Origin of the sequence: Sphingomonas sp. CFBP 8765 (assembly GCF_014841445.1) — a bacterium.
Lineage (GTDB): Bacteria > Pseudomonadota > Alphaproteobacteria > Sphingomonadales > Sphingomonadaceae > Sphingomonas > Sphingomonas aerolata.
Map to the genome: position 1 here is coordinate 337,835 of NZ_JACYTY010000003.1, position 228,221 is coordinate 566,055.

The 228,221-nt window shown below is 66.5% G+C and carries 208 protein-coding genes, 2 tRNA genes, 1 pseudogene and 2 riboswitches (2 of these 213 running past the window's edge); of the genes and pseudogenes, 99 read left to right on the forward strand and 112 right to left on the reverse strand.

What is annotated here, in order from left to right; translation table 11 throughout:
- Both IFT87_RS10155 and IFT87_RS10160 read right to left on the reverse strand, forming a co-directional pair.
- On the reverse strand, window positions 1–403 hold the 5' portion of the coding sequence (locus IFT87_RS10155) for a metallophosphoesterase family protein (protein ID WP_037530885.1). 362 nt of this gene lie to the left of the window's left edge; the window shows 403 of its 765 coding nt (coding positions 1–403); its start codon is at window positions 401–403; its stop codon lies off the left edge, out of view.
- Between the two features lies 1 nt (window position 404).
- Window positions 405–1,496 (reverse strand): catalase family protein, encoded by a 1,092-nt coding sequence (locus tag IFT87_RS10160; protein ID WP_192008370.1) that lies wholly within the window; start codon window positions 1,494–1,496, stop codon window positions 405–407.
- Window positions 1,497–1,637: 141 nt separating this feature from the next.
- Between IFT87_RS10160 and IFT87_RS10165 the strand changes: the two genes are divergently transcribed.
- Both IFT87_RS10165 and IFT87_RS10170 read left to right on the forward strand, forming a co-directional pair.
- Window positions 1,638–2,312, forward strand: a complete 675-nt coding sequence (locus IFT87_RS10165; RefSeq protein WP_031441758.1) for a fumarylacetoacetate hydrolase family protein — start codon at window positions 1,638–1,640, stop codon at window positions 2,310–2,312.
- Window positions 2,313–2,435: 123 nt separating this feature from the next.
- Window positions 2,436–4,058, forward strand: coding sequence for an OFA family MFS transporter (locus tag IFT87_RS10170; RefSeq protein WP_197975210.1), 1,623 nt, complete (start codon window positions 2,436–2,438; stop codon window positions 4,056–4,058).
- Window positions 4,059–4,153: 95 nt separating this feature from the next.
- Here the strand turns inward: IFT87_RS10170 and IFT87_RS10175 are convergent.
- Window positions 4,154–4,227: transfer RNA gene (locus IFT87_RS10175), tRNA-Gly, on the reverse strand.
- A gap of 278 nt (window positions 4,228–4,505) precedes the next feature.
- Here IFT87_RS10175 and IFT87_RS10180 point away from each other — a divergent pair.
- From IFT87_RS10180 to IFT87_RS10200, 5 genes are all read left to right on the forward strand, one after another.
- Window positions 4,506–7,526, forward strand: coding sequence for a TonB-dependent receptor (locus IFT87_RS10180; RefSeq protein ID WP_192008373.1), 3,021 nt, complete (start codon window positions 4,506–4,508; stop codon window positions 7,524–7,526).
- Window positions 7,526–8,545 carry a phytase gene (locus tag IFT87_RS10185; RefSeq protein WP_192008375.1) on the forward strand — a complete coding sequence of 340 codons (1,020 nt, stop codon included), beginning with the start codon at window positions 7,526–7,528 and terminating at the stop codon, window positions 8,543–8,545. The genes IFT87_RS10180 and IFT87_RS10185 overlap by 1 nt, the downstream gene beginning before the upstream one ends.
- 91 nt (window positions 8,546–8,636) lie before the next feature.
- Window positions 8,637–8,888, forward strand: coding sequence for a glutaredoxin domain-containing protein (locus tag IFT87_RS10190; protein ID WP_249403294.1), 252 nt, complete (start codon window positions 8,637–8,639; stop codon window positions 8,886–8,888).
- Window positions 8,889–8,891: 3 nt separating this feature from the next.
- Window positions 8,892–9,461 carry a TspO/MBR family protein gene (locus tag IFT87_RS10195; protein ID WP_192008377.1) on the forward strand — a complete coding sequence of 190 codons (570 nt, stop codon included), beginning with the start codon at window positions 8,892–8,894 and terminating at the stop codon, window positions 9,459–9,461.
- A complete protein-coding gene (locus IFT87_RS10200) occupies window positions 9,458–9,829 on the forward strand; it encodes a DCC1-like thiol-disulfide oxidoreductase family protein (protein WP_192008379.1) in 372 nt (123 codons plus the stop codon). The genes IFT87_RS10195 and IFT87_RS10200 overlap by 4 nt, the downstream gene beginning before the upstream one ends.
- Here the strand turns inward: IFT87_RS10200 and IFT87_RS10205 are convergent.
- Complete coding sequence (locus tag IFT87_RS10205; protein ID WP_192008381.1) at window positions 9,826–10,689, reverse strand: NAD(P)-dependent oxidoreductase; 864 nt, start codon at window positions 10,687–10,689, stop codon at window positions 9,826–9,828. The genes IFT87_RS10200 and IFT87_RS10205 overlap by 4 nt on opposite strands.
- A gap of 160 nt (window positions 10,690–10,849) precedes the next feature.
- Here IFT87_RS10205 and IFT87_RS10210 point away from each other — a divergent pair, with 160 nt between their 5' ends.
- Window positions 10,850–11,464, forward strand: coding sequence for a TetR/AcrR family transcriptional regulator (locus IFT87_RS10210; RefSeq protein ID WP_031441750.1), 615 nt, complete (start codon window positions 10,850–10,852; stop codon window positions 11,462–11,464).
- A 66-nt stretch (window positions 11,465–11,530) separates the two neighbouring features.
- On the opposite strand, the gene IFT87_RS10215 is transcribed toward IFT87_RS10210, so the two are convergent.
- Entirely contained in the window at window positions 11,531–14,287 is a 2,757-nt protein-coding gene (locus IFT87_RS10215) for a hybrid sensor histidine kinase/response regulator (protein WP_192008383.1), read from the reverse strand.
- A 325-nt stretch (window positions 14,288–14,612) separates the two neighbouring features.
- On the reverse strand, window positions 14,613–15,371 hold the full coding sequence (locus IFT87_RS10220) for a competence/damage-inducible protein A (RefSeq protein WP_037527778.1): 759 nt from the start codon (window positions 15,369–15,371) through the stop codon (window positions 14,613–14,615).
- A gap of 52 nt (window positions 15,372–15,423) precedes the next feature.
- Here IFT87_RS10220 and map point away from each other — a divergent pair, with 52 nt between their 5' ends.
- Window positions 15,424–16,251 carry a type I methionyl aminopeptidase gene (gene map, locus IFT87_RS10225; protein WP_031395631.1) on the forward strand — a complete coding sequence of 276 codons (828 nt, stop codon included), beginning with the start codon at window positions 15,424–15,426 and terminating at the stop codon, window positions 16,249–16,251.
- Window positions 16,252–16,445: 194 nt separating this feature from the next.
- On the opposite strand, the gene IFT87_RS10230 is transcribed toward map, so the two are convergent.
- Complete coding sequence (locus IFT87_RS10230; protein WP_192008385.1) at window positions 16,446–16,826, reverse strand: hypothetical protein; 381 nt, start codon at window positions 16,824–16,826, stop codon at window positions 16,446–16,448.
- 160 nt (window positions 16,827–16,986) lie between these two features.
- Between IFT87_RS10230 and purL the strand changes: the two genes are divergently transcribed.
- The 3 genes from purL to bfr all read left to right on the forward strand — a co-directional run bounded on the left by purL (window position 16,987) and on the right by bfr (window position 20,078).
- The gene (gene purL, locus IFT87_RS10235; RefSeq protein WP_192008387.1) at window positions 16,987–19,206 is read left to right on the forward strand and encodes a phosphoribosylformylglycinamidine synthase subunit PurL; all 2,220 of its coding nucleotides are present in this window, start codon (window positions 16,987–16,989) and stop codon (window positions 19,204–19,206) included.
- Between the two features lie 92 nt (window positions 19,207–19,298).
- On the forward strand, window positions 19,299–19,469 hold the full coding sequence (locus IFT87_RS20410) for a (2Fe-2S)-binding protein (protein ID WP_037527780.1): 171 nt from the start codon (window positions 19,299–19,301) through the stop codon (window positions 19,467–19,469).
- A 93-nt stretch (window positions 19,470–19,562) separates the two neighbouring features.
- Complete coding sequence (gene bfr / locus IFT87_RS10240) at window positions 19,563–20,078, forward strand: bacterioferritin (RefSeq protein ID WP_042467738.1); 516 nt, start codon at window positions 19,563–19,565, stop codon at window positions 20,076–20,078.
- A gap of 54 nt (window positions 20,079–20,132) precedes the next feature.
- On the opposite strand, the gene IFT87_RS10245 is transcribed toward bfr, so the two are convergent.
- The 8 genes from IFT87_RS10245 to IFT87_RS10280 all read right to left on the reverse strand — a co-directional run bounded on the left by IFT87_RS10245 (window position 20,133) and on the right by IFT87_RS10280 (window position 26,122).
- A complete protein-coding gene (locus IFT87_RS10245; protein ID WP_031441744.1) occupies window positions 20,133–20,570 on the reverse strand; it encodes an Hpt domain-containing protein in 438 nt (145 codons plus the stop codon).
- 55 nt (window positions 20,571–20,625) lie between these two features.
- Window positions 20,626–20,907, reverse strand: coding sequence for a sulfurtransferase TusA family protein (locus tag IFT87_RS10250; RefSeq protein ID WP_338110767.1), 282 nt, complete (start codon window positions 20,905–20,907; stop codon window positions 20,626–20,628).
- A gap of 3 nt (window positions 20,908–20,910) precedes the next feature.
- Entirely contained in the window at window positions 20,911–22,299 is a 1,389-nt protein-coding gene (der, locus tag IFT87_RS10255; RefSeq protein WP_031395626.1) for a ribosome biogenesis GTPase Der, read from the reverse strand.
- A 71-nt stretch (window positions 22,300–22,370) separates the two neighbouring features.
- Window positions 22,371–23,693, reverse strand: a complete 1,323-nt coding sequence (locus IFT87_RS10260) for an outer membrane protein assembly factor BamB family protein (protein ID WP_031441742.1) — start codon at window positions 23,691–23,693, stop codon at window positions 22,371–22,373.
- Entirely contained in the window at window positions 23,690–24,427 is a 738-nt protein-coding gene (locus tag IFT87_RS10265) for a tetratricopeptide repeat protein (RefSeq protein ID WP_031441741.1), read from the reverse strand. Before IFT87_RS10265 ends, IFT87_RS10260 begins: the two co-directional genes overlap by 4 nt.
- A gap of 92 nt (window positions 24,428–24,519) precedes the next feature.
- The gene (gene panB, locus IFT87_RS10270; protein ID WP_037527782.1) at window positions 24,520–25,392 is read right to left on the reverse strand and encodes a 3-methyl-2-oxobutanoate hydroxymethyltransferase; all 873 of its coding nucleotides are present in this window, start codon (window positions 25,390–25,392) and stop codon (window positions 24,520–24,522) included.
- An 80-nt stretch (window positions 25,393–25,472) separates the two neighbouring features.
- Window positions 25,473–25,754: a DUF427 domain-containing protein gene (locus IFT87_RS10275; protein ID WP_031441739.1), complete on the reverse strand. Its 282-nt coding sequence runs from the start codon at window positions 25,752–25,754 to the stop codon at window positions 25,473–25,475.
- An 11-nt stretch (window positions 25,755–25,765) separates the two neighbouring features.
- Window positions 25,766–26,122 carry an ArsC family reductase gene (locus tag IFT87_RS10280; RefSeq protein WP_037527784.1) on the reverse strand — a complete coding sequence of 119 codons (357 nt, stop codon included), beginning with the start codon at window positions 26,120–26,122 and terminating at the stop codon, window positions 25,766–25,768.
- Window positions 26,123–26,372: 250 nt separating this feature from the next.
- On the opposite strand from IFT87_RS10280, the gene IFT87_RS10285 reads away from it, so the two are divergent.
- The 5 genes from IFT87_RS10285 (at window position 26,373) to IFT87_RS10305 (ending at window position 31,450) form a co-directional block, all read left to right on the forward strand.
- The gene (locus IFT87_RS10285) at window positions 26,373–26,606 is read left to right on the forward strand and encodes a hypothetical protein (protein ID WP_157840590.1); all 234 of its coding nucleotides are present in this window, start codon (window positions 26,373–26,375) and stop codon (window positions 26,604–26,606) included.
- Window positions 26,607–26,673: 67 nt separating this feature from the next.
- The gene (locus IFT87_RS10290; RefSeq protein ID WP_192008389.1) at window positions 26,674–28,749 is read left to right on the forward strand and encodes an NAD(+) synthase; all 2,076 of its coding nucleotides are present in this window, start codon (window positions 26,674–26,676) and stop codon (window positions 28,747–28,749) included.
- Window positions 28,750–28,869: 120 nt separating this feature from the next.
- Window positions 28,870–29,640 carry a CDP-alcohol phosphatidyltransferase family protein gene (locus IFT87_RS10295; protein WP_249403295.1) on the forward strand — a complete coding sequence of 257 codons (771 nt, stop codon included), beginning with the start codon at window positions 28,870–28,872 and terminating at the stop codon, window positions 29,638–29,640.
- 15 nt (window positions 29,641–29,655) lie between these two features.
- Window positions 29,656–30,747 carry an inositol-3-phosphate synthase gene (locus IFT87_RS10300; RefSeq protein ID WP_031396675.1) on the forward strand — a complete coding sequence of 364 codons (1,092 nt, stop codon included), beginning with the start codon at window positions 29,656–29,658 and terminating at the stop codon, window positions 30,745–30,747.
- 1 nt (window position 30,748) lies between these two features.
- On the forward strand, window positions 30,749–31,450 hold the full coding sequence (locus IFT87_RS10305; RefSeq protein ID WP_192008393.1) for a phosphocholine cytidylyltransferase family protein: 702 nt from the start codon (window positions 30,749–30,751) through the stop codon (window positions 31,448–31,450).
- A gap of 16 nt (window positions 31,451–31,466) precedes the next feature.
- Here the strand turns inward: IFT87_RS10305 and IFT87_RS10310 are convergent, their stop codons facing one another.
- Window positions 31,467–32,735: a M24 family metallopeptidase gene (locus IFT87_RS10310; RefSeq protein WP_037532969.1), complete on the reverse strand. Its 1,269-nt coding sequence runs from the start codon at window positions 32,733–32,735 to the stop codon at window positions 31,467–31,469.
- Window positions 32,736–32,807: 72 nt separating this feature from the next.
- Between IFT87_RS10310 and IFT87_RS10315 the strand changes: the two genes are divergently transcribed.
- Window positions 32,808–34,145, forward strand: coding sequence for a dicarboxylate/amino acid:cation symporter (locus tag IFT87_RS10315; RefSeq protein WP_037532961.1), 1,338 nt, complete (start codon window positions 32,808–32,810; stop codon window positions 34,143–34,145).
- 56 nt (window positions 34,146–34,201) lie between these two features.
- Here the strand turns inward: IFT87_RS10315 and IFT87_RS10320 are convergent, their stop codons facing one another.
- From IFT87_RS10320 to IFT87_RS10345, 6 genes are all read right to left on the reverse strand, one after another.
- A complete protein-coding gene (locus tag IFT87_RS10320; RefSeq protein WP_031441732.1) occupies window positions 34,202–34,837 on the reverse strand; it encodes a glutathione S-transferase family protein in 636 nt (211 codons plus the stop codon).
- Complete coding sequence (locus IFT87_RS10325; RefSeq protein WP_042467728.1) at window positions 34,834–35,691, reverse strand: class I SAM-dependent methyltransferase; 858 nt, start codon at window positions 35,689–35,691, stop codon at window positions 34,834–34,836. Before IFT87_RS10325 ends, IFT87_RS10320 begins: the two co-directional genes overlap by 4 nt.
- Window positions 35,692–35,950: 259 nt before the next feature.
- A complete protein-coding gene (recA, locus tag IFT87_RS10330; protein ID WP_031396669.1) occupies window positions 35,951–37,024 on the reverse strand; it encodes a recombinase RecA in 1,074 nt (357 codons plus the stop codon).
- 313 nt (window positions 37,025–37,337) lie between these two features.
- Window positions 37,338–38,195: a 4-(cytidine 5'-diphospho)-2-C-methyl-D-erythritol kinase gene (locus IFT87_RS10335; protein WP_031441730.1), complete on the reverse strand. Its 858-nt coding sequence runs from the start codon at window positions 38,193–38,195 to the stop codon at window positions 37,338–37,340.
- Window positions 38,196–38,215: 20 nt separating this feature from the next.
- Window positions 38,216–39,673 carry a tetratricopeptide repeat protein gene (locus IFT87_RS10340; RefSeq protein ID WP_342211150.1) on the reverse strand — a complete coding sequence of 486 codons (1,458 nt, stop codon included), beginning with the start codon at window positions 39,671–39,673 and terminating at the stop codon, window positions 38,216–38,218.
- Window positions 39,645–41,306 carry an electron transfer flavoprotein-ubiquinone oxidoreductase gene (locus IFT87_RS10345; protein WP_159511200.1) on the reverse strand — a complete coding sequence of 554 codons (1,662 nt, stop codon included), beginning with the start codon at window positions 41,304–41,306 and terminating at the stop codon, window positions 39,645–39,647. The genes IFT87_RS10340 and IFT87_RS10345 overlap by 29 nt, the downstream gene beginning before the upstream one ends.
- 150 nt (window positions 41,307–41,456) lie before the next feature.
- Here IFT87_RS10345 and IFT87_RS10350 point away from each other — a divergent pair, with 150 nt between their 5' ends.
- The 4 genes from IFT87_RS10350 (at window position 41,457) to IFT87_RS10365 (ending at window position 45,133) form a co-directional block, all read left to right on the forward strand.
- Window positions 41,457–42,224: a uracil-DNA glycosylase gene (locus IFT87_RS10350; protein WP_192008395.1), complete on the forward strand. Its 768-nt coding sequence runs from the start codon at window positions 41,457–41,459 to the stop codon at window positions 42,222–42,224.
- Window positions 42,221–44,092, forward strand: coding sequence for a lytic transglycosylase domain-containing protein (locus IFT87_RS10355; protein ID WP_107045363.1), 1,872 nt, complete (start codon window positions 42,221–42,223; stop codon window positions 44,090–44,092). Before IFT87_RS10350 ends, IFT87_RS10355 begins: the two co-directional genes overlap by 4 nt.
- 6 nt (window positions 44,093–44,098) lie before the next feature.
- A complete protein-coding gene (moaB, locus tag IFT87_RS10360) occupies window positions 44,099–44,626 on the forward strand; it encodes a molybdenum cofactor biosynthesis protein B (protein WP_031394583.1) in 528 nt (175 codons plus the stop codon).
- A gap of 222 nt (window positions 44,627–44,848) precedes the next feature.
- A complete protein-coding gene (locus IFT87_RS10365; RefSeq protein WP_037527689.1) occupies window positions 44,849–45,133 on the forward strand; it encodes a hypothetical protein in 285 nt (94 codons plus the stop codon).
- A 9-nt stretch (window positions 45,134–45,142) separates the two neighbouring features.
- On the opposite strand, the gene IFT87_RS10370 is transcribed toward IFT87_RS10365, so the two are convergent.
- Window positions 45,143–45,325 carry a hypothetical protein gene (locus tag IFT87_RS10370; protein ID WP_031394581.1) on the reverse strand — a complete coding sequence of 61 codons (183 nt, stop codon included), beginning with the start codon at window positions 45,323–45,325 and terminating at the stop codon, window positions 45,143–45,145.
- A gap of 153 nt (window positions 45,326–45,478) precedes the next feature.
- Here IFT87_RS10370 and IFT87_RS10375 point away from each other — a divergent pair, with 153 nt between their 5' ends.
- Together IFT87_RS10375 and IFT87_RS10380 are read left to right on the forward strand one after the other, a co-directional pair.
- Entirely contained in the window at window positions 45,479–46,201 is a 723-nt protein-coding gene (locus tag IFT87_RS10375) for an outer membrane protein (protein WP_037527686.1), read from the forward strand.
- Between the two features lie 82 nt (window positions 46,202–46,283).
- Complete coding sequence (locus IFT87_RS10380) at window positions 46,284–47,354, forward strand: PA0069 family radical SAM protein (RefSeq protein ID WP_037527685.1); 1,071 nt, start codon at window positions 46,284–46,286, stop codon at window positions 47,352–47,354.
- A 33-nt stretch (window positions 47,355–47,387) separates the two neighbouring features.
- On the opposite strand, the gene IFT87_RS10385 is transcribed toward IFT87_RS10380, so the two are convergent.
- The 4 genes from IFT87_RS10385 to thiS all read right to left on the reverse strand — a co-directional run bounded on the left by IFT87_RS10385 (window position 47,388) and on the right by thiS (window position 49,758).
- The gene (locus IFT87_RS10385; protein ID WP_156360324.1) at window positions 47,388–47,543 is read right to left on the reverse strand and encodes a hypothetical protein; all 156 of its coding nucleotides are present in this window, start codon (window positions 47,541–47,543) and stop codon (window positions 47,388–47,390) included.
- Window positions 47,544–47,658: 115 nt separating this feature from the next.
- Entirely contained in the window at window positions 47,659–48,321 is a 663-nt protein-coding gene (locus IFT87_RS10390) for an HAD-IA family hydrolase (RefSeq protein WP_037527683.1), read from the reverse strand.
- A 141-nt stretch (window positions 48,322–48,462) separates the two neighbouring features.
- A complete protein-coding gene (locus IFT87_RS10395) occupies window positions 48,463–48,645 on the reverse strand; it encodes a CsbD family protein (RefSeq protein WP_031394577.1) in 183 nt (60 codons plus the stop codon).
- Between the two features lie 105 nt (window positions 48,646–48,750).
- Window positions 48,751–49,758: a sulfur carrier protein ThiS gene (gene thiS, locus IFT87_RS10400; protein ID WP_081874033.1), complete on the reverse strand. Its 1,008-nt coding sequence runs from the start codon at window positions 49,756–49,758 to the stop codon at window positions 48,751–48,753.
- Between the two features lie 142 nt (window positions 49,759–49,900).
- Here thiS and aroQ point away from each other — a divergent pair, with 142 nt between their 5' ends.
- From aroQ to glnA, 6 genes are all read left to right on the forward strand, one after another.
- Window positions 49,901–50,359: a type II 3-dehydroquinate dehydratase gene (aroQ, locus tag IFT87_RS10405; RefSeq protein ID WP_037527679.1), complete on the forward strand. Its 459-nt coding sequence runs from the start codon at window positions 49,901–49,903 to the stop codon at window positions 50,357–50,359.
- Between the two features lie 14 nt (window positions 50,360–50,373).
- Window positions 50,374–50,862 carry an acetyl-CoA carboxylase biotin carboxyl carrier protein gene (accB, locus tag IFT87_RS10410; protein WP_037527677.1) on the forward strand — a complete coding sequence of 163 codons (489 nt, stop codon included), beginning with the start codon at window positions 50,374–50,376 and terminating at the stop codon, window positions 50,860–50,862.
- Window positions 50,862–52,214, forward strand: a complete 1,353-nt coding sequence (accC, locus tag IFT87_RS10415; RefSeq protein WP_031438893.1) for an acetyl-CoA carboxylase biotin carboxylase subunit — start codon at window positions 50,862–50,864, stop codon at window positions 52,212–52,214. The genes accB and accC overlap by 1 nt, the downstream gene beginning before the upstream one ends.
- 102 nt (window positions 52,215–52,316) lie before the next feature.
- A complete protein-coding gene (locus tag IFT87_RS10420; protein ID WP_192008398.1) occupies window positions 52,317–52,652 on the forward strand; it encodes an arsenate reductase family protein in 336 nt (111 codons plus the stop codon).
- Between the two features lie 156 nt (window positions 52,653–52,808).
- Window positions 52,809–53,147: a P-II family nitrogen regulator gene (locus IFT87_RS10425; protein WP_031394505.1), complete on the forward strand. Its 339-nt coding sequence runs from the start codon at window positions 52,809–52,811 to the stop codon at window positions 53,145–53,147.
- A gap of 120 nt (window positions 53,148–53,267) precedes the next feature.
- Complete coding sequence (gene glnA, locus IFT87_RS10430) at window positions 53,268–54,680, forward strand: type I glutamate--ammonia ligase (protein ID WP_056674602.1); 1,413 nt, start codon at window positions 53,268–53,270, stop codon at window positions 54,678–54,680.
- A 256-nt stretch (window positions 54,681–54,936) separates the two neighbouring features.
- Here the strand turns inward: glnA and IFT87_RS10435 are convergent, their stop codons facing one another.
- A complete protein-coding gene (locus IFT87_RS10435; protein WP_037527673.1) occupies window positions 54,937–55,902 on the reverse strand; it encodes a quinone oxidoreductase family protein in 966 nt (321 codons plus the stop codon).
- 104 nt (window positions 55,903–56,006) lie between these two features.
- Here IFT87_RS10435 and IFT87_RS10440 point away from each other — a divergent pair, with 104 nt between their 5' ends.
- Complete coding sequence (locus tag IFT87_RS10440) at window positions 56,007–57,431, forward strand: aldehyde dehydrogenase family protein (RefSeq protein ID WP_192008518.1); 1,425 nt, start codon at window positions 56,007–56,009, stop codon at window positions 57,429–57,431.
- A 34-nt stretch (window positions 57,432–57,465) separates the two neighbouring features.
- Here IFT87_RS10440 and IFT87_RS10445 read toward each other — a convergent pair whose 3' ends face one another.
- The 3 genes from IFT87_RS10445 to IFT87_RS10455 form a co-directional block, all read right to left on the reverse strand.
- The gene (locus IFT87_RS10445) at window positions 57,466–59,241 is read right to left on the reverse strand and encodes an SLC13 family permease (RefSeq protein ID WP_107929911.1); all 1,776 of its coding nucleotides are present in this window, start codon (window positions 59,239–59,241) and stop codon (window positions 57,466–57,468) included.
- Window positions 59,242–59,326: 85 nt separating this feature from the next.
- On the reverse strand, window positions 59,327–63,490 hold the full coding sequence (locus IFT87_RS10450) for a translocation/assembly module TamB domain-containing protein (RefSeq protein ID WP_192008400.1): 4,164 nt from the start codon (window positions 63,488–63,490) through the stop codon (window positions 59,327–59,329).
- A complete protein-coding gene (locus IFT87_RS10455) occupies window positions 63,487–65,469 on the reverse strand; it encodes an autotransporter assembly complex protein TamA (protein ID WP_192008401.1) in 1,983 nt (660 codons plus the stop codon). The genes IFT87_RS10450 and IFT87_RS10455 overlap by 4 nt, the downstream gene beginning before the upstream one ends.
- 173 nt (window positions 65,470–65,642) lie before the next feature.
- Between IFT87_RS10455 and IFT87_RS10460 the strand changes: the two genes are divergently transcribed.
- Window positions 65,643–65,810, forward strand: coding sequence for a hypothetical protein (locus IFT87_RS10460; protein ID WP_192008402.1), 168 nt, complete (start codon window positions 65,643–65,645; stop codon window positions 65,808–65,810).
- On the opposite strand, the gene IFT87_RS10465 is transcribed toward IFT87_RS10460, so the two are convergent.
- Entirely contained in the window at window positions 65,807–66,439 is a 633-nt protein-coding gene (locus tag IFT87_RS10465; protein WP_192008403.1) for a S24 family peptidase, read from the reverse strand. The genes IFT87_RS10460 and IFT87_RS10465 overlap by 4 nt on opposite strands.
- A gap of 89 nt (window positions 66,440–66,528) precedes the next feature.
- On the opposite strand from IFT87_RS10465, the gene IFT87_RS10470 reads away from it, so the two are divergent.
- From IFT87_RS10470 to IFT87_RS10485, 4 genes are all read left to right on the forward strand, one after another.
- Window positions 66,529–66,717, forward strand: coding sequence for a hypothetical protein (locus IFT87_RS10470; protein WP_192008404.1), 189 nt, complete (start codon window positions 66,529–66,531; stop codon window positions 66,715–66,717).
- Window positions 66,714–67,040 carry a hypothetical protein gene (locus tag IFT87_RS10475; protein WP_426290736.1) on the forward strand — a complete coding sequence of 109 codons (327 nt, stop codon included), beginning with the start codon at window positions 66,714–66,716 and terminating at the stop codon, window positions 67,038–67,040. Before IFT87_RS10470 ends, IFT87_RS10475 begins: the two co-directional genes overlap by 4 nt.
- Window positions 67,041–67,106: 66 nt before the next feature.
- Complete coding sequence (locus IFT87_RS10480; RefSeq protein ID WP_031438883.1) at window positions 67,107–68,303, forward strand: acyl-CoA dehydrogenase; 1,197 nt, start codon at window positions 67,107–67,109, stop codon at window positions 68,301–68,303.
- Between the two features lie 136 nt (window positions 68,304–68,439).
- Window positions 68,440–69,585 (forward strand): CoA transferase, encoded by a 1,146-nt coding sequence (locus IFT87_RS10485; protein ID WP_192008405.1) that lies wholly within the window; start codon window positions 68,440–68,442, stop codon window positions 69,583–69,585.
- Window positions 69,586–69,664: 79 nt separating this feature from the next.
- Here the strand turns inward: IFT87_RS10485 and IFT87_RS10490 are convergent, their stop codons facing one another.
- Complete coding sequence (locus IFT87_RS10490; protein ID WP_031438881.1) at window positions 69,665–70,972, reverse strand: sugar MFS transporter; 1,308 nt, start codon at window positions 70,970–70,972, stop codon at window positions 69,665–69,667.
- A gap of 171 nt (window positions 70,973–71,143) precedes the next feature.
- Between IFT87_RS10490 and IFT87_RS10495 the strand changes: the two genes are divergently transcribed.
- From IFT87_RS10495 to IFT87_RS10525, 7 genes are all read left to right on the forward strand, one after another.
- A complete protein-coding gene (locus tag IFT87_RS10495) occupies window positions 71,144–71,905 on the forward strand; it encodes a class II aldolase/adducin family protein (protein ID WP_031438880.1) in 762 nt (253 codons plus the stop codon).
- A gap of 40 nt (window positions 71,906–71,945) precedes the next feature.
- Window positions 71,946–72,491 carry a (2Fe-2S)-binding protein gene (locus IFT87_RS10500; protein ID WP_031438879.1) on the forward strand — a complete coding sequence of 182 codons (546 nt, stop codon included), beginning with the start codon at window positions 71,946–71,948 and terminating at the stop codon, window positions 72,489–72,491.
- A 124-nt stretch (window positions 72,492–72,615) separates the two neighbouring features.
- A complete protein-coding gene (locus tag IFT87_RS10505; protein WP_031438878.1) occupies window positions 72,616–73,515 on the forward strand; it encodes an RcnB family protein in 900 nt (299 codons plus the stop codon).
- 90 nt (window positions 73,516–73,605) lie between these two features.
- On the forward strand, window positions 73,606–74,289 hold the full coding sequence (locus IFT87_RS10510; protein WP_031438877.1) for a prolyl hydroxylase family protein: 684 nt from the start codon (window positions 73,606–73,608) through the stop codon (window positions 74,287–74,289).
- Between the two features lie 83 nt (window positions 74,290–74,372).
- Window positions 74,373–76,124: a single-stranded-DNA-specific exonuclease RecJ gene (recJ, locus tag IFT87_RS10515; protein ID WP_192008406.1), complete on the forward strand. Its 1,752-nt coding sequence runs from the start codon at window positions 74,373–74,375 to the stop codon at window positions 76,122–76,124.
- Between the two features lie 47 nt (window positions 76,125–76,171).
- Window positions 76,172–76,246 (forward strand) — tRNA-Glu (locus tag IFT87_RS10520).
- Window positions 76,247–76,489: 243 nt separating this feature from the next.
- Window positions 76,490–76,942: a hypothetical protein gene (locus tag IFT87_RS10525; RefSeq protein WP_235188223.1), complete on the forward strand. Its 453-nt coding sequence runs from the start codon at window positions 76,490–76,492 to the stop codon at window positions 76,940–76,942.
- On the opposite strand, the gene IFT87_RS10530 is transcribed toward IFT87_RS10525, so the two are convergent.
- From IFT87_RS10530 to IFT87_RS10555, 6 genes are all read right to left on the reverse strand, one after another.
- A complete protein-coding gene (locus IFT87_RS10530; protein WP_031438875.1) occupies window positions 76,928–77,131 on the reverse strand; it encodes a hypothetical protein in 204 nt (67 codons plus the stop codon). The genes IFT87_RS10525 and IFT87_RS10530 overlap by 15 nt on opposite strands.
- A gap of 42 nt (window positions 77,132–77,173) precedes the next feature.
- A complete protein-coding gene (locus IFT87_RS10535; protein ID WP_192008407.1) occupies window positions 77,174–79,162 on the reverse strand; it encodes a BCCT family transporter in 1,989 nt (662 codons plus the stop codon).
- Between the two features lie 8 nt (window positions 79,163–79,170).
- Complete coding sequence (locus IFT87_RS21030; RefSeq protein ID WP_128082078.1) at window positions 79,171–79,881, reverse strand: glycoside hydrolase family 97 N-terminal domain-containing protein; 711 nt, start codon at window positions 79,879–79,881, stop codon at window positions 79,171–79,173.
- A gap of 150 nt (window positions 79,882–80,031) precedes the next feature.
- Complete coding sequence (locus IFT87_RS10545) at window positions 80,032–81,054, reverse strand: potassium channel family protein (RefSeq protein WP_037528366.1); 1,023 nt, start codon at window positions 81,052–81,054, stop codon at window positions 80,032–80,034.
- Window positions 81,055–81,266: 212 nt separating this feature from the next.
- Window positions 81,267–82,574, reverse strand: a complete 1,308-nt coding sequence (locus IFT87_RS20875) for a mechanosensitive ion channel domain-containing protein (protein WP_192008409.1) — start codon at window positions 82,572–82,574, stop codon at window positions 81,267–81,269.
- Between the two features lie 295 nt (window positions 82,575–82,869).
- Window positions 82,870–83,880 carry an endonuclease/exonuclease/phosphatase family protein gene (locus tag IFT87_RS10555; protein WP_052148982.1) on the reverse strand — a complete coding sequence of 337 codons (1,011 nt, stop codon included), beginning with the start codon at window positions 83,878–83,880 and terminating at the stop codon, window positions 82,870–82,872.
- A gap of 100 nt (window positions 83,881–83,980) precedes the next feature.
- On the opposite strand from IFT87_RS10555, the pseudogene IFT87_RS20430 reads away from it, so the two are divergent.
- A pseudogene (locus IFT87_RS20430) lies at window positions 83,981–84,130 on the forward strand (IS5/IS1182 family transposase); the annotation flags it as partial.
- A 1,152-nt stretch (window positions 84,131–85,282) separates the two neighbouring features.
- On the opposite strand, the gene IFT87_RS10560 reads toward IFT87_RS20430, so the two are convergent.
- The 3 genes from IFT87_RS10560 to xrtV all read right to left on the reverse strand — a co-directional run bounded on the left by IFT87_RS10560 (window position 85,283) and on the right by xrtV (window position 87,989).
- Complete coding sequence (locus IFT87_RS10560; RefSeq protein ID WP_128082076.1) at window positions 85,283–86,143, reverse strand: hypothetical protein; 861 nt, start codon at window positions 86,141–86,143, stop codon at window positions 85,283–85,285.
- Window positions 86,144–86,401: 258 nt separating this feature from the next.
- The gene (epsI, locus tag IFT87_RS10565) at window positions 86,402–87,091 is read right to left on the reverse strand and encodes an exosortase-associated protein EpsI, V-type (RefSeq protein ID WP_157840487.1); all 690 of its coding nucleotides are present in this window, start codon (window positions 87,089–87,091) and stop codon (window positions 86,402–86,404) included.
- Window positions 87,092–87,095: 4 nt separating this feature from the next.
- Window positions 87,096–87,989 (reverse strand): exosortase V, encoded by an 894-nt coding sequence (gene xrtV, locus IFT87_RS10570; protein WP_342211151.1) that lies wholly within the window; start codon window positions 87,987–87,989, stop codon window positions 87,096–87,098.
- Window positions 87,990–88,389: 400 nt separating this feature from the next.
- Here xrtV and IFT87_RS10575 point away from each other — a divergent pair, with 400 nt between their 5' ends.
- Both IFT87_RS10575 and IFT87_RS10580 read left to right on the forward strand, forming a co-directional pair.
- Complete coding sequence (locus tag IFT87_RS10575) at window positions 88,390–88,941, forward strand: FxDxF family PEP-CTERM protein (RefSeq protein ID WP_152555326.1); 552 nt, start codon at window positions 88,390–88,392, stop codon at window positions 88,939–88,941.
- 366 nt (window positions 88,942–89,307) lie between these two features.
- Window positions 89,308–89,733, forward strand: a complete 426-nt coding sequence (locus tag IFT87_RS10580) for a hypothetical protein (protein ID WP_128082073.1) — start codon at window positions 89,308–89,310, stop codon at window positions 89,731–89,733.
- 488 nt (window positions 89,734–90,221) lie between these two features.
- Here IFT87_RS10580 and IFT87_RS10585 read toward each other — a convergent pair whose 3' ends face one another.
- Window positions 90,222–91,100 carry a hypothetical protein gene (locus IFT87_RS10585; protein WP_192008415.1) on the reverse strand — a complete coding sequence of 293 codons (879 nt, stop codon included), beginning with the start codon at window positions 91,098–91,100 and terminating at the stop codon, window positions 90,222–90,224.
- A complete protein-coding gene (locus tag IFT87_RS10590; RefSeq protein WP_031438864.1) occupies window positions 91,097–92,368 on the reverse strand; it encodes a PQQ-dependent sugar dehydrogenase in 1,272 nt (423 codons plus the stop codon). The genes IFT87_RS10585 and IFT87_RS10590 overlap by 4 nt, the downstream gene beginning before the upstream one ends.
- Before the next feature lie 246 nt (window positions 92,369–92,614).
- On the opposite strand from IFT87_RS10590, the gene IFT87_RS10595 reads away from it, so the two are divergent.
- The 3 genes from IFT87_RS10595 to IFT87_RS10605 all read left to right on the forward strand — a co-directional run bounded on the left by IFT87_RS10595 (window position 92,615) and on the right by IFT87_RS10605 (window position 96,134).
- Window positions 92,615–94,108, forward strand: a complete 1,494-nt coding sequence (locus IFT87_RS10595) for an FAD/NAD(P)-binding protein (protein ID WP_192008417.1) — start codon at window positions 92,615–92,617, stop codon at window positions 94,106–94,108.
- Complete coding sequence (locus IFT87_RS10600) at window positions 94,105–95,034, forward strand: AEC family transporter (protein ID WP_037528353.1); 930 nt, start codon at window positions 94,105–94,107, stop codon at window positions 95,032–95,034. Before IFT87_RS10595 ends, IFT87_RS10600 begins: the two co-directional genes overlap by 4 nt.
- A gap of 107 nt (window positions 95,035–95,141) precedes the next feature.
- The gene (locus tag IFT87_RS10605; protein WP_107045355.1) at window positions 95,142–96,134 is read left to right on the forward strand and encodes an SDR family oxidoreductase; all 993 of its coding nucleotides are present in this window, start codon (window positions 95,142–95,144) and stop codon (window positions 96,132–96,134) included.
- Window positions 96,135–96,192: 58 nt separating this feature from the next.
- Here the strand turns inward: IFT87_RS10605 and IFT87_RS10610 are convergent, their stop codons facing one another.
- The 15 genes from IFT87_RS10610 to IFT87_RS10680 form a co-directional block, all read right to left on the reverse strand.
- Window positions 96,193–98,241: a beta-galactosidase gene (locus IFT87_RS10610; RefSeq protein WP_249403296.1), complete on the reverse strand. Its 2,049-nt coding sequence runs from the start codon at window positions 98,239–98,241 to the stop codon at window positions 96,193–96,195.
- Window positions 98,242–98,374: 133 nt separating this feature from the next.
- Window positions 98,375–99,931 (reverse strand): alpha-L-fucosidase, encoded by a 1,557-nt coding sequence (locus IFT87_RS10615; protein WP_192008419.1) that lies wholly within the window; start codon window positions 99,929–99,931, stop codon window positions 98,375–98,377.
- A 21-nt stretch (window positions 99,932–99,952) separates the two neighbouring features.
- A complete protein-coding gene (locus IFT87_RS10620; protein WP_342211152.1) occupies window positions 99,953–101,503 on the reverse strand; it encodes a GH39 family glycosyl hydrolase in 1,551 nt (516 codons plus the stop codon).
- Between the two features lie 159 nt (window positions 101,504–101,662).
- Complete coding sequence (locus IFT87_RS10625) at window positions 101,663–103,198, reverse strand: tryptophan halogenase family protein (protein ID WP_342211153.1); 1,536 nt, start codon at window positions 103,196–103,198, stop codon at window positions 101,663–101,665.
- Window positions 103,195–104,745, reverse strand: a complete 1,551-nt coding sequence (locus tag IFT87_RS10630; RefSeq protein ID WP_192008422.1) for a tryptophan halogenase family protein — start codon at window positions 104,743–104,745, stop codon at window positions 103,195–103,197. Before IFT87_RS10630 ends, IFT87_RS10625 begins: the two co-directional genes overlap by 4 nt.
- Window positions 104,746–104,800: 55 nt before the next feature.
- A complete protein-coding gene (locus IFT87_RS10635) occupies window positions 104,801–107,959 on the reverse strand; it encodes a TonB-dependent receptor (protein WP_031440641.1) in 3,159 nt (1,052 codons plus the stop codon).
- Window positions 107,960–108,365: 406 nt separating this feature from the next.
- Window positions 108,366–110,411 carry a M13 family metallopeptidase gene (locus IFT87_RS10640; protein ID WP_192003044.1) on the reverse strand — a complete coding sequence of 682 codons (2,046 nt, stop codon included), beginning with the start codon at window positions 110,409–110,411 and terminating at the stop codon, window positions 108,366–108,368.
- Window positions 110,412–110,471: 60 nt separating this feature from the next.
- Entirely contained in the window at window positions 110,472–111,971 is a 1,500-nt protein-coding gene (locus IFT87_RS10645) for an ABC transporter permease (RefSeq protein ID WP_192008423.1), read from the reverse strand.
- The gene (locus IFT87_RS10650) at window positions 111,968–112,915 is read right to left on the reverse strand and encodes an ABC transporter ATP-binding protein (protein ID WP_052149107.1); all 948 of its coding nucleotides are present in this window, start codon (window positions 112,913–112,915) and stop codon (window positions 111,968–111,970) included. Before IFT87_RS10650 ends, IFT87_RS10645 begins: the two co-directional genes overlap by 4 nt.
- A gap of 17 nt (window positions 112,916–112,932) precedes the next feature.
- Window positions 112,933–113,163 (reverse strand): helix-turn-helix domain-containing protein, encoded by a 231-nt coding sequence (locus IFT87_RS10655; RefSeq protein WP_037529777.1) that lies wholly within the window; start codon window positions 113,161–113,163, stop codon window positions 112,933–112,935.
- Entirely contained in the window at window positions 113,163–113,684 is a 522-nt protein-coding gene (locus IFT87_RS10660; RefSeq protein WP_037529790.1) for a DUF2975 domain-containing protein, read from the reverse strand. The genes IFT87_RS10655 and IFT87_RS10660 overlap by 1 nt, the downstream gene beginning before the upstream one ends.
- 201 nt (window positions 113,685–113,885) lie before the next feature.
- Window positions 113,886–115,280 carry a dihydrolipoyl dehydrogenase gene (lpdA, locus tag IFT87_RS10665; protein ID WP_037529779.1) on the reverse strand — a complete coding sequence of 465 codons (1,395 nt, stop codon included), beginning with the start codon at window positions 115,278–115,280 and terminating at the stop codon, window positions 113,886–113,888.
- 21 nt (window positions 115,281–115,301) lie between these two features.
- Window positions 115,302–115,643 (reverse strand): acyl-CoA thioesterase, encoded by a 342-nt coding sequence (locus IFT87_RS10670; protein ID WP_052149110.1) that lies wholly within the window; start codon window positions 115,641–115,643, stop codon window positions 115,302–115,304.
- A 44-nt stretch (window positions 115,644–115,687) separates the two neighbouring features.
- Window positions 115,688–115,900: a hypothetical protein gene (locus IFT87_RS10675; RefSeq protein ID WP_037529783.1), complete on the reverse strand. Its 213-nt coding sequence runs from the start codon at window positions 115,898–115,900 to the stop codon at window positions 115,688–115,690.
- 111 nt (window positions 115,901–116,011) lie between these two features.
- On the reverse strand, window positions 116,012–117,379 hold the full coding sequence (locus IFT87_RS10680) for a pyruvate dehydrogenase complex dihydrolipoamide acetyltransferase (RefSeq protein WP_031439455.1): 1,368 nt from the start codon (window positions 117,377–117,379) through the stop codon (window positions 116,012–116,014).
- Window positions 117,380–117,513: 134 nt separating this feature from the next.
- Between IFT87_RS10680 and IFT87_RS10685 the strand changes: the two genes are divergently transcribed.
- Window positions 117,514–117,969: a universal stress protein gene (locus IFT87_RS10685; RefSeq protein ID WP_031394497.1), complete on the forward strand. Its 456-nt coding sequence runs from the start codon at window positions 117,514–117,516 to the stop codon at window positions 117,967–117,969.
- A gap of 94 nt (window positions 117,970–118,063) precedes the next feature.
- Window positions 118,064–119,347, forward strand: coding sequence for a M20/M25/M40 family metallo-hydrolase (locus tag IFT87_RS10690; protein ID WP_031439456.1), 1,284 nt, complete (start codon window positions 118,064–118,066; stop codon window positions 119,345–119,347).
- A 3-nt stretch (window positions 119,348–119,350) separates the two neighbouring features.
- Here the strand turns inward: IFT87_RS10690 and IFT87_RS10695 are convergent, their stop codons facing one another.
- The 4 genes from IFT87_RS10695 to IFT87_RS10710 form a co-directional block, all read right to left on the reverse strand.
- On the reverse strand, window positions 119,351–120,208 hold the full coding sequence (locus IFT87_RS10695) for an RcnB family protein (RefSeq protein WP_052149108.1): 858 nt from the start codon (window positions 120,206–120,208) through the stop codon (window positions 119,351–119,353).
- Window positions 120,209–120,338: 130 nt separating this feature from the next.
- Complete coding sequence (locus tag IFT87_RS10700; protein WP_031439458.1) at window positions 120,339–120,821, reverse strand: GAF domain-containing protein; 483 nt, start codon at window positions 120,819–120,821, stop codon at window positions 120,339–120,341.
- Window positions 120,822–120,840: 19 nt separating this feature from the next.
- Window positions 120,841–121,254, reverse strand: a complete 414-nt coding sequence (gene arfB, locus IFT87_RS10705; protein WP_031394492.1) for an alternative ribosome rescue aminoacyl-tRNA hydrolase ArfB — start codon at window positions 121,252–121,254, stop codon at window positions 120,841–120,843.
- Window positions 121,247–121,972 (reverse strand): RluA family pseudouridine synthase, encoded by a 726-nt coding sequence (locus IFT87_RS10710; RefSeq protein ID WP_042466529.1) that lies wholly within the window; start codon window positions 121,970–121,972, stop codon window positions 121,247–121,249. Before IFT87_RS10710 ends, arfB begins: the two co-directional genes overlap by 8 nt.
- 46 nt (window positions 121,973–122,018) lie before the next feature.
- Here IFT87_RS10710 and IFT87_RS10715 point away from each other — a divergent pair, with 46 nt between their 5' ends.
- Entirely contained in the window at window positions 122,019–122,774 is a 756-nt protein-coding gene (locus IFT87_RS10715) for a M15 family metallopeptidase (protein ID WP_192008424.1), read from the forward strand.
- Between the two features lie 32 nt (window positions 122,775–122,806).
- Here IFT87_RS10715 and wrbA read toward each other — a convergent pair whose 3' ends face one another.
- Window positions 122,807–123,406 carry an NAD(P)H:quinone oxidoreductase gene (wrbA, locus tag IFT87_RS10720; protein WP_031439461.1) on the reverse strand — a complete coding sequence of 200 codons (600 nt, stop codon included), beginning with the start codon at window positions 123,404–123,406 and terminating at the stop codon, window positions 122,807–122,809.
- A 65-nt stretch (window positions 123,407–123,471) separates the two neighbouring features.
- Entirely contained in the window at window positions 123,472–124,191 is a 720-nt protein-coding gene (locus IFT87_RS10725; protein WP_031439462.1) for a pirin family protein, read from the reverse strand.
- A gap of 115 nt (window positions 124,192–124,306) precedes the next feature.
- On the opposite strand from IFT87_RS10725, the gene IFT87_RS10730 reads away from it, so the two are divergent.
- The 4 genes from IFT87_RS10730 (at window position 124,307) to IFT87_RS10745 (ending at window position 128,150) form a co-directional block, all read left to right on the forward strand.
- Window positions 124,307–125,200: a LysR family transcriptional regulator gene (locus IFT87_RS10730; protein ID WP_192008522.1), complete on the forward strand. Its 894-nt coding sequence runs from the start codon at window positions 124,307–124,309 to the stop codon at window positions 125,198–125,200.
- A gap of 112 nt (window positions 125,201–125,312) precedes the next feature.
- Window positions 125,313–126,806, forward strand: a complete 1,494-nt coding sequence (gene zwf / locus IFT87_RS10735; protein ID WP_192008425.1) for a glucose-6-phosphate dehydrogenase — start codon at window positions 125,313–125,315, stop codon at window positions 126,804–126,806.
- Between the two features lie 185 nt (window positions 126,807–126,991).
- Window positions 126,992–127,693 carry a response regulator transcription factor CtrA gene (gene ctrA, locus IFT87_RS10740; RefSeq protein ID WP_031396653.1) on the forward strand — a complete coding sequence of 234 codons (702 nt, stop codon included), beginning with the start codon at window positions 126,992–126,994 and terminating at the stop codon, window positions 127,691–127,693.
- Window positions 127,694–127,970: 277 nt separating this feature from the next.
- On the forward strand, window positions 127,971–128,150 hold the full coding sequence (locus tag IFT87_RS10745; RefSeq protein ID WP_156360320.1) for a hypothetical protein: 180 nt from the start codon (window positions 127,971–127,973) through the stop codon (window positions 128,148–128,150).
- Between the two features lie 13 nt (window positions 128,151–128,163).
- On the opposite strand, the gene IFT87_RS10750 is transcribed toward IFT87_RS10745, so the two are convergent.
- The gene (locus IFT87_RS10750; protein ID WP_192008426.1) at window positions 128,164–129,849 is read right to left on the reverse strand and encodes an amidohydrolase family protein; all 1,686 of its coding nucleotides are present in this window, start codon (window positions 129,847–129,849) and stop codon (window positions 128,164–128,166) included.
- A complete protein-coding gene (locus IFT87_RS10755; RefSeq protein ID WP_037529931.1) occupies window positions 129,846–130,700 on the reverse strand; it encodes an NAD(P)-dependent oxidoreductase in 855 nt (284 codons plus the stop codon). The genes IFT87_RS10750 and IFT87_RS10755 overlap by 4 nt, the downstream gene beginning before the upstream one ends.
- A gap of 57 nt (window positions 130,701–130,757) precedes the next feature.
- Here IFT87_RS10755 and IFT87_RS10760 point away from each other — a divergent pair, with 57 nt between their 5' ends.
- Window positions 130,758–132,014, forward strand: a complete 1,257-nt coding sequence (locus tag IFT87_RS10760) for a threonine ammonia-lyase (RefSeq protein ID WP_192008427.1) — start codon at window positions 130,758–130,760, stop codon at window positions 132,012–132,014.
- A 126-nt stretch (window positions 132,015–132,140) separates the two neighbouring features.
- Entirely contained in the window at window positions 132,141–132,938 is a 798-nt protein-coding gene (locus IFT87_RS10765; protein ID WP_192008429.1) for an arginyltransferase, read from the forward strand.
- A gap of 10 nt (window positions 132,939–132,948) precedes the next feature.
- Here the strand turns inward: IFT87_RS10765 and IFT87_RS10770 are convergent, their stop codons facing one another.
- The 4 genes from IFT87_RS10770 to IFT87_RS10785 all read right to left on the reverse strand — a co-directional run bounded on the left by IFT87_RS10770 (window position 132,949) and on the right by IFT87_RS10785 (window position 138,324).
- Window positions 132,949–133,761, reverse strand: a complete 813-nt coding sequence (locus tag IFT87_RS10770) for a transglutaminase family protein (RefSeq protein WP_192008430.1) — start codon at window positions 133,759–133,761, stop codon at window positions 132,949–132,951.
- A complete protein-coding gene (locus IFT87_RS10775) occupies window positions 133,761–134,696 on the reverse strand; it encodes an alpha-E domain-containing protein (protein WP_031439469.1) in 936 nt (311 codons plus the stop codon). The genes IFT87_RS10770 and IFT87_RS10775 overlap by 1 nt, the downstream gene beginning before the upstream one ends.
- Window positions 134,696–136,219, reverse strand: coding sequence for a circularly permuted type 2 ATP-grasp protein (locus IFT87_RS10780; RefSeq protein ID WP_192008431.1), 1,524 nt, complete (start codon window positions 136,217–136,219; stop codon window positions 134,696–134,698). Before IFT87_RS10780 ends, IFT87_RS10775 begins: the two co-directional genes overlap by 1 nt.
- A 71-nt stretch (window positions 136,220–136,290) precedes the next feature.
- Window positions 136,291–138,324, reverse strand: a complete 2,034-nt coding sequence (locus IFT87_RS10785; protein ID WP_192008432.1) for a protein-disulfide reductase DsbD family protein — start codon at window positions 138,322–138,324, stop codon at window positions 136,291–136,293.
- Between the two features lie 70 nt (window positions 138,325–138,394).
- Here IFT87_RS10785 and IFT87_RS10790 point away from each other — a divergent pair, with 70 nt between their 5' ends.
- The gene (locus IFT87_RS10790; RefSeq protein WP_192008524.1) at window positions 138,395–140,077 is read left to right on the forward strand and encodes an alkaline phosphatase family protein; all 1,683 of its coding nucleotides are present in this window, start codon (window positions 138,395–138,397) and stop codon (window positions 140,075–140,077) included.
- Window positions 140,078–140,183: 106 nt separating this feature from the next.
- On the opposite strand, the gene IFT87_RS10795 is transcribed toward IFT87_RS10790, so the two are convergent.
- The gene (locus tag IFT87_RS10795) at window positions 140,184–141,116 is read right to left on the reverse strand and encodes a right-handed parallel beta-helix repeat-containing protein (protein ID WP_192008433.1); all 933 of its coding nucleotides are present in this window, start codon (window positions 141,114–141,116) and stop codon (window positions 140,184–140,186) included.
- A gap of 236 nt (window positions 141,117–141,352) precedes the next feature.
- On the opposite strand from IFT87_RS10795, the gene IFT87_RS10800 reads away from it, so the two are divergent.
- Window positions 141,353–142,561, forward strand: a complete 1,209-nt coding sequence (locus IFT87_RS10800; RefSeq protein WP_192008434.1) for a cation:proton antiporter — start codon at window positions 141,353–141,355, stop codon at window positions 142,559–142,561.
- 57 nt (window positions 142,562–142,618) lie between these two features.
- Here IFT87_RS10800 and metH read toward each other — a convergent pair whose 3' ends face one another.
- The 4 genes from metH to IFT87_RS10820 all read right to left on the reverse strand — a co-directional run bounded on the left by metH (window position 142,619) and on the right by IFT87_RS10820 (window position 148,383).
- Complete coding sequence (metH, locus tag IFT87_RS10805) at window positions 142,619–145,246, reverse strand: methionine synthase (protein WP_037529937.1); 2,628 nt, start codon at window positions 145,244–145,246, stop codon at window positions 142,619–142,621.
- A 56-nt stretch (window positions 145,247–145,302) separates the two neighbouring features.
- A complete protein-coding gene (locus IFT87_RS10810) occupies window positions 145,303–146,361 on the reverse strand; it encodes a homocysteine S-methyltransferase family protein (protein ID WP_031396518.1) in 1,059 nt (352 codons plus the stop codon).
- Between the two features lie 127 nt (window positions 146,362–146,488).
- A complete protein-coding gene (metF, locus tag IFT87_RS10815) occupies window positions 146,489–147,433 on the reverse strand; it encodes a methylenetetrahydrofolate reductase [NAD(P)H] (RefSeq protein WP_056406088.1) in 945 nt (314 codons plus the stop codon).
- A complete protein-coding gene (locus tag IFT87_RS10820) occupies window positions 147,430–148,383 on the reverse strand; it encodes an ArsR/SmtB family transcription factor (protein WP_037530525.1) in 954 nt (317 codons plus the stop codon). The genes metF and IFT87_RS10820 overlap by 4 nt, the downstream gene beginning before the upstream one ends.
- Window positions 148,384–148,590: 207 nt before the next feature.
- Between IFT87_RS10820 and IFT87_RS10825 the strand changes: the two genes are divergently transcribed.
- Complete coding sequence (locus tag IFT87_RS10825; protein ID WP_031396521.1) at window positions 148,591–148,962, forward strand: hypothetical protein; 372 nt, start codon at window positions 148,591–148,593, stop codon at window positions 148,960–148,962.
- 334 nt (window positions 148,963–149,296) lie between these two features.
- Window positions 149,297–150,244: an aldo/keto reductase gene (locus IFT87_RS10830; protein ID WP_037530520.1), complete on the forward strand. Its 948-nt coding sequence runs from the start codon at window positions 149,297–149,299 to the stop codon at window positions 150,242–150,244.
- Between the two features lie 38 nt (window positions 150,245–150,282).
- Here IFT87_RS10830 and IFT87_RS10835 read toward each other — a convergent pair whose 3' ends face one another.
- Both IFT87_RS10835 and IFT87_RS10840 read right to left on the reverse strand, forming a co-directional pair.
- Window positions 150,283–150,669: a response regulator gene (locus IFT87_RS10835; protein ID WP_056674482.1), complete on the reverse strand. Its 387-nt coding sequence runs from the start codon at window positions 150,667–150,669 to the stop codon at window positions 150,283–150,285.
- 171 nt (window positions 150,670–150,840) lie between these two features.
- The gene (locus IFT87_RS10840; protein WP_192008435.1) at window positions 150,841–152,226 is read right to left on the reverse strand and encodes a helix-turn-helix domain-containing protein; all 1,386 of its coding nucleotides are present in this window, start codon (window positions 152,224–152,226) and stop codon (window positions 150,841–150,843) included.
- Between the two features lie 191 nt (window positions 152,227–152,417).
- Between IFT87_RS10840 and IFT87_RS10845 the strand changes: the two genes are divergently transcribed.
- Entirely contained in the window at window positions 152,418–152,576 is a 159-nt protein-coding gene (locus tag IFT87_RS10845; RefSeq protein ID WP_166746134.1) for a hypothetical protein, read from the forward strand.
- Between the two features lie 146 nt (window positions 152,577–152,722).
- On the forward strand, window positions 152,723–153,685 hold the full coding sequence (locus IFT87_RS10850) for a cation diffusion facilitator family transporter (protein WP_037530517.1): 963 nt from the start codon (window positions 152,723–152,725) through the stop codon (window positions 153,683–153,685).
- On the opposite strand, the gene IFT87_RS10855 is transcribed toward IFT87_RS10850, so the two are convergent.
- Complete coding sequence (locus IFT87_RS10855) at window positions 153,679–155,214, reverse strand: aminoacyl--tRNA ligase-related protein (RefSeq protein WP_037530527.1); 1,536 nt, start codon at window positions 155,212–155,214, stop codon at window positions 153,679–153,681. The genes IFT87_RS10850 and IFT87_RS10855 overlap by 7 nt on opposite strands.
- 194 nt (window positions 155,215–155,408) lie before the next feature.
- On the opposite strand from IFT87_RS10855, the gene IFT87_RS10860 reads away from it, so the two are divergent.
- A complete protein-coding gene (locus tag IFT87_RS10860; RefSeq protein WP_031441602.1) occupies window positions 155,409–156,305 on the forward strand; it encodes a DMT family transporter in 897 nt (298 codons plus the stop codon).
- 180 nt (window positions 156,306–156,485) lie between these two features.
- Here the strand turns inward: IFT87_RS10860 and gcvPB are convergent, their stop codons facing one another.
- The 5 genes from gcvPB to IFT87_RS10885 form a co-directional block, all read right to left on the reverse strand.
- Window positions 156,486–158,066, reverse strand: a complete 1,581-nt coding sequence (gene gcvPB, locus IFT87_RS10865) for an aminomethyl-transferring glycine dehydrogenase subunit GcvPB (protein ID WP_192008437.1) — start codon at window positions 158,064–158,066, stop codon at window positions 156,486–156,488.
- Window positions 158,063–159,433 carry an aminomethyl-transferring glycine dehydrogenase subunit GcvPA gene (gene gcvPA, locus IFT87_RS10870; RefSeq protein WP_192008439.1) on the reverse strand — a complete coding sequence of 457 codons (1,371 nt, stop codon included), beginning with the start codon at window positions 159,431–159,433 and terminating at the stop codon, window positions 158,063–158,065. The genes gcvPB and gcvPA overlap by 4 nt, the downstream gene beginning before the upstream one ends.
- Before the next feature lie 121 nt (window positions 159,434–159,554).
- Complete coding sequence (gene gcvH / locus IFT87_RS10875; RefSeq protein WP_037530350.1) at window positions 159,555–159,926, reverse strand: glycine cleavage system protein GcvH; 372 nt, start codon at window positions 159,924–159,926, stop codon at window positions 159,555–159,557.
- A 1-nt stretch (window position 159,927) separates the two neighbouring features.
- On the reverse strand, window positions 159,928–161,175 hold the full coding sequence (gene gcvT / locus IFT87_RS10880; protein WP_084215198.1) for a glycine cleavage system aminomethyltransferase GcvT: 1,248 nt from the start codon (window positions 161,173–161,175) through the stop codon (window positions 159,928–159,930).
- Window positions 161,176–161,221: 46 nt separating this feature from the next.
- Window positions 161,222–161,326, reverse strand: a riboswitch (glycine riboswitch).
- Between the two features lies 1 nt (window position 161,327).
- A riboswitch (glycine riboswitch) is annotated at window positions 161,328–161,446 on the reverse strand.
- 205 nt (window positions 161,447–161,651) lie between these two features.
- On the reverse strand, window positions 161,652–162,290 hold the full coding sequence (locus tag IFT87_RS10885) for a hypothetical protein (protein ID WP_234387500.1): 639 nt from the start codon (window positions 162,288–162,290) through the stop codon (window positions 161,652–161,654).
- 176 nt (window positions 162,291–162,466) lie between these two features.
- Between IFT87_RS10885 and ispH the strand changes: the two genes are divergently transcribed.
- From ispH to rnhA, 3 genes are read left to right on the forward strand one after another with little or no spacing between them, the layout of a single operon-like run.
- Window positions 162,467–163,420 carry a 4-hydroxy-3-methylbut-2-enyl diphosphate reductase gene (gene ispH, locus IFT87_RS10890; protein ID WP_192008441.1) on the forward strand — a complete coding sequence of 318 codons (954 nt, stop codon included), beginning with the start codon at window positions 162,467–162,469 and terminating at the stop codon, window positions 163,418–163,420.
- A 1-nt stretch (window position 163,421) separates the two neighbouring features.
- The gene (thrB, locus tag IFT87_RS10895) at window positions 163,422–164,372 is read left to right on the forward strand and encodes a homoserine kinase (RefSeq protein WP_192008443.1); all 951 of its coding nucleotides are present in this window, start codon (window positions 163,422–163,424) and stop codon (window positions 164,370–164,372) included.
- Entirely contained in the window at window positions 164,369–164,845 is a 477-nt protein-coding gene (gene rnhA / locus IFT87_RS10900; RefSeq protein ID WP_249403297.1) for a ribonuclease HI, read from the forward strand. Before thrB ends, rnhA begins: the two co-directional genes overlap by 4 nt.
- Before the next feature lie 17 nt (window positions 164,846–164,862).
- Here the strand turns inward: rnhA and IFT87_RS10905 are convergent, their stop codons facing one another.
- On the reverse strand, window positions 164,863–165,945 hold the full coding sequence (locus IFT87_RS10905) for an NAD(P)/FAD-dependent oxidoreductase (RefSeq protein ID WP_037530346.1): 1,083 nt from the start codon (window positions 165,943–165,945) through the stop codon (window positions 164,863–164,865).
- Window positions 165,942–166,958, reverse strand: a complete 1,017-nt coding sequence (locus tag IFT87_RS10910) for an alpha/beta fold hydrolase (RefSeq protein ID WP_192008528.1) — start codon at window positions 166,956–166,958, stop codon at window positions 165,942–165,944. Before IFT87_RS10910 ends, IFT87_RS10905 begins: the two co-directional genes overlap by 4 nt.
- 48 nt (window positions 166,959–167,006) lie before the next feature.
- Between IFT87_RS10910 and IFT87_RS10915 the strand changes: the two genes are divergently transcribed.
- The 8 genes from IFT87_RS10915 to IFT87_RS10950 are packed head-to-tail and all read left to right on the forward strand — an operon-like array spanning window position 167,007 to window position 174,647.
- A complete protein-coding gene (locus IFT87_RS10915) occupies window positions 167,007–167,501 on the forward strand; it encodes an A24 family peptidase (RefSeq protein ID WP_031395063.1) in 495 nt (164 codons plus the stop codon).
- A 49-nt stretch (window positions 167,502–167,550) separates the two neighbouring features.
- Window positions 167,551–168,606, forward strand: coding sequence for a Flp pilus assembly protein CpaB (gene cpaB, locus IFT87_RS10920; protein WP_192008445.1), 1,056 nt, complete (start codon window positions 167,551–167,553; stop codon window positions 168,604–168,606).
- Between the two features lies 1 nt (window position 168,607).
- Window positions 168,608–170,200 carry a type II and III secretion system protein family protein gene (locus IFT87_RS10925; RefSeq protein ID WP_037531483.1) on the forward strand — a complete coding sequence of 531 codons (1,593 nt, stop codon included), beginning with the start codon at window positions 168,608–168,610 and terminating at the stop codon, window positions 170,198–170,200.
- Between the two features lie 35 nt (window positions 170,201–170,235).
- The gene (locus tag IFT87_RS10930; protein ID WP_031441590.1) at window positions 170,236–170,871 is read left to right on the forward strand and encodes a CpaD family pilus assembly protein; all 636 of its coding nucleotides are present in this window, start codon (window positions 170,236–170,238) and stop codon (window positions 170,869–170,871) included.
- The gene (locus IFT87_RS10935; RefSeq protein WP_192008447.1) at window positions 170,871–172,163 is read left to right on the forward strand and encodes an AAA family ATPase; all 1,293 of its coding nucleotides are present in this window, start codon (window positions 170,871–170,873) and stop codon (window positions 172,161–172,163) included. Before IFT87_RS10930 ends, IFT87_RS10935 begins: the two co-directional genes overlap by 1 nt.
- A gap of 53 nt (window positions 172,164–172,216) precedes the next feature.
- Entirely contained in the window at window positions 172,217–173,188 is a 972-nt protein-coding gene (locus IFT87_RS10940; RefSeq protein ID WP_031441588.1) for a type II secretion system F family protein, read from the forward strand.
- A 7-nt stretch (window positions 173,189–173,195) separates the two neighbouring features.
- On the forward strand, window positions 173,196–174,191 hold the full coding sequence (locus IFT87_RS10945) for a type II secretion system F family protein (RefSeq protein WP_166746147.1): 996 nt from the start codon (window positions 173,196–173,198) through the stop codon (window positions 174,189–174,191).
- A 54-nt stretch (window positions 174,192–174,245) separates the two neighbouring features.
- Window positions 174,246–174,647: a hypothetical protein gene (locus IFT87_RS10950; protein WP_037531480.1), complete on the forward strand. Its 402-nt coding sequence runs from the start codon at window positions 174,246–174,248 to the stop codon at window positions 174,645–174,647.
- Window positions 174,648–174,852: 205 nt separating this feature from the next.
- Here the strand turns inward: IFT87_RS10950 and ppdK are convergent, their stop codons facing one another.
- From ppdK to IFT87_RS10965, 3 genes are all read right to left on the reverse strand, one after another.
- Entirely contained in the window at window positions 174,853–177,516 is a 2,664-nt protein-coding gene (ppdK, locus tag IFT87_RS10955) for a pyruvate, phosphate dikinase (protein WP_192008449.1), read from the reverse strand.
- A gap of 63 nt (window positions 177,517–177,579) precedes the next feature.
- Window positions 177,580–179,796, reverse strand: a complete 2,217-nt coding sequence (gene glyS / locus IFT87_RS10960; protein WP_192008451.1) for a glycine--tRNA ligase subunit beta — start codon at window positions 179,794–179,796, stop codon at window positions 177,580–177,582.
- Between the two features lie 124 nt (window positions 179,797–179,920).
- Window positions 179,921–180,760, reverse strand: a complete 840-nt coding sequence (locus IFT87_RS10965) for a glycine--tRNA ligase subunit alpha (protein WP_192008453.1) — start codon at window positions 180,758–180,760, stop codon at window positions 179,921–179,923.
- 203 nt (window positions 180,761–180,963) lie between these two features.
- Between IFT87_RS10965 and IFT87_RS10970 the strand changes: the two genes are divergently transcribed.
- From IFT87_RS10970 to IFT87_RS10985, 4 genes are all read left to right on the forward strand, one after another.
- A complete protein-coding gene (locus IFT87_RS10970) occupies window positions 180,964–181,830 on the forward strand; it encodes a TraB/GumN family protein (RefSeq protein ID WP_052149262.1) in 867 nt (288 codons plus the stop codon).
- Window positions 181,831–182,086: 256 nt separating this feature from the next.
- Window positions 182,087–182,785: a 50S ribosomal protein L25/general stress protein Ctc gene (locus tag IFT87_RS10975; RefSeq protein WP_037529604.1), complete on the forward strand. Its 699-nt coding sequence runs from the start codon at window positions 182,087–182,089 to the stop codon at window positions 182,783–182,785.
- A gap of 226 nt (window positions 182,786–183,011) precedes the next feature.
- Entirely contained in the window at window positions 183,012–183,581 is a 570-nt protein-coding gene (gene pth, locus IFT87_RS10980; protein ID WP_031441582.1) for an aminoacyl-tRNA hydrolase, read from the forward strand.
- A complete protein-coding gene (locus IFT87_RS10985) occupies window positions 183,578–184,183 on the forward strand; it encodes a TIGR02466 family protein (protein WP_192008454.1) in 606 nt (201 codons plus the stop codon). The genes pth and IFT87_RS10985 overlap by 4 nt, the downstream gene beginning before the upstream one ends.
- 180 nt (window positions 184,184–184,363) lie before the next feature.
- Here IFT87_RS10985 and IFT87_RS10990 read toward each other — a convergent pair whose 3' ends face one another.
- Entirely contained in the window at window positions 184,364–185,431 is a 1,068-nt protein-coding gene (locus IFT87_RS10990; RefSeq protein ID WP_037529606.1) for an NAD(P)-dependent alcohol dehydrogenase, read from the reverse strand.
- Window positions 185,432–185,768: 337 nt separating this feature from the next.
- On the opposite strand from IFT87_RS10990, the gene ychF reads away from it, so the two are divergent.
- The 3 genes from ychF to IFT87_RS11005 all read left to right on the forward strand — a co-directional run bounded on the left by ychF (window position 185,769) and on the right by IFT87_RS11005 (window position 188,725).
- A complete protein-coding gene (gene ychF / locus IFT87_RS10995) occupies window positions 185,769–186,866 on the forward strand; it encodes a redox-regulated ATPase YchF (protein ID WP_031393698.1) in 1,098 nt (365 codons plus the stop codon).
- Between the two features lie 72 nt (window positions 186,867–186,938).
- Window positions 186,939–188,249 carry an alkaline phosphatase family protein gene (locus tag IFT87_RS11000; RefSeq protein WP_192008455.1) on the forward strand — a complete coding sequence of 437 codons (1,311 nt, stop codon included), beginning with the start codon at window positions 186,939–186,941 and terminating at the stop codon, window positions 188,247–188,249.
- 14 nt (window positions 188,250–188,263) lie between these two features.
- On the forward strand, window positions 188,264–188,725 hold the full coding sequence (locus IFT87_RS11005) for a MaoC family dehydratase (protein WP_037529609.1): 462 nt from the start codon (window positions 188,264–188,266) through the stop codon (window positions 188,723–188,725).
- A 4-nt stretch (window positions 188,726–188,729) separates the two neighbouring features.
- Here IFT87_RS11005 and IFT87_RS11010 read toward each other — a convergent pair whose 3' ends face one another.
- The 4 genes from IFT87_RS11010 to petA all read right to left on the reverse strand — a co-directional run bounded on the left by IFT87_RS11010 (window position 188,730) and on the right by petA (window position 192,367).
- Window positions 188,730–189,377, reverse strand: coding sequence for a hypothetical protein (locus IFT87_RS11010; RefSeq protein ID WP_037529611.1), 648 nt, complete (start codon window positions 189,375–189,377; stop codon window positions 188,730–188,732).
- 250 nt (window positions 189,378–189,627) lie between these two features.
- On the reverse strand, window positions 189,628–190,470 hold the full coding sequence (locus tag IFT87_RS11015) for a cytochrome c1 (RefSeq protein ID WP_192008456.1): 843 nt from the start codon (window positions 190,468–190,470) through the stop codon (window positions 189,628–189,630).
- Between the two features lie 21 nt (window positions 190,471–190,491).
- Window positions 190,492–191,790 carry a cytochrome b gene (locus tag IFT87_RS11020; RefSeq protein WP_031393565.1) on the reverse strand — a complete coding sequence of 433 codons (1,299 nt, stop codon included), beginning with the start codon at window positions 191,788–191,790 and terminating at the stop codon, window positions 190,492–190,494.
- 10 nt (window positions 191,791–191,800) lie between these two features.
- A complete protein-coding gene (gene petA / locus IFT87_RS11025) occupies window positions 191,801–192,367 on the reverse strand; it encodes a ubiquinol-cytochrome c reductase iron-sulfur subunit (protein WP_042467607.1) in 567 nt (188 codons plus the stop codon).
- A gap of 195 nt (window positions 192,368–192,562) precedes the next feature.
- Here petA and IFT87_RS11030 point away from each other — a divergent pair, with 195 nt between their 5' ends.
- From IFT87_RS11030 to IFT87_RS11040, 3 genes are all read left to right on the forward strand, one after another.
- Complete coding sequence (locus IFT87_RS11030) at window positions 192,563–193,012, forward strand: tRNA (cytidine(34)-2'-O)-methyltransferase (RefSeq protein WP_166746152.1); 450 nt, start codon at window positions 192,563–192,565, stop codon at window positions 193,010–193,012.
- Between the two features lie 68 nt (window positions 193,013–193,080).
- Window positions 193,081–193,923, forward strand: coding sequence for an oxygen-dependent coproporphyrinogen oxidase (gene hemF / locus IFT87_RS11035; RefSeq protein ID WP_031441572.1), 843 nt, complete (start codon window positions 193,081–193,083; stop codon window positions 193,921–193,923).
- A gap of 10 nt (window positions 193,924–193,933) precedes the next feature.
- Window positions 193,934–194,527: a GNAT family N-acetyltransferase gene (locus IFT87_RS11040; protein ID WP_037529613.1), complete on the forward strand. Its 594-nt coding sequence runs from the start codon at window positions 193,934–193,936 to the stop codon at window positions 194,525–194,527.
- Window positions 194,528–194,560: 33 nt separating this feature from the next.
- Here the strand turns inward: IFT87_RS11040 and IFT87_RS11045 are convergent, their stop codons facing one another.
- Together IFT87_RS11045 and IFT87_RS11050 are read right to left on the reverse strand one after the other, a co-directional pair.
- Window positions 194,561–195,301: a hypothetical protein gene (locus IFT87_RS11045; protein WP_037529614.1), complete on the reverse strand. Its 741-nt coding sequence runs from the start codon at window positions 195,299–195,301 to the stop codon at window positions 194,561–194,563.
- Window positions 195,298–196,131 carry a hypothetical protein gene (locus IFT87_RS11050; protein WP_037529616.1) on the reverse strand — a complete coding sequence of 278 codons (834 nt, stop codon included), beginning with the start codon at window positions 196,129–196,131 and terminating at the stop codon, window positions 195,298–195,300. The genes IFT87_RS11045 and IFT87_RS11050 overlap by 4 nt, the downstream gene beginning before the upstream one ends.
- 208 nt (window positions 196,132–196,339) lie before the next feature.
- Here IFT87_RS11050 and lipB point away from each other — a divergent pair, with 208 nt between their 5' ends.
- The 3 genes from lipB (at window position 196,340) to IFT87_RS11065 (ending at window position 198,337) form a co-directional block, all read left to right on the forward strand.
- A complete protein-coding gene (gene lipB, locus IFT87_RS11055; RefSeq protein ID WP_037529635.1) occupies window positions 196,340–197,011 on the forward strand; it encodes a lipoyl(octanoyl) transferase LipB in 672 nt (223 codons plus the stop codon).
- A 91-nt stretch (window positions 197,012–197,102) separates the two neighbouring features.
- Window positions 197,103–197,351, forward strand: coding sequence for a hypothetical protein (locus IFT87_RS11060; RefSeq protein WP_031396007.1), 249 nt, complete (start codon window positions 197,103–197,105; stop codon window positions 197,349–197,351).
- 278 nt (window positions 197,352–197,629) lie between these two features.
- Window positions 197,630–198,337 carry a hypothetical protein gene (locus IFT87_RS11065; protein ID WP_107045331.1) on the forward strand — a complete coding sequence of 236 codons (708 nt, stop codon included), beginning with the start codon at window positions 197,630–197,632 and terminating at the stop codon, window positions 198,335–198,337.
- Window positions 198,338–198,393: 56 nt separating this feature from the next.
- Here the strand turns inward: IFT87_RS11065 and queE are convergent, their stop codons facing one another.
- The 5 genes from queE to IFT87_RS11090 all read right to left on the reverse strand — a co-directional run bounded on the left by queE (window position 198,394) and on the right by IFT87_RS11090 (window position 203,281).
- On the reverse strand, window positions 198,394–199,026 hold the full coding sequence (gene queE, locus IFT87_RS11070; RefSeq protein WP_192008458.1) for a 7-carboxy-7-deazaguanine synthase: 633 nt from the start codon (window positions 199,024–199,026) through the stop codon (window positions 198,394–198,396).
- Window position 199,027: 1 nt separating this feature from the next.
- Window positions 199,028–199,732 (reverse strand): 7-cyano-7-deazaguanine synthase QueC, encoded by a 705-nt coding sequence (gene queC / locus IFT87_RS11075; RefSeq protein WP_056406059.1) that lies wholly within the window; start codon window positions 199,730–199,732, stop codon window positions 199,028–199,030.
- A gap of 196 nt (window positions 199,733–199,928) precedes the next feature.
- Complete coding sequence (hslO, locus tag IFT87_RS11080; RefSeq protein ID WP_031396003.1) at window positions 199,929–200,834, reverse strand: Hsp33 family molecular chaperone HslO; 906 nt, start codon at window positions 200,832–200,834, stop codon at window positions 199,929–199,931.
- Between the two features lie 164 nt (window positions 200,835–200,998).
- Window positions 200,999–201,922 (reverse strand): ornithine carbamoyltransferase, encoded by a 924-nt coding sequence (argF, locus tag IFT87_RS11085; RefSeq protein WP_107930084.1) that lies wholly within the window; start codon window positions 201,920–201,922, stop codon window positions 200,999–201,001.
- Window positions 201,923–202,090: 168 nt separating this feature from the next.
- Window positions 202,091–203,281: an aspartate aminotransferase family protein gene (locus IFT87_RS11090; RefSeq protein WP_037529628.1), complete on the reverse strand. Its 1,191-nt coding sequence runs from the start codon at window positions 203,279–203,281 to the stop codon at window positions 202,091–202,093.
- Window positions 203,282–203,528: 247 nt separating this feature from the next.
- Between IFT87_RS11090 and IFT87_RS11095 the strand changes: the two genes are divergently transcribed.
- Window positions 203,529–204,326, forward strand: a complete 798-nt coding sequence (locus IFT87_RS11095; protein WP_192008459.1) for a hypothetical protein — start codon at window positions 203,529–203,531, stop codon at window positions 204,324–204,326.
- Window positions 204,327–204,378: 52 nt separating this feature from the next.
- On the opposite strand, the gene parE is transcribed toward IFT87_RS11095, so the two are convergent.
- The gene (gene parE / locus IFT87_RS11100) at window positions 204,379–206,382 is read right to left on the reverse strand and encodes a DNA topoisomerase IV subunit B (RefSeq protein WP_037529630.1); all 2,004 of its coding nucleotides are present in this window, start codon (window positions 206,380–206,382) and stop codon (window positions 204,379–204,381) included.
- A gap of 151 nt (window positions 206,383–206,533) precedes the next feature.
- On the opposite strand from parE, the gene IFT87_RS11105 reads away from it, so the two are divergent.
- Complete coding sequence (locus tag IFT87_RS11105; RefSeq protein WP_031441557.1) at window positions 206,534–207,385, forward strand: outer membrane protein; 852 nt, start codon at window positions 206,534–206,536, stop codon at window positions 207,383–207,385.
- Window positions 207,386–207,942: 557 nt separating this feature from the next.
- On the opposite strand, the gene IFT87_RS11110 is transcribed toward IFT87_RS11105, so the two are convergent.
- Complete coding sequence (locus IFT87_RS11110; protein WP_192008460.1) at window positions 207,943–208,725, reverse strand: GcrA family cell cycle regulator; 783 nt, start codon at window positions 208,723–208,725, stop codon at window positions 207,943–207,945.
- Window positions 208,726–208,811: 86 nt separating this feature from the next.
- Here IFT87_RS11110 and IFT87_RS11115 point away from each other — a divergent pair, with 86 nt between their 5' ends.
- The gene (locus tag IFT87_RS11115) at window positions 208,812–209,666 is read left to right on the forward strand and encodes an ABC transporter permease (RefSeq protein WP_192008462.1); all 855 of its coding nucleotides are present in this window, start codon (window positions 208,812–208,814) and stop codon (window positions 209,664–209,666) included.
- Between the two features lie 4 nt (window positions 209,667–209,670).
- Entirely contained in the window at window positions 209,671–211,350 is a 1,680-nt protein-coding gene (locus IFT87_RS11120; RefSeq protein WP_192008464.1) for a formate--tetrahydrofolate ligase, read from the forward strand.
- A 36-nt stretch (window positions 211,351–211,386) separates the two neighbouring features.
- Here the strand turns inward: IFT87_RS11120 and IFT87_RS11125 are convergent, their stop codons facing one another.
- Window positions 211,387–212,781 carry a phospholipase D-like domain-containing protein gene (locus IFT87_RS11125; RefSeq protein ID WP_084215314.1) on the reverse strand — a complete coding sequence of 465 codons (1,395 nt, stop codon included), beginning with the start codon at window positions 212,779–212,781 and terminating at the stop codon, window positions 211,387–211,389.
- A gap of 147 nt (window positions 212,782–212,928) precedes the next feature.
- Here IFT87_RS11125 and dinB point away from each other — a divergent pair, with 147 nt between their 5' ends.
- Complete coding sequence (gene dinB, locus IFT87_RS11130; protein ID WP_037532475.1) at window positions 212,929–214,017, forward strand: DNA polymerase IV; 1,089 nt, start codon at window positions 212,929–212,931, stop codon at window positions 214,015–214,017.
- A 27-nt stretch (window positions 214,018–214,044) separates the two neighbouring features.
- On the opposite strand, the gene IFT87_RS11135 is transcribed toward dinB, so the two are convergent.
- Window positions 214,045–215,880, reverse strand: coding sequence for a putative bifunctional diguanylate cyclase/phosphodiesterase (locus tag IFT87_RS11135; RefSeq protein WP_192008467.1), 1,836 nt, complete (start codon window positions 215,878–215,880; stop codon window positions 214,045–214,047).
- Window positions 215,881–215,968: 88 nt separating this feature from the next.
- Window positions 215,969–216,895 carry an ROK family protein gene (locus tag IFT87_RS11140; protein WP_166746162.1) on the reverse strand — a complete coding sequence of 309 codons (927 nt, stop codon included), beginning with the start codon at window positions 216,893–216,895 and terminating at the stop codon, window positions 215,969–215,971.
- Between the two features lie 147 nt (window positions 216,896–217,042).
- On the opposite strand from IFT87_RS11140, the gene IFT87_RS11145 reads away from it, so the two are divergent.
- Window positions 217,043–218,836, forward strand: coding sequence for a putative bifunctional diguanylate cyclase/phosphodiesterase (locus IFT87_RS11145; RefSeq protein ID WP_192008469.1), 1,794 nt, complete (start codon window positions 217,043–217,045; stop codon window positions 218,834–218,836).
- 12 nt (window positions 218,837–218,848) lie between these two features.
- Here IFT87_RS11145 and glmS read toward each other — a convergent pair whose 3' ends face one another.
- Window positions 218,849–220,672 (reverse strand): glutamine--fructose-6-phosphate transaminase (isomerizing), encoded by a 1,824-nt coding sequence (gene glmS, locus IFT87_RS11150; protein ID WP_037532477.1) that lies wholly within the window; start codon window positions 220,670–220,672, stop codon window positions 218,849–218,851.
- Window positions 220,673–220,767: 95 nt separating this feature from the next.
- On the reverse strand, window positions 220,768–222,126 hold the full coding sequence (gene glmU, locus IFT87_RS11155; RefSeq protein ID WP_192008471.1) for a bifunctional UDP-N-acetylglucosamine diphosphorylase/glucosamine-1-phosphate N-acetyltransferase GlmU: 1,359 nt from the start codon (window positions 222,124–222,126) through the stop codon (window positions 220,768–220,770).
- Window positions 222,127–222,200: 74 nt separating this feature from the next.
- Between glmU and IFT87_RS11160 the strand changes: the two genes are divergently transcribed.
- Both IFT87_RS11160 and IFT87_RS11165 read left to right on the forward strand, forming a co-directional pair.
- A complete protein-coding gene (locus tag IFT87_RS11160; protein ID WP_037527459.1) occupies window positions 222,201–222,920 on the forward strand; it encodes an HAD hydrolase-like protein in 720 nt (239 codons plus the stop codon).
- Entirely contained in the window at window positions 222,917–223,300 is a 384-nt protein-coding gene (locus IFT87_RS11165; protein WP_042467624.1) for a hypothetical protein, read from the forward strand. Before IFT87_RS11160 ends, IFT87_RS11165 begins: the two co-directional genes overlap by 4 nt.
- Window positions 223,301–223,316: 16 nt before the next feature.
- On the opposite strand, the gene IFT87_RS11170 is transcribed toward IFT87_RS11165, so the two are convergent.
- The 4 genes from IFT87_RS11170 to IFT87_RS11185 form a co-directional block, all read right to left on the reverse strand.
- Window positions 223,317–224,243 (reverse strand): nucleotidyltransferase domain-containing protein, encoded by a 927-nt coding sequence (locus IFT87_RS11170; protein ID WP_235188441.1) that lies wholly within the window; start codon window positions 224,241–224,243, stop codon window positions 223,317–223,319.
- Between the two features lie 71 nt (window positions 224,244–224,314).
- Window positions 224,315–225,175, reverse strand: a complete 861-nt coding sequence (locus tag IFT87_RS11175; protein WP_192008473.1) for an HprK-related kinase A — start codon at window positions 225,173–225,175, stop codon at window positions 224,315–224,317.
- A complete protein-coding gene (locus tag IFT87_RS11180; protein ID WP_031441640.1) occupies window positions 225,172–225,459 on the reverse strand; it encodes an HPr-rel-A system PqqD family peptide chaperone in 288 nt (95 codons plus the stop codon). The genes IFT87_RS11175 and IFT87_RS11180 overlap by 4 nt, the downstream gene beginning before the upstream one ends.
- A gap of 4 nt (window positions 225,460–225,463) precedes the next feature.
- Entirely contained in the window at window positions 225,464–225,874 is a 411-nt protein-coding gene (locus tag IFT87_RS11185; protein WP_031441639.1) for a hypothetical protein, read from the reverse strand.
- A 142-nt stretch (window positions 225,875–226,016) separates the two neighbouring features.
- Here IFT87_RS11185 and IFT87_RS11190 point away from each other — a divergent pair, with 142 nt between their 5' ends.
- The gene (locus IFT87_RS11190; protein WP_056406039.1) at window positions 226,017–227,249 is read left to right on the forward strand and encodes an ATP-binding protein; all 1,233 of its coding nucleotides are present in this window, start codon (window positions 226,017–226,019) and stop codon (window positions 227,247–227,249) included.
- 46 nt (window positions 227,250–227,295) lie between these two features.
- A protein-coding gene (locus IFT87_RS11195) for a substrate-binding domain-containing protein (protein ID WP_037527456.1) crosses the window boundary here: on the forward strand, window positions 227,296–228,221 show its 5' portion. Its footprint extends 157 nt past the window's final position; the window shows 926 of its 1,083 coding nt (coding positions 1–926); it begins with the start codon at window positions 227,296–227,298; the stop codon falls past the right edge of the window.

Consider the following 228,221-nt stretch of genomic DNA (forward strand, 5'->3'; position numbering starts at 1 on the left):
CACGCCCCTTCGACCAGTTCCAGCGCCACTGCGCGCGTGCCGTCGTCTTGAGCGGGACGATCGTGATCCCGGGCAGTTCCAGGGGCTTCTCGATCATCGATTCGACCGCGGCATAACGCTGATAGGGCGAGAAGAACCGGCGGAACGGGTCCCAGTAATACGGGATGTCGTGATTGCCGACCTCGAGCGTGACGGGCACGCCAAGGCTGCGCAACCAGTCGCCACCACGCTGGAACTCCTCCTTCGTGGCGCGCATCGTCAGATCGCCGGTCATGATCACCGCGTCGGGCCGCTCCGCCGCGACACAGGCGGAGAACCAGGCGAGCGCTGCCGGATCCTCCGCCCCGAAATGAACGTCGCTGACGTGAAACAGCGTGTGCGAGCGTCCTGAAACATCTGCCATGTCAGGCAAGTTCGGCCAGCGTCTTGGGCTGGTGCATCGGACACCCGTTGAACGTCCCGCGGAATCCCGCCGAGAGCTCATAGGTTTCCTTGCGGACGCGATTGACGCCGCCCAGCGGCTGATGGTCGACCACCCCGTGCCACACGCTGTAGGACAGCGCATCGTCGGTATGATCGGTCACGCCATGCTCCCAGGAGATTTGCGGCGCCACCTCGAGCGTGGCGACCGTGACGAACGGGCTCGCCTGCTGATCCCATTCGACGGTTGCGTCTTCGATCGGCATCGCGTCGAGATCGGCGTTCAACTGGACGCGCAGTTCCCAGACACCGCCATGCTCGATCAGCTCCTCGCGCACGACCTCACGCAGCGCATCGGGGCGTGCGGTGATGTCGACCGTGTCGCCGGTCAGGCGCGTCAGTTCGGGCGAGACCGGGAACAGCGCGACCTTGGCGATATAATCCCCGTAGCGCAGCGGCGTCTGCGAGAAATAGGTCTCGCCGAGCGGGTGAACTGGCTTCGCGCCGCCGAGCGTCTTGAGCGTCGCGGACTCCGCCCCGACCGCTTCCAGTGCGGATTCCACGACGCGGAACGTCGCCGACATCGCCTTCTTCACACCGTCGAACCGGTCGGTCGTCTTGGCGAGCAGCTTGAGGTTCTTCGAAAAGGCCTTGGGATCGGGTGCCGCAAAGACCGGCGCGTTGACCATGATGAAGTCCTGCGTCGTCTCGCCTTCCGAGCCCGGCAGGCGATCACCTTGGACGCCGAGGATCTTCAGCGCGACGCCCCGCGGCAGGCTGACACTGTCATCCAGAATATCGCCCGCGTTCGTCGATATGCGCAGCACCGCCTCATGACGCCCCGGCTGCGCAAAAATGCCTTGCGCCAGCGTTTCGGGCAGGCCGTCAGCGATCGTCAGCGTGCCGCGTGCGATGCCATGTGCCTTGGCATGAACCGCGCGCACGGCATGCGCATAGTCCTGCGACGTGGTCTCTAGGATCTCGCGAAAGCTGTCCTTAAGCGATGCCAGCGTCTCGGCCTCGTCGTCGGCGATGGTCTCGACCGAGGGGGCGAATCGTACGGGCTGGGTGGACATGCGGATCTCCTGTCGTTTCCGATCCAAACCCGCCGAACTCCGCGACGTTCCCGCTGCACGGGCGATCGGTACGATCCCGCACGCTGTTGCAAAGCGCCGCGCCCCGGTCCACGCGGTCGGCGCCCATCGAAGGAGAAACCGATGCAGATTCCCGTCGTCACCGCCCCCACGATCGCGATCGTCGGATCCGCGGCGCGGTTTCCGGTCCGCAGGATCTTCTGCGTCGGGCAGAATTACGCCGACCACGCGCGCGAAATGGGGTCGGATCCGGATCGGCAGCAGCCCTTCTTCTTCACCAAGCCCGCGGATGCCGTCGTGCCCGGTGGCGGCACCCTGCCCTATCCGAGCATGACGCAGGATCTGCATCACGAGGTCGAACTCGTCGTCGCGCTGGGCGCAGGCGGACGGGACATCGATGCGACGGAGGCGACGGCGAAGATCTTCGGTCATGCGGTGGGGATCGACCTGACGCGGCGCGACCTGCAGGCGGCGGCCAAGGCGGCCGGGCGGCCATGGGACATGGCCAAGGGGTTCGACCGGTCCGCCCCGATCGGCGCGCTCACGCCCGGCGCGCCGCCCGAAACGGGTGCGGTTGGGCTGACGATCGACGGCGAACCCCGTCAGTCGGGCGACCTGTCGATGATGATCTGGTCGGTTGCCGAAGTGATCGCCGCGCTGTCGCGTCAGGTCGAACTCGCACCCGGCGATCTGATCTTCACCGGCACACCCGCGGGCGTCGGGCCGATCCTGCCCGGGGCACAGGTCCGCGCGACGATCACCGATCTCGAGCCGCTCGAGATCCTGTTCGACGCCTGATCGCCCCCTGATCGACGTGGCGGGGGCGATGTTTTTGTATAAATATAGTCGTCCCCGACCTTAGTCGGCTTTCCTTTGTCGCCGCCCGCCCGCATGCATCCCCTTCATAAAAAGGGGATGATGATGGCGGATGGATCAACCGGCGGGCTGCTCGACCGGGCACGGACGGTAGCAGGGCCGGGCTTTGATCGCTGGCTGGTGCCGCCCTGCGCGCTCGCCATCCATCTGTGCATCGGCATGGCCTATGGCTTCAGCGTGTTCTGGCTGCCGCTGTCGCGCGCGATCGGGATCACCGATCCGGTGGTCTGCGAAAGCATGACGCTGGCCCAGGCGCTGACGACCACGACCTGCGACTGGCGGGTCAGCGACCTCGTCTGGACCTACACGCTCTTCTTCGTTGTGCTCGGCGCCGCGGCCGCGATCTGGGGCGGCTGGCTCGAACGCGCCGGTCCGCGCAAGGCCGGCGTCGTCGCCGCCTTCTGCTGGTGCGGCGGGATGGGGATCGGCGCGATCGGCGTGTCGATGCACCAGCTGTGGCTTATCTGGCTCGGTTCGGGCGTGATCGGCGGCATCGGTCTGGGTCTCGGCTATATCTCGCCCGTCTCGACGCTCATCAAATGGTTTCCCGACCGGCGCGGCATGGCGACGGGCATGGCGATCATGGGCTTTGGCGGCGGCGCGATGATCGGCAGCCCGCTCGCCAACTCTTTGATGAAGCACTTCTCCGGCCCCACCGGCGTCGGCGTCTGGCAGACGTTCCTCGTCCTTGCGGTCATCTATTTCGTGTTCATGATGGCTGGCGCACTCGGCTACCGCGTCCCCGCCGAGGACTGGAAGCCCGCCGGCTGGACCCCGCCGACCGATGCCAAGGCAACGATCAGCCGGTTCAACGTCGATCTGAAGGATGCGCACAAGACGCCGCAATTCTGGCTCATCTGGATCGTCCTGCTGCTCAACGTGTCCGCGTCGATCGGCATCATCGGTGTCGCCTCGCCGATGCTCCAGGAGATTTTCGGCGGTCGCCTGATCGACGCGCCGGGCGTGCTCTTCACCGCGTTCAGCGACAGCCAGAAGGTCGCTGCGGCCGCGGTCGGCGCCGGGTTCGTCGGCGCGATCAGCCTGTTCAACATCGGTGGCCGCTTCTTCTGGGCGTGGTTCTCCGACCGGCTGGGTCGCAAGCCGCTCTACGCGGTAATCCTGGCGATCAGCGCTGTGCTCTACGGTATCGCCGCCCCCGCGCTTGCCGGCAGCAGCCTCGGTCTCTTCATCCTCGTCTTCTGCATCCTCGCCTCGACCTATGGCGGCGGCTTCGCGACCGTGCCCGCCTATCTGGCGGACATATTCGGGACGAAGTTCGTCGGTGCGATCCACGGCCGGCTGCTGACCGCCTGGTCGACCGCGGGCGTCGTGGGGCCGCTGCTCGTCGCCAACATGCGCGACGGGCGGATCGCCGCGGGGATCCCGCGCGATCAGGTCTATCAGCCGATCTTCCTGATGCTCGCGGCGATGCTCGTGGTCGGCTTCGTCGCGAACCTGTTCGTCAAGCCGGTGGCAAGTCGCTTCCACATGCCGGTTACCGAGGGCGTGGCTTCGACGACTGCCATCGACGCCACGACGGCCACCACCACCGCACAGCATGGCGGCGGATCGCGGTCGACCGTCATCCTCGCCTGGCTGGCGGTCGGCGTGCCGATCCTCTGGGGGATCTACATGACGCTGTCGAAGGCGGTCATCCTGATCAAGTGACCGAACGCGACACCGCGGTCGCATCGCCGGACAGGCGATCGCGACCCGGTGGTCGGCGTGGAATGGGATTTGCGCTGGCACCGACTGTCTCGGCGTGGAGCGGGTGAAGGGAATCGAACCCTCGTCACTTGCTTGGGAAGCAAAAGCTCTACCATTGAGCTACACCCGCATATCGACTGTGCGTCCGTGCGGCGGATGGGCGCCGGCGGTCGCGATGCGATGGCGAGCGTCTATCGGCTCGGCGAGAGCGACGCAAGATGCTTCTCGACGTGGAATGGCGCGCTGTCTTTGGAGATGCGCGGCCTGACGTAATGAAACTGTCACCGCCGTGTCACCACGCTGCCATTGGTCTGCAATAGGCACCCCGGCAAGCCAGCCCATAGCTGGACCAATCGGGGAACCATCATGATCATCGGCCTGTCACACCGCGCACGCGGCCCTGCTGTCTTGCGCGCGCTTCTTATCGGCAGCGCGATGATCCCGCTCGCGATCGGGATCGCCCGCGCCGAACCGGTCGATGGCCCCGCCGCAGCCGCAGCCCCCGCCCCGCGTGGCAATGCCAGCATCACCGGGACGATCTCGCAGGCGGGCAGTGGCGATTATCTCGACGGCGCGTCGGTTTCGATTCCGGCGCTGGGGCTGGCGACCGCGGCGGATCGCGCGGGCCGGTTCACGCTGGCCGGGATCCCCGCCGGGACGCATGACGTCGTCGTCCGCTATGTCGGCTTTCCCGATGCCCGGCGCAGCGTCACGGTCACCAACGCGGCGGTCGTGCTCGATGTCGCGATGACGATCGAGACCAGTGCCGACGGCGACGAGATCGTCGTTTCGGGGTCGCGCCCGATCGCCGAGTCCGAAGCCGCCGCGCTGCAGATCCAGCGGACCAGCCCCTCGCTCGTCTCGGTGATCGCGTCGGATTCGATCGGGCGCCTGCCCGACCAGAATGTCGCGCAGGCGGTCAGCCGCCTGCCCGGCGTCGGCGTCCAGCGCGACCAGGGCCAAGCGCGCTACATCACGCTGCGCGGCAGCCCGATCAACTGGACGACGCTGTCGTTCGACGGGATCAACGTGGTCAGCCCGGAGGGTCGTGACGCACGGTTCGATTCGATCCCCTCGGCGATCGCGTCGCAGATCATCGTGCGGAAAGCGGTGACCCCCGACATGACCGGCGAGACGATCGCGGGCAATGTCGACATCATCACCCGCTCGGCGTTCGACTATCCGGGGCTGAAGGTTCAGGCCAAGGGCGGCCTCGGCCATGTCGAGCTCGGCAAGAAGACCGAATATGAGGGCTCGCTCGTCGTGTCCGACCGGTTCGACACGGGGATCGGCGAATTCGGCATCGTCTCCTCCGCCAGCCTCTATCGCCGCGGCATGGTCACCGACAATTTCGAGACCGATTTCGAAGCGGTCGACCGCGACCTGCGCCCCGGGTATGAGACGCGCAACTGGGCGCGCGAGACCGAGAACAAGCTCTACCGGCTGACGCGGAAGAACTATTCGCTGTCGAGCCGGCTCGACTGGCGCCCCGCCCCCGGCCACAAGCTGTTCGCCGAGACGATCTACTCGGCGTTCGAGGATGACGAGCAGCGCAACAATTACATCTTCGATCTGGACGACCAGCAGTCGCGCACCCCGAACGGCACCGCAGCTTGCGCGGTCAATGCGCGCCCGGCCTCGGGCACCACGGGCTATGCGGATGTCTGCACGGGCAACACCCCCCTGCTCGGCACGGTGTACGGGATCGATCTCAATTCGAACTTCACGGTGCGCAAGTACAAGCAGTCGGTGTTCACCAACACGCTGGGCGGCGATCACGAACTCGGCGACTGGAAGGTCGCGTGGCGCGGCAACTACACCCGGTCGATCGACGACCGGTCGCAGCCTGCGCAGCTCAACTATGACAGCCCCTCGTTCGGCACCAACGGTGCGAATGCCGCCAACCGCCTGACCGTCGGCTATGACCTGACCGATCCGCAGCTCGCCAAGGTGCAGCTGTACCGGACGATCCGCAACGCCGATGGCAGCTTCTCACGCGGCGACCGGGTCACGGCGATCGAGGATTTTCCGCGCACCCTGTCGCGCCTGCGCTCGCTCAAGGCGCAGGACGTGACCGAGGCCTATACCGCCAAGCTCGACATCAGCCGCGAGGCGTCGGTGTTCGGCGCCTCGACGATCCTCGCCGCCGGCGTGCGCTATGACGACCGCACCAAGACGTCGAACGAATATCTGCTCGACCTGTCGACGCCCGCGCAGTTCGCCGCGGCGGGTATCGCGACGAACTATTCGGCGATCGCCAAGCCCGGCGGGTTCCAGGGCGAGATCCCGCTCGGCTACACCTTCCAGTATTTCGACCGCGACAAGGTTCTCGGGCTGGTCGACCAAGCCAAGGCGGTCGGCAGCTATGTGCGCAGCGACGCCAATTTCTACGATGTCGGCGAGAAGGTCTATTCGGCCTATGCGATGGCAACTGCGACGACCCACTGGGGCAGCATCATCGGCGGCGCCCGCGTCGAGCATATCCGCAACGACGCGCAGGCCTTCTCCTCGGTCGGGTTGATCGACGTGAAGGCGAGCCAGACGCTGGTCTATCCCAGCCTCCACCTCAACTGGGACGTCGACGACCGGATGAAGGCACGGCTGTCGTTCAACACCGGCGCCGCGCGTCCCGATTATGATCAGCTGCGCCCCAATCTCAGCTATAACGACGCGAACGCCACCATCTCCGGCGGCAATCCCGATGCGAAGCCCGAAAAGGCGAAGGGCGTCGATCTCTACGTCGAATATTACACGATGCCGCGCGGCTTCCTGTCGATCGGCGCCTATTACAAGGACGTCACCGACGTCCTGTTCGATTCGACGCAGACGTTCGGGCGGACGACGCTGAACACCGGCGGCGTCGATCGATCGGGCTATCTCTATTCGACGATCGTCAACGGCGGCAGCGGCTATATCATGGGCATCGAGGGTGCGATCCAGCAGCAGCTCGAGCCCTTCACCGCCGATCTCGGGCTGCCCGAATGGATGGGTGGCTTCGGCGTCCAGCTCAACGCGACGATCAACAAGAGCCGCGCCGAGACGCCGGGGACCGCCGCCCTGCCCTCGCGCAAGGTGCCGCTGCCCGGCGCGTCGGACGCGATCTACAATCTGATCGCCTATTACGAGAAATACGGTTTTTCGGCACGGGTGTCCTATCAGAACCGCTCGGCATGGCTCGATGCGATCGGCGGCACCGACACGATCGGCGGCGTCGTCCGCGGGATCGACGGCGGCGACTTCTACTGGGCGAAGGACAATGAGCTCGACGCCAGCGTGCGGTACGCGATCAACAACAATGTCGAGATCTACGGCGATTTCGCCAACCTCCTGAACGGCCCGGGCCGCCGCTATGCCGGCTCGTCCGCCTATACGATCGAGCATGAGACGTTCGGGCGGCGCTATACCGGCGGCGTGCGGGTGACCTTCTGATGCGCGGACTGCCGCTCGTCGCGCTGATCCTCGCCGGGTGCGCGACCACAAGCGTGCCCCAGACGGCCACCGCGCCGCTGGTCGCGGCGACCGCGGAAACCGATCCGGTCGATACCGCGGCGGATGCGGCGGACGATCCCGCAATCTGGCGCAACCCCGCGGACCCGGCGAAGAGCCTGGTCATCGGGACGGACAAGAAGGCGGGGATCCATGTCTACAGTCTGGCGGGCAAGCGGCTGAGCTTCACGCCCGCCGACCGGTTGAACAATGTCGACCTTCACACCGTCGGCACGCGCGTGATCGCGGCGGCGAGCGACCGCGCCGATGTCGACGCCGCACACGTCTCGCTGTTCACGCTCGACACCGCGGCGGCGAGGCTCGTGCCGCTCGGCCGGTTCCCGGTCGGCCCGGGCGAGGCTTACGGCATGTGCCTGTGGACACGCGCGCGCGATCACGCGCTGTTCGGCTTCGTCGTGCTGAAGGACGGGCGGATCGATCAGGTCGCGATCGACGTATCGGGCGGCGTCCCCAAGGTCACGACCGTCCGATCGATGAAGCTGACGAGCCAGGCCGAGGGCTGCGTCGTCGACGACCGGACCGGGCTGCTCTACGTCGCGGAAGAAGATGTCGGGCTCTGGCGGTTCGACGCGGATCCGGCGGCACCGGCGACCGCAACGCCGATCGCGCGGGTCGACGGCAGAACGCTCGTCGCCGATGCGGAAGGTCTCGCGCTCGCGCCCTCGGGCCGCCGCGGCGGCTATCTGGTCGTGTCGAGCCAAGGCGACAACGCCTATACGCTCTACCGCCTGCCCGGCGTCACCTATGCGGGGCGGTTCCGGATCGGCGGCGGGACGATCGACGGGACTAGCGATACCGACGGCATCGACCTGATGCTCGGCGATTTCGGCCCGGCCTATCCGGGCGGCCTGTTCGTCGCGCAGGACGGCGACAATGCCCCCGACACGCAGAACTTCAAGTTCGTCAGCTGGACGGCTGTGCGTCGAGCCCTGCGGCACTAGCCTGCGACAGCCGCAGGGAACGTCTGGGGCCATCCCGCGCTATAGGATCTGGCATCGATCGGCGTATCGAGAGGCCGCAGATCCGAGGACGATGATGACCCAGACCCGTACCGCGACGCTGCACCGGATGGTGCTGCCCGATCACACCTGCCCGTTCGGCGTCCGCGCCAAGCAACTGCTTCAGGCCGAAGGCTATGACGTCGACGACCAGATCCTCCGCGATCGGGACACGGTCGAGGCGTTCAAGACCGAGCACGGCATCGCGACGACCCCGTTGATCGTCATCAACGGCGAGACGATCGGTGGCTGTGACGATCTCGAACGCTATCTGGCGGAGCGCTGACCGATGGCCCATCCTGATCACCATCCCGTCGCATTGCCCGTTCCGCCGCTTGCGCCACCGCCAGCACTGTCGCGGACCGTTGCCGCGCTGATCGTCGTGTCGGTCCTCGGCGTCAGCGCCGCGATCGGTCGCCGCAATGCGCCCGACCCCTCCCACCCGCGGACCCGCCGCTGGTACAAGCGGCTCGACAAGCCCAGCTATACCCCGCCCGATGCCGTGTTCGGCGCGGTGTGGCCGGTGCTCGAGACCGGGCTCGCCGTCGGTGGATATCGTCTGCTCCGCCAGCCCGCGGGGCCACGTCGCACGAGTGCGGTCGGGCTGTGGCTGCTCAACACCGCGATGGTCGGCGGCTGGACCGAGATCTTCTTCCGCAAGCGGGCGCTGCGATCCGGTGCAGTCGTCGCAGGCACGATGGTCGCAACCGGCGGCGCGTATGTTGCGGCGGCGGCAAAGGTCGATCGTCCCGCGGCGCTGCTCGGCGTGCCGTTCGTGGGCTGGCTCGGCTTTGCGACATTGCTCGCCACGCGCATCAGCGCACGCAATCCTGACTCCGACGCGGCGGACGCCCGGTGACCGATCTGGTCGTCTGGCATGACGGCGACTGCCCGCTATGCCGGCGCGAGATCGCGCTCATGCGGCGGCTCGACCGGCGCGGTGCGATCACGTTCGTCGATGCCACCGATCCCGATGCGAGTTGCCCGATCGACCGCCGGGACCTGCTCGCGCGGTTTCATGCGCGTGAAGACGGGACGATGCTGTCGGGCGCGGCGGCGTTCGCCGCAATGTGGCGCGCAATCCCGGTCCTGCGGCCACTCGGCCTGCTCGCGCGCAATCGCACCGCGCTCCGCCTGCTCGAGCGCGCCTATCTCGGCTTCCTCGTGGTTCGACCCCGCCTGCAGGCCGCGCTACGCGGCCGACAGGCGGGCGAGCGGCGGCGTTAAAGCCCGGCGTTGCGCCGGACGGCGGCGCCCACCGCCGACCAGTCGACATCCTCCCCCTCCTGCGCGATCGCGGCGCGCAGATGATCGCGCACCACGCCGAGCAGCGGCATCGGCGTACGCAGTCGGCCCGCCGCGGTGTCGACGAGGTTCATGTCCTTCAGCCCCAGTGGCGCGGCAAAACCTGCAGGCGTGAACCGCTGTTCGACCAGCATCTCGCCATACGTCTTGTAGACCGGGGCATTGAACAGCGTGCCCGTCAGCACCTCGAGCAGCAGCGCCGGTTCGACCCCGCCCTTTTCAGCCAGCGTCATCGCCTCCGCCATCGCCTCGACCGCCGCCATGATCATGAAGTTGCCGCTGAGCTTCACCAGATTGGCGGCGGACGGCGTCTCGCCGACACGGAACACACGCTGGCTGATCGCGTCCAGTGCGGGCTCGCACCGGGCGATCAGATCGTCGCGTCCCGCCGCAACGACGAACAGCATCGCCGCCGCCGCCGCGGGCGGACGACCGAAGACGGGGGCCGCGACATAGCCACCGGCCCCGTCCTGATCCGCCGTCAGCCGCTCCGCCAGCGCAACGCTGATCGTGCTGTGCGATACATGGACCGCCGGCGCGCCAAGGATCCCGCCATCGCCGTAGACCACCGCCTCCAGCGCGGCATCGTCCGCCAGCATCGTCATCACCACGTCGCCCTGCGCCGCCTCGGCGGGCGTCGCGGCCCGAGTCGCGCCACGTTCGACCAGCGCATCGGCCTTGTCCGGCGAGCGGTTCCAGACCGTCACCTCATGACCCGCCTCGACCAGATTGGCAGCCATTGCATGCCCCATCTGGCCCAGACCGATAAACCCGATTCTCATGATCATAATCCCTTGTCGGACCGCAGCAGGATCACCCGCCGGTCCTGCCCCGCCCAACGCGCGGGCGGCGCGGATGTTCGACGTGCGCGATCCGGTCGCTGGATCCCGGAACGTCCGGGATACTGGACGTTTTTCCACTTGTGCCTATATACCGACTGGTATGAATAGCTTGTGCACGCTCACCGCCCCCAAGGGCCGCCCCCGCGAGTTCGATCTCGAGGAAGCGCTCGCGGCCGCGCTGCGCGTTTTCTGGCGAAACGGGTATGAGGCGGCGTCGATGGCCGAGCTCACGGCCGAGATGAAGATCACCAAGCCGAGCCTCTATGCCGCGTTCGGCAACAAGGAAGCGCTGTTTCACAAGGCGCTCGACCTCTATGAGCGCGAAAAGCTCGCTTATATGACCTCCGCGCTCGATGCGCCGACCGCCAAGGCGGTGGCCGAGCGGCTGCTGCGCGGGGCGCTCCAGATGCAGACGAGCACCTGCGATCCCAAGGGGTGCCTGAGCATCATCAGCAGCGTCGCTTGCGGCGTCGAGGCCGAACCGATCAAGGCCGAGGTCGCCAAACGCCGCGAGTCGTCACAGGCTGCGCTGATCCGCCGGTTCGACGAGGCCAAGGCGGCGGGCGAGTTCCCCGACGGTCTCGAGTCGCCCGCTCTTGCGCGCTATCTGTTCGCGGTCATGCAGGGGCTGGCGATCCAGGGCGGATCGGGCGCCACCTGTGGCGAGCTCAATCAGCTTGTCGACACCTGCATGATGGTCTGGCCGACGCGCTAGGCGCCGGGACACGCACGCCTCCGTCGCGCGCTCCCCTCCCCCCGGCACGGTCGCTGCCGGTCAGGATTACCCTCTGGTCTGTCCGTCTGACGCGATCTGCATCAGCACAGGTCCTTCGGCCGCAGTCTCAGCCGGCGCTGGCCTGTCGATCGCCGCCTTGGACGCCGCCCTGACGACAGCCGAGCGAAGTGCCTCGACGCCATAGGGCTTCGGCAGCAGGATCGCCTGGGGATCCCACGGCACGAGCGCGACCTCGCTGTCGCCGGTTGCGAACACGACCCCGATGCCCGGCCGACGCATGCGGACCGCTTCGGCAAGCTCCGGGCCCGACAGCCCCGGCAGGTTGACGTCGCTGACCAGCACATCGACCGGGCGGGCCTGCAGCGTCGTGAGCGCCGCTTCGGCGCTGACCGCCTCGATCACCGCCATGCCCAGATCGCGCAGCATCTCGGCCGCGCCCGCACGGATCGCCGCGTCATCCTCGACGAGCAGGACGCGGATCGGGACGTCTCCGTCCGACCGCGGCGCATCCTCATGCCCCTCCGCTGCGCGCCGCCGCGCACGCTGGCCGGCGAGAACCTGTTCGAACTTCCGCGCGAGCGCCTCGCGCGTATAGGGCTTGGAGAGCAGCTCGACGCCGACGTCGAGCCGGCCGCCATGCACGATCGAATTCTCCGTATAGCCCGACGTGAACAGCACCGCGAGATCGGGGATCCGCTCGCGCGCACGACGGGCGAGTTCGGGGCTCTTCAGCGTCCCCGGCATCACCACGTCGGTGAACAGCATGTCGATCGGCACGCCGCTCTCGATGACGTTCAGCGCACTGCCCGCGTCGACCGCTTTCAGCACGCCATAGCCAAGGTCGCAGAGCATCTCGACGACGGTCGCACGGACCTCGTCATCATCCTCGACCACCAGCACGGTCTCGGTCCCGCCGATGATCGGCCCACCGCTGGTCGCGACCTCGACGTCTTCGGGGCCCATCGCGCGCGGCAGGTAGAGCTTGATCGTCGTGCCTTCGCCGACCTCGCTGTAGATCTTCACATGGCCGCCCGATTGTTTGACGAAGCCATAGACCATCGACAGGCCGAGCCCGGATCCCTTGCCCTCGCTCTTGGTCGAGAAGAACGGCTCGAACACCTTGTCGATGATGTCGGGCGCCATGCCGCTACCCGTGTCGGTGACCGCCAGCATGACATATTGCCCCGCCGCGACCTCCAGATGGCCGCGTGCATAGGCGTCGTCGAGGCTGGCATTGCCAAGCTCGATCGTGAGCTTGCCGCGCCCCTCCATCGCGTCGCGCGCATTGATCGCGAGGTTGAGCAACGCGTTCTCGATCTGCGTCGGGTCGATGAAGGTGTTCCACAACCCACCGCCGACGACCGTCTCCACCTCGATCGCCTCGCCGATCGCACGACGCAGCATGTCGTCCATCCCGCGCACGAACCGCGTGACGTTGACCACCTTGGGTTCGAGCGCCTGGCGTCGGCCGAAGGCAAGCAGCTGCGCGGCGAGCTTGGCGCCGCGTTCGATCCCCGCCATCGCGTTGCTGACCCGGCGCTCGGCGCGCGCATTCCCGGCAATGTCCTTGCCGAGCAGCTGCAGATTGCCCGAGACGACCTGGAGCAAATTGTTGAAGTCGTGCGCGACGCCGCCGGTCAGCTTGCCGATCGTCTCCATCTTCTGCGCCTGGGCGAGCCCCGCTTCAGCGAGCCGGCGCTCCTCGATTTCGCGGATGACGCGCGCCTCGAGCGTCTCGTTGAGAACGCGCAGCTGGCGTTCGGCGCGTTCGCGGTGGCTGATCTGTCGTTCGAGCTGCAGCGTGCGATTGACGCGCTCCTCGACGTCGAAGACCAGCACGTAGAAGCCGTTGATCGCCCCATCGGGCTCGACCCGCGGGATGTAACGCAGCTCGGACGCGCGGTCGCCGCCGTCGCGGTGCGGCAGCCGCGCATCGGCGGTCACCGTCTCGCCGGCGAGAGCCCGGTCCATCATCGGTTGGCGTACGGCAAAGGCGGGCTGACCGATGACGTCGCGGACATGCCGTCCGACGACCTGCGCGGGTGTCAGCCCGACCCATTCCTCGTAAAAGCTGTTGGCGAAACGATAGATATAATCACGATCGATATACGAAATCAGCACGGGCAGCGCGTCGGTGACGATCCGCAGCTCCGATTCGCTCCGCGCCAGCTGCCGTTCCGCTTCCACCCGCTCGCTATTGTCGATCACCGTACCCAGCACGCCGCCGACGCTGCCGTCGAAATCATGCACCGGGGTGTAGAAGAGGTCGAGCGTCACCGCGTGCGCCGCGCCGTCATGATGGAGCGTCATCGGCTGGTCGCGAAACAGCATGACCTCGCCGCGCATCACCTCGCCCAGCACGTGGCGGTTGAAGTCCGCCTGCTCGGGCCAGACGTCGACGGCGCGCGCACCGATCGCGGCCGGATGCTTGCCGCCCGCGATCCTGGCATAGCCGTCATTATACAGCATAAGGCCGTCGGCGCCCCACATCAGCACCTTGGCGACGGGCGAGTTGACCACCGTATTGACGGTCGAGCGAAGCTGCGGGGACCAGGTGTCGATCGCGCCGAGCGGCGTCGCGCTCCAGTCGTGCGCTCGTATCGCTGCGCCACATGCCCCGCCGGCGATCGGCCAGGCCACCGGGGTGGCGGCGACGGATCGCCCCAGCCGGTCGCGCAGCAGCGTCAGGGTCTCAGCGGCAACCGCATCGGCGCTCGCGCCGGTGCCGGCACTTACCTGGGCATCGATGAAGCGGTCGAGTTCGGACGCGAGCACCGGGTTGCGGGTCTGTCGGGTAACCATGCCACCGGGGTAGCTTTCCGACCGCGCCTGTCAATCGCGCTTGGCCTCGGCACCGGACCCAGCAGACGGAGCGAGCCGCGCGCACGACCGACGTGCACGCGGCGCAAAGCCCCTCAGTCGAGGGGCTTGGTCACCGGCCGCCACATCACGAAGGCGAGTGCCACTAGTGGCAACACCGCCATACAGCCCACGATCATCAGCATCAGATTGCTTGCAGTCATCCAGCCTCTCCTTCGTATTTTTTCGAAGGCTGACGGGTATTGCCGTGCTTTGCAAGCGGCTTGGCCCAGCGGGCCGTCCACCAACCTGGAGTACGCCCGCGGCGTCAGATGCCTTCGGGTGTCACCACGCGCCCGGTCGCCTCGAGCGCGCTGACCAGATCGGCGATGCAGCGATCGACCAGCGCGGCATCCGCACTGCGCACGACGAAATTCGCGCCCGTCCGGCCGTCGCGGAAAAACGGGTAGCTGCCGACCGCGACGCCGTCATGCGCCTTTTCGGCATCGCGCAGCAGGTCGGCGACTTCGCTCTCCGCCACCCAGCAGCCGATCGTCTTCGACACGACCGGGCGTCCGCCCTCGAGCGTGCCGGTGAGCGCATCGAGCATGCCGGCGGTGATGTGCGGCACCCCGGCCATGATGAAGATGTTACCGATCCGGATCCCCGGCGCGCCCGATACCTTGTTGTCGATCAGGTCGGCACCGACCGGCACGCGCGCCATCCGCGCGCGTGCTTCGGTCAGCCCGCCGCGGGTCGCATAATAGGCCTCCAGCACCGCCATCGCCCGCGGATGATGCTCGACCGCGACACCCAGCGCTTCGGCGATCGAATCGACGGTGATGTCGTCATGCGTCGGGCCGATCCCGCCCGTGGTGAACAGATAGTCGTTGCGTGCGCGCAGGGTGTTCACCGCCTCGACGATCGCCTCGGTCCGGTCGGCGACGACGCGCACTTCGGCCAGCCGGATGCCCTGCACGTTGAGCCAGGCCGCGATCTGCGCGACGTTCTTGTCCTGCGTGCGGCCCGACAGGATCTCGTCGCCGATGATCGTCAGTGCGGCCGTCCAGATGCGTTCCTGTGTCATGGCCCTTCGCATAGCCTCGCAAAAGTTGCGCCGCCACGCTATATCGCTCGCCATGACCGAATATGTAACCGTCACGTCCGACGCGCCGGACGCGCGCACCGGCGCCATCAAGCTCCACGGCCCCGCCGCCTTTGAAGGCATGATGAAGGCCGGGCGGCTCGCCGCCGAGACGCTCGACATGATCGTGCCTCACATGGTGCCGGGCGTGACCACTGCGGAGATCGACCGGCTGATCTACGACTTCGTCACAGCCGCCGGCGCGGTGCCGGCGACGCTCGGGTATCGTGGCTATACGCACAGCGTCTGCATCTCGATCAACCATGTCGTTTGCCACGGCATCCCGAGCGAGAAGACGCTGAAGTCAGGCGATATCGTCAATGTCGACGTCACGCCGCTGCTCGACGGCTGGCACGGCGACACGAGCAGGATGTACCTGATCGGCGACGTGCCGATCAAGGCACGGCGCCTCGTCGAGGTGACCTATGAATGCCTGATGCTCGGCATCGAACAGGCGAAGCCCGGCAACCGCATGGGCGACGTCGCCCACGCGATCCAGCGCCATGCGGAAAAGCACCGCTACGGCGTGGTCCGCGACTTCTGCGGCCACGGCGTCGGCCGCCTCTTCCATGACGCCCCCGAAGTCGTCCATGTCGGCAAGCCCGGCACCGGCCCCGAGTTGCGCCCCGGCATGATCTTCACGATCGAACCGATGATCAACATCGGCCGCCCCGACGTGAAGCTGCTCGACGACGGCTGGACGGCGGTGACGCGCGACCGTTCGCTGTCGGCGCAGTTCGAACACTCGATCGGCATCACCGAGACCGGCTGCGACATCTTCACGCTCAGCCCGAAGGGTTACACGCAGCCGCCCTACGGGTGATACGCACGGGAGGGGGCGCAATCGCCCTCCTCCCGTCATCCTGACGAAAGTCAGGATCCAGAGCCGCAAGGCGCGTACCTCGTTACCCTAGATCCTGACGTCCGTCAGGATGACGACGCAAAGTGGGATGACGACGCAAAGTGGGATGACGACTACAGGTCGCGGCAGAGGATCGCAGCCTTCCGCAACTCCACCTAGGCGCTTTCACCTGCGGCCGCATCGCCCTTCGCTTCGCCACCCTTGGTCTGCACCGTCAGCTCGGCCGGCCCCTCAATCCGGCACAGGATACCCTTGGGCGACTGGCTGCAGGCCTTCGTCGCCTTGTCATAGGCCGCCTGGGTCTGCTCGCCCGACGGCCGGACCATGAACGACACCATCGACGACCCGCCGAACAGATGCGATCCGAGACCCATCGTATTGACGCGCCATTCGGTGGCCCGCGCGGGCTTCGATCCGGCCTGTTTCATGTTGAGTTTGGGAGCAAGCCGCTCGCAGAAACTCGTCGGGGCCTGCGCGGGCAGTTGCGTCGCCGTGCTCCCCAGCGCCGCAATCGCCAGTATCGACGCGATCTTCATTTACACCCCCCGAATGACGACCGCCCTGCCATATACCGGGCGGTATCGACGGGAAGTCTGACGCTGTTTCATGACATGGCAATTGCACGTCGCCAGTCCCTCGCGCTTCGAGCAGGATCGCCGCTGGCAAGTCGCCCCCCACCCCGCTAAAGCCCGCCCCATGACCGAGATCACACCGCAGATCGTCGCCGACCACGGCCTGTCCCCCGAAGAATATGAGCGCGTGCTCCACGCGATCGGCCGCGAGCCCAATCTCGTCGAGCTTGGCATCTTCTCGGTGATGTGGTCCGAGCATTGCAGCTACAAGTCGAGCAAGATCCACCTGATGAAGCTGCCCACCAAGGGCGAGCGCGTCATCTGCGGCCCTGGCGAGAATGCCGGCGTCGTCGATATCGGCGACAACCAGGCGGCGATCTTCAAGATGGAGAGCCACAACCACCCGTCCTACATCGAACCCTATCAGGGCGCGGCGACCGGCGTCGGCGGCATCCTGCGCGACGTCTTCACGATGGGCGCGCGGCCGATCGCCAACATGAACGCGCTGCGCTTCGGCCGGCCCGATCACCCAAAGATGCGCCACCTGATCTCGGGCGTCGTTCACGGCATCGGCGGCTATGGCAATTGCGTTGGCGTGCCGACGGTCGGCGGCGAGGTGAACTTCCACGCGGCGTATGACGGCAACATCCTGGTCAACGCGATGACCGTCGGGATCGCCGATCAGGACAAGATCTTCTATTCGGCCGCCAGCGGCATCGGCAATCCGATCGTCTATGTCGGCTCTAAGACCGGTCGCGACGGCATCCACGGCGCGACGATGGCGAGCGCGGACTTCGGCGAGGATTCGGACGCCAAGCGCCCGACCGTCCAGGTCGGCGATCCCTTCACCGAAAAGCTGCTGATCGAGGCCTGCCTCGAACTCATGGCGACCGACGTCATCGTCGCGATCCAGGACATGGGCGCCGCCGGCCTCACCTCCTCATCGGTCGAGATGGCGTCGAAGGGCGGGGTCGGTATCGAACTCGTCATGGACGACGTGCCGCAGCGCGAGACCGGCATGACGCCGTACGAGATGATGCTGAGCGAAAGCCAGGAGCGGATGCTCATGGTTCTGAAGCCCGGCCGCGAGGCCGAGGCCGAGGCGATCTTCAAGAAATGGGAGCTCGATTTCGCGGTGATCGGCCGCGTCACCGACACCGGCCGCATGGTGCTGACGTTCAAGGGCGAGACGGTTTGCGACATTCCGCTCGGGCCGCTGGCCGACGAGGCACCGCTCTACGATCGCCCGCACGTGCCGACACCCAAGCCCGCGCCGCTCGAAAACGTGCCGCACAGCAACGACATCGCCGCCGATCTGGTGACGCTGATGGGCTCGCCCGACATCGCCTCGCGCCGCTGGATCTGGGAGCAGTATGACCACATGGTCGGCGCCGACACCGTCCAGCGCCCCGGTGGCGACGCTGCCGTCGTCCGCGTCCACGGCACGCAGAAGGCGCTGGCGATGACCACCGACTGCACGCCGCGCTATTGCTTTGCCGATCCCGTCGAGGGCGGCAAGCAGGCGGTCGCCGAGGCGTGGCGCAACCTCACCGCGGTCGGCGCGCTGCCGTTGGCAGTCACCAACTGCCTCAACTTCGCCAACCCGCAGCGGCCTGAGATCATGGGCCAGATCGTCGGCTGCCTCGAGGGGATGAGCGACGCGTGCATCGCGCTCGACTTCCCGATCGTCTCGGGCAACGTATCGCTGTACAATGAATCCAAGGCGACCGGCGGCGGCTCGGCGATCCTGCCGACGCCCGCGATCGGCGCAATCGGCCTGCTCGCCGACTGGCAGAAGAATGCGACGATCGCCTTCAAGGGCTCGGGCGACATCATCCTCGCGGTCGGCACGCGGCACGGCCATCTCGGCCAGTCGCTGTGGCTGCGCGAATGCCATGGCCGCGAGGAAGGCCCCCCGCCTGCGGTCGATCTGGCAGCGGAGCGCCGCGTCGGCGACCTCATCCGCAACGCGATCGCCGAGGGCCAGCTGTCGGCGGTCCATGACGTCTCGGACGGCGGCATCGCCGTGACCCTGGCCGAAATGGCGCTCGCAGGCGGCATCGGCGCGATGATCGACCGCAAGCAGCCCTTCGACTGCGCGCGTGCGTTCTTCGCGGAAGACCAGGGCGTCTATATCGTCACCGTCGAGGATCACGCGCTGCTCGACTTCCTCGGCGCCGCGCATGCGGCCGATGTCGAGGCCGAACCGCTCGGCCGCACCGGCGGCAAGCGCCTGATCTTCGAACGCCCCGACCGCGACGACGTGATCGCACTCGACACGCTGCGCGCCGCGCATGAGGGCTTCTTCCCAACGCTGATGGGGGCAGACGCCGCGCTGGCCTGACCCGCCATGCAGCGTTAGTTGCGAATCACACGCAAAAGCGCTTGCGACTGTTTCGCATTATCGCTAATTGGAGCTCTCACGAGGGAGCTTCCATGGTCGTCTGCGTCTGCAATGCCATTCGAGAATCCGACGTCCGCAGCTGCGCGCGGGGCGGGTGCACGACGCCCTGCCAGGCGTTCCGTTCGCTGGGTCGTCAGCCGAAATGCGGTCAGTGCACGTCGGTCGCCCGGGCGATCATCAACGAGGAACGCGCCGCAGCCTGACCTGGCGCGGCGCCACACGGCGCGATCCCGTCGCCCTTGCCGCCACGAACGTAAAACCGCTACATGCCGCTCAGAGGTGACGGAGTTATGGCAATGCGCGGCGATCCCACGGTAATTGATTTCCTGAACGAGGCGCTCAAGAACGAGTTGACCGCGGTCAACCAATATTGGCTCCATTATCGGATGCTCGAGCATTGGGGCGTCTACAAGCTCGCCCAGTATGAGCGCATGGAGTCGATCGACGAGATGAAGCATGCCGACTGGTTGTCGGAGCGCATCCTGTTTCTCGATGGCCTGCCCAATTTCCAGCTGCTCGGCCGCCTGCGCATCGGCGAGACCGTCGAGGAGGTTCTGAAGTCGGACCTCGCGCTTGAGGTCGAGGCGACTATCCAGCTGAAGAGCGCGATCGCCTATTGCGAAGAGGTGAAGGACTATATCAGCCGCGACCTGTTCGCGCGCATCCTCGCCAGCGAGGAAGAGCATGTCGACACGATCGAACGCCAGTTCGAGATGATCGCGCGGATGGGCATCCACAACTACATCCAGCTCAACTCGATCTCCGAGCATGATTCGCCCAAGGCCGGCGCAGCACCCTATCTGAAGGGCTGAACCCGTCTGCCGGTCGTCGTCCGCGGCGACCGGCAACGCGCGCCGGCAGTGTGCTTATTCGGCGCCGAACCCCGATGGGACGGCACGCCGCCCGAACCCGCCCGCGGCGGGACGGCGAGGGACCAGCGGATTGGCCTCGCGCTCGAGCAGCGTCAGGGTCTCGCCGAACAGCGGCCGCAACCGTGCGACATGCTCGAGCGCGGCATCCGGGGTATCGTGAAGCTCGACACAGTCGCGTGCGATCGTTTCGATCGTCTCGGCGAGATCGGCCAGCGGCTCGGCGCCGAACTGGCGCGCCTCGCCCTTAAGGGTGTGGGCTGGAATGATCAGCGCCGCCGCGCTACCGGCGCGCATCGCCGCCTCGATCGCGGCGACCGACTTCACCCCGTCTTCGCGGAAATAGCCGAGGATGCGGATGAACCCGCCGCCAAGCTCGCTGCGGGCCTGTTGAAACGCCGGCCAGTCGACCAGGGTGTTTCCTTCGAATGACACTGACGCCTACTCCCGTTTGGCCGGCCCGCCATGAACGTCGACGGTCAGCCTATCGCTATTCCGTAAAGACATTGTTGCTGTCGGACCCGCGTGTCACGACAAATATTGGCGCGACTGGATCGGAAATGATCGCCATGTCCGCGCCCGCCGCCGCGGCGACCGCCGCCAGCTCGGCAGGCGCACGCGGATCATCGGCGCGGACCTCGATCCGAACACTGGCCGACATCCCGTCCGAGCCTGATCCCTCGCCCGCCTGACGCAGCGTTCTGGCCAGCCGCATCGCGGGCCAGGGGCACCGCATGCCCCGCGCGTCGATCCGGACCACCCCGGACGCCACCGTTTAGTAGCCGCCGCCGCCGCCGCGATTATCGTCGTACGGGTTCTTCGGCGCGCGGAACATCAGCCGGACCGGCACCGCGCCGAAGCCCAGATCCTTGCGCATCGAATTGACCAGATAGCGCTCATAGCTCGCCGGCAGCTGGTCGACGCGCGTGCCGAAGATCACGAAGCTCGGCGGACGCGTCTTGACCTGCGTGACATAGCGCATCTTGATCCGCTTGCCGCCCGGGGCCGGTGGCGGCGTCGCCTCGATCGCGCGTTCGAACCAGCGGTTGAGCTCGCCGGTGCCGACGCGCTTCGACCAGGCGTCGCGCGTGTCGAAACACGCCTGGAGAAGCTGGTCGATGCCCTTTCCGGTCGCGCCTGACACGGTCATCACGGTGACGCCCTTGACCTGGCTGAGGCCGTCCTCGAGCGCGCGCTTGACGCCGTTGAACAGCGACGACGCGCTTTCCGCGATATCCCATTTGTTCAACGCGATGACGAGCGCACGACCCTCCTGCAGCACCTTGTCGGCGATCCGCAGGTCCTGCGCCTCGAGCCCCAGCGTCGCGTCGAGCAGCAGCACGACGACCTCGGCGAAGTCGACCGCGTGCAGCGCGTCCTCGACCGACATCTTCTCGAGCTTGTCCTGGACCTTGGCACGCTTGCGCATGCCCGCCGTATCGATCAGCCGCACCTTGCGCGATTCGCCGCCGGTCGGATGCCAGTCGTAATCCACGCTGATCGAGTCGCGCGTGATGCCGGCCTCGGGACCGGTGATCATCCGGTCTTCGCCGAGGATGCGGTTGACCAGCGTCGACTTGCCCGCGTTTGGACGTCCGACGATCGCGAGCTTCAGCGGCCCCTCATATTCATTGTCGGGCTGTTCCTCCGGAACCTCGTCCTTGCCTTCGAGCAGCGGGAGCAATGCCTCGAACAGGTCGCCCATGCCCTCGCCATGCTCGGCGGACAGTTCGACAGGATCGCCGAAGCCGAGCGCCAGCGACTCGAGCACGCCGTCATTGCCCGCGCGGCCCTCGGCCTTGTTGGCGACGAGCACGACCGGCACGTCGGCGGTGCGCAGCCAGCGGGCGATCTCCTCGTCGAGCGGCACGATGCCTGCGCGTGCGTCGAACAGGAACAATGCGACATCGGCCTGGCCGACCGCAGCCTCGGTCTGCTGACGCATCCGCCCGGGCAGCGTCTGCGCGTCGTGATCCTCGTATCCGGCGGTATCGATGATGCGGAAATCGAGCCCGATCAGCGACGCATCGCCCTCGCGGCGATCGCGCGTGACGCCGGGCCGGTCGTCGACCAGCGCGAGCTTCTTGCCGACGAGGCGGTTGAACAGGGTCGACTTGCCGACATTGGGGCGGCCGACGATTGCGACCACAGGGAGTTTGGACATGCCGTGCCCTTAGCGCGGGAACGCTCCGTCGTCACCTGTTACCCCTCTCCCGCCGGGAGAGGGGTGATGGCTCACCGATAGGCGGTGATCTTGCCCTTCTGGTCGAGCGTGTAGAGCGTCGAGTTTGCGACGATCGGCGGCAGCGTGAAGGTCGTCTTGGTCTCGATCGTGCTGCCGACCGCGCCATCGCCCGGATTGACCGAAACGATCTCACCGCGCGAATTGGTCAGGATCAGGCGACCGCCCGCCAGGATCGGGCCATACCAGGTCACCGGCCCCTTCTTCTTCTTCTCGTTATCGAACCGCTGCAGCTGCGCGATCCAGCGTGCCTTGCCGTTCGACCGCGACAGGCAGACCAGCCGCGCATCGTCGGTGACCACGAACAGCCATTCGCCCGCGATCCAGGGGGTCGAGATGCCCGCAAAATTCTGTTCCCAAAGACGCTGGCCGGTCGAAAGTTCGAGTGCGACCATGCGCCCGCCCTGCCCGACCGCATAGACACGGCCGCCATCGATGACCGGGGCGGCGTCGATATCCGACAGGCTCGACACCGATGTGGTGATCGACGTGCGCGACAAGGCGTCCTGCCACAGGATACGGCCATTCTCGTAGCGATAGGCGCTGAGCTCGCCGCTCGAGAAGCCCGAGACGACGGTGCCCTGGCTGACCGCCGGTGCCGCGACGCCGAACACGCCCTGCGTCTCGAGCGTGCCCGACTGGACCCACTGGACCTTGCCGTCACCCTGGTTGAGCGAGAAGATCTGGTTGTCCTGCGTCAGGACATAGACCGCACCGTTCGACACGGTCGGCGAGCCGCGCAGCGGGCCGCCGGGCTTGGCCCGCCACAGGATCGCGCCATCCGACGCGTTCATCGCGACCACGTCGCCGACGCCGTCGGTCGCATAGACCTTGCCGTCGTCATAGCTCACGCCACCGCCGAAACGCGCGGACTGGTTGATCTTGCCCTCGGTGATCGGCGTCGTCCACAGGGCTGCGCCGGTGTCCGCCTTGAAGGCATGCGCGACGCCGTGCACGTCCATCACGAACAGCTTGTTCTCGCCAACGACGGGCGGCGCGGCCATGCGTTCGCGGTTGGAGCCACCGTCGATCGACGCCTGCCAAGCCTTGGTTGGCTGCGCGGCGAGCGCAAGCTGGCCCATCGACTTGGCGGGATTGCCGCCCGGCTGTGCCCAGGCGTCGTTGACCGAGGGGGCCGGCAGGAGGACCTGGACATCGGCGATCGTCGCGTCGGTCTCGACCCCGTTTTCGGAGGTCAGGATCGATACCCGGTTTCCGACCGTCGGGGTCTTCTTGACGCCACCCTTGAAAATGCCGCAGCCGCTCAAGGCCATGAGCGCAGCCACCGCGACCGTCACCCGATAAGACTTCGTCATTGCGCGTTGGTATCCTCGTTTGATGCAGCAGCGGCGGCGGTCCCGGCCGTCCCGGTGCTGGCAACGGCGTCGACGCCCAGTACACCGGCCATCTGAACAGCGCGTTGACGAATCGTCTCGGGCACGCCGGGATCGGCCGCGATCTGGCCGAAAAGCGTCCCCGCCTGCTTGGTCTGGTTCATCCGGACATAGGCGACCGCGACCATCTCGCCTGCGCTGCCGAGCCAAGGGTTGCCCGTGACCGCAAGCGGACGCAGCCGCTCGACCACGACCTGCGGCTTGAGCGTGTCATATTCCGCCGACGTCTGCCGAACCAGCGCAAGGTCGCGGAACGGCTTGGCGACCGACGTGTCCGCAGCGATCGCTGCCAGCTTGGCCGCGGCGCCCTTCATATCCTCTTTCTGGAGAAGGATATCCGCTTCCGTGAACCGCGCCAGCGCGCTGTACCCGGCACGGTCGGACGCAGCGAGCTTGGTCAGCGTCGTGTTCGCCTCGGCGACCTTGTCCGCGGCCAGCGCGTCATAAGCGGCCTGGAGCTGCTCGCCCTCGACACCCGCCTGGGTTTCCGTGCGGTGCTGATAATAGAGGAATCCGGCCAGCGCGACGAGTGCTGCGACCACCCCGAGCGCCACCCATTTGCCCCAGGTCGTCCAGAAACCCGCGAGCTGATCGCGGCGCAGTTCTTCGTCGACCTCGCGGAGGAACGCTTCATCGGTTTTCGGCGGCAGGGCCAAGGGTGACTCCGGAGACAAAGGGAGGAAAGGATATCGGGGGATGGTGGAATGGCGCGGACCTTAGCCGCCACGCGTCCGAAACAAAAGCCGGATCAATCCACCGTGCCGGCGCGCGGCGCATAGCTCTGGTCGGGTCCCGGAAAGGCACGACTGCGAACCTCGTCGGCATAGGTCTCCGCCGCGCCCGAGATCTTGCCGGCGAGATCCTCGAACCGCTTCACGAACTTGGCGGTACGGTCGAACAGGCCGAGCATGTCCTCGGCAACAAGCACTTGGCCGTCGCACTCGACCGATGCGCCGATGCCGATCGTCGGACAGGCGACCGCGCGCGTGATCTCGATCGCGATCGGCTCGACCACGCCCTCGATCACCAGCGCGAATGCGCCCGCCTCAGCGACCGCCTTGGCATCCGCGACGATCTTCGCCGCCTCCTCGGGCGTACGGCCGCGCGCGCCATAGCCGCCCAGGACGTTGACCGCCTGCGGGGTGAGGCCGACATGCCCCATCACCGGAATCCCGCGCTCGACCAGGAACCGTACGGTCGGCGCCATCGCGGTGCCGCCCTCGAGCTTCACCGCCGCCGCACTGGTCTGCTTCAGCAGCCACGCGGCGCTTTCGAACGCCTTTTCGGGTGATGCCTCATAACTGCCGAACGGCATGTCGATCACGACCACCGCATGATAGCTGCCGCGCACCACCGCCGCGCCGTGCGCCGCCATCATCTCGAGCGTGACCGGCACGGTCGAGGGCAGGCCGTAGATCACCTGCCCCAGGCTGTCGCCGACCAGCAGCATGTCGCAGTGTGGATCGAGCAGCTGCGCATTGCGCACCGTATAGGCGGTGAGCATGACGAGCGGCACCTGCCCCTTTTGCCGGCGGATCGCGGGGATCGTGAGGCGCTTGAGCGGGGCGGGCGTCGGGTTGGCGCGACTCGTCGCGGTGTCGAGCGTGTAGGTCGTGGACATGGGCGCGCGTTCTAGCGAAGCCGATGCCGCTCGCCCAGCCCGTCCCGTCGCGCCCGCCCGACACCGGCGACGGCCGCGGCTCAGCCGACCGTCACGCCCTTCCAGAAGGCATAGCGATCCTTGATCTCGGCCGCGGCGGATTTGGGATCGGGATAGTACCAGACCGCATCGACGTTGCGCTTGCCGTCGACGACCAGCGTCTTGTAGCGCGCGGTACCCTTCCACGGGCAGTTCGACTGCGTCGCGCTGTCTTCGAGCAGCGCCGGATCGACGCTGTCCGCGGGGAAATAGTGATTGCCCTCGACGACGACGGTATCGTCGGACCGGGCGATCTCTTGGCCGTTCCAAGTAGCGACAGGCATGCTCGTCTCCTTCAGGCGTTCCCCAGCCCCGCCGCCTCATACCGCTCGGCGCTGAAGCCGACCAGCAGCGTCGCACCGGTATCGAGCACGGGACGCTTGATCATCGACGGCTGTGCCAGCATCAGCGCGACCGCCTTGTCCGCGTCCAGGTCGACGCGGTCAGACTCGGGCAGTTTCCGGAACGTGGTGCCGGCGCGGTTGAGCAACGGCTCCCACCCGACCCGGCCGATCCAGTCGCGCAGCCGTGCGTCATCGATCCCGGCAGTCTTGTAGTCATGAAACACATAGGCGACACCGTGCGCATCGAGCCACGCGCGCGCCTTCTTCATCGTGTCGCAATTCCTGATCCCGAACAGCGTGATCGTCAAAATCGCTTCCCCAAAAACACCCTGCCGCGCACCCCGCGCGCCATCGCCTGTTAGTTCCGATAGCAGATACGCCTGCCGATCGCACAACGGCCGTGGTGCGGATTTTTGCCAGGGACAGTGGAACCTCGACGCCGCGAAATGGCTGTACGATGTACGGAATGACCAAGACAAGTTGCGGACATAGAAGGCTTTTCGGCGGGATGCTGTGAAAGACCTGTCGAGTCCGATGACGGCAGGCGATGGGAGCGGGATGATGACGGACAAGGCTGCAGAAGCGCGACAACTGAACCTCATCACCCTCTTATTCGCAATCCTCGCATTTGGCGGCATTCTCGCGCTGGGCAGTGTCGACGCGAAGACGAAGCAGCAGCGGTACCGGATTGCGAAGACCTACCAGATCTCCGAACGGCAGAAGCTCGAACGCCGGCGCGCCCGTGCCGTGCAGGGGGTGATTGCGGCCACCTCTGCACAGACCGCCCCCTGACAGCTTGCGCATATCCGGCCGGTGAAGCCGGTAGCATGAACTGCCCCGCGCGTTTAACGATGGGGGCATGACGCATCCATTCTACGCGATCCACACGCACGGCCTGATCCGGGTTGCCGCAGCAACCCCGCGGGCGTCGGTCGGGGATACCGCCGCCAATGCCGCGGCGACGATCTCGCTGGCGACGCAGGCGGATGCGCAGCATGTCGACCTCGTCGTCTTTCCCGAACTCAACCTCACCTCCTATGCGCTCGACGATCTGCATCTGCAGACCGCGCAGCAGCGTGCGACGCTGGCGGCGATCGATAGCGTCGTCGCGGCGAGTGCGACGTTGCGGCCGGTGCTGCTGGTCGGCGCGGCGCTGGTGCGCGCGGGGCGGCTGTATAATTGCGCGGTGGTGATTGCGCGCGGTCGCGTGCTCGGGGTCGTGCCGAAGACCTTCCTGCCCAACTACCGCGAATTCTACGAAAAGCGCTGGTTCGCGAGCGGCGCGGGACTGACGGGGCTGTCGATCGATCTCGGCGGCGCGTCCGTGCCGTTCGGTACCGACCTGATCTTTGCGGCGCGCGACCTGCCGGGCTTCGTGATCCATGCGGAGATCTGCGAGGATTACTGGGCCCCCACCCCGCCGTCGACTACGGGTGCACTGGCCGGCGCGCTGATCTGCTGCAACCTGTCCGCGTCGAACATCGTCATCGGCAAGGCGCGCGAGCGCGAGATGCTGGCGGCGGCGCAGTCGGCGCGCGCGGTCTGCGCCTATGTCTATTCCGCGGCGGGCCCGGGCGAGAGCACGACCGAGGTCGCATGGGACGGCCAGGGGCTGATCCACGAGCTCGGCGAACAGCTCGCGCAATCGCGCCGCTTCGCGACCGAGCCGGATCTGGTCGTCGCGGACGTCGATTGCGAGCGGATCGCGCAGGAGCGGCTGCGGACCGGCACGTTCAACGACGCGGCGGCGTTTGCGGGGCATCCCGAGACGCGCGTCCGGCGGATCGCGTTCGATCACCTGACCGATCCTGCGGTCGCGGACGTCGGGCTCGAACGCGTCGTCCCCCGCTTCCCGTTCGTCCCCAATGATCCCGCCCGCCGCGACGAGGATTGTTACGAAGCGTTCAATATCCAGGTGGAGGCGCTGGCGAAGCGGCTCGAGGCGGCGCACGCCCGCACGCTGGTGATCGGCGTGTCGGGCGGGCTCGACTCGACGCACGCGCTGATCGTCGCGGCCAAGGCGATGGACCGCCTCGGCCGTCCGCGTGCCGACATTCTCGGCTTCACCATGCCCGGCTTCGCGACGGGCGAGGGCACGAAGGCGAATGCCTGGGCGCTGATGCGCGCGCTGGGCATCACCGCGGAGGAAATCGACATCCGCCCCGCGGCGCGGCGCATGCTCGAGGACATGCGGCATCCCTTCGCCGATGGCTCCCCGGCCTATGACATCACCTTCGAGAACGTCCAGGCGGGGTTGCGGACCGATTATCTGTTCCGCCTCGCCAACCAGCGCGGCGGGATCGTGGTCGGCACGGGCGACCTGAGCGAGATGGCGCTGGGCTGGTGCACCTACGGCGTCGGCGACCAGATGAGTCATTATGCGGTCAACGCGGGCGTGCCCAAGACGTTGATCCAGTTCCTGATCCGCTGGTGCATTCGGACCGGCCAGTATGACGCGGCGACCGATGCGATCCTGTCGACGATCGTCGCGCAGGAAATCTCTCCCGAACTCGTCCCCGCGGGGGCGGACGGCGCGCTGCAAAGCACCGAATCGATGATCGGGCCTTATGCGCTGAACGATTTCTTCGCGCATTACGTGATCCGCTATGGCCTCGCGCCGTCGAAGATCGCGTTTCTCGCCTGGCATGCCTGGCGCGATGCGGAGAGCGGGGCATGGCCCGCGGACCTGCCGGCGACTGCGCGCGTCGCCTATGACCTGCCGACGATAACCGCATGGCTCGAAAGGTTTCTTCAGCGCTTTTTCGCGACGAGCCAGTTCAAGCGCTCTGCGCTGCCGAACGGGCCAAAGGTCTCCGCGGGCGGCGCATTGTCGCCGCGCGGCGACTGGCGCGCACCGTCGGATGGAACCGCGCGGGTCTGGATCGACGAATTGCGCTCAGCCGTTCCGCAGGCCGAGCCGGGCGACCTTGCATAAATCGCGTGCCGCGCGCATTATGAAAATCCTATGACAGTGGCTCCACCGGATGGATCGCGCGATCGCCGGATCGAGATCCCATCTAACCTTTGGCTGATTCACCCGGCAGGCCGCGCGCTTTTGCCCCTCGCACTCGCGCGTCGCATCTCGGCGAACACGGTGTCGGTGGCGGGACTGGTCCTGGGGGGCGCCGCTGCGCTGGCCTATACGCATTGGGGCAATCCCGCCTTGGCGCTGGTCGGCCTGGCCCTGTCGATCGGGTGGCTGATCGCCGATGGTCTGGACGGCATGGTCGCCCGCGCGACCAAGACGGCGAGCCCGCTCGGGCGGATGCTCGACGGTCTGTGCGATCACGGCGTGTTCGCGCTGATCTATATATCGCTGGCCCTCACCATCGACACGCCAGAGGCCTGGATCCTCGCGGTTACGGCCGGTGGCGCGCACGCGGTGCAGTCGAACATGTACGAGGGTGAGCGCTCGCGCTTCCATCGCCGGATCCGCGGTGTCGCACTCAACGCGCCGCCCGTGCCGACCGGCAACGCGCTCGTCCGCTTCTATGACGGGGTGGCCGGCAGCATCGACCGGATCGCGATGCCGTTCGAACGCACGCTCGGTCAGGCCAGCGATCCTGTCGCGCTTGGCCAGAGCTATGCCACGCGCGCAGTCGCGCCATTGCGCTTCATGGCCTTGCTAACCGCGAATGTCAGAGTATGGGCGATCTTCGTCGCCTGCTTTGCGGGCAACCCGCGCATCTTCTGGTGGTTCGAGATCGTCCCTCTGACGCTCGTCGCCATCGTCGGGCTCGTCTGGCACCGTCGTGTCGAACGGGCTTTCGTCCGTAATACCACACCGCCGCGATCGAAGACCGCGTCGCGCATGCATCTTTCGTAAGGAACAGGGTCAGTAATGAATAGCATTCGGATCGCCGTGGTCGGCATCGGCAACTGCGCGAGCTCGCTCGTCCAGGGCCTCGAGCATTATCGCGAGGGGGCAAACGACCAGGTCGGCCTGATGCATTTCGACATGGGTGGCTACAAGCCGAGCGACATCAAGGTCGTCGCGGCGTGGGACGTCGATCGTCGCAAGGTCGGCAAGGACGTCGCCGAGGCGATCTTCGCCAAGCCCAACTGCACCGCTGTGTTCGCCCCCAATGTCGGCAACACCGGCACCATCGTGAAGATGGGCAAGACGCTCGACGGCGTCGCCGATCACATGTCCGACTTCAAGGACGACCGCACCTTCCTCCTCGCTGACGCCGCAGAGCCGACGCGTGAGCAGGTCATCGCGGATCTGAAGGCGTCGGGCGCCGACGTGCTGATGAACTACCTGCCGGTCGGTTCGCAGGAAGCGACCGAATTCTATGCCGACTGCGCGATCGAAGCCGGCGTGGCGTTCGTCAACAACATTCCCGTCTTCATCGCGTCGAACCCCGTCTGGGCGAAGAAGTTCGAAGACGCCGGCGTCGCGATCATCGGTGACGACATCAAGGCACAGCTCGGCGCGACGATCGTCCACCGCGTGCTGACCGACCTGTTCGCCAAGCGCGGCGTGAAGCTGGATCGCACCTACCAGCTCAACACCGGCGGTAACACCGACTTCCTCAACATGTCGAACCATCGCCGTCTCGAGTCGAAGAAGATCTCGAAGACCGAAGCCGTCCAGTCGGTCGCGGCCGAGCGCATGGATGACGACAATGTCCATATCGGCCCGTCGGACTATGTCCCCTGGCAGAACGACAACAAGGTCTGCTTCCTGCGCATGGAAGGCCAGCTGTTCGGCGGCGTGCCGATGAATCTCGAGCTGCGCCTGTCGGTCGAGGATTCGCCCAACTCTGCGGGTGTCGCGATCGACATGATCCGTTGCGCCAAGATCGCCAAGGATCGCGGCATCGCCGGCGTGATCGACCCTGCCTCGGCCTATTTCTGCAAGCACCCGCGCACGCAGATGACCGACGATCTCGCGCAGATCGAGGTTGAGCGGTTCATCAAGGCCGCCTGACATGATCGAGACGGCTGTCATCCTCGCCGCCGGGGAGGGCAGCCGTCTTCGCGCCTCGGCGCCCTATAAACCACTCTGCCCGGTCGCCGGCCGCCCCCTCATCGCGCATGCGCTCGAGGGTCTTGCGGAGGCCGGCCTCAAGCGTGCGATCGTCACGCTGAGTTACGGCCGTGACGCGATCGAGGCCTATCTCGCCAGCCGCGCCTGGCCGCTCCGTGTCGAAACCGTCCTTGCGGACCACCGCGAGCCCAATGGCGTATCGGTGCTTGCCGCGACCGAGGCGCTGGCCGGGCAGGACGCGGTTCTCGCGATGTGCGACCACCTCGTCCTCCCCGCGCTGTATCGCCGCATGGCCACCGCCGGATCGGGTAACGGGCTTCGGCTCGGCATCGACCGCCGGCTCGGCCATCCCTGGGTCGACCCCGAAGACGTCACGTGTGTCGCGACCAACGGGTCGGCGATCGTAGCGATCGGCAAGGGCCTCGAACCGCATGACGCCTATGACACGGGCGTTTTTGCGATCTCGCCGCGCCTCGGCGACGCGCTCGCCACGCTGGCGAGTCCCTCGCTGACCGAAGGCGTCCGCATGCTCGCCGCGCAGGACCGTGCCGAGACCGTCGACTGCAGCGATATCGACTGGATCGACGTCGACGACGCAGCCGCCCTAGCACATGCCGAACGATGGATGAGCCGGGCCGCCTGAACAGGCCCCGGGCTCGTCAGCCCAGCGGGCGATCGAGCGACGTGGGGGGCACGCTGAACCAGCTCGGCCCCGCTTCGGTCATGTGGAAGCAATCCTCGATCCGGATGCCATAGCGCCCGGGGATGTAGATGCCGGGCTCGTCGCTGAAACACATGCCCGCCGCGAGCTTCGTCGCCTCGCCCCGCACCAGATTGACCGGCTCGTGCCCGTCCATGCCGATCCCGTGCCCCGTCCGGTGCGACAGCCCGGGCAGCTTATAGCCCGGACCATAGCCCAGCGCCTGGTAATGCTGCCGCACCGCATCGTCGACGCTGCCCGCGGTCGCGCCGATCCGCGCGGCGGCAAACGCGATCTGCTGGCCGCGTATCGCCTGGTCCCAGGTCTTGCGCTGGTCGGCGGTAGCCGATCCGTGAACCCAGGTGCGCGAGACGTCCGACTGATAGCCCTGCACGGTGCACCCGCAATCCATCAGCACGACCTGCCCGTTCGCGACGCGGTGGATCTCGCGGCTGCCATGCGGATAGGCCGAGGCTTCGCCGACCAGCGCCATCGAGAATTCGGGCGCCCCGCCGAGCTTCCGGGTCGCGGCGGTCATCAGCGCGCCGATCTCGGGACCGGTCATCCCCGTCTCGACGCGCGCATACGTCCAGCGATAGGCCGCGAGCGTGACGTCCGTCGCCGTCTGCATCAGCGCGATCTCGGCAGGCGTCTTGATCATCCGACAACCGCGCACCACCGGATTGGCGGACACGATCCGCGCCTCCGGTACCAGCCGACGCAGCGCGTCGACGGCGAAGAAGCGCATCGTCTCCTCGATCGCGATCGGCCGCGCAATCAACCGGCGATCGCGCAGGAAGCCCGCCACCACCGCGAGCGGGTTCTGATCCTCCTGCCAGACACGGACCTCCGCCGGCACCGCTAGCGTCTCGCGCACCGACGGCTCCTCGAAAAACGGCGTGACGATACAGGGCTGCCCCTCGACCGGCAGGATCGCGGCGGTCAGCCGCTCGCTCCGGCTCCAGCGGACACCGGTGAAATAGAGCATCGACGATCCCGGCTCGATCAGGACCGCGCCGATTCCCGCCGCCTTCATCAGCGCCTGGGCGCGCGACAGCCGGGCGGCGCGCTCGTCCGCATCGATCGGTTTGGCACCCCCCGTGAGATCGGACAGCGCCGACAGGTCGGGCTCGGCGGCGCGCAGCACCGCGCCGATCGACAGCAGCGGGAGCGCGGCGGCGGCACCGAGGAGCGTGCGCCTGGTGGGTAAATCGGGAGAGATTGCCATGCCGGGACGATAGGGTCCTTGACCCGGGCGCCGCAATCCCCTTCCCTCCTGCGCGAGTTTCGGGAGCGTTTAATGGCCAAGCGGCTAACCTATTATATCCTGTTCGGGCTGGTCGCCGGCATGGTCGTCGGCTGGATCCTCAACGCGTCGATTGACGACGGCAGCGCGCAATCCGCCGCGCAGCTGAAGGACATTGCCGGCTATTTCTCGATCGTCACGTCGCTGTTCCTGCGGCTGATCAAGATGATCATCGCGCCGTTGGTCTTCTCGACGCTGGTCGTCGGCATCGCGCATATGGGCGATACCGGCGCGCTCGGCCGCGTCGGCCTGCGCAGCCTCGGCTGGTTCATCTGCGCGAGCCTGTTGTCGTTGACGCTCGGCATGATCCTGGTGAACGTGCTGCAGCCAGGCGTCGGCCTCGCGCTCGCCATCCCGCCGGCGACCGCGTCGAGCGGCGTCGACCGAGCCGCATTCGATCTCGCCAAGTTCATCACCCATATCGTTCCCGACTCGATGATCTCGGCGATGGCGAGCAACGAGATTCTTCAGATCGTCGTCTTCTCTGTGTTCGTCGGCGTCGCGATAACCGCGGTCGGCGAAAAGGCCGCCCCGCTCGTCAAGGCGATCGAGGCGCTCGTCGCGGTGATGCTGCAGATCACGAATTACGTGATGCGGTTCGCGCCGTTCGCGGTGTTCGCCGCGGTGACCGCGACGCTCGCCGAACGGGGCCCGAGCATTCTCGGCGATCTCGGCTATTTCATGCTGACCTTCTATCTCGGGCTGGCGCTGCTCTGGCTGATGCTGATCGGCATCGCCTTCCTGCTCATCGGTCCGCGGACGCGGCTGCTGGTGCGCTATATTCGCGACCCGCTGATCCTCGCCTTCTCGGCCGCGTCATCGGAGGCGGCCTATCCGCGCACGCTCGAGGCGCTCGACCGGTTCGGCGTGCCGCCGCGGATCGCCAGCTTCGTGTTGCCGCTCGGCTATTCGTTCAATCTCGACGGGTCGATGATGTACATGACGTTCGCGTCGCTGTTCATCGCCCAGGCCTACGGCATCGACATGCCGATCGGGCAGCAGATCGCCATGCTGCTCGTCCTGATGGTCACGTCGAAGGGCATTGCCGGCGTGCCACGTGCCTCGCTGGTGGTGATCGCCGGGACGCTGTCGATGTTCAAGATCCCGGAGGCCGGCATCCTGCTCATCCTCGCAGTCGATCACTTCCTCGACATGGGCCGATCGGCGACCAACGTCATCGGCAATGCGGTCGCCGCGACCGTGGTCGCAAAATGGGAGGGCGGGCTCGACGAGCGCGAACCCGCCGACCGCGACCCGCCGCACGCACCGACCGGGCATGGCCCGAAGGTGAATGTCGACAGCTATGAGAAGATCAAGCCCGGCCAGGCCTGAGCGGCACGGGACGTCAGGAGGCGGTCGGCCCGCCCGCCTCTTGGCGTGTGCCCGGGTCAGGCATAGGCATAGGGGCCGCCCTTTTGCAGGCCCGCCTGATAGGCCGGTCGCGCATGAACCTTGCCGAGCCAGGCGATCGTCGCGGGGCGTGATTCGTCGAGCCCCGCACGGCTGCGCGCCGCTTCGAGCGGAAAGCTCATCATGATGTCCGCCGCGGTCATCTGATCGCCGGCAAACCAGGGGCGTTGCGAGAGCTCTGCCTCGACGTAATCGAGATGGACATCGATCATCGGCTGGATGCGCTTCAGCGCGATCTTCCCCATCACCGGAATCTTCGCGAGCACCAGCTTGAGCAGCAGCGGCGGCATCATCGAGCCTTCGGCATAATGCAGCCAGAACCGATAGCGCAGCGCATCCGCGCGCTTGGCGGGGGCCCCGAGCCGACCGTCCGCCTTGTCGACGAGATACTCGACGATCGCGCCGGTTTCCGCCACGACCCGGCCACCTTCGACGTCGCGATCCTCGATCACCGGCGACTTGCCGAGCGGATGGACCGCCTTCAGTTCCGGGGGTGCGAGCATCGTCTTCGGATCGCGCGCATAGCGCTTGATCTCATAGGGCAGCCCAAGTTCCTCGAGCATCCACAGGATCCGCTGCGATCGCGAGTTTTCGAGATGGTGGACGGTGATCATGGCAGGCTCCCTTGGCTGTCGCGCGCCGGGTGCGCCGTCCATATCCAGGCGGCGGCCGGAAATTCGACCGCATCCCCGGTCAGACGATCGACGCACGCGCTGGTCAGACGCGCCAGCGCCCGTTCGCGTTCCGCGCCGTGCGTGTCGCGGATCCGCGACGCCGCGGGGCCGATCCGGCGGAGATAGTCGACCGCGTCCGCCACCGGATCCGCGCCGCCTCCCGCGCGATAGCCGAAGTCGACACGCTGTGGTGTCGTCGCGCGCCACCCGGCCTGCTTCAGCAGCTCCGCGACATAGGCGGGATCGGCAAAGGCAAAGGGCCCCGGCGCGGTCATGGCCCCCGTCGGTCCGGATGCGTCATCCGCACCCGCAACGGTTTCCACCGCCCAGCGATTGGCTGCACGCTCGGCAAAGCACGAGAAGACGAGCGCGGCGCCGGGGGCGGCGGCCTTAGCGAGCAGGGCAAAGGCGGCCACCGGATCGGCGAAAAACATGACCCCATGCCGCGAGACATAGAGGTCGATCGGCGCATGCGTCTCGACGCTCGCCGCGACGTCGGCGCAGCGGAACACGACATTGGTCAGGTGCCCCGCGCGGTGGTTCGCCACTGCGATCAGCGTCGGCGAAAGATCGATGCCGATCACTTGCCCGTCCGGCAGCGCCTGCGCGCTGGCCAGCGACGTGGCGCCGGCGCCGCAACCGATATCGACAACAGTACGAGTCTGCGGGCCTGCCGCCGCAAGGATCGCGGCGTTTAGTACGGGCGCAAGCCCCTCGAAGCTGCGGTCGGTACGGCGCCATTCCGTGGCCCAGGTGTCGCCGACGCGTCCGGTCCAGTCTCGATCACTGGTCATGATTGGCCATATCGCATGGTCGAACTCCCGTCTGTGCGCACAAGATCAGCTCTTGTGGCGCGTTTGACGCAAGTCGTGAAGCATATGCCCGCTAGGGCTCACTGGATTTCCGGACGATCGCCCAACACGCGTCCCGCTGCGGCCCATCAGCTCAACCAGGCGAGACGAGACCCGCCCGAACCATCAGCCCTGGACGCTGCCTCGCCCTGTCACAGGACGCGGAGCCCTTCCCCGCGAGGAAAAGGGCTCCGACTCTCACTCAGGCGTCGTCTTCGGCGTCGGGACCGACCATCATTTCCTCGGCGACCTTGTCGGTGCGCGCGCGGATCTGCTTTTCAAGACGATCGGCGGTCTCGGGATTGTCCTTGAGGAAGGTCTTCGAATTCTCGCGACCCTGACCAAGCCGGACGCTGTCATAGCTGAACCACGCACCCGATTTCTCGACCAGCCCGGCCTTCACGCCGAGATCAAGGATCTCGCCGAGCTTGGACACGCCCTGCCCGTACATGATGTCGAATTCGACCTGCTTGAACGGCGGCGCGACCTTGTTCTTGACGACCTTCACGCGTGTCTGGTTGCCGGTGACCTCGTCGCCCGCCTTGACCGCACCGATGCGGCGAATGTCGAGACGGACCGAGGCGTAGAACTTCAGCGCGTTGCCGCCCGTCGTCGTCTCCGGGTTGCCGTACATGACGCCGATCTTCATGCGGAGCTGGTTGATGAAGATCACCATGCAACGCGACCGGCTGATCGAACCGGTCAGCTTGCGAAGGCTCTGCGACATCAGGCGCGCCTGAAGCCCGACATGGCTGTCGCCCATCTCGCCCTCGATTTCGGCGCGCGGCACGAGTGCTGCGACCGAATCGACGACGAGTACGTCGATCGCGTTCGAGCGGACCAGCGTGTCGACGATCTCGAGTGCCTGCTCGCCGGTGTCCGGCTGCGACACGATCAACTCGTCGATGTTGACGCCGAGCTTCTTGGCATAGACCGGGTCAAGCGCATGCTCGGCGTCGACGAACGCGGCGGTGCCGCCATTCTTCTGCGCTTCGGCAATGACGTGGAGCGCGAGCGTGGTCTTGCCCGAGCTTTCCGGACCGTAGATCTCGATCACGCGGCCACGCGGCAGGCCGCCGACACCGAGCGCGATGTCGAGCCCGAGCGAGCCGGTCGAGATCACCTCGACCTGCATCGTCTCCTTCGAGCCCAGACGCATCGCCGAGCCCTTGCCGAACGCGCGGTCGATCTGCGCGAGTGCGGCATCGAGCGCCTTTTGCCGGTCGTTGGTTGCTGTTGCCATGCCGGTGTCGATCACTTTCAGATTAGCGGCCATCGATAAGCTCCCATCGCTAAAGCAAGCGCGCGTGCCATTCAACGCGTCAAACGCCATGTATTGCTTTTGTTCTCACGGAACAAGTGCGGAACATCCGGGAATGTGAAAAAGGGCGGCCGCCTTTCGGTGACCGCCCTCCCATCATGGGTCCGCTTCGGCGTCTTGGGAGAAACCTTGGGCCGGTCGGCAAACCGTGGCGCCGATCCGGTAGTGGACATCCCGATTTGACGCTTCCGACTGGTGCGATGCAATCGATTTTATAGCGTCCGGAGTCCCAAAGCCGAACAGTTTCGAAGCGGCAGTTGAACTGTGTTCAGCGCAGCGTGCACGCCAGCGTCCACCAGCCTTGCGCAGCGGCATCCGTCGCCGCGGAATCACGGGCCGCGATGCTGTCGAACAGCGCAAAGCAGGTCGCCCCCGATCCCGACATGCGCGCGAGCAGCACGCCCGGCGCTGCGTCGAGGAGCGCGCGCACCCGGGCAATCTCCGGCGCGATCGCGCAGGCCGGCGCCTCGAGGTCGTTCCGCCCGGCAATCGCGCGTTCGAGCAGCGGCCCCTTGCCGAGCGGCCCGCGGTCGATCCCGTCCCACGCGCCAAATACCGCCGCGGTCGACACCGCCACGCGCGGATTGACGCACAGCAACGGCGTTCCCGCCAGCCCGTCGACCTCGACGAGCGTGTCGCCGCGCCCGGTCCCGAACGTCGTCCGGTTGACGAGGCACGCGGGCACGTCCGCACCCAGTCGGGCGGCAATGTCGTGGAGAGCCGGATCCTGCACCGCGACGCCGTGCAACCGCGCCAGCGCGCGCAGCGTCGCCGCGGCATCGGCGGAGCCGCCACCGATCCCCGATGCGATCGGCAGTCGCTTGTCGAGCGTGATCGCGTGGTGCGCGGCGATCCCGAACGTCGCGACGAACGCGTCCGCTGCGGCCGTCACGAGGTTGCCGTCCCATGGCGCGGCGTCGGTGCCCCCCGCCGCCGGACGCAATGCCGCGGCGAACGGCCCGATGATGGCAAAGCTGTCCGCGTCCGCCGTGCGCACCGTGACGACGTCGCCATGCTCGGCAAAGGCAAACAGCGTCTCGAGCTCGTGATAGCCGTCCGCGCGGCGGTGACGCACATGCAGCGCGAGATTGATCTTGGCAGGTGCGGTTTCGGTCGTCGTCGGCATCGGGGTCTCGGGATCAGGGGTCAGCGGCGCGCAGCGATCGGCAGGCCGGTGTCGATCTTCGCGGCGATGCGCGCGCGCTCCTCGGCATCGCCGGTGACGATCGCGGCCTGCCACGCATAGCGCGCCTCGTACCGTCGGCCCATGCTCCAATAGGCATCACCGAGATGATCGCCGATTTCGGCATTGGTCGGCTCCGCCTGCGCGGCACGCTCGAGCAAGGGCAGTGCGCGTCGCGTATCGCCGGCGCGGTGATAGGCCCAGCCGAGCGAGTCGGTGACGGACGGATTGGCGGGATCGAGCCGGCTCGCCCGCTCGAGCAGCCGGATCGAGCCCGCGATGTCGTCGCCATGCTCGACCTGCGCGAATCCCAGATAATTCAGCGCGAGCGGTTGCGTCGGGGCGAGGGCAACCGCCTTGCGGAGCGCGACGCGCGCCTCGGGCCAGCGCCCCGCCTGATCGAGCGCCCCGCCATATTGCAGCCACGCCCCCCAGCCGCCGCGCGCGGCCGCCGGCGCGCCGTGATCCGCCGCCAGAACCCGGCCATACCACTGCGCCGCCGCCGCCGCATCGCCGGTCGTCAGCAACAGGTCAGCGTAACGCTGCCAGTCACCGGCGACCGCCTCCTGCCGCTCGGCGCGTGTCTTCGCGATGGCCAGCGCCGCCTCGTCACGGCCGGCGACCGACAGGATTTCGAGACGCTTGGCGATCGCCGCCTCTGCGGACGGCGACGTGCCATCGACCCTGTCGAGCACCACCAGCGCGCGGTCGACCCGGTCGCTATGCGCAAGCGCGTCGGCAAGGACGATTCGCGCGGGGGCATAATCGGGATCGGCCTCCACCGCAGCCTGGGCGAGCGCGATTGCCAGCGGCGACGGCGCCCCTGCAATAAGGTCTCCCGCCAGCCCCGCGAACGTTTGCGCGACGGCAAGGCCGAGTGGCTGGCGCGCGGGGGCGGCAGCGATGCGCTTACGCGTCTCGGCGGCGAAGCGGCGTGCAACCGGGTCATTGCCTGCGGTCGCCAGCGCCGCGCTCGGATCGCGGTGCTCGGCGCGCGAGACCCATGCGTTCAATGATGGTGCGAGGACGACCAGCGGGCCCTTGCCGAGCGTGGCGATCGCCGTCCGGGTCGCCCGGGTGTCGCCCTTGCGCGCGGCGGCGGCGAGCGGGAACAGTGCGGCGTCCGCAGGCGCGACTCCGGCTCTCGCCAGCACCCCCGCCGCGCGCGCGACGAGCGGCATGTCACCCGCCTCGATCCCCTCCCGGTAGGCGCGGATCGCAACGACCGGATCGTCGGGCGCCGCCGCCAGTGCCAGGGCATACTGGTCCGCGGCAATCGTCACCCGCCCGTCCGCATCCGCGGCGCGCGCCTTGAGATAGGCCGAGAGACCGCCGGTGTCGGCCAGCGCCGCCGTCGGGGCGGTCAGCAGGCCGATCGCCAGCAGGACAGACTTACATGTTGGGATAGTTGGGGCCTCCACCGCCCTCGGGCACGACCCAGTTGATGTTCTGCGTCGGGTCCTTAATGTCGCAGGTCTTGCAGTGGACGCAGTTCTGCGCGTTGATCACGAACTTCGGATCGCCCGTCTCTTCGCCCACCACCTCGTAAACGCCGGCCGGGCAATAGCGTTGCGCGGGCTCGTCGTACATCGGCAGGTTGTAGGCGATCGGCACCGCCGGGTCCTTCAGCGTCAGGTGGACCGGCTGGTCCTCCTCGTGATTGGTGTTCGAGATGAACACCGACGACAGCCGGTCGAACGTCAGCACCCCGTCCGCCTTGGGATAGACGATCGGCTTGACCAGATCCTTGCGCCACAGGCTTTCGTGATCGGGATGATGGTGCAGCGTGAACGGCACCTTCAGACCCCAATGTTCGAGCCACATCGTCACACCGGCAAGCCCGGACCCGAGCATGTCGCCGAACTTCTTGACCAGCGGCACGACGTTGCGGACGACCGACAACTCCTTCTTCACCCAGCTGCGCTCGAACGCCTCCGGATAGGCGGCGAGTTCGTCATGCCCGCGCTGCGACACGATCGCCTCGACCGCGGCCTCGGCGGCCATCATGCCGGACTTCATCGCGGTGTGCGTGCCCTTGATCCGCGGCACGTTGAGGAAGCCGGCGCTGTCGCCGATCAGTGCGGCACCCGGCATCACCAGCTTCGGGATCGACTGCAGCCCGCCGTCGCTGATCGCGCGCGCGCCGTAACTGACACGCTTGGCGCCCTTGAGCAGCGCCGCGATCTCGGGATGCGTCTTCCAGCGCTGCATCTCGTGGAACGGCGACAGATGCGGATTGGTGTAGTTCAGCCAGGTGACGAAGCCGATCGAGACCTGGCCATTGGCCTGGTGATAGATCCAGCCGCCGCCGTTCGACCCGTCGGTCTCGCTGAGCGGCCAGCCCTGCGTATGGATGACGCGGCCAGGCGAATGGAGCGCGGGATCGATGTCCCACAGTTCCTTGATGCCCAGGCCGTAGACCTGCGGGTCGCTGTCCTTGGCGAGATCGAACTTCGCGATCAGCTGCTTGGTCAGGTGACCGCGGCAGCCTTCGGAAAAGAAGGTGTATTTGGCGTGGAGTTCGAGCCCCGGAGTATAATCGCCCTTGTGCGTGCCGTCGCGCGCGACGCCCATGTCACCGGTCGCGACGCCCTTCACCGACCCGTCGTCGTTGAACAGGATCTCGGCAGCCGCGAAGCCGGGGAAGATCTCGACGCCGAGCTCCTCCGCCTTGCCCGCCATCCAGCGGCACAGATTGCCGAGGCTGCCGGTATAGGTGCCCTTGTTGTGCATGAACGACGGCGTGACGAAGTGCGGCATCTCGCTCTTCTTCGTCTTGCTGAGGATCCAGTGGTGATTCTCCGTCACCGGCACTTCCGCCAGCGGACAGCCATCCTCGCGCCAGTCGGGCAGCAGCTCGTCGAGGCTCTTGGGATCGATGACCGCGCCCGACAGGATGTGCGCGCCGACCTCGGATCCCTTTTCGAGCACGCAGACCGAGATGTCCGCGTCCTTCTCGGCCGCCAGCTGTTTCAGCCGGATCGCTGCCGAAAGCCCCGCCGGACCTGCGCCGACGATCACTACGTCGTAGGGCATCGATTCACGTGTCGTCATCATCGTCTCCCGGGGGATGGTCCCTGTCTGCCCGGCTTCCCGCCCCTCCCGTTCGTTCGGGCTCGGGCCGGCACCGTCTTGTCCGTGTCGCGTCTATTTAGGCGATTGCGCGAGTTGACCGCCACGTCAACCACGCAGCATAGGAGACATATGGGGGCGGATCAGACCATCGACTGGCGCAACGCCGCGGTCAGCGTGCTCGACTGGTGGCACGATGCCGGTGTCGACATGCTCGTCGACGACGCCCCGCGCGACTGGTTCGCGGCACCCGAACCGCTGGTTATCGCGCCGCCGGCGCCCGCCGGCGTGCCCGTCGCACCGCCGGTGGCGGTCGCCACGATGCCGCTGTCGCTGACCGAATTCCTGGCCTGGCGCACCGGCGCGGACGTGCCCGAGGCGGGATGGAACGGCATTTCGCTGGCGGCCGAAGGGCCGGCTGACGCTACGGTCATGGTGCTTGCGGACTGCCCCGATCGTGACGACGGCACGGACAATGGCGGCGCCGGTCAATTGCTGAGCGGTGCATCGGGTCGCCTGCTCGACCGCATGCTCGCCGCGATCGGGCTGACCCGGTCGGAGGTCCATGTCGCGGCGGTCTGCGCCAAGCGCCCGACCGCGGGTCGCATCCAGCGCGAGGTCGAGGACCGGCTGGCGGAGATCGCCAAGCATCACATCGAACTTGTTGCGCCCAAGCGGTTGCTTCTGCTCGGCAATGCGGCGAGCCGTGCCATCCTCGGGATGGAATTGCAGGCCGCGCGGGGACGTTTACATGAAATTAGCCATAAGGTCGGAGAAGCAGGCGTGGTCGCCAGCTTTCACCCGCGCTTTCTGATCGAGAAGCCGGCGGCCAAGGCAGAAGCCTGGAAGGATTTGCAGATGTTGATGGGGGGCCAGATGTCTCAGGAGACGCGGGCATGACCCGCACGCTCGCAATCCTGCTCGGTTGTGCGGCATTGCCGCTGCCCGCTCTGGCGGCACCGATCGCCGACAGCGGTACGGGCGATGCCCGACTCGTCGCCGGTGCTCCGACCGCCGAACAGATTCCCGATCAGCTCGATCCGGCGCAGCGCGACGCCTATCGCGCGGTCTTCGGCGCGATCCGCGACGGCAAATGGACCGATGCGCAGATCCAGCTCGATACCATGAAGCCCGGCCCGCTCCATGCGATCGCGCGCGCCGAGATGTACATCGCCAAGGGATCGCCAAGGATCGAGATGGCGCCGCTCGTCGCGCTGCTGAACGAGGCCCCCGAGCTGCCCGAGGCGGAACAGATTGCACGCCTCGCCACGGTCCGCGGCGCGGTCGATCTGCCTCCCCTGCCCGTCGCGCAGCGTTTGATCTGGCAGGACGGCGCACCGCGTCGGGTGCGCGCGAAGAGCCTCAAAGGCGATATGATCGCCGCCGACCTCGCGCTGAAGATGCAGCCTTACGTCAAGGCGGACATGGGCCGCGAGGCACAGTCGCTGCTCGACAGCACGCCCGGTCTCACGCCCGAGACGCTGACCGAATGGCAGCAGAAGATCGCGTGGATCTATTTCCTCCAGGGTGACGACGCCAATGCGCGCGTGATGGCCGCCAAGGGCCAGGACGGTGTCGGCGAATGGGCGGTCCAGGCCCGCTGGGTCGGGGCGCTGGCTGCGTGGCGGCAGAATGATTGTGCCAACGCCGGTACGGGGTTCGAAGGCGTCGCGGCACGCGCGGGCGATGTCGACCTGCGCGCGGCGGCGCTCTACTGGGCGTCGCGCGCCGACATGGTCTGCGCGCGTCCCGACAAGATCCAGGGCCGGCTGAAGGCTGCGGCGCAGTTCGGCGAAAGCTTCTACGGACAACTCGCACGCCAGCAGCTCGCAATGGCCGATCCCGCGCGGGTCGGCGGCAGCGGTCCCGGCGGCGTGGTCGCGCGCGATTGGAAGGTCGTCGAGAAGCGCCCCAATGTCCGCGTCGCAGCCGCGCTCGTCGAGGTCGGCGAGACCGAACTGGCCGATACCGTCATCCGCCAGCAGGCGAAGATCGGCGATCCCCGCGAATTCCGCAATCTCGTTCGGGTCGCAGAGGCACTCAGCCTGCCCGCGACGACCGTCTGGCTCGCGCACAACTGCCCGCAAGGGGTCACCACCGCGGCCGAGGCGCGCTATCCGACGCCGAACTGGACGCCCGACAGCGGCTGGCACATCGACAAGGCGCTGGTCTACGCGCACACGCTCGAGGAATCGCGCTTCCGCAACACGGTACGCAGCCCCGCGGGCGCTTACGGCCTGATGCAGATCATGCCCGCGGCGGCTACCGACTTTGCGCGCGAACGCGGCACGTCGATCGACCTCAAGGCGCTGACCAAGCCGTCGACCAACATGGACATCGGCCAGCGGCATCTCGAACGGCTGCGCGACATGGCTGGCGTGACCGGTGGGCTGCTACCCAAGGTGATCGCAGCCTATAATGCGGGCCCGCGTCCGGTCGGCGACTGGAACGCGATCGTCCACGATAATGGCGATCCGCTGCTGTATATCGAAAGCATCCCTTATTGGGAGACGCGCGGCTACGTCACCACCGTGCTGCGCAACTACTGGATGTACGAGGCGCAGGGTGGGCGGAAGGCCTCGACCAGCCGCAACGCACTGGCACAGGGCATGTGGCCGCGTTTCCCCGGCCTGCCCGGCGCGACCGCGATCCGCATGAACGCCCGGCCGAATGCGCGCGCGAGCGCGAGCCTCACCGCGCATCAGCCGATGATCGCAGTCAATGCGAGCGTCGGCGCGCAATCCTCCACCGTCACACGCGCGGACTGATCTTTTATGCCAATCGACGAAAGCCGGACCTTCCTGCCGGTCCGGATCGCCGTGCTGACGGTGTCCGATACGCGCGGGCTGGCCGAGGATCGCTCGGGCGATACGCTCGTCGCGCGGCTGGCAGAGGCAGGGCATGTGCTCGCCGATCGCCGGATCGAGAAGGATGACGTCGAGACGATCGTCGCCCGCCTCCACGCCTGGATCGATGATCCGGAAGTCGACTGCGTCATCACCACGGGCGGCACCGGCGTCACCGGCCGCGACGTGACGCCCGAGGCGGTCGAGCGCGTCGCCGAAAAGATGATCCCCGGGTTCGGCGAGCTGTTCCGGATGCTCAGCTACAAGACGATCGGCACGTCGACGGTGCAGTCGCGGGCCTGCGCCTGTGTCGCGCACGGCACCTATATCTTCGCGCTGCCGGGTTCGACCGGCGCTGTGAAGGACGGGTGGGACGGGATCCTGCGCGACCAGCTCGACAGCCGTCACCGGCCCTGCAACTTCGTCGAACTGATGCCGCGCTTGCTCGAGCGCTGACCGCGCACGTCGACGGGCCATGTTTCGGCATCGATTCCCAACTGATGGCGCGATTTCCGCTGGGCGTGGATCGCGCTGATCGCCGCTGCGGGCGAAAAAAACGAGGTTTTAGAGCGCAGAAGCGAAGTGTCTTAGTGTAGTAGTTAACTGGCACGCCAGATGCATTGGTCTTCATGCCGCCCCCGGGCGGCTCGACCTCATCTTCTGGAAGGACACACCGTCATGCCCGCTCTGCCAACCACGCGTACGCTCGGCCGCACCGTCGCCCTCATCACGATCGCCATCGCCGCGGCCGCCAGCCCGACGATCGCGAACGCCGCTCCGCGGGGAAGCGCGACACAGGCCCAGATGACGACGCTGAAATATGATGCGAAGTCGCGCAAATATTGCCTGACCGAACCCGCAGTCACCGGCACCCGCATCGACCGGATCACTTGCCGCACCGCATCCGCCTGGGCCGCGTCGGGCCTCGACATGCCGAAGGAGTTGATCCTCGCCCAGAAATGATCGTGGCGTTCAGCCTCTCGCGGCGTGGATCAGATCGACGAGCTGCTTGTTGATCGCCGCGCCGTGGAGGTGGAGATGCACCGCGTCATACCCCTCGCGGCGCAGTCGCTGGCGCAGGCCGTTGACCGAATCGCACTCGCCGGACCGCGCAAGTTCGAAGGCCCGCTCCACCGTCGTCAGATTCTCTGCCATACCCCGTTCTACGCGCAAAACCGCCGCGCGACCATCCGTGGCGCCTTACCCGGCCTGCCGCGCTTCCGGTTAACGTCCTGTCAGCATTCCCGCGCGATACCAGCCAGGTACCGGCCCGTCGACGACGACGGGCGGCAAGGGGGAAGTATCAATATGCGTAACATCTACCTGCTCGCGCTCGTCGCAGCCGGGGCCGCCACCACGCCGGTCGTGGCGCAGTCGTCCGACGGCCGGACCTATGACGGTCGCGCCTATGACCGATTCGACCGCGATTCGCGCGGCAATCCGGCGAGCCAGGTCTCGGGCCTGCGGGTCGAACCCCGGATCGGCTATGAACGCGTCATTTCCGAGCTGAACGTCGACACGGCGAACGACTCGGCAAGCGTCCGCGTCGGCAAGAGCGGCGTCACCTATGGCGGCGAGGTCGGCTATGACGCGCAGGTCAATGTCAGCGCGGTGCTCGGCGTCTATGCCGGTCTCGAAGGATCGAGCGCGAAGGAGTGCGAGAACGACATCGTGAGCGTGGGCGATCGCACCTGCATCGCCGCGAACCGCAACATCACCGTCGGCGCCCGCGGCGGCTATCTCCTGTCCCCGACCACGCTTCTCTATGTGAAGGGCGGCTTTTCGAGTGGCCGGTTGCGCCTGAGCAACCGCAACGCGACGGTTGAGGAAAACAACGTCGCGGGGTCCGACTCGCTCAGCGGCTTCCACGCGGGGGCCGGTATCCAGACCGCATTCTCGTCGCGCTTCTATGGCAAGCTCGAGTACGTCTACACCGATTATAACGGCTATGAGGTGAACGACGGCACGACCAAGACCAGCCTCGATTTCAGCCGCCACCAGGCGATCGCGGGGTTCGGCGTCAGGTTCTGAACGCGCATGACGACACCGGGCGGCGTCGAGGACGCCGCCCGTTTGTTCTTTATTCGTTCCTCGCCCGATGTTAGTATCGGGCATGACCAGACCCCGCCCGGTACGCGGCGCGACGCTGAACGGCGAAAGCACGCGCTTCAACCTTCCGCAGACCGAAGCGGACGGCGACTGGCTTGATGCGCGCGATGCGATTGACGGCGCGGCACCCCGGCTGCGGACGACCGTCACGGTCGAGCGGGCCAGGACGATCATCAGTCGCAATGCGTCACCCGACATCCCCTTCGACCGCTCGATCAATCCCTATCGCGGTTGCGAGCATGGCTGCATCTACTGCTTTGCCCGACCGAGCCACGCGTTTCACGATCTGTCGCCCGGCCTCGATTTCGAAAGCCGGCTGTTCGCCAAACCCGACGCCGCCGCGCTGCTCCGGGCCGAACTGGCGAAACCGGGGTACAGCGCGCGGCCGATGGCGCTGGGAACCAACACCGATCCCTATCAGCCGATCGAAGCCGACTGGCGGATCACTCGCGGCATCATCGAGGTGCTGGCCGAGACCAACCACCCGCTGACGATCACGACCAAGTCGGATCGCGTCATCCGCGATCTGGACCTGCTCGCCCCGATGGCGGCAAAGGGTCTGGCCGCGGTCGCGTTGTCGATCACGTCGCTCGATCCGAAGATCGCGGCAACGCTCGAACCCCGCGCACCACACCCCGAGCGACGCCTCGCGGCGGTCAGCGCGCTCGCGGCGGCGGGCGTGCCGGTCTATGTCTCGATCGCGCCGGTGATCCCCGCGATTACCGATCACGAGATCGAGCATCTGATTGCGCGCGCCGCACAGGCCGGTGCGCGTTTTGCGTTCTTCATCCCGGTCCGCTTGCCCTGGGAAGTCGCGCCGCTGTTCCGTGCGTGGCTGGACGCGCATTTTCCCGATCGCGCCGGCAAGGTCATGGCGACGATCCAGTCGATCCGCGGTGGACGCGACAATGATCCGGGGTTCGGCAGCCGGATGAAGGGGCAAGGCCCCTGGGCGGACTTGCTGAAGACCAGGTTCGACATCGCCGTGCGCAAGCACGGGCTGAACGCGGAACGGGTCGGACTGCGGTGTGACCTGTTCCGCGCGCCACAGGGGCCGCAGGGGGAGTTATTCTGATCCAGGCCCAGGCGCCGGTTACGGCCCCTGCGATCAGATCAGGCGCAGCGCCTGATCCAGCTGCTCGCGATAATATCGTTCGAGGTCGCGGTGCATCTGCGCGACCGCGGGGTTCGGTGCGATGCGCGCGAGTACGGCCTGGTCGTCCATGAAGCGTTCGAGCTTGGCTGGTCGCACCGGAAATTCCATCCGCCGATCCTGCGCTCAACTCATTACCAGTGTATATCCATAATGCGTCGAAAACAGATCAATCTCGGATAGTTACCCGTCATGCGGCCGGATCGACGATGTCATGATCCAGCCCTTATTCGCGGCCAAGCCGCCAGCGACCAAGACCGTCGGCCGTAAGCTCAACACCGTCATAATCCACAATCGCATGCCGCGCTGCGTCCACGCGGTGGTCGCGGCCATGCGTTGCCGTGATGACGACGACATCGGATCCCGCGGCATCGGCTGCCGCAATACCTGCCGGTGCATCCTCGAAGACAAGACAGTCGGATGCTGGTACACCCAGACGCTCGGCGGCCAGCAGGAAACAGTCGGGCGCGGGCTTGCCGTTCGCGACGTCCTCGGCCGCGATGAACTGCGCCGGGATCGCCAGACCCGCGGCAGCAAGACGCCGCTCGGCCAGCGCGCGCGGTGCCGAGGTCACGATCGTCCAGCGCCCAGCCGGCAGTGTCGCGAGGAAATCAGCCGCACCACGGATCGGGGTAATGTCCCCGACATCCTCCATCTCGGCGGCAGTGATCGCAGCCGCTTCGACGACCGGGTCGACGCCGGGCAGACCCAGCCGCCGAACCGTCTCGACCGATTGAACGCCGTGAATCGTCGGCAGGAAGGTCGCGACATCCAGGCCGTGCGCGATCGCCCATGCCGTCCAGGTCCGCTCGGCCGACGCGATCGACGTGAGGATCGTGCCATCCATATCGAACAGGAAGGCGGCGTAGCTGCGGGTCGGCAGAGTCATACGGTATCTCGCTTGGTCATTTGGCGGTCCTAGTTGGCAGCAGCGCCATTACCAAGCCCGGCGCAGCGCGCGATGGCGACGGCAAAGAAAAAGCCGCTCCGGTTTCCCGAAGCGGCCAAATCTCGTTCATCAAGCCTAAGCTTAGATGTCGTCGCCGAGTGCGCCCTTGACGCTGCCCTTGACGTTCTGCGCAGTACCCTTGGCCTGCTGTGCTTCGCCTTCTGCGACCATACGGTCGTTGTCGGTTGCCTTGCCTACGGCTTCCTTGACGTTGCCTGCGACTTTGTTGCCTGCGGCTGCGACCTTATCGGTGAATTCGCCCATGAGAGCCTCCACTATGTTGTGCGATACGCCAATCGTACCGCTCTGAACTTGTGAGACTATAACGGCCGTCTTTATCGAGGGTTCCGTGACGTTTGCGTCATGGTGTCAGATCAGGCCGGCAAGCGGGCTCGAGGGATCGGCATAACGCCGCTGCCCCATCCGCCCCGCGCGATAGGCAAGCCGCCCCGATTCGACCGCGGATTTCATCGCCGCCGCCATCATCAGCGGATCCTTCGCCTCGGCGATCGCGGTGTTCATCAGCACGCCGTCGCAACCGAGTTCCATCGCCACCGCAGCATCCGACGCCGTGCCGACGCCCGCATCGACGAGCACGGGCACGCCCGCCCCCTCGACGATCAGCCGGATCGTCACGCGGTTCTGGATACCCAGACCCGAGCCGATCGGCGCACCCAGCGGCATGATCGCGACCGCGCCCGCATTCTCCAGCCGCTTGGTCGCGATCGGATCGTCGACGCAATAGACCATCGGCTTGAAGCCCTCGTTCGCCAGGATTTCCGTCGCGCGCAGCGTCTCGACCATGTCGGGATAAAGCGTCTTCGCCTCGCCGAGCACCTCGAGCTTCACCAGCTCCCAGCCGCCCGCCTCGCGCGCCAGCCGCAGCGTCCGGATCGCCGATTCGGCGTCGAAGCAGCCCGCGGTATTGGGGAGGTAGGTAATCTTCTTCGGGTCGATGAAGTCGGTCAGCATCGGCGCATTGCGATCCGAGACGTTGACGCGGCGCACGGCGACGGTGACGATCTCCGCCCCCGACGCCTCGACCGCGGCGGCGTTCTGCGCGAAATCCTTGTACTTGCCGGTGCCGACGATCAGCCGCGAGCGGAAGGTGCGGCCGGCAACCGTCCAGCTGTCGGTGTTGATCGCCGCGGCATGATCGCCGCCGCCGACGAAGTGCACGATCTCGAGGTCGTCGCCATCCTCGACCATCACGTCCGCCAGCGTCGAACGCGGCACCACCTCCATATTGCGTTCGACCGCGATCTTTTCGGGGATGAGGCCCAGCTCGGTCGCGAGCCCTGCAAGGCTGAGGCCGGTGGAGACACGCTTGTGCTCGCCGTTCACGGTGATCGAGACGGTGCCGTCGGAGTGGGGCATGCAGAGTTTTCCGTTCGTTTCGACCGAAGTCGGGAAACCACCCGTCCGCTGCCGGTCTCATGTCTCGACTTCGCTCGACACGAACGGGTAAGGGGGGTGCATATAGAGGGTGGTTTGCCGCCCCTGCAACCAGGAGCAGCCTTTGCCCGCGACAGTCCCTGCCACCGTCCCTGCGACAATCTTCGTCCTGAACGGCCCCAACCTCAACCTGCTGGGGACGCGCGAGCCGGAGATTTACGGCGACGAGACGCTCGACGACATCGCCGGCCAGCTCGAGGATCGAGCGCGCGAGCTCGACCTGACGATCGACATGCGCCAGTCGAATCACGAAGGGCACCTCGTCGACTGGATCCAGGAGGCGCAGGCGCGCGGCGCGAAGGCCGTCATCCTTAATGCCGGCGCATTCACGCATACCTCGGTCGCGGTCCATGACGCGATCAAGGGCGTGAAGACGCCGGTGATCGAGGTCCATCTTTCCAATCCCCACGCCCGCGAATCGTTCAGGCACATCAGCCTGGTCGGACAGGCGGCGAAGGGAACGATCGCGGGTTTCGGCGCGCTTTCGTATCTGCTCGCGCTTGAAGCCGTCGCACGGTTCTGACAGGAGGCCCCGCCATGACCGATACACCAGAAACAACAGGCGCAATGCAGGTCGATGTGACCCTGGTGCGCCAGCTCGCCGAACTGCTCGACACCACGCAGCTGACCGAGATCGAGGTCGAGGACGGCTCGCGCCGGATCCGCGTCGCACGCAAGGCAGCGCAGGCCGCACCCGTCGCGCACTATGCCCCCGCCCCTGCGGCGCCCGCCGTCTCCGCACCGCTGGCGATCCCGCAGGCCGAGGTCGGCGCGTCCGCCCCGGCGATCAGCGCAAGCGCGGTCAAGTCGCCGATGGTCGGCACGGTCTATCTCGCTGCCAACCCCGAGGCGAAGCCGTTCTCGACCGTCGGCCAGAAGGTCAATGCGGGCGACACGCTGCTGATCATCGAGGCGATGAAGGTGATGAACACGATCGTCGCGCCCTCGGCCGGCACCGTCACCGCGATCCTCGTCGAGAACGGCCAGCCGGTCGAATTCGACCAGCCGCTGGTCGTGGTCGAATAATGAAGCAAATCAAGAAGCTGCTCATTGCGAACCGCGGCGAGATCGCGCTGCGGATCCACCGTGCCTGCCATGAGATGGGCATCAAGACGGTGGCGGTCCATTCGACCGCCGACGCCGACGCGATGCACGTGCGGCTCGCGGACGAGGCGATCTGCATCGGACCGCCGTCGGCGACCGACAGCTATCTGAACATCCCCAACATCATCTCCGCCGCCGAGATCAGCGGCGCGGATGCGATCCATCCGGGCTACGGCTTTCTGAGCGAGAATGCGCAGTTCGCCGAGATCGTCGAGCTGCACAACATCCTGTTCGTCGGTCCGAAGCCCGAGCACATCCGCACGATGGGCGACAAGGTCCAGGCCAAGCGCACCGCAGGCGCGCTCGGGCTGCCGCTCGTCCCCGGCTCGGACGGCGCGATCAGCGACATCGCGGAGGCCAAGCGGATCGCCGATGAGATCGGCTATCCGGTTATCATCAAGGCGGCATCCGGCGGCGGCGGTCGCGGCATGAAGGTCGTCACCGACGCCGAAGACCTCGAAACGCAGATGCAGCAGGCCGGCAGCGAGGCGAAGGCCGCGTTCGGTGATGCCACCGTCTACATGGAAAAATACCTCGGCAATCCGCGGCATATCGAATTCCAGATCTTCGGTGACGGCGAGGGCAACGCGATCCATCTCGGCGAGCGCGACTGTTCGCTCCAGCGCCGCCACCAGAAGGTGCTCGAGGAAGCCCCCTCGCCGATCATCACCGCGGAAGAGCGCGAGCGGATGGGCGGCATCGTTGCCAAGGCGATGGCCGACATGGGCTATCGCGGCGCGGGGACGATCGAGTTCCTGTGGGAAGCGGGTGAATTCTACTTCATCGAGATGAACACCCGGCTTCAGGTCGAGCATCCGGTGACCGAGATGATCACCGGCCTCGACCTGGTGCGCGAACAGATCCGCATCGCCGAGGGGCATCCGCTGACGCTGCGCCAGGAAGACGTGCAGTTCCGCGGCCATGCGATCGAATGCCGCATCAATGCCGAGGATCCGCGCACCTTTGCGCCGTCGCCGGGGCTGGTGAAGCTCTATCACGCGCCGGGCGGGATGCATGTCCGCGTCGATAGCGGGCTCTATGCCGGCTACCGCGTGCCGCCCTATTACGACTCGATGGTCGCCAAGCTGATCGTCTACGGCGCGACGCGTCAGGGCGCGTTGCGACGGTTGCGGCGTGCGCTTGAGGAGATGGTGATCGAGGGCGTCACGACGACGATTCCCCTGCACCGTGCACTGCTCGACGATCCTGAGTTTCAGGAGGGCGCGTACACGATCAAGTGGCTGGAAGAGTGGCTCGCCAAGCAGGGGGCGTAAGCGCTCCTGCCACTTAGAATGTTCTCCCGCGAAGGCGGGAGAACAATAACCGGGCGGGACACATGGTCTGGCCGAGGCTAGTCCAATGACGACGGAGCATTCGTGAAGGCGACGATCTACCACAACCCGAAATGCTCCAAGTCGCGCGAGGCGCTCGCGCTGCTGCAAGAGGCCGGTGCGGACGTCACGATCGTCGAATATCTGAAGACTCCCCCGTCGCGCGCCGAACTCGTCCGTTTTTACGACCGGGCGGGCATGACGCCGCGCCATGGCCTGCGCATGGCGGAGGACGGCGCAAAGGCGGTCAAGCATGGCGACACCGAAGCGATCCTCGACGCGATGATGATCGATCCGCTGCTGATCGAGCGTCCGCTGGTCGAGACCGACAAAGGCGTCCGCCTCGGACGGCCCATCGCGCGGCTGCACGAAATTCTGTGATCGCTGCCCCCGCATCGTGCACATCCGTTCCGGATGCTGTATTTTCGGGCAGGGTTTACGGGTGAATCGGTCGTTGCCCAAGGTGGCGACAACTGGCACGTTTGGTGCAAGGCGCCCTGTAGGGCGTTGGTTTCAACGACAATCGGGGGCGTACCTGTGAAAAAGATCGAAGCCATCATCAAGCCGTTCAAGCTTGATGAGGTGAAGGAAGCGCTGCACGAGATCGGCGTAAGCGGCATCACCGTGACCGAGGCCAAGGGCTTTGGCCGGCAGAAAGGCCATACCGAGCTGTATCGTGGCGCCGAATATGTCGTCGACTTCCTGCCCAAGGTGAAACTCGAGGTCGTCGTCGCGGATGGTCTGGCACAACGCGTCGTCGAGGCAATTGCCGCGGCCGCGCAGACCGGCCGGATCGGCGACGGCAAGATCTTCGTCATTCCCGTTGAAAGCGCGCTGCGTATCCGCACCGGCGAGCGCGACGACGACGCGATTTAACGGCCTTACTGACACCGACTTCATTTGACGCGGCGCAACAATCTGTGGAATTAGCGCGCTGCGCCGCACTATCATTTCCGGCATATCTGCCGACCTATCGAGCAAAGAGGGCTTAGCATCATGGCAAATTCGGCCAACGACGTCCTGAAGATGATCAAGGACCAGGAGATCGAGTGGGTCGATCTGCGCTTCACCGATCCCAAGGGCAAGTGGCAGCATCTCACGATGGTCGCCAGCCTGATCGGTGAAGACGAACTGACCGACGGCCTGATGTTCGACGGCTCGTCGATCGAGGGCTGGAAGGCGATTAACGAGAGCGACATGACGCTCAAGCCCGATCTCGACGCGGTTTATGTCGATCCGTTCTCGGCGACGCCGATGATGATACTGATCTGCGACATAGCCGATCCGTCGACCGGCGAGCTCTACGCCCGCGATCCGCGCTCGACCGCCAAGCGCGCCGAGGCGTATCTGCTGACGACCGGCGTCGGCGACACCGTCTATGTCGGCCCCGAGGCCGAATTCTTCATGTTCGACGACGTCCGGTTCGAGAACAGCTATTCGACCAGCTATTACAAGATCGACGACATCGAACTGCCGGGCAATTCGGGCCGTGAATATGAGGGCGGCAATCTCGGCCACCGTCCGCGCGCCAAGGGTGGCTATTTCCCGGTCGCGCCGGTCGATAGCGCCGTCGACATCCGCGGCGAGATGGTCTCGACGATGATCGAGATGGGCCTGCCCTGCGACAAGCATCACCACGAGGTCGCGGCCGCACAGCATGAGCTGGGCCTGACCTTCGGCACGCTGACGCAGACCGCGGATCGCATGCAGATCTACAAGTACGTCGTCCACCAGGTCGCGCACGCGTATGGCAAGACGGCGACGTTCATGCCCAAGCCGATCAAGGAAGATAACGGCTCGGGGATGCACACGCACTTCTCGATCTGGGAAGGCAAGACCCCGCTGTTCGCCGGTAACGGCTATGCGGGCCTCAGCGACATGTGCCTGTATTTCATCGGCGGCATCATCAAGCATGCCAAGGCGGTCAACGCGTTCACCAACCCGACGACCAACAGCTACAAGCGCCTCGTCCCCGGCTACGAAGCGCCCGTGCTGCTCGCCTATTCGGCGCGCAACCGCTCGGCCTCGTGCCGCATTCCGTACGGCACCGGCCCCAAGGCGAAGCGCGTCGAAGTGCGCTTCCCCGACGCGCTGGCCAACCCGTATCTCGCTTATGCGGCGCTGATGATGGCCGGCATGGACGGCATCCTGAACAAGATCCATCCGGGCGAAGCGATGGACAAGAACCTGTACGACCTGCCGCCCGCAGAACTCGCCCAGGTCCCGACCGTCGCGGGGTCTCTCCGCGAGGCACTCGACTGCCTGCTCGCCGATCACGACTTCCTGCTCAAGGGTGACGTGTTCTCGAAGGATCAGATCGAGAGCTATGTCGAGATCAAGCGTGCCGAAGTCGCGCGTTGGGAAATGACGCCGAGCCCGGTCGAGTATGACATGTACTACAGCGGCTAATCTGCCGTGCCGGCAGCTTAGCCGCTGTCGGCCGGCGTCGCCTATGGCGACGACCGACGACGTGGCTTCGCCACGGCGCTGACAGAGAAAAGGGCGCCCGGAGCAATCCGGGCGCCCTTTTCCCGTTGAGGTGCTCTGCAAACTCCACCGACCGGGGAGGCTCAAACTGCACGATACATCCAGACCCTGTGTCCCCGCGGAGGCGGCGCCCCAGTCTGGCCTCCCGCCTTCGCGGGAGAACATGGCTGCGGCGCGCTCAGGCCAGCAGCACGCTACTCCCGAACGTCTCCCCCGCCTCGAGCGCCCGGTGCGCATCTGCCGCGTCTTCCAGCGCGAAGGTCTGGCCGATCTCCGGCTTGAACGCGCCCTGCTTGAGCATCGCGAACACCCGATCGACCATCGCCTGCCGGTGCTCGGCATAATCGAACAGCGTCGGGCGCGTCACGAACAGCGACCCCTTGGCCGCCAGCACGCCCAGATTGACGCCGTCCACCACACCCCCCGCATTGCCATAGCTGACGATCAGCCCGCGCTTCGCCGCACTGTCGAGCGACGCCGCCCACGTTGCGCCACCGACGCCGTCGAGCACCACGGGCACGCCCTTCCCGCCGGTGATCTCGCGCACCCGCGCCGCGATGTCCTCGGACCGGTGGAGAATGACGTGATCGGCCCCCGCCTTGCGCGTCCGCTCGGCCTTTGCCTCGCTGCCGACGCTGGCGATCACGGTCGCGCCGATCGCCTTCAGCCAGCCGACCAGGATATGCCCGACCCCGCCCGCGGCGGCATGGACGAGCACCGTCTGCCCGGCCTCGACGCGCGCGCAGCGTTCGATGAGGAACTCCGCGGTGCAGCCCTTCAGCAGTATCGCCGCCGCGGTGCGGTCGTCGAGCGTGTCGGGCAGGTGGAAGAGCTCGCCCGCGGGCACGTTGCGCTCGGTGGCGTAGGCCCCGTGCGTGGGGCCGAAGGTGCCGACGCGGTCGCCCGGGGCAAAGCCCGTGACCCCCTCGCCCACCGCCATCACCACGCCGACCGCCTCGCTGCCGAGCCCCGAGGGCAACGTTACCGGATAGACGCCGCTGCGGTGATAGGTATCGATATAGTTCAGCCCTACCGCGGTGTTGCGCATCCACACCTCGCCCTTGCCTGGCGCGGGCAGGTCGACGTCGTCCCACTGGATCACCTCGGGGCCACCGGTCGTCCTGATAGTCGCTACGCGTGCCATGCCCGTCTCCTGTTGGTCATGACCCTAACTAGGCTCCGCGTTTCGGGTTGCAACCGATCCGCCCGACGCCCATTCCTCTGCAAAACACGATGCGGAGAGGCATGATGAAGAGCTATCTGAAGCAGTATATCGACGGCGCCTGGGTCGACAGCGACGGCGGCCGAATCCACCAGGTCATCGACCCCTCAACCGAACAGCCCTGTACCGAGATCATGCTCGGCACCGCGGCCGATGTCGACAAGGCGGTCGCCGCCGCCCGTGCCGCGTTCGAAAGCTGGAGCCAGACGAGCGTTCAGGAGCGGCTCGACGTGCTCGGCCGGATCATGACCGAGTACAAGGCGCGCATGCCCGATCTGGCCAAGGCGATGTCGCAGGAGATGGGCGCGCCGATGGCGCTCGCGTCGATGGCACAGGCGCCGACCGGCCTCGCGCATTTCTCCGCGACCGCCAAGGCGCTGGCGGCGTTCGAATTCTCCGAAGTCATCGGCAAGGCGACCGTCGTGCACGAACCGCTCGGCGTCGTCGCGATGATCACGCCGTGGAACTGGCCGCTCAACCAGATCTGCGCGAAGGTCGCGCCAGCGCTGGCGGCGGGCGACACGATGATCCTGAAGCCGTCCGAGGAGGCGCCCACCTGCGCAATCATCCTCGCCGAAATCATGGATGCCGCGGGCGTCCCGGCGGGGGTGTTCAACCTCGTCAACGGCGATGGCCCCGGCGTCGGCGTGGCGCTGTCGAGCCACCGCGACGTCGACATGGTCAGCTTCACCGGGTCGACCCGCGCGGGCATCGCGGTGGCGCAGGCCGCCGCTCCGACGGTCAAGCGTGTCCATCAGGAGCTGGGCGGCAAGGCGGCGAACCTCGTGCTCGAGGGCGCGGACCTCGCCAAAGTCCTGCCGCCGACGGTTGCAGGCGTGCTCGCCAATTCGGGACAGAGCTGCATCGCGCCGACCCGGCTGCTGGTCCATGCCAGCCAGGTCGCCGAAGCCACCGCGATCGTGAAGGCGATGATGGAGCAGACCAAGGTCGGCGACCCCGCCGAGATGGGCCAGCATATCGGCCCCGTCGTCAACAAGGCGCAGTTCGACAAGATCCAGGGGCTGATCCAGTCGGCGATCGACGAGGGTGCGACGCTGGTCACCGGCGGCGTGGGGCGTCCCGACGGGCGCAACGCGGGCTATTACATCCAGCCGACCTTGTTCACCGATGTGCGCCCCGACATGCGGATCGCGCAGGAGGAGACGTTCGGCCCGGTCGCGACGATCACCGCCTATGCCGATCAGGACGAGGGCATCCGCATCGCCAACGCGACCGAATACGGGCTGTCTGCGACGATCTCCGGTGACCCCGCCGCCGCCGCGAAGGTCGCATCTAAGCTGCGCGCTGGGCTGGTCACGATCAATTCGTGGAGCCCCGACATCGGCGCACCGTTCGGCGGCTACAAGAAATCGGGCAATGGCCGCGAGAATGGCCGCTACGGGCTGACCGATTTCATGGAAGTGAAGACCGTGGTCGGCCTGCCTGGCTGATGCCGCCGACGCCCCCTCCCCCGCGGGAGGGGGCTCAGTGCATCGGCCAGACCGCGACGATCAACGGCGTGCCGACCAGCAGCACCAGCAGCGACAGTGGCGCGCCGAGCCGGGCATAGTCACTGAACTTGTAGCCGCCCGGCCCCATCACCAGCGTGTTGCACTGATGACCGATCGGCGTGAGGAAGTCGCACCCTGCGCCGACCGCGGTCGCCATCAGAAACGCCTCGGGCCGGTAGCCCAGATCGCCCGCAAACGTCGCCGCGATCGGCGCCATCACCAGCACGGTCGCGGCATTGTTCAGGAACGGCGTCACCGCCATCGCCGCCGCCAGGATCAGCGCGACCGCCCCCCAGGGCGGCAGCGTCGATGCAGTCGCGGACAGCCAGGTCGCGATGACGTCCGATGCACCGGTGGTACGAAGCGAATCGCTGACCGGGATCAGCGCGCCGAGCATGATCAGGATCGGCCATTCGACATGGTCATAGGCCTCGCGCACCGGCAGCACACCGGTCGCCATGATCAGCCCCGCCGCGGCGAAGAACGCCACCGCCACGGGCACGAACCCCATCGCCGTTGCCCCCATCGCGACGCCAAGGATACCGATCGGCAGCCAGCTGCGCTTCGACACGCCAAGCCGCATCTCGCGCTGTGCCAGCGGCAGGCAGCCCAGGTCGCGCAGCTTGCCGGGCAGCTGTTCGAGCGGCCCCTGCAGCACCAGCACGTCGCCCGCGCGCAGCTCGATATTCGCCAGTCTGCGCGACAGATGCTCGCCCTGTCGCGAGATCGCGATCAGATTGACCCCGAACCGCGCCTGCAGCGCAAGCCGGGCCGCGGTCCGCCCCGCCAGCGGCGAACCGACATTGACGACCGCCTCAATCACGCCGACTTCATCGTCGTCCGCCTGATCCGCCTTTTCGCGGTCCTCGCCTTCGAGCTTCAGCCGGTCGCGCGCGATCACGCGTTCGAGCGCATCGGGTTCGCCGCCGAGGATCAGTACATCGCCAGCCCTCAGGTGCGTATGCTCGTTCGGCGCGCTGCGCATGCCCGCGCGCAGGATCCGCGTGATCGACACCTCGCCGTCGTGCCGTGCGAGAAAATCCTCGACCGACTCGTCGACCGCGGGGGACGTCTCGGGGATCGCGGCTTCGGTGATATACCCCTTGATGTCGAGCGCCTCGCCCATCGTCGGCGCAGCCCGCCGGTCGCGCGGCAGCAGGCGATAGGCGAAGCGCAGATAGATCAACCCCATCACCGTCAGCCCGAGCCCGACCGGGGTATAATCGAACATCCCGAACGGCTGCCCGGTCATCTGCTCGCGGACGCGGCTGACGATGATGTTGGGCGAGGTACCGACAAGCGTGATGAGACCGCCGAGCAGCGACGCGGTCGCCATCGGCATCAGGAACACCGATGGCGAGGTGTTGTTCTTCTTCGCCATCTGGAACGCCGCAGGCATCAGCATCGCCAGCGCGCCGATATTCTTGACCAACGCAGACGAGAACCCCACCGACGCCGTCAGGACCACAAGCTGCGACCGAACCCGCGTGACCCGCTTTGCAAGCTTTGCGAGCGCGAGTTCGATCACCCCCGAGCGCTGGACCGCCGCCGAGATGACGAGCGCCGAACCGACGATGATGACGATGTCGTCGGAAAAGCCCTTGAAGGCATCCTTCGGGCTGACGATCCCCAGCGCGATGCTCGCGAGCAGGGCCAGGATCGCGGTGACGTCATAGCGAAACCGTCCCCAGATGAAGAGCATCATCATGCCGATGAGCGTGGCGATCGAAAGAGATTGGGGAAGGGTCATCTGGCCTCGATATGTAACGGCAGATCAACCATGCCCGACAGGGCTGGTTCCCACGACAAGGGGTCCTCCGGCGTTTGCCGCCGGTTCAATAGTCTTTGGAAATGCGGACGTTCGCACTCTGCCTGCCAAGCGTGGAAATACTCGACAGCAGCGACAGCCAGCGGGTGACCTGGAACTCGACCTGCGTCGCACTATAGCCCTGGCCGTCGGTGATGATCTCCGCATAGAGCCGCCGGGTCACATATTTGCCTGCGGCGATCGATGTGCCCTGCCCCGTCTGCGGGTCGGCAGGCAGGATGCGCAGCCGGTCGAGGCCTGCTGCACGCCGCACCGCGTTGATCGGGTTGATCCCGTTGCCGCCGTCCTGCAACGCCGCCACCGCCGCCGCGAGCTGCAAGGCTTCTGGCGCGGACAGGTTGGTGATCGACGTCCCGAACAGCAGGCGCGAGAGCAGCTCGTCCTGCGGCAGCGCGGGCGTGCTCGTGAACCCGATCTCGGGCTTGAGCGCATAGCCCGTGACGCGGATCGAGGCGTTGAGCCCGGTCGAGTCCGCATTCGCCTCGATGTCGAGCGCCGGGTTCGCAGGCACGCCGCCATCGAACCGGATGACGCCGCGCGCCAATTCGAATTCGCGCCCGGCAAATTCGTAATCGCCGCGGATCAGCGTCGCACGGCCGGTAATCGCGGGGTTCTGCGGCTCACCGGCGATCTGGAGATTGGCGGACCATTCGCTTGTCAGCCCCAGCCCGCTGACCATGACCTGGTTCGGTGCGCGGGCCTTGATCGCCAGCGTCCAGGGGCGCGTCGGCGCGGCCTTTTCCTCGCCGCCCTCGGGCAGGTTGATTTCCCGGATGTTGAGTTGCGGCACTGCGCTTGCCGCAGTCGCCTGGCCTAGCCGGTAGCGGCTCTTGTTCATCACCACGTCGCCCGCGATTACGCCGCCTATCCCGTCCGACGTGAACGTCAGCGGCCCCGTCACGGTCGCGCCGATATCATCGCGGTTGATCATCACAGCGTTCGCAGCCTGCAGCCGCAGGTCGATCCCAAGCCCGTTCTTGCCTGCGAAATCAAACTGGCCGACCCCCGTCACCCGGCCGCCCTTGCCCGCGTCCGCCGCGAAACGGTCGATCACTAGGCGCGAGCCGCCGAACCGGCCGCTGGCCTGGACGTTCGACAGGATCGTGCCCGTCGTGCCGCTTTCGATGCGGGCGTTGGTTGCACGGACGACACCGCGGATTACCGGCGCTTCGAGCGTACCAACGACGTCCGCGCCGATCGCGACCGGCCCCGACAGGTCGAACAGCTCGACCCCCGTCAGCCGCCACAGCGTGTCCGCAGGCCCGCTGTAGCGCAGCTGTCCGAACAGCCGCGCGCGTGAGATCCGCGTGGCGAGGTCGCCCTCACCAAGCGGCGCAAGCTGCGCCTGTGCGCGCCCGATCGTCTTGCCACCCGAGGCGATCACCGCACGCAGGCCGAGCTTGTCGGGCGACAGAAGCGCCGCGACCCCGACATCGATCGGCCGCGACGACAGCACGAGCCCCGCACGGCTGAGGCCACGGATCGTCACGTCCGCCTTGCCCGTCGGCGGGTTCCCGCCGCTCGTCGCGACGCTGAACGTCCCCGATGCCAGGCCGCCAAGCCCGAGGCCGGGATAGCCGATGTCGAGGATGGCCAGCGGCATTCGCGTCATGCTCGCGTCGATCGCGCTGGTCGATCCGGTGAAGCGTCCGCCGATCTGCGCCTCGCCCCCCGAAAAGCTGAGCCGCGTCGGTGCGAGGCGCCAGCCATCGCCGTCGCGGGTCACGATCGCCGGGCTCAACAGCCGGAGCGGTCGCCGGTCGAGCGTGCCCTGCGCAGCGATGCGATAGCTGTCCGCGGTCACGTCGGTCACGCTCTCGATATCGAACGCGCGTCCGCGCGACCCCGCGATCGACGCCTTGATCTGCCCCACTCCGCCGCGCAGCGACGCGCTGCCCGTCAGCCGCCCGATGCTGAGCGCGCCGCGTTGCAAGCCTGCGCCGGTCGCGGTCGCCTCGATCGAGGTGCCCGCAGGGTCGAGGATCGTGACGAGATCCATATGACCACGCCGCAGCGTCCAGCCGGCGAGCGTCCCCGCGCGCGCATCGAGATGCGCCTCGACGCGCTGATTCTCGCCGACCGGTCGGAAGAGCAGTTCGCCCGCCAGACCGCCGCCCGCCACCGCAAGCCGCCCGTTGAAGCCGCCATCGACGATCGCGAGCGTCCCCGTCGCGCGGGTCCCGCTGACGTCCAGCGCGGCGATCGCGATCGTGGCACCGGCGCCGCGCGGGAGGAGCAGCGTACCGGCCGCGGTGAAGGGACCAAGCCGCGAGCCACCCGCAGCGGCAAAGGCATAGCCCTGCGCGGTCGGATCGAGATGCGCCCGCACGTTGGTCAGCCCCAGGGCCGGACTGGGGCTGGCGAGGACGAGGTCGAGCGTCGGCCGCTCGATCCTGCCGTCCAGCGTCAGCGTGACCGGACCGTAGTTCTGCTGACGGCCACCGCCCTCGAACCGGAAGCTGCCGTCGCGCCGTCTGTAGCCGTTGCCGCTCAACCGGATCTGCGGCGCGACGAGGACGAGGTTGCTGAAATGCAGGACTCCGTCCGTCGTTCGTTCGAGATTGGCGGTGAGCCGCGGCAGACCACCTGCGAGACTGCGGAAGAAGGCGTTGTCAAGCCGCAGCACCTGTGCCGCGCCCTGCCCGATCACCCGCGTCCCCTTGCCGTTCGGCCCCGGAACGACGCGCAGCGTCGACGTGACGTCGACGATCCCCAGCCCCGGGATCAGATAGCGACCGAGCCGGCCATTCACCCCGACGTCGAACCGCCCGGTGCGCAGATCGACCCGGATGCCGATCCGTCCGTTGAGCTTGTCGGAGCGCAGCACGAGGTCGTCACCGGTCAACAGCGCAGGCGTGATCCGCAGCCGCCCATCGACCGACAGGTTGCGCAGGATCCCCCCGGCAACATCGCCCACCCCGGTCACGCGGGCGGCGGTGACGCGGATCGGGACGGTGACCGGCGCCGCCGACAGACGCCCCTTGCCGGCGATCCGCACGCGATCGAAGCCGGTCTTGTCGAAGGTCAGTCGTGCCGCGTCGAGGCGGTAGTCGAAGCTTGCGGTCGCGAAGGCACCGTCGAGAATGGCGCGCAGTTCGATGCCGCTGCCCCCCATCGTCCCGATCAGCGCCGTCGGCCGCAGCAGCCGCGCCTTCACGCGAAGATCACGAAACGCGTTCGCGCCGAGATCGACGATACCCGTCGTGTCGAGCGAGAGCGCCGGCGACCGCAGCGACAGCCGCCCGTCGAGCCGGCGTTCGACGAACGTCGCGGCGCCATTGACCAGCACCCGCGGCGTCGTGAGCGCTGCGAGCCGTCCGCTGAGCAGCCCCGAGGGGGCGAGCGTTCCCGACAGCGTATAGCGTCCGCTTGCCTGTGAAAGCGCGAGATCGACCGCGCGTGCCGTGCCGACAATACCCTGTGCGCGGCCCGTCCAGCGTGCCCAGCGGCCGTCACCGGTGACGACGAGCGCGACGTTGCTCCGGGCGCCGATCATCCGGGCGAGCACCCCGTTCGCCGCCCCGCGCGCCGCTACGTCCAGATCGAACCGGTCTCGCGCTGGCTCCGCATCGATCCGCAGCTTGAGCCGGTCGCTGCCCGCGACCAGCGCGTTCACGTCGACGAGCGCGCGTCCCGAGCGGATATCGGCACGGCCGTCGAGCCGCGCGACGCGTGCGGTGCCGAGCACGCGCGTGTCGAGCAGCAGGCGTCCGACCGTGAGCCGCCCGATCCGGATGTCGAAATCGGGGAGGATCGGCGTGCGCCTCTTCGACGGTCGCGTGCGCGGGACGTGGAACAGCGTCGCGCGATCGATCGCGAGCCGGCGGATCTCGAGCCGGTTCGAAAACCAGCGGATGGGCGACCAGTCGAGTTCGACGCGCGGCGCCTGGAACACGAGCCCGTCGAGATCATAGACGCGCAGATCAGTCAGCCGCGTATCACCATAGAGAGACCCGTCGATCCGCCCGATCGTGAAGCGCAGCCCGTTGGCCGCGCGGATCGCGCCGACCCGATTGGCGACATAGCGGTGGCCGATATCGGTATCGACGATCAGCAGCGCGGCGCCGAGGATCGCCACCAGGGCAAGGAACGCCGCCGCAAGCCAGCGCCACCAGCGGCGCCGTGGCACAGGCCGGCCCGGCTCTGTCGTCTCGGTCGCGGCGTCGGTCAAAACGCCTGTCCCAGCGATACATAGACCGCGATCCGGCTGTCGCCCGGTTGCGGGTTGATCGGCGTCCCGACATCGAATCGGATCGGGCCGAAGTTCGAATAATAGCGCACCCCGATCCCCGTGCCATATTGCAGGCCGGTGAATTTGGGCAGCGGCGACGTGTAGATGTTGCCCGCATCGAGGAACGGCACGACCCCGAAATTGCCGAACGCCTTGATCCGCGCCTCGATCGAGAATTCGGTCAGGCTGCGGCCGCCGATCGGGTCGTTGTTCGGATCGCGCGGACCGATCGACTGATAGCCATAGCCGCGTATCGACGCGCCGCCGCCGGCATAGAAACGCCGCGACGGTGCCACCTGATCGCGCGGCGCGCCGACGATCGTGCCGAGCCGGGTCCGCCCCGCCAGCACGATCCCGTCGCTGACCGTCCGGTACACGCTCGCGTCGATCTGCGTCCGCGCATAGCCGAACACCGATCCCTGGAACGATGCCTCCGGGCTCAGCCGCCCGCCGAGCCGGAACCCGCGCGTCGGGTTGAGCAGGTCGTCCGATCCGTCATAATTCAGCGTGGTCGGCAGCGCGCCGATGAAGAAGGTCCGGCGTCGAGGATCGCCGGTCGACACGATCACGTCGCGTTCGTCCGACGCGATCAGCTCCGCGCCGAGCGACCAGGTCCAGGTCTTCTGGAAGAAGATGTTCGTCTGGCGTTCGATGCTGCCGGCCAGCGTGAAGGTCTTGGCCTCATACGCATCGCGGTTGATATGCACCGCGGAGACCTGCGCGGTCAGCACGCGGTCGCGCGCATGAAAGTTGTTGCGGCGATAGACGATCGCGCCGAGCTGCTCCTGCGTCCCGATAACGCTGCGCAGCGTGAGCGCGCCCTCGGGCGGAAACAGGTTGCGATGCGTCCAGCTGACCTCGGCGCGTGCGCCCTCGCCCGTGCCATACCCAAGCTCGCCCGCGACCGTGCGCGGCGGCGCGCGGTCGAGCTTCACACCGATATCGACGCTGTCGGCGGTGCTGCCCGGGATCGGCCTGACCTCGACCGACGACACCAGGCTGGTCTGGACGAGCGCCCGGCGCAGATCGTCCAGCTCGCCCGCATCATAGGGCTGACCGGGCGTGAACCGCGCGATCTCCTGCACATGCTCCGCATCGAACACGCGGTTGCCGGGCAGCGCGACGATCCGGCCAAAGCGCTTCTGGCCGCCCGGGACGATCGACAGGTCGAGCGTCGCGGTGCGCGTCGCATGGTCCACCACGATCGCCGGATCGCCGACCTTGGCGAACGGAAAGCCCTCGCGCCCGATCTGAGTCGTCAGCTTGGCCTCGCCCGCGACGATCGCATCCGAGTTGACCGGGTCGGCAGGCTTGATGCCGAAGGCCTGGGCCAGCGCGGGCGCCTTGTCCCCCGCCGCCGCCAGACCATCGATCGTCACGCCCGTGAAGGTATAGCGCGTGCCCGGATCGGCCGAGACGATCACCAGCGGCTTCTGCCCGGGCTCGACCCGGGTGGTGACGCGCGCGTCATAATAGCCCTCGGCGCGCAACAGGCTGTTGAGCAGGTCGCCGTCCTCGCGCGCACGGCGATCGAGCTGCGCTGCATTGGCGACCTCGCCGTCGTTCGCGTTGAGCGTCGAGAGCTGGTCGAACCGCTGTTTCAGCAGCGCGTTCTCGATCGAGTCGATTCCCTCGATCCGCCACGAATAGCGCGTCTCGGTCGTCGCATCGGTGTTGGTCGCGACGGTGACCGGATCATCGGTGGCGGCGGCAAGATCGGGCCAGGCGACGCCGATATCGGGCAGCGGCGCGAGCGGCGACATGGGATCGAGCGACACCGGCGCGTCCGCGGCCGCGGCGCCCTCCTGCGGCGTGGACACGCGTGTCTGCGCGGCGGCGCGGGGGGGCGCCGTCAGCATCGGCACGACAAGGACGGCGGTGGCCGTACCGATCCCGACCCACCCGAAGCGGTACACCATGCTCGCCTCCTAGCCGGGCTTGGCCCCCCGCGACAGTCGTTCGTGACGCATTTTCGCCACGTTTCGTCATGACATCGAAATACTCTGCCGGACAATCAGCGCGTTGCGCGGTGCATCGTCCGCGTCGGCAGCCGGCACTGGCGTCCGCGCGCGCGACGTGGCAGGTGCGGGACATGGCTGACAAACGTCCGACCGCCGCTGGCGGCTTCCTGATCGCGATGGGCATTCTTGGCGGCGCGGGGGTCGGATTTGCGATCGGCCAGGCCACGCTGGGTCTCCTGATCGGCACCGCGATCGGCGTCGCGGCCGCGCTGCTCGTCTGGATCCGCGACCGCCGCTAGTCGGGTTCGCGCATCTGCCAGACGACGCGGCCGACAATGTCGACCGAGCCGTCGGGCACCGGCGGCGCGGCAGGATTGTCGCTCGACACGCTGAGCGTCCCGTCCCGCAACGCGACCCGCTTGACCATCGTCAGGCCATCGACCCGGATGACGTGAAGGCGTCCGCGCGCGCCCGGCACCGTGGTCGCCATATCGACGATGATGTGATCGCCATCCTGCAGGCCGGGCTCCATCGATGTTCCCCGGACCCGGATGATCGCCGCCTGCCCGTCGCGCAGCCCGAGCCGCCGCGCCAGCGCGGGGTCGATCACGTCGGTGCCCAGCAGCACCTCGTCATCGACCAGCGCGCCCGGCCCGGCCGACGCCTGGACCGCCAGGCGGGCGATCCGAAACCCGGTTCGCCTTTCGCTGCCCTTCGTTCCGCTCCCGCCGAGCACATGATCCTCGACGCCGAGATACTGCGCGAGCAGCCGGCGATCGTCCTCCGCCAACCGTCGTGGCGACCCGCGCTTCACATACTGCTGCAGATAGGCCGCGTTGCGTCCCAGCATCGCCGACAGGGCCGCCATACTGTCCCCGCGCGCAGCCGCAAGCCGTGCCAGCGCTGCTCGGGGATCGGGATCGGACATGGCGAGACCATAGCGCAGGAAAAATCCTAGACAAGTTGGATTTCAGGGAACAGATCGTGAACGGAGACGGGAATCACGAGGAGCAAACGATGTCCGTACTGGTCAAGATCAACCGATATCCGCGGCAGACCGACATGGGGGCGGCCACCTTCGGACGGCGTGCGGTGAATGATTCCCGGCTCGTCGCGGATCTCAGACGCGGTCGCCAGCCACGCGCGGGACTGGTCGCGCGGATCGAGGCGTTCATCGCGAACACGTCCGGGCGCGGCCGGTCGTGAGGATGGCCCCCCTGCGCGGCCCCGATGTCGCGACGCGGTTGATCCGCGCACTTCACGCCAGTGCCGCAGCATCGGGCACGGCATTCGAGCTGATCGAGACGGTTTCGCGCCCATGGGCGAGCGCGACCTTCTCGGGCGAGCAACATCATCTGGTCATCCTGGCGGATCCCATACCCGGTTTTCGATCCTGGCTTGCCGCCCTGCCCGATGCCGAGCTGCCGCTGCGGGGGCACATCCTCGCCGATCTCGCGATCGACGCAGTGGAGCTGGTCGGGTCGCGGCTGCGTGTCACCATCGCGGCGTTGACGCTGATCGACGCATAGCCATGCCTTGGGGCTGGACTTTCGGCCTTGGAAACACGAAGTCGGCGGCCAATGAAGGAGATGACGATGGCAGGCACCGGCGCCGGAATGGGCAAGTTCGAATGGGCGGATCCGTTCCTGCTCGACGACCAGCTGAGCGAAGACGAACGCATGATCCGCGATACCGCGCGCGCCTATGCCGAGGACAAGCTCGCGCCGCGGATCATCGACGCGTTCCAGCACGAACATACCGATCCCGCGATTTTCCGCGAGATGGGTGATCTCGGCCTGCTCGGACCGACTATCCCAGAGGAATATGGCGGCGTCGGCGCCTCCTATGTCGCGTACGGCCTGGTCGCGCGCGAGGTCGAGCGGATCGACTCGGGTTATCGCTCGATGATGTCGGTCCAGTCGAGCCTGGTGATGTACCCGATCAATGCGTTCGGTTCCGAAGCACAGAAGCGCAAATATCTGCCGAAGCTCGCGACTGGCGAGTTCATTGGTTGCTTCGGACTGACCGAGCCCGATGCGGGGTCGGACCCCGGCGGCATGACGACGCGCGCGAAGAAGACCGCGAACGGCTATGTCATCTCGGGCGCCAAGACCTGGATCTCCAACTCGCCGATCGCCGACGTGTTCGTGGTCTGGGCCAAGTCCGACGAGCATGGCGGTGGCATCCGCGGCTTCATCCTGGAACGCGGGATGAAGGGGCTCGAGACGCCCAAGATCGAGGGCAAGCTGTCGCTGCGGGCGTCGATCACCGGCATGATCCTGATGGACGAGGTCGAGGTCGGCGAGGACGCGTTGCTCCCCGACGTCCAGGGGCTGAAGGGGCCGTTCGGCTGTCTGAACCGCGCGCGCTACGGGATCTCGTGGGGTGCGCTCGGTGCCGCCGAATTCTGCTTCCACGCCGCGCGGCAATATGGCCTCGATCGCAACCAGTTCGGCACCCCGCTCGCCGGGCGGCAGCTCTATCAGAAGAAGCTCGCCGACATGGAGACCGAGATCGCGCTCGGGCTCCAGGCGTCACTGCGCGTCGGGCGGCTGATGGACGAGGGGCGGTTCGCGCCCGAGATGGTCTCGATCGTCAAGCGCAACAATGTCGGCAAGGCGCTCGACATCGCGCGGATGAGTCGGGACATGCACGGCGGCAACGGCATTTCGGGGGAATATCAGGTAATGCGTCACATGATGAACCTCGAGACGGTCAACACCTATGAGGGCGCACACGACGTCCACGCGCTGATCCTCGGCCGCGCGATCACGGGTATTGCAGCGTTCTAGTGATAGGCCACGTGCTTGCTTGCCACCCCGGCGAAGGCCGGGGCCCAGTTGGGGAACGCGCCTTGGCTGATGCTGCGTGTCGTTACTACAACCTTTCCAACTGGGCCCCGGCCTCCGCCGGGGTGGTGATTTAATCGTGGAAGGCAAACCTACACCCCTCGCCGGCCTAAAGGTCGTCGAACTCGCCCGCATCCTCGCCGGCCCCTGGGCTGGCCAAGTGCTCGCCGATCTCGGTGCCGACGTCACCAAGGTCGAGAGCCCCGCCGGCGACGACACCCGGACCTGGGGCCCGCCGTTCATCGACAACCCCGACGGCACCCGCGACGCGGCCTATTTCCACGCCGCCAACCGCGGCAAGCGCTCGGTCGTCGCGGACTTCACGACGCCCGAGGGACAGGCTGCGGTTCGTGCGCTGATCGCCGACGCCGATGTCGTGATCGAGAATTTCAAGGTCGGCGGGCTTGCCAGATACGGGCTCGACTATCCGACGCTCGCCGCAATCAATCCGCGGCTCGTCTATTGCTCGATCACCGGCTTCGGACAGGACGGACCCTACGCACCGCGCGCGGGCTATGACTTCATCGTCCAGGGCATGAGCGGGATCATGGATCTCACCGGCGAGCCCGATGGGGCGCCGCAGAAGATCGGGGTCGCGTTCGCCGACATCATGACCGGGCTGTATTCGGTGATCGCGATCCAGGCGGCGCTCGCGATGCGCGAGCGGACCGGTCGGGGGCAGCAGATCGACATGGCGCTGCTCGACACGATGACCGGCGTCCTCGCCAATCAGGCGATGAACTGGTTCGCGAGCGGCGTCTCGCCGACGCGGGTCGGCAACGCCCACATGAACGTATGCCCCTATGCCGTATTCCCGACCAGCGACGGGTGGTTCATCCTCGCGGTCGGCAATGACGGGCAGTTCCGGCGGTTCTGCGATGCGATGGGCTTACCTGAAATGCGCGACGATCCGCGGTTCGCGACCAATGCCGGGCGGCTCGCCTTCAAGGACATCTTGTTTGCAGGGATCGAGGCGGCGACCTCGCTGGTGCCTAAACTCGAGCTGCTCGCGCGGCTGGAGGCGGTCGGTGTCCCCGCCGGGCCGATCAACACCGTCGCGCAGGCATTCGACGATCCACAGGTGATCGCGCGCGGCATGGCGATCGACGTCGTGCGTCCGGATGGATCGACCGTCCCGGGTCTCCGCACGCCGATCCGCTTCTCGGATGCCGATCTCGCGACCGGGCGCGCGGCACCAATGCTACCAAAACACCCGTCATCCTGACGAAAGTCAGGATCCAGAGCCACGGACGGTAGCGGTCGTGGCTCTGGATCCTGGGTCTAGCCCAGGATGACGACGGGGATTAGGCGACGGCCGTCACCGGCTTGCGCGCATACACCCCGTACGCAAGGATCAGCGCGTAGCAGATCGCCGGGAGCAGCAACGCGAAGTGCAGGCTGCCCGACGAGTCCGCGAGCACGCCCGTGAAATAGGGAATGATCGCGCCGCCGACGATCGCCGTGGCGATCACGCCCGACCCCTCGGCCGCACGCTTGCCAAGGCCTTCAGATGCCAAGGCGAAGATCGTCGGGAACATCACCGAATTCATGAGCCCGATCGACAGCAAGGCCCAACCCGACACGGCACCCTCGGTATTCGCCGAGATCAGGATCAGCGCCAGCGTCCCGGTCGCGACACCGGCCAGAACCTTGCCTGGCGACACCTTGTTGAGGACATAGGCCCCGATGAACCGCCCGATCAGCGCGCCGCCCCAGTAGAAGGGCACGTGCTGACCGGCAGCGACATCGCTCAGGCCCATCACGCTCGGCTGCATCAGGTAGTTGACGATCAGCGAGCCGACCGCGACCTCGGCGCCGACATAAAGGAAGATGCACGCCGTCCCCATCGCGAAGCGCGGGCGCTTGAGCAGCGTGAAGGCGTGGAGGATGCTGCCCGTCTGCTCCTGCTCCTCGTTCAGCCGGTTCCGCCGCGTCCAGACGACGGCGGCGACGATCAGCAGCGCGATCGCGAGGCCGATATAGGTGTGCACGACGGTCCGCGACGATTCGGTCCGGTAGGCGTCAAGCGCGGCGCCGGTCAGCGTCGAGGAATCCACCGTCGCGAGACCACCAAGGATGACCGCGGAACCGACATAAGGGAAGATCGTCGTGCCGAGCGAGTTGAACGCCTGCGCGAAGGTCAGCCGGCTCGATGCCGATTTCGGCGCGCCGAGCGCCGAGATCAGCGGGTTGGCGACGACCTGAACGACCGTGATGCCCGCGCCCAGCACGAAAAGCGCGAACAGGAACATCTCGAAGCTGGCCTTGCCCGCCGCCGGGATGAACAACAGGCACCCGACGGTCATCGTCACCAGCCCGATCGAGGCGGTGCGCATATAACCGGCCTTGCGCACGATCGCCGCGGCAGGAATCGAGAACAGCGCATAGGCGAGGAAGAAGGCCGACTGGACCAGCATCGCGGTCGCATGGTCGAGCGTGAACAGCTCCTTCATCTTCGGAATGATGATGTCGTTCAGCGAGGTGATGCCACCGAAGATGAAGAACAGGGCGAAGACGAAGACGCGCAGGTCGGGGGCGTCGTAACCGTGATTGGCATCGCCCTCTGCGGCGGCGCCTCCCGCGGCGGCGGTGTGATGGGTGTCGACATGCATGATAAATTGCGCCCTCTCGCGGTCTTGTTGGGCGGCGGCATAAGCCGGGGCGACCGCGCGTGGCAATGGTTAGAGGCGCGTTCGCGTCCGGCCGCGGCGTGGCACCCGTCGATTGCCGCGCTTTCGGGCATCGGGTATGCCGTTTGCAAACGCGACAAGGGAGAGCATGAGATGGCGACCGCAGCGCTGCGCAATTCGACGGTTTCACCCGCGGAATGGGAGGCCCGCCAACAGCTTGCCGCCTGCTACCGGGTCTTCGACATGCTCGGCTGGTCCGAGATGATCTACAACCACATCACGTTGAAGATCCCCGGCGAGGACGGCGCGTTCCTGATCAACCCGTTCGGGCTGCATTTCAGCGAGGTGACTGCGTCGAGCCTCGTCAAGATCGACATCGACGGCAACAAGCTCGACCAGAACCCCTATCCGGTCAATCTCGCGGGCTTCACGCAGCACGCGCTGTTCCACAAGCACCTGCCCGACGCGCATTGCATCATGCACACGCACACCACCGCGGGCATGGCGGTCAGCGCGGTCGAGGGCGGGCTTCAGCCGACCAATTTCTATGCGTGCAACTTCATCGGCCAGATCGCCTATCATGATTTCGAGGGCGTCACCGTCCGGTCGGAAGAGGGCGAACGGCTGATCGAGCATCTCGGCGACAAGCGCGTGATGCTGCTGCGCAATCACGGCATCCTGGTCATGGGCCGGACGCTGCCCGAGGCGTTCATCAAGCACTGGTCGCTGCAGCGCGCCTGCGAGATCCAGGTCGCGACGGCGTCGATGGGCACGCCGATCCTGATCCCCGACGATGTCGTCAAGGTCCACCAGCGCGATCTCGGCAAGGTCTCGCTGCCCGGTGGCGCGGGCAAGGCGGATTTCGAGGCGATGGTTCGGCTGGTTGACAAGCGTGACACGAGCTGGCGGCAATAGCCCCCTCCCCTCCGCCCAGGGGATCGGCTAGCGCGCGGGGATGACCCGCTTCACCGTCAACAACCAGGCGATCGAATATCGGCTCGATCCCGCGACGCCGCTGCTCTGGGCGCTGCGCGACGCGTCGAACCTGACGGGGACCAAATATGGCTGCGGCACCGGCCATTGCGGCGCCTGCACGGTCGATATCGACGGTCGTGCGGTGCGCAGCTGCCGTGTGCCGATCGGGTCGATCGAGGGGCGCTACGTCACCACGATCGAGGGGCTGTCGCACGAACGCAACCACCCGCTGCAGCTCGCCTTCATCGCCGAAGCGGTGCCGCAATGCGGCTTCTGCATCCCCGGCATGATCATGGCCGCCGCCGCGCTGCTGAAACGCGATGCAAACCCGAGCGAAGCGCTGATCCGCGAACAGATCACCAATCTGTGCCGCTGCGGCGTCTATCCGCGCGTCGTCGAGGCGATCCAGCGCGCGGGCCGCGCGACCCGGGGTGAGGAGGTCCTGCCCGCTGGCCCGCGCCCCGGGATCGACCCGGCGGATTCCGCACGGCTCGTTCCCGCGCTCGTCCCGCCGCCCGCGCGCTAAGCCGCACGCGCACGAATCCTGTCGGATCGCTGACCAAGCCATTCAGCGTCGCCTCACGCCCGTAAGGCTAGAAGGGGTGCACCATAGGAGCCGGCTCGTGCGCCGGCAGTCGAGGACGACGGCAATGACGCGGAGTTTCCTGAAGATCTTGCTCGTGGCATCCGCACTGGTGCCGGTTGCCGCACAGGCGCAGCGGTTCGGTGCCGAGGCGCCGGGGAATGGCGAGATGCGCGGTGATTGGAGCGATCGCGGCGATCGGGGCGATCGGGGCGATCGTCCGCAACGTGCGGACCAGGGCACGGTCGTGCAGGGCCAGGCACGCGGTGACGGTGGCTATGGGCGTAACGGCCGCCCGGACGCGCCCCGCCAGGACTGGAATGCACGTGTGGGGTCGGACCGGCAGGCCGACCAGGTTCGCGAGAACTGGGTCCGCGGCAATGCGCAGCGCGATGCCGCCCGCCAGGACGTCCGAAACGACCGCCGCGGTCAGCCCGATCGCGCGCGCTTTGACGGCCGCCCAGGCGAGGACCGCGGCTATCGTGACGTTCCACGCGGGCGCGACGACCTCCGCGGCCGCCCGGATGGGCGTGGACGCGACGACTGGCGCGGCCGTGACGGCGATCGGGACCGCGGCGGCTATCGCAGCGGCCAGCATTTTGGCGGCTACGGCACCGTCCAGGGCTATGGCCGCGGCGGATATGGCCAGCGCGGCGCATGGAACCGCGGCTGGCGCAGCGACAATCGCTATGGCTGGAGCGACTATCGCGCAAGCAACCGCGGCGCCTACCGCCTGCCGCGCTATTATGCGCCGAACGGATGGGGCTCGGGCTATCGCCGCTTCGGCATCGGCTTTTCGCTGAACAGCATCCTGTACAACCAGAATTACTGGATCCAGGATCCCTACACCTATCGCCTGCCCGAGGCCTATGGGCCGTATCGCTGGGTCCGCTATTACAACGACGCGTTGCTCGTCGATCTCGACAGCGGGCGGGTCGTCGACACGGTCTACGACATCTTCTGGTAGGCGCATCGCGGCACGACGAGCGACCGCGCCCGTCGTGCCGCACGCGTTCGCCCCCTTGCGTTTCGCGGACGGCTGCGCAAATTCGGATCCATGGGTTTATTCACCAAAGCCAAGCCGCAGGATCCGATGGCGCCGACGCGGCAGGCGGCGGGCGCCAGCGTCGCCGCGCGGCTCGACGCCAATCCGAAGGTCCAGCGGATCGCGATCGACGGCGTGCAATTCTATCACCACGCCAATTTCCTCGACGCCGCAACCTGTCGCGCGCTCATCGCGCTGATTGATTCGAAGCGGCGACCGTCGACGCTGCTGTCCGACCGCCCGAACAGCAGTTTCCGCACGTCGGAGAGCTGCGACATGGATCGCTGGTCCCCCGATGTGCAACCCACCGACGAGGCGATCGCCGCGCTGCTCGGCATTGACCTGCCGCATGGCGAAACGATGCAGGGGCAGCGTTACGCCCCCGGCCAGCAATTTCGCGCGCATCACGATTATTTCCATGCGAGCGAAAGCTATTGGGACAAGATGCAGGAACAGGGCGGCCAGCGCACCTGGACCGCGATGGTCTATCTGAACGACGTGCCCGAGGGTGGCGCCACGTGGTTCCCGCAGGCGGGCGTCAAGGTCGCGCCCAAGCGCGGGCTGCTGCTCGCGTGGAACAACATGAGCCCCGACGGCAGCCCCAATGGCCTGACGCTCCACGAAGGCATGCCGGTGGTTGAGGGCGTCAAATACATCGTCACGAAATGGTTTCGCGAACGCCCCTGGATCAAGTGACGCCCCCCCCCGCCGGGGGAGGGTGGCCTGGCCGCGTCGGTGAACCCGCTCGACAATCCCCCCGCAGCCACTACCTCCGGCGCATGACAGTTCTCGGCGTAACCTCCTCGATCCTCGGCCAGCCCTGGCGCTGGCGCTCGCTCGCCGCAGACGCGCGCGACGGGTTTGGCGGCGACGATCTGGTGACCCAGCTCCTTCTCGCACGCGGCTGCCCGCGCGAGGCGCTCGACGCGCACCGCACGCCGTCGATCCGCGCGTTCATGCCCGACCCGTCGATCTTCCGCGACATGGACCGCGCAGCCGATCGGCTCGCCGATGCGGTGCAGGCGGGCGAACAGGTCGCGATCTTCGGCGATTACGACGTCGACGGCGCGACTTCCGCCGCGCTGATGATCCTCGTGCTGCGCGATCTGGGGATCGAGGCGCGCGCCTATATCCCCGACCGCCTGCTCGAAGGCTATGGCCCGTCGGGCGAGGCCATGGTCCGGCTCGCGGGCGAAGGCGCCTCGCTGATCGTCACCGTCGACTGCGGCGCGCAGGCGTTCGACGCGCTCGATGCCGCGCGCGATGCGAAGGTCGATGTGATCGTGATCGATCACCACAAATGCTCGACTGCGCTCCCGCACGCATTGGCACTCGTCAATCCCAACCGGCTCGACGAGGATGAGGGCGCCGCACACGGCCATCTCGCTGCGGTCGGCATGTGCTTCCTCGCCGCCGCCGCGCTCGTCCGCACGCTGCGCACGCGTGGCTTCTTTGAGAACCGCGCCGAGCCCAAGCTCATCGACCTGCTCGACATCGTCGCGCTCGGCACGGTCGCCGACGTCGCGCAGTTGCGCGGGCTCAACCGTGCGTTCGTCGCACAGGGGCTGAAGGTCATGGGCGCGCGCCGCAACATCGGCGTCGCGGCGTTGATCGCGGCGTCGCGACTGACGCGCAACCCGACCTGCACCGATCTCGGCTTCGCACTCGGCCCGCGGATCAACGCCGGCGGGCGCATCGGCCGCGCCGATCTCGGCGTCCGCCTGCTGACCACGCAGGACCCCGACGAGGCGCGCGGGATCGCCGAGGAGCTCGACCGTCTCAACGAGGAACGCCGCGCGATCGAGACCGCGGTGCAGGAGGCCGCCGACCTGCTCGCCAGCCGCGAGCGCAGCGTCTCGGTCGTCGCCGGACAGGGCTGGCATCCCGGCGTCATCGGCATCGTCGCAGGCCGGCTGAAGGAAAAGCTCGGTCGGCCCGCGATCGTCATCGCGATCGACGAACACGGCATCGGCAAGGGATCGGGCCGGTCGATCCCGGGCGTGGACCTCGGCGCGGCGGTGATGGCGGCGCGTGAGCAGGGCCTGCTCGTTTCAGGGGGCGGCCACGCGATGGCGGCCGGACTGACGATTGCCGAAGCGGCGATCCCGGCTTTCGCCGACTTCCTCGAGGACCGGCTCGCCGCAGCGGTCTCGCAGTCCAATGACGGCCGTGCGCTTTTGCTCGATGCGGTCCTGGCCGCGGGCGGGGTCAATCCTGCGCTGGTCGAGTCGATGGACGCAGGGGGACCTTATGGGATGGGCTGGCCCGCACCGCGCGTCGCGATGGGGCCGGTCCGCGTGATCAAGGCGGATGTGGTGGGCAATGGCCATGTCCGCACGATCGTCGCGGGCGACGACGGCCGCAGCGTCAAGGCGATGGCGTTCCGCGCCGCCGAGACGCCGCTCGGTCAGGCGCTGCTCGGCGCGGCCCCGCACCGCAAGCTCTGGCTCGCCGGTCGCGCCAAGATCGACGACTGGGCATCGCGCCCCGCAGCAGAATTGCACGTCGAAGATGCCGCTTGGGCCGATTGAAGGGTTGACGGGCCAGCCACTTGGCCTTAGGCGCCTCCAACCACGCAGGCCCCTTCGTCTAGCGGTTAGGACGCGGCCCTTTCACGGCTGAAGCACGGGTTCGATTCCCGTAGGGGTCACCATCTCATCGCCAAGCGGTTGAGATTGGCGAAATTCAATAGAATCAACGCCTCGCGAGGCGCCCAGTGCTACAGATGGCGTCGCATACTGCATTCCATCGAGCGCGGCAGATCGCGTTTCTCGCAGTTTCGAATGATCGTTGCGGAGGGTGTCCGAGGGGTCATCGGCAATCCGGCGTCGACAGGGTGTCTGAGAACAACCGACCCGTTCCTGGCGCGTAGGAAGCGCGCCGTGCTGGTTATCGCATGCTTGCCGAGATCAGGCAGCGCGAGACGGGATCACCGCCTGATAAATGGTCGCTGAGCGCACCAAGGCCATATTGCATTGAGACGGCTGTTCCGCGACTGCGGCGCATGCCTCACGCCAGCAACATCGTCTATTGCGACGGTCCAGACAGCCCCCACGCCTTCGACATCGTTCCGATCCAGCCCCGTAAGGGGAGCTTGGATGCGATGTGCCCATTGTGCAAAGGCCGCGGCCAATGGAATACCGAGATTGATCTCGTAAGCTTCCGCTGCAAGCGCACTGCCTGCGATCGGTGCCATGGCGCTGGATGGGTAGAAACCGGCTCGGACCCGGTCGGCCTGCCCGACATCGAGATTTCACCGGAAGGCTACCCCCGGTGGACGCTACGCTTCGAACCTGCCGACGAAGTCACGCTGATTGACCCGGAAAAACCAGGCCTATCGCAGACCTAGGAAGTTATTGGTTGGGTCAGGCGCACCGCGCTTGGCCGCGATCCGTGCAACGTCCTCGTCACTTGGCTCCTCCGGCAGGTCCTCGGCAGGCGAGAGCCCGCCATCGGGGAGGCCTGGCGCGGTGCCGGCAATCGACTCGTCGATGGCGCGCTCGTTGGCACTGTCCGTGATCTTCTCTCTGTTCGGCATGTTATTCTCGGCGGCGGCTCCTGGTCGGCGAACAGCCCCTGCTCAGGTCATCCGCCGGGCGTGGCGGAAGCGCGCATACCGATTGAGGAGATCGTTGATCAGCTGTTCGTCGCTCAGGCCGGTCACATCATGCGCGGGCTCTCCCTCCGAGGAATGCGCCACCGCCCGGTAGTGGAGACGCTCCTGCTCGTTCGCCTTGCGCGATGCCGCCCAGGCGAAGCTTGCCTGGCGGAAGCCGCGTGCCCGAACCCCGTAGCGGAACTCGCCACGCTCGCCGTGCGGGATGCGAAGCTCGACCTGGTTTTCGTCCTGAACGAGGGTTGGCGAGAGGCCGCTGTCGCGCATCTGTGCCGCTACCGCGTCGAGCGCCGGGCTTGCCGTATCGGTGAGGAACGCCGCAACCTCACGCTTGTCGTGGAAGCGCGTGATGGTCGCGAGGCGCTGCTGCCAACTCAACGGCGTTTCGGCGATCGGATCGGAACCCGCGGCGGACAGGTCCAACGCTTCCTGGTCCTCGGTCTGCAGGGCGCGCAGCAGCCCATAGCAAATGAACACCATCACCACCGCGAATGGCAATGCACTGGCGATCGCGGCAGTCTGAAGGGCCTGGAGCCCACCGGCGACCAGCAGCACCGCACCGACGGCGCCCGCGGATACCGCCCAGAATACACGCTGCCACACCGGCGGGTTCTCCGCCGCGCCCGATGTGATCATGTCGATGACCAATGCCCCGGAATCCGCCGACGTGACGAAGAAGGTGATGATCAAGAGTGTCGCGATACCCGAGACGATCGTTGCGAAGGGCAGCTGCTCCAGTGTCTCGAACAACGCCACCGGCAGATTGTTGGCGACGGTGTCGGCGATGGCGGCCGTACCGGCCATGTCCAGCGCGATCGCGGTGTTGCCGAACACCGTCATCCAGAGGAAGGTGAATAGGGTCGGCACCAGCAGCACGCCGCCGATGAATTCGCGGATCGTGCGCCCACGCGAGATGCGGGCGATGAACATGCCGACGAAGGGCGACCAGGCGATCCACCAACCCCAATAGAACAAGGTCCAATTGCCCAGCCACGGGTTGGGTTCGTAGGCGTAGAGGCGGAAGGTGCGCGGCACGACTTCACCGAGATAGGTGCCGATGTTCTGCACAAAGGCCTGGAGCAGAAACACCGTCGACCCGGTGACCAGGACGAAGGCGAGCAGCAGTCCGGCCAGGATGATGTTGAGTTCGGACAGGCGCTTCACGCCCTTGTCGAGTCCGGCGACGACCGACAGCGTGGCCATGCCGGTGATGGCGGCGATCAGGACGAGCTGAACGGGGATGCTCGTCGGCAGGCCGAACAGGTAATTGAACCCGGCATTCACCTGCAGCACGCCGAGACCAAGCGACGTCGCAACGCCGAACATCGTGCCCAGCACCGCGAAGATGTCGACGGCGTGGCCGATCGGGCCATAGATCCGCTTGCCGATCAGCGGGTAGAGTGCCGAGCGGATGGTGAGCGGTAGTCCACGACGAAACGCGAAATAGGCAAGCGCCAGCCCGACCACGATGTAGATCGCCCAGGCGTGCAGGCCCCAGTGGAAGAAGGTGAGGACCATCGCTTCGCGCGCGGCCGCGATCGTCTTGCCCTCGCCCACGGGCGGCGATGCATAATGCTGGATCGGCTCGGCCACGCCGAAGAAGATCAGGCCGATCCCCATCCCCGCACTGAACAGCATCGCGAACCAGGACAGGTAGCTGTAATCCGGTTCGCTGTCGTCGGGCCCGAGCTTCACATCGCCATAGCGACTGAACATCAGGAAGATGGCGAAGATCAGGAACCCCGCGACCGCGGCGATGTAGAACCAGCCGAAGTCCGCGACGATCAGCGCCTGCACGGTCGTGAACACCTGGTTCGCGGTCTCCGGGGCGAGTGCGCCGAAGAGGGCGAAGGCCAGGATCAGGCCTGCCGAAACGAAGAATACAGGCGGATTGATCTCCGCCTTACGTCCCGCGGCTGGCTGTAGCGCATCACTCGGTACCGGCTCGGTCAATGTACCCCCTATTCATGGTTAATGTCCTGTCCAGTGAATGGAACGACGCTGAGCCTTGTCAGTTGCGAACGAGTGTTACGATGCGGAAACGATTGACCCGGTCTCGCTTGCGGCCTCGCCCTGTCGTTGGTGCTGTCGTCGGGGGCAACAGCGCAGGACGCCCGGTTAAGCAAAGCGATGAGCGTCCGACCGAGACGATGCTGCCGGCTGAGAAGAAGGCCAGTGTGCTTGCCGGAACATGGAACAGTATCCAGGGGTCGAAGCCCGGGCTCGGCCAGCCGAACGATGGCGCCCTGCCGGGCTGGTACGAAACCGACCTCTATGCCGGCGCGTCGATCGAGCTCGACAAGCGATGGACGGTGTCGGGAACCTATTATCGATACGTCTCGCCCTCGGCATGCGTAATCGAGCGGGAAGCGAAGCGCGGTCGTCTCGGACGAAAGCCGTATTTCTCCCTGTCTTGGCTCGGCAGGAATCTCGAGCCTGAACGCTGCGCCCTGATTATAGGCCCGCAGGTGCAGCGGGAACGCCCGTTTACCGCCATTGAGCTCACGCCCCCTGACCAGCAATTCTCCGTGTCGCGCTTCATCGTCGTTGACCGACGCAACAGCCTCTGAGCCTTCGATGATCATGGGGCCGTACGCATCGCCCTCTGGCCGCAAACCGACGTCCGAGGGAACAAGGACATCTCGATCATCATGCCGGATTCGAACGGCCAATCCGCCATTTTCAGCCGGCCGGCGACGATTTCGGTTCGGCCGTCAGGCGATCGAAACGAGGCCTCGCCTAATCTTGATGAAGAACGCCATGGATCCGGTAGACGAGGTGCCCCCGCAAAAAACGGCGCTGGCCGGACATTTGGTGGTAATTTAGCGCCGGGGGACAACCTCAACGATGATATCGCCCGCTTCCAGACGGGCGGCCTCGGGTTCCCAGAAGCAGAAGTCCTGATCCCCACGATAGATGCGGTGGCCGAGTCCGGTGGCGATGGCGGCAAGCGGTTTGCCGACCTCGTCGGCAGCGACCTCGCGTTCCCGCAGGACTACACGCCCGCCCGACGCGGCAAGATCGGCCATGTATTCGGCGGTGTGAGCGCCGTGCGTGGACCCGGCGAGCAGAAGGCCGGCGAAGCTGGCCGGATTGATGACGACGTTTGCGCCGGCCTGATGCGCAATCGCTTCATTGTCCTCCGACCGGATCACCACGCTGATCGGTAGATCGGGCGCGATCCGCCGCGCCGTCAGCACGATAAGGATCGAGGTATCGTCACGGCCGGCGGAAACGATGAGCGCGCGGGCCTTGGAGAGACGGGCTGCCTCGAGCGCGGCGTTGCGCGTGGCGTTTCCCTCCATCACCGTCGTGCCGCAACTCTCCGCCGTGCGTAACGCCGCGGCGCGCTCGTCGACGACGACGATCATGCCCGGATCGGCGCCGCGACGGATGAGTTCGCTGACGGCCTCAGATCCGCTCGTACCGAACCCGGCGACCACGACATGGTCTTCGAGGCGTCGCTGGATCACCGACATACGCCATTTCTCCCAGACGCCCTTGAGCAGAAAATCATATGCGGTACCTAAAAAGATGAGCCATACGAAGAGCCGGATCGGCGTCACGACGAAGGTATCGAACATCCGCGCCTGCTGGGTCACAGGCACGATGTCGCCGTAGCCGACCGTCGTCACGGTAATCATCGTGAAATACAGGATGTCGGCGAACGTCACGGGCTCGCCCGAGTTCTGCCGCAGACCGTCGCGATCGAACCAGTGGACCGCGAGCGCAATGCCGATCAGCGCCAACGCGACCAGCGCCCGCCAGGACAGCGCCAGCCACGCCGGGGTTCGGCTCTGGCGGCGCAGGCGATAGTGCACCGTGTCTGCATCGTCAGTGTGCATGCCGTCTCTTGCCCATCCGCAGTGCCGCTGTGAAGTCTTTCGGTGATCCGCTTGATTGGTTGGCATTTGAGGAAGTTACAGACTTTCGACAGCGCCTGTCTGCAATCGCTTACGGTGGATCGACATGAGGATCCCGAACAGGATCAGGGCCGTACGCCGCGGAGCAGTGCCCCGCTTTATCGAGCGGGCGCCCTGATCACTGCGGCAGTGGCCTAGGTCGGGGGCGTTTGCTCGCCTGAACTAGAATGAAAACGGAGATCGCGCTGCGGCACCGGGATGGTGACGCCGTGCTCCTTGAACAGGTCCCAGATGCGAAAGAACACGTCGCTTGTGACGTTGCCAACCCCCGCCTCGGGGCTGTCGATCCAGATCCGCAGGTCGAATTCCACCCCATTGTCGCCGAATTCCTTGATCCAGCAGACAGGGGCGGGTTCGGTCAGCACACGTGGCGAGACGGACGCGGCCTCGACGGCAAGCCTCTGCGCCAGTCGCAGATCGCAATCGAACGACACCCGAAACCCGACATGAACCCTGACGTCCCGGCTTGAGAAAGACCAGTTTTCGACTTCGTCGGTCATCAGCCGTTCGTTCGGGATCAGATGCTCCTTGCCGTCACGGGTCAGCACCGAGACTGCGCGAACGCCGATCTTGTTGACCCAGCCGAAGGTATCGCCGACCGCGATGACGTCGCCGGGCTTGATCGATCGGTCGAGCAGCAGGATGAGCCCTGCGATCAGATTGCCGAGCGTCTTCTGCAAGCCGAAACCAATCGCGAGCCCGAACGCGCCGGAGAACACGGCCAGCGCCGTGAGATCGATGCCGAGAAGATCGATACCGACGAAGATCGCGACGGTGACGACCGCAATCTGAGCGAGTTTCTGGAACAGCACGCGTTGCGCCGCGTCGAGCAGCCGCGCCTGTCCGATCCAGCGCAGGATCAGCCCGAGCAGCGCGCGCGCGGCGAGGAACAGCAGGAGCGACAAGCCGACCGCGTTGACGATGTCGAGCAGCGAAATACGCCGGGTGCCGACCCCCATGCTCGCGCGGTCCAGCCCCGCGATCAACGGGGTCAGGCCCCCCAGTCGATTTGCCAGCACGATGAGAAACAGGGTGGCGGCAATCAGCGACGCCGGTCGGCTCCGAAGACCGAGCGCACGGCCGAACTGATAGGCCAGCGCCGCGACCGCGATGCCGAGACCCGCTGCAAGAAGAAGATCGGCGCCGGGGTTGAGCCCCCGAACGCCAAGAAACGCCGTCAGGACCAGCGCCGTCATGCCGGCACGGGTAATCGCCATCAGGCGCGGCGCGACCACGTCGGCGTGACGCGGCGCCAAGGCCGGCAGGAGGTACCTACAGGCAAGACGCGCTGCAACGATACCCAGAAGAAGGGCCGTGCTCAGGATCGCGACAGCCGCGATCAGGTCATGAAACGGCAGTGCCGTCCATTGATCCAGATAGGTCTGCCACCAGGCATCTTGTTCCAACCGGTTCTCCAATGCCATCTCGTCGGCGTCGGTCACCCGACAATCACAGCGTCATTCCCATCTGGTCGCCGGATCCCTGTTAAACGGACTTGGCACCCCGGTCAGCCCTTGTACGTCATGCGCGTTACCGCCGTGCCGTTTGCGCCATTCCGGGCAAGGGATCGCTGGTGAAGCAGCGCGAAGGACGGGCGATTGATCGGCACCATCTCTGTGCCCCCTGCCCTGTCATGCGACGCCAAAGCCGTTCGCCAGATACCAGTGTCTTGAGCTGGTCGTCGTGCAACAGCTCGGCCCCAATCATGTACGTCAAATCGGTGAGCTTGGCTTACTGCTAGCGCTGGTCCTCATGATACTCCTGAAGGACCTCCTTCACGTCCTTGCGGTCTTCGTTCGACACTGCGTCAGGCGCCTTGTTGGCGCCTGACCGGCCGGTCAGACAAAGACGCGAATGTATCGGGAGATGGTCTGAACCCACATCTTCCAGCACCTCCAGGCTATGCACCTTGAACTCGGGTGTGACGAACATGTGGTCGAGCGGCCAACCGAGCAGCGGCGTGCGCGCGGGGAAGGTCGCGAACGTGCCCCGCCCGATCCGAGCGTCGAGATAACCTCCGACGCGTTTGAACAGCTGCGAGGTGTGGGACCATGCGACATCGTTGAAGTCGCCGATCGCCAATACCGGTAGCTTCGCGCGGGCGGCGCGACTTGCCGCGATCGCGATCTCGGCGTCGCGTGCCTCGGTATCCTGCCCGGGAACGGGCGGGCGCGGGTGAAGTGCTATCACGCGAAATCGATCACCGGCCGTCAGCTCGGCATGGACCGACGGCGTATCCTTTTGGGCGATCGTTTCGATCCGCCCATCGTGCATCGGCAGCCGCGTGGCGAAGATCATGCCGTAGGTATTGCCGATCGGTTGTTCGAGCCGGTGTGGATAGCGCGCAAGCTGCTTGGCCAATGCATCGGCCCAGCGCTGGTCGGTTTCCATCAATAGCAGGATATCGGGCCGAACCCGGTCGATCAGCCGCGCCGTTCGCCCATAGTCTCGATTGGACTCCAACACGTTCAGCGAAAGGACGCCGAAACACCGGCTCTGTGCAGTTGAGGCATCATCCGCAAAGGCCAGCTCCGTCTTCGCAAGCGGCGTATACGGATAGATGCGATAGAGTTGCCACCCGGCTGCAACGGCGCACCCCAACGCGATCCATCGTCCTGCCTGCCGATCCAGCCACAGCGCCAAGCCTCCGCCCAAGAGCAGGAGGCCGAGTATCTGGACCCGGGGAAAGTCCCAGATCCTGATCCACCATTCATTGGACTCGATGATGCTGAGCCCGGTTACGAGCATCAATACGCCTGTGAGGGCATGGATCGGAAATGTAGCTAGCCGCATTGCTGATGCCTAAGAGCGGCCTTGCCTTGGACCAAGCCCTATGACCTTCAGGCCGAGATATCACCGGCGCCGCTGCCGAAGCCGGAGCCGTATCGAGGCCATGTTCGGTCGTTTTAGAGACGGGCGCGGCGTCGTCAGTCGCGACGATCGATGCCCGAAGGCCTTCCTCTCCGCAATCGACCTCGCCACCACGGGCCTGGTGTAACACTGATTAACGAGTCGTCACCCTAGTAACGGGAGTTCCACCGATTCGTCGGCCAAAACGCTCTGTTCAACGAATATTGGATCCCGACTCGGTTTTAGTAGATTGCCATATTAACCACGACCGGGCAGGACGGTCTTGCCGCGGGGCGGCAGCATAATCCATTTAACTCAAAGGAAATTTTATGCGTTATTGGCAGAACGGCAAGCCTTTCAAGGGTTAAGTCGAACTTAAAGGACGACTCGCTATCTGATAGTGGGTCGTCCTTTGTTTTTGCGTGCTATGATATAGATATTATAGTTACATTTCTTGGGTTATAGTGAATCGAATCGACAAGATTCATGATTAGGACACGATCCGGCTTTTGAGTTTCCATCCCAGATAGCTTCTGGATCGAAAGACCCTATCTGACGGTTTTCAGCTGCCCAGGGTTGCTCTGATCATACCGAAGATGTTGGCGCCAGGCATGAGACATGCCGTGCCGACCATGATCTACATCATCTTCATCGCCTGCTGCCCATGTGGCGCGGTAACCTGCGGTAACATTGCGCCGGACGACGGCGCCGATGGCTCTCTCCATGGCCCTTTCACCCAGCGCTAATCGCGGATGTTGTCAGGTGGCTGACGCTGCTCGACAGCGTGAACGCCGTACTTGAACACAGCTTGATACGCACCGAGAACAAATCTCCACGCCCTTCCATCGCGTAGGCAGATCGCACGCAAGAGCGGCGAGGCAGGCCTGGTCCGCATCGGCGCGACCTTACTGACCCACATGGCGGTGAGTTCGCCAACCTTCGGGCGATACCTGTCGATCATTATACGTATCACGATCGCGCCGCGAGGCGGTGCGGTGGTGTGAACGACGGCCTGATCGCACCGAAACGCCCAAGGGCAAACGGCGCGACCTGCGATACGCCTGCCGGCCCCATCCAAGCCGGCGACGTTTGCCTGACGTAAAGTCGACACGGCATCGTCGCGGCCACGCGCGCATGCGTCCGCGACGCTGCTGCCCTCAGACGAAACTTCACCCGGCGGCATGTCAGATCCGCCGAGTCCCCTCTGTCGCGGACGTCAGCGGCACGTCCTTGCCCGTTATAGCGGAGGCTGACGCACTCCGCGCCAACGGGCGCCGATCGATGGAGTCCTCAACAGGAATTACTGAGAAGACTTCGCCTTGGGATCGAGGGGTTTGGCATACTCGATCTTCGCCGCGTTCCGCAGCGCCGCCTGATGCTGAACGATGCCTGCCTGGATGCGGTCACGTGCGATCCCCTGCTTGGCGAGTTCATTGATAGCAGCAGAGCTCGCTTCGGCTGGACGGACGCTTATGACATGATTGGCGATCGCCGTTGCGCCTTCGAGAATAAGCAAAGGCTCACCGTTCACCGTAGTCATCAATCGACCGAGTGCGTTACGATCCAGACTTGCGCTGTCGAGCTCCACCGTTGCCCGCTGATAGCTCACGCCCCGGCTATCCAGAACTGCTGTCAATTCCGCCAGTGTCTTTGCCGGCTTCATAGCCGCGATCAGGCTCGGATTATTTGGTGCTGGAAAACGGATCTGTTCCACCGACAGTGTCCGGCGCTCCCTACTCAGTTCGGGATGCTTCGCCAGATACGTCTCGACGTCGCGCGTCGTGACCGGTTGAGGCACACCTGCTGCGACCGATTGCAGCGCAAGGTTCGCCATCACGATATTTTTGGCACGCTCCACAGCAAGAACAGCGTTCGGCTTCTTGTAAAGACCATCGCGCTCGCCGGCCTGGATAACCAGCTTTCGATCGATAAGGGCCTGCAAGGCCTTTGGCTGAAGGTCTTTCGAGTTTTGTGCGTTGGCCCCGCTCAACCCCAGCTCGAAATTGAGTTCGCTTTGCGTGATGGCTTCACCATTGACCGTAGCAACCGTCTGACCGCTAGGTCCGGATTTATTACAGGCCGCTGCCGCCAGCGTGAGTGCGAGTGCTGCGGCAGACAGGGTTTGCCGCTTGGTGATGAGGAACCTGGAGGATGCTGACATAAGCAATTACCTTAGACATAATGCAGAAGGAAACGAGATGGGAACCGTATAGAACTGGCTAAGCGTCGTGATTTTTGCGGGGCTTGCGCGTTTTATACCTGCGGCGGTCGATGGATGAAAAGCCGGTTGATACGGTGTGGTGCTATTTGCTGTGCGCGCTGAGCAAGTGACGTGACAATGAGGGCGCTGCCGCTCCCACCATATTCATGGTCGCGGCGAGATTTGACGATATATTCAGTGGCTTGCGACCCTCATCGCCTAGGCGTTGATCGGGCCAGCGAGAAGTGCGCGGCCAGAGGCGCCGCAGGACTCGAACAATGTTTTCGCAAAGCCCATCATGGTTGCCTCTGCCGCCTTGGCATCCGGATCGATGATCGAAAATCGTATCAACGCCCCATCGGGGACAAGGCCGGCAAGGTTCTGCATTGCGATGGACCGCCGCTGATCATCCCACGACACCGGGAAACGATTCCCCAGTCGAGTCCAATAAAGAACCTGCTCTGTACGGGTATCGCGCACTGTCGTTAGGAAGCGCCCTGGTGCACTGATGCCTTTGCCCAGTGGAATATCCACGTCTCGTATATCGGTGATGGTAAAACCGGATCCGGGGTAGCAGGACTCAGGACGATGCACCATCAACATGCCGCTCTGCCGATACGCATAGGCGATCAGAAGCATGATGGGCGGAGCGCCATCGGCACCGTAACTGCGCATCAGCTGCTTCTCATAGACGGCTGCCGCTTTTGCTTCATCCTCGGGGGGTAGAACAAAGCTGACATCCGGCACCATCGCCCAAGGGGCTGCTTGCTTTGGAATGGCGTCGTTCAGGTTTCCGGAAGGAATGGCAACGACGAGCTCGGTAGGACGTCGAGCATAGGTGACGCCTGCGGTTATGCCGAAGGCGAGACCCAGGGCAGCTTCTCGTCGGGTAAATCGAGCGATGGTCATGTCGTTACTTTCGGCCCCAACGTGAAACAATAGGATGCAGCACCGCATCCAGTCCCAGCAGCATAAGCAATGCCAGGATAAACATGCCCATGCCAACCAGCTCGTGCGCCAAGCCCTGCGCGGCCTCCTCGGATATGTAATAGGTCATGAGAACCAGTATGATGATCCGTAAAAAGTTTGCCGCGATGGCAAGCGGTATCATCAACGATATCAGCAATATCGCGTAGCGTGGTGCATTGCCATGCCGAAGATAGACGTAGAAAACACCCAACGCACAAATGCCGATCAGGGAGTTTATCCCGGAGCACGCCGTTGCGACCAGCAACTGATATCCGCCAATCTGGATAACCGTTCCGGTACTCCCGATGGGGAGACCGAATGCGGCCAGCAAGTTTACGGAAACATCGGAAATCAAGTCCTTGATGGGACGCGTAGCGACGAAAACCCAGTTTTCCGGCGGCGTGATGATGAACAGCAGGTACACCAAGGGGAACCACAGCCTCTTGAGTGCCTCCTTACCGAGATAAGTCCATAATAATACTACGATCACGGTGTAGAGGGACAGGGCCTCGATCGCCAAGATGCTGGTAATACGCCCTACGGAATAGAGCAGCAGCGCGGGGACCAGCAGCAAGCCGACAGGAAGGAAGGATTGGCGCTTGCTGACCTCCCACGGCCGCGCACGCCAGATCAGCCACAGCGCGGAAATGAAGATAATGGGCCCGTGCGCGCCCTGTTCGGTGGACCAGCTGACGGTCGCCAGCCGGCTCACTGTCGGCAGGATGAGGCACGCCAATCCTATCAGAAGCGGCCACCACCGCGCTGTCCAGCGCGCCAGGCCGCTACCGACGTCAGTCCACGACCCGCTTGGCTGCGGCCGCGCCTCTACCCGTATCACGTATTTCTCCCGACGAACTATCAGCGGTAAAGCTAGCGTCTTTTACCTGATTTTCAAAGCCATCGGCACGATCGCCGAGAATGCCATCGCCCGCACCATTGATAGGCCACCCGTATCGCCCCGGGACACGGCGAGGCCATGCCATCCCTATGAAGCGGCGCGCGCCCATGCGCCGAAATCGCGCTTTCCGGCCTCCTTGGGGCCGGTTCCCAGGAGGGCATAAGGCCTAGCGGCGCGTGAAGCGGAACGTGCCTTCCGGCCCCGTCTGCGACGAAGGAAGGCCGATTGTCCCAAACTTGGACATTATTGAGATCATGGGGAAATCTCAGCGTTATATCGGTTTGCGAATCGCCATGCCCGTCGGTAACAGCTTGTTAAGTATCAAATAGAGGGAACCATCATGAAGCGTCTACTACTCTCGACCATGGCATTCGCATCGGCTTTCGCGATGGCCCCTGCAGCTCACGCAATCGATTTCGTTCCGGGCAACCCCGAGTTCACCGTCAGCGGTGATATCACGGACGGTACCGTTTCGGCAGATTTCGGTCGTTCGGGCATTGCGTCGGGTTCGTTCACGGATACCTTCAACTTCATCATCGATCAGACTGGTCTGGCTAGCGGCACGCTGAGCACGAACACCACGCGTCTGACGAGCTCGACCGATCTCGACATCCTGTCGGTGTTCATCAACGGCTTCGCAGCCACGAAGACCATCGTCGGCAATGCCGAGTTCTTCGAGATCAACAACATCGCGATCACGTCGGGTGCGACGAACCAGATCGTCGTGAACGGCATGTCGCGTGGCAACGGCTCCTATGCCGGCACCGCAACCTTCGAGCCGACGGCAGCAGTTCCCGAGGCTGGCACCTGGGCAATCATGCTGTTCGGTATCGGCGGCATCGGCGCATCGATGCGCGTTCGTCGTCGCCAGGCGAAGATCGCATTCGCCTAAGCGCATTTCACAGCTGGTCCCAGCGCCCATCTGTGTGAAGGCAGCCGTCAACCTTTCGAGGTTGGCGGCTGTTTTTGTTTAGTCTACGGCGCGGACGGGTCGACGAAAGGATCCATGCGGCGCGACCAGCGCCGTTGATCGATACTTGGGCAAGCGGGATGGTCCATGCTGCGCCCAAAGGCACAAACCCCGAGATCGCGAACGCGCCTGAATGGATGCCGCCAGTTACTAAGCACAAGGCCTGGTATCGGCACCCATCGGTCGACAACCGCTCCCAGCCAGGTAGGCGGCTGCGAGTGGCAATGAGCACCCGTGTGCGCCGTTCTGCGATCTCTAGATCCTCAAGTACAGGCGGAGAGCTGTAACATGAGTTTACGGTTGGAGCATGTTACCAAACTTGCACACAGCAAAGAAGGCCTGAGAGCGGCCTACGCCGCGGGTGTTGATCATCAGCAGAATGGCTGGCTGAGATATCCCCCATGCAAATGGGATCATCCCGCAATTCTGGCTTTTGACGAAAGCGGAACGTGCGTTGGCGGTATCAATTGGGGCGAGGACCATGATGATCGAACGCTCACAATCACGTTTGCCTGGGGTTCGCCTACCGCTCCCGCAGCCTTTGCTGCCGTGCTATCGCGATTTCGGAAAACTCATCTGAACGGTTGGTTCACCGAAATCCACTTCACGATATCGACGCATAACGAAGCCATGCAAAAGGCTGTAAAAGTACTTGGGCTTGTTCCTCGGGCCTTCACCTTTGAGATGCCGGTAAAGGCCATGGCCAGGTCTTGATGGCAAAAAAATGCCCGGCTTGGAAAGCCGGGCATTTTCGAGTTCAGCCGTTATCGGGCTTCACGGTATTCAATATCGCAAATTGGCTCATGATTTTATTCATGACAATATTTGCCAGTCATCACTCCTGTGCGCCTTACTATTTCTCTAGTAACACATTGCATTATGCCGTGCAGGATGCGTTAATTAAAAAATATAAGAGCACAGGCTGTTGACTGTTTAGCCCCTGATGGGCTTGCCGATTGGCCAGTAGCGCATGTGAATCCCCCTCATTAAAAAAGTGTCTGTCTTTCGACAAGGAGGCATATGCAGCAAATTCATTTCGTAATTGCGACTGCAAGCGGTTTAAAGTGCATTAACCGCAAATTGTGAATTCCAATTTGCTGCGCGTATGATGATGCACTGACGCTCTCGGAGCCTTCACCCGTGAACAGGGCGCCCGAGCCTCGCCGCCAAAATGGGAGGCTGCAACCGCTTGCGCGCGGAAGTCACCAGGCCATGGTGATCGACAGGGTCGCCAAGGGCACGACATCGGCGGTCGTGCCACCGGGAGCGTCGAGCCGGGCCAGCTGATGGTCACGGACCACGGCAAGGATTTCGCCCTGCAACGATGCCGCCGCACCAGCGATCTTGACGGGCTGCGCGACCGCCACCCCGGCGCTGCCATATACCCTGTCGCCGCTGTCCGCTGCATAGAAGCCCCGCCAGCCGACGCCGGCCGAGACCGGCATCGTGAGCGTCGGACCGTCTTTTGCGCGTGTCAGCACAAAGGCGGGGGCGATGCCGGCGATCGTGTAGAAGCCCCCCTCGCCTTTGGTCCGCTTCGTCGCGGCGAAACGCGGCGCGAGAAATCCCACTGCGTTATCGCCGGTGTAGAGGATAGTCAGGCTGGCCTCGTGAGTCGTGTTCGCCACCCCGTTGGGGCTGGCCTTAATGGCATAGGCCGCCGCGGCGGAGAGCCCATCGACAGGCCGCCATGCAAGAGCGACGATCGTGTTGCTTTCATACCAACTGCGCGGGCGCGACCGCTCGTCGGCGCGCGGTGCGTGAAAGCCGTTCGAACTTTGCCCAACCAGAAACAAGGTCCCCTGCCCGTCCGCGCGGCGCGTCAGCACGGCGGCACCACCGACCGAGAGATGGACCGGGACCCTGGCGAGGCCGGCATCATCGTCGTCATAGGCGCCGCGCGCATAATCGCCGTTGCGGACGTCGACCGTGACGATCGGATGGACCGTCCCGTCGCCGACATCGACCTCCGACAGCGTCGCGTCTTCGGTATCGATGAACGGCACGGTCTGCGCCGACACCCGGGACGCGTCGAAACACCCACACATCGCCGCCAGAACGATCAGCGCCTTGGCGGTCACGCGGTGCGTCGCACCAGCCAGACGGTATCCCCGGCATCGTCGACGACGAAGATCGCGCCATCATCGCGCGTCTGCACGCTCACCGGTCGACCATAGACTTCGCCCGTCTTCTCGTTCGCAACGAACCCCGTCAGGAACGGCTGCGGCGCGGCGGTCGGCCTGCCATTGGCAAAGGGGACCGCGAGGACGTCATAGCCGATGAACGCGGACCGGTTCCACGATCCGTGCCGCGCAACATAGGCGACCTGTTGCGCGGCGGACGTTCCCTTAGCGAACGCCACGCCCAGCGCCGCGGCATGGGGCCCGACGGCAACATCGGGAAGCAACGTCGTCGCCAGCAACTCGCGCTTGGTATTGGCGTGACGCGGATCCTGCTTGCCGTAATAGCTGTAAGGCCATCCATAGAACCCGCCGTCGCGAACGCCGACGAGATAGTCGGGCGCGATATCGTCGCCGAGCTGATCGCGTTCGTTGACCGCAGCCCATAAAGTGTTCGTACCAGGCGCCCAGGCCATGCCGACCGGGTTTCGGAGCCCCGACGCGTAGAGACGCTCGCGCCCGGTACGCAGATCGATCGCGAGGATGGCCGCTCGTCGCTTCTCCTCGTCCATGCCATGCTCGCCGACATTCGAGGCGGAACCGACCGATACGTACAGCGTCCGCGCATCGGGGCTCAGCAACAGGTTGCGCGTCCAATGATTGTTGTAGCCCCCCGCGGGCAGCGACACGAGCGGCTGCGGCGCTGCGGTCACCCGCGTCTGGCCGGGCGAGAACGGAACGCTGACGACGCCGTCGGTATTGGCGACGTAAAGCCGCCCGTTCGCATATTGCATCCCGAACGGCTGATTGAGCCCCTCGATCAGCACGAAACGCTGTTCCGCGACTCCGTCGCGGTCCGCGTCGCGCAACAGGGTGATACGGTTGGCGCTGAAGCCCGTCGTCTTCGACAGCGCCTGGCCACGCTCGACGTCGGGCTCGGCATCCAGTTTGGGCTTCGTGCGCGCCTCCGCGACCAGCATGTCGCCATTGGGCAGCAGCAGCGCTTGGCGCGGATAGTCCAGACCACCCGCGAACTTGATGACCTCATACCCCCGCGGCGCCACGGGTTTGCGCCCGTCGGGCCAGCCGATCGTCTTCGGGTGGTTGACCACGGACGCGGTCGCATAGGGCTCGGCCTGCGTCTTCAGACCTAGCACCGGCGGTGAGGTCTGGGCCATCGCGCCAGCTGCCAAACCCAATGCGCTGACGGCGGCAAGGATCGTCCTCATAATGTCTCCCGGAACATGACAAGAGTGTAACCCTCTCACAATCAACGATATCCATGAGGCTGCCAGCGCCGCGGATTAATTTGGCGATGTCGCGACCAATCCCCTCGGCAACAGCCTTGGTGACCACCACAAAACCACCGAACCACCGCCGGAACGAGGCGCCGCCGACATGACAAAATTTTCATCTCGGCCGTGGCACCATATAGCGCCCGCGCGTTGTCGCCGTTCGTCAGCGAATGGGATATCATGCCGAAAACATTGACTATTATCGGCATGGGGGCCTGTGGCGTCGCCGCCTTCGCCGAAGCCGTCACGCGACTATGCTATGATCCGGGCGACGGATGGGTCATCCATCTGGTCGAGCGGGACGACGAGCTTGCGCGCGGCCTGGCGTTCGGCACGGAACAGCCGGGGCATCGTCTGAATACCGAATCCCGTCTCATGGGGCTCTATGACCGCGAGCCGGGTCATTTCCGGACCTGGCTCGAGGCGCGGCGCGCGGCAGCCGAGACTCCGCTCGACCCCGATGGCGTCGAATATCCCGAGCGCCGGGAATATCGCCTCTATATGCAGGAGGTCCTCGACCAGGCGCTCGACCAGGCCCGGCGCGCGAGGATCGACGTTCGTATCCACCATCAGGAAGCCGTCAGCATCGAGGGCGACCATGATGCGGCGACCATCACGTTCTCGGACGGATCGACGATCGCGACGGACGTCGTTCTCCTGACGATCGGCACCCCCGATCCCGACCGGTTCGCCACCCTGAACGGCAAACCCGGCTATTTCGATTCGCCCTACCCCGCGGACCGCATGACCAGGGGGATCGACAGCGATCAGTCCGTTGTCATCCTCGGAAGCGGTCTCAGCGCGATCGACGCGGTGATGACGCTGCTCGACGAAGGGCACCGCGGACATATCCATCTGATTTCGAAGGAAGGCCTGCTGCCGCGGGTCGAAATTCCCGCACCCGAGACGGGGTATGACCGTCAGCATCTCACGCTGGAAAACGTCCACCGGCATATCCGCGAACGCGGCGCCGCTTTCTCGGTCGTGGACCTGTTCCGCCTCTTCCGCATCGAGGCCGAGACTGCCGCAGGACGCGCGATCGACTGGCAGGCCGAGGATCGCGCCGACGGCGACGCCCAAGCCGCCCTGCTCCACGACATCGCCGCGGCTGACGCCGGCGACGAACCGTTCCAGCGCATATTGACCGCCGCCCGCCATGATTCCACCGCGATCTGGAACCTGTTGCGACCCGCCGACCAGAAACGGTTCGGGCAATGGCTGGCGCCGCATTTCGCCGGGGCGCGCTTCGTCACACCGATGGTGAACGCGCGGCGCCTCGCCGAGGCGATGACGCGCGGGCAGCTCAGCGTCCGCGGACGAGTCGATGAAACCATTGCCAGCCCGACCGGCACCGGCTTCGTCGTCCGGTTCACGACGGGCGACACGCTCGAGACGCCGATCGTCGTCAACGCCACCGGCCAGGCGACCACCCTCGCCGAGATGAAGGGATCGCTGGTCAAGGATCTGCTCGCCAAGGACTGGCTGCAACCACACCCGGTCGGTGGTGCCATCGCCCACCGCGCGACCTGCCGGATCATCTCCGCCAGCCGAGACGCACCACGCATCTACGCACTCGGCCAGTTGCTCAACGGCGAGTTGCGCGACACCAACGCAGTCTGGTTCAATGTCGAGTGCGCGGGCCGCGCCATCGACGATATCCTGCGCCAGCAATGAGCGCGCTCGGCAACATCGCGGCGGCACTGCTGCCGCTTTATGGCGTGATCATGCTCGCCTGGGGCGTCGGGGCGCGTGTGCCCTGGGCGGCGAAGCTGTTCTCGACCATCCTCGTCTTCGGCCTCATCCCCTTGCTGGTCATCGACAAGGTGCTCGGCGCGGAAACGCAGCAGTTGCTGGTGATCCCCCCGCTGATGTTCGCGGTCGCCGCGCTGATGAGCATCCCTGCCTACCGGTTGGCCAAGCGGCTTGGCGACGATTTCGATCCCAAATTGCTGTCGGCCTCCTTCTCGTTCTTCAACGTCGCGTTCTTCGGCGTGCCGGTCAGCCAGGCGCTGTTCGGCGAGGTCGGCGTCTCGACGGTGATCTGCGCCTATATCGGCAGCGCGCTGTACGGCGACACGATCGGCTATTTCCTGATCGCGCGGACCAAGGAGGGTACGCGCAAGGCCGCGACCAAGGCGCTGCGCGTGCCCGTCGTCTATGTGATCGTCGGCGCGATCATCGCGAAATCGGCGGGTGTCACGATGCCCGAGGCGGCGTCACCCATCCTGTCGGTTGCCGGTACGCTGGTGTCGGTTCTCGGCATGGCGGTCATCGGCCTCAACCTTGCAGAGACCGGCCGCGACGACTGGCGGCCCCGGATGATGACGCGGATCCTCGGCGTCAGGCAGGCCAGCGGACTCGTGCTGATCGCCACCGCACTTGCGCTCGAAGCCGCGTTCATCGGCATCCTCGCACCCCGCGACCGCGTCATCGTCGGGCTGATCGCGCTGTTCCCGATCGCGAGCAACGTCACGCTGTTCGCGACCCTTCTCGACACGAACCGCAAGGCCGCGGCCGTCCTCGTCGCACTGTCGAGCGCGGTCTCGCTCGTGCTTGTCCTGCTGGTCGTCGGCGTGTTTCACTCGGCGATACCGAGTTAGGGATTGCGCAAAGCACCGCGGTGCGCGCCCTGAAACAATCTCGGTAGGATCCGGAACAGACACAGTCACTTGGCGCTTTGGATGTCACGCATCCCGGGAGCTGAACCATGACCGATCCAACACGCCGCACCTTCGTGTCGGGCGCCGCCGTCACCGCTGGCGCGCTCGCCGCGACCACCGTTGCCGCTGCGGCTCAGGGTGGGGGCAAGCCCGCCGCCGCGCCGACGCCTGCCGCTGCCGCCTATCCCAAGCCGCCCTATCCCGTCCAGCGCCAGCCCTGGCCGGGTCTTGCGTCGAAGATGACGCCGCGGCCCGATCATGGCGAGACGAGCTACAAGGGGTCGGGCAAGCTGACCGGCAAGCGAGCGCTAATCACCGGCGGCGATAGCGGGATCGGGCGTGCCGCGGCGATTGCCTATGCGCGCGAGGGCGCGGACGTCGCGATCAACTACCTGCCGGCCGAAGAACCCGACGCGCGTGAAGTCATCGCGCTGATCCGGGCCGAGGGGCGCAAGGCCGTCGCGATTCCCGGCGACCTGCGTGACGAACGCTTCTGCCGCAAGCTGGTGCAGCAGGCCGCCGAACAGCTTGGCGGGCTCGACATCCTCGTCAACAATGCCGCGCGCCAGCAGACCCGCCCGGGTATCGCCGATATCTCGAGCCAGGATTTCGACGATACGATGAAGACCAACGTCTATGCGCCGTTCTGGCTGACCAAGGCCGCGCTCGAGCGGATGGGTGCAGGCGCGGTGATCGTGAACACCTCGTCGGAACAGGCCGGCAACCCGTCGCCCGACATCGTCGATTATGCACTCACACGCGCGGCAGTGCTGAACTTCACCAAGAGCATGGCAAAGCAAGTCGCGAGCCGCGGCATCCGCGTCAATGCGGTCGCGCCGGGCCCGTTCTGGACCCCGTTGCAGGTCAGCGGCGGCGCGACGCCTGAAAAGCTGCGCAGCTTCGGCGGCGATTCGCCGATGGCGCGTGCGGGCCAGCCGGCCGAAATCGCCGCGCTCTATGTCGCAGCGGCTGATCCGTCGCTCAGCTATTCGACCGGGCAGATCTTCGGGTCGACCGGCGGCAATGGCCAGCCCGCCTGACGAGTGTTGTCGCGCTGGGGCTCGAAGCATCAGCCTCGAGCCCCCAGCGCGACGCCCCTTACTCGACCAGGGCGACGCCATAGCCCGCGAGGTCGAGCGCGCCGGGCAGCTTCCGCCCCGTGAGGACGTCGCGGGCCGTACCCGACTTCGCGCCGGGCATCGCCACGCTCAGCGCACCGGACGTCGTATTGACGTAGAGCGTCCGTCCTTCGACCGTCCGCGCGACCACCCCGTCGGGAGTTGCCGGCCCCGTCTGGATCTTCAGGCGGGCGTAGAGCGACCGGATCAGCGGATCGATCAACCCCGGTTGCGCCGCGGTCGCAAGATAGATCGCCTGCCCCTTGCCGAATGTGTTGACGGTGATCGCCGGGCTCTTGTCGGGCGTGTTCTCGAACCGCGCCAGGACCTTTGCCGTGCTCGGCTCGAGCACCTCGTAATAGGGGTCCGTGCCGCTGAGTTCGCGGCCCTCGAAGCGGACGCGGAGCGGCTGTTCGGATCGGTAAAAGGCGTTGGTCCGCAGCCCAAACACGTCGGTCATGCCGCCCGGCAGGGGCGTGCCGAACCATTTCCCGGTCGCGTCCACCTTCGCCGAATAGCCCGTCATGACGACCGTGCCGCCGCGCTCGACGTAACCCCGTAGCGCCGCCGCGATCTTCGCATCGATCAGATACGCGCTCGACACAATGACGAGCTTGTAGCTGTCGATCGGGTCGTGGCCGATGTCGATCACCGCCGCATCGATATTGTCGCGGTACAGCGGCGCAAAGGCGGCCTTGACCGCGGTGGTGTAGTCCGTCTTGAAATATTCGGGCGTGGTATTGGGCCCGGGCGGCGGGCTGGTCAGCCACATCGTGTCGAACGAATAATGCACCGCAACCTGTGGCGGGTCGTAGCGGGGGAAACCCATCGTCTGGAGCTGGCGGAACTCGCGTGCGATCTGCGCGAATTCGCCCACCTTCCACGACGGCCGGTCGTCATGGTCGACCAGCCCGAACAAGGCCTGCTCCTCTCCGCCGAGATGAGAATTGAAGGTCCAGGCGAGGACCGTCTGTGCATAATGCAGCAGCCCGAAATACGCCCACATCCGCGACCGCCCGGGCGTGCCGTAATAGCCCCCGCCGCCGGCGGTGAACTCGTTGAACCAGACCGGCGTCTGGTGCCCGGCCCGGTTCATCATGACTTCGAACCCCGCACCGAGCGGGTCGCCGGGGTAAAATCCCTGCGCGCCATAGGTCGAGACATCTTCCCAGGAGCGGAGATAATCGAACCCCTTGGTCCCTGCGGTCGGCCAGAAGTTCGACGCGACCGGCAGGTTCGGGGCAAAGCGCTTGCGGATGGATTCGAGGTCCTTCAACGCGCCGATCGTGTCGTCCGACCAGAAGCGGCGCAGGTCGAGATAGCGCTCATTGGGCCCCGGACCCCGGCCATAGGGCAGGTCGACCTGATCCCAGTCGCCGATCCGGCGGGACCAGCGCTGCGTCGCCCAGGCGGTGTTGAGCGCGTCGATGGTCCCGTATTTCTGCTTCAGCCAGACGACGAACCGATCCCGGTCCGCCGCCGAATAGGACATCTGGCCATTGCCGATCTCATTGTCATAGCCCAGCGCGATCACCGCGGGATGCTTGGCATAACGCTGCATCATCCGTTCGGCGAGACGACCGGCGAGGCGGCGATAATCGGGGTCGCTGATATTGTCCCAGTAGCGCGAGGCGGCGTTGACCCGCACCCCGTCCTGCGTGACGATATCGACGCCGGGATAGCGCTTGTGCAGCCAGATCGGTGCCGGCTGGCCCGGAATGTCGACGATGACCCGGATGCCCGCCGCCTGCATCTGACGCAGCACATCGTCGAAGCGCTCGAAGGTGAACCGCCCCTCTTCGGGTTCGAAATAGTCCCAGGCCAGATCCCCCATCCGGACCATGTTGAACCCGGCCGCTTTCATCACCGCGATATCGCTGGTGATCTGCGCCGGGCTGCGGTCGACGGGCTGATAACAGGTGCCGACGAACAGCTGCCCCTTGCCGGGCCAGCCGGGATGGCCGGCGGCGCTCTGCGCGCCCGCAGGAGCCGCGAGCAGCGCCGGCGCGGCCGTTGCAAGGGTCAACATCAGGGCAATGGATTGCGCGCGGCGACGTAACATGGAGATGGTCGTCCTTATCGAAGCGATGCCCCCCGTCGGGGGGCGCCGGTACTGCGCCAAGCTGGCGAATGGGTGGATCGGTGACGCGGGGACCTGACGCTCAGGCAAAGTCGATCCGGAACGCGCTGGCGTGGCGGGTCGGGAGCGTCGCGGGCACGTCGATCACCAGCGCCTGCCCGGTCTGACGAAAGCGGATCGGCCCGCGATGGCCGAGCAGGCGGACCGCCCGCACCGCGCGCGGCTCGTGCGGGTTGCCAAGCGCCAGCGCGGCGATCGCCACGGTCCCCGCAGGCTCCCCGAGCGTGATCGCGAACAGCTGGTCCTTCTTGGTCGTGAACCGGATATCGCGCGGCGTGTAATCCGCTTTTTCCGAGAACATGCCCGCGGCGGTTTCGGTCGGCCCCTCGCCGAAGATCTTCCAGGGCCGCGTGCCATGGATCGCCGGCGCGTTGACCGCCATCCACGGCGCCAGTTCCGCCAGAAGCGTCTCGGACTCCGGTGGCAGGCTGCCATCGGGATACATCACGACGTTGAGCAGCATGTTGCCGTTCTTGCTTACGATATCGGCGAGCATCGTGACGATCTGGCTGGTCGTCTTGTAGGGGTGGCGGTCATTGAAGAACCAGTCGCCATTCGACGTATCGGTCTGCCACGGCAGCGCATTAATGCCCTTGAGCACCCCGCGCTCGACATCCTCGACCGACGCCTCGCGGTGGAACTCCCCCGACCCCGAATTCTTGCAGGTATAGACCGCATCGAGCCGGCCGCGCCGTGCGATGCTGCCATTGTAGAGATGCGCGACAAGGGCGCGGCCTACGGCCCCGAACGGCAGCCCGCCATCCGAGTAGAGCAGGTCGGGCTGATAGCTGTCGACCAGATCGACGATCCGGTCGAACCAGTGCCGCTGATAGGCGGCGTTCGTGGTGTACCAGGAGGCGGGCGTGTTGCGGTAGGGCTCGTCGCGATTGCCGTGATAGAGATCGGCATTGGCGGGATCGACACCGTCATAGTCCTGCCCGAGCTTCGGCCAGAACTGATCGTACATCTGGTTCGGATACCACCAGGTATAGCTCGCAGCGAGATGCTCGGACACGCCGAAGCGCAGCCCGCGCCGCGTGGCCGCGGCCTTCCATTCCCCCACGACGTCGCGCTTCGGCCCCATCGCCACCGCGTTCCACCGCTGATGCTTGGAACGCCAGAGGTCGAAATTGTCGTGATGCACCGCCATCGAGACGAAGTATTTGGCGCCCGCGGCGGCATATTTGTCCATCAGCGCGTCCGGATCGAACCGGTCCGCGGTCCATAACGGCAGCAGGTCCTTATAGCCGTGCTCCGACGGATGGCCGTAGGTCTTGAGATGATGCTCGTAATGCGGGTGGCCGGGGACATACATGAAGCGGGCGTACCAGTCGCCCTGACGCGGTACCGCCTGCGGGCCCCAATGCGCCCAGATCCCGAACTTCGCATCACGAAACCAGTCGGGCGTCTGATAGGTCTTGAGCGAGGCGACCGACGCATCGAAGCGGCCCGCGGGGATTGCCGGGCCGCCGCGTGCTGCGCCTGCCGGAGCCGCCGCAGCCCCCAGCCGCGCCGCGCCGACCCCCAAGGCGCCGAGCAGCGGTGCGGTCAGCACGTCACGCTTGCTAAATCCCGCCATGTCTTCTCCCCTTTTGCCCGATTATTGTTCGATGCCCGCGGTGCCTGCGGGTTCCAGCGTGACGAGCGCGATGTCGTTGCTGCGCATCGGCACCGTGACGCGCGTCGATCCGTTGCGACCCACCCGGACGGTCCGCGCCTGTTCGGGCAGGTCCTGCGTGGCCTGCTCGAGCCCCTTGCGCTGCGCGGCATCGAGCGACGCGGGCATGCCCATGTCGATATAGAGCGAGAGCGGGTCGTTCCGGCGATAACCGGTCCGGCGGATGGTCAGCCGGTACGTCCCCGCGGGCACGTGATCGAAGGTCAGCGCGATCGGCCGGGCCGCGACCGCGGGCACCTGCCGGGTGTAGAAGGGCTTGTTGCTCAGCGTCTGGACCGGCTGTTGCCAGTCCCAGACCACGGCCGCGATCCGCTGACCATCGGCGGCGGCGAGCACCGTGTCATCCGCCACGGGTATCGCGCGGCCCTTCAACGCGTTCAGATATTTATACGCGAACCAGGCCGGCTTGCGGATACCTTCGCGGTTCATCAACCCGAACCCGCCATGAAAGGGCGTCGGGGGCGGCCCCGGCTCCTCGAACAGGTCGGTATAGGTCCAGTAGCTCATACCCTGCGCATAGGCCCGCGACTGCTTCAGCTTGGTCAGGATGTACGGCGCGCTGATATAGCTGTCGTGGACGAAGTCGCGCGGCGTGTAGCTCGTGCTCCATTCGGTGAAGTAGAGCGGCAGCCCCGGATAGGCCGACGCCTCGATCTGCTCGCGAACGCGGCGCACGTCGCCGACCACCGCGTCGGGCGACGCCGACAGCTTGGTGTCCTGCTTGCCCTCCTCGTCGAGGAATCCGCCCTCGACGCCATAGGTGTGTGTCGTCACGAAATCGATCGGCACGGCGTTCCGCTTTGTAAAGGCGAGCAGCTCGGGCACCCAGGCCGCGCCCGCGGTCGATGACCCGCCGACCCGCAACGCCGGATCGATCGCCTTGATCGTCCGCGCGGTGTCCGCATAGAGATCGAAATAGGCTTTCTGATCGGCCTTTTCCCAGAACCCGTCGAGATTGGGCTCGTTCCAGACCTCGAAATACCAGCGGCGAACCTCGTCGGCGCCATAACGCTGCCGAACATGGCGGACATAGGCATCGATCAGCCCGCGCCACAAAGCCGGATCGGGATGCGAGGTATTGCCCTTCCAGTAGAAGATCGTCTGCTCCGACGTCCGCATCGCATTGGGCGTGAAGCCGAGCTCGACGAAAGGCCGGATCTTCTTCGCCAGCAGCGCATCATAGAGCTGGTCGATCTTCGTCCAGTCATAGACGATCCCCGCATCCGTCTTGCGCACCGTGCCGAGGACATCGTGGAAGATGTCGTGGAAGCGGATGTAGCGGAAGCCGAGCTCGTCGACCGCGGTCTTGAGCTGCGCCTGGCTGTCGCTGCGGATCAGCGTGCCCGGGAAATCCGAGCCGATCGACAGGTCGAAGGATCGATCGACCGGATCTGCGGCCTTGGCGGCATCGATGACGACGCGGCGTTCGCCCCCACGGGCAACGGGTGCCGCTGCAGCCGGCAGAGTGCTCAACGCTACGACTATTGACGCAGCCATTCCCGCGCTCGACGCCCACCGCATACCCGCTCCCGTTCTTATACGAATTGCCATCATGGTAGCCCGATCAGGCGGAAGGGCAAGCTTTGTCCGACAAATAAGCTTTTTAGCGATCGCGGCGACGTGTAGCTCGGATCAGGCCGCGGTCCGCAGCGGTGCCGCACAATGCCGGGCGATGAAGTCGGCGTGGCGCGGCATCGCCTCGGCGGTCTTAGCGACCATCTCCCGCACATGGTCGAGGAACAGGGCGCTCTCCGCCACCGGCAGCCCTGCGGTCAGCGGATCGACCGACGCCGGCCGGATACCCTGCCCGAGCAGGACCGCGATCCAGCTGTCGGGCGTGAACAATTCGCCCTGTTCGCGGAAGATCCGCGCCCGTCCCGCCCAGAGATCGAGCTTGGCCTGCAGCGACGGCGGCAGCGTCATGCTCTGGCAATGACGCCAGAACGCCGAATCCGTCCGCGTCGTCGCATGGTAGTGAAGGATGATGAAGTCGCGGACCTGATCATACTCCCGGAGCATCTGCCGGTTATATTCGGCGATCTCGACCGCGCTGAACCCGGTATCGGGGAACAGGCTCATCAGCCGCGCGATACCCGACTGGATCAGATGGATGCTCGTCGATTCGAGCGGCTCGAGAAAGCCGCCGGCCAGCCCGATCGCGACGCAATTCCGGTCCCACAGCCGGTCGCGCCGCCCCGCGACGAACCGCAACTGGCGCGGATCGGCGAGCGGCGGGCCGTCCAGTCCGTCCAGCAGCACCCGCAGCGCGGTCTCGTCGTCGACATGGTCGCTCGCATAAACATGGCCGTTGCCGACGCGGTGCTGGAGCGGGATCCGCCAGCGCCAGCCGGCCGCTTCCGCGGTCGCGCGCGTATGCGGGGCCGGCGCATCGCGGGGTGCACTCGGCACCGCCCAGGCGCGATCGCACGGCAACCAGTGCTGCCAGCTCGTGAACCCGACGTCCATCGCGTCGCCGAGCAGCAGCGATCGAAACCCACTGCAATCGATGAACAGGTCTCCGTTGATCGCACGCCCGTCCGCGAGCCGGACCGCTTCGATGAAGCCAGTCCCGGCCTGCCGATCGACCGCCGCCACGCGCCCCTCGATCCGCACCACACCCGCCGCCTCGGCAAGGTCGCGCAGATATCTGGCATAGAGCGCGGCATCGAAGTGGAAGGCATAGGACAGCGTCGACAGGACCGATTGCGGATTGGCCGATGGTCGCGTGAAACGCCCATTGCGCGCCGCGACCGTGGACAGGCAATAGTCGCCGATAGGCCCCGGAATACCGGGTTGCGCGAGGCCGGCCTGACGCAGCCAGAGCTGATGGAAGGCCACCCCCTCGACGTCGCGGCCATGCGTGCCGAACGGGTGGAAATACGCGTCGCCCAGCCGCCCCCAGTCGCTAAACTCGATGCCCAGCTTGAACGTCGCCCCCGTCGCGCGGACGAAGTCGTCCTCGTCGATGCCGAGCATCCGGTTATAGTCGAGCAACGAAGGGATCGTCGCCTCGCCCACCCCGACCGTGCCGATCTCCTCAGATTCAACCAGCGTCACCGCGACGCCGCTCTCGACCAGCCGCGTCATCGCGGCGGCGGTCATCCACCCCGCCGTCCCCCCGCCGACGATGACGATCCGGGTGATGCGGGCCGGGCCGGGATCCGTCACGCCGCCGCTCGCGCACCGAAATGATGGTGCTGCGCATAGGTGAGCAGATCGCGGTTCGACGGCAGGTTGCGGACCGCATAGTCGGCCTGACGCCGGACCTCGGCAAACGCACGCCGCGCATCCTCGGCATAGCGCAGCGCGCCGGCCTTTGCGCTCAGGTCGGTTTTCCAGCCCATGCCGTACAGGACATATTGCCAGCTGGCGTCGGTGAAGATGTCGACCTGCCCGTCGATGTCGAGCTCGTTGGGTGGCCGGAACCGCCACCGGTCGAGCAGCTCGAGCAGGCTGTCGGGGACCGAGGCGTCGGCCACATTGTCGCGCCAGAACGCCGTGTCGCGCCGTTCCGAGATGCAGTAATGCAGCTTGATGAAATCGAGCGCGCGCTCGTAGCGGCGTAGCATGTTGGCGTTGAACTGGCGCGCCGACGTCTCGTAGTCGCTGCCCCAGGGAAAGAGGTTCGCGATCATCCCCGCCGAGACCTCGGCAAAGGCGATCCCCGTCGCCTCGAGCGGCTCGAAAAACCCGCTCGACAGCCCGACCGCGACGCAATTCTTGACCCAGTTGACCTCGCGGTACCCCGCATCGAACTTGAAATGGCGCACCTCGGCCTCGTCGCCGCCCGCGCCGAGATAGCCGCGCAACACGCGCTCGGCAGTCTCGTCGTCGCTATGGTCGGACGAATAGACATGCCCGATGCCACGCCTGCGATCGAGCCCGATGTCCCAGATCCAGCCCGACTCCTGCGCGGTGGAAATCGTATAGGATGCGATCGGATCGCCGGGTTTTGCATAAGGCAGCTGCGCGGCGATCGCGCGGTTGCAGAACAGCACGTCGCGGCAGGACCGGAACGGCACCTTCATCGCCTTGCCGATCAGTTCGGCACGAAAGCCCGTGCAATCAATATAGAGATCGGCGTCGAGCATCCCGTTCCGCTCGGTGCGCACCCCGCTGATCGCACCATCTTCCGCAAGCAGCACCTCGGACACGGTGTCGGTCAGATGCCAGACACCGTTCCTGACCGCATGCTCGCGCAACAGCCCGGCGAGCGCCACCGCATCGAAATGATACGCGTAGTTGAGCGGCCCGACATAATCGGGGTTGGTCGCGAGCTTGGGCGCGCGCATTGCGTCGGCGGCCTTTTTCTGCGGATTGGAAACCTCGTCCCAATTCTCCGCGCCGCCATGCCCCAGCAGCCAATAGGGCAGCAGGTCGAGCCCGTCGCTCGCATCGGCGACCTGGAACGGGTGTGAGTAATGATCGGTGCGGCCCTGTCCGGGCGCGTGGCGCCAATGGACGAACTTCGCCCCCTGCTTGAACGTCGCGCCGCATCGCCGGATCAGCTCGGCCTCGTCGATGCCGATCGTCGCCAACGTCCGCCGGATCGTCGGGAAGGTCCCTTCCCCCACGCCGAGGATGCCGATGTCCTTGGATTCGACCAGCGTGATCGAGACCCCGCCCGCCAGATCGGCGCCGAGCCGTTTCGCCAGATAACCCGCGGTCAGCCAGCCGGCGGTACCGCCGCCAACGATCAGGATCCTCTTCCGCATCACGCGCTCCGCTCCGTCCCCTGCCGACCGTGCGTCGACAGGGGACGCATCATCATCAGAAGGCGAGGTTTATGCCAGTGCTGATGCGGCGATCGGCCTGGAACCAGCTGCGCCCGACCAGCTTGCCGCCGGGATAACCACCCATCAGCGTCCGCTGCGTCGCGGCGGTCAGGTTGGTCCCCTGCACGCCGAACGAGAACTGGTCGTTCACCTTGAACCGCACACCCGCATCGACCGAGCCATAATTGCCGCCATAGATCGGCAACGCGATCTGCGTCGACGCATCTTGGCCGCCATCCTGGTTGGTCACGACGCCCGGCGCGCTGTAATACGTATATGTGCCGTTCGTGCCGTTGCTGTTCGTCGACAACAGATAGCGCGAGCGCCAGGAATAGGCGACGCGCAACGAGATCGGGTTGCGCTCGTACAGCAGCGTCGCGTTCAGATTATGCTTCGACAACCCGACCAGCGGCGCGTCGTTGCGAGCGGCGCCGGTGATGTCGCGATAGACATCGCCCGGATTGCTGCTCTTGATGAAGGTGTAGTTGCCCTCGAACCCGATCCCGGCAAGCGCACCGGGCAGCATGTCGAGGAAGAACCGGCCACCGGCCTCGACGCCCTTGACGGTCGCCGCCTTGGTCGAATTGACATAGTCGGTCGCCGACGCAGCCACATTCTCGGTCGTCCCGTCAGTGAACTGGATCGTGACCTGCCGGCTGGTCAGCGCATAGATCGGCAGGTTGGTCAGCCGCTTGTAGAACGGGGCCAGATGGAAGGACGTGCCCGCCCGGCCGTAATATTCGAGCGAGAGGTCGACATTATTCGACAGCGTCGGCTTCAGCAACGGATTGCCCGTGTCCGCGGTGAAGTTGTTGAACGTGCCGATCCCGCCGGGTGTCTGGCTGGGGGTCGTCGCCACGCCGATCGAACCCGACGCACGCAGCGCGTTGAAGCTCGGCAGATCCATCGTGATGTTGTACCCGCCGCGGACCTTGATCCGGTCGGTCGGCGAATATTCGAGATTGATCGACGGCAGCACGCGCGTGAAGTCCGCCTTGCCGCCGCGGGCGAGGAACGTGTTCGCCAGCGTCACCTGCGCGCCGTCGCGGATGAAGACGGTCCCGCCATTCTGCTGGATGAACCCGCTGCCTTCATTCTCGATATGCACGACACGCACGCCGACGTTACCGGAAATGCCGCGTGCGCCTTCCTCGGGCCCGAAGCGGAGCAGTGCATAGCCCGCGATATTCTCGGTACGGTTATTCACCTGATCGCCCGGCAGGACGAACCCGACAGGCCGGATCGCCAGCGTGCCGTCGGGGTTGAACTGGCCGCCATAGCCGGTGACCGGGAGCTGCCCCTTGGACGAGCAATTGCTATAGAGAGGGCTGGCCACGTTCGGTGTCGCGGGGTTGTTGTCGTCGTCAACGGTCGCAGGGCCGCAGAAGCCGGCGGGCGGTGCAGTCACCAGCCCGGTACGGTTTTCATTGAAGCGCGACGCCAGATCCTCCGATGCGAACATCAGGTTGCCCGGCAGCGTCGTGTTGCCACGGAAGAAGTCCTTGAATGCATGGCTGGCGACGTCGCCCGACGCTGCATTGGCATAGGTCAGCTGCGGATCGCCATTCCAGCCGCGACCCAGCGCGGTCCAGTTATAGCCGTTCGACAGATCGCGCTCGGTCCGCTTGGCATAGCGCCCGCCGACCTTGACCGACCGGAAGAAGCTGTTGTCGAACGTATATTCGGCATCGAGCTGCCCTGAATCGAGCCGCCCCTTGTTCCGTTCGTTGTGCGGCATCGACGCCGTCCAGAAATAATTGGCCGGATCGGCGAACGACGCCTGCGTCGCAGGACTGACGGTGATCTGCGGCAGGTCACCCGTCAGGTCCATGCCGAAGCTCTGGCCGAAGCCGACGTCGCGGAAGATGTCGAGACGATCATAGACCTGCCGCGAATCGACGCGCTGCAGCGATCCCTTCAGCGACACATGGCTGTCTGTGGGTGCCCAGACGAACGACAGCGAATAATCGCGCGTCCGCGTGTTGCTCTCGACGAACCCCTTGTTGCCGCTGCTGTTGACCGCCCCACCCGTCGGGGCAAACGTCGCCGTGTCGCGGTTGAACAGCGCGCTCGTCTTGGTGAGCAGGCCGTTGCTGTCGAACGAGCTGCTCGCCGGATCGACCGCCAGAGTCTGCGAATCCAGCTGCGTGCCGTAATCGCTCGACTGGCTCTTGTAGCGCGACTGGAAGAAGCTGCCGGTGAAGGTCAGCGATTCGGCCGGCTGCCACTGCGCCGCGCCATAGATGCCGTAGCGCTTGTACTGAAACGCCTCGTCGCCATAGGCGAAGCCGCTGGGGACGTACCGCTCGTTGCCATCGCTGAGCTTGGTCTTGAAATACGGGCTGACGCGGATGAACTGCGACAGCGAGCTGAACTGGCTGAACGCGACGTCGCCGAGCAGGCCGATCCGGCCGATCGGCGTATCGAACGAATCGGTGATCAGGACCGATCCCGACGGATCCGCCTTGTTCGCCATGTCGCCGAGCGCGAGTTCGCCGGTGCCAGCAATGTGGAACTTGCCGTTGAAGTCGAACGGCATCTTGGTGCGCAGATCGATCTGGCCGCCGGTGCCGCCTTCGATCAGGTCAGCCGTCGATGCCTTGTAGACGTCGACCGCCGCCATCAGTTCGGGCGTGACATCGCTCCACAGGATTGCGCGGCCGTTGTTCGCGCTGAAGATCTCGCGGCCGTTCAGGCGCGACGCGACGCCCGTCAGGCCACGGACCTGCACGCCCGACCCCTGGACCGAATAATGGTCGGGATCGCCCAGTGCGGCAAAACGGACGATCGAGACGCCCGAGACGCGCTGCAGGACTTCGGTGATCGAGTTGTCGGGCAGCTTGCCAGCATCATCGGCGACGACCGAGTCGACGATCGTCTCGCTGCGACGCTTGCGCTCGTCCGCCGCCTCGAGCGCGGCGCGACGGCCGGTGATGACGATATCACCGTCCAAGGTCGCATCGGCCGCGGGTTGCCCGACCTCCTGTCCCGGCGTCGCGGCCTGGGTCGTGTCGGGCGACACGGTCTGCGTTTCCGCCTGCGCCCATGCAGCGCTGCCCGCGCCTGCTGCCAGCAACGCCGCAAGCGACACACCGACCCGCATCGCGATCGCCACACGCCCACGTGGCCCCGAATTCAGAACGAACGCCTTCATAACCCCTCCCCATGCCGCAGCGCATCAGACGCACCACATCAGCAACGGCGCATCTGTAAACGAATGCTACCGCTACCGCCGTTAGGCTGATCTGATTTAGAAGACAATAGAGACAAAGCGAGGATGTGAGACTTAAACGAAAGCAATCAAATCATAAATTGATTTTGTTAAACCTAAGCAAACAGGCAGCTGCGAGCCGAGTTTTGCGACACGAGTGCTTACCTTTGTTGCTGAGTACCCGCCGGCCCGTCAGGCTAGCTTGGTCCCGTATCCACTGGCCTCGTCGGGCGCAACGGCATTCGGGTCGCAGCCGGGCGCTATCTCGGATAGCGATATCACGGCCGGGTCGCGCGTGGTGCGCACAAGACAATCGGGGCGTGTGGACGGCCACACGCCCCGCGAAATGTTACCAGATATGGACGCGGTCGCCGGGCGCCAGATACAGCGCGTCACCGGGTTTGACCCCGAACGCCGTATACCAGGCATCGACATTACGGACGATCCCGTTGACGCGGTAGAAGGGCGGCGAGTGCGGATCGGTGAGCAGCCGCGCGCGCGCTGCGCCCTCACGCAGCTTTGCCTGCCACGCTTGCGCATAAGCAAGGAAGAATCGCTGGTCGCCGGTCAGCCCACCGATCACGGGCGCCTTGCCATGCTCCGCCTGGTATTTCTGATAGGCGGCATAGGCCGTCTCGACCCCACCCAGATCGCCGATATTCTCGCCCAGCGTCAACGCACCCTTCACGCGGACACCCGGGATCGGTTCATAGGCGTCAAACTGCTTCGACAGCGCGGCGGTGCGCTGCGTGAAGGCGGTGCGGGCGGCCGGCGTCCACCAGTTCTCGAACTTGCCCGTCGCGCTGAACTGGCTGCCCTGGTCGTCGAAACCATGCCCCATCTCATGCCCGATGATCGCGCCGATCGCGCCGTAATTGACCGCCGCGTCCGCCTTGGGATCAAAATAGGGTGGCTGCAGGATCGCCGCGGGGAAGGTGATCTGGTTGTTGAGCGGATCGTAATAGGCGTTCACCGTCTGCGGCGTCATGCCCCACAGCGTACGATCGACGGGCTTGCCGAGCCGCGAGAGGTCGAGCTGATGCTGGAATTCGCCCGCACGCATCGCATTGCCGACCGGATCGCCCCGGACGACGTTGAGCGATGAATAGTCGATATATTTGACCGGATGGCCGATCCGCGGATCGAACGCGGCGAGCTTGGCCAGCGCCTGGGTCTTGGTCGCGCCATCCATCCAGCTGTTCGCGGTGATCCGCTCCTTGTACGCCGCGCGCAGATTGGCGATCAACTCGCCCATCTTCGCTTCGCTCTCGGGCGGGTAATGCCGCTTCACATAGACTTCGCCGACGGCTTCACCCATCGTGCCGTTGACCAGCGCGATGCCGCGCTTCCACCGCGCGCGTTGCTCCGGCTGATCGGCCAGCGTCTTGCCGTAGAAATCGAACGTCGCCTGATCGAACGCCTTGGGCAGCGCACCGGCGCTTGCGGAGGCGAGGCGAAACTTCATCCAGTCCTGCCACGTCGACACGGGCGTCGCGGCAAAGATCTTGCCAAGCTCGGTCAGCGCGGTCGAGTTGGTCATGTAGACAACCGGGAATTGCGCATAGCCCGCGGTCGACAGCAACAGCGGCCAGTCGAAATCGGGCGCCAGCGCCTTGCGGCCCGCCGCATCCATCGGCTTCAGCATCGCCTGCAGGTCGCGCGACTGGACCGGCGACCACTGGACCTTGGCCATCGCGGTTTCGAGCGCGACGATCCGGTCCGCCCTGGCCGACGCATCCGCCACGCCGGACAGCGTCAGCATCTTCTCGACATAGGCGCGATACGCCGTGCGGAAGGTGTCGTACTTGGCGCCCTGCTCGAGATAATAATCCCGGCCGCCCATGCCGAGCGACCCCTGCCCTGCGGCCACCGCGTAGCGCTTCGGATCGGCGGGATCGGGCAGCTGACCGACCTCGACCGGCGACGCATAGCCGACCGTCGAGAACAAGGTCTGGAGCTTCTGCTTGTCGGTAGCGGCGTCGATCTTCGCGAAATAGGGCTTGAGCGGTGCGGCGCCGGCGCGCTCGATCGCGGCCTCGTCCATGAAGCTCGCATAGAGATCGCCGAACTGCTTGGCCCCGGCGCCGACCGCGGCGGGATCGCGCGCGGCATCGTCGAGGATCGCGCGGACCTGCTGCTCGGCCTGATCCGCCAGGATCACGCTGCCGCCCGCGGACGTGCGATCCGGTGCGATCGCCGTACGCTTGTCCCAGGCGCCATTGGCGTGCGTCCAGAAATCGTCACCTGGCTTCACCGCCTTGTCGGCAGCGGTCAGGTCGATCCCGAAGCTGCCATAGCGCGCGCCGCCCGGCGCGCCGGTCTGGGCCAGCCCAGGTGCGGACAGGGCAAGCAGCGCCACCCCCAGCGACAGACGCGAAATACGATTGAACGACATCATAGCTCCTCCAGAAAACCGGGGTTGGATCCCCGAAATGATATGAACGGTACGCATGCGTCAGGCGGGCGTACGCTGCATCAACCGGGCCAGTGCGGCGAGGTTGGGCTTCTGCCCCGCATTGAGCAGGCTGGCGCGAAACACACGCGCGAGCAAGACGAACTCGATGCCGATGAACACCGCCAGCAGCACGCCGCTGCCGACGATCTCCATGGTCGAAACCCCGCTGCCGAGCCGCGCGAGCATCGTGAACGGCGTGTAGATCGGGATCCAGGTCAGCACCTTGATCGCGGTCGCGCCGCTGTTCGACAGGACGCCTTGCGCGACGACCGTGAACGGCATCGCGATGACCAGCAGCACGGGCGTCAGATAGCTCTGCGCATCACGCATCGAATCGCTCATCGCGCCGATCGCCAGCAGGATCATCGACACCATCAGATAGCCTGCGAGGAAGAAATACAGCATCACCAGGATGATCCAGGGCGAGGCGAGCGGCGCGAGTGCGACGTGCAGGAACGCGCCGACCGCGCCCTGCGTCGCCACCGCGGCACCGGTCGCGCACAGCCCCCAGACCAGGACCATCGTCAGCCCGACCGCGACCGTCCCCGCAAGCTTGCCATAGAGCAGCTCGTCGGGACTGATGCAGGCGAGCACCGTCTCGATCAGCTTGTTCGACCGCTCCTCGACCAGCCCCTGGAGGATCCAGTTGCCTGACAACAGCAGTGACATCAGCAGGATATAGGCGCTGAGCAACGGCACCACCGATCGCACGAGCATCCGTTCGCGCCCGCCCCCAGGCGCCGGGGTCGAGACCGCGATCGCCGGGACCAGACTGGTCGCGGTACGCGCCTGATCGCGCGCAAGCCCGGTCGACTCGAGATAGCCGGTGCGCAGGTCCTGCGTGAGCACGGTCTGCAAGGGCTGGACGAAATTCGCGCCGGGCTGCTCGCTCGACCACAGTCGCACGTCGGCGGTCTGCACGCCGAAGCCGCGCGGGATATAGACTGCATAGTCGAGCGGCTTGGCCGTCTTGTCGCCGAACTCGCCCGGCTGGAGCAGCGGCTTGAGCTGCGCATCGAGCGCGCCGGGCGCCGCGCGCGCGATGGCGGGCGGCGTCGGCAGGACCACGAAATCGGCGTCGGGCGCGTCGAACTTCGGCGTTTCCGAGGTCGTCGCCGGCCGCATCGCCGCCAGCGCGGCAGGCAGGCCGCCCGCCTTGGCGAACGTCGCGACATCGGCATCACCGAACAGCCGGTCATGCTGCGCCCACAGCGCGCCCGGATCGGCGCGATCGAGCCCGTATCGCTGCGCGTAACGCGACAGCGCGGTCAGGACCCGCCGCTGGTGATCGGTATCGAGCCGCGCGCGGATCGCCGCCGCGGCACGGCCATCGGCATCGATCAGCATGACGCGCTGGGTCTTTTCGGACTGCGTCAGGCGGCTCGCGATCGGCCCGACCGCCAGTGCCAGCGGCAGGATCAGCAGCGTCAGCCAGAAGCTGCGCATGCCCGTGATCTGTCGGAACTCGCGCATCGCGACGAGCAGGATATTGTGGGTCATGCTGCATGCTCCGCCTTAGCCGGCTCGGCAGGCCCGGCTGGAGGGATGCCGACAAGATGGAGAAAGACGTCGTGCAGGCTGACGCGGTGCTGGTCGAACCGTCGCAGCGTCACGCCCTGCTCGGTCAGGCATTGCAGCACGTCGGCAGGATCGATCCCCTCGGCCAGCGTCACGTCATAATCGCGCCAGCCCTGCGCATCGGCCGCGCCGGGCTCCGCGCGCTCGACGCCAGGACATCGCATCGGCGTATCGCGCGCGACGATCGTCAGGCGGGCCGGCAACCGCCCGCGCGCCTCCGCCTGCGTGCCTTCGAACACCTTGCGCCCTTGCGAGAGCAGCAACAGCCGGTCGCACAGCCGCTCGGCATGCTGCATCACATGCGTCGAGAACACCACGGTCGCCCCGCCCCGTGCGGCCTCCAGGATCTCGTGTTCCAGCAGCCCCTGGTTCACCGGGTCGAGACCCGAGAAGGGTTCGTCGAGCAGCAGCAGCTTCGGGCCGTTGACCAGCGTCGCGGCGAGCTGGACCTTCTGCGCCATACCCTTGGACAGCTTGTCGATCTGCATCTTGGCCGATGCCGCAAGGCCGAACCGGTCGAGCAGCGCATGGCCCTTCGCGCGCGCTGCGACCGCCGACATGCCCTTCAGCCGCCCGAAATAGGTGACGGTGTCGATCGCGGTCATCCCGCGGTACAGCCCGCGTTCCTCGGGCATGAACCCCAGATCGGCGGCATTCTCGCGGCCAGGCGGACAGCCGAGTACCGATATCCGCCCCGCCGTCGGCCGCACGATATCGAGCACCATGCGCAGCGACGTCGTCTTGCCCGCGCCATTCCCGCCGAGAAAGCCGAAGATCTCCCCCGGCTGTACCGCAAAACTCAGCGCGTCGACCGCGGTCCTCTCGCCGAACCGTTTCGTCACCCCGTCCAGAACCAGTGCGTCCATCGGACCATCCCCCCCGTTTAAATTCCGTCTTCGCCCCGTTCATCCTCGTCGACGACCCGCAGCAGGTCGCCCGGCTGGCAGTCGAGCACGCGGCAGATTGCCTCCAGCGTCGTGAAGCGGATCGCCTTGGCCTTGCCCGTCTTCAGGATCGACAGATTGGCGAGCGTGATGCCGACCGCCTCCGACAACTCGGTCAGCGTCATCCGCCGCGCATGCAGCATGGCGTCCAGGCTGACCGCGACCGACATCAGACCGTCATCGCCAGGTCGTCGCGCATCCGCGCGCCGATCCGGAAGACGCGCGCGAGCACGAAGATCATCACGACCGCGATCCACCCGCCCAGCGACGGCGTCCATCCGGTCACGTCGAGCTTGAGCAGCGAAATCCAGCGGACCACGCCGCCAAAGGCGAGATCGAGGCATTGCAGCGCCAGCAGCGCCCAGCCAATCCGCGCGAGCCGCGTGGCATTGTCGTCGACGAACGGATCCCCCGCCTCGACCGTCGCGACGATGCGGAGCAGGTTCGAGAAGATCGGATGCAGCGCGACGCCGCCGGCAATGCCGACGAACAGCATCATGCGAATCGCCAGCACCGCCTGGTCCAGATCGAGCATCGCGCCGTATTTATGCGCCAGCCGCGCGCTCAACATGTCCTGCATCGGCCAGGACATCAGCAACGCCAGCGCGAACACCGCGGCGCAGACGATATTGAGGACGAGCATCAGCCGAAGCAGCCCCGTCGCCCCCCAAAGAACCCGATCCCTGTTCATCGCCGCCCCCGCCTGCATATTGCAAAACGATATGGATCCTATCGATAAACGGCAAGTCGATTCATTGGTCCAATTTGGTCGGGACGCTCATCGCCTCATGGCGACGGCAAAACGGCGCACGATCGGTCTGATCGCGCGCCGCATTGTGATCGGTGCCACCACCCGCCGCGCCGAAGCGGGGGTGACGTCACGCGGTCGGGCTCAGTAGTGGATCGAGCGGCCGTAGGCGCCCAGCACGCTCTCGTGCATCATCTCGCTGAGCGTCGGATGGGCGAACACCGTCTCCATCAGCTCGGCCTCGGTCGTCTCGAGCTGGCGCGCGACGACATAGCCCTGGATCAGTTCGGTGACTTCCGCGCCGACCATGTGCGCGCCGAGCAGCTCCCCGGTCTTCGCGTCGAACACCGTCTTCACGAAGCCCTCGGCCTCGCCGAGCGCGATCGCCTTGCCGTTGCCGATGAACGGGAATTTGCCGACCTTCAGCTCGTACCCGGCTTCCTTGGCCTTCGCCTCGGTCATGCCGACGCTCGCGACCTGCGGGCGCGAATAGGTGCAGCCGGGGATATTGGCCTTGTCCATCTGGTGCGGCGACCCGCCCGCGATCTTCTCGACCGCGATGATGCCCTCATGGCTGGCCTTGTGCGCGAGCCACGGCGCGCCGGTGACGTCGCCGATCGCCCAGATGCCGTCGACATTGGTGCGACCATAGCCGTCGGTCTTGATGTGCCCGCGGTCGGTCTCGACGCCGAGCGCTTCCAGCCCGATATTCTCGGTGTTGGGGACGATGCCGATCGCGACGATTGCGTGGCTGAACGTCTCCTCGACGACCTTGCCGTCCTTGTGCTTGATCTTCGCGGTGACGCCGCTGCCCGATGGCGCCAGGCCTTCGAGGCCGGTGCCGGTCAGGAGCTTTATCCCCTGCTTCGTCAGCGCCTTGTCCATGAACGCGGAGACTTCCTCGTCCTCGACCGGCAGGATCCGCGGGAGCATCTCGACGATCGTCACATCGGCGCCCATGTCGTTGTAGAAGCTGGCGAATTCGACGCCGATCGCGCCCGATCCGATGACCAGCAGCTTGGTCGGCATCTCGGTCGGCACCATCGCGTGGCGATAGGTCCAGATCGTCTTCCCGTCGGCCTTGGCGAACGGCAGGTCGCGCGCGCGCGCGCCGGTCGCGACGATGATGTTCTTGGCCTCGAGCTCGACGGTCTTGTCGCCCTGCTTGACGCTCAGCTTGCCCTTTGCGGTCACGGTGCCGACGCCTTCGACGACGGTCACCTTGTTCTTCTTCATCAGGCCCTTCACGCCCGCATTCAGCTGGCCCGCGACCTTGCGGCTGCGGTCGACGACCTTGGCGAGATCGAAGCCGACATTGTCCGCCTTCAGGCCATAGCTCTCGGCATTCTGCATGTAGTGATAGATTTCCGACGTGCGCAGCAGCGCCTTGGTCGGGATGCAGCCCCAGTTGAGGCAGATGCCGCCCAGGCGCTCGCGCTCGACGATCGCGACCTTGAGGCCGAGCTGGCTCGCGCGGATTGCCGCGACATAGCCGCCGGGGCCCGAACCAAGGATGACCAGATCATAGGTGTCAGCCACGTGGAGAGTCCTTCAAGTGAATCAGTTGGAAGCGGGCGGCACGGGCCGCGGTTTGCGGTCGTCGCAGACCGCGACGAAGATGAAGCGCGCCTGTGTCACCTTGCAGCTGTCGTTGCTGTGCCGCGCGCGGCGCCATGCCTCGACCTCGATCGTCATTGAGGTGCGACCGACCGCGATCAGCTCTGCATAGACCGACACTTCGTCGCCGACGACGACGGGCATGTGGAATTTCATCGCATCGGCCGCGATCGTGACCGCGCGACCGCCGCTGCGCCGCGACGCCACCGACCCCGCGGCGAGATCCATCTGCCCCATCAGCCATCCGCCGAAGATGTCGCCGTAAGGGTTGGCATCGGCGGGCATCGCGGTGACGCGGATCGTCGGCGCCTTGTCGGGGGGCAGGTCGGTCACGCGTGGCTCCTGCTGGTCTGTCGGTCGAGGATGCGGGCCTGCCGCAGCGGCCCGATCCCCATGATCACGGTCACGACCATCGCCGCCGCCCCGCACCACCAGATCACGTCCTGCCCGAGCGGATAGGACCAGGCCGCCGCCCAGGTGATCGCGACCGCGACGCCGAGCCCGACGAGGATATGCAGGATCTCGATGAGCGTCCTGATCATGACGCGCGCCGGCCCGACCCCGTTCGTGCCGAGCGAAGTCGAGGCCCATGTGACACATGCCCTTCGACTTCGCTCAGGGCGAACGGGAGAGGGGCCACAGCGGTCACGGTCTTACGCCAGCATGCCCAGCGGGTTTTCGACCAGATGCTTGAACGCCTTCATGAACTGCGCGCCGTCCGCGCCGTCGATCGCGCGGTGGTCGAAGCTGCCGGTCGCCGACATAACGGTCGCCACGGTGAGCTCGTCGCCGATCACATAGGGACGCTTCTCGCCCGCACCGATCGCGAGGATCATCGCCTGGGGCGGGTTGATGACCGCGTCGAACTGCGTGATGCCGAACATGCCCATGTTGCTGATCGAGGCGGTGCCGCCCTGATATTCCTCGGGCTTCAGCTTGCCGTCGCGTGCGCGGGCGGCGAGGTCCTTCATCTGCGTCGAGATCGACGACAGCGAGGCGGTGTCCGCACCGACGATGATCGGCGTGATCAGACCCGACGGCGTGCTGACCGCAACCGAGATGTCGGCGCGCTGGAAGCTGATCAGCTGGTCGGGCGTGAACATCACGTTGCAGGTCGGGACCTGCATCAGCGCGACGGCCTGCGCCTTGATCAGCAGATCGTTGACCGACAGCTTCACGCCGCGCGCTTCGAGGCTCTTGTTCAGCTCGCCGCGCAGCTTGAGCAGCGCGTCGAGACGCACGTCCACGGTCAGGTAGATGTGCGGAACGGTCTGCTTCGATTCGGTCAGGCGGCGCGCGATCGTCTTGCGCACGTTGCTGAGCTTGGTCGACTCGTGCGGGATATCCGGCACGACCGCGGGCTTGGCTGCGGGTGCTGGCGCGGCAGCGGAGGCGGCCGGTGCGGCGGCTTCGGTCGCGGCGGCAGGTGCGGCCCCGGGCTTCGCGCTGTCGACATCAGCCTTGACGATGCGACCCTTCGGCCCCGAACCCGACACCGAACCAAGGTCGATCCCCTTGTCGGCGGCGAGGCGGCGGGCGAGCGGGCTCGCCTTCACACGATCACCGCTGGCGGGCTTCGAATCGGGCTTGGACTCGGATGCGGCGCCCGCATCGGCGGGACGACCATGATCCTCGGCCGACGTCTCGGTCCGGGCGACGGGCTTGGCCTCGCTGCCGGTGTCGTTGGGATCCTTGGGATCGGGCTTGGCCTCCGATTCCTTGGCCGCGGGGACGGGCGTCTCGCTCTTGGTCGGCGCGGACACCGAGGACGCATCCTCGCCTTCCTCGGCCAGGATCGCGATGACGGTGCCGACCTTCACATTGTCGGTCGCCTCGGCCACCAGGATCTTGGCGATCACGCCTTCGTCGACCGCTTCGAATTCCATCGTCGCTTTGTCGGTCTCGATCTCGGCCATGATGTCGCCGGACTTCACCGTATCGCCTTCCTTCACCAGCCATTTGGCGAGGGTGCCCTCCTCCATGGTCGGCGACAGGGCAGGCATTTTGATCTCGATCGACATGGAGGTCCCCAGGGCGTTACGTAACGGCATGCCTACTCGCGCCCCCGCCCGTCCGGGTCAACCCCGCGAAGCCGCCTTCCCCTTGCGCGAACCGCATCTGCACGGCACCTAAGCCCGATAAACAGGGGAATATGATGCGTGTCTATCTGGTGGTCATCGACGAGTCGCCCGAGGCCGGTATCGCGTTGCGCTTCGCGGCGCGACGCGCGGTGAAGACCGGCGGCGGCGTCGAGATCCTCACGCTGATTCCGCCGCAGGAATTCATCGCGTTCGGCGGTGTCCAGGCGACGATCGAGGAGGAGGCGCGGCTCCACGCCGAGGGCCTCGTCGCGGCTGCGGCGGGCACGCTGATTGAGGAATCGGATCTGCGCCCGTCGATCACCGTGCGCGAGGGCGAAGGCCCCAAGATCATCCGCGAGATGATCGCTGCCAACCCCAATATTGCCGCGCTGGTGCTCGGCGCCGCGGCGAGCGGTGCGCCGGGTGCGCTGATCGCGCATTTTTCCGGCACCGATGCGGGTGCGCTGCCCGTGCCGGTCATGATCATCCCGGGGTCGCTGACCAGCGAGGCGATCGACCGGCTCAGCTGACGGCGGCGGGAGATGACGGCGGCAAAGGGCTAAACCAAGCGAATCCAACACTCCCCGCTTGAGCTCCCCGGCCGAAGCCGCCACGGTGACGCCGATGCCGATCCTCGCCCTCCCGCTGCTCGCCGCAGCCGCCGCCGCGCTTCCCGCGCCCTCCGCCACCCGCCTCAAGGCCGATGTGACCGCGATGGTCGGGTTCGGCACGCGCCACACCGCATCGACCACCACCGATCCGAAGCGCGGCATTGGCGCCGCACGCAGCTGGGCTGCGGCGCGCTTCGCCGAGATCGGCCGCGCCTGTGGCGGCTGCGTCACGGTCGAGCGGATCGGCCGCACCGTGTCGGGTCCGCGCGCACCGACCGGCGTCTATGTCGAGGACGTGCTGGGCATCCAGAAGGGGCGCGACCCGAATCGCGTCGTGATCGTCGGCGCGCATATCGACAGCCGTGTGACCGACGTCATGAACGTGACGAGCGACGCGCCCGGCGCGAACGACAATGCGTCGGGCGTCGCGCTGGTGCTCGAAGCCGCCCGCGCGCTGTCAAAGCGGCAGTTCGACGCGACCATCGTCTATGCGGTCTTTTCGGGTGAGGAACAGGGGCTGTGGGGCGCCGAGCTGCTCGCCGACACCGCCAAGGCGCGCGGCTGGACCGTCACCGCGATGCTCAACAACGACATTGTCGGCAACACGATCGGCCAGGGCGGCGTCCGCATGGCGTCGAGCGTCCGCGTCTTTTCCGAAGGCATTCGCGCATCCGAAGACCTTGCCGCGCAGATCGGTCGTCGCGCCGAGGGTGGCGAGGACGATGGCCCCAGCCGCGCGCTCGCCAAGACGATCGACGGCGTCGCGGGCACGATTCCCGGCGGGCTCGACGTGATGCTCGACCGTCGCCCCGACCGGTTCGGCCGCGGCGGCGATCACGAACCCTTTCTGAAGCTCGGCTATCCCGCGGTGCGCTTCTCGGTCGCGGCGGAGAATTGGGATCGCCAGCACCAGGACCTGCGCACCGAAAACGGCGTCGACTATGGCGACACGATCGCCGGGATGGACTTCCCCTATCTGGCCAAGGTGACCGCGATCAACATCGCCACGCTCGCCCGCCTCGCCGCCGCGCCCGCGGCACCGGGTGACGTATCGATCGCCGGTGCCCTGTCGCGCGACACCCAGGTCAAATGGGCCGCGGTTCCGGGTGCGGCAGGCTACCGCGTCCGCTGGCGGCGCAACGACACGCAGGACTGGAAGGACGTGCGCGACGTCACCGGCACCGAGACGCTGCTCGCCCAGACCCCCGTCGACGACCATTTCGTCGGCGTGTCCGCACTCGGCGCGGATGGCAGCGAGAGCGTCGTCAGCTTCGCGGGCCGCGAACGCCGCCGCTGAGCGCTAGCGCGCCGACCCCAGGGTGCCGCCCCGCGTCCGGCCCGGTCCACGACGCGGGGTCGTCCGCCGGTAGGTCACGGGTTCGGTGATATATTCGGTCGTCGTCGTGGTCGTCGTGACCGGCACCGACTGGACGGTGACCGTCGTCGTCCCGTCGCCGGCATAGGCTGTGCCGCCGGGATAGCCGCCGCCGGTGGTCGTCACGGTGGTCATCCCGTCGGGCGACACCCATGTCCCGCCACGCTGCTGCACGGGCGGCAATGGCTGGTCGCGATAGGCGGCCCCCGCAAAGTCCGGCGCCGCTTCGACGCGGGTCGTCACATAGGTCCGCCGCGTTACCGGCCGCGGCTGGCGGCGGGCATAGACCCGGTCGTCCGCCCGCCCGTCGAAGCTTTGCACGTCATAGCGCGGGGCGGCATCGCCTCCATTCGCGCCGTCCCATTCGACCCCGGTACGCGTATCGAAGATCGATCCCCGCGCATCGATCAGCACCGCGTCGTCGAAATAGCGCGTCCAGCGATAGCCCGGCGGCGGCGGTGCCAACCCATAGTCGCGCCAGTCGACGATCCCGAACCGGGGCGCGATCCAATAGGCCGGCAGCGCCCAACCCCGGTACGGCCGACGATAACCGCTCCAGCCGCCCGGCGCGTTCGCCCCGGCCGACCAGCCACCATCGACGCTGCTGCCCCGGCGCGCGTCGCTGGACGCGGCGGGCTCCGGGTTTACGCTGACCGCGCTGCGGGCAGGAACGGAATAGGTCGCACCGGGCCGCGATGCCCCGTCCGGACGCCGCTGCGCCTCGGCCGTCGTGCCCGCCACCGCCATGATCAGTGCGAGACCGACGATCACCTTCATGCGCATGACATCTTCTCCCCTGACGCACGACACGCTCCAGGGCCGCGTCCTATGCTGACGCAGTGCGTACCAAAGCCGCCCCAGCGCGGCCAGCCGCAACCCGGTCCCGATTCGGAGCAGGCGTCAGGTCAGGGGGTCAGCCGATCCGTGACGCCAGCAACGCGACCAGCGCCTCGCACCCGGCCGCATCCTCGGCATCGAACCGTGCCGGCTCGGGGCTGTCGAGATCGAGCACGCCGATCAACCGGCCGTCGCTGACGACCGGCACGACGAGCTCGGACCGGCTCGCCGCGTCGCAGGCGATATGCCCGGGAAACGCATGGACGTCCTCGACCAGCTGCGTCGTTCGCTCCGCCGCCGCAGTGCCGCACACGCCCTTGCCCATCGCGATCCGGATACAGGCGACCTTGCCCTGGAACGGCCCCAGGACCAGCTCGCCCTCGACCGCACGATAGAAGCCCGCCCAGTTGAGATCGGGCAGATATTCCCAGACCAGCGCGGCCGCATTCGCCATGTTCGCGATCGGATCGCGCTCGTCCACGGTCAGCGCGTCGAGCGCCGCGAGCAGGTCGCGGTACAGATCGGCCTTCGAACCGCCGGAAATATCGAACTGGTACATCGTCGCCTCTTGTCTGCGGTTAGTCTTCGCGAACCCGCCCGCGCCCGGCCTTGACCGAACTGCGGACCTTCTTCGTATCCACCCGCCGTGCCTTGGCGGCCCTGGACGGCTTGGTCTTGACCCGGTGCGCGTCGCGGTGCTGCGCCTGCGCGATCAGTTCGAGCACGCGGTCGCGCGCATCGGCGCGATTGGCCTCCTGCGTGCGAAACCGACGCGCTGTGATGACAAGCACCCCCGCCGCGGTCATCCGGCTGCCCGCGACCAGCTTCAGCCGGCGATAGGTTTCGGGGTGCAGGCCCAGCGCGAATATGTCGACGCGCAACTGGCACGCGGTCGCCACCTTGTTGACGTTCTGCCCGCCCGGCCCCGAGGCCGCGAGGAACTTCTCCTCGATCGCCCCCTCAAGCAGGGAGGCGTCGATCACGTCAGCCATTATCGGGTTCGGGACGCGGATCCGGCGCGGACGCGTCCTGCGGGGACGGCGTCGCCTCGACGCCCGGTTCCTCGCCGAAGCCCGCGGTCGCGAACCGTTCTGGCAGCGGCGCGATACCGACGACATCGGCCTTGCCCGGCCGCGGTACAACCAGCCGCTGCGCGTGGAGCATCATGCCCAGGCGATCCTTCTGCCCATAGACCGGATCCCCGACGACCGCTGCGCCGAGGCCCAGCGCGGCATGAACACGGATCTGGTGCGTCCGCCCGGTCTGGGGGATGAATTCGACCAGCGAGCGCCCATCGCGCGTCGCGAGCACGCGCCAGCCGGTGCGCGCCGCCTTGCCCTTGGCGTCCTCGACCATCCGCCAGCCCTCTTCGGCGCTGCTGATCTTGCCGAGCGGCATGTCGATCGTTCCGGTTTCCTCGGCAGGGACACCGTCGAGCACCGCCAGATAGCGCTTCGAGACCAGGCCCTGCTCGAACGCCTGCTGCAACCGCGCATGCGCCTTGGGATTGCGCGACAGCAGCAGGCAGCCGCTCGTGTCGCGATCGAGCCGGTGCACCGGCATCGGCCAGCGCTGGAATCCAAATTTGAGACTTTCGAGATGATTCTCGAGGCTCAGCGAGCCGTCACGAGGAGGATCGACCGGCAGCCCGGCGGGCTTGTCGATGATCAGGGCCTCGCCGTCGAGGAAAAGTACGCGTTCACCATGCATGTGCCGCCCTTGCCAGCATCTGCGCCCGCATGCCAGAGCCCGCACGATGTTGCGTAGCCCCCTAGTTCTTTCATTGCTGCTGATCCCGGCCGCCGCCAATGCGCAACTCTGCGCCGGACAGAGCGCGGCGATCGCCGCCGATGGTCGCGCATTCGGGCATCTGCCTTACGGCGACGCCGCCCCGTCCGAGCTGGTCGCCGCCCCGTCCGACTTCGGCGTCCGCCAGACCTGCGTGGTCCGCCGCGACATGCTGCCCGACCTGCTTCGCCTGCTCGCTGCGGCCAAATCAGACCCGGCGGTGATGGGGGAATTGCGCGGCCTGTCGTGCCAGCGTTCGATCGCGCAGCAGCGCAGCGTGTTCTGCCGCGAGTCGGAAACATCGGCAGCCGAACGCGCAATCTCGGTCGCGCCGCCGGGCTATAGCGAACATTCGACTGGCTATGTCGTCGACTTCGCCATCCGGCCAGCCAATGGCTGTCGCGATGCCGAGGCGTGCATGGCGGCAACTCCCGCCGCGCGCTGGCTGCGCGCGAACGCGACGCGGTTCGGATTCGAACAATCCTTCCCCGGCGGGAACAAGCAGAACGTCAAATGGGAGCCATGGCACTGGCGCTGGGTCGGCGCGACCGCCGATGCACCCGGCGCGGCAAAGGCGCGCTTCGTGTTCGCCAGGGCGCGGCGGCTCTATCCCGCCGACCCGGCGATCCTGCCGCCCGCGCCCCCGCCGGTCGTCGCACCCGCGGTGCCGGCCGCGCCCGTCCCGGCGCTTCCGTCCGAAAAGGGCAAACGCCGCAAGCGCTGATCCCCCCGGTCGCCCCGAGGGATCGTTCGCGCTTACTTCAGCTTCGCGGCCGTCTCGGCGATCCGCTTGCCCTGGTAGCGCGCACCGTCGAGTTCGACGCTGCTCGGCATCCGGCTGCCATCGCCATCGGAGATCGTCGTCGCGCCGTAGGGCGAGCCGCCCTTGACCGCGTCGACGCCCATCTGCCCCTGGAAGCCATAGTCCAAGCCGACGATCGTCATGCCGTGATGGAGCAGGTTGGTCAGGATGGAGAACAACGTCGTCTCCTGCCCGCCATGCTGGCTCGCGGTCGAGGTGAACGCACCGCCGACCTTGCCGACCAGCGCGCCGGAGAACCACAGGCCACCGGTCGTGTCCCAGAAAGACGCCATCTGCGCAGGCATCCGCCCGAACCGGGTCGGTGCACCGACGATGATCGCGTCATAGTCCTTCAGTGCATCGGGGCCCTCGATCTCGGCATGCGCGCTGTCGGTCTTGAAATGCGCCGACTCGACGACCGCCTGCGGTGCGGTCTCGGCGACCCGGCGGATGTCGACTTCCGCGCCGCCCGCGCGCGCGCCTTCGGCGACGGCATCCGCCATCTGCTCGATATGGCCGTAGGACGAATAGTAGAGAACCAGAACCTTGGTCATGTCAGTCTCCTCAAGGGCAGACCATCCCGGCACAGGCCGGAATGGTCATAGGATCATCGGTAAAATTACTCGGAATCCACCAGAACGATCTCGGCCTCGTCGAGTGCCGTGATCCGCACCGTCCGGCCGCCCGAAAGTGCCGCACCGTCGCGGGTGTTGATGGTCTCGTCGTCGATCGTGATCGCGCCGGTCGCCGGGACAAGATAGGCGTGACGCCCCTCGCCCACAGCATAGTCGACACTGTCGCCCGCCTTCAGCGTCGCGGCCAGCACCCGCGCATTCGCGCGAATCGGCAGCGCGTCGCCGTCATCGGCAAAGCCGCTTGCCAGCGTCACGAACTGCCCCGAGCGCTCGCCCTTGGGGAACGGCTTTGCACCCCAGCTCGGCGAACCACCCTTGCGGCTGGGCTCGATCCAGATCTGGAAGATCGTCGTCGTCTCGGGCTCCAGATTATACTCGGCATGGCGGACGCCCGAACCGGCACTCATCACCTGGACGTCGCCGGCCTCGGTGCGGCCCTTGTTGCCGAGCGAGTCCTGATGCGTGATCGCGCCGCTGCGGACATAGGTGATGATCTCCATGTCCTGATGCGGATGCGGCGGGAAGCCCGAATTGGCGGCGATCTGATCGTCGTTCCAGACGCGGATCGCGCCCCATCCCATCCGGGCGGGGTCATAATAGCTCGCAAACGAGAAATGATGCCGCGCATTCAGCCAGCCATGATCGGCATGGCCCAGGCTGTCGAAGGGGCGGCGGTCTACGGTGTTGAGAGTCGTGGTCGTCATCAGAGGTCTCCACTTGTTGCCACCAAGATAGACACTGGCATCGCACCGTAAATAGAAACGCTGGAAACCGATCGTTTCGATTGCTAGCAAACGTGACCGCTGCGGAGAGTGAATGATGCGCCTTCCCGACCTCGAAGCCTGGGCGATCTTTGCCAGCGTCGTCGAACATCGCTCGTTCAGCGCCGCCGCCGACGCGATCGGACTGAGCAAGGCGACCGTATCGAAGGCGATCACCCGGCTCGAGGCGCATCTCGGCCAGTCGCTGTTTCATCGCACCTCGCGCCGGCTCGCGCTGACCGAGGCGGGCAAGCCACTCGCCGAACATGCCGCGCGGATCCTGGGCGAAGCGCGGCTGGCGGAGGAGTCGGCGAACGATGCCGCAAGCGCGCCGACAGGGCGCGTCCGACTGGCGGCGCCGATGAGTTTCGGGATCACCAATGTCGCGCCGCTGCTGGCCGAGTTCCTGGCCGCGCATCCCGGCATCGAGATCGACCTGCATCTGTCCGACTCGCGAGTCGACATCGTCGCCGAAGGGTTCGACGTGGCGCTGCGGATCGCCGAGCTGCCTGACAGTTCGCTGCGCGCGCGACGGCTGTGCAGCATCCAGGCGCACACCGTCGCCGCGCCTGCCTATCTGGCGGCGCACGGAACGCCGACGCATCCCGCGCAGCTCGGCGAACACCGCCTGATCGGCTATTCGAACGTCGTCGGTCCCTGGCGGTTTCAGCGCGCCGGCGAAAGCGACGTTTCGGTGCGGCTGCAGGGTCAGCTCACCGCCAATAGCGGCGAGGCGGTCGTCCCGGCGCTCGTCGCCGGTCTCGGCATCGCGCGGCTGCCCCATTTCATCATCGAGGCGCAGCTCGCGTCCGGTGCGCTGGTGACGCTGCTCGATGACTGGGCGCCCGCGCCAATCGGCCTCCACCTGCTCACCCCACCCAGCCCGCTCCGCCCGGCCCGGGTCGAAGCGCTCATCGCGTTCCTCGGCGCGCGGCTTCGCGACCCCGGCTGAACCGCGCAGGTTGAGCCCGACGGAACAATGCCCGTCGCCAGGCTATTGCTCTGCGTCACCACGGAAGGATGTCGATGCTCCCCTACCAGACCGCGCCCCGGACCCGCCGCGCATGACCGGCGCGATCCATCCCGCCCCGCCGACCACGCTCGTCATCTTCGGTGCGATGGGCGACCTGACCCGCCGGTTGCTGATGCCGGCGCTGACCAACATGACCCGGCTGGGCATGATCGGTGACGATTTTTCGGTCCTCGGGATCGGTATCGAACCCGGCGACGACGACACGCTGCGCACCGCGCTCGCCATCTTTCGCGCCAGCGCTACCACGGCGCATGCCTCGCCCGAGCAGGAGGCCGCCTGGGACCGGTTGCAGGCGCGCGTCCAGTATATGCAGGGCGATTTCACACAGGACGACGTCTATGCACGGCTGAGCGACCGGCTATCGGGCAACGCCGCCTTCTATCTCGCGGTGCCCGCGCGGTTCTTCGGCGACATCGTCGATCGGCTCGCGGCCAACGGGCTGACGCATGAAAGCAAATCCGCGTTTCGCCGGATCGCGATCGAGAAGCCGTTCGGCCACGACCTCGCTTCCGCGCAGGCGCTGAACGCGCGCATCCTGTCGCACGTCGCCGAGACGCAGATCTACCGCATCGACCATTTCCTCGGCAAGGAAACCGTCCAGAACATCATGACCGCACGCTTTGCGAACATGATGATCGAGCGGGTCTGGAATGCCGACTGCATCGCGCATGTCCAGATCACCGCCGCCGAGACCGTCGACGTCGGCACGCGCGGTGCGTTCTACGACGCGACGGGCGCATTGCGCGACATGGTCCCGAACCATCTGTTCCAGTTGCTGGCGATGGTCGCGATGGAACCCCCTGCGAGTTTCGACGCGGAGGCCATCCGCAACGAAAAGGGCAAGGTGCTGAAAGCCGTTCGGGCTTATTCGCCCGCCAAGGCGCGCCGCAACGGCGTCCGCGGCGCCTATGGTGCGGGGACGATCGGCGAGCGCGCCATCCCCGCCTTCACCGCATCGCCCGACATTGCCCCCGACAGCACCACCGAGACCTATGTCGCATTGAAGCTGATGGTCGACACGTGGCGCTGGGCGGGCGTGCCCTTCTACCTGCGCACCGGCAAGGCGATGGAGATTCGCGATACCGAGGTCGTGATCACCTTCAAGCCCGTGCCGTTCGCACAGTTTCACGCGACCGCCGCCGAGAAGCTGCCGCCGAACCGCCTGATCATCCAGATCCAGCCCGACGAGGGGCTCAGCATGGATATCAATATCAAGCGCCCCGGGCTCGAGGTCGACACCGCGCCGATCGCGCTGGTTTTCCGCTATGCCGACTCGTTCGATATCGGCGCGATGACCGGGTATGAGTCGCTGATCCACGATCTGTTCGCGGGCGACCAGACGCTGTTCCAGCGCGCCGACGCGATCGAGGCGGGATGGGCCGCGGTCCAGCCGTTCCTCGACGCATGGGCAAGCGAAGGCGCACCCGACACTTACGCCGCGGGTACGACCGGACCGGCGGCGGCAGACGAACTGCTCGCGCGCGACGGGTTTGCCTGGCACACGCTCGACCCGGCAAAGACGTGAGCCCGCGCCGCGACTCGGTTCCCGGGGTCTGATCACGGAGTTTCGGTCGGTTCCGTACCAAGAGTTCGTATAACGCTCTCATTTAAGACGGAATTAACCTTTTGCTTTCAGATGTTCTTTGGTTAATGAATCAACGGCGGATCGCTTAGCAGGGGCTGGCGTTTTCGCTAAACGGGGGACAACCCATGCGCGTGCTGCTGATCGAGGATGAGCCTACCACCGCCAAGGCCATTGAGCTTATGCTCACGACCGAGGGCTTCAACGTGTACATCACCGATCTGGGCGAAGAGGGCCTCGATCTTGGCAAGCTGTATGATTACGACATCATCCTGCTCGATCTGAACTTGCCCGACATGCACGGCTATGATGTTCTGAAGCGTCTTCGTGTTGCGCGTGTTGCGACGCCGGTGTTGATCCTGTCGGGCGTCAACGAAATGGACTCCAAGGTTCGCAGCTTCGGGTTCGGCGCGGACGATTACGTCACCAAGCCGTTCCACCGCGAGGAACTCGTCGCGCGGATCCATGCCGTTGTGCGCCGCTCGAAGGGCCATTCGCAGTCGGTCATCCGCACTGGCAAGCTCGCCGTGAACCTCGATGCCAAGACGGTCGAGGTCGATGGCAGCCGCGTTCACCTGACCGGCAAGGAATATGCGATGCTCGAGCTGCTCTCGCTGCGCAAGGGCACCACGCTGACCAAGGAAATGTTCCTCAACCACCTCTATGGCGGGATGGACGAACCTGAACTCAAGATCATCGACGTCTTCATCTGCAAGCTGCGGAAGAAGCTCAGCCTAGCGTGCGATGGCGAAAACTACATCGAGACCGTCTGGGGCCGCGGCTATGTCCTGCGCGAACCCGATGAGATGGTCGAAGCGCAAGTCGCCTGATCTGCTCGGCTGCGCGACCCAAAGTCCAAGGTCGCGCCGCTTCACTCCACAGGTTTAGGCTTGCAACCTTGCCTGATGGTGTCAGTTTAGTCTTCATCGGAGGTGTTCCATGAAAACTATCCTGCTCGCCGTCGGACTGATTGCCTGTTCTGCGGCCGCTTCTGCGCAACTTGGCGTCCCTGGCCCTAGCGGCTTAATAGGTACCAGCGCGCCGTTTCCCGGAAATCCCGGCTGGACGCCGCGCACGAACATTTCGCCCCCGTCGATCACGCCGACGATGCAACGCGAGCGCGAGGCGCGGTTGCGGCTCGTCCTGGCGACTTTCCCCGACCTGCCGACCACTCTCGCAGCCGCACCGCCCCGCCAACGGGCTGCGCTCTACGCGAAGGCCGAACACAAGGCGGTCTGGGCGCGGATCAACGCGCGCGCATCGAAGGATGCCAGCGGCGACCTTTGACGCTACCGGCCGGCTATTTCCGAACCCAGACCTTCTCGCCGCCGACCCAAGTCTCGGCAACCTTGATCGCGCGCAGTTCGGTCGGCGAAGCGATCATCGGATCGCGGTCGACGACGATGAAGTCTGCGCGCTGCCCGGCGGCGAGCGCACCGAACTTCGTTTCCGCAAACCCCGCATAGGCGGCGGCGCCCGTCATCGCCCACCACGCCTGTTCGCGCGAGATGAGCTCCTGCGGCTGCCACCCGCCCTGCGGCTGGCCGTTCGCATCCTGCCGCGTAAATGCGGCGGCCCAGGTGGCGAACGGATCGGGCTTCTCGACCGGGAAATCGGTACCAAAGGCGAGCTTCGATCCGTTCGCCAGCATCGACTTCCACGCATAGGCGCCGGTCAGCCGCCCCGGTCCGAGCCGCGCTTCCGCCATCGTCCGGTCGCTGGTCTGGTGGGTGGGCTGCATCGAGGCGATCGTGCCGAACTTGCCGAAGCGCGGCAGGTCGGCGGGATCGACGATCTGCGCATGCTCGACACGCCAGCGCCGGTCGCCCTTGTAGGTCTCGCTCTCGACCTGGATCGCGTCGAGCACCTGCTGGTCCGCGCGATCGCCGATTGCATGCACCGCGACCTGGAACCCGTCCATCGCCGCGCGGCTCATCTGGTTCTGGAGCTGCGCATCGGTCAGGAAGCCCAGCCCGGTCTGCCCCGGTGCATCGGCATAGGGTTTCAGCAACCACGCGCCGCGCGAGCCGAGCGCGCCATCGGCATAGAGCTTCACCCCGCCCATCCGCAGATGGTCGTCATACAGCCACGGCGTCGGCCCCTTGCCGCCGATCCGCCCAGCGGTCTCGACCCCCAGCGCATAGCTCATGATCCGGACGCGCAACCCGCCGATATCCGCCATCCGGCGATAGGTCAGCCAGTCGTCGAGCGTGGTGCCCATGTCGGCGACCGCGGTGACGCCGTACCCGAGCAGGATCCGCTGAGCAGTAAGGAAGGCCGCATCGCGCTCCTTGGGCAGCGGTTGCGGCACGACCTTCTCGACCAGCGATTGCGCGGCATCGACGAACACGCCCGACGGCGCGCCGCCGCTCTTCTCGATCCGCCCGCCCGCCGGGGCGACCGTGGCACCGGTGACCCCCGCCTCGCGCATCGCGACGCTGTTCGCCCAGCCGGCATGGCCGTCCGCGCGCGACAGCCAGATCGGATGGCCGCCCGACACCGAGTCGAGATCCGCGGCGGTCGGGAACCGCCCGAGCCCCCAGGCTTCCTGGTTCCAGCCGCGGCCGAGCACCCATTTGCGATCGGGATTGGCCGCGACATAGGCGGCGATCCGCGACTTTGCGTCGTCGAGCGAGGTCGCTGCCGACAGATCGAGCGACAGCGCGCCGAAGCCGAGCTCGATCACATGGCCATGCGCATCGACGAAGCCGGGCAGCACGGTCTTGCCGCCCATGTCGGTGCGCCAGTCATAGAGCGGCTTGCCCGCGTTCTTCTTCAATTCCTTGCGGCTGAGCTTGGGGGGCTCCTCCCCCGGCGGCACCAGCCGGGTCACGCGGCCGTCCTTGTCGACCAGGATCGCCTTGAACCGGACGATCTTGCCGCCCTCGGTGATGGTCAGGCCGTTGACGTTGTCGACGATCCCGTCGGCCAGCGCCGGGGTGGCGAACAGCGACAGGGCGGCACTTGCGAACAGGACAGGCTTCACTTCGGCAATCTCCGCACCAACGCACTCGTATCCTGCCGCGCGCCGCCCATGGCCTGCACATCGGCATAGAATTGATCGACCAGCGCCGCGACCGGCAGAACGGCACCGTTGCGCCGCGCCTCGTCGAGCGCGAGCCCCAGATCCTTGCGCATCCAGTCGACCGCAAAGCCGAAGTCGAAATCTTCCTTCGCCATCGTCGGCCAGCGATTGACCATCTGCCAGCTCTGCGCCGCGCCGCCCGAAATCGCCTCGAACACCTTGTCGAGGTCGAGCCCGGCATTCTGCGCGAAGCGGATCGATTCGGACACGCCCTGGATCACCCCGGCGATCGCGATCTGGTTGCACATCTTGGTCGTCTGGCCCGCGCCCGCGTCGCCGACATGCACGATGCGCGCGGCATAGGCCTGCATATACGGCTCGGCCTTCGCCATGGCGTCGGCGGAACCGCCGCACATGATCGACAATGTGCCGTTCTCGGCACCCGCCTGCCCGCCCGACACCGGCGCATCGACGGCGAACGCGCGCGCCTTCGCCAGCCGCCGGGCGATCGCGGCGGACACGGTCGTATGGTCGACGAACACCGCGTCGTCGCGCATCGCCGCGAACGCGCCGTCCTCACCCAATGTTACCGCGGCAAGATCATCGTCATTGCCGACACAGGTGAACACCGCATCCGCATCGCGTGCTGCCAGAGCCGGCGTGTCGGCGACCGATCCGCCATATTTATCGGCCCATGCCAAAGCCTTGGCCTGGGAGCGATTATAGACGGTGACGTCGTGCCCTGCCGCGACGAGATGCCCCGCCATCGGCGCGCCCATCACGCCAGTCCCGATGAATGCCAGTTTTGCCATGGATCAAGCGCATAAGCGGTGTTTCCCCTGCGCGCCAGATGGTCTAGCGCAACGCCTATGGCTACCCTCGCTGCCGTAGCGGCACCCACCCTTCCCGTGTCCATCGACGACGTCCGCGCCGCGCATGACCGGATCCGCGCCTCGATCGTCCGCACGCCGACGCTGATCAGCCGGACGCTGAGCCAGATGACCGGCGCGACGGTTTATCTGAAGTTCGAGAATCTTCAGTTCACCGCGGCCTACAAGGAACGCGGCGCGCTCAACACGCTGTTGCAGCTGTCGCCCGAGGCGTGCGCGAAGGGCGTGATCGCCGCGTCGGCGGGCAATCACGCACAGGGTCTTGCCTATCACGCCAACCGGCTCGGCATCCCTGCGACGATCGTCATGCCGACCAACACGCCGACCGTGAAGGTCACGCAGACCGAAGGGCATGGCGCCAAGGTCGTGCTGTTCGGCGACACCTTCGACGCCGCCTATGCGCATGCCCGCATCCTCGAGGGCGAATGCGGCTTCACCTTCGTCCATCCCTTCGACGACGCCCGCGTCATTGCCGGCCAGGGCACGACCGCGATCGAGATGCTCGAGGACGTGCCCGAGATCGACATGATGGTCGTCCCGATCGGCGGCGGCGGCCTGATCTCGGGCGTCGCGACCGTGACGCGGGCCAACGCCGCGCAGGGCGGTCACGCGATCGAGGTGGTCGGCGTCGAGGCCGAGCTGTTCCCGTCGATGTACAACCGCATCAACGGGACGACGATGCCCTGCGCCGGCGACACGCTGGCCGAGGGGATCGCGGTCAAGGAGCCCGGCGGCATCACCTCGAAAATGGTCGCCGAACTCGTCGAGGACATCGTCCTGGTCAGCGAGCGCAGCCTGGAGATGGCGGTCAGCCTGCTGCTCCAGATCGAGAAGACGGTCGTCGAGGGCGCCGGTGCCGCCGGCCTCGCCGCGCTGCTCCAGCATCCCGAGCGCTTCAAGGGGCGCACCGTCGGGATCATCCTGTGCGGCGGCAATATCGACACGCGGCTGCTCGCCAACGTCCTGCTGCGCGATCTCGCACGCTCGGGCCGGCTCGCACGATTGCGCATCCGCCTGCAGGATCAGCCCGGCGCGCTGTACAACGTCGCCCGGATCTTCGATCAGGAGCGGGTGAACATCATCGAGGTGTATCATCAGCGCGTCTTTACGACGCTGCCGGCAAAGGGGCTGATCACAGATATCGAATGCGAGGCCCGCGATCGCGCGCATCTCGATCGGCTGGTCACCGCGCTGAAGGCGGCGGGCTATGAGACGAGCACGGTCGAACTGGCCTGATCCCCGGCCAACGCCGCCGGAATTTCTTTTACCACCGCGGGCCGCCCCACTTTCCAGCGGCCCGCACAGGAATCATATACCGCCCGCGCCTTGAGAGCGCTGAAGCCGAGAGAGGGGCACTTCGTGATGACTGCGCCTTTTCGGTTTCCCCGGTTCTTCGTGACCAGCCCCGGCCCCTGCCCCTATCTGCCCAATCGGGAGGAGCGGAAGGTCTTCACCGAGCTGAACGGCCCGCATGCGGTCGAGCTCAACGACGCGCTGAGCCGGATCGGGTTTCGACGGAGCCAGGGCGTCGCCTATCGGCCGAGTTGCACCGGCTGCAGCGCCTGTGTGTCGGTCCGTGTCGTGACGCCGGAATTCACGCCCAATGCGACGCAGCGCAAATTGCTCAAGCGGCACGGAGACATCACCGCGACCGTCTGTCGCGCATGGGCGACCGACGAACAGTTCCAGCTGCTGCGCCGCTATCTGTCGGCGCGTCATCCGGACGGCGGCATGGCGGGGATGGACGAGGACGATTATGCCGACATGGTCGAGCATTCACCCGTCGACTCGCTGATCGTCGAGTATCGCGAACCGGGCATCGGCGGTGCCCCCGGCCGGCTGGTCGGCGCCTGCCTCACCGATCGCCAGGCCGACGGGCTGTCGATGATCTACAGCTTCTTCGCGGCGGACGACGCATCGCGGCCGGGCTTCGGCAACTACATCATCATCGACCACATCCTGCGCGCACGCGGTGCGGGGCTACCCTATGTCTATCTGGGCTATTGGGTGAAGGGATCGGGCCGGATGGAATACAAGATCCGGTACCGCCCGATCGAGGCGCTCGGCCCGGGCGGATGGAGCCGCCTGAGCGAGGATGACCTGCTGGCGGCCGCCCCCGGGCACGGCCCCGGGCAGGGCCCCGGGCAGGGTAAGGACTAGCCGCCGACGGTCACTGATCATCCCGCGACACGACGACATCGACCTCCAGCCGCTCGCCGCCCTCGCCGAGCCGCGATCCTGCCACCGGCGCGGCCCCTGCGGCATCGAGGGCGACCGCAACCCGGACGTGATGCTCTTCTGGACAGTCGCCGGTGAACGGGTCGAACCCGATCCAGCCCAGCCCGTCGACATGCGCCTCCGCCCAGCCATGCGGCGTCGGACGGTGATCGTCCTCGCGTTCTGTCAAAAGATAGCCCGACACATAGCGCGCCGGCGCCCCCAGCGAACGTGCGGCGACGATGAACATCTGCGCAAAGTCCCGCGAGGTGGCGCTGTCGAGCCGGAACGCCGCCGCCGCGCCGAGATTTGGCTCGGGACGGCCGGGATTGGCGGCAAAGCGTTCGTGCAACGCCTCGTTCACCCGGTGCAGCGCGCCGATCCGGCCCTGCGCGGGCGTCGCGACGCGTGCGGCGAAATCGGCAATGGCCTTGTCCTGCGCAGTGGTCTCGGTCGGCCGGAGGAACAACGCCGGCGGCAGCACCTCATAGGCGCCGTGGACGACGCCGTCGGAATGGCTGGTCAACACCTCGCCCGTGACATCGATCTCGATCCCGTCGATCGGGCCGTCGATATAGAGCATCGTGATGGCATTGCCGAACCCGTCGCGCCCCTGCCGCAGCCGGGCATCGCAATCGATATCGATCCGCCACTGCGCGACCGTCTGATCATGCGTGTTCTGCGGGGTCATGCGGAGCATCTGGACGAGGCGGCTTTGCGGCTCGGTGAAGCGATAGATCGTGCGGTGATCGACCGACAACCGCATCAAAGGAACTTGAACTGCCGGCCGATCGCGCCGTGGAGCAGCGCATTTTCCTGGATGAAGGCCTGCAGATACTGGTGCAAGCCCGATGCGATCACCTCGCCGGATCGGGTTCGCCCCAGCCGCGAGGCACGAAGCCGCGCCATCCGGTCCGCCTCGCCATGCTGGCCGGTGCGTTTCGCAAGCAGATTGAGCACGTCCACCGTCTCCTCGACCGAGGCTGCAAGACTACGCGGCAACTCCGCACGCGCCAGCAACAAATCGATCACGTCGGCCGGCCGAAGGCCGTCATTGTACATCCAGCGATAGGCGGTCACCGCCGACACGGTCTGCAATATGGTCGTCCACTGGTCGCGATCGATCGCGCCGCCCAGCTTCTGTCCCTCCGGAAGGAGGATATGATATTTGACGTCGAGCAGCCGCGCGGTGTTGTCCGCGCGCTCGACCGCCTGGCCCAGCCGGATGAACCAGGTCGTCTGATTGCGCAGCATGCGGTGGATCGCACCTTCGAACCCGCGCGTCTCGGTCTTGACCGCCTCGACCAGGTTGAGCTGCGCGGTCGTGCTGCCGGGGGTCGCGCGGTTTTCGAACAACAGCCACGCACGGTTGATCGCGGTCCATGATTCCCGCGTCAGCGCGGTCCGCACCGCCTTGGCATTGTTGCGCGCCATGTCGAGGCAGCGGACGATCGATCCCGGATGGCTGGCGTCGAGCGTGAGAAAGCGCACCACGTCGCGCTGCCCGACCGGCACCCCGGTCTTGGCAAAGGCCTCGTCGGTCTCGGTGACCGCCAGCGCCGATGCCCAGGCCGCCTCGCCCGCAGGCTGCGACGACAGCACGTCGAGGCGCACCGTCGCCTCGACCAACCGCGCGATGAAATCGGCACGTTCGAAATAGCGTCCCAGCCAATAGAGGGACGAGGCGGTCCTCGACAGCATCAGGACTGTGCCTCCGGCCCGGGCATGCCTTCGCCGAGGGTCTGCGTCATCCCGCCCAGCGTCTGCGTCATGCCGCCCCCCCCCATGCGCTGCGATTGATCCGCCATCAGGACGAAGCTGTCCTTCGTGCCGCCACCCTGGCTTGAATTCACAACCAACGATCCCTGCTTCAGCGCGACGCGGGTCAGCCCGCCAGGCACGACCTGGACGCCCTTCGACCCGGTCAGCACAAACGGCCGGAAATCGACATGCCGCGGGCACAGCCCGGATTCGGCCATCGTCGGTACGGTCGACAGCGCGAGCGTCGGTTGCGCGATATAGCGATGCGGCTCGGCGATCAGCGCGGCACGGAAATCCTCGATCTCCTGCTTCGTCGCGGTCGGGCCGACCAGCATGCCATAGCCGCCCGAACCGTCGACCAGCTTGACGACGACGTCCTCAAGATTGTCGAGGACATATTTCAGCGCCTGGGGCTCGCGGCACCGCCACGTCTCGACATTGGGCAACTTGCACTCGCCGCCTGAATAGAATTTCACGATGTCGGGCATGTAGCTGTAGATCGCCTTGTCGTCGGCGATGCCGTTGCCCGGCGCGTTGATGATCGCGACATTGCCCGCGGCATAGGCCGCGATCAGCCCCGGCACGCCGAGCGCGCTGTCGGGACGGAAGACCAGCGGGTCGAGATAATCGTCGTCGATCCGGCGATAGATCACGTCGACCTTCACGCGCCCCGCGATCGTCCGCATCCATACGACATCGTCGTCGACCACCAGATCGGCCGCCTCGACCAGCTCGACGCCCATCGTATCGGCGAGGAAGCTGTGCTCGTAATAGGCCGAGTTATAATGCCCCGGCGTCAGCACGACGCAGGTCGGTGCGCTGACGCCGTGCGGCGCAACCGACTTCATCGTCTCAAGCAGCCGGTCGGGATAGCTGTCGACCGCCGCGACGCGAAACTCGCGGAACAGCTCGGGGCAGAGCCGCAGCATCGCCTCGCGATTCTCGAGCATGTAGCTGACCCCCGAGGGCGTCCGCGCATTGTCCTCGAGCACGAAAAAGTCGTCGGGTCCGGTGCGTACCAGATCGATCCCGCAGATATGCGCCCAGACCCCGTGCGGCGGGCGCATCCCGGCGATTTCGGGACGGAACTGCGCATTGCCCATGACGAGATCCTCGGGGAGGATCCCTTCCTTCAGGATGCGGCGTTCGCCATAGATATCCTCGAGGAACGCATTGATCGCCTCGACACGCTGGACGAGCCCTTCGGAAAGCCGCGTCCATTCGTCATGCAGGAAGACCCGCGGGACGATGTCGAACGGAATGATCCGCTCGGCCGCCTCGTTCTCGCCATAGACGGCAAAGGTAATGCCGAGCTGCCGAAACGTCGTTTCAGCCGCCTGCTGGCGACGCCGCAACTCGGCGTCGGGCGTCTCCTCGATCCAGCGGCCCAAGGCGGCAAGTTCGGGACGGACACGGGTATCGCCCGGTGCCCCCATGATTTCGTCGAACGCTTGTTTCCCCATCGAAATGGTAAATTCCCCATCAAGCGTTGCGGTTCCATGCTGCAACGCTTCACCGCGCTGCACAAGCCGGATTAGACGCCCAGCCCCGCCAGCAGCGCCGGGGTGAGGACCTGCGGCAGGACGGTCGGCTCGGCCGCCCCCGGCGCATAATAGAGATAGAGCGGCACGCCGGCACGGTTATGCGCCTCGATGAAGCGGCCCATGACCGGGTCGCCATCGGTCCAGTCGCCGATCAGCACCGCGACCTTGTTCTTGGCGAACGCGTCGCGAACCGTGGCGGTCTCGATCGCCGCCTTCTCGTTGACCTTGCACGTCAGGCACCAGTCGGCGGTGAAATAGACGAACACGCCGCGCTTCTCGGCGCGCAGCGCGGCAAGCTTCGCCTCGCTGAACGCCTCGTCGCCGGCGACCGCCGTCTTGGCCGCGGCCGGCGGCGCGCGGGCGATGACGACCGCGCTGCCGACGAACACGATCGCCAGCGCGGCAAGCGTCGCTGCGCCGAACGCCTTGCCCTTGCGCTGCCGGGTGCCGCCGACCCACAGCACCGCGCCGATCGCCAGCACCGCGACGAGCGCGAGCGTCAGGCTGTCGACGCCGGTCTGGCGCCCCAGCACCCAGGCGAGTGCGATCGCGGTCAGGAACATCGGCACCGACAGGACATGCCGGAACGTCTCCATCCACGCGCCGGGCTTGGGCAGCCAGCGCCGCCACGCCGGCACGAAGCCGATCGCGAGAAACGGCAGCGACAGCCCGAGTCCCAGCCCGGCGAACACCGCCATCGCCGCGGGCCAGGGCAGCACGAGCGCCGCGCCCAGCGCTGCACCCATGAACGGCCCGGTGCACGGCGTCGCGATGAATGCGGCCAGCGCACCGGTCGCAAACGCACCGCTCGCACCGCTCTCGCCCGCGAACCGCGGCGTCGGCACCTCGAACAGCCCGGCCAGATTGAACGCGATCGCGGTGCTCAGCAGCAGCAGCACGATGATCGCCGCGGGATGCTGCAACTGGAACGCCCAGCCGACCGCAGACCCGCCCGCACGCAGCGCGAGGATCGCCGCGCCAAGGCCGAGGCACACCAGCACGACGCCCGCGGTATAGGCCAGGGCCTCGTGCCGCGCCTCGCGTTCGCTGGCGCCACCGCGCGCGAGGCTGAGCGCCTTCAGGCTCAGGATCGGGAAGACGCAGGGCATGATGTTGAGGATCAGCCCGCCGAGCACCGCGCCCGCAAACGCCGCCAGTGCGGTCGCCCACAGCCCGCCCGCATCATCCGATGGCCCCGCCGCAACGACCCCGGGCGCGGCGCTGACCGCGAGCCCCTGCGCGTCGCCGATCCGCAGCACACCCTCGATCGGCGCATTGGCCTTGCCATTGGCCGCCAGTCGCGTCGCGATCGTCAGCGTATCGCCCGACCGCGACACGGTCTGGCGCGCGCCATTGTCGATCACGCCGGTGGTGAGCGGGAAGAAATAGGCGTCCTGCGCCCTAGCCCCGGCGGGGAACGGCACCGCGACGCGCAGCACGCCCTGGTCGACCGCATAGGTCGCGCCCGCATCGAGCGGCTTGGGGATCGCCCGCCGCCAGCCGGCAAAGGCGCTCGCCTGCGACGGCGCGCCGTCACCGATCGTCAGGTCGAGCGAGAGCGCCTGCTCCTCGGGCACGCAGATCGTCGCCGAACAGACCAGATAGGACGTCTTCAGCCGGATCGGGAGCTTGGCGCCCGCCGCCAGCCCCGCCGGCACCTGGATCGTGACGAGCGGCGCATAGGGCGCCTCGTAGACATAGTTCATCAGCCCCGCGATGAGCAGCGTCGTCGGGACGGGCCATTCGGGCTGCCCCGCCGTCGCCCCGCGCGGGAGTGTCCAGTCGAACGTCGCGGGAAACCCCGCATCGCCTGGATTGGCCCAATAGCCGTGCCAGCCCATATCGGGAGTCGTTGCAATCGCGATGGTCAGCGGTGCGCCCGCTTTCGGATGGTCGCTTTCGGCAACGAGGCGCATGCTCAGATGCCGGCTCGACCCGTTGAGCGAGTCCGCCAGCGCCGGCGTCGCCACGAGGCTGCACAGCGCGAGCAGCATCGTCATCAGCACGCAACGTAAACTGCGCATGGCCATCCTTGTTTCGTTCATCGGCCACAGCCATAGCGAGGACGACATCGCATTACATCCGAAAGCAGTCATGCTGCTGCTCGTCAAAGGACTGTCCGTGAAAGCACTTATCGCCGCGTTGCTCCTGACCCCGGCCGCGTCCGTGACCGCGTCCGCGCAGACCGCTCCGGCCCCGGCCCCGGCCCCGGCGGTTGCGGCACCGACGCCCGCCACGCCGCCCAAGCTGATCGTGGCGATCTCGGTCGACCAGTTCGCCGCCGACCTGTTCCAGCAATATCGCAACCACTTCACCGGTGGCTTCACCCGCCTGCTGAACGGGGTGGTGTTTCCGAGCGGCTATCAGAGCCATGCCGCGACCGAGACCTGCCCCGGCCACTCGACCATCCTGACGGGCATGCGTCCCGCGCATACCGGGATCATCGCAAACAACTGGGTCGACCAGCGCGCCGGCCGCCCCGACAAGATCGTCTATTGCTCGGAGGACGAGCGCGTCGCCGGCAGCACGCATGACAGCTACACCGTGTCCGACATGCACCTGAAGGTACCGACGCTCGGCGAGATGATGAAGGCGCGCGATCCGCGCACCCGCTCGGTGTCGGTCGCGGGCAAGGATCGTGCGGCGGTGATGATGGGCGGCCACAAGGTCGACGAGCTCTGGTGGTGGGACGGCAAGACCTATGTCTCCTATGCGGGCCGCGCGGTACCGCCGGCTGTGCAGCGCACGCGCACCGCGGTCGCCAGGCTGATCGCGCTGCCCCAGGCCGCGCTGCCGCTGCCCGATTATTGCACGGGCGTGAACCACCCGATCGTGATCGCAGGCAAGACGTACGGCCAAGGCCGCTTTGAGCGCGAGGCGGGCGACGCCAAGGGCTTCCGCGTGTCGCCCGCGTCCGATGCCGCGGTGTTCGCAATGGCCGCCGCGCTGGTCCAGGACATGAAGCTCGGCCAGGGGCCGCAGACCGACATCATCGACATCGGCGCGTCGGCGACCGATTATATCGGCCACACCTACGGCACGCAGGGGTCCGAGATGTGCATCCAGATGGCCGAGCTCGACAAGACGCTCGGCGGCTTCTTCGCGGTGCTGGACGAGACCGGCGTGGATTACGAGGTCGTGCTGACCGCGGATCACGGCGCGCACGACGCGACCGAGCGGCAGCAGCAGCGCGCGATGCCGATGGAGGCGCATATGGACGAGAATGTGCTCGCCAAGCAGGTCGGCACCGCGATCGCCAAGGATCTGGGCCTGCCCGGCAGCGTCCTGCTTGGGACCGAGGGCGACGTCTATATCGACGATGCGCTGCCCGCCAAGACACGCGCCAGGGTGCTGACCGAGGCGCTGCGCCGCTATCGCGCGCTGCCGCAGGTCGCCGCCGCCTTCTCGGCTGCCGAGATCATGGCGACGCCGATGCCGACCACCCCGCCCGAGACCTGGACGCTGATCGAACGCGCGCGCGCCTCCTATGCCGAGGGCCGCTCGGGCCAGTTCGTCACGCTCCTCAAGCCGCGCGTGACGACGATCGTGTCGCCCGCCGGCGGCTATGTCGAGACGCACGGCAGCCCCTGGGATTATGACCGCCGCGTGCCGATGCTGTTCTGGCGCAAGGGGATCGCCGGGTTCGAACAGCCGCTGTCTGTGGAAACCGTCGACATCGTGCCAACGCTCGCCGCGACAATCGGCCTGCCGGTATCGGGGCTCGACGGCCGCTGCCTCGACCTCGACGCGGGCGCGGCGAGCACCTGCTCGAATTGAGGGGGCTCGCCACCCCGCCCCTTCCGTCATCCCAGCGAAAGCTGGGATGACGGGGGGTGTGGACGCGGTGCTACCGGCCCACTTTTCCCGACGGCTCTTCCAAAAACTACCGCGTCTCGAACGCCCGCAACCCCGGCCCCAGCCGGTTCGCCCCGAGCGCCAGCCGGTCATGGCTGTAATCCGCCAGGAACGCCGGGCTGGTCGCATCGCCCGGCGCCAGTCGCGCGTCATTGTCCTCGACGCGCAACCCGGTCGAGCGATAGGTCTTCGCCTCCGCCGCGACGACGATCAGCCCGGTGTGGTTTTCCTTCTGCCGTCCCTGCACGAAGGTGTTGCGCGCGATCAGCCCGGTCGCGCCTTCGGGCAGGTCGATCATGTAGTTGGTCTTGCGCCCCGCGCTGTCGTCGAAGCTGTTGTCGGTGATCGAGACGGTCGGCACGCGCAGCTTGACGTAATGCCCGCCGGTCCCGCGCTCGAACCGCGAGCGGGTGATCGTCACGCTGCCCTGGTTCGCCAGATACACGGCATGCGAACAGCTGGGCGACTGGTCGCACTGGCCGAGCCCCGAAAAGGTCGACCGGTCGATCGTGATCCGCTGCCCGCTCGGCTCACCACCGAGGATGCCCTCCTGGCTGTCGAGGAACATCGCGTTGACGACGCTGAGGTCCCCCATCTCGGTGCGGATCCCCGCGCCATTGCCGTCGGGGACGCTGTAGCCACGAAAGACCAGGCCATCGACGACCGATCCCTGCCCGCGCAACACCAGTGCCGCCTTCTCCTCACACGCCACGCCTTCGAAGATCGCGGTGCCCGGCTCCACCGCCTTGAAGGTGATCCGCCCGCCCGCCTGCACCGCGCATTGCCGGTAGGTACCCGGCGCGATCAGGATCGTCGCGGTGCCGAGCCGGATCGACGACACAGCCTCCTGCAACGTCGCAAAACCCTGCCCGTCGACGGTAAAGGGCGACGCGCGGCCCACCGGCGCCTGGGCCGAGGCGGACGCGGCAACCAGCACGAGTAATAAGAGCGATCGGTTCAAGCAGGGCACTCCCTCATAGGCCAGCCACGATTGCGCCGCCACGCCCCGTCCTTAGCGCGGATGCGTCCCGGCTGCCGATAGCGGGGGCCCGCCCTACGTCCCGCAATGGCGCAGCCTGCAAACGGATCGACACCGGTTCGACCGTACCGAAGCATATTGCCGCCGCCTGCCCGGCCGCATACCACCCCGCAGCATAAAGCCGGCGGGGGGCCCCGACTGCGCGAGAGGGGGAATGCATGCACGCCATGACACCGACGGAGGTCTTCCTCCTTGCGATGCTCATCATCTTCAGCGTCCCCTATCTGGTCTGGCGGCTGGGCCGGACCGATTACTGGGCACCGCTGGTCGTGGTGCAGATCGTCGGCGGCATACTGCTCGGACCGGGCGTGCTCGGCGCGCTCTTCCCCGATTATTATGCGACGGTCTTCACGCCTGCGACAATCGGCTCGCTGAACGGCGTCGCCTGGTGGGCGGTGATGATGTTCGTGTGGGTCGCAGGGATCGAGCTCGATCTCGGTGCGGCATGGCGACATCGCCGCGAGACCGCGGTCACCGCCGGCCTCGCGCTGGCAGTGCCGCTCGCGACCGGCAGCATCGCCGCCGTGCTGATGCTGCGCTATCCCGGCTGGGCGGGCGTGTCGGGCGCGCGGTGGCAGGTCATTCTCGGCATCGGCATGGCGTGCGCGGTCACCGCGCTGCCGATCCTCGTACTGTTCCTCGAAAAGCTCGAGGTCCTGCGTGAGCCGATCGGCCAGCGCATCCTGCGCTATGCCAGCCTCGACGATATCGCGATCTGGGGCGTGCTCGCGCTGATCCTGCTCGATTGGGAGCGGGTTGGCCGGCAGGCGGGCTTTCTGATCGGCTTCGCGGTCGCCACCCTGCTGATCCGCCGGCTGATGGCGCGGATCCCTGAGCGCGATCGCTGGTATGTCAGCCTGATCTGGCTCGCCGGCTGCGGGTTCGCCGCGGACTGGGCGGGTCTGCATTTCATGGTCGGCGCGTTCCTGTCGGGCGCGGTGCTCGACGCGAAATGGTTCGACCAGGCCCGAATGGACGACTTCCGCCGCTTCGTGCTGCTCGCGGTGATGCCGGTGTTCTTCCTGTCGACCGGCCTGAAGACGCAGTGGGCGGTCGGCGGGATTGCGGTGTTCGCCGCCGCCGCATTGCTGTTGTTCGCCTCGGTCGGCGGCAAGCTGGCGGGCGTTCACGCCGCCGGGCGGATCCTCAAATGGCACCCGGGCGAGGCATCAGCGATCGGCTGGCTGCTTCAGACCAAGGCGCTGATCATGATCATCTTCGTCAACATCCTGCTCGACAAGGCGATCATCACCAACGAAACCTTCACCGCCCTGCTGCTGATGGCGCTGGCGAGCACGATGCTGAGCGTACCGATGGTCGCACCGAAATTGAAGAAGCTGGCATCGTTGGTCGGGCGTAGCGCCTGACAGCCATAAGCATGGCGCCACCCCGGCGAAGGCCGGGGTGACGTCACGGTTCGGGGTTCAGTCCAGGTTCGGCCGCAGCCAGCGCTCCGCGATCGGCAGGTCGACGCCGCGGCGCGCCGCATAGTCTTCCAGCTGGTCGCGACCGACGCGGGCGACACCGAAATACTCCGCCTGCGGGTGGCCGAAATAAAAGCCCGAGACGGCCGCGGTCGGGAACATCGCGAAGCTCTCGGTCAGTTCAAGCCCGGTCGCGGTCTCGGCATCGAGCAGGTCGAACAAGATCGGCTTCAGGCTGTGATCGGGACATGCGGGATAGCCCGGCGCCGGGCGGATGCCGCGATACTGTTCCTTGATCAGCGCGTCGTTGGTCAGCTGTTCCTCGGGTGCATAACCCCACAGCTCCTGACGGACATGCTTGTGCAGGCGTTCGGCAAAGGCTTCGGCGAAGCGATCGGCGAGCGCCTTCAGCAGGATGTCGTTGTAATCGTCATGCCCCGCCTTGAACCGCGCGATATGCGCGTCGATCCCGTGGATACCGACTGCGAACCCACCGAACCAGTCGCCCGCAGGATCGACGAAATCGGCGAGGCACATGTTGGCGCGCCCCTCGCGCTTCGAAATCTGCTGGCGCAGCATCGGCAGGCGCACGTCCTCGTGCGGCATGTCGTGGCCGCGCGTGTGCGAGACGACCACATCGTCCCCCTCGCGCCGCGCCGGCCACAGCCCCACGACCCCGCGCGGCGTCAGCCATTTCTCCGCGACGATCGTGTCGAGCATCGCCTGCGCATCCGCATAGAGCGAACTCGCGCTCTCGCCGACGACCTCGTCGGTCAGGATCGCCGGGAAGTTGCCCGCCAGCTCCCAGGCGCGGAAGAACGGCGTCCAGTCGATATAGTCGCGCAGGTCGGTCAGGTCCCAGTCCGCGAACACATGCACGCCGGGCTTCGCGGGCGCCCCGGGCTTCAACGCGAAGTCCGCGACGAACCCACGCTCGCGCGCCGTCTCGATCGGGATAAGCTCGCTCTGACCCTTGTTGGCACGCGCCACCCTCACCGCTTCATATTCGTCCGCGGTCTTGGTCACGAACTCGTCGCGGATCGTGTCGCTGACCAGCGTCGACGCGACACCCACCGCGCGGCTCGCATCGAGCACGTGCACCACCGGGCCGTCATAGGCGGGCGCAATCCTGAGCGCAGTATGCACTTTCGACGTGGTCGCGCCGCCGATCAGCAGCGGCATCGTCATGCCTGCGCGCTTCATCTCCTCGGCGACCGTCACCATCTCGTCGAGGCTCGGCGTGATGAGGCCCGACAGCCCGATCATGTCCGCGTCATTCTCGTTCGCGGCCTCGAGGATCTTCGACCACGGGACCATGACGCCCAGATCGACCACGTCGAACCCGTTGCACTGCAGGACCACGCCGACGATGTTCTTGCCGATGTCATGCACGTCGCCCTTGACCGTCGCCATGATGATCTTGCCCTTGCCGCGCGCGCCGGGCTCCTTGGCCGCCTCGATGTAAGGCAGCAAATGCGCGACCGCCTTCTTCATCACGCGCGCCGATTTCACGACCTGCGGGAGGAACATCTTGCCGCTGCCGAACAGGTCGCCGACGACGTTCATGCCGTCCATCAGAGGACCTTCGATCACCTCGATCGGACGACCGCCATTGCCGTCGATGATCAGCCGCGCTTCCTCGGTATCCTCGACGACGTGCAGGTCGATGCCCTTGACCAGCGCATATTCGAGCCGCTTGTTGACGCCCAGCGAACGCCATTCGGCCGCCGCCTTCTCGGCGACGACGTCGGTGCCGCGATAGCGTTCGGCGAGCTGGACGAGCCGCTCACCCGCTTCGGGATCCTTGTTGAGCACGACGTCCTCGACCGCCTGACGCAGCTCGGGGTCGATGTCGTCATAGATGTCGAGCTGGCCGGCGTTGACGATCGCCATGTCCATGCCCGCGGGGATCGCGTAATAGAGGAACACGCTGTGCATCGCGCGGCGCACGGGCTCGTTGCCGCGGAACGAGAAGCTGAAGTTCGACAACCCGCCCGAGATATGGACGTGCGGGCAGCGCGCCTTGATCTCGCGGCACGCCTCGATGAAGTCGACGCCGTAATTGTCGTGCTCCTCGATCCCCGTCGCGACAGCGAAGACGTTGGGATCGAAGATGATATCCTCGGGCGGGAAGCCGATGCCGACGAGCAGCTTGTAGGCGCGCTCGCAGATCTCGACCTTGCGGTCCTTGGTGTCAGCCTGTCCGACCTCGTCGAACGCCATCACGACCACCGCGGCGCCATAGGCCATGCACTTGCGCGCTTGGGCAAGGAACTGCTCCTCGCCCTCCTTCATGCTGATCGAATTGACGATCGGCTTGCCCGAAACGCACTTCAGTCCCGCCTCGATCACGCTCCATTTCGAGCTGTCGACCATGAACGGGATGCGCGCGATGTCGGGTTCGGCGGCGATTAGCTTCAGGAACGTCGTCATCGCGTGGTGCGCGTCGAGCAACCCCTCGTCCATGTTGACGTCGAGCACCTGCGCGCCGCTCTCGACCTGCTGGCGCGCGACCTCGACCGCGGCGGGATAGTCGCCCGCCATGATCAGCTTCTTGAAGCGGGCCGAGCCGGTGACGTTGGTTCGCTCGCCGATGTTGACGAAGGACGTGGAGGAGGGAGTGGTCATCGGTTCATTTCTTCTGGCCCCCNGGCCCTCTCCCCACAGGGGAGAGGGAGCAGTGATTATGCCGCCATCGTGAACGGTTCGAGCCCGGCGAGCTTGGTCCGCACCTCGGGCCGCGAGACTGCGCGCGGTTCCAGCCCGCGCACACCGTCGGCCATCGCCTTGATATGCGCAGGGGTCGAGCCACAGCAGCCGCCGAGCACGTTGACCTGCTTGGCCACCGCCCATTCGCCGACCAGCCCGGCGGTCGTCGCCGGCATCTCGTCATATTCGCCGAGTTCGTTGGGCAGCCCGGCGTTCGGGTAGATCATGATCAGCGTGTCGGCGATGCCGGACAGGGTCTTCACATGCGGCCGCAGCTGCTCCGCACCGAACGAGCAGTTGAGCCCGATCGTGATCGGCTTGGCATGCCGCACCGCGTGCCAGAACGCCTCGACCGTGTGCCCCGACAGGTTTCGGCCCGACAGATCGGTCAGCGTCATCGACAACATGATCGGCACGTCGCGCCCGAGATCGTCGCCCGCCTCGATCGCGGCCATGATTCCGGCCTTGGCGTTGAGCGTATCGAACACCGTCTCGATCAGGATGAAGTCGACCCCGACCCCCTCGCCGCCTTCGAGCAACGCGTCGATCTGTTCGCGGTAGACGCCCTTCAGATAATCGAAGTCGATCTCCCGATAGCCCGGATCGTTGACGTCGGGGGACAGCGACAGCGTCTTGTTGGTCGGCCCGATCGCACCCGCCACGAACCGCGGCCGGCCGTCCTTTGCTTCATATTCGGTCGCGAGCGCCCGTGCGATCTTCGCGCTTTCGACGTTGATCGCGCGGACCAGATGCTCGGCACCGTAATCCGCCTGGCTGATGATGTTCGCGCTGAACGTGTTGGTCGAGACGATGTCCGAGCCCGCGTCGAGATATTCGCGCGTGATCGTCTGGGGCACGTCCGGCCTGGTGATCGCCAGAATGTCGTTGTTGCCCTTCTGGTCGTGGCTGAGCCCGAGGTCGCCCGCATAGGCCGCCTCGTCGAGCTTCCAGTTCTGGATCTCGGTGCCGAACGCGCCGTCGGTGATCAGGATGCGCTTGGCGGCTTCCGCGTTGAAACGTTCACGTGGTGTCATCGATTGGACTCCCCCCTCCCGCAAGCGGGAGGGGTCGGGGGTGGGCGCCCGCTATCCTCGGGCGGTATCTTTGGGGGCGAACGCGAGCCCACCCCCGGCCCCTCCCGCTTGCGGGAGGGGGGATGAATTACGCCGCGGCGACCTTTTCGCTCGGCTTCGCGCGGACGCCGAGCATGTGACAGATAGCATAGGCGAGTTCGGCGCGGTTGAGCGTGTAGAAGTGGAAATCCTTCACGCCCCCGGCATAGAGCCGCCGGCACATCTCGGCCGCGATCGTCGCCGCAACCAGCTGTCGGGCCGCCGGATGATCGTCGAGCCCCTCGAACAGCCGATCCATCCAGGCCGGAATCTCCGCCCCGCACGCGTTCGCGAATTTGCGCGTCTGCGCGACGTTCGAGACCGGGAGGATACCCGGGAGGATCTGCGCGGTGATTCCGGCTGCGGCGACCCGGTCGCGGAACCGGAAATAGGCTTCGGGCGAGAAGAAGAACTGCGTGATCGCCCGCGTCGCGCCCGCATCGAGCTTGCGCTTCAGGTTGTCGAGATCGACGTCATGCCCGCCGGATTCGGGGTGGCATTCGGGATAGGCCGCGACCGAAATCTCGAACGGATGCAGCCGTGCCAGTCCGGCGACCAGCGCGGCCGCATTCTCATACCCGCCGGGATGCGCCTGATAGGGCTGACCCAGCGTCGGCATGTCGCCGCGCAGGGCGACGATGTGCCGTACGCCGGCTGCCCAATATTCCTCGGCAACCTGATCGATCTCGGCCTTGGTCGCCTCGACGCAGGTCAGGTGTGCGGCGGCGTTCATCGACGTCTCGCGCTGGATCCGCGCAACGGTCGCGTGCGTCCGCTCGCGCGTCGACCCGCCCGCGCCATAGGTCACCGACACGAAATCGGGACCGAGCGGCTCCAGCGTGCGGATCGCGTCCCACAGCTGGGCGTCCATCTTGTCGCTTTTCGGCGGAAAGAATTCGAAGCTGATCCCCACGTCGCCCGCCAGGTCGGCGAAAAGAGGTTCTTCGAGCGCACGACGCGCCTCGGCCAGTTGGGGAATAGTGATTGTCGTCATGCCGCCTTCACCTCACGCAAACTCAGGCCAATCCTGCGGCCGAGCCATAATTTCACCGTCAGCTCACCGCCCTCGAGCGTCTCGACGCGCGCGGTCTGCAAACCGGCCGCGTCGAACCAAGCCGTCATCTGATCGTCGGCAAAGCCGAGACGCGTATGCGCATCGCTCAACCGCAATTCCTCGCGGTCGTGGCTCGCGAAATCCGCGATCAGCAACCGCCCGCCCGGCGCCAGCACGCGTGCCGCCTCGCGGACCGCGGCGCCCGGCTGCTGTGCGAAATGGAGCACGTGATGCAGGATCGCGACGTCCGCCGCCCCGTCGTCGAGCGGCAGCGCGTACAGATCCGCCTGCCGTAATTCGGCATGCGCCATGTCGTGCAGCTTGGCGCGCGCCAGACGCAGCATCTCCGAACTACGATCGATTCCCAGCGCGAGACGGGCATGTCCACCGAACAGCTCGAGCATCCGACCCGTCCCCGTGCCGATGTCGATCAGCGTACCAACCCGCGCATCGCCGAGCATCGCCGCCATCGCCGCCTCGACCTCGCTTTCGGCGACGTGCAGCGAACGGATCGCATCCCATTCGTCGGCATGCCCCTCGAACCACGCCGCCGCGCTCGCCGCCCGATCGGCGCGTACTGCAGCAAGCCGTGCCGCGTCGGCAACCGCCCAGTGATCGGGTTCTGCCCTGGCCCAGCTATCGAGAGCAGCAGCGACCGGATCGACGACATCGCTGCGCCCCACGCCGACGAATACCCAGCTGCCCTCCTTGCGACGCTCCGCCAGACCGGCATCGCACAGGATCTTCACATGGCGCGACACGCGCGGCTGGCTCTGCCCGAGCACCTGCGCGAGTTCGCCAACCGACAGCTCCATGCGACGCAGAAGCGCGAGAATACGCAATCGGGTCGCATCCGCCATCGCACGGAAGATTTCGAGCGCCATCGTCATGGGCAGTCATATAAAGAATTCTTTATATGAGGTCAACGCAGGCCGTCGCGTGTCGCTGGAGGAATGCTGGCCCCAGGGTCGTCCCAACGTCGACGGATCGGAAACGCTTGGTCCGCGTTCGAACACGCGATGAACTGGAAAGCATCCGGCTCACAAGCGCCAGGTCCGTCCGGATCGACGCCGAATTTGATGATGGGAGTGTTATTCATGAAGAAGTTTCTGATCCCCGCGCTGGTCCTGACGGCCGGCCTCGCAGCGTGCAGCAACAATGCGCAGAACGAGACCGCGGAAGCGGCGAACGCCATCGCGGCCGACGCAAGCGCAACGACCCAGAATGCGGTTGCCGATGTCGATGCCGCCAGCGATCGTGCGCTCGGCTCGGCTGAAGCATCGCTCGACAATGCCGGTGCGCGCATGGACAACGCCGCTGACCGTCTTGACGCCAGTGCCGACCGCGCCGGTGAGCGCGCAGAGGCCAATGCAGACCGTGCGGGTGCTGCGATCAACAACAGTGCCGATCGCGCAGCAGACGCCACGGGTAACGCACTGACCCGCGCCGGCAACGCGATCAAGGACTAATCCCCGTCACGGATCGCCCCGCACCGCGTCGTCCGACCGCGATCCGGTCGATGGTCTTGCGCTCCCGGCCTGTCTGGTCCGGACGAGGACTATCAACGGGACTCCCGTCTGGCGGCCGGCTCGGGGCGGTTCTGTCGCTCGCCCTGCTGGGCGCCTGTTCCCAGACTCCGGAACACCCCGGCGCGGTCACGCGGGACGAGGCAGCGCAACTCAACGATGCCGCGACCATGCTCGACGCGAACAGCATGCGCCCCGACGGCCTACCCCCTGTTGGCAACTCGACGGCCAACGGCACGACACCGTCCCCTTCCTCTTCGCAAAGCGACCAGCCTCAATGATGAATCGCCGCCTCGGCTCGACCGATCTCAAGATCGCCCCCCTCGTTCTCGGGGGGAATGTGTTCGGATGGACAGCGGACAAGACCGCCAGCTTTGCGGTCCTCGACGCGTTCGTCGCGGGTGGCGGGACGATGATCGACACTGCCGACATGTATTCGTCATGGGTAGACGGCCATGAGGGTGGCGAATCCGAAACGATGATCGGCGACTGGCTGCGGACTAGCGGCAGGCGCGATGACGTACTGATCGCGACCAAGGTCGGCATGTTGCCGGGTGAAGGTGGCGAAAAGCTCCAGCCGGCGCGTATCGCGGCAGCGGCCGAAGCATCGCTCAGGCGTCTCGGCACGGATCGCATCGATCTCTATTACGCGCATCAGGATGACGACACGGTGCCGCAGGAGGCTGTCCTCGAGGCCTTCGGTAAGCTCGTCGATGCCGGGAAGGTGCGCGTGATCGGCGTGTCGAACTTCCACGCCGCACGCCTGAAATCCGCGGTGGACGCCGCAAAGGCCAGCGACCTGCCGCGCTATCATGTCCTCCAGCCCGAATATAATCTCGTCAGCCGCGACAAGTTCGAAGGCGAATTGCAGGATTACTGCGTGACCGAAAATATTGGCGTTCTTCCCTATTACGGTCTCGCATCGGGCTTCCTCACCGGCAAATACCGCACGCCCGACGATCTGGGCGCAAGCGTTCGCGGCGGTGGCATGCGCGACCTCCTCGACGGAAAGGGCAAGGCGGTCCTCGAGGCGATGGATGCGGTCGTCTCTGACACGGGCGCCAGCCACGCGCAGGTCGCGCTCGCGTGGCTCCTGGCACAACCCGGGATCACCGCACCGATCGCGAGTGCGACCAGCGCGCGTCAGATCGAGGATCTGCTGCCCGCGATGACGCTGGAGCTTTCGGATGCGCAGCTTTCGGCGTTGACTCTGGCGGGGGCGTGATGCGTCCCGCGCCCGGGTGACCGGGCGCGGTCTATGCCTCAGCGGAAATGGTTCACCAGGTTCGAATAGTCGTAGGGTTTCTGAAAGAAGGCGACGCCGTCGGGCAGACCTGCGGCTTTGCTCGGCCGCTGGCCGGACGTGACGACGACCTGGATCTGCGGCCAGCGCCGGCGGATGATCGCGGCGAGGGCCAGTCCGTCCATCGAGCCCGGCATGTCGATATCGGTGAATACCGCCGCGACATCGTCACGCGACGTCAGAATCGCCATCGCCTCGTCCGCATCGCCTGCGACGAGCGTCGACAGTCCGGCGTCCTCGATCCGCGCCGTTGCGGTGATTTGAACAAGCAGATGATCTTCGACGATCAGAACGATCCCCGCAGCGGGGCGTCTGATCAATGGCGGTGCGAACAATGGAAACCCCATACACAAATTCAGGGTCGGCTCACGATCGGTCCGCCTGGGCAGGTCGGGACGCGTGAGGCGCGAACCCGCTATGAACGGTCGGCGGCGAATTCGGACGCATCGCCGAGGCGGATTTTCGTCGCATCACATGCGTCCTGTCGCATTCCTGGCGCGTCCAGCCGTATCGGCCGTTCAGTCGCCGACGAACGTCAGGGCCGAGGTGCGACGCTCGCGTTCGTTGACGATCAAAGCCCGGCCTGCGGGAGCTGCCGAGCGCTGCGGGCAATCCGCGCGGAAGCATCCGCGACAGCCAATGCCGATCGGCATGGCCGCGCCCGTCAGATCGATACCGCTCGCAGCGACCAGCCCGCGCGCGAGTGCCGCCTCGACTCCCAGTCCGATTGCAAACTCGGCACGCACCGTACCGAAGCGGCGCCCCTGCGGACGCACCGTCCGCGCCATCGTCAGCCAGCGCGCTCCGTCCTCCATCTCGACCAGCTGCACCACCAGGTCCCCCGGACGATCGAACGCGTGATGGAGTTGCCACAGCGGGCACCGGCCCTCCGCCTCGACCAGTGCCGCGCCGCTCGCGCCGGGATAGCGCTTCGACGCCTGCCCGGCGCGGTCGATCCGGATCATGAAGAAGGGAAGCCCCCGCGCGCCCACCCGCTGCAACGTCGTCAGCCGGTGCGCGACCTGCTCGAACCCTGCGCCAAACCGTCGCTGCAGCAGCTCGATATCGTAGCCGGTCGCCTCGCAGCCGCGCAGGAACCGCGCATAGGGCATCATCACCGCCGCCGCGAAATAGCTAAGCAGATGGCGTCGGTACAGTCGCTCGGCGGCCCGGTCGGTGAAGCCTGCGGCCTTGGCCAGCGCATCGATCTCGGCCTGTGCCTCGATCTGGCCGAGCTGGAACGCGACCGCGAACGTCCGTGAGGCGGGGTCGAGCACCTCGCTCAGTTGCAGCTGGCGGGCATGGAGATCGAGCCGCCGCAGCGTGTCGGGCAGCACGTCGGCAGGCAGGACGCGGATCGTGATGCCGTGTTTGGCGCGTAGGCGCTCGGTGATCGCCCCGTAAAGGTCGCCGGCACCCAGCCGCAGCTCGTCCGCCAGCGCTTCGGCGGCGGCGTCGAGATCGGCAAAGTGATTCCGCCACCGCTCGATCTCGCGGCGCACCAGTGCGACCGGGTCGTCGGATGGCGCAATCGCACCATCCCCCTCTCCCATCCGGTCGAACACGCGCGCAAAGGCCTCGGCACCACCGGGCGCGCTGGCCAGCCATTCCTCGACCTCGTTGCGGTCGATCGCCAGGTCGGCGAACATGGGGTGCGCCAGACGACGGCGGATCGCCTCCGAACCGCCGCCCGGTTCGGCCGCCGCCAGGGTCCGCGGATCGAAGTCGAAGCTTTCCGCCAGTTTGATCAATAGCGTTGCGGAAATCGGCCGCTGGTTGCGCTCGACCAGATTAAGGTAGCTCGGGCTGATCGAGAGCATCTCCGCCATCGCTGCCTGGGTCAGTCCGGCACCGCGCCGCAGCCGCCTGATCGCGTGCCCTGCCAGTAATTTGCGCTCAGCCATTCCGCCTCCCCGTCTTTGTCACGATAGTTACAGACAGACAGGGTCCGCGCAACGCCCAACGACAGCACAACCCGGCCAGGCTGCCGCTCACCCTTCCAAACCCCGCAAACCTCAGGCTTTATGCTGCTATCGTCGCCCCGGTTGCTCGAGTTTGTAAACGGGGAGACACATTCGCCATGAAGGAGATGGGCATGACGACCGAACCAATGCGCGCCCGCGCCGTTTTCTCGACCGCAGATTTCGAATTGCTCAAGGAAGCGATCGGGGAATTGATCACCAAGGTTTCGGTCGACGACGTCAAGCTGAGCCGCCTCAGCGCGCTCTATCACCGGCTCGGCCGGCTCGGCTGACCGCCACCGTTCGACGGGCATTTCGCTGAGAAGCGCGCACGTCGGACCGAGCGATTTCCTGGGGAGGAAAAGGGCCCATTGGTGCACAGGCATCGATGGGCTTTTCCGCGTCTGGCCGACGCCCCCGTCCTCGCCTAGGAGGCGGTATGGCCGATGGAATTCTCAACAAGATCAAGGACGATATCGTCCTTTACGGGGCGCTTGCCGCCAATCTGGGCATTGCCGTCGCAAAATTCGTCGCCGCGGGGCTGACCGGGTCGTCCTCGATGCTGACCGAGGGTGTCCATTCGCTGGTCGACAGCGGCAATCAGATCCTGCTGCTGTACGGCCAATCGCGGGCGAAGCAGCCGGCGGATGCGGCCCACCCGTTCGGCTATGGCCGCGAGCTCTATTTCTGGGCGTTCGTCGTCGCGATCCTCATCTTCGCGGTGGGCGCGGGCGTGTCGATCTATGAAGGGTATCGGCACATGCTGCGGCCCGAGCCGCTGTCCGACCCTCTCATCGCCTATATCGTTCTGGGCGTCGCGGTGCTGCTCGAGGGTACGAGCTGGACGATCGCGGTCCGGGAATTCGCCAAGTCCAAGGGGGATTCGGGCTGGTGGACCGCGATCCATCGCTCGAAGGACCCGGCAGGCTTCATCGTCCTGTTCGAGGATTCGGCGGCGCTGGCGGGGCTGCTGATCGCCGGGTTCGGCATCTGGGCCAGCCACGCCTTTGCCGACCCCCGGATCGACGGCGTCGCGTCGATCCTGATCGGCCTGATCCTCGCGCTCGTCGCGGTGATCCTGGCACGCGAATCGAAGGGGCTGCTGATCGGCGAGCGCGCGGACTCTGCCGTGATCGCGACGATTCGCGGCATCGTCGCGGCGCACCCGGCGATCGCCGCGGTGAACCATGTCCGGACGATCCACACCGCGCCCGACAGCATCTTCGCAGCGATCAGCGCGGACTTCGTCGACACGCTGACGATGGGCGAAGGCGAGACGATGATCGAGGCGATGGAAGGCGAGCTCCGCGCTGCGGTGCCGATGCTCGCCTCGATCTATATCCGTCCCGAAAAGCGTGAGGACGCCGTCGTGGTTCACGAGGGCGTCCCGGAGGATCAATAGGCGCGGGCGATCAGGATACGCTCGACCGCGGGCTGACCGGTGAAGATGCAGGCGCCATCGTCGCATCCGGTCTGGCCGATCGGCGCGTTGCGGATCGTCAGCTTGAGCGCCTTCAACCGCTCGACAACCGAGTCGAGCGCCGCGCCCGTCGGCTTCGCCCAGCGCACATCGACCCAGCCCGGGTTCTTCACGCCGTCGGCAAAGTGAGTCTCGAGCGCCGCAAAGTCGTCGATCGGCACGATGTTGGCGCGCAGCCGCTCCACCGACTCGACGTGCAACGCCCCCTGCACGTCCGCCAGCATGCCCGACACCGCTTCGACAAAGGCATCGCGCGAGGTGGCGACGCTGTCGAGCTTGCCGTCCTCGCGGTAGAGCCGGTCGCGGCGGATGACCGAGACGTTGCCGCCCGCCATGTCGCGGCCGCCGACCTCGATCACGATCGGTGCGCCCTTCTTGACCCAGCCCCAGCGCTTGGTCGCCGCCTTGGCGGGTTTCCGATCGAGCAGCGCACGGACCGGCTCGCCGAGCGCGGACTGCTTGGCGAGTTCGGCCTGAAGCGACTTGCAATAGTCGACGATCGCCGCGTCGTCGGGATTGTCGCGCAGCATCGGCACGATCACCACCTGCCACGGCGCGATCATCGGCGGCACGCGCAGGCCGTCGTCGTCGCCGTGAACCATGATGACGCCGCCGATCATCCGCGTCGACACGCCCCAGCTGGTTGTGTTGGCCAGCTCAAACTCGCCAGCTGCGTTCTGGAAGCGGATGTTCTGCGCCGAGGCGAAATTGGTGCCGAGGAAATGCGAGGTGCCCGCCTGGAGCGCCTTGCCGTCCTGCATCATCGCCTCGATCGAATAGGTCGCGACCGCGCCCGGGAAGCGCTCATTCTCGGGCTTCTCGCCCGCGATCACGTGGAGGCCGAGGCACTCTTCGGCGAAGTCGCGGTAGACTTCGAGCATCTTGAGCGTCTCGTCGCGCGCCTCGTCGACGGTTGCGTGCGCGGTATGCCCCTCCTGCCAGAGGAACTCGCTGGTGCGCAGGAACATGCGCGTGCGCATTTCCCAGCGGACGACATTGGCCCACTGGTTGATCAGCACGGGCAGGTCGCGCCACGACTGGACCCAGCGCGCGAACGCGGCGCCGATGACCATCTCCGACGTAGGGCGCACAACCAGCGGCTCCTCGAGCTTGGCGTCGGGATCTGGCACGAGCCGGCCATAGCCGTCGGCCTTCAGCCGGTGATGCGTGACGACCGCCATTTCCTTGGCGAATCCGTCGACATGCTCGGCCTCCTTCTCGAAATAGGAGAGCGGGATGAAGAGCGGGAAATAGCAATTTTCATGCCCCGTCGCCTTGATACGGTCGTCGAGCAGTCGCTGGATCCGCTCCCAGATGCCATAGCCCCAGGGGCGGATGACCATGCAGCCGCGGACGCCGGATTCCTCGGCGAGGTCGGCCTCGGTGATGACGGCCTGGTACCAGGCGGAGAAATCCGCCTCTCGGGTGACGGGGAGTGCGCGCTTTATCATGGCGTCGCGGATAGCGGGTGCGACTGGGTTCGTCACTATGCGTTGCGGCGTGGATCCCACGCTCCGCCGTCATCCTGACGAAAGTCAGGATCCAAGATACCACCCGTAGCGCTTCTGGCTCTGGATCCTGACTTTCGTCAGGATGACGGATGTTTCGGGTGGGATCGCGGGCGCGGTTTGCGTAGGTGCAGGCCATGCCCTCGGACCGCATCCTTCCCGCCATCGGCATGCGGTTGCTGTCGGTCGTGATCTTCGCGCTGATGAACACCGCGATCAAGCTGGCCGAACGCCACGGCGCGAGCGTGTCGGAGATCCTGTTCTTCCGCCAGTTCGGCGCGTGCCTGCTGGTGTCCGGGGTGATCCTCGCCGGGCCTGGCCTGCCCTCGATCGCGACCAAGCGCCTGCCCGCGCACGTCATCCGCGCGGTCGTCGGGCTGTCGGCGATGGCGTTCACCTTCAACGGGATCGTCGCGCTGCCGCTGGCGGAAGCGACGACGATCGGCTTCACCGTGCCGATCTTCGCCACGATCCTTGGCGCGCTGGTGCTGCGCGAGCCGACCGGCTGGCATCGCTGGGCGGCGGTGGCGGCGGGGTTTGCGGGCGTGCTGATCGTCGCGCAGCCCGGTAGCGGCGATCATTTTCCGTTATGGGGTGCGGGCTGTGCGCTGGCGGGCGCGTTCGGGACGGCAAGCGTGTCGATCCTGCTCCGGCAGATCGGCAAGACCGAGAGCGCGCTGACGACGGTGTTCTGGTTCTCCGCGCTGTCGCTGGTGCCGCTGTCGGTGATCTACGCGCGCGCAGCGGAGTCGCATGATCTCGTGACCTGGGCCTGCCTTGCGAGCGTCGGGGTCTTCGGCGGCCTCGCGCAGATCGCGATGACGACCTCGTTGCGGCTCGGGCCGGTGTCGGTGGTGGTGCCGATGGATTATTCGAGCCTGTTATGGGCGACATTGCTCGGCTGGCTGGTGTTCGACACGCTGCCCGCCGAGGCGACCTGGTTCGGCGCCCCCGTCATCGTCGCGAGCGGCCTCTACATCGTCTGGCGCGAACATGTCCGCCGGCAGGACGAAACCGATCGCGCGATCGCCTGAACTGACGTGATCTCCGTCATCCTGACGAAAGTCAGGACCCAGAGTCACAAACGGTAGCGCTCGGTTACCCTGGGTCCTGACTTTCGTCAGGATGACGGGAGCGGATGGGATGACGGAGCGCGTAGGGCGCGCTCCGTCTCCGCCATGTTTCGGAAAGCCGGGGTGTCGCTGGCTCGGGGCCTACTCCGCCGCCTGCGCAAGCGGCACGGGATCCTTCCAGACCAGCACGGGCTTGCGCGCCGCGAGCGTCTCGTCGAGGCGCGCGCGGGGGGCGAAGTGCGGCGCGGTCTTGAGGCTGGGGTCGCCCGCCTTGGCGCGTTCGGCGACCGAGCGCAGCGCGGCGATGAACTGGTCGAGCGCCGCCTTCGACTCGGTCTCGGTCGGCTCGACCAGCATCGCGCCGTGGACGACGAGCGGGAAGTACATCGTCATCGGGTGGAAGCCCTCGTCGATCAGCCCCTTGGCGACGTCGATCGTCGAGAAGCCCTCGGCGAGCCCCGAGTCTGAGAACAGCGCCTCGTGCATGCACGGACCCGATGGGCCGAACGGCGCGTCGAGCGTGTCGTCGAGGCTGCGCAGGATGTAGTTCGCGTTGAGCACCGCATCCTCCGACACCTGGCGCAGACCGTCGGCGCCGTGGCTGAGGATGTAGGTCAGCGCGCGCGTGAACATGCCCATCTGGCCGTGGAACGCGACCATGCGGCCGAAGCTGCCGGCATGGTGTTCGCCTGCGGTTTCCTCCTCGACGAGGACGAAGGTCTCGCCCTGCTTTTCGACGAAGGGCAGCGGGGCATAGGGCGTGAGCGCCGCCGAGAACACCACCGGACCCGAGCCCGGACCGCCGCCGCCATGCGGGGTCGAGAAGGTCTTGTGAAGGTTGATGTGCATCGCATCGATGCCGAGATCGCCCGGGCGAACGCGACCGACGATCGCGTTGAAGTTCGCACCGTCGCAATAGACGAAGCCGCCCGCCGCATGCACCGCGTCTGAAATCTCGCGCATGTCACGCTCGAACAGCCCGCAGGTGTTGGGGTTGGTGATCATCACGCCCGCGACGTCGGGGCCGAGCCGGGCCTTCAGCGCTTCGGTGTCGACGCGACCCTCGGCGGTGGCGGGGATATCCTCGACGCCATAGCCGGCGAATGCCGCGGTGGCGGGATTGGTACCGTGCGCGCTCTCGGGGACGAGGATGACCTTGCGGTGCCCCTCACCCTTGGCTTCGAGCGCGGCACGGATCGCGAGGATCCCGCAGAGTTCGCCGTGCGCGCCGGCCTTCGGACTCATCGCGACGCTGGTCATGCCGGTGAGCGTAACGAGCCAGTGCGCGAGCTGGTGGATGACCTCGAGCGCGCCCTGCACGGTGTCGACCGGCTGGAGCGGGTGGACGTCGGAGAATCCGGGCAACCGCGCCATCTTCTCGTTGAGGCGCGGGTTGTGCTTCATCGTGCAACTGCCGAGCGGGAAGAAGCCGAGATCAATGCCGTAATTCTGGCGCGACAGGCGCGTGTAATGGCGGACGGTCTCGGGTTCCGAAAGACCGGGGAGGCCGATCGGGGCCTTGCGTGCCAGCGGGCCGAGCTTGCTGGTCGTCGCACGTGCGGGCGCGGTCGCGAAGTCGACGCCGGTAGTGTGGCTGTCGCCGATCTCGAAGATCAGCGCTTCCTCGAGCATCAGCGCCTTGTTGCCGGTGACGCTGGCGGGGACGTTGCCCTTGCCCTGCTCGGGCGCGGTCGGGCGCCAGCCGCTCTGGTTGATGCTCATGCCAGTATCTCCCCAAGTACGGTGGATAGTGCGGACGCAAGCGTTTCGACGTCTTCCGCGGTGGTCGTTTCGGTCACGGCGATGACGAGGCCGTTCGCGAGCTCGTCCTTGCCGGGATAGAGACGCCCGAGCGAGACACCCGCGAGGATGCCGCGATCGGCGAGCGTGCGGACGACTGGACGCGCCTCAACCGGCAACTTCAGCGTGAATTCGTTGAAGAAGCTGTCGTTGATCAGTTCGACGCCGGGGATCTGCGACAGGCGCTCGGCGGCGGCCACGGCACCCGCATGGTTGATCTCGGCCAGCTCTCGCAGTCCCGCTTCACCCAGCAACGTCATGTGGATCGAGAAGGCCAGCGCGCAGAGCCCCGAGTTGGTGCAGATGTTCGACGTCGCTTTTTCGCGGCGGATATGCTGTTCGCGCGTCGACAGAGTCAGCACGAACCCGCGACGGCCATCGGCGTCGACGGTTTCGCCGCAAAGCCGGCCGGGCATCTGGCGGACATATTTGTCCTTGCAGCCGAACAGGCCGACATAGGGCCCGCCGAACTGGAGGCCGACGCCGAGCGACTGCCCCTCGCCGACGACGATGTCCGCGTCCATCTCGCCGGGCGAGGTGATCGCGCCGAGCGCGACGGGCTCGGTGACGACCGCGATCAGCAGCGCCTTCTTGGCATGGCACGCATCCGCGAGCGGACGCAGATCGGCGATGCGGCCGAGAATGTCGGGATACTGGACGACCACGCACGACGTGTCGTCGTCGATCTTCGCGATCAGCCGGTCGATGTCCATCTCGGGCACCAGCCGCGGGTCGGTCGTATCAAGCACGTCGCCGGTGAACCTGGCCATCGTGTTCGACACCGACACGTAATGCGGGTGCAGCCCCGCCGACAGGATCGCCTTGCCGCGCTTGGTGATACGCCGCGCCATCACGATCGCTTCCCAGCACGCGGTCGAGCCGTCGTACATCGACGCATTGGCGACGTCGGTGCCGAGCAGCCGCGCGACCTGAGTCTGGAACTCGAACAGCATCTGCAGCGTGCCCTGCGCGATCTCGGGCTGGTAGGGCGTGTAGGCGGTCAGGAACTCGCCGCGCTGGATCAGGTGATCGACGCTGGCGGGCACGTGATGCTTGTACGCGCCGCAGCCGAGGAAGAACGGCGCTTCCCCTGCGGTCAGGTTCTTCTTGGCGAGCGCCGACATGTGACGTTCGACCGCCATTTCGGAAGCATGCATCGGCAGGTCGCGGACGGGGCCGTCGAGGCGTGCGGCCTCGGGAACGTCGACGAAGAGGTCATCGATCGTCGCGGCACCGATGACGGCAAGCATCGCCTCGCGGTCGGGCTGGGTCAGGGGAAGGTAGCGCATTTTGGTCTCCTTGCCCCTCCCCTTCAGGGGAGGGGTCGGGGGTGGGGCGTTTCCACAGGCGGCGCGTCTGTCGCACTACCCCACCCCAACCCCTCCCCTGAAGGGGAGGGGCTTTGACGAATTAAAGCCCTTCGACGAACGCCGCGTAGGCAGCTTCGTCCATCAGGCTGTCGAGCTCGCTCGGATCGCTGAGCGTCAGCTTGAAGAACCAGCCGGCGGCTTCGGCGTCCGAATTCACCAGGCTCGAATCGTCGGCGAGCGCAGTGTTGCCCTCGATGACGGTGCCCGACACCGGCGAATAGACGTCCGAGGCGGCCTTGACCGATTCGACAACCGCGGCATCGGCGCCCTTGGTCAGCTGCTTGCCGGCCTCGGGAACCTCGACGAACACGACGTCGCCAAGCTGGCTCTGCGCGTATTCGCTGATGCCGACCGTGCCGACGTCACCGTCGACATCGACCCACTCGTGATCCTGCGTAAAATAACGGCTCATATCACTTGGCTCCTGCGCGGACGTAGCGGTGGGGAATGAAGGGCATCGCGGTGACGGTCGCGCTATGGACCTTGCCGCGCTGTGCGATCTCGATGCGGGTGCCAGGCGTCGCCAGCGCGAGCGGCACATAGGCCATCGCGATCGGCTTCCCGAGCGTCGGCGCGAACCCGCCGCTGGTGAGGCGACCGATCGTCGCGCCGGTGTCGTCGATCACCTCGGACCCCTCGCGCGCGGGCTGGCGTCCCTCGACGATCAGGCCGACGCGCTTGGTGGCGGGGCCATTCTCGCGCTGCGAGAGGATACGCTGGGCGCCGGGGAAGTCGGCGGCTTCGCGGCGACGCTTGGACAACGCGAAACCGAGGTCCGCCATCACCGGCGTGGTCTCGGGATCGAGATCGTGGCCGTAGAGCGGCAAACCGGCTTCGAGACGCAGCGAATCGCGTGCGCCAAGGCCGATCGGCTTGATCTCGGGAAGGGCGAGCAGCGCGTCGGCGAACGCGACGGCGTGCTCGGCGGGGATCGAGATCTCGACGCCGTCCTCGCCGGTATAGCCCGATCGGCTGATCCAGAGCGGCACGTCGTTCCAGTGGAACGCGCCCGCGGTCATGAACACGAGGCCGTCGATGCCGGGGACAATCTGAGCAACCGCCGCGACCGCCTTGGGACCCTGCACCGCAAGCAGCGCCTGGTCCTCGAGGATGTTGATCGTGACGTCGTCGGGCAGATGCTCGATCAGATAGCTGACATCGTCATATTTGGTCGCGCCGTTGACGACGACGTAGAAGCTGCCGCTCGCGGTCGGCGACGGGTGGAGCGGGTCGTACGCCTCGGGCTCGACGTCCTGCGCGGAGAAGGGCGAGGGCTGATCGTCGGGCAGGCGCGTCGCCATCAGGTCGTCGAGGATGCCGCCATCCTGCGCAAGCAGCAGCGAATAGCGCATCTTGCCCTCGCCAAGCCCGGCGATGTCGCCCGGCAGCACGGTTTCGAGCGCGCTCGCGACGCCTTCGCCCGAAAAGACGAGCTGGCCCATATGGCTGACGTCGAACAGGCCGGCCGATTCGCGCGTCCAGGCGTGTTCGGCCATGATGCCGTCATACTGGATCGGCATCTGATAGCCGGCGAATTCGACCATCCGCGCGCCGTTCGCGCGGTGCCACGCGTCGAGCGGCAACGGCAGCACCTCGGGCTCGACGTAATCGTCGGCCTCGTCGATGATGCTGGCATAGTCTCGAATATCGGCGTCGCTCATGTCGGTCTCCGTCGAAGGGGCGCGCGGCACCCTATGGTGCTGCGATCCGACCCCCTCTGTCACGGAACCTGAGAGCTTTCACCGCCTGATTGGCGGCTTACCCCTTCGGTGGCCCTCGGCGCGGACGCCAGGACGCTTTCCAGAGTGTCGATCAGCCCCGCGCGGTCTCTGGTGCCTGAGAGATTCCGGGGTGGTTGCTCCTTCGGCGGCCCCCTGCCCCTTTCAGGGCCGATCCTCAAAGGACCAGGAAACGCTCTCCCGCGCGGTGCCATGCCGGTTGCCCGGCATCGACGCGTCAAGCTGTGCCGCGCCGCACAATCTTAGTCAATCGGCGGTTTGGCGTGATCGTTCTTTTGCTGCGATCGCGGCGGCCTCATGCCCCGTCATCCTGACGAAAGTCAGGATCCAGGATCACGCACGGGCCGCAGCTTGGCTCTGGATCCGGACTTTCGTCAGGATGACGGGATGGTGGTGACTCAGCGGGTGGCGTTGTACTTCAGCTGGTCGGCGGTCAGCTGGAACCCGACCAGCGTCTCGAAACTGGCGCGCAGTACCGCCTGCCGCACCTCGGGCGTGCTCAGCGGATCGACCGCCGCATCCTCGTCGCCGGCCTTACGCTTGCGCGTCAGCTTCTCGCGCACGTCCGCCGACAGCGTCGCCGCCGCACGCGTGATCGTTGCCGTACCCTGCGCATTCGCCTCCGCCCGCAGCTGGCCGGCATCGAAATGCAGCGTCACACGGCCGACGCGCTTGGCGACGACCGCGCTGCCGCCGCGCACCACGGTCACGAAATAGGGCAGCACGACGTCGCGCGCCGCGTCGGCCCGCGCACGCCGCGCCTGGACGGTGAACGTCACGTTCGTCAGGATCGGGTCGTTCGCGTCGACGCAGGTCGAACGGACATTGGTCATCAGCGCGGTGACGTCGATCGCCGACTGATCGCGACTGGTGACGGGGTCGAACACGGTGATGTCCCCGGTCGCGGCGGGCACCGCCACGGTCGGGCACGCGGTGCGGATCGCGGAGATGCCGCCGGTCGCGTCGATCTCTCCCTTGGAAGCGCAACCGCCCAGGGCGAGCGCGAGGATCGAAGCGGCAAGGATGGGGGCTTTCACGGGGACGCGTACCTTCTCGAACGAGCGAAAGGGCCTGCGCAACCGCACCGGCCCCTGTCACCGCGCACCATAGGAACCGGCTTTCGTCCAGGCAAGCAATCGCGTAGAGCCCGACGACTATGAGCATCCCCCCAGAGCCCATCGCAAACCCCGCAACCTCGGCCGCTGAGCCGGCCATGCGCGGCGACAAACCCGCGCTCGAACTGCTGATCGCCGCGCCGCGCGGCTTCTGCGCCGGCGTCGACCGCGCGATCCGCATCGTCGAGCTGGCAATCGAGAAGCACGGCGCGCCGGTCTATGTCCGCCACGAGATCGTCCACAACAAGTTTGTCGTCGACACGCTGAAGGCGCAGGGCGCGGTGTTCGTCGAGGATCTGAGCGAGGTGCCCGACGATGCGCCGGTGGTGTTCTCCGCGCACGGCGTTCCCAAATCGGTGCCGCTCGACGCGCAGGCGCGCGGGCTCGAATATCTCGATGCGACCTGCCCGCTGGTCTCAAAGGTCCATCGCCAGGCCGAGCGGCTGGTTGCGCAGGGGCAGCACATCGTGTTCATCGGCCATGCCGGCCATCCCGAGGTGATCGGCACCTTCGGCCAAGTGCCCGAGGGCGCGATGTCGCTGATCGAAACGGTCGAGGATGCGGAAGTTTTCGCGCCGATCGACCCCGCCAATCTCGCCTTCCTGACGCAGACCACGCTGTCGGTCGACGACACCGCGGCGGTCGTCTCGACGCTGCAGCGACGCTTCCCCGAGATGCTGCCGCCGCGTGGCGAGGACATCTGTTACGCGACCTCGAACCGCCAGGCTGCAGTCAAGGCGATCGCGCATGGGTGTGACGCGATGCTGGTGATCGGCGCGCCCAATTCGTCCAATTCGGTGCGGCTGGTCGAGGTCGCGCAGCGCGAGGGCACGCCGGCGATGCTGATCCAGCGCGCCAGCGAACTCGACTGGGATTTCCTCGCCGGAGTCGGCACGCTCGGCATCACCGCAGGTGCGTCCGCGCCCGAGCTGCTCGTCCGCGAACTCGTCACGCGCCTTGCCGAGCGGTTCGAGGTGTCCGAGCGCGAGGTCGAGACGACGCGCGAGACGATCGCCTTCAAGCTGCCCCGCGGGCTCGAAGCCGCCGCCTAGCATGGCGGTCTATACGCAGGTCTCGGCCGAGGCGCTCGGAACGTTCCTCGCGCGGTACGACCAGGGTGCGCTGGTCTCTGCCAAGGGGATCGCCGAGGGGGTGCAGAACAGCAACTACCTGGTCGAGACCACTGCGGACCGCTTCATCCTGACGCTGTACGAGGAATGGACGTCGACCGACGACCTGCCCTTCTTCCTCGCGATGCTCGATCATCTGGCCGAGGCGGGCAATCCGGTGCCGCGCGCGCTGCCCGATCGCGACGGTACCGCGATCCAGCAGCTCGCCGGGCGCTCGGCCTGTCTGATCGAGTTCCTGACCGGCGTGTCGGTGTCGCACCCGACCCCCGCACAGGCACGGGCGGCCGGCGCGGCGATGGGCCAGCTCCATGCCGGGCTGGCGGACTTCGCACTGACCCGCGCCAACCCGCTGGGCGCCGACACCTGGCGCCCGCTGCTCGAGCGGTGCGGTGCTGGGATCGACACGATCGCACCGGGGCTGTTCGCGCGGATCGAGGCAGCGCTGGCGCGGGTGCTCGCGCAGTGGCCGCGCGACCTGCCGGTGGCGGCGATCCATACGGACCTGTTCCCCGACAATGTCCTGATGCTCGGCGACCGCGTGACCGGGGTGATCGACTTCTACTTCGCCTGCACCGACATCCGCGCCTATGATCTGGCAGTGATGCACAGCGCCTGGGCGTTCGATGCGACCGGCGAGCGTTACGATCCCGCGATCGGCGCCGCGCTGATCGCAGGCTATGAAAGCCGGTTCGCGCTGTCCGAGGCGGAGCGTGCCGCGCTGCCGATCCTCGCGCAGGGCGCCTGCCTGCGCTTCCTGCTGACGCGCGCCTGGGACTGGGTCAACACGCCGGCCGATGCGCTGGTGACGCGCAAGGATCCGCTCGCCTATTGGCGGCGGCTCGAAGCCTATCTCAAGGACGACCTGTTCGCATGACCGACGACGCTACCGCGACAACGATGACCAAGGTCGAGATCTATACTGATGGCGCGTGCAAGGGGAATCCGGGACCGGGCGGCTGGGGCGCGGTGATCCGGATGGGCGCGCACGAGAAGGAATTGTCGGGCGGCGAGCCGCAGACGACGAACAACCGGATGGAGATGACCGCGGCGATCAAGGCGCTCAACATCCTCACCCGGCCCTGCGCGGTGACGCTGTACACCGACAGCAAATATGTGATGGATGGCCTGACCAAATGGGTGAAGGGCTGGCAGCGCAACGGCTGGAGGACCGCGGACAAGAAGCCGGTGAAGAATGCCGAGCTGTGGCACGCGCTGCTCGCCGCGGTCGCGCGGCACAAGATCGAATGGCAATGGGTCAAGGGCCATGCCGGCCACCCCGAGAACGAACGCGCCGACACGCTGGCCAGCAACGCCGCGATTGCGGCGATGACGCCTGGCCGCCGCTAGGCTGACACGAAACGGCGTTAGAAACGACGGGGCGAATAGCGGTGCGGATCGATCCCCGCCACCGCAGGATCAGGCGGCGTCCCGAGCAGCAACGCGGCCGCAAGGCGCGCTGCCGCCGGTGCGGTCTGGATGCCGAAGCCGCCCTGCCCCGCGCACCAGAAGAAGCCGGGTTCGCTCGGGTCGAAACCATAGACCGGCAGCCGGTCGGGCGCGAAGGTCCGCAGGCCCGCCCAGCGGCGTTCGACCTGTGTGACCTGCCAGTCGACCGCCTGTTCGAGCCGGTCGATCGCGATCGCGACGTCGATCTCCTCGGGCGCGGCATCGCAGGGGTCGGTCGGCGTCTCGTCATGCGGGCTCAGCCAGAGGCGCCCGCCGGGCTCGGGCTTGAAATAGAAGCCGCCTGAAATGTCGGCGACATGCGGCATGCCCGCCGCGGCTGCGGGATCGGTCCGCAGCTGGACCATCGTCCGCCGGTAGGGCTGAAGTCCGATCGGTGCCACACCCGCACGCCGCGCGACGCTATCGGCCCAGGCCCCCGCCGCATTGACCAGTACCGCGGCGCGAAACGTCCCCGCGGGCGTCTCGATGCTCCACTGGCCCGAGTCGCGCCGGGCGGCCTGCAGCGCAGCGCCGGTCACGAGATCCGCCCCGCCCCGCCGCGCGGTCGCCAGGTCGTGCGCATGCAGCCCGGCGACATCGATATAGGCGCAACTCGGCTCGTGCACCCCGAGCGTCCAGTCGGGGCGCAGCCCGGGAAGGCACGCCGCCGGATCGATCCGGTCGAGCTGCACGTCGCTGTCGCTGAATTCGGCCAGAAACCTGTCGATCGCGGGCGCGTCCTGCGCACGACCGATATGAAGCGAACCCAGCGGCTGAAGATGCCCGCCGGCCCTGAGCACCGGCCCCGACGCGGTCGTCAGCGGCTGGATGCCGGGGCCACCATAGGTTTCCGACCAGAAAGCCGCGGACCGCCCCGTCGCGTGGTAGCCCGGCATGTCCTCCGCCTCGAGCAGCAGCACGCGCGCATGCGGCGCGAGCATCGCGGCGAGGCTGACGCCGGCCATACCCGCACCGACGATCGCGACGTCGTATACGCTCATCGGCGCGGCACCGTGTCGTCGAGAAACGCGTCGAGCGCGGCCAGCGCGCGGTCACGCACAGCATCCGATTCGCGCAGGATCTCATGCGCCGATTCAGGCCCGAAGCGCACCAGCCGCGCGTCGCGCAGCCGCTCGACGATCCGGACCGCGGCATGCGGATCGACCAGCTTGTCGGCATCCGCGAGCAGCATCAGCACCGGCGTAGCGATCGTCTCGACGCGCGGATCACAGGCGAGCGCAGCGGACCCGGCGAATGCTTCGGACAGCCAGGTCCAGCTCGGCGGACCGAGCTGCAGGTCGGGCTGCGCCTCGTGCCACCAGCGTTCGTCGTGATAGCGGTCGGCGTCGTGGGTGAGCAGACGCTGACGCGAGGCGACGGGCCCGGGCCGCTCGTTCTGGCGCCAGGCCGCGCGGATCGGCGCACGCCGCGCCATGTAGCGCGCGATCCGGCCGCTCAGCCGCGCGCCGAGGGGAGAGCGAAGGCCCAGCATCGGTGCGACGAGGATCGCCGCCGCCGGGTCGATCGTCCCCGCCGTCAGCGCGCGCATCACCATCAGCCCGCCCATCGAATGGCCAAGGATCGCCGTCGGGATGTCGCCATCGCCTTCGCCGCGCCATTGATGCCAGAAGCCGGCGAGATCGGCATCGTAGGTCGCGAAGTCGTCGACATGGCCGACATAGGGGTCGGGGGACAGCCGCCCCGACCCGCCCTGCCCGCGCCAGTCGAGCGAGGTCACTGACCAGCCGACGCTGCGCAGATGCGCGATCGTCTCGAGATATTTCTCGAAACTGTCGCCGCGACCGGCCTGGAAGAGAAAGCGTCCGCGCGCGTTCGGTGCCGGCCAGTCGAACCGCCTCAGGCTCCAGCCGTCGGGCGCGACCCAGCGACTGACGCGGGCATCGTCGGGAATCGCGCGCCGACTCGCGGCTGGCACGATCGGTGCGACGGTGGTGCGGGCATGCGGACGGGCCGGACCGGAGGCGGGCCCGGAGGTCGGATCAGAATCGAACATCGGCGACACAGTTACTTTTTCGAAAGCCATACCCGCTAAATGTAGTGCATGGGGTCGACGTTTACTCTTCCAATTCTACTTTTTCTGCTCGCCGGGCTGCTTGTCCTCGCTGCGATCGAGGACGCACGGACGCGGGAGATCGCCAATGCGAAGACCGCCGCGATCGTGCTGCTCGCGCCCTTGTGGTGGTGGGCCAACGGCCTGTCACCCTGGCCCGACATGGCGATCCAGATCGGGATCGCCGCGGCGGTCTTCGCGCTGTTCTGCATCGCTTTTCATTTCGGGCTGATGGGCGGCGGCGACGTCAAGCTGATCGTCGCGCTGTCGCTGTGGCTACCGTTCGGCGCGTTCATGGCGATGCTGATGGTGATGTCGATCGCGGGCGGCGTGCTGACCGCGGGGATGCTGATCGCAAGGAAGCTGGCCATGCGGCGCGCCGATTCGGGCGTCGAAAACGCCGCGATCGAGGTGCCCTACGGCATCGCGATCGCCTTTGCAGGGCTCGTCGCGGTCCACGAACCACTCCTTAACTCCCTGCGGTAGATACTTAATGTTCGATCAATCACACGGCGCCCGAAAGGCACGATGAGTCATGGATAGTCGCAAGCTCATATTGCTGGTCGGTGCGTTGATCGTGGCGGCGGTCACGGCCTTCTTCGCCCGCACGCTGATCGCGGGCAGCGCAGCCCCGCAGGCGACCGCGGTGGCGATGCAGCCCGCCGTGATCGACGGCCCGGAAGTGCTGGTCGCGACCCGCGCGCTCCCGGTCGGCACGATCCTCGATGCGACCGCATTGAAGTTCCAGCCCTGGCCCAAGGAGCTCGTCGACAACGCCTATTACCTGAAGGACAAGACCGACCTGAAGGCGCTGCAGGGCACCGTGGTGCGCAACATGATCACCGCGGGCCAGCCGGTGACGCAGGGCGCGCTGGTCAAGCCCGGCGACCGCGGCTTCCTCGCGGCCGCGCTCGGGCCCGGCATGCGCGCGGTGACCGTCCCCGTCTCGGAACAGGCGTCGGTCGCGGGCTTCGTGTTCCCGGGCGACCGGATCGATCTGGTCCTGACCCAGGCAGTGTCGGGTGGCGGTGACGGTGATCCGCTGAAGGTGTCGGAGACGATCATGCGCAACGTGCGCGTGCTCGCGACCGACCAGCGCACCGACAACAAGGTCGGCGACGACGGCAAGACCGTCGTCAGCACCTTCTCGACGGTCACGGTCGAGACGACGCCCAAGATGGCCGAGGAGATCGCGGTCGCGCAGACGGTGGGCACGCTGTCGCTGTCGCTGCGGTCGATCGCGGACAATGCGGGCGAGCTCGAGGACGCGATCGCGTCGGGCAACGTGAGCGTGCCCGCGGGGTCGGATCCCAAGGCGGAGCGCGCGATGCTGCTACGTCTCGCGAGCCAGCCGTCGTCGGGTGCGAGCAGCTACGTCACCGGCGCGGACGTGTCGCGCTACCAGCGCAGCACCGTGCCGGGCAAGGCGGTCGCGTCCGGCGGTCCGGGCGGCTCGGCACAGATGATGATGCCGGCTGGCGTGCCCGGCGGCGCGCCGGCGGGAGCCCCTTCGGGCGCGATCGCGTCGGGCCCGGTCGTCCGGGTCGCCCGCGGCAACAGCATGACCATCGTTCCGGTGGGGGGGAAGTAAGATGCGTACGAGCATGACAGGGATGCGGGCGTCGCTCGGCTGGTCGTTCGCCGCGGTGCTCGCCGCGGCAGGTACCGCGCCCTCCGCGCCGGCCATCGCGCAGGCGCAGGTCTCGGCCGCTCCCGCTGGGCTGGTTCAGGTCAATACCGGGCGTGGCCGACTGGTGACGCTGTCGCGGCCGATGAGCGACCTGTTTGTCGCCGACGACACGATCGCCGACGTCCAGGTCCGCTCGCCGACCCAGCTCTACATCTTCGGCAAGAAGACCGGCGAGACGACGATCTCGGCGACCGCCAAGGGCGGCGCGATCGTCTACAGCTCGACGGTACGAGTCGGCAATAATCTCGATTCGGTCCAGCAGATGCTCGGGCTGGCGATGCCCGATGCGCAGGTCGTCGCGACGCCGATGAACGGGCTGGTCCTGCTCACCGGCACGGTCGCCGCGCCCGAGGATGCAGCGGAGGCCGAACGGCTGGTCCAGGCCTTCGTCGGCGATGCGACCAAGGTCCTGTCGCGGCTCAAGACCGCGACGCCGCTCCAGGTCAACCTGCAGGTCCGCGTCGCCGAGGTTTCGCGCAGCTTCGTCAAGACGATCGGCGTCAACCTGACCAGCCGCGGGTCGGGCAATTTCCTCTTTAACATCGCGCAGGGGCGGCAAGGCACCATCACCACGGTCCCCGGCGTCGTCGGGGTTCCCGGCGCGGCGATCGACGCGAACGGCGCGGTGCCCGGCAACACGCTGTTCGGCTTCCCTGCCAAGTCCACCACCGGCTCCACGATCGGGATGGCCGGGCGCCTGCTCGGGCTCGACCTGCTCGCGGCGATCGACCTTGGCGAGCAGACCGGACAGGTCTCCACGCTCGCCAACCCGAACCTCACCGCGCTGTCGGGCGAGACCGGGACGTTCCTCGCGGGCGGCGAAGTGCCGATCCCGATCGCGCAGGCGCTGGGCACGGTGTCGGTCGAGTATAAGCAATATGGCGTCAGCCTCGCCTACACCCCGACCGTGCTCTCGGACGGTCGCATCTCGTTGCGCGTCCGCCCCGAAGTGTCGCAGCTCGATTATTCCAACGCGGTCACGCTGAACGGCACGCGGGTGCCGGGGCTGACGACGCGGCGGACCGAGACGACGGTCGAGCTCGGCTCGGGCCAGAGCATGATGATCAGCGGGCTGCTGTCGAACAACCACAACAACACCTACGACAAGACGCCGGGGCTCGCGAGCCTGCCGATCATCGGCGCGCTGTTCCGCTCCAACAGCTTCCAGCGCAACGAGACCGAACTGGTGGTGATCATCACCCCCTATCTGGTCAAGCCGGTCAACAACCCGGCGGACATCGCGCTGCCCACCGACGGCTACAAGGCACCGACCGATGCCGGCCGGGTCCTGCTCGGCGATCTCGGCGGCGGAACGACGGGCGGGCGCCGGCCGGTGCCGAGCGTCGCGCCGATGGGCTATGCCAACCCCGCGATCGGCGCTGCCGCGCCGATCGGCCCCATGCCGACTCGCGACCCGCAGCAGCCGGCCATCCAGACGGGCACCAAGCCGAAGACGAGCAAGGGCGCCGCACCGATGCCCGGCTTCTCCAACTGATCCCGCGCCGCGCCATGTTTCAAGGACTTCGCACGATGACGAAACACCCGATCCTGCTGCTATCGCTCGGATCTGCGCTGCTGCTCGGCGGCTGTATGGGAACCGAGAATCGCGGTCTCGAATCGGTCCACCAGCCGGTCGTGAGCCGCGCCAATTATGCGCTCGACCTCGGCACCGCCGGCGGCACGCTGGCGCAGGGCGAGGCGCGGCGGCTGGCGGGCTGGATGACGACGATGCGGGTCGGCTATGGCGACCGCGTCGCGATCGACGATCCTGCGGGCGAAGCACCGATGGCGCGCGCGGAGATCGCCGACGTCGTCGCGGGCTATGGCCTGTTGCTGTCCCCCGACACCCCGGTCACGCAGGCGCCGGTCAGCCCCGGCGCGATCCGGATCGTCGTCACGCGGATGCGCGCCGATGTCCCCGGCTGCCCCGACTGGTCGCGCGACGCGAGCATCGACATCGCCAGCCACACCTCGTCCAACTATGGGTGCGCGATGAACCGCAACCTCGCGGCGATGGTCGCGCGGCCCGAGGATCTCGTCCGCGGCTCCGGCGACGCCGAGACCTATGACCCGGCCTCCTCGTTCAAGGCGATCGATGTGTATCGCCGCGCGGTGCCGACCGGCGCAAACAACGCGCTGCGGTCCGAAACCGCAGGGGGCAAGTGATGAACGCACCCTGGAAGCCCGCAGGCATCGCGCACCGCGAACCCTTCGCCGCCTATGTCTGCGACGAGGCGACCGCCGAGGCGCTGCGCCCGATCGCGGCCGAGCTCGGCTGGTCGGTCGACAAGGTCAGCAAGGGCGGACTGCGCAACGCGATCCAGTCGCTGTCAGTGTCCGCCAGCCCGCAGATCCTGTTCGTCGACCTCGCCGAATCGGGCGATCCGCTCAACGACATCAACGCCCTGGCCGAAGTGTGCGAGCCCGGCACGGTGGTGATCGCGGCAGGCCAGGTGAACGATGTCCGGCTGTACCGCGATCTCGTCGCCAGCGGGATCCAGGACTATCTGCTCAAGCCGCTGCACCCCGACATGCTGCGCGAGGCGTTCGGCCATGCGCAGGCGATGCTCAGCGCGCCCAAACATGTCGAACATGCCCCGGCGCGTCCGCAATGCTCGATCGCGATCATCGGCACGCGCGGCGGCGTCGGCGCATCGACGATCGCGACGTCGGTCGCCTGGCTGATCGCGGAGAAGGAACAGCGCGCGACCGCGCTGCTCGATCTCGACGTGCATTTCGGCACCGGCGCGCTGTCGCTCGATCTCGAGCCGGGCCGCGGACTGACCGATGCGATCGAGAATCCGAGCCGGATCGACGGGCTGTTCATCGAGCGCGCGATGGTCAAGGCGTCGGAGAAGCTGTCGGTGCTGAGCGCGGAGGCGCCGATCAACGCGCCGCTGATGACCGACGGCGCCGCCTTCTACCAGCTGCAGGAGGAGATGTGTGCGGCGTTCGACTGCACCATCGTCGACCTGCCGCGCGGCATGCTGGTCCAGCATCCTCATCTGATCAGCGAGGTCCACCTCGCAGTGCTCATCACCGACCTGACGCTGGCGGCGGCGCGCGACACGATCCGCCTGCTGTCATGGATGAAGTCCAACGCGCCGAAGACCCGGGTACTCGTGCTCGCCAACCGGATGCATGCCGGCGGCCAGCTCGAGATCAGTCGCAAGGATTTCGAGGGCTCGATCGAGCGGCGGATCGATCATGTCGTGGTGTTCGACCAGAAGCTCGCGGCGCAGGCCGCCAAGCTCGGCAAGCCGATCGTCGAGGCCGGCAAGACGTCGAAGACGATCGTACCGATCGTCGCGCTCGTCACCGAACTGATGGTCGCGGTCGATGCCACCGGCACGGAGGCGGCGAGCGCCAAGACGCCCCGCCGGTCGGGCGGCGTCTCGCTGCTCGGCAAGTTCAGCGACCTGAAGGGGCTGATGGCCAAGCGGGCGGTCAAGTCGTGACGCCGCGCCGGCCGCGGATGCACGCCGATCGGCCACGGAAGGCCTAGGCGGCGATGGACATGCTTCCCGTCATCATGGTCGCGCTGGGCGGCTGCACCGTGCTCGGCCTGCTGGTGTTCGCCTTTGCCGGTCCCTCCACCGGGCGCGCGCAGACACGCCGGGTCGCGTCGCTGCGTCTGCGCCACGGCGACGGCGTCGCCATGCCCGAGGCGCAGATGCGCCGGATCGCGATGGCGGGCGACACGCGGATGGATCTGGCGGTCGGGCGGTTCCTGCCCAACCGTGCCGAGCTTGCCAAGCGGCTGGCGATGACCGGCAAGGACTGGACCGTCGGACAATATGGCATGGCGACCGCGGGGCTGACGCTGGTCGTTGCGTTCCTGATGCTGGTGCGTGGCATGCCGATCTTCCTCGCGCTGTTCGTCGGCCTGTTCGTCGGCATCGGCATCCCGCATCTGGTGGTCGGCAAGGTCCTCAAGCGCCGGGTAGCCAAGTTCACACAGAAGTTTCCCGACGCGATCGAGCTGCTGGTGCGCGGCTTGCGCTCCGGTCTGCCGATCAGCGAGACGATCGGCGTCGTCGGCGCCGAGGTCGACGGTCCGGTCGGCGAGGAATTCCGATCGGTCAGCGACAAGATGAAGATCGGCCGGACGATGGACGTCGCGCTGCAGGAGACCGCGGACCGGCTCGGCACGCCCGAATTCCAGTTCTTCGTCATCACCATCGCGATCCAGCGCGAGACCGGCGGCAATCTGGCCGAGACGCTCGCCAATCTCGCCCACGTATTGCGGATGCGCGCGCAGATGAAGCTGAAGATCAAGGCGATGTCGTCCGAGTCCAAGGCGTCGGCCTATATCATCGGCGCGCTGCCGTTCATCGTGTTCGGGCTGATCTGGTTCATCAACGGGACGTACATGCAGAAGTTCTTCATCGACGAGCGGCTGATGGTGATCGGCATGGGCGGGCTGTGCTGGATGGCGATCGGGTCGTTCATCATGTCCAAGATGATCAGCTTCGAGATTTAGGAGCAGGATGATGGGTGAGACCGCCGGACCTATGCTGCTCGGATTCGACGTCCTGTGGGTCGCGACGATCCTGTCGGGAGTCGCCGCCTTCGCGGTGATGGTGGCGATCTATGCCGCCACCACGGTCAGCGATCCGATGGCCAAGCGGGTCAAGGCGCTCAACGATCGTCGTGAACAGTTGAAAGCGGGCATCACGGCGTCGACCAAGCGGCGCGCCAAGCTCGTGCAGCGCCACGATGCCGCCGACCGTATGCGCGGCTGGCTGTCGTCGATGAAGGTCTTGCAGGACAGCCAGGTCAAGGCGGTCCAGGTCAAGCTGGCGCAGGCGGGGATCCGGTCGAAGGAATGGGCGCCCGCGGTGATCTTCGGCCGGCTCGTCCTGCCGATCGTGATCGGCGGCGCGATGGTCATCTGGGTCTATGGCACGGACGGCTTCGCGACGTGGAGCCCGCTCAAGAAATACGGTCTCGTCGCGGTCAGCTTCATCCTCAGCTACAAGGCCCCCGACCTGTATCTCGACAACAAGATCACCAAGCGCACCGATGCGATCCGCAAGGGCCTGCCCGACGCGCTCGACCTGCTGGTGATCTGTGCGGAGGCGGGGCTGACGATCGATGCGGCGTTCCACCGCGTCGCGCGCGAACTCGGCCGTGCCTATCCCGAACTGGGCGAGGAATTCACGCTGACCGCGATCGAACTGGGCTTCCTGACCGACCGGCGCAGCGCGTTCGAGAATCTCGCCGGCCGGGTCAAGCTCGACGCGGTGAAGGGCGTCGTCACGACCATGGTCCAGACCGAAAAATACGGCACCCCCCTCGCCTCGGCACTCCGCGTGCTGTCGAACGAATTTCGCAACGAACGGATGATGCGCGCCGAGGAAAAGGCCGCGCGGCTGCCGGCGATCATGACCGTGCCGCTAATCCTGTTCATCCTGCCCGTGCTGTTCGTCGTCATCCTCGGGCCCGCGGCCTGTTCGATCTCGGATGCGTTGCTCAAGAGCTGAGGCAACCCCAGCCGCAGCGGTTCGTTGAGCCCCCGTAACAGGAGGGTTTTCACGATGCCGTTGTTTTCCACACCGACGCAGTTCGCCGCACTGGGGCTGGTCCTGATCGCGGGCTGGTTGCTGGGCCTCGCCAGCCATCCCGGCGGCAAGAAGTGGAAGGCGCGCTATCTTGCCGAGCGCGATGCGCATGGCGCGACCCGCAAGGAGACCGACCTGCGCGCGAGTGCCGCCGAACAGCGTGCGGTCGAGGCGGAGCACGAGAATGCGCGGCTGGTGAAGGCGGCAGCGGCAGCGCCGGTGGCGGCCCCAATGGCAGCGCCCGTCGCACGGACGACGGCGGCGCCGGTCTCTCGGGATCGGGATGTGGCCTATTCGGACGGCTATGCAACGGGGCGGCCGGGCTATGCGACCGACGGCACCAAGCGCGGCTGGTTCGACTTCAACCAGCGTCGGTGAGGGTTCGGGGGGCGCCGTCCCCCCCAAAACTTTGTTCTCCCGCGAAGGCGGGAGCCCATTCTGGATCTCCGCCTTCGCGGGGAAACACTCTTTTGCACTACCCCGGCGGAGGCCGGGGCCCAGTTGGGAATGTTTGGTAACTGTGGAGGGTCCCTAGTTACTCTGGACATTCCACCTGGGCCCCGGCCTCCGCCGGGGTGGTTGGTTACTGCTTGTTCAGCGCCGCCTGCGCCGCCGCGAGCCGCGCGATCGGCACGCGGTACGGGCTGGCCGAGACGTAATCGAGGCCGACCTTCTCGCAGAACGCGATGCTCGCCGGGTCGCCGCCATGCTCGCCGCAGATGCCGAGCTTGATGCCCGAGCGCGTCTTGCGGCCACGCTCTGCGGCGATCTCGATCAGTTCACCGACACCCTCGACGTCGATGCTGACGAACGGGTCCTTCGCATAGATGCCCTGTTCGACATAGGCGCCGAGGAACCGCGCCGCGTCGTCGCGGCTGACGCCCAGCGTCGTCTGCGTCAGGTCGTTGGTGCCGAACGAGAAGAATTCGCCGACTTCCGCGATCTCGCCTGCGCGCAGCGCGGCGCGGGGCAGCTCGATCATCGTGCCGACCAGATATTCGATCGTCCGGCCCTTGTCGGCGAACACCGCCTGCGCCGCCTTGTCGACGACCGCCTTCATCAGCTCCAGCTCGCGGCGGGTCGCCACCAGCGGGATCATGACCTCGGGGATCGGGGCCGCGCCAGACTTCTCCGCGACGTCGACCGCCGCCTCGAAGATCGCACGCGCCTGCATCTCGTAGATCTCGGGATAGGTCACGCCGAGACGGCAGCCGCGATGACCGAGCATCGGGTTGAACTCGTGCAGCTCGGCCGCGCGACGCTTGAGCGTGTCGACGTCGATCCCGGCCGCGGTCGCGACTTCGGCGAATTCGGACTCCTCGTGCGGCAGGAATTCGTGGAGCGGCGGATCGAGCAGGCGGATCGTCACCGGCAGCCCGGCCATCACCTCGAGGATCTCGGTGAAGTCCTTGCGCTGTTCGGGCAGCAGCTTCTCGAGCGCGGCGCGGCGGCCCTTCTCGTCGCTCGCCAAGATCATCTGGCGGACGTTGGTGATGCGGCTGCTCTCGAAGAACATGTGCTCGGTGCGGCACAGCCCGACGCCTTCCGCGCCGAACTCGCGCGCGACCCGGCAATCCTCGGGCGTCTCGGCATTGGCGCGGACCTTGAGGCGACGAACCTCGTCCGCCCAGGTCATCAGCGTGCCGAAATCACCCGACAGCTCGGGCTGCACGGTCGCGACCGCGCCGATCATCACCTCGCCGGTGCTGCCGTCGATCGTGAGCAGGTCGCCCTCCTTCACCTCGCGGCCGCCGCAGCGCATGATCTTCGCCTTGGTGTCGATCGACAGCGTCCCCGCGCCCGAGACGCACGGGCGCCCCATGCCGCGTGCGACGACCGCCGCATGGCTGGTCATCCCGCCGCGTGCGGTCAGGATGCCGCGCGCGGCGTGCATCCCATGAATGTCGTCGGGCGAGGTTTCGGTCCGGACGAGGATCACCGCGACGCCGTCGGCGGCCTTCTTCTCCGCCGCATCCGCATCGAACACCACCGCGCCCGAGGCCGCGCCCGGCGAGGCGGGAAGCCCTTTGGTCAGCACGTCGCGCTTGGCATTGGGATCGAGCGTCGGGTGAAGGAGCTGGTCGAGCGCCATCGGCTCGACGCGCAGGATCGCTTCCTCGCGCGTGATCAGGCCCTCATTCGCCATGTCGACCGCGATCTTGAGCGCGGCCTTGGCGGTGCGCTTGCCCGCGCGCGTCTGGAGCATCCAGAGCTTGGTCTTCTCGACCGTGAACTCGATGTCCTGCATGTCGCGGTAATGGTTTTCGAGCGTGTCGAACACGCCCGCGAGCTGGCCGTACACCTCGGGCATCGCCTCTTCCATCGAGGCGGCCTTGGCGCCGGCGTCCTCGCGCGCGACCTTGGTCAGATATTGCGGGGTGCGGATGCCCGCGACGACGTCCTCGCCCTGCGCATTGATCAGGAACTCGCCGTAATAGGCGCGGTCGCCCTTCGACGGATCGCGCGTGAACGCGACGCCGGTCGCCGACGTGTCGCCCATGTTGCCGAACACCATCGCCTGGATGTTGACCGCGGTGCCCCAGCTGGCGGGAATGTCGTTGAGCCGGCGATAGACCTTCGCCCGCTCCGACTGCCACGAACCGAACACCGCGCCGACCGCGCCCCAGAGCTGGTCGTGGACGTCCTGCGGGAAGGGCTTGCCCCAGAGCTTTTCAACAAGGCCCTTATACTCGGTCACCAGCGCGCGCAGGTCGTCCGCGCTCAGCTCGGTGTCGAGCGTGAAGCCCTGGTCTTCCTTGGCGATCTCGAGCGCTTCCTCGAACGCGCCGTGATCGAGCTCGAGGACGACGTCGGCATACATCTGGATGAAGCGGCGATAGCTGTCCCACGCGAAGCGCGCGTCCTCGGCCTTGGCGGCAAGGCCCTCGACCGTCTCGTCGTTGAGCCCGAGGTTGAGGACGGTGTCCATCATCCCCGGCATCGAGGCGCGGGCACCCGAGCGGACCGAAACGAGCAGCGGGTCGGCGGCGTCGCCGAACACCTTGCCGGTCACGCCCTCGATATGCGCGAGGCCGGTCGCGACCTCGTCGCGCAGGCCCTGCGGGAACTGGCCGCCCTCGTCATAATAGACCGCGCAGAAATCGGTCGAGATCGTGAAGCCCGGGGGCACCGGCAGGCCGATCGACGCCATCTCGGCGAGGTTCGCGCCCTTGCCGCCGAGCAGGTTCTTGTCGCCCTTGCCGCCGTCCGAAACACCGCCGCCGAAACGGTACACATATTGGGTCATCGCAGGTCCTCTAGGTGTTGTTGCGCGCAAGGCGGCAGAGATTGTCTTTGCAGGCGGGGCGGGTCAGCCCTCGATCTTCGAAAAGTCCGCGACGTTGTGCACTGCGGCGCGAATACGCTCAAGTAGCGCGAGACGGGCGGAGCGCTTGGCGGGATCGGGGTCGTTGACGATAACGCTATCAAAGAACGCATCGATCGGCGCCCGCAGCGATGCGAGCGCGGCCATCGCCGCGGCGAAATCTTCGCCCGCGATTGCTGCAGTTGCGCGGGGTTCGGCGGCGTCGAGCGCGGACTGGAGCGCGGCCTCTGCGGGTTCGGGCGCATACTGCTCCCTCTCACCTGCGCGGAGAGGGGGAGCAGAAGGGGCTTCCTTCTTCAGGATATTGGCGGCGCGCTTGTAACCGGCGAGCAGGTTCTTCCCGTCCTCGGTCGATATAAAATTCGCAAGCGCTTTGGCCCGCGCTTCGACCCGATCAATGCGGTCGTCGCTTCCAGTGCCCCAACCGGTGGAAGCTTGGACGTAATCATAGCGGATGCCGGCTTCGCGCAGCTGAACGCCGAGGCGATCATGCAGAAAGTCGGAGAGTACTATACCGAGCGCAGCATTCTCTTCCCCAGACCAGGCGCGAGCTGCCGCGTCGATCTTGAATTTGAGATTGGCCGTTTGAATCGTCCGCAAGACACCCAGAGCGGCCCTTCGCAAAGCGAACGGGTCTTTCGAGCCAGTTGGAAATAGCTTCACGGCAAAGAACGAGAATAGCGTATCCAGCTTGTCCGCCAGGCTGACCGCGACCGTCACCGGGTCAGTCGGGACATCATCGCCCTGCCCGACCGGCTTGTAATGGTCGCGGATCGCGGCGGCGACGGCGGGGTGCTCGCCCTGGGCTGCGGCGTAGTAGCCGCCCATCAGGCCCTGCAATTCGGGAAACTCGCCGACCATGCCGGTGACGAGATCCGCCTTGGCGAGACGCGCGGCGCGCTCGGCGAGGGTGGCGAGTTCCGCCCGGACCTCGGGCGCTTCTTCTGTTCCCCGGCGGAGGCCGGGGTCCAGGTGGGAAGGCTGTTGTGACGACGCGACGGCCTCAGCCAAGGCGCCGTTCCCAACTGGGCCCCGGCCTTCGCCGGGGAACGAAGAGGTAGCGGAGGACGAACTCGTACCCCCGACGATACCCTCTTCGACCAACCAGCGTGCGAGCTTGGCGACGCGGTCGACCTTGTCCGCCACCGTACCGAGCTTCTCGTGAAAGACGATCTTCTCGAGCTTATCCGCCTGCTCTTCGAGCGGCATCTTCAGGTCGGTGTCGTAGAAGAACTTCGCATCCGACAGACGCGCGGCGAGGACCTTGCGGTTGCCCTCGACGATCTTCGCGCCACCGTCGTGCGCAGCGATGTTAGCGGTACAGACGAACGCGTTCGCTAGGGTCCCGTCGGCGCTGCGGCAGACGAAATATTTCTGGTTCACGCGCGCGGTGAGCTGGATCACCTCGGGCGGCACGTCGAGAAACGCGGGATCGAACCGGCCGAGCAGCGGGATCGGCCATTCGGTGAGCCCGGCATTCTCGGCGACGAGGCCCTCGTCCTCGATCAGTTCGAGCCCGGCCTGCATCGCCGCCTCGCGCGCGTGATCGCGGATCAGCGTCGCGCGCTCGTCCTGGTCGACGATGACGTGGCAGGCGCGCAGCTTCTCGACATAGTCGTGCGCGCCGCCAATCGTGATCTGGTACGGATGGTGGAAGCGGTGGCCGAGCGTGGCAGCGCCGCTTGCGATGCCGGCGATCTCGAACGGCACGATCGTCTCGCCGAGCAGCGCGACGATGCCCTGCAGCGGGCGGACCCAGCGCAGCGATTCGGTGCTGGCGGAGGCATCGCCCCAGCGCATCGACTTGGGCCAGGGAAACGCGCGGACGATCGCGGGGATCGCCTCGGCAAGCACGTCCGCGGTGGCGCGGCCGGGCTTTTCGGTGACCGCGAAGAACGTGCCGCCGCGATCGACCAGCTGCTCGCGCGTGAGGCCGGTCTTGCGCAGGAACCCTTCGAGCGCCTGCGGGGGTGCCGACGTCTTGGGGCCCTTCACCTCTTCGGAGACGGCGGCGGTCTCGATCGGCAGGTCGCGTGCGATCAGCGCCAGGCGGCGCGGCGTCGCGTAAGTGACGATATCGCTGGTGGCGATCCCGGCCTTGGCGAGCTCGGCGCTGAACAGCCTGGCAAGGTCTTCACGCGCCTTCGCCTGCATGCGGGCGGGAATTTCTTCGGAGCGGAGCTCCAGGAGGAAGTCGGTCATTCGGGCTCACCGGTCGGAGCAAAAACACTCTGCGCTCTCTGCGCCTCTGCGCGAGATTCTGTTCGCGCAGAGGCGCAGAGGACGCGGAGAGAAGAAGAGATACAGCCTGCGGCACGAGGACGGGTCATGCCGCCCATCCGTGCTTGTCCATCCACGCAGCGCAGGAGCCTTTGGCGAGGTCGCGGACGCGGCCCATATAGGCCTGGCGTTCGGCGACCGAGATCACACCGCGCGCCTGCAGCAGGTTGAAGATGTGGCTGGCCTTGATCGCCTGCTCATAGGCCGGGATCGGCAGCTTGTGGCTCAAGCTGTTCTCGCATTCGGCGACATGCTTGCGGAACTGGTCGAACAGCGAGTCCGTGTCGGCGACCTCGAAGTTCCACTTCGACATCTCCTGCTCATTCTCCAGGAACACCTCGCCATAGGTGACCCCGGCGTCGTTGAACGCGAGGTCGTAGACGCTGTCCTTGTCCTGGATATACATCGCCAGCCGCTCGAGCCCGTAGGTCAGCTCACCCGCGACGGGCTTCATGTCGAAGCCGCCCATCTGCTGGAAATAGGTGAACTGCGTCACCTCCATGCCGTCGCACCAGACCTCCCAGCCGAGCCCCCACGCGCCGAGCGTCGGGCTCTCCCAATCGTCCTCGACGAAGCGGATGTCGTGCTTGAGCATGTCGATGCCGATCGCCGCGAGCGACCCGAGGTACAGCTCCTGGAGGTTCGCGGGGGATGGCTTCAGGATCACCTGATACTGGTAATAATGCTGGAGCCGGTTGGGGTTCTCGCCGTAGCGGCCGTCGGTCGGCCGGCGACAGGGCTGGACGAACGCGGCATTCCACGGTTTCGGCCCGAGCGCGCGGAGCGTCGTTGCGGTGTGGAAGGTGCCCGCACCCATTTCCATGTCATAGGGCTGCAGGATCAGGCACCCGTGATCACTCCAATAGTCATGGAGCGTGAGGATCATGCGCTGGAAGCTAAGAGGCTTTTTCAGGGGCTGGGTCACGCGCGGGCTTTGGCGGATGGGGGTGCGCGAGGCAAGTGGTGCGTTGCGATCGCGCATCCTACATGGGGCCGACCAACGATGAGGATGCCCTCCCCTTGAAGCTGTTTTCCCGACTCGCGTCGCTCCGATCCGCCCCGCTGCGCTCGACGCTGTCCGCCATCGCGATGGCGTTCGCGCTGCCCGCCTGTGCACAGGTCGCGCCCAAACCCGCGCAGGCCGCCAACGATGCCGATCCCGCCCTGTGGGTGGTGAAGGACAAGGACACGACGATCTATCTGTTCGGGACGATCCATGTGCTGAAACCCGGCATGACGTGGTTCGACGAGGCGGTGAAGACCGCGTTCGACCGCTCGCAGCAGGTCGTACTCGAACTGGTCATGCCCGATCCCGCCAAGATGCAGACCCTGGTCATGGCAACCGGCGTGACCAAGGACGGGCCGACGTTGACCGAGCAGATCCCGGCGGACAAGCGCGCGGCCTATGCCAAGGCGGTGACCGATCTGGGGCTGCCGGCGAACGCGTTCGACCGGTTCCGGCCTTGGCTCGCGGCGACCAACCTGTCGATCGCGCCGCTGTCAAAGCTTGGCTATGACGCCGCGAACGGGCCCGAGCAGGTCATCACTGCCGCGGCCAAGGCGGCGGGCAAGCCGGTGACGGGGCTGGAGACGGCGGAGCAGCAGCTGGGCTATTTCGGCGGGCTGTCTCAACAGGCACAGCTGCAGTTCCTCGGCAGCACGATCGACGAACTCCCCAAGCTCGAGACGACGATGGCGACGATGGTCGACGAATGGGCGAAGGGCGATCCCGAGGCGCTCGCCAAGGAGATGAACGAAAGCCTGAAGGATTCGCCCGAGGTGGCGAAGGTCCTGCTGGTCGATCGCAATGCCCGATGGGCGGAGTGGGTCGCGAACCGGATGAAGTCGCCGGGGACGGTGTTCGTCGCGGTCGGCGCGGGGCATTTGGCGGGGCAGGACAGCGTTCAGGCGCAACTGGCGAAGCTCGGGGTGAAGGCGGAGCGGGTGCAGTATTGAGCGACCGAATCCCTCTCCCCTCGGGGGAGAGGGAGGGAGGAGCCGCAGGCGACGGAAGGGTGAGGGCACGCGTTTCGGGCACACCGTGCCCTCACCCTCCCACGTGCAAGAGCACGCGGGCCCCTCCCTCTCCCCCGGGGGGAGAGGGTGTAGTTGATTAAAACGTGCACTTCCGCTATGCGCCCGCGCTTCCGGTCCATGGTCATCCCTGGAGGCGTGGGCGGGAAGAACAACAAACGAGTTTCGGAGAATATCGATGAGCGACCAGTTGACGCTCGCAGCCGAGACGCGTGACCGGGTTGGCAAGGGAGCCTCCCGGGCGCTGCGTCGTGATGGCCGCGTGCCTGCCGTGATCTACGGCCTGAACAAGGAACCCACCTCGGTTCACCTCGAGGAAAAGGCGCTGATGAAGGCGCTGATGACCGGCCACTTCATGAATTCGGTCGTGATGGTCAACGGCGTGCGCACGCTGCCGAAGGACGTTGCGTTCCACCCGGTCACGGATCGCCCGATCCATGTCGATTTCCTGCGCATCGGCGAGCATTCGACCGTCACCGTCGCGGTGCCGATCGTGTTCACGGACGAAGACGATGCCCCCGGCATCAAGAAGGGCAAGGGCGTCCTCAACATCACGCGTCATGAGATCGAGCTGGTCGTCGACGCATCGGACATCCCGAGCGAGATCTCGATTTCGCTCGCCGGCATGGAAATCGGCGATTCGATCCACATCAGCGACGTGACGCTGCCCAAGGGCGCGACGCCCGCGATCGACGACCGCGACTTCGCGATCGCCACGATCGTGCCGCCGACCGTCCCGACCGTCGAGGACGAAGAGCTCGAGGCTGAAGTCGCCGAGGCGCAGGCTGCTGAGGCTGCTTCGGACGAAGAGCCCGTGGTCGAGCCTAACGACGATCACAACGACGACGACAAGATCACGCCGCAGAAGAAGGACTAATCTCCTTCGTTTTCGGATGATCTGGCGGGCGGGAAAGCTAGGGCTTTCCCGCCCGTTTCGTTTTGCAAGCCATTCCGCTCACCCAAAAAACCGTCATCCCCGCGCAGGCGGGGATCCAGACCCTCGGACCTTCATATGGAATCGAGAGGTTTGCCACTATGGGTTCCCGCCTCCGCGAAAATGACGGTTTGGGGCGCGGGCAACGATCGTTTTTGGAGAATCACACGTGCAGATCTGGGCGGGACTCGGCAATCCGGGGGCGCAATATGCGATGCACCGGCACAATGTCGGGTTCATGGTCGCCGACGCGATTGCCGCGGTGCACGGCTTCGGCGCGGTCAAGAAGCAGTTTCAGGGCTGGACGCAGGAAGGCCGGATCGGATCGGAAAAGATCCTGCTGCTGAAGCCCGCGACCTTCATGAACGAGAGCGGCCGCGCGATCGGCGAGGCGCTGCGCTTCTACAAGCTGGACGTCGATGCGCTGACGGTATTCCACGACGAGCTCGACATCGCCCCCTTCCGCGTCAAGGTGAAGACCGGCGGCGGGACCGCGGGGCATAACGGGCTGCGCTCGACCGACCAGCATCTGGGCCCCGATTTCCGCCGCGTGCGGCTCGGCATCGGGCATCCGGGTCACAAGGACCGGGTCACCGGCTATGTGCTCGGCAATTACGCCAAGACCGAGATCGAGCCGCTGTCCGACATGCTCGGCGCGATCGCCGCGGAGGCGGCGTGGCTGGCGGCGGGCGACGACGTCCGCTTCATGAATGATGTCGCTGTGAGGATGCAACCATGACCACCCGCTCGCTTTTCGCCACGCGGTTCTACGAGGCCGATCTCGGCGATGACGATCTGGTTGAGGAGCTGGAGGACGCGGCGCTCGAACTGTCCAAGGCGGACCGCGCGGGCGTCGCGTGGTCGAAGGCGCATGGCTATCGCGGGTACACGTCCTACGCGTCGCTGAACGACCTGCCGTTGCGCGATCCGCGGTTCGGCGATCTGGTGCGGTTGCTCAACAAGCATGTCGCGGCGTTCGCCAAGGACTGCGCGTTCGATCTTGGTGGGCGGAAACTCAAGCTCGACAGCCTGTGGGTGAACGTCCTGAAGCCCGGCGGCGCGCATTCGGGGCATATCCATCCGCAGAGCGTCGTGTCGGGCACGATGTACGTGACGATTCCCGAAGGCGCGGGCGCGCTTAAGCTTGAGGATCCGCGGCTGCCGATGATGATGGCCGCGCCGACCCGGCTCGACGACGCGCCGGAGGATCTGCGGACGTTCGTCTATGCGGTGCCGAAGCCCGGGAGCGTGTTTTTGTGGGAGAGCTGGCTGCGGCATGAGGTCGTGCCGAATGCTGCGAAGGGCGAGCGGATCAGCATCAGCTTCAATTATCGGTGGTGAGGTAGGCGCCGAGTGATCGTTTGAAACGACCGTTCCCCGGCGAAGGCCGGGGCCCAGTTGCGAAAGGTCGCTAACGAAGGGCTGGCCTGCATCACATTGGCCTTCCCACCTGGACCCCGCCTTCGCCGGGGAGGTAATTGGGGGAAGCGGCGCTCGCGGCAAGCGCCGCCCCCTGCCCGATCAGGCCGCCGTCTTCATCGACGCCATGTCGATGACGAAGCGATACTTCACGTCGCTCTTGACCATGCGGTCATAGGCCGGCTCGATCTCGTCCATCTTGATCATCTCGATGTCCGAGACCAGCCCGTGCTCGTTGCAGAAATCGAGCATTTCCTGCGTCTCCGCGATCCCGCCGATCAGCGAGCCTGCCAGCTGGCGACGGCGGAAGATCAGATTGCCGACCGACGGCGACGGGTGCGGCTCGGCGGGCACGCCGACCAGAGTCATCGTGCCGTCGCGCTTGAGCAGCTCGAGGAACGGGTCGAGATTGTGCGGCGCAGCAACAGTGTTGAGGATGAAGTCGAAGCTGTTCGCATGCTCCGCCATCGCATCGGCATCCTTCGACACGATCAGGTCCTTGGCGCCCAAGCGCTTGGCGTCGTCGCGCTTGTTGGGCGAGGTCGAGAAGACGTAGACCTCGGCGCCCATCGCGTTGGCGATCTTGACGCCCATGTGACCGAGACCGCCGAGACCGACGATGCCGACCTTCTGGCCCGGGCCGACCTTCCAGTGCTTCAGCGGCGAATAGGTCGTGATCCCGGCGCAGAGCAGCGGCGCGACCGCGGCGAGATCGGCCTCGGGATGCGAGACCTTCAGCACGAAGCCCTCGTCGACGACGATATGGTCCGAATAGCCGCCGAACGTGTGACCGCCGAGCACGGGATCGGGGCCATTATACGTGCCGACGAACCCGGTCGTCTCGCAATATTGCTCCTCGCCATCGGTGCAGGACGGGCACTGGCCGCAGCTGTCGACCATGCAGCCGACGCCGGCGATGTCGCCGACCTTGAACTTGGTGACGTCGTCACCGACCGCAGTGACGCGGCCGACGATCTCATGGCCCGGAACGCACGGATACAACGTGCCTTCCCACTCGCCCTTGGCGGTATGGAGGTCCGAATGGCAGACGCCGCAGAACGCGATGTCGATCGCGACGTCGGTCTTGCCCGGCGCGCGGCGTTCGAAGCTGAACGGTGCGAGCGGCGTCTCGGGCGACTGGGCGGCGTAGCCCTTGGCGGTGGTGGTCATGCTATTCCTAAATCTGACTGGCAGAGCGCGATATACGCACGGGACTCGCAATATCTACCGAGCGGTACGATAATTTTGCTGCATTGCGGCAATCGTTTAGGTCGATCAGTCGGGCGTTAAAATCAGCGACCACCCCGGCGCAGGCCGGGGCCCAGTTGGAAAGGTCGCAGTAACGGCGTGCCGACCTTCATGAGCAACGTCCCCCACCTGGGCCCCAGCCTTCGCCGGGGTGGTGGGGATAATGGAGGTCGCACCCAGTCATGCGCAGGCGTCCTTGCTGGCGTTCCTTCGCGCGGTCGCCTAAAGCGCCCGCACAATCTTATACCAAGGGCATATCATGGGTTTTCGCTGCGGCATCGTGGGGCTGCCGAACGTCGGCAAGTCCACCCTCTTCAACGCGCTGACCGAGACGGCCGCGGCGCAGGCGGCGAACTATCCGTTCTGCACCATCGAGCCGAACGTCGGCAATGTCGGCGTGCCCGACAAGCGGCTCGACGCGCTGGCGAAGATCGCCGGCTCGCAGAAGATCATCGAGACCCAGCTCGGCTTCGTCGACATCGCCGGCCTCGTGCGCGGCGCGTCGAAGGGCGAAGGGCTCGGCAACCAGTTCCTCGGCAACATCCGTGAGGTCGACGCGATCGTCCATGTGCTGCGCTGTTTCGAAAATGGCGACGTGACGCATGTCGACAACAAGGTCGATCCGATCGCCGATGCCGAAACGGTCGAGACCGAGCTGATGCTGAGCGATCTCGAGAGCCTCGAGAAGCGCGTCCCCAACCTCGCCAAGAAGGGCATGCAGGGCGACAAGGAGGCCAAGATCGGCGCCGCCGTGCTCGGCCAGGCGCTCGAGCTGCTCCGCGAGGGCAAGCCCGCGCGGCTGACGGTACCCAAGGACGAGGACGAGGCGCGCGTGTTCGCACAGGCGCAGCTGCTGACCGCCAAGCCCGTCCTGTACGTCTGCAACGTCGACGAGGGCGATGCCGCGAACGGCAATGCGCTGTCGGCGCGCGTGTTCGAGAAGGCCGCGGCCGAGGGTGCCGAGGCGGTCGTCGTGTCGGCAGCGATCGAGGCCGAGATCGCGACGATGCCCGCCGAAGATCGCGGCGAATTCCTGGGCGAGCTGGGGCTGGAAGAGACCGGCCTCGCTCGCGTCATCACCGCAGGCTACAAGCTGCTCCACCTCCTGACCTTCTTCACGGTCGGCCCGAAAGAGGCACGCGCCTGGACCGTCCATGCGGGCGCGACCGCGCCGCAGGCGGCGGGCGAGATCCACGGCGATTTCGAGAAGGGCTTCATCCGCGCCGAGACGATCGCGTTCGACGACTTCATCGCGCTGGGCGGGGAATCGAAGGCGCGCGAGGCGGGCAAGCTGCGCGCCGAGGGCAAGGCCTATGTCGTCCATGACGGCGACGTGATGCACTTCCTACACAGCTGATCCCAACAATGTCACGCCCCCTGCGTGTGTAGTCACGCGCCGGGGGCGGGCGTAGCGAGCAGAACAGACGGCATGAGACACGCGACGTTTTCAGCTCTGGCACTCGCGCTCGGTGGCTGTGCCTATCCGGCCACGCCCCCTGCCCTGGCGCCGGTGACTCAGGCTGCCCCCGCGACCGCCACGGCCGCTCCTCAGGGCGCGCAGCCGCTGGCGGTCCGGGCACCGGTGACGATCCTCGTGTCGATCGATGGCTTCCGCCCCGATTATCTCGACCGGGGCGTCACGCCGAACCTGAACCGGTTGCGCGCCGGCGGCGTCTTTGCGGCGATGCGACCGTCCTTCCCGAGCGTCACCTTCCCCAATCACTGGACCCTGGTGACCGGGCTCAGACCCGATCGCAGCGGCATCATCGGCAACACGATGGAGGATCCCGCGCGGCCCGGTGAGAAATTCACCATGGCGAGCGACGATCCCTTCTGGTGGAGCCAAAGCTCGCCGATCTGGGTCGACGCCGAAAAGGCGGGAATCCGGAGCGCGACGATGTTCTGGCCGGGCGCCAATGTCGCGGTCGGCGGCACGCCGAAGCCCAACAGCCACGGCGCGATCGACGGCGGCACCCGGCCGCAGGACTGGCAGCAGTTCAACCAGCAGATCAGCGCCACGCAACGCGTCAACGCCGTCCTCGACTGGATGCGGCGACCCGCCACAATCCGGCCGAAGCTGGTGACGCTGTATTTCGATACCGTCGACATGGCCGCGCACGACAATGGCCCCGACTCCCCCCTGACAACGCAGGCAGCCGCCGAGGTGGATGGCAGCATCGGCAGCCTCGTCGAAGGGCTCGCGACGCTCGGCCAGCCGGCCAATCTGGTCATCGTGTCGGATCACGGCATGGCGGCGACCAGCAGCACGCGCGTCGTCGCGATGGACCGGATCGCGGCGCCGGCCGACTATCGCCTCGTCGAGACGGGCGCCTATGCGACGCTGTTCGCGGTGCCCGGGCATGAGGCAGCACTCGAGGCCAGACTGCTTCGGAAGCACGACCACCTGCAATGCTGGCGCAAGGCGGAGATCCCGGCGCGGTTCCATTATGGCCGCAATCCGCGTGTCCCGAGCTATCTGTGCCTCGCCGATGTCGGCTGGCGCGTCGATCGGACGACGCCCACCAGGGTCTCGGCTGGCGGCTCGCACGGCTATGACAATGCCGCCCCCGAAATGCGCGCGCTGTTCATCGCCAACGGTCCTGCCTTCATCGGTGGCAAGACCATCGCGAGCTTCGACAATGTCGCGGTCGAGCCACTGCTCCGCGACCTGATCGGGCTGCCCGCGGAACCGGGGCTGGACGGCAACGACGCGCCCTTCCAAAAGGTGCTGCGACGATAGGAGGAGCAGCGGGCGTGCAGTATTTCGAAGATATCGCAGTCGGGGCGACCGCGGCGTTCGGCCACTATCCGGTGACGCGCGACGAGGTGATCGCCTTTGCCGAGAAATACGACCCGCAGCCCTTTCATCTGTCCGACGAGGCCGCGGCGAAGACGCACTTCGGCCGGCTGTCCGCAAGCGGCTGGCATAGCTGCGCGATGACGATGGCGATGCTGGTCGAGCATATTGGTGAGCACCGTCAGGCGAGTCTCGGATCGCCCGGGATCGATGAACTGAAGTGGCTGAAGCCCGTCTATCCGGGGGACACGCTGCGCTGCGTGACCGAGGTGCTCGACAAACGGGTTTCCGCCAGCCGCCCAGAAATGGGGATCGTGAAAAGCCGGATGCAGGTGTTCAATCAGGACGATGTCATGGTGATGACGTTCGTGTCGAACGCGCTGATGCAGACGCGCCCGACCGGCGCGCCTGCATCCTGATCCGTCACTTCGGGACGGGGACGTTCATATAGGCGCCGCCCCGGCCGCCGCCGCCGCCGCCACGACCGCGGAACCCGCCGCCATTGCCGCGCTCCTGACGATATTCACGCCGGTCCTGGCGTGCCTCGCCACGATAGCTCTGCCGCGCTTCACGTCGTTCGCCGCGATATTGCTCGCGCGTGATCTGACCGTCGCGCAGCTGGTTGCGGTCCTCGCGCCGACCCTGACGGAAGTCGCGGTTCGCGCCACGCCGGTCCTGGCGATAGTCGCGCGCGGCGGGGCTGTTGCCGCGGGCGAAATTGCCCCAGTTGCCGGCACCGCGATAATTGCCGCGACGCCCCTGCCAGTAGCGCTGCTGCGCACCGTTCCAGCGGTGCGGACGACGGTTGCGATCATAGACGTATCCGCCGGTACCCGGATAATAATAGTCGCCATACCAGCCATAATAGGAGCCGAGCCCGACGCCGGCATAACCGGCCCCGTATCCGCCGCCGTAACCATCATAATAGCCGTTGCCGTAGCCGCCGCCATAATAGGGATCGCTCGCATAGCCGATCCCGCCGCCGCCATAGCCATACCCATCGGTGCAACCGGCCACGCCGAGGCCGACACCAATGGCGAGACTGACCAGTCCTGGTCGCTTGAAAAACATCGAAAATCTCCCGTACCTGGAGAGCGGACCCAACGCGCCGCCATTGGTCGCACAACAATACCGACCTACCGCAGGTTCCATGAACGACGGCTGACGCGCGCCGGGACCACAGGTGGGCCATGGGGGCGTGGCGCCGGGACACAGGCACGGACACGGGCAGCCAGCGGGTCGCCAAACGCGAAACGGCGGACCGGGTTGCCCCGATCCGCCGTCCTTCACGCCCTGATACCGCGATAGCCGCGGCGTGGGATCAATGCTTCACGTCACGCCAGACGTTTTGATAGGCGCCCCAGGCAAGGCCGCAGAAGACGAGGATGAAGAGGATCGACGCGACGCCGACGGCGTGCCGCGACTCCAAGTTCGGCTCTGCCGTCCAGGTCAGGAAGGCCGAGACGTCTGCCGACATCTGTTCCTTCGTCGCCTTGGTCCCGTCCGCATAGGCCACCTGATCGGCCGCGGTGATCGGCGGTGGCATCGCGATGTTGAGGTTCGCGAAATACGGGTTGTAGTAGAGACCCTCGGGCGTCTTGATGTCCGGGAACTGCTTGAGCAACGCCGCGGGCTGATCGGTGTAGCCCGTCAGCAGCGAGTGGACATAGGCGGTGCCCTCCTCGCGCGCCTTGGTGATCAGCGAGAGATCGGGTGGCAGCGCGTTGTTGTTGGCGGCGCGGGCAGCGACCTCGTTGGCGAACGGCGACGGGAAGCGATCCGACGGGATGTTCTTGCGGGTCGCGGCCTCGCCGGTTTCGGGGTTGATCGTCGGCTGTTCGATCACCCACTGGTTGGCGATCGCCTTAACCTCGGGCTCCGAATAGCCGATCTTCTGGAGATCGCGGAACGACACCAGCCGCAGCGAGTGGCAGGCTGAGCAGACTTCCTTGTAGACCTGGAACCCGCGCTGGAGTTGACGGCGGTCGAACTTGCCGAAGACGCCGTTCGAGGCGAGCTCGAGCTCCTTGGGATGCTTGTGCGCGACGCTCTCGGCAGACGGCGCGACGGGGTCGGTGATGACGCCCGACACGCTGCTGAAGAGCGCGATGCCGAGCACCAGCACAAAGGCGGCGCCGACCAGGGATGCGATGAGACGAACCATATATGTATCCTCTAGTCCGTATCAGTGCGCGGGCTTGGGGGAGAGCGCGGTGTGCGCCGGGCTCGTCCCGCCACGCTTGGCCAGCACCGCCTCGGTGATCGAATTGGGCAGCGGCCGGGGCCGTTCGGACCGCGAGATCAGCGGCAGGATGATCAGGAAATGCGCGAAATAATAGGCAGCGCAGATCTGGCTGAGGATCACATAGGTCGCCGTCGCCGGTGCACCGCCGCAATAGCCCAGGATCAGGATGTCGGCGACCAGCACCCAGAACGCGATCCGCGCCTTGGGGCGGTAGTTCATCGAGCGGACCGGCGAATTGTCGAGCCACGGCAGGAAGAACAGCAGCAGGATCGAGCCGAACATCGCCAGCACGCCCCACAGCTTTGCCGGCAGGATGAAGTCCGCGGTAAAGGCGCGCAGGATCGCGTAGAACGGCCAGAAATACCATTCGGGGACGATGTGCGCGGGCGTCGAAAGCGGGTTTGCCGGGATGTAATTGTCCGGATGGCCGAGATAGTTCGGGAAGAAGAACAGCAGGCCGGCGAACACCAGCAGGAAGATGCCGAGCCCGAAGCCGTCCTTCGCAGTGTAATAGGGGTGGAACGGCACCGTATCCTGTTTGCCCTTCACGTCGACGCCGGTCGGGTTGTTCGACCCCGGGATGTGCAGCGCCCAGATGTGCAGGATGATGACGCCCGCGATCACGAACGGCAGCAGATAGTGCAGCGAGAAGAAGCGGTTGAGCGCGGCGTTGTCCGGCGCGAATCCGCCGAGCAGCCAGATGCGGATGGTGTCGCCGACCAGCGGAATCGCCGAGAAGAACCCGGTGATGACCTGCGCGCCCCAGAAGCTCATCTGCCCCCAGGGAAGGACATAGCCCATGAATGCGGTCGCCATCATCAGCAGGAAGATCGTCACGCCGAGCAGCCAGACCATCTCGCGCGGCGCCTTGTACGAGCCGTAATAGAGTCCGCGGAAGATGTGCGTGTAGACGACGATGAAGAACATCGACGCGCCGTTGGCGTGCGCATAGCGCAGGAACCAGCCCGCATTGACGTCGCGCATGATGTGTTCGACCGAGTCGAACGCGACCGCGCCGTTGGCGGCGTAATGCATCGCCAGCGTGATGCCGGTGATGATCTGGATCGCCAGCGCGGCGCCGGCAAGGACGCCGAAGTTCCAGAAATAATTGAGATTGCGCGGGACCGGGTAACCGGCGCCGACCGCGTTGTAGACGAGCCGGGGAACGGGAAGCCGTTCATCCAGCCACCGCGTCAGCGGCAGCTTCGGTTCGTATTGCTTGGCCCAGGGAAAGCTCATGGTTGTTTCCTCAGCCTACCGTGACGACGGTGTCGGAGTTGAAGGCATAGTCCGGCACCTGAAGGTTGGTCGGTGCGGGGCCCTTGCGGATGCGCGCGGCGGTATCGTAGGCCGAGCCGTGGCACGGGCAGAAATAGCCGCCAAACGGGCCCTTGTTCTCACCCTCGCCAGCGCCGAGCGGGACGCAACCGAGATGCGTGCAGACGCCCAGCGTGATCAGCCAGTTCTTCTTGCCCGCCTTGGTCCGCTCCGCGAGCGTCTGCGGGTCGCGCAGCGTCGATACGTCGACCGCGTCGGCCTCGCTGATTTCCTTCGGCGTCAGGTTGCGCACGAACAGCGGCTGCTTGCGGAAGCTCGTCTTGATCGCCTGGCCCGGCAGGATCTTCGACAGGTCGATCTCGGTGGTCGACTGCGCCAGCACGTCGGCCGACGGGTTCATCTGGTTGATCAGCGGCAGGACGATCGCGACGGCGCCGACCCCGGCGAAGGATACGGCGGCGATATTGATGAAATCGCGGCGGCGCGGATCGTGCGCCTCTTCGTGAAACGGTTCAGGCGACTCGCCGGGTGGAACCATGTCGTCGACTATCGCCATTCATCTCGCCCTTGCAGTTTATCTTTATTCTCGTGGCCCGATGCGCATGCCGGTTCGCCGCACCGCACGCCCATCCTGCCCGACCGTCCCCACGGAGGCCTATAGGTGATAGACGGCGCAAGCCCGCTTTGCCAACAGCATTTTGACTGCAGCGCGTTCCGGATTAGAGGCAACGGTATGCGTATCGCCCTCTACCAACCTGATATCGCCGGCAATGTCGGCGCCATTTTGCGGACCGCCGCCTGTCTCGGACTCGCGGTCGATCTGATCGAGCCGATGGGGTTCACCTGGAACGAAAAGGCGGTCGCGCGCTCCGGGATGGACTATGTCGGCGCGGTCGAGATCGTCCGGCATGTCGACTGGGCGGCGTTTCGCGACCAGGTCCGCGGGCGCATCGTCCTGCTGACGACGAAGGGCGCGGTGCGACTTGACACAGCGACGTTCCAGACCGACGACGTGCTGCTGATGGGCAGCGAGGGCGCGGGCGTGCCTGACGACGTCCATGCCCGCGCCGACCTGCGCGTGCTGATCCCGATGCGTCCCGGCCTGCGGTCGATGAACATCTCGGTCGCGACCGCGATCGTCGCGGCAGAGGCGTTGCGGCAAACAGACGGCTGGCCCGCCTGACCTACCGGGGGGAGTGTCGGGCGAACGCGCCCCTTCCCCGCCCCGACCAGGATTTGTAGGACGGTACCATGACCGAGCTCGACCCCCAGCAAGCCGCCGCCCGCATTTGGTTCGAATCGCTGCGCGACCGGATCTGCGCGGAGTTCGAGACGATCGAGCGCGAGGCCGGGTCGGATGCCGTGTTCGACTATACCCCCTGGGACCGGATCGATCCGTCGGGTGAACCCGGCGGTGGCGGCGTGCGCGGCGTCATGAAGGGCAAGGTGTTTGAAAAGGTCGGCGTCAACGTCTCGACCGTCGGCGGCATTTTCGAGGGCGAGTTCGCCAAGTCGATCCACGGCGCGGGCGAGGATCCACGGTTCTTCGCGACAGGGATCAGCCTGGTCGCGCACATGGCCAACCCGCACGTCCCCGCGGTGCACATGAACTGCCGCTTCCTCAACACGACCAAGCGCTGGTTCGGCGGCGGCGGCGATCTCAACCCGCCGCTGCCGATCGCCGAGGACACCGCCGATTTCCATGCGACGATGAAGGCCGCCTGCGACGCGCACGACCCGGCCTACTACCCGCGCTTCCGGGACTGGGCGGAGACCTATTTCCAGATCCCCCACCGCAAGGTGAACCGCGGCGTCGGCGGGATCTTCTTCGATCATCTTGACGGCAATTTCGATGCCAATTTCGCGTTCACGCGCGACGTCGGCGAGGCGTTTCTCGACGCCTATCCGCGGATTGTCCGGCGGCGGATGGACACGCCGTTCACACCGCAGGACGAGGCCGCGATGCTCGAATGGCGCGGTCGTTATGCCGAGTTCAACCTCGTCTATGACCGCGGCACGCTGTTCGGGCTGAAGACCGGGGGCAATATCGAGGCGATCCTGATGAGCCTGCCGCCCCGCGCCACATGGTCGTGAGCGGGGGCCGGTGGCGCTGATCCCCGTCGCGGACGACGTGCTCGCCACGATCGTGACCACGCTCGAAATGCCGCGCAAGCCGCCGCTCAGGCCGATGCCGACGTCGCGACTGCGGCTGCTGCGCTGGGAGCGGCCGACGCTGGAGGGTTATCGCGCGCTGTTCGCCCGGGTCGGATCGCGCTGGCTGTGGTTCTCGCGGCTGGCGATGGACGATGCCGCGCTCGCCGCGATCCTTCGCGATCCGGGCATTGCCGTGCATGCGGTGATCGATCCGGCGGGGATCGAGGTGGGGATGCTCGAACTCGACCTGCGCCGGACGGGCGCTTGCGAGATTTCCTATTTCGGGCTGATCCCCGAACTCGCCGGCCAGGGACATGGCCGGTGGCTGATGGCGGAGACGCTTGCGCGGGCCTGGACCAGGGGTGTCGAGCGGGTCTGGCTGCACACCTGTACGCTCGACCATCCAAACGCGCTCGGCTTCTACCGCGCGCAGGGATTCGTCGCGACGCGGCGGACGATCGAGACCTTTCCCGATCCGCGCGCCACCGGGATGCTGCCCGCCGATGTCGCGCCGCAGATCCCGTTTCTGGGCGGACGCCGCTAGACCCGCGGGCGGATCACGCCGGTCCGCGACCGCCTAGCGCGCCAGCCGCCGATAGACCGACACCGCGATCAGCGCCATCGCAACCCCCGAGGCGGTGGCAGCCGCCGCCGCGCCGGCATCGACGAGCGCGATCGCCACCGGATTACCCTGTCCACCATCGCGCATCGCGCCATCGAGCGCCATGAAGGGCATGCCGAGCAGCCAGCCGCTCATATAGCCGAACGCGGCGAGCGACATGAGCGGCAGGCCGGCGCCGCGCGTCAGCGACAGGCTGCGCCGGATCGCGGCGAACGCGCCGATCGGGCCCTCGGCGACAAGCACCGGCCCGGTCATCATCGTCCGGCCAAGAATGTAGAGGCCGGGAATCGCATAGAGAAGCAGCCCCGCCCCCGCTGGCAGCGACACCAGGATCATCGCGAGCAGATAGCGCGGCAGGAGCGTGGCAGAACGCCTGAGCGCTGTGCCGATATCGACCCGGTCACGGTCGAGATACAGCGTATAGACCGCCGCCATGCCGAAGAAGCTGAGCGCATAGGCCAGGCAGTACCAGCCGCCATTCGCCCCCGCCCAGTCGGTCACCGCCTGCGCCCAGACCAGCGCCTGCGCCTCGTCGCCGCGCGTCGCCGCATCGGGCAGCGGCGGGTCGGGCACGACGAGCGCGAGCGCGAAGGCAGGCAGGAACAGGAAGGGCCCGGCGATCCGGAGCAGCAGATCGCGGTCGCGCTTGAACAGGGCCCAGGCGTCTTTCAACACGCCCGTAAAGTCGATTTTCATTCGGTGATCGGTTTCTCTCGGGTGGCGACATAGAGCTGTGCCGTGAAGACATAGGCGAGCGCCATCAGCGCCGCACTGGCAAGCGCGCCGGCGATCCCGGCAAGGAACATCGCGGTCGGGATCTGGTCCCCGCCGAGGATCAGGCGAAAGACGAGCCCGACAACGGCCTGAGCGGCGAAGGTGGCGATCGCGAACACGATCCCGAACAGCAGAAGCACGCCGATCAGCTTCCAGGTGAGCCCGCGGGTCAGCGCGATCGAGCGGCGGATCGCGCCGAGCCCGAGCCGTTCGTTGAGCACGACCGCGGTCAGCAGCATCAGCCGCGCACTGGCCCAGATGGCGAGCAGGATCAGTGCAAGGCTGTAGAGCACGACGAACATCGCCGTCGCACGCGGCAGCTGCGGCATTCGCGCGGGCGCGCTGGCGGCAGCGGACGCGGCGGCAAAGTCGAAATGCGACGCGATCAGCGCGATGAACACCGGCGCCATCAGGACGAGCGCAATCAGCCCGACGACGAGCGACACGCCGAGCGCGGGCAGCAGCCGCGCCCGCGCCTGACGATAGGCCTCGGTGCGGTCGGTAGAGGGTTGCGTCGCCAGCGCGAGGATCGCGAGCGACCCCAGGATCGCGAGCAACGCGGACGCCACGGCGACGATGCCGGCGACGAGCTGCACCGCCGGCTGCGGCGGAACGAGCAGGACGAGCGCATTGTTGACGACCGGCGGGAGGACCAGGGTCGGCAACGCCACCGCCGCGATCTGGCCGCTACGCCCGGACAGTACCTCGGTGGTACGATCCCAGACCGTGCCGATTTTTACGCCTCTTCCCATCCGCCTGTTCCCCGTTCGCCGCCTGGCACGCATGCCCGATACCGCCGCGACGTAGCCCAAGCCCCAGGCCTTGACCACTCCCGCGACGGTTGGACCAGCCGGCGTGACAAGCCCCCGCCCGCTTGCATCACCGGCGGCGAGTGCGCAGATGGGTCGCGTGACCGCTTCCCCCTTCCCGACCTCCGGCCGCCTCGCGCCCGCCGATCCACTGTCGCGAACCGACGGGCTCGAATGGCGGACCGATACCGGCCTGACCCCCTATGCCGCCGCGCTCGCCGAGATGGAGGCGCGCGCCGCCGCGGTGACCACCGGCGATGCGCGCGAGCTGATCTGGCTGCTCGAGCACCCGCCGGTCTACACCGCGGGGACGAGCGCGGATCCGGTTGACCTCGTCGATCCGCGCTTTCCCGTGTTCGATACCGGACGGGGCGGCAAATACACCTATCACGGGCCGGGGCAGCGGATCGGCTATCTGGTGCTCGACCTCGGACAGCGCGGGCGCGACGTCCGGCGGTTCGTCCACGCGGTCGAGGACTGGGTGATCGCGGCGCTCGGCGAGGTTGGCGTCGCCGCGTTTTCGGTCGAGGGCCGTGTCGGCATCTGGACGCGCGATCCCAATCTCGGCTGCCGCGAGGCGAAGATCGGTGCGATCGGCGTGCGCGTGAAGCGCTGGGTGACGCTGCACGGCTTTGCGGTCAACATCGATCCGGACCTGACGCATTTCGGCGGAATCGTGCCGTGCGGGCTTGCGGAATACCCCGTTACCAGTCTGAAATCGCTCGGTACGAATGTCGACATGGCAACTTTTGACGCTGCCCTGACGTTGACGAGCGGCGTGTTCCTTGAAACACTTTCTTTGGCTCAAGAAAACGAGGCTTGAGGGCCAGGCCTTTACAGATTAATGTCCACTACGATTTGGGTATATACCTGGCCTCCAGGCCTACCAAATCCTCTATCTAGGGAGCTTCCAAATGCGTTCACTCATCTCCAAGGTTCTGACCGGTTCGCTGATCGCCAGCGCAGCGCTTGCCGTTTCGGCATGCGGTCCGAAGACCGAGACCACGACCGACAACACGATGGTCACCGACATGAATGCCACCGAAGGCATGGACACGATGACCGACAACATGACCGCCGTTGACGGCGCGATGAACGACGGCATGATGGCGAACGACACGATGATGTCGAACGACACCATGATGACCAACAACATGATGTAATTTTCCGGTTTCGGAAAATTACGTGATGCGGGAGGCCGTCCGGGAAACCGGGCGGCCTCTTGTCGTTGGGGCTGGGTCCACCGCATGACGGCCCGGATGTCCGGGGGAATAGAGAGCCCAATCGGTCGCCCGGCGCGCGATCTCGTTTCGGCTGCGACGGAAATCTGCGGCCCGGACCGTACCCGAAGCCGCGATCGGCTGCCGGGCCCCTCAAAACAGTTGGGAGTTGGCAAGAAACGCTTTAGAAATCTCGGGATGGAATGCCCGGGGAGTTGGGAATGAAGATGGTGCGTACTGCGCTGGCGCTCTGCGCGGCGAGCGGCTCGATGGCGTTGGCTCAGCCCGCCTCGGCCCAGTTTTTTCTGCAATCGCGCGATTTCTCCGCGCCGGCGGTGACCGGGGACGAGGCCGATCTCGGCCAGGCGATGCCCGACGCCACTAGCGCGGAGAAGCGCGCGGCGATGGTCTGGCACATGCGCGCGGCGCTGAACGTCGCGGCCCTCCAGTGCCAGTTCGAACCGACGCTGCTGACGGTGTCGAACTACAATGCGATCCTCGCCGATCACGGCACCGAACTGCAGGGCGCCTTCGACACGCTCGGCAAATACTTCCTGCGCGTCAACAAGGCCAAGGGCGTCAAGGCCGGTCAGGCTGCGCTCGACCAGTTCGGCACGCGCACCTATTCGAACTTCGCGACCGTCGCCGCGCAATATGGCTTTTGCCAGACGACCGCATCGATCGGCCGCGACGCGCTGTTCACGCCGCGCGGCAAGTTCGGCGACCTGACGCTGCAGCGCACGCGCGAGCTGCGCAACAGCCTGATCCCCTGGGGCGAGCAGCGTTTCCCGCGCTATATCGGCCGCGACCGGGTGAAGATGCCGCGGCTCGACCCGATCTGCTGGAACAAGAAGGCGGAATGGGTCGCCAAGAAGTGCGGCGCGCTCGACTGGCCCCCCGCGGCGGGCGTTGGCATCGCCAACCGCTGAACGATTACCCCCCGGCCCTTGAGCCGGGGGCTTCCCTGCCGGAGCGGGCAGGCGGCCTAACGCAGCCCCAGCATCTTGTGCGTCTGGAGCGACAACCGCCATTGCGGACGCTCCATCACCAGCGCGACACAGGCATCGCGATTGGCATCCGCCTGCGGGTCGTCGAGCGGCTGGAGCAGCAGGTTCGCGAAATCCCATGTCTCGATATCGGCGATGTCGGTACCGGGCTGCGGCCAGACCAGCTTCAGCTCGTCGCCGTGACGCTGGACGACGACGCTGCCCGCCTTCGGGCTGATACATACCCAGTCGATGCCGGGATGGACCGGCAAGGTGCCGTTGCTCTCGATCGCGATCCGGAAGCCCGCGGTGTGAAGCGCATCGACGATCGCATCGTCGGTCTGGAGCATCGGTTCGCCCCCGGTGAGCACGACGAACCGATCTTGTGTGCCCGTGCCCCAGAACCCCGCAACCGCGTCCGCCAGCGCACGCGCATCGGCGAACTTGCCGCCACCCAGTCCGTCGGTACCGACGAAATCGGTGTCGCAGAACCGGCAGACCGCGGTCGCGCGGTCCTGTTCGCGTCCCGACCACAGATTGCACCCGGCAAAGCGCACGAACACCGCCCGGCGGCCGGCATTCACGCCCTCCCCCTGCAGTGTCAGGAACATTTCCTTGACCGCGTAACTCATGTCAGACCGGCTTGACCGCATAGACGGTGGGATCCGCGATCCCCGCCTCGTCGAAGCCGCGCGAGCGGAGCCGGCAGCTGTCGCACTCGCCGCAATGCTTGCCGTCGGGCGTCGGGTCGTAGCACGACCAGCTGAGCCCGAGGTCGAGCCCGAGCCGCGTGCCCTCGCGGACGATATCCGCCTTGGTCATGTGCTGGAGCGGCGCCTGGATGCGGAACGGGTCGCCCTCGACGCCGGCCTTGGTCGCGAGTTCGGCGAGCCCTTCGAACGCGGCGATGAATTCGGGGCGGCAATCGGGATAGCCCGAATAATCGAGCGCGTTGACGCCGATATAGATGTCGCGCGCACCCGCCGCCTCGGCCCAGCCGAGCGCGAGGCTGAGGAAGATCGTGTTGCGCGCGGGGACATAGGTGACGGGGATGCCACCGGCATCATCGGTGCCGACACCGTCCTTGGGTACGTCGATATCGGCGGTGAGCGCCGAGCCGCCGAACGCGGACAGGTCCATCGGCAGGACGATATGGCGTTCGGCGCCGAGCGCGGTGGCGACGCGGCGCGCGGCGTCGAGCTCGACGCGGTGGCGCTGGTTATAATCGAACGACAGCGCGAGCAGGCGCCGGCCGGATTCCCGCAGCATGGCGGCGGAAACCATCGAGTCGAGGCCGCCCGAGACGAGGGCGACCGCTAAGGGAGCTGATGATGTCATGATGCGCGACGCGCTAGGCCAGACCGCGGCAAAAAGAAAGGGCCGCCCGAAGGCGGCCCTGAAAGGTTGGCGCTAATAGCAGCCTCAAGGGAGAAACGTGCTGAAATCTCTAAAGCACGAGGGAGGTATAGCTCGGCGCGGTAAACAGCGCATTAACGCCGCGCAATTTCCCGCCGTCGCGCGCCTGAGAAACGCGTCATTCCTCGACCGGAACCGGGAATTTCTTTGCACAGAATGCGCAATCTACCTGGATGAAGCCACTCTCGTCCGCCATGTCGCGACGTTCGTCGATCGGGAATTTCGCGATCACGCCCCGGATATAGTCGGGATCGCACCGGCAGCCGCGCGTGATGGGAATATCGGCGAGGATGCGGACGTCGCTGTCCTCGTTGAACAACCGCCACACCAGCGTCTCGAGCGGCAGCGCCGCATCGGTCAGCTCGTCCGCGCCCATCGTGTTGCCGAGCGTCGCGACATGCTCCCATTCGGGATGGTCGAGCTTGGTGTGAAGCCGCTCGCGGCCGTCCTCGCCCTCAGGAAGATGCTGGAGGAACAGGCCGCCCGCGACGCAGCGCCCGTCGGGGCCCTTCGCCATGCCGGTGCGGACCATCGTCGGGATCTGCTCGGACTGGGTGAAATAGCTCTGCGCGGCCTCAGACAGCGTATCGCCGTCGAGCGGGACGATGCCCTGATACCGTTCGTTGCTGCTCGCCATGTCGAAGGTGATCGCGAGATAGCCCTGGCCGAACAAGGCGAACAGGGTCGGCTCGGCGGGCGCCTGGGCAAGCTTGTCCGCATCGTATTCGATATAGCCGCGCACCTCGCCGCCGCGATAATCGCAGACCAGCAGCTGCACGACGCCATTGTCGGTCCTGGTCTGCATCGTCAGCTGGCCGCTCGCGTCCTTCAGCGTCGAGCCGATCAGCGCGGCGAGCGTCAGCGCCTCGGCGAGCAGCTTCTCGATCGCAGGCGGATAGGCGTGCGCGGCGAGCACCTCGTCGAGCGCGGTACCGAGCCGGACGATCCGGCCACGGGCACTGCGCGCGGGGATCGCGAATGCCAGCGCGCGGTCGAGATCGGTCATGTTGGGGTCGTTCACCATCGTTCCTTCGGCATCCCCCGTCGCGGCGTCATCCCCGCGCAGGCAGGGATCCAAAGCGACATACGCTGGTGGTCTCACCACCAGCTCGGAGTTTATGGATTCCCGCCTCCGCGGGAATGACGGAAATGGGGGCTGACCTGCGCCCGATCAACCAACCGGGCGCTTCAGCCGATCTGCCCGAAGCACCAGCGCAGCACCGATTTCTGCGCGTGGAGGCGGTTTTCGGCCTCCTGCCAGATCAGCGACTGCGGGCCGTCGATCACCTCGGGCGTGACCTCCTCGCCGCGATGCGCAGGGAGGCAGTGGAGGAACTTCGCATTGGGCCGCGCGAGCGCCATCAGCGCGGCGTCGACCTGATAGGGGGCAAGGGCCTTCAGCTTGCTCTCGGCATTGGCCTGCCCCATCGAGATCCAGGTGTCGGTGACGATGATGTCTGCACCTTCGACCGCCTCGCGCGGATCGGCGACGACGCGCGCGCGGCCCGAGGCGCGGACGATCGCCTCCTCTTCGGGCTGGAACCCCTGCGGGCAGGCGGCGACGACGTCGAACTGCATCAGCCCGGCGGCCTCGACGATCGAGGCGAGCACGTTGTTGCCATCGCCCAGCCACGCGACCTTTAGCCCGGGCAGCGCCTTGCCGCTTTCGATGATCGTCAGCAGGTCGGCCATGATCTGGCACGGATGCGACGCGTCGGTCAGCCCGTTGATGACGGGGACGCTGGCATGATGCGCCATCTCCTCGACCTTGGCATGATCGTCGGTGCGGATCATGATCGCGTCGACATAGCCCGACAGCACGCGCGCGGTGTCGGCGATCGATTCGCCGCGCCCGAGCTGCATGCTGCCGGCATCGGCGACGATCGACGTCCCACCGAGCTGGCGGATCGCCATGTCGAAGCTGAACCGTGTACGCGTCGAGTTTTTTTCGAACACCATCGCCAGCGTGTGGCCGGCAAGCGGGGCGTCAGCATCCGTGCGGCCCTTGGGGAAGCCGGCGCGCGCGGCCTTGCGATCGAGCGCGTCGGCAAGCATCGCGGCGACGCCGTCGGGGCCGGCGTCGGTGAGATTCAGGAAATGGCGGTTGTTCATGGTAACGACCCCGTAAGAAGTTCCGTTCGTCCTGAGTAGGGGCTGAGCGAAGCCGAAGACCCATATCGAAGGACAGTGCCCCAAGCGGGCCAGTCCTTCGATACGCCACTTCGACTTCGCTCAGTGGCTACTCAGGACGAACGGGGTTTAGTGACCGCGCAAAGGCGCTCAATCGTCGGCGGCGGGCACATAAACGCGCGCGGCGGTCGACAGCTTGTCGATGCATTCGGCGATATGGCTCTCGTCGATCACCAGCGGCGGCAGGATGCGGATGACGTTCTCGCCCGCTGCGACCAGCAGCAGGTTGTGATGATCGCGTGCGAACGCGACGAACGCACGGCTGTCGCTTTTCAGCTTCAGCCCGAGCATCAGCCCGGTGCCGCGCACGCTGTCGAACAGGTGATCGTGATTGGGGATCATCTGCTCGAGCCCCTGGCGCAACCGGTCGCCCATCGTCGCGACATGCTCCAGAAACCCGTCCTCGAGGATCACGTCGAGCACCGCCTCGCCCGCCGCCATCCCGAGCGGGTTGCCGCCATAGGTCGAACCGTGCGTGCCCGCGACCATGCCCTTGGCCGCCTCCTCGGTCGCAAGGCACGCCCCGAGCGGGAAGCCGCCGCCGATCCCCTTGGCGACCGACATGATGTCGGGGGTGATGCCGTAAAGCTCGTGCGCGAACAGCTTGCCCGTCCGGCCATAGCCGCACTGGACCTCGTCGAGCACCAGCAGCAGGCCATGCTCGTCGCACGCCTTGCGCAGGCCCTGGAGGAATTCGGGGCTCGCCTGGCGGATACCGCCCTCGCCCTGGATCGGCTCGACCAGGAACCCTGCGGTATGGTCGTCGATCAGCGCGAGCGCGCCTTCGAGGTCGTTGAACTTGGCATAGGCGAAGCCCGGCAGCAGCGGTTCGAACCCGTCGCGCATCTTGGCCTGATTGGTCGCCGAGATCGTCCCGAGCGTGCGGCCGTGGAACGCGGTATCGAACGTGATCAGCGTATGACGCTCGGGATTGCCGTTCGCGAAATGATAGCGGCGCGCGGTCTTGATCGCGCACTCGACCGCTTCCGCTCCCGAATTGGTAAAGAACACGGTGTCGGCAAACGTATTGTCGACGAGCCGCTGCGCGAGATGCTCGCCCTGCGGTGACCCGTACAGGTTCGACACGTGCATCAGCGTCGCGGCCTGGTCGGCGATCGCCTTGGTCAGATGCGGGTGGCCATGGCCGAGCGCATTGACCGCGATGCCGCTGGCAAAGTCGAGATATTGCTGGCCGTCCTCACCGAACAGATAGGCGCCCTCGCCTCGGACCGGACGCACGCCACACCGCGGGTAGACGGGCATGAGCGGGGTGATGGTCACAGGCGCTTCCTCTTCGAAACGAGAAGGGCGGCCCGTGATGGACCGCCCCGGAGGCGCCTAATACCGGTGACGGGGGATGGGCGTCAACACCGCGGACGTCCGACGCAGCCCTGTCTGATCCGTACCAAGGCGCGGACTCCGCTTGCGGCGCCCCGGCAGCACGCGCAATCTTCCCCTTGGCTCCATCCGACGTCGCAAACGCGCCGGCGCAAGCCCAGTCGCGTCCCCATCGAGAGGAGGTTGACGTATGAAACGCTATGCGACCGGCCTGGCAGTGATGCTGGCCATGGCTCTTGCCACCACCCCCGCGCTTGCCAAGGGCGTGTTCGACGGCACCTGGAAGGGAGATGTGAAGGCGAGCAAGCCTGCAGAGAAGCCCTCGATCATCCTCCTGCAGGCGGGCACCTTCAGCTGCACGACGTGCAAGCCCGCGATGAAATTCCCCGCCGATGGCGCGTTTCACCCGATCGTCGGCAATCCCTATTATGACGAGGCATCGGTCGCGGTGGTGGATGCGACGACGGTCAAGCGGGCGTTCCGGAAGAGCGGAAAGACGGTCGCCGAGGCGACGGTGACGCTGGCCGCGGACGGGCAGAGTTCGTCCTCCGCCTTTGTCGACCGGACCGCACCGAGTGGCGTGGAGGTGACGGGAACGACGGTCAATGCGCGCGTCGCTCCCGCCCCGGCGGGTGCCCATGCGTTATCGGGTGCGTGGCGCGAAACCACGGAAACGCAGGTATCCGACACGGGCCTCGTCTTCACCTTCGCACAGGACGGGAAGACCATGGCCTTCTCGACGCCGACTGGCATATCCTATGCCGCGACGATCGACGGTCCGCCGGCAACGGTGACCGGGGATCCGGGCTGGACGAAGGTCGCCCTGAAACAGACCGGACCGACGACTCTGTTCGAAACCGATTACGAGGGCGATAGGCCGATCGGTACGTATAGCATGTCGCTCTCGCCCGACGGCACGACGATGACCACCGCGGTCAACGACCTGAAACACGGGAAGACCTCGACGATGGTCGCGCACAGGCAGTGATTCCGGAGGCAAGCGGGGGCGGCTATCGAACGGCCCCCGCTTGCCCCAATGGTCACGCGTCGATCGCTTCCTCGTCGAGCCGGCCGGCATTTTCCTGAATGAAGGCAAAGCGGTGCGCGGGGTTGTTGCCCATCAGGCGGTCGACCAGGTCCTTCACCCCTGCCCGCTCCTCATATTCCTGCGGCAGGGTGATGCGCAGCATGCCCCGCGTCGCGGGGTCCATCGTCGTCTCGCGGAGCTGGCCGGGGTTCATCTCGCCAAGGCCCTTGAACCGGCCGACATCGACCTTCTTGCCCTTGAACACGGTGCGTTCGAGTTCGGCGCGGTGCGCGTCGTCGCGGGCATAGATGCTCTTGGTGCCGACGGTCAGGCGATAGAGCGGCGGCTGCGCGAGATAGAGGTGCCCGCGGCGGACGATGTCGGGCATTTCCTGGAAAAAGAAGGTCATCAGCAGCGTCGCGATATGCGCGCCGTCGACGTCGGCGTCGGTCATGATGACGACGCGCTCGTAGCGCAGATTGTCCGCCACGCAGTCCTTCCGCGTGCCGCAGCCGAGCGCCAGCGTCAGGTCGGCGATTTCCTGGTTCGCGAAGATCTTCGCACTGGTCGCGGACGCGACGTTCAGGATCTTGCCGCGGATCGGCAGGATCGCCTGCGTCTTGCGGTCGCGCGCCTGCTTGGCCGAGCCGCCAGCCGAATCGCCCTCGACGATGAACAGCTCGGTGCCCTCGGGCGAGTTGGCGGAACAGTCGGTCAGCTTGCCGGGCAGCCGCAATTTGCGGGCGGACGTCGCGGTCTTGCGCTTGACGTCGCGTTCCTGCTTGCGGCGCAGGCGCTCGTCCATCCGCTCGAGCACATAGTTCAGCAGTGCCTTGCCGCGGTCCATATTGTGGCTGAGGAAATGGTCGAAATGGTCGCGCACCGCCTTCTCGACGAGGCCCGCGGCCTCGGGGCTGGTCAGGCGATCCTTGGTCTGGCTCTGGAATTGCGGTTCGCGGATGAACACCGACAGCATCAGCTCGCTGCCGATCATCACGTCGTCCGCACTGATATCCTTCGTCTTCTTGTTGCCAACCAGATCGCCGAACGCGCGCAGGCCGCGCACCAGCGCCTGGCGCAGGCCCTGTTCGTGCGTGCCGCCATCGGGGGTCGGGATGGTGTTGCAATACCAGCTGTACGAGCCGTCGCTCCACAGCGGCCAGGCGATCGCCCATTCGACGCGCCCTTGCGTCTCGCCCTGCGCGCTCGGGAAATCCTGCGAGCCGGAGAAGAAGTCGGCGGTCGCGCATTCGCGGCCCGCGACTTGGTCGCGCAGATGGTCGGCGAGCCCGCCGGGGAACTGGAACACCGCCTGCGCGGGCGTATCGTCGCTGATCAGTTCGGGCGCGCAGTGCCAGCGAATCTCGACGCCCGCGAACAGATAGGCCTTGGACCGGACGAGCTTGTGCAGCCGCTGCGGCTTGAAGTGCAGCTCGTTGCCGAAGATCTCGGTGTCGGGGGTGAAGGCGACGCTGGTGCCGCGGCGGTTGGGGGTGGTCCCGAGCCGCTCGATCGGGCCGAGCGTCTGCCCCTTGGCGAAGCGCTGGCGATAAAGCTGGCGGTCGCGCGCGACCTCGACGACAGTGTCGGACGACAGCGCGTTGACGACGCTGATGCCGACGCCGTGCAGACCGCCCGAGGTCGCATAGGCCTTGCCCGCGAACTTGCCGCCCGAATGCAGCGTCGAAAGGATCACCTCGAGCGCGGACTTGTCGGGGAATTTGGGATGCGGATCGACCGGGATCCCGCGGCCATTGTCGACGATCGTCAGCCGGTTGCCGGGCTCGAGCGTGACCTCGATCCGCGTCGCGTGACCCGCGACCGCCTCGTCCATCGCATTGTCGAGCACTTCGGCGGCGAGGTGGTGCAGCGCGCGCTCGTCGGTGCCGCCGACATACATGCCCGGGCGGCGGCGGACGGGTTCGAGCCCCTCGAGCACCTCGATCGAGGACGCGTCATAGGTCGGGGCGGTCTTTGACGGGGTCGTGAACAGGCCTTCGGGCAGGTCTTCTGGCATGACGTGGTATATGGCTTAGCCAGCGATCCGTGCAAGCGCGCAACCGCTGTTGCGGAAAAGCCACAACATGAACTTTCTGTCATGTTCGCGGATATATTGGCGGGGCGCCCCGTTTCTTGGCTGTCTTAGATCAATCATATCCGGAGCTTACATGCGCACATCCCTCTATGCCGGCCTCGCTGGCGCGGTCATTCTCGGTCTCACGGCATCGCCGGCATTTGCGCAGGAGACGACCGAGGACGCACCGTTCAACGGTCTCTATGTCGGCGCAGCGGGCGGTTATGACGTACAGCCAAACGATGCAGGATCGTCGATCCTGTTCGATCGCAATCTCGACGGGCGGTTCGGGGATGCGGTGACGACGGCAGCCGGCGCCAACGCGTTCAGCAGCGGGTTCTGCAACGGCGCGACGACCGCGACGACGCTGACCGGTGGCCGCGGCTGCCGCAAGGACAAGGACGGCGCCGCGTATTATGGCCGCGTCGGCATGGACACGCAGCGCGGCAACATCGTCGTCGGCGTGGTCGGCGAATTCGGCAAGAGCGAGATCACCGACAGCGTCACCGCCTTCTCGACGACGCCTGCCAGCTACGTGATGACGCGCAGCGTCGACTGGGAAGCCTCGATCCGCGGCCGTGCAGGCTATGCGGTTAACACCACACTGTTCTACGGCACGTTCGGTGCGGGCTATGCCAAGATCGACCGGGATTTCTACAGCACCAACACCGGCAACGCCTATCAGCAGAGCGGCAAGCGCCAGCAGTTCGGCATCCTCGGCGGCGGCGGCATCGAGCAGAAGGTCACGCCGAACATCTCGGTCGGCATGGAATATATGTTCCACCAGTATCAGGACGACGATTTCCGCGTCCGCGTGACGCAGGGCACGCAGCCGGCGACGAACCCGTTCGTGCTGGCGCCGAACACGACCGGCACGGACTTTCGTCGCAGCGACGACAAGTTCCGCTGGCACAGCCTGCGCGCGACGGCGGCATTCCGGTTCTAAGCGCAGGGTAAGGTGACGCCAGAAGGCGTCACCTCACCCGAGCTCGGCCGGCGTCGCACCAGCGACGTCCGACGACGCGGCTTCGCCGCGGCGCGGGTAGGGACAGAGGGTCGCTTCCCACACGGGAGGCGGCCCTTTTTCGTGAATATGGTCTCCGCAAAACACCACCCCGGCGAAGGCCGGGGCCCAGTTGGGGGACCGAGGCAATTACGCGTTGCCAGCCGTTACTACGGCCTTCCCAACTGGGCCCCGGCCTTCGCCGGGGTGGTGCTGGGGTGTTCGGCGGCGGGACCCGCAGATCTTGAGTTTAGAGCCTGGCAAATCCAAGAAAAAGGCCGCCTCCCAGCGAGAAGCGGCCCAACGTTCTGGTCAGCGATACCCCAAAATCCACCCCGGCGAAGGCCGGGGCCCAGTTGGGGACCGAGGTAACTACGTGTTGCCCACCTTTTCTACAGCCTTCCCAACTGGGCCCCGGCCTCCGCCGGGGTGGTGCTGGGGATTGGCTCCGCTACAGGCATACATCCGAAGCACGGAGAGCGAGACCGCCCCCCCCCATCTTAGCGTGCGCGCGGGCCGCCGAAGGGGAGTGGCGGCGTCGGGCGGCGGTCGCGGCGGGGCAGCTGGGCCTGATAGGCGTGACCGCAATGCGCGACGCAGTAGGGGAAGCCCGGGTTCACCTTGTCACCGCAAAAGTGGAAATCGGGCTCGCCCGGATGGCCGAGCGGCCATTTGCAGATGCGGTCGTTGAGCTCGAGCAGGCTCGTCTTGCCCGCCATTTCGGGCGAAGGCTTGGCGGGGACGAGACGCCGCGGCGGGGCGGGCGTGCTCGGCGGCTGCTGCTCGCCGGGCGCCTGGCGGAGAAAGCCGCCGGGTCCGATCGAGCGGAGGATCGGCTGCGGTGCGCGGACCGGTGCGGCGGCGGGTTCGACCGCGTCGTCGTCCTCATCCTCGTCCTCGTCGGCGTCCTCATCCGCATCGGCGGCGACGGGTGCCGTTCGCGGCGCCGGCTCGGGTGCGGCGGCAACGGGAGCGGGTTCAGGCGCCGGAGCCGGCGCTGCGGCGACAGGTTTGGCGGCGACCGCGGGCGGCGTGTCGACGACGGGCGACTCGGCCGGCCTGGCCTCGGCCGCCTTCGCCTCCGCGACCTTCGCTTCTGCGTTCTTCGCGTCGGGATCGTTGGGCTTCACCGGCGACGGGCGCGCCTGAAGCTCAAGGCGGTGCGCCTTGCCGATCACGGCGTTGCGGCTGACGCCACCCAGCGCTTCGGCGATCTGGCTGGCGGTCTGGCCGGCTTCCCACATCGTCTTGAGCGTCTCGATACGCTCGTCGGTCCAGGACATGTTCGTTCCTCAGTCTTCGGGTCGGCCGGTATAGTCTTCGTCAACCGGGTTGCGGGCGACAGCGGCAGCGATTACCCGCAACCCCCATGAGCAGCCAGCCCCCAATCGGTGAAATCCAGTCGGCGGTGCAATCCGCCCCCGGCGTTCCCGTCATTCGCAACGTGAACTGGGAGGGACTTCGTACCCTCTATATCAAGGAGGTGCGCCGGTTCTTCAAGGTCCAGCTGCAGACGGTGTGGGCGCCGGCGATGACGACATTGCTGTTCCTGATCGTTTTCACCATCGCGACGGGCGCCAAACGCCCCGTGCTGGTCGGCGGCGAGACCGTGATGTTCGCCGATTTCATCGCCCCCGGGCTGATCATCAGCCAGGGCATGATGGGCCCCGCCTTCGCCAATGCGAGCTTCTCGCTGCTCGTCGGCAAGATGCAGGGCACGATCGTCGACTATCTTCAGCCGCCGCTGTCGACCGCCGAGCTGCTCGCAGCGCTGGTCGGCGGTGCGGTGACCCGTGCGGTGCTGGTCGGGTGCGTCGTCTGGGCGGCGATGGCGCTGTATCCGGGCGTGCACGTTACGCCGCATGCGCCGCTCGCGATCCTGTGGTTCGGCCTGCTTGGCGCGACCTTCCTCGCGCTGCTCGGCGTGCTGACGTCGATCTGGGCGGACAAGTTCGACCATGCCGCCGCGGTCACCAACTTCGTCGTCGCGCCGCTCTCGCTGCTGTCGGGCACCTTCTATTCGGTCGACACGTTGGCGCCCGCGTTCCGCGCGTTCAGCCACGTCAATCCGTTCTTCTACATCATCTCGGGCTTTCGCTACGGCTTTCTGGGCGTTGCCGATTCGCCGGTGATCGTCGGCGGCGTCGTCATCCTGGCGATCGACGTCGTGCTCGCCACCCTGTGCTACATGCTGCTCAAAAGCGGCTGGAAACTGAAGAACTAGCCCCATGACAACCGACATTGCCATCGCCCGCAGCGTCGCGCTGCGCCCCATCGCGCGGGTTGCCGACGCGCTCGGCATCCCCGACGACGCGGTCGAGCCTTACGGCCGGTTCAAGGCCAAGATCGCACTCGACTGGCTCGAAGCGCATGGCCGCCGCGAGGGGGCGCAACGCGGCCGGCTGGTGCTCGTCACCGCGATCAACCCGACGCCCGCGGGCGAGGGCAAGACGACGACCTCGGTCGGGCTGGCTGATGCGCTGAACCTGACGGGGCGCAAGACGGTGCTGGCGCTGCGCGAACCGTCGCTCGGGCCGTGCTTCGGGACCAAGGGCGGCGCGACCGGCGGCGGGCGGGCACAGGTCGCGCCGATGGAGGACATCAACCTCCATTTCACCGGCGATTTCCACGCGATCACCGCGGCGCACAACCTGCTCGCGGCGATGATCGACAATCATATCCATTGGGGCAACGCGCTGCAGATCGACGTGCGGCGCGTGGTGTGGCGCCGCGTGCTCGACATGAACGACCGTGCGCTGCGTGACATCGTCCAGTCGATCGGCGGAGTTGCCAACGGCTATCCGCGCGAATCGGGGTTCGACATCACCGTCGCCTCCGAGGTCATGGCGATCCTGTGCCTCAGCGAAAATCTCGCGGACATGGAGCGGCGGCTGGGTGACATCGTCGTCGCCTACACGCGCGATCGCAGCCCCATCACCGCGCGCGACCTGAAGGCGGACGGCGCGATGGCGGTCCTGCTGGCCGAGGCGATCAAGCCGAACCTCGTCCAGACGCTCGAGGGCAACCCTGCCTTCCTTCACGGCGGGCCGTTCGCCAATATCGCGCATGGCTGCAACTCGCTGATCGCGACGCGCGCGGCGCTGGCGCTGGGCGACTATGTCGTGACCGAGGCGGGCTTCGGCGCGGATCTGGGCGCGGAGAAGTTCTTCGACATCAAATGCCGCCAGGCGGGGCTGTCCCCCGATGCGGTGGTGATCGTCGCGACAGTCCGCGCGCTCAAGATGAACGGCGGGGTCGCCAAGGCCGATCTCGGCGCGGAGGACGTCGAGGCGGTCCGGCGCGGTGCGGTCAATCTCGTCCGCCATATCGAGAATATCCGCCAGTTCGGCGTTCCCGCGGTCGTCGCGATCAACCATTTCCATACCGACAGCGAGGCCGAGATCGCGGTCGTGCACGAGGCGGCGAGCGCGCACGGCGCCCGCGCGATCCTGTGCCGCCACTGGGCCGAGGGCGGCGCGGGGGCAACCAAGCTCGCCGACGCGGTGGCCGAGCTGTGCGACACGCATGCCGCGAATTTCGCGCCGCTTTATGGGGACGATCTGTCGCTGTTCGACAAGATCGACACGGTCGCTCGGCGGATCTACCGCGCGGAACCTGCGGTCGCCGAGCCCAGCGTGCTCGCGCAGCTCAAGCGCTGGGAGGATGCCGGCTATGGCCACCTGCCCGTCTGCCTTGCCAAGACGCAGTACAGCTTCTCGAGCGACCCCGCGCTGCTCGGCGCGCCGACCGGGCATATCGTGCCGGTGCGCGAGGTTCGGCTGGCGGCGGGCGCGGGCTTCGTCGTCGCGATCTGCGGCGAGATCATGACGATGCCTGGCCTCCCGCGCGTTCCCGCAGCCGAAGCGATCCGGCTCGATGCGGATGGGCTGATCGAAGGGCTGTTCTAATCTAATCTGATCCTCCCCCTAGCGGGGGAGGATCGCTCACTTCTTCTTCGGGCGGCGGTGGCGGAGGCGGCGGAACAGGCCGCGCTTCGCGAAGCTCTCGAACATCTCCTCGGGCCCCTCGGGATCGAGCACCTCATTGTCCGCCAGCCATTCCTCGACCGCGGTCAGATCGGGCGCCTCATAGGCGCGCAGTGACTTGCCCTGCCCGCGCAGCCGCTCGATCGTCTCGATCAGCGACCCGGTCTCGGCGATCATCGTGGTCACCACCTCGACATCGACCGCCAGATGCTCGGCGATCAGGTCGTTGCGGATCGCGGTGATCCCCGTGCTCGTCGCCTCGTCATGCGCGCGGATCGCGAGGTCGCATTCGGTGTCGAGCCGCAGCGAACGGTTGTTCATGTTCGACGACCCGAGCCGGAAGATCTGGTCGTCCGCGATCAGGATCTTGGCATGGCAATAGATCGCCTCCCCGCCGCTGGTGTAGGGATGATACATGCGCAGTCGCTTGTGGACGTCGCGGTGCGCCAGCGCGGTCATGAGGCGCGCGCGCGCAGTGTCCATCGCGATCGGCTCGAGCCACCCCTGCGCAGTCACCGGGTTGATGATCACGATCTCGGGCCCGTCCGCCTCGTCGAGACGGCGTGCGACCGCCTCGGCGATCTTGCGCGACGCGAAATACTGGCTCTCGATATAGAGATGCCGTTTGGCACCGGCGATCTGCGCGAGGAACAACGCCTCGCTCTCATGCACCGGGACCTGATCGTCCATTTCGGGTTCGGTCCGCGCGATCGCGACGTCGACATCGCGGAAATGCACGCCGAGCTCGTCGGGCCAGCACGCCGCGCCAGGGTTCGCCTCGGCGATCGGCACGCCGCCGGCCAGCACCCAGCGGTCGCGGAACAGCTGCCCCAATGCGGTCGCGACAGGGCCTGCGACCGCGCTGATCGCGTCGTGCCACGGCTTGTAGGGACGGCCCGAGGGACGCCGCCGCCGCGCATCGTCATGGCGATGCTCGCGCGTGTCCCAGCGGTCGCCGGTCATGTCGATCCCGCCACAAAAGGCGAGGCAGTCGTCGATGATCACGATCTTCTGGTGATGCGACCCCGCGGTCGGATGATGCCCGTCGAGCTTGGTGTGAATACGCGGGTGCCGCATCCACTTCAGCATCGTGAACAGGGTCGAGCCGCGGAACAGCGACTTGATCGCACCGGTGTCCCAGCGGAGCAGGAAGATCTCGAGCTCGGGCTCGCGTTCGACCAGCCACAGGATGAAGGCGCCGAGCGTCGGCGGTTCGCCGGGGCGGTCGACCCCGGGTTCGAGCTGGATCCGCGCATCGAAATCCCAGCCGATCAGCATGATCCGCCGCTTGGCGTTGAGCATGGCGACGCGCGCCTGGCGGAAATATTCCTCCGCATCGACGATCACGGACATCTGGTTCGCGCGTTCGATACGCCAGCATTCGGTTCCGATCCGCACGTCCAGGTCCCCTTGTCGTCGCCGCTTGCGCCCGGCCGAATTCGTTCAACGCCGTAACGACGCTCTGTTTCCGCGCATCGTCAGAACCTATCTGCGGTGCAGATGGCCGCTTCTCCTACCCCGCCGCCGGTGCAGCGCAAGATCATCCATGTCGACATGGACGCCTTCTATGCCTCGGTCGAACAGCGCGACGACCCGACATTGAAGGGACGGCCGGTCGCGGTGGGCGGTTCGCGCGCGCGCGGGGTGGTCGCTGCCGCGAGCTACGAGGCGCGGACCTTCGGGGTGCACAGCGCGATGCCGTCGGTCACCGCGCTCAGGCGCTGTCCCGATCTCGTCTTCGTGCCGCCGCGCTTCGACGTGTACCGCGCGGTATCCGACCAGATCCGGGCGATCTTCGCGCATTTCACCCCGCTCGTCGAACCGCTGTCGCTCGACGAGGCGTATCTCGACGTCACCGCCGATATCCGCGGGGTCGGATCGGCGCAGGCGATCGCCGAGGAAATCCGCGCGCGGATCAAGGCCGATACCGGGCTGACCGCCTCCGCCGGGGTCAGCTACAACAAGTTCATCGCCAAGCTGGCGTCGGACCAGAACAAGCCCGACGGGATCTGCGTCATCACGCCGAAGCGCGGGGCCGCGTTCGTCGCGTCGCTGCCGGTCAAGCGGTTCCACGGCGTCGGCCCGGTCACCGCCAAGCGCATGGAACAGCTCGGCATCCTGACCGGCGCAGATCTGCTCGAACGCCCGCTGGCGTTCCTCCAGGCGCATTTCGGCAGCTATGCGGACTATCTGTACGGGGCAGCACGCGGGATCGATCACCGCCCGGTGCGCGTCAACCGTGCCGCCAAGTCGGTCGGTGCGGAGCGGACGTTCGAGACCAATCTGAGCGATCCGGCAGCGCTGCGCGAGGCGTTGCACCGGGTTGCGGATGCGGCGTGGGTGCGGATCGAGCGGCACGCCACGCGCGGGCGGACGGTCACGCTGAAACTGCGCCATGCCGATTTCCGGACGATCACGCGCGCCCGCTCGTCGAGCGCCGCGGTGGTCGACAAGGCTGCGTTCGTCGCCGCCGGACTGGACCTGCTGATGGCGCAGCTTCCGGTACCGCAGGGCGTCCGCCTGCTCGGCCTCACCCTGTCGGGGCTGGTCGGCGACGAGCCGGACGACGCGCAGCCCGTCCTGCTCTAACCCACCGCTCGATTCGCGGGTGTGGGGTCAGACGCCCTGCGACGGTGCCATGACGCGGGGCGCAGCGGCGGGATCCCCGCCGAGACCGCGTGCTTCCGCCATGGTCCGGGCGATCGCAGCAGGTACCGGGTGCGAGAAGAAGAAGCCCTGGAGATGGCTGGCCCCCGCCAGGCGCAAGGCCTGAACCTGCGCCTCGGTCTCAACCCCTTCGGCGATGACCCCGATGCCGAGTGCGCGGCCCAGACTGATGATCGAATGAACGATCGCCGCGCTTTCGCGCTCGCGGCCCATCCCCTCAATGAAGCTGCGGTCGATCTTCAGGCAGTCGAGCGCGAAGGTGCGGATGTTGTGCAGGCTCGAATAGCCCGTCCCGAAATCGTCGAGCGCGATGCGGAACCCCATGCGGCGCAGTGCGCCCAGCGTCTCTGCCGCACGCTCGGCATCGTCGAAGATCGCGGTCTCGGTAATCTCGATCTGCAACCGGCCGGGATCCACCCCGGCACGGCGGACGCTCTCGCTGACATAGTCGACGAAATGGTGGCGCCGGAACTGTCGCGGGCTGAAATTGACCGAGACATACTGCCCCGGCCACTGTGTCAGGACCGCGAGCGCGTTGCGCAGCACCCAGTCGCCCAGATCGTGGATGAGGTTCGATTCCTCCGCGATCGGCATGAACAGGCCCGGGCTGATCGGGCCGTAAGCCATCGTGTTCCAGCGCAGCAGCGCCTCGAACCCGACCACTTCGATCGATTCGCGCGACACGATCGGCTGGAACACCAGGCTGAGCTCGTTGTTTGCGATCGCTTCGCCGAGCCCGCTTTCAACGCGCCGGCGGAAGCGGATATCCTCGTCCATGCTCTCGTCGAACACGCGCGCCATGCGCCGGCCGCTCCGTTTGGCGTCGTTGAGCGCGAGATCGGCCCGCCGCATGACGTCGACCGGGTCGCTGCCCTGCCCGCCATGCGTCACGACCAGCCCGGCCGAGGCGCCGCCCTGGACGGAACTGCCAAAGACCTGGAGGCTGACCGAACAGGCCGCGATCATCCGTTCGCAGGCGAGCAAGGCGCTGGTCTCGTCCGCAGTGCTGAACAACACACCGAATTCGTCGCCGCCAAGCCGCGCGACCAGCGCACCCTCGGGCGAGGACCGGCCGAGGATCGCGCAGATCTCGCGGATCAGCGCGTCGCCGGCAAGGTGCCCCAGCGTGTCGTTGACCAGCTTGAACCGGTCGAGATCGATCATCACCGTCGCGAACCACCCATCCGCGCGGGTGCGTTCGGCAAGCGCGCGGAGGAACGCCAGCCGGTTGGGCGCGTCGGTCAGCGAATCATGCGTCGCCAGATGGATCGCACGGCTTTCATTGGCCGCCAGCTCGGCGGCCCGGACCTCGAGCTGCGCCACCTGCCGCACGAGCGCTGCACGCACCGCGTTGCAGTCATGGTCGAACTGCCAGCGCTGCGTCAGTGCCAGCGCGGTCTGGCGCAGCTCGGCGCCGACGAACGGCTTGGCGATATGGAAGACCTTGTCGACCGGCCCGGCCACCTTGGCGATCCCGGCGAGCGAGGCACCGTCGAGCGCGGTGACGATCACGAAATTGATGTCGGGGTCCAGTTCACGGATCCGGCGCGCCGTCTCGCAGACGTCGAGCCCCGACGCCATCTGCAGATCGAGGAAGGCGACCGCGAACGGCGCGGGCTCGGCGATGGCGGATTCGACCGCGGCGATCGCGTCGATGCCGGTCCCGACGGAGGTTATCGAAAACGCGTCGGCCTGCGGGTCAGCCGCCGCCGGTTCCGTCCCGAGAATCGCACGGGCGTAGTCGTCATGAACTCCGGGTTCGTCGTCGACAATCAGAATACGCATCGGACACCGTTCCTCGCGATACCTGACCCCGCCCGTATAGGCGGTTTTCCAGGCCCTATCGCGCGGCCCGGTGGGTAGGCATCTGTAATTAATATGACATGAAGGCCGAGCTTCCCGACCCTCCGACCGAGTCACCAAGCGCTTGGCCACCAAGGATAATCGCGCCGAGCGGGCCGGCATTGCCGCCGAGTGCCGGCGGTACGACGAACGTATCGACCAGCGTCGGCTCGGGCAATGCGATATACCCCCCGAGACTGCGCGTCAGCGCGGCACGGACCCGCGGAAACAGATGGCCGGCGCCCATTACCCCGCCACCGATGACGATCCTGCGCGGAATCCCGGTGAGCACGAGCGTGTGGCACAACTGGCCAAGCGCCTCCGCGACGCCCGTCCAGACCGGATGATCGGCGGGGGCCTCATCGGCGGGATGGCCGAGCCGCGCGGCGATCGCCGGCCCCGACACGAGTCCCTCGAGGCAGGCGCCGTGAAACGGGCAACTGCCGATCCAGTCGTCGCCCGGCGTTCGGACCGGCCGGATATGCCCGAGTTCCGAATGCATCAGCCCGTCGACCGGTCGATGCCCCGCGATCAGCCCCGCGCCGACCCCGGTGCCGACCGTCACATAGGCGATATCCGCCAGGCCCTGCGCCGCGCCCCAGCGTGCCTCGGCCAGCGCCGCGCCGACGACGTCGGTATGGAAGCCGGTCGGCACCGCATAGCGACGCTGCAGGCGCCCGGCGACGTCGGTCCCCGCCCAACCGGGCTTGGGCGTCGAGGTGATATGGCCGTAGTCACCACCGCGCCGGTCGATCCCGACCGGGCCAAAGCTCGCAATTCCGATCGCGACGAATCCGCTCCAGCGGTCGAGCACGGCTTCGATCGCGGCGAGCGTCTCATCGGGGCGAGTTGTCGGAATTCGTACGATTTCCTCGATCGCATCGGGCCCTCGCGCCAGGATGCAGATGCACTTGGTCCCGCCAAGTTCGATCCCGGCCACCAATGGTATTTCGCTCATCCCTGTCCCCAAACCAATGCTTTGGCTGCAGCAATTCGTCCGGCGGGGCAGATCCGTCAAGTTGCTGTAATTTACTCCATGTTAACAACATAAGTCTATCGCGCAAGTCGACTCGTTGCGCATAATGCTGGCGACTGGAGCATAGAAATGCGGGCGTATGAAGAGGCGGCACGGCTTGATGCATTGCGCCAATTGCGCCTGCTCGACACCAGCGCCAGCGAAAGCTTCGATCGCATCACCCGGATGGCGGGCCAGATCTTTGGGTTGCCGATCGCCGCAATCTCGCTGACCGATACCGACCGGCAATGGTTCAAGTCGCGCGTCGGGATCACGCACGACCACATCGCGCGGGCCAAGGCCCCGTGCGCGGAGGTCGCCGAGACGACGCAGGGGCTGGTGATACCCGACCTGGCGGCCGACGGCTTCTATGCCAACAGCCCGCTCGCGCAGTCCGGCATCCGTTTCTATGCGGGTGCGCCGCTGATCACGCGGGAGGGCCATGGGCTCGGGTCGCTCTGCGTGCTGGGCGCCGAACCCCGAACCGCCTCGCCCGAGGAGCTTGCCGCGCTGACCGACCTTGCGGCGATGGTCATGGCGCAGATCGACCTCCAGCATGCGGTCGGGCGGGTCGATCCGGTCAGCGCGCTACCCAACCGCTTCCGGTTTCTGGAAGATCTCGACGACCTGGCGCGTGACACGCCCGGCGAGCAGCGCTTCGTCGTGCTGCTCGACCTCGCCCGTGCCGACCAACTGAATGCGTTGATCCGGGTGATGGGCGCCGGCTATATCGAAACGCTCGTCAAGGAATCGGCGCGGACCTTGCGCGAGCAACTGGGATCCGCGCGAACGCTCTATCACGTGGCCGCGACCCAGTTTGCCTTCCTGTCCTCGCCGGGTGCGACCATGCCCGGCTATCTCGACGTGGTGAGCGCCGGGCTCGCGGTCAGTGCCGCGGGCTCGATCGCGCGGTTCGTGACGACGATGGCGGCCGGGATCGTCCCCGTGACGCTGGGCGCGATCCGGTCACAGGAAATCCTGCGCGCCGCGCACAGCGCCGCGCAGGATGCGCAGGCCAAGGACAGCCTGATCAGCGTCTATGCGACGTCGAACGATTCCGAATACCGGCGCAATATCGTGTTGCTCAGCGCGTTCGGCACAGCGCTGGAGGACGGCGCGTCGCTCCGCCTGGTCTATCAGCCGCGGATCGACCTCGGATCACGTCGCTGCGTCGGGGCGGAAGCGTTGCTGCGCTGGAACGACCCGACGCTGGGCGACGTATCGCCCGCGGAGTTCATCCCGATCGTCGAACGGACCACGCTGGCCAAGCCGACCACCGCATTCGTCCTCGACACCGCCCTGCGTCAGCTGGCGGCGTGGCAGGCGTGTGGCGTCTCGCTGCCTCTGTCGATCAACATCTCGGCGACCAATCTCGACGAGGACGGACTCGTCGCGGCAATCGCCGCGGCGCTCGACGCGCACAATGTCGCGCCCGACATGCTCGAAGTCGAGGTGACCGAAAGCGCGATGATGGAGAATTCGGCGCAATCGCTCGCCAGGCTCGAGGCACTGGCGGCGACCGGGGTCCGCGTCGCGATCGACGATTTCGGGACCGGCCACAGCAGCCTGGCCTATCTCCAGACGCTGCCCGCGAGCGTGGTCAAGATCGACAAGTCGTTCGTCGACCCGCTCGACACCGACGACGCCCGCAGCCGGACGGTGATCGCGACGATGATCTCGCTGTCGAAGAAGCTCGGCTTCCGCGTGGTCGCCGAGGGCGTGGAGACCGTCGGCGCCGTCGACACGCTGACGCGGATGGCGTGCGACGAGGCACAGGGCTATGTCTTCGCCCGCCCGCTCGAAGCGCAGGACGTCCTGCCCTGGATCGCGCGGTTCAATGGCGACGACCAGATGCCGCCATTGCCCCACCGCGAGGCGGCCTGAGCCGCGGCGCCCTTATTCGACGGTGACCGACTTCGCCAAGTTGCGCGGCTGATCGACGTCGGTCCCCTTGAGCACTGCGACGTGGTAGGCGAGCAGCTGGACCGGCACCGCATAGACCAGAGGCGCGATCAGCGGGTGGACCTTGGGCATGGTGATCGTTGCCATGCAGCCCTCGCCCGCCGCCTGGATGCCGTCATAGTCGCTGATCAGCACGACCTTGCCACCGCGCGCCATCACCTCCTGCATGTTGCTGACGGTCTTGTCGAACAGCGGCCCCGACGGTGCGATGACGATGACGGGCACATGCTCGTCGATCAACGCGATCGGGCCGTGCTTCATCTCGCCCGCGGCATAGCCCTCGGCGTGGATATAGCTGATTTCCTTTAGCTTCAGCGCACCCTCCAGCGCGAGCGGATAATCCGTACCGCGCCCGAGATACAGCACGTCGCGCGCACCCGCGACGGTGTGCGCCATCGCCTCGATCGCCTCGTCATAGGCGAGCGCGCCGTTGAGCGCGGCGGGCGCCTCGGCGAGGTGACGGACGATCTCGCGCTCCTGCTCGCGGGTCAGGAGGCCCTTCGCGCGCGCCAGATTGGCCGCGAGCGCGGCAAGCACCGCAAGCTGGCAGGTGAACGCCTTGGTCGACGCGACGCCGATCTCGGGGCCGGCATGCGTCGGCAGCAACAGGTCCGCCTCGCGTGCCATGCTGCTGGTCGGCACGTTGACGACAACCGCGATCTTCTGCCCCTCGGCCTTGGCGTGGCGCAGCGCGGCCAGCGTGTCCGCGGTCTCGCCCGATTGCGAGATGAACAGCGCAAGGCCGCCCTCCTCCATCACCGGCGCGCGGTAACGAAACTCGGACGCGACATCGAGGTCGACGGGCACGCGCGCGAACTGTTCGAACCAGTATTTGGCGACCATGCCCGCATAGAAGCTCGTCCCGCACGCGACGATCGTCACGCGCTTGATGGTCGACAGGTCGAATTCGGGGATCGGCAGCGAGACCTCGCCCTCCATCCGCTTCAGATACGAACGCAGCGTCTGCGCGACGACGATCGGCTGCTCGTAGATCTCCTTGAGCATGTAATGCTTGTGGTTGCCCTTCGAGATCACCTCGCCGGTGATCCCCGACAGCGTGATCGCGCGCTCGACGGGCGCGTTGTCGCGGTCATAGACCTGCGCGCCGTCGCGCGTCAGCACGACCCAGTCGCCTTCGTCGAGATAGGCGATACGCTGAGTCAGCGGCGCGAGCGCGAGCGCGTCCGACCCGAGGAACATCTCGCCCTCGCCGTGGCCGACGACCAAAGGCGAGCCGAGCCGCGCGCCGATCAGCAGGTCGGGATGCTGGCGGAAGAGGATCGCTAACGCGAACGCGCCGTGCAGCCGCGGCAGGATCTCGCGCACCGCCGAGATCGGATCGCTGCCGGCCTCGACCTTTTCGCTGATCAGATGCGCGACGACTTCGGTGTCGGTCTCGCTGGTGAAGGTCCGGCCGCGCGCGATCAGTTCGTCGCGCAGCGGTTTGAAATTCTCGATGATGCCGTTGTGGACGACCGCGACCTCGCCGGTCGCGTGCGGATGCGCGTTGTTGGTGGTCGGTCCGCCATGCGTCGCCCAGCGCGTGTGCGCGATGCCGGTCCTGCCGGGCAGCGGATGCGAGGCGAGCTCGTTGGCGAGGTTGACCAGCTTGCCCGATGCGCGCCGCCGCTCGATCGCGCCGTCATGATCGGTCGCGATGCCGGCCGAGTCATAGCCGCGATATTCGAGCCGCTTGAGACCGTCGAGCAACCGCTCGGCAACGTCGTCAGTGCTCAGGATTCCCACGATGCCACACATGCTATCTATCCATTCGTCTTGTCGAGCGAGGCGTGCGACACGCTCCGCATGATCTGGTCAGGTCGGGAACCGCGTGCGATCGGTCGCGCGGGGCGTCACCGACGAGCGGCTTTGCGGGCCACCATCATTTCGCGGAATCGCGCCGCCCAGCCGGGCTTGTCGACCTGGGGCGGACGGACGAGCGCGAGTGCGTCGGCGTCGACGTCGCGCGTGAGCACCGACCCCGCCGCGACGATCGCGCCGCGGCCGACGATCACCGGCGCGACCAGCGCGGAATTCGAGCCGATGAATGCGTCCTCGCCGACGACGGTACGGTATTTGAAGTAACCGTCGTAATTGCAGGTGATCGTGCCCGCGCCGATGTTCGCGCGCGCGCCGATCTCGGCATCGCCGATATAGCTCAGATGATTGACCTTCGCGCCGACGCCAATCGTCGCCTTCTTTACTTCGACGAAATTGCCGACGCGTGATCCGGCGCCGAGATCCGCCCCGGGCCGCAGGCGCGCGAACGGGCCGACATCCGCCTTCTCGCCGATCTTCGCGCCCTCGACATGGCTGAAGGCATGGATGACGGCGCCATCCGCGACGCGAACACCGGGGCCGAACACGACGTTCGGCTCGATCGTCACGTCACGCCCGAGCAAGGTGTCGTGCGCGAACCAGACCGTGTCGGGCGCGATCAGCGTCGCGCCGTCCGCCATCGCGGCGGCACGGCGCGTCGCCTGCCAGGCCGCCTCAACCGCGGCGAGCTCGCCGCGACTGTTGACGCCCGCCACCTCGCCTTCGCCCGTCTCGATCACCGCCGAGGCCCGGCCGTCGGCGGCAGCGAGCATGACGATGTCGGGCAGATAATATTCGCCCGCCGCATTGTCATTGCCGACGCGCGCGAGCAACGCGAACAGGTCGCGCGAATGGACCGCCATCAGCCCCGAATTGCACAATGTCTCGGCACGCTCGGCGTCGGAGGCGTCCTTATATTCGACCATCCGGTCGATCCGGCCGGCGGCATCGGCGATGACGCGGCCATAGGCGCCGGGATCGGCGGGACGGAAGCCGAGCACGACCGCCGCGGGCGCGTCGTCGCCGTGCAACCGGTCGATCATCCGCTGCATCGTCGCGGCGGTCACGAGCGGGACGTCACCATAGAGAATGAGCACATCGCCCTCGAACCCGGCCAGCGCGTCGCGCGCCTGCGCCACGGCGTGGCCGGTGCCGAGCTGTTCGGCCTGCAGCGCGGTGGCGATCCCCAGCGGGGCGACCGCACGCTCGACCTGCTCGCGCCCGGCACCCGTCACCACGACGGTGCGCGCCGGGTGCAGCGTCGCCGCGCTTGCGACCAGATGGTGCAGCATCGGCCGCCCCGCGATCGGGTGCAGCACCTTGTGCAAGTCGGACTTCATCCGGGTGCCCTTGCCGGCCGCCAGGATGATCACCGCGATGGACTGGTCGTGCATATGCGTCGTCATGGAAGGACCGCTGCCACGAAAGCCTTGCCAATTCCATAGCCGCGCTGGCAGGCATCACGGCGATGACGCATTTTTCATTCGATATCGTCGGGTTCGACCTTGACGGCACCCTGCTCGACACCAGCGGCGACCTGACCGCGGCGGTCAATCATGCACTCGCGCTTGCGAACCGGCCGGCGCTGAGCGTCGAACAGGTCAAGCCGATGATCGGCGGCGGCGCGCGGCACATGCTGAAACAAGGGCTGACCGCGACCGGCGGCTATGACGAGGCGATGCTCGACCGGCTGCACGCCGCGCTGCTCGCCTATTACGAGGCGCATATCTGTGTGCTGACACGGCCCTATCCCGGGGTGATCGAGGCGCTCGACGCGCTGGCGGCGCGCGGCGTCACGATCGGGATCGTCACCAACAAGATCGAACGATTCGCGCGCACCGTGCTCGACGAACTCGGCCTGACCGACCGGTTCGCCTGCATCCTCGGCGGCGACACGATGGCGGAGGGCAAGCCGTCGCCGATGCCGATCCACGAAATGGTGCGCCAGTGCGCCGTGGTGGCGGACGCGAAGCGCGCCGGGGCGCAAGGTGCCGCCCCCCGCGCGGCGTTCGTCGGCGATTCGATCTTCGATATCCAAGCGGGACAGGCGGCAGGGTTGCCGACGATCGCGTGCAGCTTCGGCTTTCTGATGCAGCCGGTCGACGAGCTTGGGGCAGAGGCGGTGATCGACGGATTCGATGCGCTGATCCCCGCGCTCGACGACCTCGCCCGGCGCACCGCAGCGTGAACGGCCGCGATCGCGACCTGACCGGGTTCTTCAAGATTGCGCTGGCGCTGGCGATCCTCTTCGCCGTGACGATGGCACTCCTCCCCAAGCCGCCGCACCTGCCGATCGACCAGTTCGGCGACACGTTTAAGCACATGCTGGCCTTCGCGACGCTCGCCGCGCTGGCGTCGTTCGCCTATCCCGCTGCGCGCGGACGCAAGGTGCTCGAACGCCTGTCCTTCCTCGGCGCGATGGTCGAGGTGGCGCAGTCGATCCCGTCGCTGCACCGCGACTGCGACATTCGCGACTGGATCGCCGACACGATCGCGATCGCCGTCGTCGTCGCCATCATCGCGATGGTGCGGCGGACACGGCCGCCGCGGCTGCGCACGCTGCACTGATCCCCCGCGCGGGCGCTCAGGCCTTGCGCCACTTCGTCCACAGATGGCGCGTGAGCATCGCCGGTGGCATCCGCAGCGCGTGCGACCGGACGTAGAAGGCCAGCCGCGTGACCGGGCGGGTCGGCCGCCCCCAGCCGTCGCGCGCGGTCAGCCGCCGCACATAGAGGCGGTCGCTGCCCGCCAGCCGGCCCCCGGCGAAAACGCTGTCGACGAGGCGCAGCGCGCGCGAGACGGGACGGCGCAGACCATGCCGCGCCGCCTCCTCTGCAAGCCCCTCGGTGCCGAATTCCTCGACCAGACAGCGAATGTCCCACAAATTGCGCAGGCCGCCCGCCAGGTCGCCGTCCGCGAACAGATGCGCGGCGGCATGGACGATCATGCCATTGGGCGACAGCGTGCGCAGGCCGTTGCCGAGCGGCACGCTGTCCGCGATCAGGCGCGCAGGATCGGGCGTGACCCGCGCGGTGAGCGGCAGGATCGTGTGATGGACGTCGATCATTCGGTCGCGCTCGCGGTGAATCAGCGGCGGCAGCTCGTGCATCCAGCGCCGGTAATAGGCGTCGTCATACGGATCGGGCTTCACCCATTCCCACCCCGCGCCGAGCACCGCCGCCTCGACCCGGTCGAGCGCCGCCCGCGGCACGAGGATGTCGAGATCGCCGATCGACCGGCCCTGCCCCGCCATCAGTCCCGCTGCGGCATAGGCCGTCCCCTTGAGGAGCACGACCGGGCAGCCGAGCGGTGCGAGTGCGCGCCGCGCCATCTCCGCCTCCCACAGTGCCGCGCGGCGACCCTGTTCCGCGGCGGCGCGTGCATCGCCGAGGATCGCTTCGACCGCGCGCGGCAGCGGCAGGCCATCGAGACGCAGCGCCAGCGTCCCGATCAGCTGTTCGGCCCGGGCGATCGTCAGAAGGCTGGTCCAGCCTTCCGCGTCGAGCGCCATGACGCGTCCCGGATCGGCGAGCGCACCGGCGAGCAGGCTTGCGTCCGCCACCACGGTATGCGGGAGGTCTGTCACAGCGCCGCGCATAACGCCTCGACCTGCGCGACCCCGCTGGCACCGTCGGGATAGTCGATCGCGACCGCGGGGATCTGCGCGATCAGGCGGGTCATCGCGGTGAACCCCGCCTCGCCAAGCGCGACATAGTTGGTCGAGGCCTGCGTCATCCGCACGAACGCCTCGGCGGGCGGCACCGGCCGGACCGCCGCCGCATCGCCGTAGCGGGGAAACAGCAGCAAGGCGGGGGTCGCCGGCTGGTCCATCGCGGCGATCGCGCGTGCGTCGGGGACCATGTGGCGGATATCGCCCTTCGGAGTCGCCGCCATCAGCGGCCCCATCCGCGCGTCTGGCCAGGCCGCCTCGGCCGCCGGGATCGCCGCATTCTTCAGGCTGATCAGTCGCGGAAAGGCGTGAAGCAGCCCGGTCGCGGGGTCGAGCAACGCGAACTCATCGCCCATGAACCGCCAGCCCCGCGCCGCAAGCAGCGTCGCCAGAGTCGATTTGCCCGCACCCGACACCCCGGTCATCAGCACCGCCCGGCCATCGCGTTCGACCGCAGAGGCATGGAGCAACAGGTGGCGGCGTGCGCCGAGCGCCATCTGGAGGTTCATCGCCATTTCGGCGGCCAGCAGCCCGTGCCGCAGCGGCAGCGGCGCGGCCTCGGGCAGCATGTAATCGCCGCCGATCTCGACCGACGGGCGAAGCCACCGCCGCCAGGGTCGACGTGCAAAGAGACGGACGGTGTAATCCGCCACCCCGTCCTGCGGCGCGGGATAATCGCGGTAGAGACTGCGCAGCTGGTCGATCGGCGCGCGCCAGTCCGATCCGATCCGGAATCCGATCGGACCGATGCGCAGCGCGAAGGCGTGTCTCACGACGTTGCGACAAGCCCGGCGGCGACCAGCTCGTCGAGCCGCGCCGCCAGCGCCGAAGCTGTGGCGTCGGCGAGATCATAGTCACCCGCCAGCCGGTCGAGCAGCGCCTCCAGCAACAGCCCGGCCTCGCCGAGGATCGCCAGGATCTGCGGCGCGGGTTCGGTCAGCAGGTGAGTCATGCCCGATCGCCGGTGATAGACCGCGGTGAACGCGTCGAGCGGGGCGAGGACCAGCCCGCCGGGCGGGTCGGCGCGGTAGATCGGCCCCGGTGCGGCGTCGTCCACGGCCTCAGCCGCGCGGCATCTGCAACGAGGCGAAGCAGGTGAAGCCGCCCTGGCCGCGCTGCAACCGGCGGATGTAATTTACATAGGCACGGCTGCGTTCGGAATCGGTGCCGGGCAGCTGGCCGCCGCTGTTGAGCACGCGCCGGACCTCCTCGCCCTTGAACGGCCGGCTGGCGCCCGCGAAAGCGCCCTTGGTCCCCGATGGCACGATTTTGCCCTGCGCATCGATGAAGCTGCCCGCGCGGCCCGCATCGGGCACCGGAATGTCGCAATTGAGCACCGATCCCGCGGTCTGCGCCAGCGCCGGACGGATCGACACGACCGCAGCGGCACCGACCGCGCCGAGCGTCAGGACGCGGCGGCGCGACGGCGTCGTCTCGATCGGATCGGTGTCGGGGCGCGTGTCGTCGCTCATCGGGTCTCCGCTAGCATCATGCCCTTTCACAATCATGAACCTCGCGCAAGCAACCGGGCTTTGGAGGGGGCGATGGGGCCGGCGCTGTGCCGCTGCGGGACGGGCTGGCGCGCGGGGCTGCGAATGGCCTAGACACGCGCGCATGTTGACCGGATTTGGACTGCGCACCTTTTGGGCGATCATCGTGGCCGGTGGCGCCGCAATCGCGGTATTCGCGATCGGCACGTCGATCCAGGCGGGGCTGGTCGCGCTGGTCGGCGGGATCGCCGCCGCGCTCGTTGCTGCCGGAACCGGGGACGAGCCGCCCGCCGCCGCAGATCCCGCGCCCGTCAATCCGGCGATCCTCGACGAGACGCTCGACCTGATCGTCGAGCCCGTGCTGCTGGTCCGCGACGGCCGCGTCGTGCTCGCCAACCGCGCTGCGCGCGCGCTGCTCGGCGAACACATCATTGGTGACGATGCGCGCGTGGCTATCCGCCACCCCGCCGCGGCCGAAGCGCTGTCGTCCCCCGCCGCGCTGGGCGAGACCCCGCCGATCGAGCTGGTCGGCCTTGGCACCCGCGACCAGCGCTGGGAAATGCGCGTCGGCGAATTGTCCGACGGCCAGCGCATCGTCCATCTGATCGACCAGACCGGCAATTACGCCGCCGAACGGATGCGCGTCGATTTCGTCGCCAATGCGAGCCACGAACTGCGCACGCCGCTCGCCTCGATCCTCGGCTTCATCGAGACGCTGAGCGAGGAAGCGGGCGAGGATCCGGCGATCCGCGCGCGCTTCCTCAAGGTGATGGACGACGAGGCCAAGCGGATGCTGCGGCTGATCGAAGATCTGATCTCGCTCAGCCGGATCGAGGCGGAGAAATACCGCGTCCCCGACACGCCGATCGACCTGGCCATTCTGGTCGGCGACGTGCGGGCCGAACTGGCCGACGGCGCGGGCAACCGCGGCCTTGATCTGGTCGCGACGATCGAGCCCGCCGTCCCCCCGGTGTCGGGCGACCGCGTGCAGCTGTCGCAGATGCTGCACAATCTGGTCGGCAACGCGATGAAATATGGCCGCGCGGGGACGCCGGTGACGATCACCCTGGCACGCGACGTGACCGGCATGGTCAGGCTGGCGGTACGCGACGAGGGCGACGGCATCGCCGCAGTGCACATCCCGCGACTGACCGAGCGATTCTACCGTGCCGATGCCGGGCGCAGCCGGTCGCTCGGCGGTACCGGACTGGGGCTGGCGATCGTCAAGCATATCGTCGAGCGGCATCGCGGGCGCCTCGACATTGCAAGCCAGGTCGGGGTCGGCACGACGGTCGCGGTGATCCTGCCGCCAGCCGGTGCCGGCCCCGCCAATTCGTCGCGTGTCATCAAACGGTAACGCGACTGTCACACAGGATCCGGTCTAGCCGCGCTATCGGGCAGGCATGACGGGAATTGACGTGCAGCGTTTCGGGGCGATTTCAGGACTGGCGGTCACGGCACTGGCGGGCGCGACGCTGATCGGCGGATGCGTCGACCAGGCGAATGGCGGCGGCGCGGGCTCGCGCGATCAGATCACCGCGGTCGGATCGTCGACGGTCTACCCCTTCACGACGATGATCGCCGAACAGCTTGTCGCCAACGATCCCGATGCCAAGGCACCGGTGATCGAATCGACCGGCACCGGCGCGGGGATGAAGCTGTTCTGCGCAGGCATCGGCGCCGGCCATCCCGATATCGAGGATGCGTCGCGGCGGATGAAGGCGAGCGAGTATAAGGATTGCGCCGCCAACGGCGCCGGCCAGATCCTGGAAATCCAGGTTGGGATCGACGGCATCGCCTTTGCCGAGGCCAAGAACGGCCCGAAGATGCAGCTGACCCCGACCGACCTGTACAAGGCGCTCGCCGCCAGCCCCGGCGGCCGGCCGAACACCGCGCGCGTATGGCGCGACGTGAACCCCGCGCTGCCGCCGGTGCCGATCCAGGTCTATGGCCCGCCCGCGACCAGCGGCACGCGCGACGCGCTCGCCGAGCTGATCCTGACCAAGGGCTGCGAATCGAGCGATCCCGCCGCCAAGCCGCTCGCCAAGTCCGATCCCGATGCGCACAAGGCGCTGTGCACCCGCGTCCGCGAGGACGGGATGTATGTCGATGCGGGCGAGAACGACAATCTGATCGTCCAGAAGCTCCAGTCGAACCCCAATGCGATCGGCGTGTTCGGCTACAGCTATCTCGAAGAGAACAAGAATGACGTGAACGGCGTCGCGATTTCCGGCGTCGAGCCGACCTATGCGACGATCGCCGACAATCGTTATCCGGGGTCACGCCCGCTCTACATCTATGTGAAGAAGTCGCATCTCAGCGCGATCCC

What these genes read in the sequence shown, in the direction of transcription:
- moaB (WP_031394583.1), top strand. Translation starts at nt 44,099, where the DNA reads ATGCCAATCGACGAAAGCCGGACCTTCCTGCCGGTCCGGATCGCCGTG.
- wrbA (WP_031439461.1), bottom strand. Translation starts at nt 123,406, where the DNA reads ATGACCAAGGTTCTGGTTCTCTACTATTCGTCCTACGGCCATATCGAG.
- IFT87_RS10670 (WP_052149110.1), bottom strand. Translation starts at nt 115,643, where the DNA reads ATGCCCGCCGATGCCAACCCTTACGGCGACATCTTCGGCGGATGGCTG.
- epsI (WP_157840487.1), bottom strand. Translation starts at nt 87,091, where the DNA reads ATGACCATCGCTCGATTTACCCGACGAGAAGCTGCCCTGGGTCTCGCC.
- IFT87_RS10940 (WP_031441588.1), top strand. Translation starts at nt 172,217, where the DNA reads ATGGACATGCTTCCCGTCATCATGGTCGCGCTGGGCGGCTGCACCGTG.
- IFT87_RS10390 (WP_037527683.1), bottom strand. Translation starts at nt 48,321, where the DNA reads ATGACTCTGCCGACCCGCAGCTACGCCGCCTTCCTGTTCGATATGGAT.
- IFT87_RS10850 (WP_037530517.1), top strand. Translation starts at nt 152,723, where the DNA reads ATGGCCGATGGAATTCTCAACAAGATCAAGGACGATATCGTCCTTTAC.
- IFT87_RS20410 (WP_037527780.1), top strand. Translation starts at nt 19,299, where the DNA reads ATGGTCGTCTGCGTCTGCAATGCCATTCGAGAATCCGACGTCCGCAGC.
- IFT87_RS10275 (WP_031441739.1), bottom strand. Translation starts at nt 25,754, where the DNA reads ATGCCTGTCGCTACTTGGAACGGCCAAGAGATCGCCCGGTCCGACGAT.
- IFT87_RS10690 (WP_031439456.1), top strand. Translation starts at nt 118,064, where the DNA reads ATGCCGATCCTCGCCCTCCCGCTGCTCGCCGCAGCCGCCGCCGCGCTT.
- IFT87_RS11115 (WP_192008462.1), top strand. Translation starts at nt 208,812, where the DNA reads ATGAGCAGCCAGCCCCCAATCGGTGAAATCCAGTCGGCGGTGCAATCC.
- IFT87_RS10695 (WP_052149108.1), bottom strand. Translation starts at nt 120,208, where the DNA reads ATGCGCATGAAGGTGATCGTCGGTCTCGCACTGATCATGGCGGTGGCG.
- IFT87_RS10930 (WP_031441590.1), top strand. Translation starts at nt 170,236, where the DNA reads ATGACGAAACACCCGATCCTGCTGCTATCGCTCGGATCTGCGCTGCTG.
- IFT87_RS11020 (WP_031393565.1), bottom strand. Translation starts at nt 191,790, where the DNA reads ATGAGCTTTCCCTGGGCCAAGCAATACGAACCGAAGCTGCCGCTGACG.
- IFT87_RS10490 (WP_031438881.1), bottom strand. Translation starts at nt 70,972, where the DNA reads ATGCATGTCGACACCCATCACACCGCCGCCGCGGGAGGCGCCGCCGCA.
- IFT87_RS11095 (WP_192008459.1), top strand. Translation starts at nt 203,529, where the DNA reads ATGAAACGCTATGCGACCGGCCTGGCAGTGATGCTGGCCATGGCTCTT.
- IFT87_RS10615 (WP_192008419.1), bottom strand. Translation starts at nt 99,931, where the DNA reads ATGGCGGGATTTAGCAAGCGTGACGTGCTGACCGCACCGCTGCTCGGC.
- IFT87_RS11015 (WP_192008456.1), bottom strand. Translation starts at nt 190,470, where the DNA reads ATGGTTCGTCTCATCGCATCCCTGGTCGGCGCCGCCTTTGTGCTGGTG.
- arfB (WP_031394492.1), bottom strand. Translation starts at nt 121,254, where the DNA reads ATGGCTGACGTGATCGACGCCTCCCTGCTTGAGGGGGCGATCGAGGAG.
- IFT87_RS10610 (WP_249403296.1), bottom strand. Translation starts at nt 98,241, where the DNA reads ATGTTGACCCTTGCAACGGCCGCGCCGGCGCTGCTCGCGGCTCCTGCG.
- IFT87_RS10650 (WP_052149107.1), bottom strand. Translation starts at nt 112,915, where the DNA reads ATGGACGCACTGGTTCTGGACGGGGTGACGAAACGGTTCGGCGAGAGG.
- IFT87_RS10825 (WP_031396521.1), top strand. Translation starts at nt 148,591, where the DNA reads ATGAAGAAGTTTCTGATCCCCGCGCTGGTCCTGACGGCCGGCCTCGCA.
- IFT87_RS11010 (WP_037529611.1), bottom strand. Translation starts at nt 189,377, where the DNA reads ATGTTTTTCAAGCGACCAGGACTGGTCAGTCTCGCCATTGGTGTCGGC.
- IFT87_RS10700 (WP_031439458.1), bottom strand. Translation starts at nt 120,821, where the DNA reads ATGTACCAGTTCGATATTTCCGGCGGTTCGAAGGCCGATCTGTACCGC.
- argF (WP_107930084.1), bottom strand. Translation starts at nt 201,922, where the DNA reads ATGAACAACCGCCATTTCCTGAATCTCACCGACGCCGGCCCCGACGGC.
- petA (WP_042467607.1), bottom strand. Translation starts at nt 192,367, where the DNA reads ATGGTTCCACCCGGCGAGTCGCCTGAACCGTTTCACGAAGAGGCGCAC.
- metH (WP_037529937.1), bottom strand. Translation starts at nt 145,246, where the DNA reads ATGACCACTCCCTCCTCCACGTCCTTCGTCAACATCGGCGAGCGAACC.
- IFT87_RS10525 (WP_235188223.1), top strand. Translation starts at nt 76,490, where the DNA reads ATGCTTGCCGAGATCAGGCAGCGCGAGACGGGATCACCGCCTGATAAA.
- queE (WP_192008458.1), bottom strand. Translation starts at nt 199,026, where the DNA reads ATGAGTTACGCGGTCAAGGAAATGTTCCTGACACTGCAGGGGGAGGGC.
- IFT87_RS11060 (WP_031396007.1), top strand. Translation starts at nt 197,103, where the DNA reads ATGCGTTCACTCATCTCCAAGGTTCTGACCGGTTCGCTGATCGCCAGC.
- cpaB (WP_192008445.1), top strand. Translation starts at nt 167,551, where the DNA reads ATGGATAGTCGCAAGCTCATATTGCTGGTCGGTGCGTTGATCGTGGCG.
- IFT87_RS10710 (WP_042466529.1), bottom strand. Translation starts at nt 121,972, where the DNA reads ATGCATGGTGAACGCGTACTTTTCCTCGACGGCGAGGCCCTGATCATC.
- IFT87_RS10315 (WP_037532961.1), top strand. Translation starts at nt 32,808, where the DNA reads ATGGCCAAGCGGCTAACCTATTATATCCTGTTCGGGCTGGTCGCCGGC.
- thiS (WP_081874033.1), bottom strand. Translation starts at nt 49,758, where the DNA reads ATGCCCCACTCCGACGGCACCGTCTCGATCACCGTGAACGGCGAGCAC.
- parE (WP_037529630.1), bottom strand. Translation starts at nt 206,382, where the DNA reads ATGCCAGAAGACCTGCCCGAAGGCCTGTTCACGACCCCGTCAAAGACC.
- IFT87_RS10335 (WP_031441730.1), bottom strand. Translation starts at nt 38,195, where the DNA reads ATGCCGACGACGACCGAAACCGCACCTGCCAAGATCAATCTCGCGCTG.
- IFT87_RS10185 (WP_192008375.1), top strand. Translation starts at nt 7,526, where the DNA reads ATGCGCGGACTGCCGCTCGTCGCGCTGATCCTCGCCGGGTGCGCGACC.
- IFT87_RS10375 (WP_037527686.1), top strand. Translation starts at nt 45,479, where the DNA reads ATGCGTAACATCTACCTGCTCGCGCTCGTCGCAGCCGGGGCCGCCACC.
- IFT87_RS10455 (WP_192008401.1), bottom strand. Translation starts at nt 65,469, where the DNA reads ATGGTGTACCGCTTCGGGTGGGTCGGGATCGGTACGGCCACCGCCGTC.
- IFT87_RS10725 (WP_031439462.1), bottom strand. Translation starts at nt 124,191, where the DNA reads ATGACGACCACGACTCTCAACACCGTAGACCGCCGCCCCTTCGACAGC.
- IFT87_RS10435 (WP_037527673.1), bottom strand. Translation starts at nt 55,902, where the DNA reads ATGGCACGCGTAGCGACTATCAGGACGACCGGTGGCCCCGAGGTGATC.
- purL (WP_192008387.1), top strand. Translation starts at nt 16,987, where the DNA reads ATGACCGAGATCACACCGCAGATCGTCGCCGACCACGGCCTGTCCCCC.
- IFT87_RS11140 (WP_166746162.1), bottom strand. Translation starts at nt 216,895, where the DNA reads ATGAGCGAAATACCATTGGTGGCCGGGATCGAACTTGGCGGGACCAAG.
- IFT87_RS10800 (WP_192008434.1), top strand. Translation starts at nt 141,353, where the DNA reads ATGCACGCCATGACACCGACGGAGGTCTTCCTCCTTGCGATGCTCATC.
- IFT87_RS10840 (WP_192008435.1), bottom strand. Translation starts at nt 152,226, where the DNA reads ATGGCTGAGCGCAAATTACTGGCAGGGCACGCGATCAGGCGGCTGCGG.
- recJ (WP_192008406.1), top strand. Translation starts at nt 74,373, where the DNA reads ATGACAGTTCTCGGCGTAACCTCCTCGATCCTCGGCCAGCCCTGGCGC.
- IFT87_RS10305 (WP_192008393.1), top strand. Translation starts at nt 30,749, where the DNA reads ATGATCGAGACGGCTGTCATCCTCGCCGCCGGGGAGGGCAGCCGTCTT.
- der (WP_031395626.1), bottom strand. Translation starts at nt 22,299, where the DNA reads ATGTCCAAACTCCCTGTGGTCGCAATCGTCGGCCGCCCCAATGTCGGC.
- IFT87_RS10325 (WP_042467728.1), bottom strand. Translation starts at nt 35,691, where the DNA reads ATGACCAGTGATCGAGACTGGACCGGACGCGTCGGCGACACCTGGGCC.
- IFT87_RS10355 (WP_107045363.1), top strand. Translation starts at nt 42,221, where the DNA reads ATGACCCGCACGCTCGCAATCCTGCTCGGTTGTGCGGCATTGCCGCTG.
- IFT87_RS10465 (WP_192008403.1), bottom strand. Translation starts at nt 66,439, where the DNA reads ATGTCCGATCCCGATCCCCGAGCAGCGCTGGCACGGCTTGCGGCTGCG.
- IFT87_RS11135 (WP_192008467.1), bottom strand. Translation starts at nt 215,880, where the DNA reads ATGCGTATTCTGATTGTCGACGACGAACCCGGAGTTCATGACGACTAC.
- IFT87_RS10945 (WP_166746147.1), top strand. Translation starts at nt 173,196, where the DNA reads ATGATGGGTGAGACCGCCGGACCTATGCTGCTCGGATTCGACGTCCTG.
- IFT87_RS10220 (WP_037527778.1), bottom strand. Translation starts at nt 15,371, where the DNA reads ATGACACAGGAACGCATCTGGACGGCCGCACTGACGATCATCGGCGAC.
- hemF (WP_031441572.1), top strand. Translation starts at nt 193,081, where the DNA reads ATGACCGAGCTCGACCCCCAGCAAGCCGCCGCCCGCATTTGGTTCGAA.
- IFT87_RS11170 (WP_235188441.1), bottom strand. Translation starts at nt 224,243, where the DNA reads ATGGCGCTCGACGCGGAAGGCTGGACCAGCCTTCTGACGATCGCCCGG.
- gcvPA (WP_192008439.1), bottom strand. Translation starts at nt 159,433, where the DNA reads ATGCGCTACCTTCCCCTGACCCAGCCCGACCGCGAGGCGATGCTTGCC.
- IFT87_RS10480 (WP_031438883.1), top strand. Translation starts at nt 67,107, where the DNA reads ATGGCAGGCACCGGCGCCGGAATGGGCAAGTTCGAATGGGCGGATCCG.
- IFT87_RS10730 (WP_192008522.1), top strand. Translation starts at nt 124,307, where the DNA reads ATGCGCCTTCCCGACCTCGAAGCCTGGGCGATCTTTGCCAGCGTCGTC.
- zwf (WP_192008425.1), top strand. Translation starts at nt 125,313, where the DNA reads ATGACCGGCGCGATCCATCCCGCCCCGCCGACCACGCTCGTCATCTTC.
- glmS (WP_037532477.1), bottom strand. Translation starts at nt 220,672, where the DNA reads ATGTGTGGCATCGTGGGAATCCTGAGCACTGACGACGTTGCCGAGCGG.
- IFT87_RS11065 (WP_107045331.1), top strand. Translation starts at nt 197,630, where the DNA reads ATGAAGATGGTGCGTACTGCGCTGGCGCTCTGCGCGGCGAGCGGCTCG.
- IFT87_RS10195 (WP_192008377.1), top strand. Translation starts at nt 8,892, where the DNA reads ATGGCCCATCCTGATCACCATCCCGTCGCATTGCCCGTTCCGCCGCTT.
- queC (WP_056406059.1), bottom strand. Translation starts at nt 199,732, where the DNA reads ATGACATCATCAGCTCCCTTAGCGGTCGCCCTCGTCTCGGGCGGCCTC.
- thrB (WP_192008443.1), top strand. Translation starts at nt 163,422, where the DNA reads ATGGCGGTCTATACGCAGGTCTCGGCCGAGGCGCTCGGAACGTTCCTC.
- IFT87_RS10545 (WP_037528366.1), bottom strand. Translation starts at nt 81,054, where the DNA reads ATGCACACTGACGATGCAGACACGGTGCACTATCGCCTGCGCCGCCAG.
- gcvT (WP_084215198.1), bottom strand. Translation starts at nt 161,175, where the DNA reads ATGAGCGACGCCGATATTCGAGACTATGCCAGCATCATCGACGAGGCC.
- IFT87_RS11125 (WP_084215314.1), bottom strand. Translation starts at nt 212,781, where the DNA reads ATGTCCGTGATCGTCGATGCGGAGGAATATTTCCGCCAGGCGCGCGTC.
- IFT87_RS10685 (WP_031394497.1), top strand. Translation starts at nt 117,514, where the DNA reads ATGCGTGTCTATCTGGTGGTCATCGACGAGTCGCCCGAGGCCGGTATC.
- IFT87_RS11145 (WP_192008469.1), top strand. Translation starts at nt 217,043, where the DNA reads ATGCGGGCGTATGAAGAGGCGGCACGGCTTGATGCATTGCGCCAATTG.
- map (WP_031395631.1), top strand. Translation starts at nt 15,424, where the DNA reads ATGACCGAATATGTAACCGTCACGTCCGACGCGCCGGACGCGCGCACC.
- IFT87_RS10310 (WP_037532969.1), bottom strand. Translation starts at nt 32,735, where the DNA reads ATGGCAATCTCTCCCGATTTACCCACCAGGCGCACGCTCCTCGGTGCC.
- IFT87_RS11030 (WP_166746152.1), top strand. Translation starts at nt 192,563, where the DNA reads ATGCGTATCGCCCTCTACCAACCTGATATCGCCGGCAATGTCGGCGCC.
- IFT87_RS10660 (WP_037529790.1), bottom strand. Translation starts at nt 113,684, where the DNA reads ATGAACAGGGATCGGGTTCTTTGGGGGGCGACGGGGCTGCTTCGGCTG.
- IFT87_RS10170 (WP_197975210.1), top strand. Translation starts at nt 2,436, where the DNA reads ATGGCGGATGGATCAACCGGCGGGCTGCTCGACCGGGCACGGACGGTA.
- IFT87_RS10605 (WP_107045355.1), top strand. Translation starts at nt 95,142, where the DNA reads ATGACCGATCCAACACGCCGCACCTTCGTGTCGGGCGCCGCCGTCACC.
- IFT87_RS10715 (WP_192008424.1), top strand. Translation starts at nt 122,019, where the DNA reads ATGTTGCGTAGCCCCCTAGTTCTTTCATTGCTGCTGATCCCGGCCGCC.
- glnA (WP_056674602.1), top strand. Translation starts at nt 53,268, where the DNA reads ATGGCAAATTCGGCCAACGACGTCCTGAAGATGATCAAGGACCAGGAG.
- rnhA (WP_249403297.1), top strand. Translation starts at nt 164,369, where the DNA reads ATGACCGACGACGCTACCGCGACAACGATGACCAAGGTCGAGATCTAT.
- ychF (WP_031393698.1), top strand. Translation starts at nt 185,769, where the DNA reads ATGGGTTTTCGCTGCGGCATCGTGGGGCTGCCGAACGTCGGCAAGTCC.
- IFT87_RS10830 (WP_037530520.1), top strand. Translation starts at nt 149,297, where the DNA reads ATGATGAATCGCCGCCTCGGCTCGACCGATCTCAAGATCGCCCCCCTC.
- IFT87_RS10580 (WP_128082073.1), top strand. Translation starts at nt 89,308, where the DNA reads ATGAGTTTACGGTTGGAGCATGTTACCAAACTTGCACACAGCAAAGAA.
- IFT87_RS10775 (WP_031439469.1), bottom strand. Translation starts at nt 134,696, where the DNA reads ATGCTGTCGAGGACCGCCTCGTCCCTCTATTGGCTGGGACGCTATTTC.
- IFT87_RS10500 (WP_031438879.1), top strand. Translation starts at nt 71,946, where the DNA reads ATGACCCGCTTCACCGTCAACAACCAGGCGATCGAATATCGGCTCGAT.
- IFT87_RS10210 (WP_031441750.1), top strand. Translation starts at nt 10,850, where the DNA reads ATGAATAGCTTGTGCACGCTCACCGCCCCCAAGGGCCGCCCCCGCGAG.
- IFT87_RS10925 (WP_037531483.1), top strand. Translation starts at nt 168,608, where the DNA reads ATGCGTACGAGCATGACAGGGATGCGGGCGTCGCTCGGCTGGTCGTTC.
- IFT87_RS10645 (WP_192008423.1), bottom strand. Translation starts at nt 111,971, where the DNA reads ATGACCCACAATATCCTGCTCGTCGCGATGCGCGAGTTCCGACAGATC.
- IFT87_RS10985 (WP_192008454.1), top strand. Translation starts at nt 183,578, where the DNA reads ATGACCACCCGCTCGCTTTTCGCCACGCGGTTCTACGAGGCCGATCTC.
- IFT87_RS10190 (WP_249403294.1), top strand. Translation starts at nt 8,637, where the DNA reads ATGATGACCCAGACCCGTACCGCGACGCTGCACCGGATGGTGCTGCCC.
- IFT87_RS10345 (WP_159511200.1), bottom strand. Translation starts at nt 41,306, where the DNA reads ATGACGACACGTGAATCGATGCCCTACGACGTAGTGATCGTCGGCGCA.
- IFT87_RS10505 (WP_031438878.1), top strand. Translation starts at nt 72,616, where the DNA reads ATGACGCGGAGTTTCCTGAAGATCTTGCTCGTGGCATCCGCACTGGTG.
- IFT87_RS10785 (WP_192008432.1), bottom strand. Translation starts at nt 138,324, where the DNA reads ATGCGCAGTTTACGTTGCGTGCTGATGACGATGCTGCTCGCGCTGTGC.
- IFT87_RS10965 (WP_192008453.1), bottom strand. Translation starts at nt 180,760, where the DNA reads ATGATCCTCACGCTCCATGACTATTGGAGTGATCACGGGTGCCTGATC.
- IFT87_RS10905 (WP_037530346.1), bottom strand. Translation starts at nt 165,945, where the DNA reads ATGAGCGTATACGACGTCGCGATCGTCGGTGCGGGTATGGCCGGCGTC.
- IFT87_RS11105 (WP_031441557.1), top strand. Translation starts at nt 206,534, where the DNA reads ATGCGCACATCCCTCTATGCCGGCCTCGCTGGCGCGGTCATTCTCGGT.
- IFT87_RS10935 (WP_192008447.1), top strand. Translation starts at nt 170,871, where the DNA reads ATGAACGCACCCTGGAAGCCCGCAGGCATCGCGCACCGCGAACCCTTC.
- accC (WP_031438893.1), top strand. Translation starts at nt 50,862, where the DNA reads ATGAAGCAAATCAAGAAGCTGCTCATTGCGAACCGCGGCGAGATCGCG.
- IFT87_RS10385 (WP_156360324.1), bottom strand. Translation starts at nt 47,543, where the DNA reads ATGGAATTTCCGGTGCGACCAGCCAAGCTCGAACGCTTCATGGACGAC.
- dinB (WP_037532475.1), top strand. Translation starts at nt 212,929, where the DNA reads ATGGCCGCTTCTCCTACCCCGCCGCCGGTGCAGCGCAAGATCATCCAT.
- IFT87_RS10755 (WP_037529931.1), bottom strand. Translation starts at nt 130,700, where the DNA reads ATGGCAAAACTGGCATTCATCGGGACTGGCGTGATGGGCGCGCCGATG.
- ispH (WP_192008441.1), top strand. Translation starts at nt 162,467, where the DNA reads ATGCGCGGCGACAAACCCGCGCTCGAACTGCTGATCGCCGCGCCGCGC.
- IFT87_RS10855 (WP_037530527.1), bottom strand. Translation starts at nt 155,214, where the DNA reads ATGATAAAGCGCGCACTCCCCGTCACCCGAGAGGCGGATTTCTCCGCC.
- panB (WP_037527782.1), bottom strand. Translation starts at nt 25,392, where the DNA reads ATGTCCACGACCTACACGCTCGACACCGCGACGAGTCGCGCCAACCCG.
- IFT87_RS10460 (WP_192008402.1), top strand. Translation starts at nt 65,643, where the DNA reads ATGGCTGACAAACGTCCGACCGCCGCTGGCGGCTTCCTGATCGCGATG.
- IFT87_RS10760 (WP_192008427.1), top strand. Translation starts at nt 130,758, where the DNA reads ATGGCTACCCTCGCTGCCGTAGCGGCACCCACCCTTCCCGTGTCCATC.
- IFT87_RS10915 (WP_031395063.1), top strand. Translation starts at nt 167,007, where the DNA reads ATGGGGTCGACGTTTACTCTTCCAATTCTACTTTTTCTGCTCGCCGGG.
- gcvPB (WP_192008437.1), bottom strand. Translation starts at nt 158,066, where the DNA reads ATGAGCATCAACCAGAGCGGCTGGCGCCCGACCGCGCCCGAGCAGGGC.
- IFT87_RS11000 (WP_192008455.1), top strand. Translation starts at nt 186,939, where the DNA reads ATGAGACACGCGACGTTTTCAGCTCTGGCACTCGCGCTCGGTGGCTGT.
- IFT87_RS10590 (WP_031438864.1), bottom strand. Translation starts at nt 92,368, where the DNA reads ATGAGGACGATCCTTGCCGCCGTCAGCGCATTGGGTTTGGCAGCTGGC.
- IFT87_RS10655 (WP_037529777.1), bottom strand. Translation starts at nt 113,163, where the DNA reads ATGTCGGTCGCGGTCAGCCTGGACGCCATGCTGCATGCGCGGCGGATG.
- IFT87_RS10810 (WP_031396518.1), bottom strand. Translation starts at nt 146,361, where the DNA reads ATGACACCACGTGAACGTTTCAACGCGGAAGCCGCCAAGCGCATCCTG.
- gcvH (WP_037530350.1), bottom strand. Translation starts at nt 159,926, where the DNA reads ATGAGCCGTTATTTTACGCAGGATCACGAGTGGGTCGATGTCGACGGT.
- IFT87_RS10495 (WP_031438880.1), top strand. Translation starts at nt 71,144, where the DNA reads ATGGCGACCGCAGCGCTGCGCAATTCGACGGTTTCACCCGCGGAATGG.
- IFT87_RS10975 (WP_037529604.1), top strand. Translation starts at nt 182,087, where the DNA reads ATGAGCGACCAGTTGACGCTCGCAGCCGAGACGCGTGACCGGGTTGGC.
- IFT87_RS11160 (WP_037527459.1), top strand. Translation starts at nt 222,201, where the DNA reads ATGACGCATTTTTCATTCGATATCGTCGGGTTCGACCTTGACGGCACC.
- IFT87_RS10630 (WP_192008422.1), bottom strand. Translation starts at nt 104,745, where the DNA reads ATGCGGAAGAGGATCCTGATCGTTGGCGGCGGTACCGCCGGCTGGCTG.
- IFT87_RS11050 (WP_037529616.1), bottom strand. Translation starts at nt 196,131, where the DNA reads ATGGGAAGAGGCGTAAAAATCGGCACGGTCTGGGATCGTACCACCGAG.
- IFT87_RS10160 (WP_192008370.1), bottom strand. Translation starts at nt 1,496, where the DNA reads ATGTCCACCCAGCCCGTACGATTCGCCCCCTCGGTCGAGACCATCGCC.
- IFT87_RS10380 (WP_037527685.1), top strand. Translation starts at nt 46,284, where the DNA reads ATGACCAGACCCCGCCCGGTACGCGGCGCGACGCTGAACGGCGAAAGC.
- ctrA (WP_031396653.1), top strand. Translation starts at nt 126,992, where the DNA reads ATGCGCGTGCTGCTGATCGAGGATGAGCCTACCACCGCCAAGGCCATT.
- IFT87_RS10260 (WP_031441742.1), bottom strand. Translation starts at nt 23,693, where the DNA reads ATGACGAAGTCTTATCGGGTGACGGTCGCGGTGGCTGCGCTCATGGCC.
- IFT87_RS10595 (WP_192008417.1), top strand. Translation starts at nt 92,615, where the DNA reads ATGCCGAAAACATTGACTATTATCGGCATGGGGGCCTGTGGCGTCGCC.
- IFT87_RS10860 (WP_031441602.1), top strand. Translation starts at nt 155,409, where the DNA reads ATGCCCTCGGACCGCATCCTTCCCGCCATCGGCATGCGGTTGCTGTCG.
- IFT87_RS10680 (WP_031439455.1), bottom strand. Translation starts at nt 117,379, where the DNA reads ATGTCGATCGAGATCAAAATGCCTGCCCTGTCGCCGACCATGGAGGAG.
- IFT87_RS10600 (WP_037528353.1), top strand. Translation starts at nt 94,105, where the DNA reads ATGAGCGCGCTCGGCAACATCGCGGCGGCACTGCTGCCGCTTTATGGC.
- IFT87_RS11190 (WP_056406039.1), top strand. Translation starts at nt 226,017, where the DNA reads ATGTTGACCGGATTTGGACTGCGCACCTTTTGGGCGATCATCGTGGCC.
- IFT87_RS11110 (WP_192008460.1), bottom strand. Translation starts at nt 208,725, where the DNA reads ATGTCCTGGACCGACGAGCGTATCGAGACGCTCAAGACGATGTGGGAA.
- IFT87_RS10215 (WP_192008383.1), bottom strand. Translation starts at nt 14,287, where the DNA reads ATGGTTACCCGACAGACCCGCAACCCGGTGCTCGCGTCCGAACTCGAC.
- IFT87_RS10290 (WP_192008389.1), top strand. Translation starts at nt 26,674, where the DNA reads ATGACGCATCCATTCTACGCGATCCACACGCACGGCCTGATCCGGGTT.
- hslO (WP_031396003.1), bottom strand. Translation starts at nt 200,834, where the DNA reads ATGGTGAACGACCCCAACATGACCGATCTCGACCGCGCGCTGGCATTC.
- IFT87_RS10770 (WP_192008430.1), bottom strand. Translation starts at nt 133,761, where the DNA reads ATGCGGTTGTCGGTCGATCACCGCACGATCTATCGCTTCACCGAGCCG.
- IFT87_RS10300 (WP_031396675.1), top strand. Translation starts at nt 29,656, where the DNA reads ATGAATAGCATTCGGATCGCCGTGGTCGGCATCGGCAACTGCGCGAGC.
- IFT87_RS10205 (WP_192008381.1), bottom strand. Translation starts at nt 10,689, where the DNA reads ATGAGAATCGGGTTTATCGGTCTGGGCCAGATGGGGCATGCAATGGCT.
- IFT87_RS10640 (WP_192003044.1), bottom strand. Translation starts at nt 110,411, where the DNA reads ATGTCGTTCAATCGTATTTCGCGTCTGTCGCTGGGGGTGGCGCTGCTT.
- IFT87_RS10790 (WP_192008524.1), top strand. Translation starts at nt 138,395, where the DNA reads ATGCTGCTGCTCGTCAAAGGACTGTCCGTGAAAGCACTTATCGCCGCG.
- IFT87_RS10445 (WP_107929911.1), bottom strand. Translation starts at nt 59,241, where the DNA reads ATGACCCTTCCCCAATCTCTTTCGATCGCCACGCTCATCGGCATGATG.
- IFT87_RS10395 (WP_031394577.1), bottom strand. Translation starts at nt 48,645, where the DNA reads ATGGGCGAATTCACCGATAAGGTCGCAGCCGCAGGCAACAAAGTCGCA.
- accB (WP_037527677.1), top strand. Translation starts at nt 50,374, where the DNA reads ATGACCGATACACCAGAAACAACAGGCGCAATGCAGGTCGATGTGACC.
- IFT87_RS10285 (WP_157840590.1), top strand. Translation starts at nt 26,373, where the DNA reads ATGATGACGGACAAGGCTGCAGAAGCGCGACAACTGAACCTCATCACC.
- IFT87_RS10910 (WP_192008528.1), bottom strand. Translation starts at nt 166,958, where the DNA reads ATGTTCGATTCTGATCCGACCTCCGGGCCCGCCTCCGGTCCGGCCCGT.
- glmU (WP_192008471.1), bottom strand. Translation starts at nt 222,126, where the DNA reads ATGCACGACCAGTCCATCGCGGTGATCATCCTGGCGGCCGGCAAGGGC.
- glyS (WP_192008451.1), bottom strand. Translation starts at nt 179,796, where the DNA reads ATGACCGACTTCCTCCTGGAGCTCCGCTCCGAAGAAATTCCCGCCCGC.
- IFT87_RS11120 (WP_192008464.1), top strand. Translation starts at nt 209,671, where the DNA reads ATGACAACCGACATTGCCATCGCCCGCAGCGTCGCGCTGCGCCCCATC.
- IFT87_RS10470 (WP_192008404.1), top strand. Translation starts at nt 66,529, where the DNA reads ATGTCCGTACTGGTCAAGATCAACCGATATCCGCGGCAGACCGACATG.
- IFT87_RS10165 (WP_031441758.1), top strand. Translation starts at nt 1,638, where the DNA reads ATGCAGATTCCCGTCGTCACCGCCCCCACGATCGCGATCGTCGGATCC.
- bfr (WP_042467738.1), top strand. Translation starts at nt 19,563, where the DNA reads ATGCGCGGCGATCCCACGGTAATTGATTTCCTGAACGAGGCGCTCAAG.
- IFT87_RS10230 (WP_192008385.1), bottom strand. Translation starts at nt 16,826, where the DNA reads ATGAAGATCGCGTCGATACTGGCGATTGCGGCGCTGGGGAGCACGGCG.
- IFT87_RS10765 (WP_192008429.1), top strand. Translation starts at nt 132,141, where the DNA reads ATGACTGCGCCTTTTCGGTTTCCCCGGTTCTTCGTGACCAGCCCCGGC.
- IFT87_RS10510 (WP_031438877.1), top strand. Translation starts at nt 73,606, where the DNA reads ATGGGTTTATTCACCAAAGCCAAGCCGCAGGATCCGATGGCGCCGACG.
- IFT87_RS10560 (WP_128082076.1), bottom strand. Translation starts at nt 86,143, where the DNA reads ATGTCAGCATCCTCCAGGTTCCTCATCACCAAGCGGCAAACCCTGTCT.
- IFT87_RS10675 (WP_037529783.1), bottom strand. Translation starts at nt 115,900, where the DNA reads ATGATCAGGACGCTCATCGAGATCCTGCATATCCTCGTCGGGCTCGGC.
- IFT87_RS10990 (WP_037529606.1), bottom strand. Translation starts at nt 185,431, where the DNA reads ATGACCACCACCGCCAAGGGCTACGCCGCCCAGTCGCCCGAGACGCCG.
- recA (WP_031396669.1), bottom strand. Translation starts at nt 37,024, where the DNA reads ATGGCCGCTAATCTGAAAGTGATCGACACCGGCATGGCAACAGCAACC.
- IFT87_RS10350 (WP_192008395.1), top strand. Translation starts at nt 41,457, where the DNA reads ATGGGGGCGGATCAGACCATCGACTGGCGCAACGCCGCGGTCAGCGTG.
- IFT87_RS10370 (WP_031394581.1), bottom strand. Translation starts at nt 45,325, where the DNA reads ATGGCAGAGAATCTGACGACGGTGGAGCGGGCCTTCGAACTTGCGCGG.
- IFT87_RS10365 (WP_037527689.1), top strand. Translation starts at nt 44,849, where the DNA reads ATGCCCGCTCTGCCAACCACGCGTACGCTCGGCCGCACCGTCGCCCTC.
- IFT87_RS10970 (WP_052149262.1), top strand. Translation starts at nt 180,964, where the DNA reads ATGGCGTTCGCGCTGCCCGCCTGTGCACAGGTCGCGCCCAAACCCGCG.
- IFT87_RS10440 (WP_192008518.1), top strand. Translation starts at nt 56,007, where the DNA reads ATGAAGAGCTATCTGAAGCAGTATATCGACGGCGCCTGGGTCGACAGC.
- ppdK (WP_192008449.1), bottom strand. Translation starts at nt 177,516, where the DNA reads ATGACCCAATATGTGTACCGTTTCGGCGGCGGTGTTTCGGACGGCGGC.
- IFT87_RS10780 (WP_192008431.1), bottom strand. Translation starts at nt 136,219, where the DNA reads ATGGGGAAACAAGCGTTCGACGAAATCATGGGGGCACCGGGCGATACC.
- IFT87_RS10530 (WP_031438875.1), bottom strand. Translation starts at nt 77,131, where the DNA reads ATGCCGAACAGAGAGAAGATCACGGACAGTGCCAACGAGCGCGCCATC.
- IFT87_RS10820 (WP_037530525.1), bottom strand. Translation starts at nt 148,383, where the DNA reads ATGACGATGGCGCTCGAAATCTTCCGTGCGATGGCGGATGCGACCCGA.
- IFT87_RS10555 (WP_052148982.1), bottom strand. Translation starts at nt 83,880, where the DNA reads ATGCTCGTAACCGGGCTCAGCATCATCGAGTCCAATGAATGGTGGATC.
- IFT87_RS10835 (WP_056674482.1), bottom strand. Translation starts at nt 150,669, where the DNA reads ATGGGGTTTCCATTGTTCGCACCGCCATTGATCAGACGCCCCGCTGCG.
- IFT87_RS10745 (WP_156360320.1), top strand. Translation starts at nt 127,971, where the DNA reads ATGCAACGCGAGCGCGAGGCGCGGTTGCGGCTCGTCCTGGCGACTTTC.
- IFT87_RS11045 (WP_037529614.1), bottom strand. Translation starts at nt 195,301, where the DNA reads ATGAAAATCGACTTTACGGGCGTGTTGAAAGACGCCTGGGCCCTGTTC.
- IFT87_RS10845 (WP_166746134.1), top strand. Translation starts at nt 152,418, where the DNA reads ATGACGACCGAACCAATGCGCGCCCGCGCCGTTTTCTCGACCGCAGAT.
- IFT87_RS10575 (WP_152555326.1), top strand. Translation starts at nt 88,390, where the DNA reads ATGAAGCGTCTACTACTCTCGACCATGGCATTCGCATCGGCTTTCGCG.
- IFT87_RS11185 (WP_031441639.1), bottom strand. Translation starts at nt 225,874, where the DNA reads ATGAGCGACGACACGCGCCCCGACACCGATCCGATCGAGACGACGCCG.
- IFT87_RS10320 (WP_031441732.1), bottom strand. Translation starts at nt 34,837, where the DNA reads ATGATCACCGTCCACCATCTCGAAAACTCGCGATCGCAGCGGATCCTG.
- IFT87_RS10635 (WP_031440641.1), bottom strand. Translation starts at nt 107,959, where the DNA reads ATGAAGGCGTTCGTTCTGAATTCGGGGCCACGTGGGCGTGTGGCGATC.
- metF (WP_056406088.1), bottom strand. Translation starts at nt 147,433, where the DNA reads ATGACGACAATCACTATTCCCCAACTGGCCGAGGCGCGTCGTGCGCTC.
- IFT87_RS10950 (WP_037531480.1), top strand. Translation starts at nt 174,246, where the DNA reads ATGCCGTTGTTTTCCACACCGACGCAGTTCGCCGCACTGGGGCTGGTC.